This window comes from Pedobacter sp. KBS0701 (assembly GCF_005938645.2).
GTDB lineage: Bacteria > Bacteroidota > Bacteroidia > Sphingobacteriales > Sphingobacteriaceae > Pedobacter.
Genome location: NZ_CP042171.1, coordinates 519,042 through 749,727, shown reverse-complemented (window position 1 = coordinate 749,727; position 230,686 = coordinate 519,042). Strand labels below are relative to the sequence as shown.

The window sequence follows — 230,686 nt, the reverse complement described above, 5'->3', positions numbered from 1 at the left end:
AAAAGACAATAATTTCCCGATTAGGATCGAACTTGATCAAACCATTGAAGGGACAAAGGGGAAAGATGGACTTGGGGGAATCAATGGTGCAAATGGTGTGGGTGAAATCGACAGACAAGGCCAACCAGGTTCTGTAGGCCAAAGCGGTCTTACAGGTGAACAAGGTGATAGCCTAAATAATCCAAATCTATATATTATAACAAAGGAAATGGTTTGTATTGATACCCTACAAAATATTGAAGATTCTAGAATAGTTTTAGATTTTGACGGAGTAAACGGAGGCGACGGCGGAAATGGAGGAAGTGGAGGGAATGGCGGAAATGGTTCAAATGGTAAAGAAGGTGCGGATAGCTTATTTGATTGTAAAGAAGGTGCCGGCAATGGTGGTGCTGGTGCAAATTCTGGACAAGGTGGCAAAGGTGGTCAAGGTGGCAATGGCAGCAATGGTTCTTCTATTTACTTCATATCTGTTGAGACCTATACAGAGGTTTTAGTTAACACTACAAAATTTTATATAAGGGGAGGAAATGGTGGAATAGGCGGAAATGGTGGCAAAGCTGGAAAACCCGGATATGGAGGCAGGGGGGGAGGCAAAAATGGGTGGTGTGGCCGAGGAGTTGATGCTGACGATGGTAACTACCCAGAGCCGAGAACATTAGGCAATGGATTAGATGGTCAAGATGGAGAAAAGGGGCAAGTTTTTAAAGTAATCGTTAAAAATTTCTAAACGTGCGGTTACTATAAAGATTTTATTACTTATTCATCTCCAAATATCACTTCTAAACGCTGGCGGCCAATAAAATCACGGCTACCAGCTATTCTCTAAACTATTCTATTAAATGAGCTAAGGTTTTACCTCTAATTGTGATTTCTTAACACTAAAAAGCATAAATATAACACCTACTAAAAGTACAATCCAGCCCCATTGGAAATGAACAACTTTACCGATAACTTTATTGGCGAAGCCATATTTAGTATAATTATTTGCAGTAAAATAAACAGCAACTACCGCTAAAACATACCAGATAGCCATTACAAAACTCATAAACCTAAAGGCTCCTACTTTTCTGATGAACAGAAACAATACGGAAATGACGATAATGGCATAAGTGATCAAAAACAAACGGGCGTCAGATTGGTACAGATTCCAATTGCCTTTAATCGGAACTTTTAATATTGGACAAAAACCTGCAATAATGCATAACAAAATGCCTAACCAAGCCCTGAATTTATTTAATACTAACATACTTTTTGGTTAATCGGTTAACTGTATAAATTGGTTAATTGTTTTTAATAGTTTATAGCTAATTTGCCTGGCATTTTTTAATGACTAATGACTAATGACTAATGACTAATGACTAATGACTAATGACTAATGACTAATGACTAATGACTAATGACTAATGACTAATGACTAATGACTAATGACTAATGACTAAACTACTGCCCTTCAATAATACCCATCTTATCTGCAAAGTGGGCACAGTAATCGCGTAAATCTTCAACAATTAAAGTTTCGTTTGTGGCTTTTAAAAAGCTATCGCCCATGGTTTGTAGAGTCTCGTAGAAAAAACGTTTCATCTCATCAACAGGCATATCTTTTGTCCAAAGATCTATCTTTAAGGTATTTTTATAATTGTGATCCCAAACTGATAAAAACATCGCCTTCGCAGGCACTTTATCAGCGTTTCCAGAATCTGTGCTTTCCCAAAGTATGTTATCCGGGTTATTGCCTTCATCTAACTCAACGGTTATTTTTATTTCTGCTTTTTTCATTTTCTTAATTTGATTTCACCGATTAGTGGATAACACCTATAAATTGATTTCACTGATTAAAGATTATCGGTTTATTTTTTTACGGATGCAAAGATGATTAATTAATTTGATTCCACAGATGAGTAGATTACACTGACTAACATTGTTGGGATATTTTTACGGTTTAATTACGCTACTACCTTTTGTAAGATTAACATTAACACGGCCGCAATAACAATAAAAATCAATTCAACAATCCAAATTCTTTTAATATCCTTTAGGGTAAAGCGGAAAATCATATCTGTAATAAATGTTACCACAATTAAACAGCCCAATATAAGGAGATAAAAACCATCCAGGTTTACATGTCGTGGTGCTGCACTTTTCTCCGAAACAAGATTTATAACCACCAGGCCAAGTCCTGCTGCGCTTACAATATTTAAAGGTGTAATCCTAAGGTTCATCTGTGTTTATTTATTTGTTTTCAATTGTCAGATGGAGCCTTTGACAATTGAAATAATTATTTAGAAAATTAATAATTATTTTAATTGTGTCGGGTTCATTACTTTTTCTTATCGAATTTTTTTCCTTTTTTAAAACTCTTTAGCTGTTTACCAGCCTTTGCTTTGGCTTTCTCCCTCACCTTTTTTTCTATTGCCGCAGCATGTTTTTTCTCGTGAAAAGCCCCTTTAAAATCAGGATCTTCCTTACGTTTCTGCATATCGATTTCTTTTGCAATATGCTGACGTTCCTCGTAAGGGGTTTCATCAATGAATACACCTTCCGGAATTTCGGCCACAGGGATATATTGGCGAATCAATTTTTCGATCTTGCGGATATAATATTTTTCGGCATCAGTAGCAAAGGTAATTGCATCACCTTTGGCAAAAGCCCTGCCTGTACGGCCAATACGGTGTACATAATCTTCAATAATGATAGGCACATCGAAATTGATCACATGGCTCACATCACTCACATCAATACCCCTACTCGCCACATCTGTAGCCACCAGCACCCTGATATTACCTTCTTTAAAACTATTTATAGAGTTAATCCTGGTGTTCTGTCCTTTATTGGCATGGATTACACGAACATTTTCAGCACCATACCTACGTTCAATAAAACTGAAAATATTATCGGCAACCGTTTTGGTTTTACAGAAAATAATCAGACGATTAAAAGTCTCATCATTTTTCAACAAATGCTGCAACAGGTTAATTTTCGTTTTAAAATTCGGAACGTAATATAAAGTCTGCGTTACGTTTGCAGCAGGAGTTGCTTGCGCAGATGCCTCAATTACAAGCGGATTATTAAGGAAATCGCCGGCAATTTTCTGAACTAAGTCGCTCATTGTTGCTGAAAACAACAAATTCTGACGTTTACGTGGAACGACCTCCAGAATCCGGTGAATAGAGCCGATAAAGCCCATGTCCATCATCTTATCGGCTTCATCTAATACCAGAAACTTTAGGCTCTGGGTATTAATATCACCAGCTAAATATAAGTCTAAGAATCTTCCCGGCGTAGCAATCAGGATATCAATGCCTTTTGCAATCTGCTCTTTCTGTGTTTTCGGACCGATTCCACCAAAAATAACTAAAGAACGTAAATCGGTATAAGTAGAAAACAACTTTACCTGCTCTGCAATCTGCATAGCTAGTTCGCGTGTTGGAGATAAAATCAGTGCCCTTGGATGATCGCCCTGGGCATATTTCAACTGCATCAAAATCGGCAAAACAAACGCTGCGGTTTTTCCTGTACCAGTTTCGGCAATACCAAAAATATCCTGCCCGGATAATACTGGTGCAATTGCTTTTTCCTGTATCGGCGTGGCAACGGTGTAACCTGCATCGGCAACTGCATTTAAAATTTGCCTGTTTAACTTAAATTCTTCGAACGATTTTGCCATAGCGCACAAAGATAGTGATTAAGGTTGAGGGTTTGAAGGTATAAGGCAGAAGCTTTCAGTCCGATGTGGAATCCAAACTCCTTTTTTTCAACATCAGGAGTAAAGCAATTTCAGTAGTTTTTCGGCCGCAGCAGCCCTGCTATCCGTTTTACTCCGTTACACTCCGTGCCCACTACTATCAGGTTTATTTAACCTAAAACAGTAGCATTAAACATAATTTCCCATTACCGCAGCATCAAAATCTTGATACCTGATACTCGCTACTTAACACTAAATTACTACCTTTGAAACCATGAATACTTACCTGATAAAAGCCGCGACAATTGTAAACGAAGGACAAAAAATTGTTGCTGATGTATTGATAAAAGATGGATTAATTGCCAAAATCGGCCAAAATCTATCAGCACCTGATGCGCAGGAAATTAATGCAGAAGGACAATACCTTTTACCAGGAATGATTGACGATCAGGTTCATTTCCGCGAGCCGGGATTAACCCATAAAGCCGATATTTTTACCGAAAGTATGGCTGCTGTAGCCGGAGGAATTACCTCTTTCATGGAAATGCCCAATACCGTGCCTAATACTTTAACACAGGATTTATTGGCCGATAAATACGAAATTGCTGCCCAAACTTCATTGGCGAATTACTCATTTTACATGGGGGCCAGTAACGACAATATTGAAGAGGTTTTAAAAACCGATCCTAAGAATGTTTGCGGCATTAAGGTTTTCATGGGTTCATCGACTGGTAATATGCTGGTAGATAACGAGAAAACTTTAGAAAAAATCTTTAGCAAAGCACCAATATTGGTAGCTACACATTGCGAAGATGAAGCAACCATCCGCCATAACCTGGCCGAATTTAAAGCCAAATATGGCGATGACCTCACGATTGAAATGCATCCACTGATCCGCAGTGCAGAAGCTTGCTATAAATCTTCATCATTAGCCGTAGAACTGGCAAAAACTTACCAAACGCGTTTGCATATCCTGCACATTTCTACAGCAAAAGAAATAGCCTTATTTGATAATATTACCCCGCTAAAGGATAAAAAAATTACGGCTGAAGCCTGTGTACATCACCTTTGGTTTAATGATAAGGATTATGCTACAAAAGGAAATTTCATTAAATGGAATCCTGCAGTAAAAACGGAACACGATCAAAAAGGCGTGCTTAAAGGCGTTCTTGAAGACTATATTGATGTGATTGCCACAGATCACGCCCCACATACACTAGTAGAAAAGCAACAACCCTACGCTCAAGCCCCATCTGGCGGCCCGTTGGTACAGCATGCCTTACCGGCATTATTAGAAATGCATTTATATGGCAAAATATCTTTAGAGAAAATTGTTGAAAAAACGGCACATAACCTGGCGATCTGTTTCGATATTGAAAAACGTGGCTTTATCCGTGAGGGATATTGGGCTGACCTGGTTTTGGTTAACCTGAAAGATTCCTGGAAAGCAACCAGGCTTAATAATTTCTACAAATGTGGCTGGAGTCCGTTTGATGGAGATACCTTCCAGGCAAGTATTACACATACCTTTGTATCAGGTAACCTGGCTTACCAAAATGGCAAATTTACGACTGATCAGATCGGAAAACGTTTGACATTTGTGAGATAGATTTGTTATATTTGTTTAGCTTAAGAAATTAACAATGACAGATTTACAGTTATTTTCGGAGATTTCAGCCCTCCCTTCAAACATGAAGAAGGAGGTTTCTGATTTTGTTGCTCAATTGAAAGAAAAAGCGAAGAATAGAAATGTAATTTCTGACAACAAAGTTGAAGAGCCTGCTGTAAAATATGGCACAAAATTTTCAGATTTTTTATTAAATGGCCCGGTATTTTCTGAAACGCAAATTCAAAAAATCGATGAAGCAAGAAAATCAATAAATGAATGGCGGACCAAATAATAATGGTTGATACCTCAATTTTATATTTAGTTCCTTAACAACGTTTTTTGAGGTTATGGTTTCCTGGGAGCTTAGAAAAGATGGTTTCGAAAGAAAAGTAAACCAACAACAATTGTTAAGACCGATATTTATATTTGTTATCCTGATGATAGTCGTTATTTTTAGCTGGTAATATAAAATGCGAAAAAATAAATCTATCTATTCAAAATTCATTGCAGTTTTAATCATTGCTTTGCTGATCTACCTTTTTGGCTTCTTCCCTACCCTTGTCCAAAAATATTATTCAACAGGTTTTTATCCTTACATTTCTTCAGCCTTGAGGTTTGTATCTTCTTTGTTTCCTTTTGCTATTGGAGATATTATTTATGTTTTACTTATTGGCTTTGTACTTTATAAAATCGTTAGATTTTACAAAAGGCGGAAATCACTAAAAAAGCAGGATAGAATTGTTATTCCTTTACAGATTTTAAACTTTTTCTTAATTCTCTATATCATTTTCAAAATCGTATGGGGTTTAAATTATAGCCGACCAAGCATTAGCGAAGAGTTAGGGATTGGCAACGAAAAATATAATGTTAAAGAATTAGTTGTTCTGGGCAATTATTTCGTTGATAAAACCAATGCCTTAAAATTGAAACAAAATAAAGTGCCCGCTTACACGGTTAATGAGCTCGAATCTAAATCTGCAGCTGCTTACTCATTTATGGAGAAAAAAAACTCAGTATTCAGATATTCCAATCCTTGTTTAAAATCGGTTTTAAATTCATGGATCATCAGTAAAATTGGAATCGAGGGTTATTACGCACCGCTTTCTGGCGAAGCCAATATGAACATGAATTTGCCAGATTTCGTAAAACCTTATGTGAGCTGCCACGAAATCGGGCACCAATTAGGCATTGCTTACGAAGATGAAGCTAATCTTATGGGATACCTGACCGCAAATAACAGTCCTGACGTGAATTACCTATATTCTGCCAATTACGAAATGTTACGGTATATTTTATTCGAAATCAGGATGAAATCACCAGAAGATTATAAAACACTTCGTGCAAAACTCCTACCACAGGTGCTGGCCGATTTTAAAACCGAAAAAGAATTCTGGCGCAAATACAATGGCGATATGTTCGGTTATATGGATGCCGCTTTCGATCGCTTTTTAAAACTCAACAACCAGAAAAAAGGTATCGATAGCTATCAGGATATAGTTATTTGGCTGTGGAATATACATAAGTCGGAGGTCGGAAAGATCGAAGTCAGAAGACAGTAAGTATATTTATGCGCTAAAAACTTCCGACTTTCGGACATCTGACTTCGGACTAACCATGTATCGCTTCTTTAGTTCCGAAACTTTGAATCAACTCCCCTTCAAAATCCAGCCATTCTTTCCAGCGTTTATCTACATCTACATCAGTACTGTATTTACGTGCAAAGTTTAAAAATGTCGTGTAATGTCCTGCTTCTGAAACCATAAGTTCGTGGTAAAACTTGGCGAGTTCCTGATCTTTTATATTTAACGAAAGTACCCTGAACCGTTCGCAACTTCGGGCTTCAATCATTGCTGCAAACAATAACCTGTCAATAAAAGCCATATTCCGGCTTCCGTCTTTTTTACTGAATTTCACCAAACGACCAACGTAGTCATCTTTCCGCTCACGGCTTAAAGTATAACCCCGTTTTTTTATAATTTCAATTACCATCTGGAAATGCTGCATTTCTTCAATGGCAATGGCGGTTAATTCATCTACCAGATCCTGATGTTCAGAATTTTGAGTGATCAAGGTAATGGCATTGGTAGCCGCTTTTTGTTCGCACCAGGCATGGTCAGATAAAATTTCTTCTAAATTCGATTCCGCAATATTCGCCCAACGTGGGTCTGTCAATAATTTTAATCCTAACATCTGGTGCTTGTAATTGAGCTGCAAAATTAAGAATATTTAAGATACGTTTATATATCCCGCAGATTTAGTAGATAATTGCAAATCTAGATTTTAATCCGCGAAAATCACATTTATCTGCGGGAGCAAAAAAAAAGAGCTTATTTTGTAGAAAATGAGTAGAAGCGTAAAAAAATTATTGATTATTGGATTAGTCTGGCCCGAACCCACTTCTTCGGCAGCGGGAACACGGATGATTCAACTGGTCGATTTATTTTTGAACAAAGGTTACGAAATCACTTTTGCCTCCGCTGCATCAAAAAGTGATTTCAGTTATGATTTCACACAAACTCCTGTTATTGAGCAGCAAATAAAGCTGAATGATGAAAGCTTTAATTCATTTTTAAAAACACTAAACCCTGAAATTGTCATGTTCGACCGTTTTATGGTAGAAGAACAATATGGCTGGAGGGTTCAACAGGAATGCCCCAATGCATTAAGGATTCTAGATACTGAAGATTTACATTGCCTGCGAAGTGCCCGCCAGCAAAGCGATAAAAAGCAAACCGAAATCGATTTGTTTTCTGATACTGCAAAGCGCGAAATTGCTTCAATTTTACGTTGCGATTTATCTTTAATCATTTCAGAAGTGGAGATGGATATCCTGAAAAATCAATTCAAAATTGATCCTTCACTGATTTATTATTTACCATTTCTTGAAGAAGAAATCAATCAGCAAGTTATCGAAAAATGGATTCCCTTTGAAGACCGGACAGATTTTGTTTTCATTGGCAATTTCCTTCATGAGCCCAACTGGAATACCGTTCAGGTTTTAAAAACCAGGATCTGGCCTCTGCTCAGAAAAAGGCTCCCAAGCACAAATTTGAATATATTCGGATCTTATGCCTCGCAAAAAGTGCTGCAACTAGATAATAAAAACGAAAAATTCTTAATTAAAGGAAGAGCTGTAAATGCAAAGGAAACCATTGCTAAACATCGAATATTACTTGCCCCTATTCAATTTGGCGCAGGTGTAAAAGGTAAATTTATTGATGCCATGCGGGTTGGCACGCCGTCGGTAACTACATCTGTTGGTGCAGAAGCCATGAAAGGTGATTTAGATTGGAATGGCGGTATCGAAGATGATCTGGAGCTTTTTATCGAGGAAGCTGTAAAACTTTATCAAGATAAAAATGCCTGGCAAAATGCACAGCAGAACGGTGTACAAATCATTAACCAAAGATATTCAGCAAAATATTTTGCTGATCAGTTCATTAAAGAAATCGAAAGATTAGCTTCAGATCTAACTACACACCGACAAAATAACTTTTTCGGACAGATATTAAATCACCACACGGTACTGAGTACAAAATACATGAGCTTGTGGATTGAAGAAAAAAACAAGAAATAGTCTATTTGGATATCTTATATCTTACCGACCACTCATCTTCCCAACTCATAAAAGCCTCCAATTATTTTATTTTCCTTTTGTAACATTTCAGAAATATATTAGATTTGCTCATTATTTAAAATAAGTCTAAATAAAAACCAAACAAATTTCAATGTCTAATCTTTATAAGAAACTGTTATTTCTGATTGTTTTTACGGGTATTTATGCCCTTGCCTCGGCTCAGCAAGTGGTGACCATTAATGGCAAAGTAACCGATGAATCCGGTGAAGTGATCCCTGGAGTTAACGTATATGCTGACCATGGAAATGAAAAAACAATCACCGATCAAAAGGGAAATTTTAATTTATCTGTGAGCAAAACCATATCGATAATTAAATTCAGCTATGTTGGTTACATCACTACCAGCAGAAATATTAATCTGAATCGTGATAAAATCACTTTGAATGTGAGCTTATCTCCAACAAAATCAGATTTACAACAGGTTGAAATAACCGGCAGGAAAGAAAAAACCTATAAAAATACCGCCACATTTATTGGAAGTAAATCAGAAATTTTATTAAAAGATTTACCACAATCGGTTTCTTATGCAAGTAAAGAACTAATTGCAGATCAGGGTGCTGTACGGGTTGGTGAAGTGGTCAAAAACTTCAGTGGTGTAAATCAGTTCACATTTTATGATGACATCACGATCCGTGGTTTCAGAATTAATGGCGGTAGCAATACCCAGTTAATTAATGGCATGCGTACCAGCACTGGTTTCTGGAAACAGCCTCTGGCCAATTACCTGGAGCGTGTTGAAGTATTGAAAGGCCCCTCATCAGCACTTTATGGCAATGCGAGTCCCGGCGGTGTGATTAACCGCGTAACCAAAAAACCCTTGGCAGAAACGCGTAAATCACTGAGCCTTTCAATGGGAAGTTACAACACTTTCCGTGCTCTTGCCGATGTAACAGGACCTGCAAACAAAGATAGTACATTACTTTATCGCTTAAACTTTGGTTACGAGGATGCAAATTCATTCCGCGATTTACAATTTGATAAAAATGTGGTTATTGCGCCATCACTCACGTTCTTACCTTCGAAAAACACCAGTTTAAACTTCGACCTGGTTTACAATGATTCTAAAAGCCGTTTAGATCGTGGTCAATCCGTTTTTGGGAATGGGAACCTGTATTCTACGCCACAATCAACTTCACTAAATACTGGAAACGATCGGCTGAATGAGAAAACTTATAATGTTGCGCTTTCCTTAAATCACCGTTTTAGTGATAACCTGAATTTTACAGCTTCTTACATGAAGACAGGATACAGTGAAGATTTGTATGAACATAGAAGTGCCAACGCCTATGCTTTAGATGCTACCGGAAAACCTGTGGATAATCTAATTGCCATGCAAATTTTTAACCGTATCCGAAAAAGGTATATTGATAACTTCTCCGGCTTTATTAATTATAAAATAAAAACCGGAAAAATTGAGCAAACCATTGTAGCCGGATATGATTTTGCCAGTGAAAAACTTCCGGTTGGCGCTTCCCAACTAACGGCCAACAACTATCGCAATGCAGCAAATACCGGCGCTATAAGCTTTGTGAAGTCAGACTATGATAAGGATCCTACCAATTATATCAAGCGGTTCCTTGTGGTAAATAATTTGCTGGTACCGAATGTACCATCGTTCAACCTGAATGATGTAATGGGATCACAACGCATGCAGGATGATAGTAAAAACTTTTTTACCCAGGCTGCCTATGATCCAACATACTATTTTCTACATGCCGGTTATGTACAGGATAATATCAAATTTGGTAAATTACAAGCCTTAGTGGGTTTACGATATGAATATTATACGGATTTTGCAAACTATCTTAAACCGACTGAAGCGAAAGCATATTCTAAAGCATTACTACCGAGATTTGGTTTAGTTTACTCAGCCACACAAAACATTAACCTTTACGGAACTTACGTAATGGGTTATACGCCACAAACTGCTTCGGCCATTTCCAACCCAAATGCCGGCGGACCATTTGATCCTCTAAAAAGCAATATGATTGAATTTGGTGCAAAAACGAGTTGGATGGATGATCACTTAACGGCCTCTGCAGCCATTTACCAGATTAAACAAACCAACGTGCTTTATCCAGCAAATGTTGCCGGCCAACCAGATCTTTTACGTTCCGTAGGCGAAGAACGTTCAAGAGGGATTGAATTCGATGTTATTGGCCGCATTATTCCTCAATTGAGCATATTGGCTTCTTATTCTTATAATCAGGCAATGATTACAGATAGTCCTGTTGCATCAGAAATTGGTATACAGAAACCAAATGCACCTCATCATACCGCCAACATCTGGGCAAAATATAACTTTAGTGATGGTATTTTGAAAGGATTAGGGATTGGTGCAGGTTCAAATTATGTAGATTCCAGAATTTTATCTTTGAATTTTAATCAAACGATTCCAAGCTATACTTTATTCAATGCTGCACTTTATTATAATGTTGGTAAGGTACAAGTACAGTTTAACATGAATAATATTACGAATAAAGCGCATTGGGTTGGCGGGTACGATTACTTAAGGCTTTTCCCGGGTACGCCTTCAAATTATTTATTTACGCTGGGTTATACTTTCAATTAAAATCTTGAAAAAATTTAAAAAAATAGCTGCTTTAATACACCTGTGGCTTGGCCTGATTAGTGGTGTTATCATTACTATTGTAGCCTTTACGGGCTGTATATACGTTTTCGAAGAGGAGTTGTTCAATTTTTTCCATCAGGGTATTGTTTATACAAAGGCAGTTGGTAAACCATTGCCTTTGTATATTTTAGAAGAAAAAGCGCAGAAGGCACTTCCTGCTGATGAAAATTTTAATCGAGTAGAAGTAAAATCAGATCAATACGCCTATGTATTTTCAGCTTCTAAAGCCAATAAAAAAGCTAAATCAATTTTTTATCTTGGTCAGGTAGCATATAATAAAGATGTGTATATCGATCAGTTTAGCGGAAAGGTTCTCGGTGTTATTGATCTTAAACATGAATTTTTCAGTATAGTCAGACTGATTCATCAATACCTGTTATTTAAGAAACCTATTGGAAGTCTTATCGTAGGCTCTTCTGTCCTCCTGTTCTTAGTGATCATTATTACAGGCTTTATCATCTAGCTCCCCAAAAAGCTAAAAAACATCAGACAACGCTTAACAGTAAAATGGAATGCAAGGTTTAAACGACTTAACTGGGATTTGCACAGTACGTTTGGTTTTTATGTGATTCCATTTGCACTGGTAATCGTTATCACAGGCCTGGTGTGGTCATTTAAATGGTGGGAACTGGGCATTTATAAGTCATTAGGCACAGCTAAAAAGCCGAATCTGTTAAGAGAATACGTACAATCTCCGGCTGAACATAAAACCAGATTAGCCAGTAATCTGGCCTTAAATACGCTGATCAGATTAAATAAAGGGAATTACAAAGCGATCCTGCTAAATTATCCTGAAGAAAAAAAAGCAAGTATGATGGCTACCGTTCAGATCATTCATTCGGGAGATGCCTGGCGTGGATTAAATTATTTCTACTTCAATCCAAATACGGGTTTGCTTACGGATCAAATGTTACATCAGAATAAGCCATTGGGTGTAAAATGGCGTAATTCAAATCTTGATATGCATGATGGTGGCCTATTTGGCTGGCCTACTAAGATACTGGCATTTATGGCTTCATTAATTATTGCAACCTTGCCCACTACCGGATTTTTGATCTGGTGGGGGAAAAAGAAAAAAAAGGCTGTATCATAAATAGTAATTCATTTTGGATTTGTCACGTTGAGCCTGTCGAAACGCTTTGTAAGACATTTAAAACAAGTCTTTTGGCAAGCTACCATTAACGTTATTTTGCAATTATTATTAATCAGCATTTTAACTGCTTTCGCATTTCCATCCAACTAAGCCATAGTAAGGTATCCCCGTTCTACTTAAATCCGGCCTAACAAATTTTTCGGGCTGCACAGTCTAAGCCAACCTGCTAGCTTCGAAAGAAAAATTTTCAGCCGGCAGTTTTTGTTTCTTTTTGATGCCAAAAAGAAAGAGCCCTTCGGCGGCGGCGAGCCGAGGCAAGACCGCGCCGTAGGACAAAAAAAGAGAATTACACCTCACTCTTATTGATTTTAAACTATTAATTATTCTTCAGGATGACAATTCTATATTTACGACACAGCCTCTTTAAGCATCGATATTCAGCCCCTTTTAAAAGTTAAAAGCCAATTTGGTAAAGAGCCTCCGACCATTAAAACCCATTTGAACGGCATCCCATGCACCACCTGTTTCACCATCGTAGGCAGAAAGTTTTGCGCCTTGTACGTAACCATAATCAGGGTGAATATTAAAAACGTTATCTGCACCAAAAAACACCGTCACTTTTTTCGAGATTTTGTAAGAACCATAAATATCGGTAACCATTTTGCCTGAATAATTGAACTGTTCTAAAACCGTTTTGCTTGGATCATTATCCAGTTCAACCAAAGGTGGATAAGTGTTTGCATAACCATAACCTAAAATCGAAATTTTGCCATAGTATAGAAAATGCGTTCCAACCATCCAATTACCAAACCCATAATCTAAGTTTAAACCCAGTTTTACAGGAGGAGCAGATGCTTTAATATATGCTTGCTCTCTGTCACTAAAAAATGCCTGCTGATTTTCATAAGAACCATTTAAAGCATTAGGAATATTAATTTTATCAATATTTAAATGATTTAAGTTCCCAGTAAATAAGATCTTAATGCTTTTATTATCAAAGCGTTTAGTATAATCTACAACTAAATCCAAACCATAATTTGTGGTGTTAACCGCATTTGCAAAAAATTGTGCCTGTGATACATTCAATTGATTCAAAATTGGTTTTAAAGCGGGTATACTTTCATCAAATTGACCAGATAATACCACCCTATCTTTAATATTAATGCGATAACCATCCAGGGTTACCGTAATTTCAGAAACCGGTTTCCACGAAAAGCCTAAACTTGCATTAACAGATTTTTCTTGTTTAAGATCAGGAATTCCGGCTGCTTTTGTAATTGGACTGTAGTTCGGCGCGATTTTAACTTCGAAAACCTTGCCTCCCTGCACGTTTGTAAACGTATTGCTGAAATTAATTTGTTGTAGTGATGGTGCACGAAAACCTGTACTTATCGATCCACGAACATTAAAATTGTTTGTTAATTTATAACGTGTCGCAAATTTGTAGTTACTGGTGAAGCCAAAATCATTGTAATTTTCTGCCCTGACAGCAACACCTATAAGCCACTTATCGGTAGCATCCAATTCTGCATCAACATAAGCAGCAACATTAGATCGGCCCGCGTTAACTTCATCGCCTGGCTGATAACCCGGAAAACCTTGAGAACCTGTAGCTTTATCTGGGTTATAGTTAGAATATGAATCTTTTTCTCCTGCATAAATTTTATAGTTTTCATATCTATGCTCTAAGCCAAAAGCCAAATTCAAACCGGAGGCAACAGTTGGAATTGCCTTACTTAAATTAAAGTTGACTGTATTTTGCAAAAATGAAAAACCCCCATCATCAAAATGAGTTTTACCGGCACCAAGAGAAGCATTAAATGTTTGATCGCCATAAAAATGAAAATTGTTACGTCCTAGTGTATTGCTTAAATCCCAGTTCCAGTCTTTACCCCATATACCTTTTACACCTGCTGCAAAGGATAAATCCTGGATTTTTGTCTGGATGATCGGATCAAAATAAGTTTCTCCGTCTATTGTGGTTTGTAAAATTGGATTTCCTGCAACCCCGTCAGGAAAACGCTCAGGCCGCTCTGATAAATTTCTGGTATACGCATAAGCATCAGAGGCTTTTATATTACCACCTCCAAAAGAGTAAATGACTGTTTTTGTATTTGCAATTGGCAGTTCCATATTATACATTAAACCGCCAGAGGTTACCGATCCATCACCAGTAGATCTCCTCACCGTATTAATAGGCAAACCATCTTTGGTACTTAAATCTGTATTCAGATTTTGTCTGAATGTTTTTCCATTAGCAAAAAAGTTTCCGGAGAAATTAATAAAGCCATCATGCTTACCCAGTGCAACACCATAATTGGCCCCTAACGAAAACGCATTCCCATCAATTGCGCCACCCTGGCGATACTGCCCCAGTTCTTTAGCATAGTGGGTGTTGTTTCTTGGATCATAATAACCTGAATACCCTGTATTAACACTTAAAACGCCAACATCCTTTTTCAATATTAGGTTAATTACCCCTGCAATTGCATCCGATCCATATTGTGCCGATGCACCATCGCGTAAAATCTCAACACGGTCTATCGAAGATTCCGGAATCGCATTTAAATCTGTTCCTGAATTTCCTCTTCCCCTGGTTCCGAATACTGCAACAAAGGCTGTTTGGTGACGACGTTTGCCATTTACCAAAACCAATGTCTGATCTGGCCCCAAACCTCTAAGCGTAGCCAAATCTATTTGATCTGCACCATCAGATCCGCTTTGTTTGTTAAAATTAAAAGACGGTGAAGCAGCGTTTAAAATTGAAGTTAAATCCATTTTTGCAGTAGGCATGTTCACCTGATTAATCTTGATCACATCAACAGGAACAGGCGTAAGAATAGAAGAGCGGCCTTTACCACGGGTTCCAACCACCACAAAATCGCCAAGATTTTGTGCACTTTCCGATAAAATAATTGTTAAAGGTCCGTTTGTAGTTACTACTTCTCTGGTTTCATATCCAATAGCACTTACAACTAGGGTTCCTTTATCAGAAACTGAAATCTGAAAATCTCCATTCTGATCGGTAACAGTACCCTTTCCTGTACCTTTCTCCTTAACAGAAGCGGCTATAATTCCTTCTCCTTTCAATGTTGCAACCTTACCTTTTATAATATTTTGCGCAAAAGAGGTTAATGGGAGTAAATAAAACCCAAGCAATACATAAAATAGCTGTTTTTTCATATTAATTTAGATAAATGTACAGGCAATATAAATATTATGAAGATAATTTTCACACAAAAATGCCATAAAACATAAAATACACATTAAAATTTGAAGAAAAACAACAACAAATAAGCAAAAAAAAAGATCCGAGAGAAAAAAAATTAAATATTTTATTACAAATAATAAATTTCAAAAATATAGTATCGTTATTATATTGTTTTTAGAAATAAACTATACGCTATTTTCAGTCATAATTTCTTTAGGTTTATATTTTCTTGCTAACAAATGAATGACATAACCTTTATTTAAAAAGCATATTTTTGCTCCTATGGCAAAAATATCAATTAACCTTGCTACAGGTTCGTTTCAGAAGGAAGAAATCATAGTTGGAATAGATTTGGGCACAACCAATAGTTTGGTGGCGTTTATCAATCCAGATAAAAATCCGCAGGTAATTAACGATGCTGGCAAAGGGATATTGGTACCATCAGTAGTCTATTTTAATGGCCAGAATGAAGCGGTTGTAGGTAACGAGGCGAAAGAATACTTAACTACTGATCCCTCTAACACGATTTTCTCTGTTAAAAGACTTCTTGGCCGATCTTATAAAGATGTAGCCGAACACGCCGCTATTTTTTCTTACAAGATTATCGATGACGATACCGATGCTTTGGTGAAAATCCAGGCTGGGAACCGTTTTTATACGCCTATAGAATTATCTGCAGAAATTTTAAAAGAACTTAAAGCAAGAGCAGAACATGCCTTAAAAACACCAGTTAACAGGGCAGTAATTACTGTTCCGGCCTATTTTAATGATAGTCAGCGCCAGGCCACCCGTGATGCCGGGAAACTGGCCGGTTTAGATGTGATGCGCATTGTAAACGAACCTACCGCAGCAAGTTTAGCTTACGGAATTGGCTTAGATCCTTCGCAACAAAGAACGATTGCCGTTTACGACTTAGGAGGAGGGACATTCGATGTCTCTATTCTACAGATTCAAAATGGAATTTTTGAGGTTTTGGCCACAAATGGAAATACGTATTTAGGTGGTGATGATTTCGATCGGGCCATTTTAAACTATTGGCTGGAGAAAAATAATCTTGATGTAACGGTAGTTGCCCAGGATAACATTTTAATGCAAACCTTACGTTTACAGGCCGAAGCTGCTAAAAAAGCGTTATCGACACAAAATTTATATAATGAACAGGTTGGCGAAATCTGGTGCACTCTGGATAAACAAACTTTTGAGCAGTTGATTGCCGCAAAAGTGGAAGAAACCATGACAGCCTGTAAAAATGCATTGAAAGATGCCGATTTAACCGCTGCCGATATCGACGAAGTAATTTTAGTAGGAGGTTCTACCCGTACACCATATGTAAAGCAGGCGGTAGAGAATTTCTTTGGTAAAAAACCGCAGGATAATATCAACCCTGATGAAGTAGTAGCACTTGGTGCAGCCATCCAGGCTGATGTTTTGGCCGGAAACCGTTCTGATATCTTATTGTTGGATGTAACCCCTCTTTCTTTGGGCATCGAAACCATGGGTGGTTTAATGGATGTTATTATTGCCCGCAACAGCAAAGTACCTACTAAAGCTGGTCGCCAATACACCACTTCTATAGATGGACAGGTAAATATGAAAATCTCTGTTTATCAGGGTGAGCGAGATCTGGTTAAAGAAAACAGGAAACTTGCCGAATTCGATTTGAAAGGAATCCCTGCAATGCCTGCTGGTTTGCCAAAGGTTGATATCAACTTTTTATTGAATGCCGATGGCATTTTAACTGTGCAGGCAATTGAGCTACGTTCGGGTGTTAAACAGGAGATCGAAATCACGCCAAGTTACGGCTTGAGTGATGATACGGTAGAAAAAATGTTGATCGACAGCATTACCCACGCCAAAAGCGACGTAGAACAACGCATGCTAATTGAAGCGAGAAGCGAAGGAGAACAATTGGTTTACACAGCCGAAGGTTTTATTAAAAAACATGCAGAACATTTAAGCGAGACCGAAATTGCAGAAACTGTGGCACATATCGAAGCGTTAAAAAAAGCTTTAGCCTCACAGGAAAAAGATACCATTTTAAAGAAAGCAGATGAACTGAATGAATTTACCCGCCCCTTTGCTGAGCGTGTAATGGATGCTGCGATTTCTACGGCAATGAAAGGTAAGAAGATAGAGTAAGTCCGATGTCGTGAGTCAGAAGTCCGATGATAAGTAACCAAAAGCTGATATGATCTTATATGATTCAAACCTGTTTAGTGTGTTCATTTTATTTTTTGGAAAGCAAAGACAATGCTAATCAGTTATGGCAGTCCCGCTTTACACTTTATCCGATGAAACCTGTGAAACAAGCATGCACACAATAAAAAAACAAAAGAATAGTGCATAAATCGGAATGCTCGCTACAATCAGGTTTAATAACGAGGGCTAACCGAAAAAACACAGGTTGATCTGCCCATAAAACAAACACAAATCATTATCTTCGGTTAAGGATCATCGATCAAACATTCTGATACTTTAACCCGTGCTTAAAATCTTAATTAGCTTTCTCTTCATTTTCATTGTATATCAAGGAAGCGCCTTTGCGCAACAGATACATCTTAATCAAGCCCCATTTAAAAATTTTAAGCAAAGTAATGATGACGTTTATACCGGATTTATTTCTATAAAATTGTAAAAATTGAATCAATGGTTACCTCAATAAAAGTTAAAGACAATAGCAATTTAGGTCCATTACTCTATGTTTTTGGTCTTTTCCCGCTATTTTTAGTCAACCTCACTTTTATCTTCGATCTAAGTTATCTCCAATCAACATTAATTACAATGTCGATATTAATTGTGTTTCTAATATTCTTTTTCAAAAATTTGATTGCTAAACAAGATGAATACGCAATTATTGCAGATGAAAATGAAATCACATTGTTAAAACTGGGGAATTTTAAGTGGAATGAAATTAAAACAATAAAAGCTATTGATGATGAGTCATTTGGACGTAGAAGATATTCTTTCATTAGCATTGTTTTACAAAATGGCAGAAAGTTTAAAATTGAATCTACAAATTTCGATTATACCAACCACGAGCTCGAAACCATTTTAAACAAGCTAGGCAAACTTACAGGTTAATAATTTTCTTACTATTTCTTACCATACATCAAAAACTACTCCCCGCGTATCGATTAACTTTGTTAAAATTATTTAACACTATGGAATTAGGTATCGGAATGTTTGGCGATCTGCAGATCAATGCAAAAGGAGAAATTCAACCCGCACAGCAAAGACTTCAGGAAATTATAGCAGAAATAAAACTAATGGACGAAGTTGGTTTAGATTTCTATGGCATTGGCGAACACCATCGCCCTGATTATGCCGTATCCAGTCCTGAAATTATATTAGCCGCTGCAGCCACAGTAACCAAAAATATTAAATTAAGCAGCGCGGTTTCGGTTTTAAGTTCATCTGACCCCGTTAAACTGTATCAAAACTTTGCAACGATAGATTTAATTTCGAACGGAAGGGCAGAATTAATGGCTGGTCGTGGAAGTTTTATCGAATCGTTTCCCATGTTCGGATATAACTTACAAGATTACGACGAACTTTATGAAGAAAAGCTTGAATTACTCCTTAAAATAAATAAGGAAACCAAAATTAGCTGGAAAGGTAAATTCAGAGCAGAACTGAATAATCAGGAAGTTTTGCCGAGGGCGGTAAACAATAATTTAAAAATTTGGGTAGCCGTTGGAGGAACCCCAGAATCAGTAGAACGCGCTGGTAGATTAGGCCTACCTGTAATGTTTGCCATTATCGGCGGTCAGCCTATACAGTTTAAACCACTTTTCGATTATTACAAAAAAGTGTACCAAGCCTATGGTCATGATATGAACAAGTTCGAAGTAGGTGTTCATATGCATTCCTTATTTGGCGAAAACAGTAACGAAGTTGCAGATTACTATTACCCCCTGTATTCAGCTCAGATGAACCGGATTGGTAAATCACGCGGTTGGGCACCTTATCAACGTAACCAGTTCGACGCTGGCCGAAGCAATAGCGGAGCCTTAATTATTGGCGATGTAAACGAATCGGTAGATAAAATTTTAGCAATGGAAGAAACGTTTGGCTTAACCCGTTTCTCTGCCCACATGGATGTTGGCGGACCATCTCATTCCGCAATGATGAAATCGATAGAGTTGCTCGGAAGCAAAATTGCGCCTAAAGTACGCAAAGCTTTAAATAAATAAGTAACGTTTTTGTTTTACAAAAAAATCAGTAAAAAGAATTTTTGCTGTAAAAATCGGCAAATTAATTTAATGGCATACAATTCCCCCCAACCTCATTAAGTTAAGTTTTTTAACCACAGATCTACACAGATAAACACGGTTTTTTATATCTGTGTGTATCCTTTTTATCTGTGGTTAAACTATTTTTACCTGTACCAATAGCTTAACTTAATGACATTGCCCCAACCCCTCTTTGCAAATAAGGAGGGGAGCTGATTTATTTTGCAAAACATAGCCAAAGGGCTCAAACTACAAACCTCGATAGTGAGAACTGATCTTACCTCAGCAGTTCCTGCTCCCCTCCTATTTTAGGAGGAGCGAGAGATGGGGAGAGCATTTCTCAGCTCATTCGCAAAATTTTCTGTACCCAATAGAAATACATTCCTATATTTAGTAAACTAAAAAATACGTACTACAAAATATAGAATGGATAATTCCGAAAAATTAAATCTGTTATTGATTAAGCTGGAAAACCTCTTGCTCAGGCAACAAAGCTTTGAAGCCGAAATTCAGGCTTTAAGAAACGAGGTTAAGGCGCTGCAATCGCCAGGTTCAGTGCCTATACCTCCAGCAGTAAATCTTGAACCAACAATTGCACCTCCCCCGAGAAATACGCCTCCGAGCTTTGCCACACAACGTTCAGCATCACCTCAATCTATTCCTGCACCTATTCCATCTCCTGTAAACCAAGCAAAACCTAATTTCGCCGATAGATTTAACCGCGAAAACATGGTTAAATCTGATTTCGAGAAGTTTGTAGGAGAAAACCTGATCAGCAAAATTGGTATCCTGATTTTAATTATCGGTGTGGCAATCGGTGCTAAATATGCCATTGATCATGATATGATTAGTCCGCTTACAAGAATTGTATTAGGTTATTCCGTTGGTACCGGTTTAATGGCTTTTGCCATTAAGCTTAAAGCCAAATATGAGAATTTTTCAGCCGTGTTGGTTAGCGGTGCAATTGCTATTATGTATTTTATCACCTATGCAGCTTACGATTTCTATGCGCTAATTCCGCAGGCACTGGCCTTTGCCTTAATGGTTGTATTCACCTCATTTACGGTTGTTGCAGCAATTAAGTATAATAAACAGGTTATCGCCCATATTGGTTTAGTTGGCGCTTATGCTGTCCCTTTTTTATTGAGCGATGGTTCGGGCAAAGTAGGTGTTTTATTTACCTATATGGCCATTATCAACATCGGCATCCTGGTACTTAGTTTCAAAAAATACTGGAAACCCCTATTTTATGCATCTTTTGGTTTAACATGGATCATCTTTTCGGCCTGGCGTTTAGATTTAAGCAATACAGACAATTACTTTGGCCTAGCAATATTATTTTCAACGCTATTTTTCCTCACTTTCTACATTACCAACTTAGCGTACAAAGTGAGCAAAAAAGAAGTTTTTGGCTTTAGCGATGTGGTGATTTTACTTTTAAATTCATTTGTATACTACGGAATAGGTTACCTAATATTATCAGATAACAAAAACAGCGCTGAATTGCTAGGCTTGTTTACATTGGCAAATGCTGTGATCCATTTTTTGGTATGCCTGATTATTTACAAGAAAAACCTGGCAGATAAAAATCTGTTTTATCTTATACTGGCAATGGTGATTACTTTTATTACCATGGCTGTTCCTGTTCAGTTAGATGGCGGTTGGGTTACCATTTTCTGGGTGGTAGAGGCCGCGGTACTGTTCTACTTAGCGAGGGTGAAAAAGATAGTTATTTATGAAAAATTATCCTTCCCATTAATATTTCTTGCCTTTTTTAGTTTGCTGGAAGATTGGATAACTTATTATGATATCTATAACGGAAATGCAACTGTAATCACGCCAATCCTTAATGTAGGTTTTTTAACTGCATGCATATTTATTGCCTGTTTTTTCTGGATGTTTCGCATTAGTAAAAAAGAAATTGAAGAGCCTGTACAATGGATCTGGATGAGACAGATACTTAGTTATTCCATTCCCGCTATTCTGGTTTTTGTGATCTATATGACCTTTAGGATTGAGATCTCTAAAAACTTTAACAACCTTTTTGAACTGAACAAGATTACCCTCAATCCAAAAACAAAGTTTTATGACTCAAGTAGTGAATACAACTATAACTACCTGATTTTAAAAACAGCATGGCTTTATATTTATACCTTGTTTTTTGCCTCAGCATTAAGTTATCTGAACATTAAAAAACTAAAAAATAGCGAACTTGCTATGGCTAACCTTCTTATTAACCTCATGGTTATCGTAGCGTTTCTAACCTTCGGGCTTTATAACTTAAGCGAGCTTAGAGATGCCTATTTACTTCCTGAAAGTAAATATTTCAGTATTGGCTCATTTAATATTGGCATCAGGTATATAGCAATCGCTTTTTTTGCTTTACTGATTGTACAATGCCACAAACTGCAACGTTCGGGCTTATTGAAAAAAGATTTGAAAATGATGTTCGATTTTTTGCTTTATGTTTCCCTGTTGTGGATCATCAGCAGCGAATTGATCAACATTTTAGAATTATCACATTCAGAAGGAAGTTATAAACTCGGATTGAGCATTCTTTGGGGCATATTCTCATTATTCTTAATTAGCATGGGCCTGGCCAAAAACAAAAAACACTTACGCATTGGGGCGATGGTTTTATTTGGAATAACCTTGATCAAGCTTTTCTTTTACGATATCTATTCTTTAAGCACAATCTCTAAAACCATAGTTTTTGTGTCGTTAGGGGTATTATTACTTATCATTTCTTTCCTTTACAATAAATACAAACATTTAATTATAGATGATGCTAAAGTTGAAAATTAACCTATTTACCTTGCTTTTACTTTGTGCCAGCATTACAAATGCACAAACTAATACTTATAAATTTAAGCGGCGTATAATGGGTGTTAATTCTGTTTGGCATAAAATTGCATTGCCAGATGATTTATATAAAAATGCAAATGCAGGTTTCGATGATTTAAGGATTTTTGGCTTCAACGGAAAAGATACCATAGAGATTCCTTACCTGTTAAAACAACGTGTAGATAAAGTAACTTCAAATGATATTACATTTAAACAGATTAACCAAAGTGCCAGTCCAAATGGTTACTATTATACTTTTCAATCGCTGGGAATAAACTTAATTAATCAGATTAAGTTGGCTTTTAAACAAGAAAACTTCGATTGGAAAGTTACCCTCGAAGGAAGTAATGATAACAAAGAATGGTTTTCCATCTTATCAGACTACCGAATTTTATCAATCAAAAATAGCGATACAGAATACCAGTTTACCAAACTGAATTTTCCTGATTCGAAATATCAATATTTTAGGATTGCGTTAAAAAGCCCCATACAGCCTGATTTGTTGGAAGCAAAAATTTCGAAAACAGATACCATAAAAGGAACCTATAAAGAGGTTAGGTACAAATCTTTCGACCTTAAAAATGATGTATCCAAAAAAGAAACCGTGGTTGATGTAACCTTGGCCGATCCTATTCCTCTATCCTATCTAAAGTTGAATGCACAAAGCGATTTCGATTTTTACCGTCCAATCAAAATAGAATATGCAACAGACAGTTTTAAAACCGACAAAGGCATTCAGTACAATTATGTGAATCTTTATGAGGGCATAATAAGTTCTTTAGAAGAAGCGGCATTCAATTTTGAAAATACCGTTACATCCAGGTTAAAAATTACTATCCAAAACAACGACAATAAACCATTACGATTAAATGGCTTACAGTTAAAAGGAAATATTTACGAAATTATTGCCCGGTTTGATCAGCCAAAAAATGAATATGCCCTCTATTATGGCAATGAAAAGGTAACTGCTCCGGTTTATGAAATTGAAAAATTTGAAAATAAAATTCCGGTTAATTTAACCAGCGTAAACATTGGAGCGGAACAGCAAAACCCGGCTTACACCATAAAAACAGAAAAACCACTATTCGAAAATAAAGCCTGGCTTTGGGTGCTAATGGTAGTGATTATTGTGTTATTGGGCTGGTTTTCATTTAAAATGTTAAAGAATTAAGATTTATTATTAAGATGAGTTTGTTAAAAAATTTATTTGGGAAAAAAGAAGATAAAATAAAATCGAATGAAGATTTCTGGATCTGGTTCCGGAAAAATGAAAAGGATTTCTTCAATGTTGTTAAAACAAGTGGGGATTTTGAAAAAGACTTCTTCGATAAGCTTTCGCCCAAATTGGCCGAATTGAAAGATGGTTATTTCTTTTTAACAGGAATGATCAATAACAATACCGCTGAACTGGTTCTTACGGCCGATGGGAACATTAAAAATATCGTTTTTGTAGAAGAGCTTGTTGCCGCCGCACCAAATATTGACGGTTGGACCATTACTGCATTAAAATCACCCTTAGCTATAGAAAATGTAAACATAAGTATGGGTAATTACGAGTTTAATAGAGAAAATTTAAATTTTTATTATACCGTACATCCAAATTTGCCAGATGAAATAGATCTAACCATTGTCCATGACGATTTAAACCAACAGAATGCCAACGCAATCACAAACGGGGTATATATTTTTCTTGATAATTACCTGGGGGAGCTGAACTTCGCAACTACCATAGATCGGTTAAATATAGTTGGAAAAGAACAGCACGAAAAAGAGCTTATCCCGATAGAAAAATTAAAAGATTTTCTGATCTGGCGTGAAAAGGAATTTATAGAAAAGTACGATGGCATAATTCACAGTACTGAAAATGACAGCTATAATATGCTGGAAGCGGAATTAGAAAATGGCAATCCATTAATTGCTGTTGTAAATACCGGTTTGTTATCCTGGGAGGATAAAGCGTCGCACCCATGGATTTTAAATGTTGAAATTAGATTTTCTCCGGACGGGAATGGATTACCCAATAAAGATGAATACGATCAGCTAAATAAGCTGGAAGATGAAATTTTAATGCTATTAAAAGATACTGATGGATATTTGAACATCGGCAGAGAGACCGCAAATGGCACAAGAGAGATCTTCTTCGCTTGTAAAGAATTCAGGAAACCCTCGAAAATAATGCCCCAATTCATCAAAAAATATGCCGGCAGTTTTCAGATATCTTACGAAATTTACAGAGATAAATATTGGCAATCATTTAATAGATTTATGGGCAACTAAACAAACCATGAAGAACATTTTCCAACCCTCGGCATTTAATCGATTACATTAATTAAACCCAACAACTTGACGAAGCCTATTCCGGCGATAGAGAATCACGTTCATTTAGTCCATTAGCAAAAACGGAGTGAAACAACATGTCCTATAAACACCTGAATCTTCATTTAGTATAATTTGGGGCTTAATTCCAGGCAAATAATAGCAAATTATTGTCCAGATCGCCCCCTTAAATCGTCACTTTTAAACCTTACGCAGACTAAAAATCCTACCTAACTTGTGGTAACAAAAAAACTTATACAAAATGACAAAACCACTTGTAACATGCCTTTGGTTTGACGGACAAGCCGAAGCAGCAGCAAAATACTACTGCACCGTTTTTAAAGATTCCAAAATTACTCAGATTACCCCTATGGTAGTTACTTTTGAATTAAATGGAAATAAATTTATGGGCCTTAATGGCGGGCCACAATTTAAATTCGATGAAGCTATTTCACTTATGGTTAACTGTGACAGTCAGAATGAAATAGATTATTACTGGGATACTTTTATAAATGATGGAGGCACAGAGAGTGTTTGCGGATGGCTAAAGGATAAATTCGGACTTTCATGGCAAATTGTTCCATCAAACATTGGTACGCTAATGGCTGAACCCGAAAGAGCAAAAAGAGTAATGGATGTGGTTATGCAGATGAAAAAGCTGGACATGAAAAAAATGGAAAACGCATAATTTTTGCTTCTAACCTGGGGAGTACAAAGAAAATTACTTATCTTAGGTTATATGAAAAGATTAACGATTTTAACCGCGTTAATCATCCCTATACTTTTTTGTACCTCCTGGGGGTTCTTTGCACATCAAAGGATAAACAATCTTGCTGTTTTTACTTTGCCTCCTGACATGATCGGTTTCTATAAAAAGAACATCAAATACATTACCGAACATGCTGTTGATCCAGATAAACGGAGATATGCTGATACGCTAGAAGCACCACGGCATTACCTTGATGTGGAAAATTATGAAAAAAATATTGATAGCATTCCTGAAAAATGGGATGATGCCCTGGCCAGATATGGATTAAAAAAGCTGAACACCGATGGTATTATCCCCTGGCAAATACAGCGTAGCTATTTTGGTTTAGTTAAAGCATTTAAAATGCATGATTCGGTAAAAATATTAAAATATTCTGCAGATCTGGGCCATTACATTGGCGATGCACACGTTCCTTTACACACCACTGCCAACCATAACGGGCAACTCACCAATCAAGTTGGTATCCACGCTTTTTGGGAAAGCCGTTTACCTGAATTGTTTTCAACTCAGTACAATTTTGTTGTAGGCCAGGCAGATTATATTGAAAACCCATTGCAGGAAATCTGGAAAGTACTTAAACATACCCATAGTTTGGTTGATACTGTTCTAAGTTGTGAAGCAGCATTAAATGCATCATTTCCTTCCAGGCAAAAGTATAGCTTTTCAGAACGGAACAATACCGTGCTCAAACAATACTCCAGAGAATATTCAAAAGCCTATCACGATAAGATGAACAATATGGTCGAAAAACAGATGCGCGCTGCCATATTAACCATAGGTTCTTTTTGGTATTCAGCCTGGGTAGATGCCGGACAGCCGGTGCTCAAAAACCTGGTTAAAACAGAAATATCGCCTGATGAACAAAAAGAGGAAAAAGAAACCGAAAAGAAATACCAAAATGGTATACTTATCGGCCGGGAACTTTAGTTATGATTTGGGATCCTCTCCTTCAATAATTTTTTCAACCTTTTTAGGCTCCATGCGGCTCCTGATGGCAGCCCAAATGGCAGGAACAAAAGTAACTACGGCAATAAAGATGATGACAAGTTCGAAGTTATTTTTGATTACCGGAATCTGTCCTAACAGGTAACCACCAATTAATAGGGCGAAAATCCAGGTTACACCACCAATAATATTATAGTAGGTAAAACGGCCAAAAGGCATTTTCGCTATACCGGCAACAAAAGGCGCAATTGTTCGGAAAATCGGCAAGAACCGGCTCAACATAATGGCTTTACCACCATGTTTTTCGAAAAATTCATGCGATTGGTGATAATATTTAAGTTTTAAGATTTTATTTTTCTCTTTAAATACCCCGGCGCCCAAAACACTTCCCAGTTTATAGTTAACTGTATTCCCCAAAATCGCAGCTACAATTAATATAAGGAGCATAATCCAGATATTTAAACCAGTTTCATGTTCGCCTGCAATTAATGCACCCATCGCAAAAAGCAATGAATCGCCGGGAAGGAACGGTGTAACCACAAAACCTGTTTCCGCAAAAATGATCAGGAATAAAATAAGGTAGGTCCATGTACGATATTCATTAACAATTTCGGCTAAATGAACATCAATGTGAAGAATAAAATCTAAAAGCTGCTGTAGTAATTCCAATTTATCTGATTTTGGGCAAAAGTATAAATAGTAAAGAGATTAATGCTTAAAATAGTAATAAATAATTAGTTGGATGAGATGATCCGGTTTTTAAGCTCACCTTTTTTATCTCCGTCAAGTAATATCAGGTAAACTCGTCCATTATTAATGGTGAGAGAATCTAAACGTGTGACAACGGGTGGTGGATTTGTTGCTGTAGGGATAGATAATTTAAATGCATATTTCATGATCTTATTAACTTTTACTTTAAAAGTCTTAGTCTCACCATAACCAAGTGAAGATTCAATCGGTTTAGCTGTATTTGTACTATCTGTAATTACAACGTTAGATCCAAGTGTGTAACCCAGGTTTATAAAAGTTAACTTAGCAGAATCCAGATCTGGTTTTACATCATCCGTATAAACTTTCAATTTTGCAGGATCGCCGGTTTTTTCTTTGTAATAAAAAACAGAATAATTTTGACCAATTTTAAATGTCTGATTCGTCAATGAAGTAGCATCTACACCAGTGCCTATATTTTTGGTAGTGATGTTAAAAACAGAATCGCCGGGTATAACAACATAACTTGTATTTGTATTATAAGCTACCGAAGTTCCAATCTGTATCCCATTTAAATAAAAATTTTGAGTTGTATCGGTGGAAGCCGCTTGAAAAAAACGGATTTTCGCATCTCCTTTAATGAAATTATTGTTTTTGATACAAGAGCTGATTAAAAAAGCGCATGCAAAAAGAAGGAATATTTTGGAAAACAATACTGTATTTTTCATATAAAATTGCCAATGCTAATAAAACGTAAAGATAGCAGAAAGCATATTAAACTTTGAAATTAATTATCGGTAATGATATGTGAAGTTAATGTTGCAGCGGTAGTACCACTAAACCAGACCGTATAAATTTTACCTCCTGACAAGTTTGTGCTTTCAATCGTTTTAATACTACCTGAACCTACCACTGAATATCTTAAATTTACACCAGTATCTACCGTAAAATAATTCGAGGCTTCTTTAAAAGCCAATCCGTTAACGAATTGTGTACCTCCCTCCACCATAACGTTTATACCTGTCGCAAAACTGGGCGTAAGGTTAATCAGTTTAATTTTTGCTTTGGCTGATTCTGTATTACTCAGATTATCTTCATAATTAACAATTTCCAGTTCGCCCTTTTTATTGGTAACCAAAAAAGTAGTGTATGTGATAGATGGGGTAAAGTTTAATGAAGTATCTGTACCCGTATTATTTGTTCCGGTGTAAGAAACGCTTCTATTACCTGAAGGTATTTTTACATATTCGCTCGTTTCTCCAAATGCTAACGCCGAAGTGGTTAGTTTCTCCTTATCTAAATAAAAATCCTGATGATCCTCGGCCAGTGAAGCATTAACCATTTTTAACCTGGCCTCGCCATTAACTACTTCACCTGGATTATTTTTTTTACAGGATGACAAGCCTATACTGCATAAGGCAATGAGCAAAAGCAGGAGTTTCGAGAGGTTGTTATAGATTTTCATTAGTTTGTGTTGGTTGATTAAAAACAAAAATGGCTCGGTCAAAAACCAAGCCATTTTTCCATTAAACTAATGAATTAGTTTTTTTTTAATAACTATTGTTTAGCATCACAGGCATTACCAACATTAAGACGTCTTCATTTTCGTCATTGGTTTGCGGAATTAAAAGTCCAGCCCTATTTGGTGTAGAAAGTTCTAAAGTAACTTCATCACCACTTAAATTACTTAACATTTCGATCAAAAAGCGTGCATTGAAGCCAATTTCGAGGTCTTCACCATCATATTGGCAACTTAAACGCTCATGTGCCTCGTTAGCAAAATCCAAATCTTCAGAAGAGATATTTAATTCACTTCCGCTAATTTTCAATCTTACCTGATGCGTCGTTTTATTGGCAAAAATTACAACCCTGCGAAGGGTATTTAAAAACAAACTTCTATCGATAATTAGCTTGTTTGGATTATTGGTTGGAATTACTGCTTCATAATCAGGATAGCGCTCGTCTATTAAACGACACACTAAGTTGATATTTTCGAACTTAAAGAAAGCGCTTGTTGCATTATAATCTACTGATACATTAATATCTGTTGAAGGTAAAGCAGCTTTTAAAAGTGTTAAGGCCTTTTTCGGAAGAATAAATGAGGTTGCTTTATCTGCTTTGCTATCCATACGGCGATATCTCACCAATTTATGTGCATCAGTAGCTACAAAGGTGATGTGCTGAGGAGATAACTGACAGAATACACCTGTCATAGCCGGGCGCAACTCATCATTACTTACCGCAAAAATAGTTTTTGTTATGGCTTCGGTTAAAACTGATGCTGGTAAATTTACAGAAGACGCGTTTTCTACTACAGGAATCTTCGGAAAATCATCACCATTTTCACCACTCAATTTATATTTACCATCACCGGCGCTGATCTCGATCGCAAAAGTACTATCATCGATATTGAAAGCGATTGGTTGATCTGGTAACGTTTTAAGCGTATCTAATAAAATTTTAGATGGAACAGCCACTTTGCCTTCTTCCTTTGACTCTACAGCCAAAGCAGTTGTCATGCTGGTTTGCAGATCGGTAGCAGAGATAGTTAAGTTTCCATCTTTAATTTCGAAGAGAAAATTTTCTAATATAGGCAAAACCGTACTGCTGCTTGATGCACCATTTACGGTTTGTAAGTGTTTTAATAGAGTTGATGTGGATACAATAAATCTCATGATGTTATTTAGTCTTCTTCAAAAATATAAAAATTATTTAGCGTACTTGTATTTGCGGTAATAATGTTGAAAAATTGCAAAGAATATTAACAATAACAAGGGCGCCACAACATTTATAAATTGCCACTTTGTTTTTTCGAGCTTAATTTTCGCCTTATCCAACAATCTAATTTTTACTTCTTTATTCCTTAGGGCAATTAAGTTATCGTTATCTGTAAAATAATCGACAATGTTGAGTAATAAAGCCTTATTGCCAAAAGTACGCTGCGAATAACGATCGAAACCTAATGGAAAGGGCGTTCCGTTTTGCGCTGATACCTGGTTTTTAAAAATATCACCATCTCCTATTACGATCATTTTAGAAGCTTTGCTGGTGCTTTCTAAGGTATAAGGCAGCGTAATGGTAGCTGGTAAGGGGCGCCCGGCAAAAACCGATGGGAAATGACCTTCTAAGATCAAACCAACATGTTGCGGTTTACTCTGGAAAGATCGTGGATCTAACTGTTCGCCTACCATCTGCAAGTTAAACAATTTCGGCACATTAAATACTTTGTTATAAGGCGAGGTATTCAAAATGTAAGATTTCTTCACACCTTTAACTCCAATAGTATCTACCGTGCTTGGAAATTCAGATTTTACACCATCCAGCTTTTTCACTACACTTCCAGCCGTATCAGGTAATAAGATAGGATAATAAATCCAGGGCACCAGTTGCATCTGGTTCTGTCCGCCTACAACCCCTGTTGAAACCGGAATTTCGGTACTGTTCGCCGGATCAGCAATAATATTATAATTGATCCTTGCGCCATACATAAAAAGCATATCATCCAGGTTCAGATTACTATTAACAGCCATCTGTCCACTTTTCCCACCTAAACTATCCAATTCGGCATTTACCTGGTCGATACTCCAGATTACCCTCCCGCCATTCATTACAAAATAGTTGATTTTGTATTTTTCAGCTTCTGTAAATGGTTTCCTGGGCTTGGCAATAATCAGCATTTTCAATTTATCAAGCCCTGCCTTATCAATACTATTTAAATCAATTCGGCCAACCAGATAACTATTCGATAAGGTGTGAATCGCATCAGCCAGTTGCAAATCAGAGAGTTCGCCATTTGATTCAGAGAAACCAATCCGAGGATTATCACCCGAAAGTACCTTCTTTAAACTTGAAGTAAAAATGTACTCCAGATTTTCAATAGCGCGGTTTATATTGTCTTCGTAATTCCCACGGATATCTAAATTCTGAAAAAGTTTAATGGGGAATTCCTTATCCTCACTTTCCATCATGGCCATCGGAAATACGAGTTTCTGCGTTAACCCACTTTCTGTTTTAATACTTAAATTGGTTGCTTCTATTCCTCTTTCGTACAAATTATTGATTACTGTATCCTGATCGGCCTGATTAAGCCCGGCTATGGGGTCGACAAAAACTACTTTAACTTCCGTTTTAGCATAAGCTTTATAATCAGATAAAATATCCGATACCGCAGCTTGCAGACGTTTAAATGCAGGTGGTAACTCACCAGCTAAAAACACAGTAATAATTACCGGTTTTTCATTTTTCTGCAGTAAGCCTTTTGTTTTCTCACTCAGTGTAAAACGTTTATCGGCAGTAAAATCAAAACGATAGAAAACGTACTGACCTAAAATATTTATAATAACCAGTGTAGTTATTAAGACGATCAAATTAATCCATTTATTCTTCAGCTTCATTATCGTTTACCTCCTATGATTAATTTGGTGAACAATAAAAAAAGTACCGAAAAGGAGATAAAGTAAATCAGATCTCTGGTGTCTAAAACGCCACGGCTTATGGAAGTATAATGTTGATTAATGCCTAAGTTGCGAACGATATTCTCCATACTTTGAAATGCAGCAATCTGACTGCTATAATCGAAGCCTAAAAAAGCAAATGCACATAAGGCCGCGCTGATGACAAATGCAATAACCTGATTTTTAGTTAATGCAGAAGAGAAAATACCAATTGATGTGAAGGCAGCACCCAATAAAAACAAACCGATATAGGAGCCAATAACCGATCCTGAATCGATATTTCCTTCAGGAAAACCCAATTTTGAGATGCTATAATAATAGACTAAGGTTGGGATTAAGGCAAATAATACCAAAACCAGGCTCGCTAAATATTTTGCCGCAATAATCTGCCAGATTTGGATGGGCCGGGTAATTAAAAGTTCGAAAGTCCCCTCTCTCCTTTCCTCGGCAAAAGAGCGCATGGTAATGGCGGGAATGAGAAACATAAAAAGATAAGGAACCAAACTGAAAAAACCGTCAAGTTCGGCATAACCATAATCAAGCACTGAAGTATCAGGAAAAAACCAAAGTAAGAGGCCAGAAACCAATAGAAAAATGCCAATGGTTATATAGGCAACCATCGAACTCAAGAAACTGAATAACTCGCGTTTAAAAACTGCGTACATCTGCTAATAAAACGCCGAAGTTAACCATTTATTCCTGCAAATTTAAAAGGAATTGATTAAATGAATGCATTATCAAATCAGCAATATTTAAATTTAAAAAGAGGCAGTATCATAAATTTCGAATTATCATCCTGAGCCTGTCGAAGGACTTAGTTAAATCACTTTATGTGTTTCGACAGGCTCAACATGACAAAATCTGAGGAGAAAGTGTCTTTATGATACAACCTCTTCTTGATGTCTCGGTTTGGTTTAGAAAGAAAAACCTATACCAACGGTGAAAACCTTGTTTTTAAAGGTAATCTCATCAGAGAGATCTGTATCCGCTATATTGCTTAGTCCTAATCCGTAACCAGCATGAATATTAAAGCCATTGTTTAATTGGTAACCTGCCAGAAAATTTAAGCCAAAATCGGTACGTTTAAATTCAGATTCATTTTCACCAAATTTAATGTCCTCTTTCATTGATCCATATTTGCCATTTGCACTCAATGCATAAGCAAAATAAGGGCCGGCGCCAACAAATATTTTACCAGAACCATTCAATTTAAAATTAGCCAATACATTTACCGGCAATTCGAGGTAATTAAAGTTTAAGGTAACTTTCTCTGTGCTTCCAAAATCGCTATCTTCAAAAGCAAAGCTGTTACTATTAAATTTTGTTCCTTTGCTGATAAAGGTTAAGCCGGGTTGGATTGAGATTACATCCGATACCGCAAATTCTGCTGTACCGCCAACGTAAAATGAGGTTTTGGCATCAAAACTTACTGAAGTACTGCCTGATGAGATGGTCATGTTTGGAAAAGCCACACCTGCTTTTACGCCAAAAGTTACCGGTTTTTCTGTTTGAGCTGAAGCTGCAAAGCCTAAGCCAGCAACTGTTAATAAAGATAATACTAACCTTTTCATAATTTTGAGAGTTGTTATAAGAATTGTTTTTTATTTTCCGTGCTTTTGCTTGTTTTGGCAAAAACGCTACAATGATAATAAACTAATTTAATAGTTTATTATTTTTTTTCATATCGTTGGAATGATGCAGTTTAGAAACAACAGAGCCCTAACTACTATAAAAAAAACTGATTAACTGAATAAAAAATCAAACAATTTATCATCATGATTGCTTTACAACCCAAATAAATAGGCAAATCTAATTCCCACAAATCCTTTACTATCGGATTTGTTTAAGCCGGCAATATTGTTTTTACCTGTCCATGCTTCGTAGCGGATCCCTAAATCGAGTCTATTTCCTCCTGAAAGTTTGAATTGATTGCCAATACCAGGCGACCAAATAAATAAGGTTTTTTGTTCCTTATTTAAGGGTAAAGCGGCTCCCAATTGACCTTCAGCATAAAAGCTTTCGCTCAATTGGTATTTCAGTCCGGCTTTTGCAGGAATATAGGTTAAATCGTGCACACTGAAAAGTTGATTCCGTCTGCCAAAAAAATTCATAAAACCTGCATTTAAAGTTATGGCAAAATTTTCTGCAACAGGAAGATCAGCTTTTACTGATGCACCCAGGCCAATTCCTGAAAGGTTAGAAAAATTGCCTGATGGCAGACCAATTTCCGCCGCAATACCAATGTTAGCGTTATTTTGAGCTTTTAAAAGTGACGGACTTGAAAATAAAAAAGCTATAAGTATTATTTTTATGCTACGCATGAAATTTAAGCGGTTAATTTTCTGAAAATATCTTCTAATGATTGTTGTTGGTGCACTTTTTTAAGTCCCTCGAGTGAATCGCTTGCTACAATTTTACCTTTGTTAATAATGATGATGTCATCACAAATGGCTTCAACTTCTTGCATAATGTGGGTAGAAATAACAACCGTTTTAGCTTTGCCCAATGTTTTGATCAGTTGCCTGATGTCGACCAGTTGATTGGGGTCTAAACCAGAAGTAGGCTCATCTAAAATTAAAACCGCTGGATTATGAATGATTGCCTGGGCCAGCCCCACTCTTTGGCGATACCCTTTAGATAACATCCCAATTTTTTTATGCTGTTCTGGTGTTAAGCCTAGCATTTTGATGACTTGGTCAATCCTTGCAGGTAAATTGATAAGTTTATACGTTTGACCAACAAAGTTTAAAAATTCCTTTACATACATATCAGTATAAAGCGGCGTATTTTCAGGAAGGTAGCCAATATGCTTTTTAGCTTCAATGGCATCAGAAATAATGCTTTTACCAAAAATTTCAGCCTCACCAGAAGTAGGCGATAAGTAACCGGTAAGCATACGCATGGTGGTAGATTTACCGGCGCCATTAGGACCCAGAAAACCCAAAATACGCCCTGGTTTAGCCTCAAAACTGATGGAATCAACCGCTCTTTGCTTATCGTAATGTTTAGAAAGATTTTTAACTGAAATACTCATTTTGTTATTTTTTACCACTGATTGCACAGATAAATACAGCTTTCATAATTGATTAAACCGATTTGTGCTCATCTTTTCCATCTGTGGTTAATTAATATGCGGTGAACTTATTTTTTTATTGTACCTAAATTTATCCAACTCTTCTGATGCCTGTTGTAAATTATCCCCAGACAAAATATCTGCACCGTTGTTAACCAAATGATAATAAACATTTTTTGCCGGACTGGCAATGGCACTTTTATCGATATTGCCCATAGTACCTAAAATAGTGGTAATACCTTTAGCGTGTAAGTATCGGTATAAGTCTTTATCTGGAGCAGAAACTCCAACAAAAGCTACAATCCGGTTATTGGGAATACCAATATTATTTAAGCGCTTCAATTCGGCTTTCTTTTGAACCGATGCAGAAATCATTAACTCAGGTGCCAACTGATACACTTCTTTTGCCTGATCTGCAGTATAGGTGATGATAATTGAATTACTTTCTACTTTATATCGCCTTACTTTTTCAATTACTTTTGCATAAGAAATTCCTTTCTTCAAATCGATGGTTAACAAAACTTTTCCCTTGCTCCAGCTCAGTACGCTATCCAAAGTGGGGATTTTAAATTTTGTTTCTTTGCCTTCATCATCTTTCAGGTTAAAGGCTTTCAACTCCTCGTATGTATAATTGCCAATTGGTCCTTTCCCCGTAGACGTGCGATCGAGCTGATCATCGTGCATGATCACCATTACGGAATCTTTACTGTAAGCAATATCAAATTCGATTATTACAGGATTATAAGTAATGGCATTATCGAATGTTTCGATACAGTTTTCAGGAAAACCAGGCATTGGGCCTCCTCGATGGGCACTAATTAATGGAAAACGGTTTTCTGGCGACCATTTTAAGAATTGATATAACTCCGCAGGTGTATTAAATTTAATATAGTGATGTTTTTTTTCTTCTGGTTTACATGAGGTAAAAACTGCAACAATAACCAAAAATAGTAAATGATGGAATTTCATGTTTCAAAAGTAGGAAAAAATGGAAGATGGAAGAGGTAAAACGGAATGTTAAATGTTAATCAATTTATATAATTCAAACTCGTTTAGAACATTAATCATGCTACGTTTTCGCCACCTAAGCTGATTGCAGTGAGCACAAGTGTGACGAAGTAAAGCGGAAAGCAGGAACGCTGGAACCAATAAGCAAACTATTGCTTTCTTAATATTTTGAACCATATAAGAAATTTAAGAGTATATAAATTCACTAGTCAAGGTGCCTTTCACCCTGTCTAACCACCCGAGCCACCTAAGGACACTTGAGTTAAACACCAACATTCTCAAATTTATAGTCCGTTTTAGCTTCATCAAAAACCTTCAGCCTTATACCTTTAAACCCTCCGCCTTTTTATTATCTTTGCTGCATTATGGCTCAAAAGAATAACGACGAACAATTTAAAAATGTAATATCACACGCTAAAGAATACGGTTTTGTATTCCAGAGCAGCGAAATATATGATGGCTTAAGTGCTGTTTACGATTATGGCCAATTGGGTGCCGAGTTAAAAAACAACATTAAAACGTACTGGTGGAAAGCCATGGTACAGATGCACGAAAACATTGTAGGGATTGATTCTGCAATTTTTATGCATCCTAAGGTTTGGAAAGCTAGCGGACACGTGGATGGTTTTAACGACCCGATGATTGACAACAAAGATTCGAAAAAACGTTACCGCGCCGATCAGTTATTGGAAAATAAAATTGATGAATTATATTCGGAATTAGCCAATTTCAGCGCAGAAAACAAAGCCAGATTTGAGGAGTTCCAGCAAGAAATATTGGGTTTAAGTGATGAAGGACAAGCCGCCTGGATTCCGAGTTTTAAAGATGAGGCGACCATTTTAGACAATGCAAAATATCCATTTGTTAATGAAGCAAGCTGGAGATTTGTAAAAAAGGGTTTAGCGCTTGAAGTAGAAATGAACCTTGCACTTAAATCTGAAAACTTAGCACAGCTAAAAGATTTAATTGTTGATTATAAGATAATCTGCCCGATTTCTAAAACTTCAAACTGGACAGATGTACGCCAGTTTAACCTGATGTTCAGCACACAGTTCGGAGCCATGGCTGAAGGCAGTGATGAAGTATATCTTCGCCCGGAAACAGCCCAGGGAATTTTTGTAAACTTCCTGAACGTTCAAAAATCAGGAAGGATGAAAATTCCTTTCGGTATTGCGCAAATTGGTAAAGCTTTCAGAAATGAGGTAATTGCCCGTCAGTTTATTATGCGTATGCGCGAGTTTGAGCAAATGGAAATGCAATTTTTCGTTCGCCCGGGTGAAGACAAAAAGTGGTTTGAGTATTGGAAAGAAGCACGTTTAAAATGGCATAAAGCTTTAGGTACCAATCCTGAAAAATACCGTTACCACGACCACGTGAAACTGGCGCATTATGCCAATGCAGCAACTGATATTGAGTTCGAATTCCCCTTCGGGTTTAAAGAGGTTGAAGGAATCCACAGTCGCACCGATTTCGATTTAAAGCAGCACCAGGAGTTTTCTGGCAAGAAAATGCAGTATTTTGATAACGATTTAAATGAAGAAGGTAAACCTTATGGCAATTACATCCCTTATGTAATCGAAACCTCGATCGGTTTAGACCGCATGTTCCTGTTAACGATGATAAATGCTTTTGAAGAGCAGGATTTAAGCACCGAAGATAAACAGGATAGCCGTACTTTATTGCGTTTACACCCTGCTTTAGCCCCATATAAAGTAGCCATTTTCCCATTGACCAAAAAAGATGGCTTGCCGGAAAAAGCACGCGAAATTATGGATGAACTGAAATTCGATTTCAACTGTATTTACGAAGAGAAAGATGCGATTGGTAAACGTTACCGCCGTCAGGATGCAGTAGGTACGCCTTTCTGCATTACGGTTGACCACCAAAGTTTAGAGGATAATACGGTTACGATTCGCCACCGCGACAGCATGGAGCAGGAACGTGTAGCCATTGCCGATTTAGCTGGTATTATTGGTAAGGCTACTAGCTGGAAGGCATTGCTGGCATAAAAAGTATCATTATTATGATATTTCAGATATGATTCAAAATCGTTGAAATAGCGATTAAAAATTATAAAACACTCATTTATCGATGATCGCAACGAAGTCGAGATAACGACCTTATTATTTAGTCACAGGATTTACCCCCTGTGACTTTTTTGTATAATTAAAATGAATTTAGCCGAACATTATAACAAACTTTACAGGGATTCGATTGCCAAAATAGCTAATGGAAACTACGAAATAGATCGTTTAATCGATTCTGACGCCGATAATCGTTTTGGCATTACTTTGGTCATCAGACCTGATGCCGCAACGAATCATAATATTCAGGAGTTTTTGGCTGATGTAAAAACCATTGAGCCTGATCAGTATTATTATCAAAATGCAGATATCCATATTACTTTAATGTCGGTCATTTCCTGTTATGATGGCTTTGATTTAAAGGATTTCAATGTTCAGGATTATATTAACTTTATTAAAAAAGTTTTAGTCAGGCATAAAAGTTTCAAAATTCAGTTTAAAGGAATTACGGCTTCTCCATCGTGTATACTCATTCAAGGTTTTTTAACCGATACCTTAAACGAAATCAGAGATGATCTCCGCAAAACCTTTAAAAATTCAGATCTGCAACAAAGCATCGACGAACGATATATTATCCAAACGGCCCATTCCACTGTAATTCGTTTCAGATCGGAATTAAAAAATCAAGCTGCCTTTATTGATCTGATCGAAAAATACAGGGATTTCGATTTCGGTACTTTCGAAGTGAAGCAATTAGAACTGGTTTATAATGATTGGTACCAGCGGGAAAGATTTGTTAAAAAGCTGCATACCTTTTCATTAGCGATTGACTAAATTCTTTATCTTTGCATAAATTTATTACCCATAACAAATTAACGCTCGTGAAATTACCTTTTAAATTATCCCTATTGGCATTGCTGTGCCTCCTCATTACCTCATCGTGTAAAAAAGAAATTGATTATCGTCCTGAATGGGATTCATCATCTATGAGCGGAAAAGTTGATGGCGTTTTATTGCAATGTACATTTGCAACAGCCCAAACTTATGCGATCGGAGGAAAAAAAACTGTCCAGATTTTGGGAACAAAGTAACCAGTGGTTTTAGTTTAGTAATCAGTGATTTTAAAGGGGTGGGTACATATACTTTATCCGATAGTAATGTAGCTACCTATCTTCCAAATAATCTAGGGTCCAAAGAGGCTTATCTCAGTGCCTCCAATGGTACAATTAAGATTACAAGTTATTTAGCTGATCAATACATTAAAGGCACTTTCGAATTTAAAGGACAAAACTATGTAACTTTAGCCACAAAAACCATTAGTGATGGGCAATTTAACATTAGTTTAGTGCCAGCAAAAATCCCAGAATCAAATAATAATACAAACAATTTAAATGCAAAGGTAGATGGTACTGCAATTGGCTTTACTGGCGAAGCGGCATCTATAAATTCTCCTTTAGGCAAATTATTAACCATTACAACAGTAAATGGCGATAAACGCCTGATTATTTCGATAGCCGGATACAACGGCGCAGGAACTTACAATATAGCAAAGGACGGAACCGGTGTTTATATGAAAGACCAAAGTCAAACCGGTTCATTTTATGCCGATGCGGGTACTTTGGTTATTACAAGCGAAACTGGAAATAAGTTGAAAGGAACATTTTTCTTCAGTGGTGGCAACCAGAATACTACCATAAACACCTCAGTAAATATTACAGACGGAACTTTTGATTTACCTTTTAGTAAATTGTAAAAGCATTTTTGAAGAATACAAATATAAAGCCATTGATTTAGCGATCAACGGCTTTTGTTTTGACGGAATTTTTAGCCGGTAATCATTCAGTCACAAAAAACAAATGCCCATTAGGTAATTTCATAATCAATGGCTTGAATGGTATATTTGTTTAGCGATCAAAATCATTTATATGAAAGTTCCACAGAAGTTTTTTGCCCGTCGACATGAAATTGCGGCAGATTATTTAAAAGAATTAGATAAACACCTTGACGACATCGTATCCGGCCGTGCGACAGAAATGTTTGAAGTAAGAGATTTCGCCGGTTTAATCCATGTACATCCCACGCATTTAAGCAATACCATTAAAGCCGCTACCGGACACTCGCCATGTTTCTTTTTCGAAGAGCGTTTAATGGAAATCTCCAAAACAATGTTACAGAATGTAAGCATGCCTATTGCCGAAATTGCCAGAATATTAACTTACGATCCATCTAACTTTACCAAGTTTTTTAAGCACTTTGCTGGCCAAACACCAAAACAGTATAGAGAGGCTTATTTTGAGTCTTTAGCTACAAATAAGGAAATTGTCACCATATAAAACTTAAACAGTCACCATTTTTACTTAAGCTGTCACCATTTTTACAGCCGATTTCCATCTAATTTTGTTTAACAAATAAATAGAAAATGGAAACACAAAATAAAATTGCCCTGGTAACCGGTGGTAGCCGCGGACTGGGAAAAAACGCGGCCTTAAAAATCGCTGCAAAAGGAATGGGTGTAATTGTTACCTATCAATCTAAAAAAGAGGAAGCAGAAGATACAGTAAACGAAATAAAAGCGTTAGGTGTACCCGCAGCGGCAATACAGTTAAATGTTGGCGATTCTAAAACTTTTGATGCCTTTTTTACTGCAGTTAAAAGCGTACTAAAATCTGTTTTTAATGCCGAAAAATTCGATTTCCTGATCAATAATGCCGGGATTGGGATCCACGCTTCATTTGCTGATACCACTGAGGAACAATTTGATGCCCTGGTAAACATCCATTATAAAGGAGCTTTCTTTTTAACCCAAAAAGCCTTGCCTTTATTAAACGACGGTAGCGGAATCATTAATGTATCATCCGGACTGGCTCGCTTTGCAACTCCAGGTTATGCGGCCTATGCTTCGATGAAAGGCGCCATGGAAACCTTAACAAAATACCAGGCAAAAGAATTGGGTGCAAGAGGAATCAGATCGAACATTATTGCTCCAGGTGCTATAGAAACCGATTTTGGCGGTGGTGTGGTGCGCGATAATGATCAACTAAACGCTGGAATAGCGGCTAATACTGCTTTAGGTCGCGTAGGTTTACCAGATGATATTGGCGGAGTGGTGGCATTCTTATGCACCGAAGATGCAAGATGGATTAATGCACAACGCATTGAAGCTTCTGGCGGTATGTTTTTATAAACTCTTCGCAATTTTAACCACCAAGACACGAGGGCACAAAGATTGATTTCTTTGTGTTCTTTGTGCTCCGATGGTTATTTTTTTGACGGTAGTTAGTCAACGTTAACCGTTAAACACCACGCGCTAAACACGATCTAAATTCCCAACCAGAAAATAATCTGCATCAAATGGCGTTATCCATGAAAACCACCAGATGCCTAAACTACTTCTACCCACCCTTTTATTCTTCATTTTTGTTATCGATGCAAATGCCCAAAAATGGACAGATGCGGAGTTCCGCAGGGCCAATACTGCAGCAAATGCTTCTTATTTAACCAACGAAGAGAAAAATGTAGTCATGTATATGAACCTGATCCGTATTGATGGCGAAAAATTTTATTATACCTTTTTAGAAGATTACATTAACAACTACAACACTAAAGTAAGGCAATACAGAAACTACAATGAACTTCGGATTACCCGCAACAATAGCTATTATACTTCTTTACTAAAGCATTTAAGAGGCATAAAAAACCTACAGGTGTTTTATCCTGATGATAAACTGACTTCTTTAAGCCGTAGCCATGCCCAGGACCTGAACAGAAATAACCTCGATACACACGAAAGCAGCAACGGCGATAAATTTTCTAAACGTTTATCAAAATATTTCCCCAATAAAGCAATGAGTGAAAATATCGACTTTGGTTATTCGAACAGTTTGGATATTGTCTGCCATTTATTGTTAGATTGTGGTGTGCCTTCGCTTGGTCACCGGTTTAATTTGCTCGATCAAAAGTACAAACTGAATACTGTTGGCGTGAGCATCCAGCCACACCCATCCTACACCTGGTGTGCGGTAATCGATTTTGTAGCACAACCGGCCTATTACACCAATAATCAATAAAAGGCTTAAATGATCTAATTACGGCGGCAATAAAAATTTAATTGTAAATTGCGCGCAAAAATAACAACGAACAATTTTAAGTAATGCGTAACGCCATTTTAGCCGTCATAGATTTTTTTTATCCTCCATTTAAAAAATTTATTTCCATACATAATTTCCGGTACATGGCCACTGGTGGCAGCACTTTATTATTGGGAATTTTAAGTTATTATTTTGCTTACTTTTTCATTTTTAAAACTGAGGAGGTAAACTTTGGAGTAATCGTGCTGCAAAGGGAAACGGCCTCGTTATTGGTAGATTATACCGTTGCCATCCCAACCAGTTTTTTACTTAACAAATACGTCATATTTACGCACAGCGAGCTAAAAGGCCGGGTACAACTTTTTAGGTTTATGAACCTGCAGTTTATCAATATCCTGGCTAATTACGTGTTATTGAAGTTTTTACTGGAACTTTTACGCGATTACCCAACACTATCGATGCTTTCGCGGATTGTGGTTTCGGTTTTAATGGCATTATTTAGCTATCTGTATCAACACTACTTTACATTCAGCGTAAAGAAAATTGGAGATAAAAAAGGGAAGCAGGATTAATCAACCACAGCAATTATTTGCCACGGAGGTATAGAAAGCACGGAATTAATGGTGTCGAAAAGTAAGGCTTAAGGTTTATAAGCACAAGCTTTCGTATCTAAACGGGATGGAAGCGGCATCCTCTTGCTGTCGGCCTGAGCGGAGTCGAAGGGTAGCAAAAGATATAGCGAACAGCCCGACCGGAGCCCCCCGACAAAATGCTACAGCACCTTTCCTAATTATAATGTTGATCTTTTGAAAAGCAGTGACACAAACCTTTGGGTTTATTCAGTCCCGCCTTCGCTTCAAGTCCTCACTCGTACCTCGCTCCGGGCTTTACGCACCAGTCGGGTTTAGGTGGCCAAACAGTGCTTATATTTTCGTTTTTTTTTTAGAAAACTGTAGAAAAAACCAGGTTCATCAGCAAAAACCGTTGTACATAACCGGGATGGAAGCGGCATCCTTTTGCTGTCGGCCTGAGCGGAGCCGAAGGGCAGCAAAAGATATAGCGAACAGCCCGGCCAGAGCCTCCCGATGAAATGCTACAGCACCTTTCCAAATTATTAATCTTGTTTCTTTTTGGAAAGCAGTGACACAAGCCTTTGGGTTTATTCAGTCCCGCCTTTGCTCCAAGTCCTCACTCGTGCCTCGCTCCGGGCGTTACGCACCAGTCGGGTTTAGGTGGCCAAACGGTGCTTATATTTTCGTTTTTTTTTAGAAAACTGTAGAAAAAACCAGGTTCATCAGCAAAAACCGTTGTACATAAACGGGATGGAAGCGGCATCCTTTTGCTGTCGGCCTGAGCGGAGCCGAAAGGCAGCAAAAGATATAGCGGACAGCCCGACCGAAACCTCAAGATGAAATACTACAGCGCCTTTCCAAATTATTAATCTTGTTTCTTTTTGGAAAGCAGTGACACAAGCCTTTGGGTTTATTCAGTCCCGCCTTTGCTCCAAGTCCTCACTCGTGCCTCGCTCCGGGCGTTACGCACCAGTCAGGTTTAGGTGGCCAAACAGTGCTTATATTTTGGTTTTTTTTTTAGAAAACTGTAGAAAAAACCAGGTTCATCAGCAAAAACCTTTGTACATAAACGGGATGGAAGCGGCATCCTTTTGCTGTCGGCCTGAGCGGAGCCGAAGGGCAGCAAAAGATATAGCGAACAGCCCGGCCAGAGCCTCCCGATGAAATGCTACAGCACCTTTCCTAATTATTAACCTCATACTATCAAATCATTTTTTTGGAGCAGTGACATAAGCCTTTGGGTTTATTCAGTCCCGCCTTCGCTTCAAGTCCTCACTCGTTCCGGGCTTTACGCGCCAGTCGGGTTTAGGTGGCCAAACAGTGCTTATATTTTCGTTTTTTTTTTAGAAAACTGTAGAAAAAACCAGGTTCATCAGCAAAAACCGTTGTACATAAACGGGATGGAAGCGGCATCTTTTTGCTGTCGGCCTGAGCGGAGCCGAAGGGCAGCAAAAGATATAGCGAACAGCCCGGCCAGAGCCTCCCGATGAAATGCTACAGCACCTTTCCTAATTATTAATCTTGTTTCTTTTTGGAAAGCAGTGACACAAGCCTTTGGGTTTATTCAGTCCCGCCTTTGCTCCAAGTCCTCACTCGTGCCTCGCTCCGGGCGTTACGCACCAGTCGGGTTTAGGTGGCCAAACAGTGCTTATATTTTCGTTTTTTTTTTAGAAAAATGTAGAAAAAACCAGGTTCATCAGCAAAAACCGTTGTACATAAACAGGATGGAAGCGGCATCCTTTTGCTGTCGGCCTGAGCGGAGCCGAAAGGCAGCAAAAGACATAGCGAACAGCCCGACCGGAGCCCCCCGATAAAATGCTACAGCATCTTTCCAAATTATTAATCCATTATTTTAACCACCCGAAACCTTTATTACGTTAACCTGTTAATTTATGCCGCCGCTTTCTTGATAAGATAAAAACAACATCCTAACTTAGCTGCCGACCAACTTATTCCATAAATAACCATGAGCCATTTTAATGATTTTAATAATGCGCAGGTAGCAAAATTGCCCAATCATTTAAAACAATTTATTGTTGACCAGAACTACGAAAAATACACCCCAATCGATCAAGCGGTATGGCGTTATGTAATGCGCCAGAATTACAGTTACCTTAAAAATGTAGCATATTACCCTTACATAAAAGGCTTACAGCGGGCAGGTTTAAGTATCGAATACATTCCTGATTTGCAAACCATGAATGATAACCTTGGTAAAATTGGGTGGGGAGCGGTAACTGTTGATGGCTTTATTCCACCAGCAGCTTTCATGGAATATCAGGCCTATCGGGTGCTGGTAATTGCTGCAGATATCCGCCAGATTAATCACATCGAATATACACCAGCACCAGATATTATACACGAAAGTGCCGGCCATGCACCTATCATTGCCGATACCGATTACAATAATTATTTAAGCTATTTTGGTTCGATTGGTGCGAAAGCCATGTTTTCGGCGAAAGATTTTGAACTTTACGAAGCCATCAGGAAGTTATCGATTTTGAAAGAAGCTGTAAATGCCGATGAATTTGCGATTGCCGGGGCAGAAAAAGAATTGCGCTACATTAGTGAAAATATGGGCGAACCCTCTGAAATGGCATTACTTGGTCGCTTACACTGGTGGACAGTTGAATATGGTTTGATTGGTACTTTAGAAAACCCAAAAATTTACGGTGCAGGTCTGCTTTCTTCCATCGGTGAAAGCGCTACCTGCATGCAAAGAGACGTCGTAAAACTTTGGTATAACATCGATACAATTAATTACGCTTATGATATTACTAAACCGCAGCCACAGCTCTTTGTAACCGAAACTTTCCAAAACCTGATTGATGTGCTGGAAGAATTTGCCAATACCATGGCTTTTAGAAAAGGTGGATCGGAAAGCATTATGAAAGCCATTGCCTGTAAAAATGTAGCTACTGCAGTTTACAGTTCGGGTTTACAGGTGAGCGGTGTATTTACCGATATAGGCATTAACGCTAATGACGAAGTAACTTTTATTAAAACCACAGGGCCATCTGCATTGGCCTTTAGTGGTAAACAATTGGCTGGCCACGGGAAGGATTACCATGCAGATGGCTTTTCGTCGCCGGTTGGCCGTTTAAAAGGAGCAGAAAAACCATTTGAGGATTATAGTCCATCAGAATTACAATCTTTAAACATCATCAAAGGAGAGAAAACTGAACTTACGTTTGAAAGCGGAATTAAAGTTGTAGGAATAGTTAAAGATATTATTACCGAAAAAAGTAAGTTGATTTTAATTGCCTTTAACGATTGTACGGTTACCGAAAATAACGGAAACATGCTGTTTAAACCCGAGTGGGGCATTTATGATATGGCTATAGGCGAAACCATCGTTTCAGTTTTTAATGGAGCTGCCGATAAAGATGCTTACGAGGAGATTACGTTAATTAGCAAGGAGAAAACGTATAAAATTACCTATGATGATAAAACATTAAAACTGCACGGTTTATACCAAACAGTTAGAGCGATCAGGGAAAATGGTGAAAACCTGGATCAGCTTGGCGAAATTTTCTTACAACTAAAAACAAACCACCGTCAGGATTGGCTTTGTGCCTTAGAAATTCTCGAAATTATTTACCATAAAAAGATTTACCATCAGCTGGAAAAGGAAATTCAGGTTTATCTTGAAATTAAAGCAGGCAAAGAATTAGATCATACCAAACTGATTAATGACGGCTTACATGTGATTAAGAATCCGGTAAGTCAGCTCCTTGTGGAAGATTGATTAATCGCTTTAATTTCATTAACTTTACGTTATGACAACCATCACAGTACAAGTAGATAACGAACAAAATGCTGCGCTTCTTGAAAAGATGCTGAAGGCATTATCTTTTGTAGAAGATGTTGATATCAAAACCCATCAGCCTAATATGGTTGAGGAGCCTAGGGGATCTTATCAGAAATTAAAAAAAGCAATTGACAATACCGAAGGCAATTTAATGTTTAAGGATATTAAAGATCCATCTAAATGGCAAAGTGATTTAAGAGATGAATGGGAACGTAATATTTGATACGAACATAGTTATCTATTTATCTAAAAAACTTTTAGCTCCCGAAAAAGTATTTGCAGAAAACATCATTTATTCTATTTCCATGATATCAAAAATGGAATTACCTGGATATGGATTTAAAGACAGATTGGAAGAAAAATACATCAGCGAGCTAATTGGTTCTTTAAACGTTATACCTTTAAATGATGCTATAGTAAATATGACTATAGCTATCAGAAAAACTAACAAAATCAAACTGCCAGATGCTATTATTTATGCTACAGCGCAAGTAATGAATGGGAAACTCTTAACAAATAATACTGCTGATTTTGAAAAAATAAATAGTACTGTAATATTTGTTAACCCGCTAAATTCATAAAAGCGTTTAATTCTCATATCTTCAACCTTTTAACTTTACAACAATTTTTAATTCCTTTTAATGAATATTATAATTACAGGTGCCAGCAGCGGAATCGGTTTCGAAACCGCTTTAGAGCTTAGCTTACATAAAGAAAACAAGATTGTTGCCATTGCCCGTTCAGCAGATAAATTGCGCAAACTCTTAGAAATTGCTAAAGGCATTAATCCCGACTGTACCCTTTTACCTGTAGAGTTTGATATAGTAAATGATGATTATGCGGCCCTGATTCCTTTTTTAAAAGAACGTTTGGGTACAATTGATATCCTGATCAACAATGCAGGCGCTTTAATTAATAAACCTTTTTTAGAAACCACCGAGGTTGATTTAGGCGAAATGTTACAAAGCAACGTGATCTCACATTTCAGGATGATTCAGCATATTTTGCCTTTAATGCAAAGCGGAAGCCACATTGTAAACATTGGTAGCATGGGTGGTTTTCAAGGGAGTGTTAAATTCCCGGGGCTTTCTGCCTATTCGGCAAGTAAAGCTGCCTTGCACACGTTAACAGAATGTTTGGCTTTTGAATTGGCTGAGACAGGAATTAAAATTAATTGCCTTGCGCTAGGATCTGCACAGACAGAGATGCTGGAAGCAGCTTTCCCTGGTTACCAAAGCCCGGTGATGGCTTTTGAAATGGGAAAATATGTTGCTGATTTTGCAAAAACCGGACATAAATTTTTTAATGGAAAAATTTTACCGGTAGCAGTTACTACACCATAATGTGATAATTTTTAGTAATTTGCAGCATCGAAAAACTAAAAAAATCTATGGAAACAAATTCTCCCTTTAAAACAGTCGACAGTGGAAAAAATGCTGCTGTTGTTAGTTACATCTTTTTAATCGGTTGGCTGGTATCGTACTTTGCTATGTACAAAGACAATAAAACAGCGCTGTCCAGCTATCATTTAAGACAGTCTTTATTGCTTCATTTGGCCATCATTGTACTTAATGTAGCGGTAACGATACTGATTATGATTGTGCCAACTGCTATATTTGGTTATTTAAGTTATGCAGTTTACATTGCCTACATTATTTTGATCATCCTGGGTGCTATAAGTGCGAATAATGGTGAGCAAAAACCACTTCCGTTAATCGGCGACAAAGCGCAAACCATGTTCCCAAGTATATAATCGAAGCCAAATATTTTAATTCGAGTCCGGGTAAGTTAACCCGGACTTTTTTGTTTTAACTCATTTTCAACATTTTAATCGACTTTAGATATTTTTTATATCTTTGGCTCCAACATATGAAGAAAATAATAATCCCGATTTTGTTTTTCATTTTGTCTGCCACGGCAGGAAAAGCCCAAACAATCTTACCCGCTCAATACCAGGACCTGGTAAAGAAATTAGTTGCCAGCCTTCCAAAAAATGCAACAGTTACGGAAAACAACTCTTCCACAAACTCCACAACCCTTATCGATTTTGCCAAAAGTATGTTAGGAATCCCCTATCGTTATGCTACAAGTAACCCGAAAGTTGGTTTTGATTGCTCTGGTTTTGTAAGTTATGTGTTTAGCAATTTTGGCTTTAAAGTTCCACGTTCTTCAAGAGAATTTAGCTATGCGGGTAAAGAAACCAGTTTGGAAAATGCAAAAGTTGGCGACGTACTGATTTTCACAGGCAGTAATTCAAGAATAAGAAGAATCGGTCATGTTGGAATTGTTTATTCTATTGATGAAAACGGGATCAAATTTATTCATGCCTCTTCGGGTAAAGCGCACCAGGTAACCATTACCGATCTTGATGGTCATTATAAGGCCCGCTTCATGAAAATTGTGAGTATTCTTTAATTATTTTTTATATTTCCACATTCTCGTTTTGCCTTCTGCAAGCCATTCTAAAGTGGTTTCCAATCTTTTTATTCTGGTTGCTTCCGTTTTAGCTTCCTCAAGCCACAATACATAATCTTTTTTATTGGATGGACTAAAATTCTGGAATGTCGCTAAAGCTTCAGGGTATTCTTGTAAAGCTTCCATAAAATATTCAGGTATAACCAGTTCTTTCTTCTCAGTAGCTTTTGGTTTTGGTGGTAGTTTTATATTATCCTCATTTAATTGAATGGCTCGCTGAATATAGGCAATCAGGATCTCATCAGATGGCAGGTCATCAAAAGATTTTATTTTACCCAATAAGCCCATGGCTTCAGAATGTTCTTTAAAGATGCCATACTCATCCTGCATTAACGAGCCTTTCCAAAAACCAAAGGCACAATGATGCTTGAAAGACGCCATGTGACAAACCGTACCTTTATAATCGAAGAACGGCATCCCCCATTTAATTTTCTCTTCAATCCGTGCATCCGCCTTATGCACCAGACTCCTTAAATGATCCAAAATCGGAATGGCAAACGCTGCCGAATTAATAATGTACTGGTCTACCTGAACAATTGTGTGCATAACTAAGAGATTACAATAATAAATTTAAAGCAAAACAACCTTTAAAGCAAGGTCTACATCTCCATTATTCAGAAATTTCTTCGCAAGTTCATGCAACTCCCTTTCGCGGTTGGTACTGTCGCCAATTGTGGCATCGAGTACTTCTTTAACTTCGGGATTTGTGTTGATCAGATCAATTTCCTCATCAGTGGGTATTTGCTCAACATTGCCGAGCATGCCTAAATCGTTTCCTGTTAATACTTTCGAAAAGCGGACTGATTGTGGTAAACGATCAACCCCGATACCCAATTTAGCTAAAGGTTTTGCCACTTTAAACAAATTATCCTTTGTAACCCTGCAATACCAGTCGCCACCCAAACGGGCTACCAGATCAATTTTATGCTGGTCGATCCTACCGTTTTCATCTAAAATTTCTTCTTTGATGTGGATTACTTTTATTTCAGCCAGAATCAGGTTTCCTGCGCCATGCTTATCACCCAACGAAATTACTTCATTTACCACACATTCAAATTGCACTGGCGCCTCGGCAACTCTTGGCGGCCAAACCAGATCAGATTTCAGCATGGTAAAACCAGCTTTCTCAAACTCATTTATGCCTTTTGCATACTCGGTACTGGCCAGGCTCATCTGCTGCACCATATCGTAGTTTACAATATTGATCACGCATTCTTTAACCTGTAGTACATTTTCCAGGCTATGTTTAGTGGTATTATCGCGTACCCTCCTCGATGGGGAAAAAATACAGATGGGTGGATTTGTACTAAACATATTAAAGAAACTGAAGGGGCTTAAATTTATATTTCCTTCGGCATCAATAGTTGAGGCAAAACAGATCGGTCGCGGAGCGATAGCGTACTGCAGGTAGTTTTGTAGTTCTACAGGGGTTAAATCGGAGGTATTTAAGGTCAGCAAGGTTTTATTGAGTTAGATTTTAAAATTATTCTTTTTTTAGAAAGCAAATGCAGTGGTTATTGGGAAACAGCAGTCCCGCTATACGTTATTATTCCCGATGAAAAATCGGGAGATAGCCGCTGTTGCCGGGTTTACATAGCAAGGTTGACCTAAGTAATATAAACCTGACAATAGCGAACACGAAGTAAGGGCTAGTTCAGCCCTTGCGAAGTAAAGCGGATGGCAGGGCTTCACCAAGCTAAATGCTCGGAACCTTGCTTTCCTTAAACCTCAGAAATTAATTTTTCTTTAAGGCTAAAATCGAAAAATCCGTGTCAGCCTTCGTAATAGTATTGGTCAAAGCACCAAGCCCTGTTATTTCCATCTCCACAACATCACCTGGCTGTAACCATTGTACTTTATAATTTGGATCGTTAAGTAAACCAGTACCATTTAATTCTAAGAAACAACCCGTACCCACCGTTCCTGAACCAATTACGTCACCAGGAAGAATATCGACACCATAAGCGCAACGTTCAATAATTTCGGCAAAAGTCCAGTCCATATCAGCAGCATTTCCTTTTGAAACTTCGATGCCGTTTACTCTGCAGGTCATCTTAAGATCGTAAGCATTACCTACATGCCCTTCTTTAGGAGCAACCTTGTACTGCAATAATTCATCAGGCGTTACCAGCCATGGGCCAATTACGGTAGAAAAATCTTTTCCTTTTGCAGGGCCTAAATTCAACAACATCTCTTCCATCTGCAAAGTACGGGCGCTCATATCGTTCATTACCATATAACCTGCAATGTATTCATCAGCCTCAGCGGCTTTAATATTTTTTCCTTTTTTACCGATAACAATAGCAAGCTCCAATTCGAAATCCAGTTTATCAAAATGATCTGGCATGCATTCTATATCTCCTGTACCCTGAATAGCGTTGTGATTGGTGAAATAAAAGATTGGATACTCATCAAATTGAGGAATCATGTCTACCTTTCTGTTTCTACGTGCCGCAGCAACATGCTGCCTGAAAGCGTAACCATCACGACAACTGGCAGGATGCGGAACAGGCGCCAAAATCTCATAAAAAATTTCTTCTTTAGCCTCCAGGCTTCCTTCTTTAATCTGATCATCAATGCGTTTTGCCCTTTCCATTAACACCTCTCCTCCCTGCAAAAATTCGTTCATGTTGTCAGGAATAAGCTTATCGCAGCTATTTAAATTATAGATATGCCCACTTACAAACACACCAAGATGCTCTCTGTCTTCGGTTTTATAGGATACTAGTTTCATATATGATTTGGTTAAATACGCGGTAAAGCTAAGCAATTAGGTTATTCAAAATAAAACTTAATCCGTATTATTTTAACACGGTATATTGTTGAAGGGTTGGTTTTATTACCCGAAAATCTTTTGGCTGAAGTACTTTGAAACGTTTTCAATTGGAAATACCCCCCAATCATCCACCCGATATTCCCAATGGTACACCTGTAGCAGTAGGCACCCCGCTTCTCCCAATTTATCGATAGGCTAAAAAAAATTAAACCTGTAAAAATATTTTTCATTGGGATGATTGCATATTAAGTATTTAAAATTTTAACTTTTGAATAAAATACTTACCTTAGTAGTATTAAAACCATGATCTTAAAAGCATTACATATTAATCTGGTAAACGACGCTATTGCAGCCCGTCGCTATAAGATGCTATCCAAGCTGATCATGGCTCAGTATTCACTGTAATTTTATTCACCCTTCTTTTTAATTGAAACGCGTAGCCGTTTTAATTGTTAATTCATTAGGATTTTTTCTTTTCTAACCATAACATCATATAATTATGCCTATTTATCATAAATTGGGGCAGATTCCAGCTAAACGTCACACGGTTTTTCGTAAACCTGATGGAAATCTTTATGCCGAAGAATTGGTATCAACCGAAGGTTTTTCCAGTTTATATTCGTTGGTTTATCATTGTCATCCGCCAACCATGGTAAAACATTTGGGAGAACCTTATAGTGTTGAGCCAAAAATCGCACGTGAAAAACACCTGAAGCACACCAGTTTAATCGGTTTCAATATTGAACCTGAAGATGATTTTCTAGAAAGCAGAAAAGCTGTTTTGGTAAATAGCGATCTGCATATCGTTCTGGCTGCGCCTAGGAAAACAATGACCGACTATTTCTACAAAAATAGTCAGGCCGATGAGATGATCTTCGTACATGAAGGTTCTGGAAAGCTGAAAACAGGATTCGGAGAAATTAAGTTTGCTTACGGCGATTACCTGATCATTCCAAGGGGAACCATCTATCAAATGGAATTTGATACCGAACAAAACAGGTTGTTTATTGTAGAAAGTTTTAGTCCGCTAAGACCGCCAAAAAGATATTTAAATCAGTTTGGGCAGTTGATGGAACATTCTCCTTACTGCGAACGCGATTTGAGGCTACCAGAAAACCTGCAAACACACGATGAATACGGCGATTTTAAAGTACTCATTAAAAAACAGGGCTTAATTTATCCATACACTTATGGTACGCATCCTTTTGATTATGTTGGCTGGGACGGTTATCATTATCCCTATGCTTTCTCTATCCACGATTTTGAGCCGATAACAGGACGCCTGCACCAACCGCCTCCGGTTCATCAAACTTTCGAAGGACACAATTTTGTGGTTTGTTCTTTTGTTCCCCGCAAATACGATTACCATCCTGATTCGATCCCTGCGCCTTATAATCACAGTAATGTGGATAGTGATGAAGTGCTTTATTATGTAGATGGTGATTTTATGAGCCGCAAGAGTGTGGTTAAAGGTCAGATTACCTTACACCCAGGCGGTATTCCACATGGGCCCCATCCGGGTACTGTAGAAAAATCAATCGGGAAAGAAAAAACAGATGAGCTGGCAGTAATGATCGATCCTTTTAAGCCTTTAATGCTTACACAGGATGCTTTGGATATAGAGGATGAGAATTATCACAAAAGCTGGCAGATTAATGTAGAATAAAATTAGTAGGAAGTCGGGAGACCAAGGTCCGAAGATAACTTGCAGACGAAATAGATGGCTAGCAATTATCCAACATTTAAACTTTACAACCTTAAAACATTTAAAAACAACATATCACATCCGACTTCGGACCTCCCACCTCGGACTTAAATAAAAACAAATGGAAACACAAACATTCGCAGAAAAAATATCAAAAGCACCAGATTTTTTGCCTATTAACGGAACAGATTATATCGAATTTTATGTAGGCAACGCAAAACAAGCGGCTCATTACTACAAAACGGCATTTGGGTTTCAAAGCCTGGCTTATGCCGGACCGGAAACTGGCGTACGCGATCGTTCGTCGTATGTATTGCAACAGGGTAAAATCAGGCTGATCCTGACCACAGCATTAAAATCTGATCATCCGATATCAGAGCATGTAAAAAAACATGGCGACGGCGTAAAAGTATTAGCGCTTTGGGTGGATGATGCTTATAGTGCCTTTGAAGAAACCACAAAACGTGGCGCCAGGCCATACATGGAGCCTAAGACCTTAACTGATGAACATGGCGAAGTTAAAATGAGCGGTATTTACACTTATGGCGAAACGGTGCACATGTTTATAGAACGTAAAAACTATACCGGAACTTTTATGCCAGGTTACCGGGTATGGGAAAGCGATTATCAACCAGCTGATGCGGGCCTTTTATATATTGATCATTGTGTGGGTAATGTGGGCTGGAACCGCATGAACGAAGCCGTACAATGGTATGAGGATGTAATGGGATTCGTAAATATTCTATCTTTTGATGATAAGCAAATCAATACCGAATATTCAGCTTTGATGAGTAAAGTGATGAGTAATGGTAACGGTTATTCGAAATTCCCGATTAACGAGCCTGCCGAAGGCAAAAAGAAATCGCAAATTGAAGAGTATCTGGAATATTATGAGGGTGAAGGCGTTCAGCATATTGCCGTAGCAACAAAAGATATTGTTAAAACCGTTAAAGAATTAAAATCACGTGGCGTTGAATTTTTAAGTGCTCCACCAGAAGCTTATTATGATATGATGCCTCAGCGTGTGGGCAAAATTGATGAAGAAATAGCCTTATTGGAAAGCCTGGGCATTTTGGTCGATTGCGATGAAGAAGGATATTTATTGCAGATTTTCACCAAACCTGTTGAAGACCGCCCTACCCTTTTCTTCGAGATTATTCAGCGTAAAGGTGCGCAGAGTTTTGGTGCGGGTAACTTCAAAGCACTATTCGAATCGTTGGAACGTGAGCAGGAATTGAGAGGTAATTTATAGTAATTCCGTCATCTCGACTACGCTGCACTCCGCTCGAGATGACGTTTTTTATTTAACTCGTCATTCCCGCGCAGGCCTATCGTATGGACACATCTTTATTAAGTATTTTTAGGCTTTTTGCTAACCAACTTTAATAAAGCACGGATTTTAACCAAGGACGCCGTCAATCCCAAGAGCCGGGGAAATCAAAAAAACAGGTGCACAACAGTAAAAACGGCACTAACAAACCTGAAACGCAGTGGTTTTGTGTTCATAACCGATGATTTAATTTTAAAGAATATTGAACACAAACCCCGCAGGGCTCAATCAGACCAAAGAAAACACAAATAATACCTGATTAAACGAAGTGTCGCTGTTTTTTTGATGCGCGTGAGATTGTGCAAAAGGCTCATTGCTGGATCCGATAGCCATCGGATGACAAAGCGCTTTGGGTACTTTGGCGCTCCAAAGTGCCATGCCCAGCGGCATAGAGCGATAGAAGAATGTTATAATTAATTGTGTCCACACGATAGGCGCAGGCGGGAATCTTAATGCTTATGAAACATTAACATGCATTAAGATTCCCAATCAAGTTGGGAATGATGAAACTTTTCTCAACTACAATACTTCTCCCAAATGTTTATAATTCGATTTTATCGTATCCAGAACTTCACTCATTTTACCACCCAGCATTAATTTTGCCATCGATTCTGTCATACCTTTTATTTGTGCCCATTCTATTTTTGGTGGCATTGCCAAGGCATTGGGATTGGTCATGATATTTAACAACACAGGTCCTTCCTCTTTTAACGCATGACTAATCGCAGTTTCCACCTCTTCAGGCCTGGCTACAGTTATTCCTTTAAAGCCCATGGCCTGTGCAACCAACGCAAAATCAGGGTTAATCATATCGGTTTCATTATCGGGTAAGCCATCCACTTCCATTTCCAACTTTACCATTCCCAGGGCCCTGTTGTTAAAAACAATCAATTTTATCGGCAGGTTATACTGTTTAATGGTTGCCAGATCACCCAAAAGCATTGATAAGCCGCCATCACCACAAAGCGCAATTACCTGCTGCTGTGGATGCGCCAAGGCTGCACCAATGGCCATCGGCATAGCATTGGCCATAGAACCATGATTAAAAGATCCAAGCATTTTACGTTTACCTGTTCCATCGATAAAACGTGCTCCCCAAACACAGCACATCCCGGTATCTACCGTAAAAATAGCATCATCGGCTGCTAAACGATTTATGGTTTCAGCTACAAATTCAGGTTGGATTTTATTTTCCTCACCCTGATCTTTAACATAACCCTGTTGCTGTTCTTTCACTTTCTGATAAAACTCTAATTGAGATTTTAAGAAGCTATCATCTTTCTTTTCGGAGAGAAGTGGTAATAATGCTTTAATCGAATCGCCGATGTTTCCACATAAACCCATGGTAAGTTTAGCCCTCCTGCCCAAACGCTCAGGTTTTTCATCAATTTGCACAATTTTGTTCTTTACAGGCATGAAATTTACATAAGGAAAATCAGTTCCCAGTAGAAGCACTACATCGGCCTCGTGCATGGCGTGATAGCCAGATGGCTGTCCTAAAAGTCCTGTCATACCCACTTCATAAGGATTATTGTATTGTATCCCCATTTTCCCTCTGAATGAAAACCCTACCGGCGCTTTTAATTTACCTGCTAATTCTACCACTTCATCATGTGCATCGGCAGCGCCTATCCCACAATAAAGCATAATTTTCTTTTCACCATTCAGTAAAGTTGACAGTTCATTTAATTCCAGATCTGATGGGCGGATCACCGGTTTATTGTTGAACAATTGCATAGATGTTACGCTCTCCACTGCATCCATTTGCGCTACATCACCAGGCAAACCGAATACGGCAACACCTTTTTTATGAATGGCATGCTGAACAGCTGTTTGAAACATTCTTGGTACCTGCTCCGCAGTGGTAGCTACCTGGTTATAATAACTACAATTATCAAATAATTTTATGGTATTCGTTTCCTGAAAAAAGTCCATTCCAAATTCCCCTGTTGGTATGGTGGAGGCTATGGCAATTACGGGAACATGTGATCGATGTGCATCGTAAAGGCCGTTAATCAAATGCACGTGGCCCGGACCACAGCTACCCGCACAACAGGCAATCCCGTCAAGTTCGGCTTCGGCTGCTGCTGCAAATGCACCAGCCTCTTCATTACGTACGTGGATCCACTTTATTTTGCCATTTCTTCTTACAGCATCGTTAAAATAATTTAAACTGTCTCCGGTAACGGCATAAACTCTTTTTACACCAACCTCAACCAGCATTTCAACCAGTTGTTCTGCAACATTTTTACCCATGAAAGTATTTTTTAATGATGGATTTTATATAGCTACTAAATAGAAGAAGCTGGTATATTGTTTTAGCCTAGAAGCAGAAAAGAACCAATCTGACCTTACAAAGACTTTATACCAACAATTTGTAACATAAGTAAAGTTTATAATAGCTACATGAAGTTTCTTCACTAAAACTTCATAAATGAAGTGCACCTTTGAAATAACAAAACACGAAGCGATTTCAATTTTGTTAAATTCTAAAAACTCATAATTAGTTTTTTAGTTTTCCGGTTACCCTTATCTGATACCTCATGTATTGCAAAATACATGAGGTTTTTTTTATTAAATTAGCCAATAACCTCAGTTCGAATTAGTGAAATATTTTAAAGGTTTTCTATAGATATTTTAATAATATTCATCACCCTGACCTGTAGTATAGCGGAAGAGACAGTAAACCGAGCCCTAAGCGAGCTCACCGCAGGTAATTTATTTCAGGGTCTATCTAGCAGAAAAGATCCCGAAACCCGAAACGGTATCAACAATAAATATAATGATGGCTAAATGTTTAGCCACGAATATAAAAAGAGAAATCAAGTTTTTAAAACTTGACTTCTCTAAAATCACTCCGTACTTTCCTTAAGCATTTGATACAAATCAGCAGCTCCGCCATCAAATTTGGTTCCGTTTACATAAAATGATGGTGTTCCATTTACGCCACTGCGCATACCGCTGTCAAAATTGTCTTCTATAATAGTTTTGATCTTTTCTGAAGCACTATCTTTCTGAAACTGTTCTAAATCCAACCCAATGGTTTCGGCCAGTTCGTCGAACAGCTCGCCATTTAAACGATACTGGTTTTCGTAAAGTGCATCGTGCATATCCCAAAATTTGCCTTGCAATGCCGCTGCTTCAGCCGCAATGGCTGCCGGAAAAGCATATTCGTGCGCATTGGCCAAAGGAAAATGGCGGAAAACAAATCTGATCTGATGACCAAAAGTTTCTTCAATTTCTTTCATGATGGGATAAGCATCTCCACAGTATGGACACTGATAATCGCCAAACTCCACAATGGTAATACTTGCCGAATCATTACCTTGAATATGATCCTGATCGTTTACTTCGGGTTTTAATGTGCTCATCGCTTTTATTTTTTGCTTAATTCTTCCAATGCATCCAAAATCCCATCAGCACCAGGGTTAACGGCTACAGGTGATAAATAACTCCAGGCAATTTTTCCGTCTTTATCAATCACAAACAGTGCCCGTTTACTTTCGCCAACTTCATCATCATATACACCATAAGCTTTAGAGACCGCACCTTTTGGTTCAAAATCAGCCAGTAACGGGAAATGTAGTTTTCTGTTTTCTTCAAAAGCAAGGTGGCACCAAACACTGTCTACAGAGACACCAAAAATCTGTGCATCATACTTGTTAAAATATTTTAGCATTTCGTTATAAAGTGCCATTTGGTCGCTGCAAACCGGACTCCAATCCGCAGGGTAAAAAGCCAGGATAACATTTTTGCCTTTAAAATCTTTAAGTTTTATTTTCTGATCAGGAGTAGCATTCAATTCGAAATCTGGTGCTGTAGCGCCTTTTTCTAACATATTATCGAGTTTAAATTAAATCGTCTATTAATTAACAGTGTACCCTTACTGTTGTTTTTGTTTTGAAACAAAAGCTTAGCCTAATTTTTGCCTTTTAATTAAATATGACTGGAGAACAGGATAAAATCCTTCATTCATATCGGCATCAATTAAGTCGATTTTATATTGGGCACATTTTAAAGCAATCTGCTGGCGGTAACTGGAAACAGCTGCAGTATAATTTTCCTTTACCTGATTGGTATGTACTTTAATAGTTTCGCCGGTTTCCATATCAATAAACTGATATGGGCGGTTTTCAAAATTAAAATCTACCTCTTTTATTTTATCAACCACATTAAAAACCACTACTTCATGTTTGTTAAATTTCAAGTGCTGTAAAGCATCAAAAAACTGATCGGTTTTATCGGCATTGGTCTGCGTATTGAAGAGATCACTGAAGACAATTACCAATGAGCGTTTGTGGATTAGTTCTGCCACCTGGTGCAGTGCCTCGCTTAAATTAGTCTGTGCATTTACCTTTGGTTTCTGCAGCAGTTCTTCCAGTTGGGTAAATAAATATTTCTGATGCACCGTAGTCGATTTTGCCGGAGAATTTAACAATATCTCATCGGTAAATAGACTTAATCCGAAAGCATCGCGCTGTTTTTTTAGCAGGTACATTAAAGATGCCACAGCCTGTATCGAGAAAATCAGTTTGTTATTTTTCGGCTCCGGGAAATACATTGATGAGGAAACATCAATCACAAACTGACAACGCAGGTTGGTTTCTTCTTCGAAACGTTTGCTGTAAAGTTTATTGGTTTTAGCATATAATTTCCAGTCGATATTTTTAACGTTATCGCCATTATTGTATTGGCGGTGCTCTGCAAACTCAACGGAAAAGCCATGAAACGGACTTTTATGCAAGCCAGTAATAAAACCTTCTACCACTTGCCGGGCCAGCAATTCTAAATTACCATAGCTTGTTTTGTTCTCGTAGTTTACAACCTGCATATCGTAAAGCTAGTAAAAGATTTATTAAAAAAAATGAAAAACTGGCCAACACTTCCAAAGTTTCAAACGTAAAACAGTAGCCAACTGAAAACTTAAAATTTCAAACTGTAAACTGATTAGGGCGTTGCCCAAGCTACGCAAGGGGCGGGCTTTGCAGGGCTGCGCTTCGCTCCGGTACCGATGAAAGATCGGTACTGAACCCTTACAATCCCTAACGCAAAACCTACCGCTTTAAAATGATAAAAAAGACCTCGCAGGTTTATGAAACCTGCGAGGTCTAAAACCTATTTTTCATTTAAAATATCCATAATTTGCTCAAGCCCAGCTTTTATTTCAACGTATGATAATACTAAAGTATTGGGCTTTACTATAGTTTTAATCACCTTATCTCCAAACAAATAATAACGGGTTTCTATGCTACTTTTAATTTTAAACCCTTTTAAAGAAATCGGCTTATTGTAAAATACTTCTTTCTTATATAAAAAGAACAAACCACTGTTGTTGAAATAATAATCAGATTCGGCCTTTCCGGTTTCGCCATAAAAAACACAATGTATCTTTTTAAGTGCGCCTTTACTATAATAGCCAGTTACCTCACCACCTTCCGCCGACATTCCGAAAGCATCTCTTTTTTTCTTTTTATAAAACTTCAGTTTTTTGTTGATCGATGCAAAATCAGATTTGATTTTCTTTATTATAGCCATGCTATCTATATCATCATTAACTGGATTTTTATCAACTGCAAAAGTATTATGGCTGCTGCAAATAACAGCAATTAACAATATTAGAAGTCTCTTCATGCTATTTTCCATTTTTTAAATCTTTAATACTTTTCCCAAAAGTCATCTGAAAGTGTGGATAATCTTTAAACCCCTTCCAATTCCCTCCCCATTCAAATCCGAGTTGTTCTCCAATTTGAACGACTTCTCTTGGCAAAATACTCCAAATTGCCTGCCCTTCTTTCACAATTACCACATCCATAGCTAAAGCATAATTATGATAACTTGACCCCCCCTTTGCCTTGGTAACAATATTACCTGGAGTTGATCTCCCCTGATTATATAACGCATTTTGTTCAGCAATCGTTCTTAAAGCTTGTACAATCCTCAATTGTATCCCAAGCTCCTCTTCAACTGTATTGATAAATTCTCTTGCAGGATTTTGCAATCTTCTATCTAAAGTTAAAATTCTTTTATTTGTTGTATCATCCCAAGTTGGCCTTAAATGTCTGGGTAATCCATTTTCAACAATTAATAGCAAAGAGTTTGCCTTTTTGTTAAACTTTATAACTCTTCTTCTATCCCAAATTATTCCCGAATCGAGATAATAATAATCTATATCCACTCCACCTTTTGCAGATTTTTTTTCTACTACATAATTTTTATGAATAGTATCAATAATCAACGTTATTGAAGAGCTGGAGTATGAACATGAGTTAAAACTCTGAAATGATTTAAAAGGATCATAAAAAGTAAATAAAATACCTGCATTCCTTTTTTCCTTTAAAGAATATTCCATAATTATGTTATTAATGTTTTGACAACTAATTATTAAATCACAATAAAATAATAGGGAATAATAATTTTACAGCAATTAAAATGCCATAATATCCAAACCTTGTAAATTTTAAAAACCTGCAGGGTTTGGACAAAACTGATAAAATAATACCCCGCAAGTTAAACTGCGGGGTATTATTGGAAAATATTTTCAATTTATTTTCGATTCCTTGCTTGGTGGCTCACCAAACAGTTTTATCAAATATTATTTCTTTGCAATCCTATACAAGTGCCCGTTATCGGTTACCGAATAAAGCGCTCCGTCTTTACCTTCTGCCATATCGCGGAAACGCTCACCCTTGTTTTCCAGCAAGCGCTCTTCGCCAACAATTTTATTATCTTTAATTACCAAACGGATAATGTGCGAACCGCCCAAACCGCCTACAAATAAATTGCCTTTCCACTCAGCTATACTGTTGCTGTTGTAAAACGCAATACAACCAGGTGAAATACTTGGATTCCAGTAATAAACCGGTTGTTCCATCCCTTCTTTTTGCTGAATACCATCTCCAACCTTTTTACCGCTGTACTCTGTTCCGTAGGTAATAATTGGCCAGCCATAATTTTTACCCGGCTTAATGATATTTACCTCATCACCACCTTTTGGTCCAAACTCCGCCTCCCATAAATCTCCGGTTGACGGATTAATGGCTAAACCATCCGGATTACGGAGTCCATAAGCATAAATTTCAGGTCGGGCATCGGCTTTACCTGTAAATGGACCATTTGCAACCGCTTTTCCCTCTGGGGTGAGGTGCAAAATTTTACCTAATGAAGAATTTAAATATTGTGCCTGTATCCTGATATCGTTACCTGAACGTTCGCCTGTACTTACAAATAAATTTCCGTTTTTATCAAAAACAATTCTAGATCCGTACTGAAGTTTACCCGTATAAGCAGGTGTAGCACGGTAAATAATGGTCTGGTTTTCTATTGAAGTTTCGTTTGCAGCCAGTTTACCTTTGGCAATGGCCAATAAAACGCCTTTATCCTGTGGCTCCGAATAAGCCCAATAGATCATTTTATTTTTGGCAAAGTTGGGATCTAAGGTTACATCCAGTAAACCACCCTGACCGGATGGATCAACCTTTGGTAAACCGGTAATTTTTTTACTCAATTTTCCATCCGGGGTAAGGATCACCATGGTACCCTGCTTTTGTGTGATCAGAAAACCACCATTGGGAAGTACTGAAATTGCCCATGGATTTTCTAATTTTTCATTGATGACCTTAATATCCAGAGGGGTTTTGGTTTTTATGCCTGCAATTCTGGTCTGCCCGGCAAAGGCAGGTTTATAATCAGCTGAAGGTTCATTGGTTTCAACAGGGTTTTGGGCCGATACAGATGCAATATTTGCACAGTTTATGACCAAGCCACCCAATAAAATCGCTAAAGTTTTATTGTTAAATAAGTGAATAGACATGATTGTTAGTTTTTTATTAAAGAAACAAAATTATGTTTATAACAAGAAGTCTGGGATAGTAATATTACTGTTAAAGATCCGAAACTTTTCTCTTCCACTACTAAAACGAGTTCAATTTATGAATGCCGCTCTATAATTCGAACCTGATTAAAAATTATTAAATGAAGTACTTGTAAGAAATTCAAAATAGGTCCTTCGACAAGCTCAGCATGAACGACAGTTCTAAATTATAAGACAGTCTCGTACGTGATTTTGTTGTAGTGCAACGTTTTAGGATTGATCGTGTCCTATCTGTAAAATCAAATTATTTATATGAAGCTATTTTATAAAAGAGGTATACTAAGTTCTCTTTTGTTTTTCGTCATAATGTATCATAGTACAGCACAAACAATTTCCGGCAGGGTAAAAGAAACCAGGGGTATTGGAATTGAAAATGCAACTGTGACACTTTTAAACATTACAGATTCGACTGTTGTAAAATATGGGGTAAGCAACAAAGAAGGTTATTTTGAGCTCAATAATTTAAGTAAGGGCATATTTAAAATTAAAATTTCGTGTTTAGGTTATCATACTCAATTATTAAAAGATATTAAGTTTGATGGTTCTTCAGTTAAATTAACAGATATCATTCTTGGCACAAAAGATAAAGAACTGCAAGAAGTAACTGTTGAGGCTAAAAAACCTCTTCTTGAACGAAAGGTTGACCGATTAATATTTAATCTAAACAAAACAATCATGGCTAACGGTGCTTCTCTCTTTGAAGCCTTGCAGGTTGCACCGCTTTTAATAGTCTCCGAAAACAGCATATCTATGGTTGGCAAAGGGAGTATGGGTGTTATGGTTAATGAAAAAATCATCAATTTAGGAGGAACTGACCTGGTAAACTACCTAAAAACCTTCCGGTCTGAAAATATAGAAAAAATTGAAATCATAACCACCCCACCGGCAAAATATGAGGCCCAGGGAAATGGTGGTTTGATTAATATTGTTTTAAAGAAAAACGAGTCTTTAGGCTGGCGCGGATCAGTAAGTTCAACATACTATCAAAATACCTATGGATCGTACAACAACAATCTAGCACTTTTTTTTCGATCAAAAAAAGTGAACAGCTCTCTTACATTTAACCAATCAAACTACCGCAGCATTATTAAAGAATCTGTCGATATAACCGGGCGTCCTAACGAGATTCTAAGCAATGAGCAGCGCTTGGGAAACTCCCCTGGTTTGCAAGCAGGTTTAAGCATTGATTATGAACTAAATAAACACAACAACATTGGGCTTATATATAATATTTCAGACAACAAATCGAATACAAGCTTTAGTAACAACTATAGCTTTATTACAGGTAACACCCTTGACTCGGTTTTAAATACTACAGGAAAATTTTCAAGGCCATTATTTACACAAACCTTCAATTTATACCATGATTTAAAGCTTGATTCTGCTGGAAAAAAATTGAATAGTTCTATCAATTTTTTTACAAACACACCTAAAATGAAAAATGATTTTGTTTCTGAATCTGGAAGTACTTATGCCAGCATTCAGAATAATAACTTTTCAAAATACAATATCTGGTCATTTCAATCAGATTTAACATTACCTTATAAATGGGCCAAAATAGAAACGGGTATTAAGCTCGCTAATTTTAACAACAATGCTAATGTTGAATACTATAATTATATCCAAGAAGATTTCTTGTTAGATGAAACACGTAGTAACAAATTCAATTACGCCGAAAATAATCTAGCCGCCTATTTAAGTATGGAATCCGAACTATCAAAAAAGTGGACAGCTAAAGCAGGGTTACGCTATGAGTATACGATAATGGATGGGTATTCGCCCACTTTAAATCAGCGGAACAAAAGTAATTATGGCGCTTTATTTCCTACGGCGTATATTGTTTACAAAGCTAACGAGATTCATACTTTTTCGTTAAATTATTCCAGGAGGATAAACCGGCCAAGTTTGAACTCCCTAAATCCATTTGCCTATTACACAAATATTTATACTTATTCTACCGGAAATGCATTGCTCTTACCTTCATACAGTAATAATCTTGAATTTAACTACCTTTATAAAGGCATGTTCTCTTTTACTGTATTTAAACAACATACCAGCGATATAATTTCGAACCTTATTACGGTTAATGGTCCAATAGTGGTAACCAGCAGAGGAAACTTTTTAACTCAGGATAATCTTGGGGCCTACATATCTTTTAACCGGTCATTATTTAAATGGTGGGACAATAGCATTTCCGCATCTTTTTCATATTCATCGCCAAAATCTAAAATAGAAGCAATCAGCACTCCAAATGGAACTTCTGCCTCATTCAGTATCAACAATAGTTTCCAGGTAATTAACTTGTTAAGTTTTTATTTGAATTACAGCCAAAATCTTCCGTCAAATGATAGAAATGTTTACATGTACAGTCAGCGTAGTTTAAGAACTGGAGCCAGAATAAAATTATTTAATAGTAATTTAATCATTAGCCCGGCTTTCTTTATTGGCACGGTTAACAAATATAAAATTCGCTTTGTTGATTTTGTGCAAACTGTAAAAACAGACTATGATTATAAAACTTTTACGCTTGGTATTACCTACTCATTCGGGAGATCAAAGGTTTCCGGAAATAACAAGGACATCCGTTTTGATGAGAAAAGAAGAGCCCAACAGTAAAAATACATTGGGAATATGATAAATTTGTTCTAAAAGAAAAAACCCAAATCCATCAAATGAACCTGGGTTTTAAATATGTTACAAGCCCTTGGGCTTTGATTTTTTTGCTTTTAAGCTTAAACTAAGCCAATTGCTTGTTTAATTTTTCTGCTAATACTGATTTTGGAACAGCACCAACTTGTTTGTCTACCACCTGGCCGTCTTTAAAGTATAATAAAGCAGGGATGTTACGGATACCAAACTGCATCGAGATTTGAGGATTGTTATCAACGTTTACTTTTCCAACTACCGCTTTACCATCATATTCTTTCGCGATTTCTTCTACAACTGGACCAACCATGCGACAAGGGCCACACCATTCTGCCCAAAAATCTACTAATACGGGTTTATCTGATTTTAATACAAGCTCCTCGAAGTTTGCATCTGTGATTTCTAATGCCATAATTATTTTTTTTATGTTCAAATATATGTATTCAATTGTAATGCCATAACATCTGTAATGTCAATTTGACATTATTTTGAGGGAGAGGCATAGGGCAATGAGCTTAGTGCATAGTGTAATTTTAAGCCTCCATGCTTTAAACACTATGCCCTATGCCTAGTTCAGCTTGTAATTTACAACATTCATTCCCATCAATTGTTCTAAGAACTTATTGTTGGGGTTTATTTTTAAATTTTTAGAAGGTAAATCGAGCATAATCTGCTTTTCGCTATCAAAAACAGCGAAGTTAAGTTGACAGTTCTGCTGTTCGGAGTTTGCCTTATTGTCTGCTAATATCGCCTCAATTTCTCGCATTAATTGATCGTTAACCCGCTCAATAGGCACCTGAATAGTTAAACTCTTCGCTAATTTATCCCGTAGTTCAGACATCAGGTTGATTGAGGTAATTTTAAACTCCCAATCGCCTGCTTTTCCAAAACGTTCACCTACCCTTCCTCTGATCTGCAGGAAATATCCTTCGGTTAAAAACGATTTAAATTTTAGAAAATCTTCACCAAACAAGGCCATTTCGCTGGCGTCTTCATAATCTTCGAAAACAAAAGTTCCGAATGGTTTACCGGTTTTGGTAATGCGTTGCGATGCCGCTACCACTAAGCCACCTACGCAAAGCTCGCGGTTTTTAAGTTTTTCGAACTCTGCCAGAACCTCTTCATTACTATCGCCCATGCGTACCTTGTTAATAATACTGAGTTGCCTCACACCATGGGTGCAGAATTTATCGAGTTCGAGTTTATAGTTATCCAGTGGATGACCGGAAAGGAAAATCCCGATGGCATCTTTTTCATACTTCAGTCTGTCCATTAAAGCCCACTCCGGAGAAACAGGCAAACTAGGTTCTAAAATCAGATCGGCTTTTGATCCACCGAACAATGAAGCCTGAGAAGTGCTTTCGTTATTTTGGAAGTCGTTGGCATATTTAATAATCTTTTCAATGCCATTCATTTTATCATTCGGCCCGATATAGAAATATTGTGCCCTGTGTCCGCCAAATGCATCGAAAGCCCCGCTGTATACAAAACTCTCATAAGCCTTTTTATTTACAATGCGGGTATTAGAGCGCTTAGCAAAATCGTAAACACTATTATAAGGCCCATTTGCCAGTCTTTCTTCTATAATACTTTCTACCGCCTTTTCGCCCACACCTTTTACTGCCGACATTCCAAAACGGACTTCACCTTTGGCATTTACTGAAAATTTAAGATCAGATTCGTTAACATCAGGCCCTAATACGGTAACACTCATCTGGCGACATTCTTCCATAAAGAAAGCCACCTGTTTAATATCACTCATGTTATTCGAAAGTACCGCGGCCATATATTCGGCAGGGTAATGCGCCTTTAAATATGCTGTTTGATAAGCAATCCAGGCATAACAGGTAGAGTGCGATTTGTTGAAAGCGTAGGATGCAAAAGCTTCCCAATCTTTCCATATTTTTTCTAAAGTTGCAGCATCATGACCTTTTTCGGCCGCCTGCTTCACAAATTTAGGTTTCATTTTATCCAGAACATCTTTCTGTTTCTTACCCATCGCCTTACGCAGTACATCGGCCTCACCTTTGGTAAATCCGGCCAGTTTCTGCGATAAAAGCATTACCTGTTCCTGGTAAACGGTAATACCATAAGTTTCTTTCAGGTATTCTTCGCAGGCATCTAAATCATATTTGATTTCTTCCTCACCATTTTTACGACGCACGAAACTTGGGATATACTCCATCGGTCCAGGGCGGTATAAGGCGTTCATGGCAATTAAATCGTCAAAAACCGTTGGCTTAAGTTCTTTCATGTACTTCTGCATACCCGGACTCTCGTACTGGAAGATACCGATGGTTTCACCACGCTGGAAAAGTTCGTAAGTCATTACATCATCAATCGGGAAATTATCCGGATTAAGGTCGATGCCATGTCGTTTCTTTACCAGTTTTACAGTATCCTTAATCAGGGTTAAGGTTTTTAACCCCAGGAAGTCCATTTTTAATAAACCTGCGCTTTCTACAACGGAGTTATCAAACTGGGTAACGTATAAATCAGAATCTTTGGCTACGGATACGGGAACGAAATTGGTAATATCACTCGGTGTAATAATTACCCCACAGGCGTGAATACCTGTATTCCTCAATGATCCTTCTAAAATCTGTGCCTGTTGTATGGTTTCGGCACTTAAATCTTTTAAACTGCCTAAGTTTTTTAACTCTACTACACGTTCGTATTCATCGGGGCGCAAAGCATCTTTTAAACTCTTTTCATCGAGGGTAAAGATTTTGGCCAGCTTCATGTTCGGGATCAGCTTGGCAATTTTATCGGCCTCGAAAAGTGGCAGATCCAATACACGGGCCGTATCCCGGATAGAAGATTTTGCCGCCATGGTTCCGTAGGTAATAATCTGCGCCACCTGGCTGGAACCGTATTTATTGATTACGTATTCCATTACGCGGCCCCGGCCCTCGTCATCAAAATCGATATCGATATCGGGCATGGATACACGATCGGGATTTAAGAAACGCTCAAAAAGGAGATCGTACTTAATCGGATCGATATTCGTAATCCACAGGCAGTAGGCAACCACCGAACCGGCAGCAGAACCACGCCCAGGACCTACTGAAACGTCTCTTCGCCGGGCTTCGGCAATAAAATCCTGTACGATCAGGAAATAACCCGGATAACCTGTTTTCTCAATGGTTTGTAATTCAAAGTCTAAACGTTCAGTAACCTCGGGGGTTAACGTACCATAACGTTTTTTAGCTCCTTCGTAAGTAAGGTGACGTAAAAACTTATTCTCTCCGCGTTTTCCACCGTCGGCTTCATCCTCGGCAACCAAAAATTCTTCAGGAATATCGAATTTCGGTAAGAGTACCTCGCGGGCAAGTTTGTAAATTTCAATTTTATCAAGAATTTCCTGAATATTCAGGATTGCCTCGGGCAGGTCGGCAAAAAGCGTCTTCATTTCATCGCCCGATTTGAAGTAGTACTCCTGGTTTGGCAATCCATAACGGTAACCGCGACCGCGACCGATCGGCGTAGCCTGTTTTTCACCGTCTTTTACACAAAGTAAAATATCGTGCGCGTTGGCATCCTTTTTATTAATGTAATAGGTGTTATTGGTGGCTACCAGTTTAACCGCATGTTTATTGGCCAGGGCAATTAAAGTTTCGTTTACACGGTCTTCATCTTCCTGGTTGTGGCGCATTACCTCTACGTAAAAATCATCACCAAACTGAGCTTTCCACCAAAGTAAAGCCTCTTCTGCCTGATTTTCGCCGAGGTTCAATATTTTATTCGAAATCTCTCCTGAAAGGTTTCCAGAAAGGACAATAATATCTTCTTTGTACTGTTCAATTACCTGTCTATCGATACGTGGGACGTAATAAAAACCTTTGGTATAGGCTATAGACGACATTTTAGCTAAATTATGATAGCCTTTTTTGTTCTTCGCCAACAGTACCATCTGGTAACCGTTGTCTTTTGCCGTGCGGTCTAAATGGTTATTACAAACAAAAAATTCTACCCCAACAATAGGCGTCATTACCACTTCAGTTGGGCGCTCGCCCGCTTCAATAGCAGCTGCGTTTTTAGCTTCGGCAGCTTTATTATGGTTTAAAACATGGTTAACAAAGTGGAAAGCCCCCATCATATTCGCATGATCGGTCATCGCTACCGCAGGCATTTTTTGTGCAGCTGCCGCTTTTACCAGATCGGGAATACTGATGGTACTCTGCAATACCGAAAACTGGGTGTGGTTATGCAAATGTACAAAAGTTGCTGCAGCAAGCTCTTGTTTATTACCTGCTAACGTTTGTTTAGAAATTCCGCTGCCCTCTGTTTTTTGCTGGCGTTTGCGGATTTCATCAGATGCGGCTTTTAGGTTGATGTGTTTTAAACCAACTCCTTCAATAGTACCAGGATTTACTTCCCTGAAGCGTGGGAAATATTCAACATCAACAAGCAGTTCTTCTTTTTTGAAAACCTCTCTTTTTACCAGCTCCAGGAAACAACGCGTGGTTGCCTCCACATCGGCAGTAGCATTGTGGGCTTCGTTAAAAGGAACGCCAAATAAGTAAGAATGCAATTCTGTTAAGGTTGGCAGTTTAAATTTACCACCCCTACCTCCAGGCAATTGTAAAAGCTGTGCGGTAACTTCAGTACAGGTATCCAAAACAGGCATTTCGGCCAGGCGGTTGGCTACACCAAAACGGTAAAATTCGCAGCCCATAATGTTTACATCGAAGCCAACATTCTGCCCTACAATAAATTTGGCTTTGTTTAAAACTTCGTTAAACTTAGCCAGCATTTCGTCAAAACCAATCCCCTGCTCGGCAGCAAGTTCGGTCGAAATACCGTGGATCCGTTCTGCATCATACGGAATGTTAAATCCCTCTGGTTTAACCAGATAATCCTGATGCTCAACCAATCTCCCCATCTCATCGTGCAATTGCCAGGCAATTTGTATACAACGCGGCCAGTTATCCGTATCGGTAATAGGTGCATTGTAATTGCGGGGCAAACCCGTGGTTTCAGTATCAAAAATTAAGTACATATTGTGCGGCAAAGAATTAACCGTTGTAGAATAATAACGGTTCTTCAAAAATAGGGAATTTGAGGGTTGATGCTGTCATCGTTTTATCAACAAAATGTGGTATAAAAGAAAAAATATATTTCGTTATTGCAATGCAAAAGTATGTACACAGAACTTAAAATAGTCTACGTTTGCAAACGAGGATCAGGCAACAAACCTCGCAGGTTTTAAAAACCCTGAGAAGTCTGGATGTTAAAAACAAATGACTTTTGTTTAATAAACCCGATAGCAGCGTAAAACCCGCAGGTGAGGAACGAGCCAAGGCTTTGAAGCGGATAGCGGAACTTTCATAACCTAAAAGCACCGAACCCGTCTCTTCTAAATAATATTAACCACCCAAGTCACCTGAGTGCATCTAAGTGCGCGGTTAATTAATCTAGTATTTAACGTCACCAATGGGGAAGATATGCTAACAGCTTGTTAAATTAAGTTAACCTTGCTTAACAAGAAAGATATCAATCAAAAAACTATTATTTTAGGAGTATACTATAAGTCAAAATTGCCAACATACGCCATGAAATTCATTTTACTTTCTATCTTCATCTTTGGAACCATCTCAATGGCATCTGCACAAAAGCAGATTAATATAGAATTAAAAAAGCAACTCGATTCTATTTTACAACTTGATCAAGGCATTAGAGAATTTGGAGATACCGAAACCTCTGAAAAAAGAAAAGACACTATTGCAGCATTATTTAATTATTCGAAAGAGGTACTTAAAAAAAGTCAATGGATGATAATGAAGGAAATGGATTCCATTCATCTTAAAAAAGTTGAAGCCATTGTTGCAAAGTATGGTTATCCAGGAAAAACACTTGTTGGCGAGCCAGCAAATACAGCAGTATTTTATGTAATACAGCATAATCCTGATATTATTTCAAAATATTACCCATTAATTGAAAAAGCGGGGAAAAGCGGAGAACTGCCTTTTAAATATGCCGCAATGATGTTAGACAGAAAATTGAGCAGCGAAGGGAAGGAACAGATTTATGGCACACAAGTTTATTCTCTGCAGATTGTTAACTCAAAAACAGGTAAAAAGGAGTTTTTCCAATATGTTATCCCTATCAAAGACGCTAAAAACGTAAACCAAAGACGTAAGAAAGCAGGTTTCGATACAACAGTTGAAGAGAACACCAGGCGATTTGGTTTTGTTTATAAAGTATATACGCTGGACGAGATTAAGAAAATTACAAAACCATCTAATTAAAGACCTGATAGGGCTTTTCAAAGCATTAGTACCGAACTCATTATCATTTTGACCTTTTTTATCCTGTTATTTTTTGGAAATGAGTGGTTCGGTTTTTTATGGCGGTTTCCAGCCCCGCTTTCCGTTTTATTCCGATGAAGGATCGGAATGTTTACTGCAATCGGGTTTATTTACCACGCATAGTAGCACCTTCCGCTCCACCTAAACCCGACCGTAGCGGGATGCTGATTTTTCATCAGCAGAAGCGGGGGGCGGGACTGTAAAAACCCAAACGTTACTGTAAATGCTTTCCATACTGAATTGATAAATCATTTTAAAATAATGATGAGATTCTTGGCTGTGCCCAGAATGACAAACATTTTAGTAATGCGAAACTGAAAACCGCCAGCTGAAAACTTGTTAAAAGTGCTCCTGACTCACCAACTCACTCACCTCATATCCTTTCTGCCTGCATCTTTCTATAATATGCACCAATAAATCGGCTTCCATTTCAGGTTTACGGGCCATAATAAAGAGGTATTTTTCATCGGGATGCCCAACCACTACATAACTATAATCATCAGCCAGCTCTATAATCCAGTAACCGATTTTAAAAGGCCATAAAAACTGGGCTTTCATATCGCCATCAGCTTTTTCCTCGTCAAAAAACAGTTTCGAGGTGATCGATTTTTCTTCGGGTTTTCCATCTTTATGGTAGGTGGTGTACACATCAAAATGGTCGTCGTCCGCCAAAGTATAAGTCTCGGTGGTTTGTTTCCAATGTTTATCCATTAAGGTCGGGATAGAATATAATGAATACCATTTACCCTCAAAGGCTTTATAATCGATATTAGAAATGGGCTTGTTTTCCATAATTTGTTAGAACAAAAAAAACGCTGTTTAATACTTACTAAGTAAACCCTGATTAAATTATAAAGTTTTGAAAAGCATTTTTAAACCTTATATTTATTTCTACCTTCGATAGATATTTAACGATTGCAAACCACTAAAAATATAAATATATGAAAGTAACGGTTGTTGGCGCAGGCGCAGTTGGTGCCACTTGTGCAGATAATATTGCCCGCAAAGAATTAGCGAACGAACTTGTTTTATTGGATATTAAAGAAGGTTTTGCCGAAGGTAAAGCAATCGACATGATGCAAACTGCAACCCTTTTGGGCTTCGACACTAAAATTACAGGAGTAACTGCCGATTACAGCAAAACCGTTGGTTCTGATGTAGTGGTGATTACTTCGGGTTTGCCACGTAAACCGGGAATGACCCGCGAAGAACTGATCGGCATTAATGCAGGTATAGTGAAAGGCGTTGCCGAAAATATTTTAAAATTCTCTCCAGAGGCGATTTTTATTGTGATCAGTAATCCGATGGATACCATGACTTATCTCGCCTTAAAATCGTTAGGTTTACCTAAACACCGCATTATCGGTATGGGCGGAACCTTGGATAGCTCACGTTTCAAATTCTATTTATCTCAGGCTTTAAACTGCAACCCGAACGATTTACAGGGTTTTGTAATCGGTGGTCACGGTGATACCACCATGATTCCGCTAACCCGTTTAGCTACTTACCAAAGTTTACCAGTAAGCAACTTACTGGATAAAGTTACGCTTGATAAAGTTGCTGCTGATACCATGGTTGGTGGTGCTACTTTAACAGGTTTAATCGGAACTTCGGCATGGTATGCACCTGGAGCAGCCGGAGCAGCACTGGTTGAAGCCATTTTACGTGATGAAAAAAAACTATTTACCTGCTGCGTCTCGCTTGAAGGAGAATACGGACAGGAAGATATCTGCTTAGGCGTACCTGTAATTATCGGCCGCAGCGGATGGGAAAAAATTATCGATTTCAAATTGACAGAAGATGAGCAGGCCGCATTTAACAAAAGTGCCGAAGCAGTAAGAAATATGAATAGTGTACTGGCAGAAATGAAGCTGGTTTAAAATTATTGAATCGTCATTTCGAGCGGACCCGATAGCTATCGGGTGCAACGAAGCCAGGAAATATAACTACAGAAATCCGTCTAGATAGATCTTTCCATTCTACTGCGTTTCAGTCGAGATGACGATTCTATCTTAAACCCCTTCATTTTAAACAATTTAAACATTGAATATCAAAGGTGTAGATAACATACCGGCTGATACACACAACATCAGCACCTACCATAAAATACCCATTTTGGATGGTCTGGAATTGCTAAATGCTAAAAAACACACCATCGATTTCCCTTTTCACACACATAACAACTTTAATATTACACTAATTTTAAATCAGACTTTTTGTACGAAACTTAACGATAAATTTTTACAGGCACCAATTGGTACATTGTCGATCACCAATCCGCACGAAGTACATGCAACTCCCTGCGATAATAAACTGGGCAATTCTTTCTTCACTTTCTACGTTTCGCCCGATGTACTCAAGAGCTTAAACAAAGGCCATAATGTTTTTTTTGAGGATAAGATCATCTACGATCACGACCTTTTCAACACTTTCTATTATTTATCCATGCATTTTAACAATCCAGAGGTTAACCTCGAAAAGGAACTCCTTCGTGTTTTAGAAAAACTGGTTGCGCGTTATGCGATAAGCTTGCATTTTGAATATAAAAAAACAGCGCTGTTTCAAAGTTTCATCAGCGAAAACCTGATGGAGAAGTTTTCTTTAACGGATACGGCTAAGCATTTTGGATTGGATAAATATAAATTCCTGCGTTTATTTAAACACGAAACGGGTTTAACGCCCAACAATTACATCCTTTTACAGCGGATAGAAAAATGTAAAAAACTCATCACCAAAGAAACAGATTTGATGGATGTTGCCTTCGAAACGGGCTTTTATGATGTGGCACACCTATCACGGCACTTCAAACGCTTTACTGGTGTAACACCTTCCGAGTATAAAAGGGCTTAAACCAGCAATTGCAATATCGTACAACAGCTTCAGGCATTTAAGCTTTACTTTTGCTATCACAATCAAACACAAATGAAAAAAGATAGCATCGCCATCCTTGTATTTTTAGTTTTTGGTCTTTCCGCAAATGCGCAGATTGGCAAAAACCTGATTCCCCTTAAGGTAGACAAAGTAACAGCCGATTTAACTTTAAAACAGGGCGAAGAAACCACATTTAGCTTCCTGCTGAAGAAAGATTTTTATTATTCGATAATTGTTGAACAAAAAGGGATTGATGTTACCATCCGCTTAAAAAATCATAATGGAAAAACCATACAGGATGTAGATTCGCCAAATGGCAGGTTCGGCAGCGAAAAAATCGTTTTCTCACCCGATAGCACGGCTAATTTCACCCTCTCGGTTAAACCCTTAGCTGATACAACTAATGCAAAGGAAGGCAATTATTCGGTTTTGGTTCAAAGTCCGCCCAAAAACTTAAAACAGTTAAGTTACAAAGGCCTCGAGCAAGATTTTAATATCCTGAAAAACGCTTTTATAGAAACACATGTTGGCCTGTGGTACAATACCTATACCCAATTCGACAGTCTCTGCAAGGTGCAAAAAAGCAAGATAAGGGATAAAATGACCGCTTTGGATTTTTACCAGCTTGTCGCTCCTGTGGTTACCTATACCAAAGAAGGCCACAGCGCAATCCAGCCTTCTGAGGAAACGAATAATTACATCAGGCAAAACGGCAGGTATTTCCCTTTTTTAGTAAAGATTGTAGATAAAAAGGTTTATATCCTGAATGATCTGGATAATTATAAAGCCAAAGGAATGCTGATTTCCAAAATCAACAGAAATAGTATTGAAAGCATCATGCAACAGTTTCTAAACATAGAACCAGCCGATGGTTACAATACCACAAGCAAATACCACTGGATAGAAACAGCCTTCTCCAAATATTACCTCCGTTTTTTCGAACAACAGCCCAATGCATTTAATCTCGAACTGATCAACCCCAAAACCAGCGAAAAGATTATCTATAACCAGGTACCGGCATTGAGTTTTAAACAATATGGAAAATTTGTATCAAAAGAAACAAAATCTATCCCCAATTACAGCTATAAAGAGCCTGCCACATTAAAGATCGATACACTGAATAGCGCAGCAATGCTAACGGTAAATACATTTTCGACCAGTAATTACAAAAACGGGAGAAAGGGTTTTAAGGAATTTCTGGCGAAGGGTTTCCAAAACATTGCAGATCACAAAATACAGCATCTTGTTGTCGATATCAGGAAAAACGAAGGTGGTGCACAAGGCATGGAAGATCACCTGATGTCATACCTGATCGATAAAGAATATCCTAAATATAAATATGCAGAAATTCCATCCTTTACCTATTCGTTTCTCGATTATACCGAATATCACGATAAAAATTCGCGGGATGATTTCGAGAAAGAGTTGAGGGGCGAATTTTACCGTAGCAATGATGGACGCTATCTGGACATACCTGGAAAATATAAAAGTGATACTCCACAGGTAAATCATTTTAAAGGGGATGTATACATCCTTATCGGTGGTTTATCTTTTTCGGGTGGTTCGGAGTTTGCTGCATTGGCGAAAAACTACACTAAAGCACATTTTATAGGTGAAGAAACAGGTGGTGGCTATTACGGTAACACCAGTGGCTATTTTATCCATTATACTTTGCCCACCTCCAAATTAACGGGCCGTATTCCGCTCATTAAGTTTGTTGTTGAAGAAAAGCAAAATGGGATCCCCTTCGGTCATGGTGTAATGCCAGATTACGAAGTTCAGCCCAAAATTGAAGAATATTTAAACGGTTACGACACTGAAATGGAATTTGTTAAAAAACTCATCAAAAACAAATAACCAACTTCTGACATGGTTTTCGGGTAATTAGTCTATTTTAGGGAGATAAACATTTGCTATGAAAGCCATCTCTATCCCTTTAAAACTGATCAACCTACAGGATGACGGCTTCCACCTTTTAATGGAAGTTATTCTTTTTAAGGAAAAACACCTTGCTGTTGTGGATACCGGTGCATCGCGGAGCGTGTTCGATAAATCATTAATCGAACAACACTTATCCGAAACGCTTCAGGTATCAGATGAGATTAATGCGGCTACACTTTTTACTACTACAACCACCATCCAGGCCACTATACCCGAAGTGAAAATCGGCACCTTAAAAATCAAAGCCTACGAAACTGTTGCTTTCGACCTGCAATCGGTTAGCGACACCTACCAACAGTTCGGCCACCCGCCCATTATGGGCATTATTGGTGGCGATATTTTAATGCAGTACAAAGCGATTATCGATTATAATAAACTTCAATTGCGGCTTTACAGGTAAAAAATCCCATTTTGTGACGCTAATCATTTCTGAAGTGTCACTTTAACTGATATTTGCAATCCATGAAAAAGTTAATTGGAATTTTCTGCATTATTTTCTGGGCAGGACTTCTCGCCGGAATTAGTTTTTTGGAAGCTCCATTAAAATTCCAGGCTCCAGGGATCACAGTTACACTTGGTTTAGGCATCGGTCAATTGGTTTTCCAGGCACTTAATAAAATTGAGATCGTATTGCTTGTAGTCATTTTAGCTTGCTCACTACCAGCCCCTTTAAACAACATAAAGAGCATTTTACTTTTCCTGGTTACCATTCTTTTAATGGTGGATACATTTTGGTTATTGCCTTTACTTGATGAAAGGGCCAAGATGGTTTTAACAGGCCATGCTCCGGCCAAAAGCTACCATCATATTGTGTACATCATTATTGATATGGTGAAGTTTCTATCCCTGGTTATTGTCGGTTTTTTAAATTTAAAATCATTGCACAATGAAAAAAGACATACATAACAGGGAAGATATCATCCTCCTGGTCAATACCTTTTATGGGATGGTACAGGAGAATAATAAAATAGGGCCGATATTTACCGAGGTTGCAAAAGTAGACTGGTCACACCACCTTCCAAAAATGTATGATTTCTGGGAAAGTATCCTTTTTGGCAAAGCCATTTATAAAGGCAACCCGATGCTGGTTCATTTCGCATTGAATAATAAAAGCCCCCTGCAAACAGCAGAATTTGAAACCTGGAAGACCATATTCTTCCATACGGTCGACGATCTTTTTGAGGGCGAAAATGCAGAACTGATCAAACAAAAATCTCAATCTATTGCTGATTTAATGCATTTTAAAATCAATTCTCCCCAGTCGAAAATCAAAATCGTGTAAGAAAATTTTGTTTTGATTTACCCTGGTTTCTTCATAAATTTAAGTAACCAAACTTAAATCAATTATGAAATTCCTGCAAATCTTACTTAGCATTATTGTCGTTTTGGCAATAATCATTATTGGGGGTAGTTTTTTTCTACCAAAAAGTTACACTGTTAATCGGACAATAACAATTCTTGCTCCAGACAGTGTTATTTATAAAAACATTGCCGATTATAATGAATTCTACAAGTGGAATGCCTGGTCAAAAATGGATCCACAAGCTAAGATAACCATTACGGGAATTGCAGCTCAGCCTGGTCACCTTTATCAATGGAATGGAGAAAAAAACGGCACCGGACAAATGCTAATTAACAAGGTAGAGGCAAATAAGATGGTTGATATGGAATTAAAGTTTATCAAGCCTATGGAAAGCACTGCAGATACCCGTTTCGACATAGAAAAAGCCGGAAACGGAAATAAAGTAACCTGGACAATGAGCGGAGAAAGCAAGGGAATAATCAATAAATGGTTTGGCTTATTTATGGATAAAATGATCGGAAAAGATTTTGAAGATGGGTTAAAATCCCTGAAAGAAAAGTCAGAGAAAGGGGTTAATTAAAAGTCATTCTGAGGAATAATTTATTTCATAAAAGCCATGATAGCGGCAATCAATCTATATGCAAAAATGCACTCAAGTTACCGTCATTTCGAGCGGAGTGCAACGAAGTCGAGAAATCCTAACCGATCTTTCCATTACGCTTCGCTGTGTCGAGCTGAAGTCGGCTAGAGAAAAGCTTCGCGTCCTCTCTGCCTTTCCTCTGTTACCTCTGTGGTTAAAAACATTAATAGCCTCTCTCTTCGGGAGGCTTTCTGCTTCAATTTGCAATAATTCAAACAATTGTGTCGGCTTTGCGTTAAAAAACATTAAAAATCGACTAACTACCTATTAAGATTTTGTAATTCCCTATTTTTTAGATTACTTGCCAGCAAATGAATTTATTACTAGTAGAAGATGAACCGAGCGTTGTATCTGTAATTTCGAGAGGTTTAACTGATGAGGGATTTACCGTGAGTATTTCTCCAGATGGTTTAATCGGGAAACAGATGGCTTTAGAAAATCAGTTCGATCTGATTATTCTCGATATCATGCTACCTGGAATAAATGGATTGGAACTTTGCAAAATCATTAAAGAACGAAAACCAAATACGCCCATTATTATGCTTACGGCTTTGGGTACTACCGAAAATGTAGTAAACGGACTTGATAATGGTGCAGATGATTACTTAATAAAGCCTTTTAAATTTGCTGAGCTTTTTGCGCGGATCAGAATGCTATTGAGGCGATATCATGGCTCGGCTTCACAAGATCACATTATTTCTGTAGGAGACCTCCAGATTAATTTAAGTGCAAAAACGGTAAAACGAAACCAACAGGAAATTGTACTTACCGCAACAGAATACCGGTTACTCGAATACATGGCCAAAAACAAATCTAAAATTTTATCCAGAATAGACATCTTAGAAAACGTTTGGGATATCGATTTTAACCTTGGCACTAATGTGGTTGATGTTTATGTTAATTATCTTCGCAAAAAAATAGATAAAAATGCCGATCAAAAGCTTATCCATACTGCCGTAGGCTTAGGTTATATATTAAGAGAAAAATAAATGGAGATAGCAAAAAAAATCACTTTACTCTTTGCCATTTTATCGGCAATTATTATATCCCTATTAAGTGGTTTTGTTTGGTATTTCTCTAACGACTTCGCCTTTGAAGATTTTTATAAACGCCTGGAGGCCAGAGTTAACATTGCCGCTCAGATTAAACTATACGAAGATGACAACAATAAGGTTTATGCGAAAATGCGGAATAGATACCTGGAGCGTTTGCCATCTGAAAAAGAGTATATCATTGAAGCAGGCAAACCAACCAATAAGGTAGACCGCGAATTACCTGCAAGTTTTTATAATCGGATACAAGCCGGTTATGTAGCCCGATACCGCACCGAAAATCACTTCTATGCCGGTAAATTCTTTAAAAATTCGAATGGAGGATATATCGTTATTGTTTCTGCAAATGATCCTGTTGGTTTCCGCGAGTTAAAAGACCTGCAAAGAATTTTAATTATTGGCTTTTTTCTTTCTGTAATACTATCATTTGTAGTGGGATGGAAATTTTCCAATTACATGTTAATGCCACTTCGAAACATCATTAAAAGTGTAAAAAAAATAAAGGCCGAAAATTTACACTTAAGGTTGGATGTTAAAAAAGGAAATGATGAAATGTCGCAGTTGGCCCAAACCTTCAATAATATGCTCAACCGTTTGGAAACCGCTTTCGAAACGCAGAATAATTTTATCAGTAATGCCTCACACGAGCTGAGAACACCTTTAACCATCATTAGTGGAGAGGTAGAACTGGCCATGAAAACCATAGAAGATAAGGCTAAACAGGAAAAAGCATTATCGAAAATTAAAGATGAGGCAGAAAGGCTGGAACATATCTTAACCAGTTTATTAGGCCTGGCACAATCGGGTTTCAACGGGAAAAACCAGCCCTGGGAAGAAGTAAGAATGGACGAACTGTTATGGGAAATTAAAGATTCGGTAAACCAGGTACATCCTAACAGTAAAATAGAGATCGATTTCAGCAAACTTCCCGACGACGAGGAACTGCTTTCGCTCAGGGTAAATAAGAACCTGATGAAACTGGCCATCAGTAATATTGTAAGCAACGCCTGCAAATATTCTAATGAGAATCTGGTGAGCATTAGTATAGAAAGTAATGCTAATATGCTTTCTATTGCTGTAACCGATAGAGGTATTGGTATTCCACAAACCGATATTCAGCACATATTTGAACCTTTCTACCGGGCATCGAACACTTCTGATTTTAAAGGTTATGGCGTTGGTTTACCACTTTCACTTAATATCATCCGTTTGCACAGAGGCAGTATCGCCATTAAATCACAAGTAGGAATTGGTTCAGAAATAAAGGTTTTATTACCGACGAAAAGTTAGTTCATTTTAATGGTTCATTAGTTCATTGGCCATTTGTAAACTAGTTCATGGTTGATAGCTTAGTTTTCAATTGCCATTGCTTATTGGATGGTCATTACTTTACCCTTTCACCCTACATTCTTTGATCATTAAGAAATTAAGAACATTAAGGTTTTTTTGTTCTCTCAGACTTAAATAATTTATCAATCGAGCAATCAACAATTAAAGATCACTTGCAACTCTATCACACAAATGAACTATTGAAAAGTGAACCAATAAACTGGTAACTCCAAAAAGGAGTACGTTCTAATCTCATTCTAATCTTACTCTTATTTCGCTATAATAACATCACACTAAACTTGTATAAATAATATTTCAATTCATTTAAACAAGATATAGCGATGAAAACAGTATTAGTTCCGACCGACTTTAAATTAGATAGCATTAAAATTATTGATGCGCTGGTTCAACATCAAAAAAATGAAAGTTTGAATATCATTTTTGTACACGCCTTTAAATTATCAGATTCGATCACTGATATGTTAATGTTGAGTCGCCGCAGCCGCGATTATGAAAATGTGAGCGACGAATTTTATCAGCAGATGAATCAAGCCAAAACAAAGTATCCTACTCAGATCAATACAATCGGGATCGAATATTTTTACGGAAGTACAGTAGCAGCTTTCAAAAACTTTATCGAAGCTTTTGATATAGAATGCATTGCCTATTTAAAAGAATACAATTTTACGCCAATCAACAAATATAGCATCGATCCTAAAATATTAACGGAACGTGCAGGCTGCACAGTAATTCAATTAAACGCATTGACAGTTCATGCCAGCGAAAACTTAATTGACACAAAAATACACGAAACGCAGTTGCAAGAAGCAAATTCTTAATTATCACCTTCAAACTTTATATTATGCTATTACGAAATAATATTCCGCTCACTTATATATTCGGAAAGATCAAAAAAGAACTCCTGTTTGTTATTGGTTACTCTATAGGTATTGTGGTATTGTATGAGAACTTTCACGTTACCCGCATTTCCATTCCTGTTGCTGTACCAGCTTTACTGGGAACAATCATTTCGCTTCTATTGGCATTTCGGTCTAACCAGGCATACGATAGATGGTGGGAGGCAAGGATTCTTTGGGGCGCCATAGTTAACGATTCGAGAACGCTTTCCCGCCAGATATTGTCTTTCGTTGAAAATCCTTATGGATTGGATGAAATTGAGGAATTTAAGGCCCGTTTTATTAAAAGACAGATTGCCTGGTGTTATGCTTTAAGTCAATCGCTCAGGGGGTTTAATGCACGGAAAGGCCTTGAAGAATACCTTAATGCAGATGAAATCGCTTTTATCAAAAAACGTAAAAATGTAACCGCCACCATATTGGAGTTACACGCCATGGATTTAAAAAGGGCATTACAGGAAGGCTGGATCAATAAATACCAGCAGATAGAAATAGACAAAACGATAACAGGTTTATGTAACCACATGGGTGGATCCGAAAGAATTAAAAACACCGTTTTCCCCGTTACGTATAGCAAATATATCAATATGTCTATCCATTTATTCATCGTATTGTTGCCTTTCGGATTGATCGAATACTTTGGTTACATGGAAGTTCCTTTAGTCGTTGCTATTGCAGCATTCTTTTTATTGGTGGAAAAAATGGCCGTTCATCTTCAGGATCCCTTCGAGAATAAACCTACGGATACCCCAACTACAACCATCTGCAGAACTATTGAACGCGATCTTTGCCAGATGTTAGACGATAATAAAATATATGAGGACAAACCTCAAACAGAACTGGCTCCGGTTGGCTCATATTACATTTTGTAATTACCGCAAAGCCTAAAAATAAATCTCATTGTTGAGATGGTTAGTTAATACCATTAGCTTTCTTTTTGGATAAAAAGAATCGATGGTTCATAGTGTATAAATAAAATAAAAGCCATTCATTTTTTTTTGAATGGCTTTGTTTATTAAGCGATTAATAGTTTGTAGCGCAAACATTATAGGATGATTTAGTGTCTCGAGATAATTAATATAACACAAAAAGCCCTCTTCAACTTAAGTCGAAGAGGGTTCGTATATTAATTCCCGTTTAGGAGATTTAGGGGTTAAGCATCAATCTTCGCATATTTTGCATTACGCTCAATAAACTCCCTGCGTGGAGCAACTTCATCGCCCATTAACATAGAGAAAGTATGATCGCACTCTGCAGCACTTTCGATAGTAGCTTGTAATAAAGTACGTGTTGCAGGATTTAAAGTAGTTTCCCACAATTGTTCTGCGTTCATCTCACCTAAACCTTTATAACGCTGAATATGTACACTATCTTCTTTACCTGCACCTTTTAAACGCTGTACAGCCGCATCGCGCTGAACGTCATTCCAGCAATATTCAAATTCTTTACCTTTTTTGACCTGATAAAGTGGTGGCGAAGCAATATAAACATAACCTGCTTCGATTAACGCTCTCATGTAACGGTAAAAGAAAGTTAAGATCAAAGTGGTAATGTGTGAACCATCGATATCCGCATCCGTCATGATTACAATCTTGTGGTAACGCAGTTTAGTTAAGTTTAATGCTTTATTATCCTCTGGTGTACCAATGCTTACCCCAATGGCTGTAAACATGTTTTTGATCTCGTCATTTTCGTAAATTTTGTGCTCCATCGCTTTCTCTACGTTCAGGATTTTACCTTTTAAAGGCAAAATGGCCTGAATGTTCCGATCGCGACCTTGTTTAGCGGTACCACCCGCCGAGTCACCCTCTACCAGATAAATCTCGCATCTTTCGGGATCACTGTCAGAACAATCTGCAAGCTTACCCGGTAAACCCGAACCACCCATTACACTCTTACGCTGCACCATTTCACGGGCTTTACGGGCCGCAGCACGCGCTGTAGCCGCTAAGATTACCTTATTGATAATCATTTTAGCCTCTTTCGGGTTTTCTTCCAGATAATTACCCAACGCCTCTCCCACTGCAACATCAACAGATCCCATTACCTCACTGTTACCCAGTTTGGTTTTGGTTTGTCCTTCAAATTGCGGTTCCTGTACTTTTACCGAAACTACTGCGGTTAATCCTTCCCTGAAGTCATCACCGGTAATTTCCATTTTTACGTTCTTTAATAAACCTTCCTTATCGGCATAGTTTTTTAAAGTACGGGTTAAACCCCTGCGGAAACCGGCAATGTGTGTACCGCCCTCGTGGGTATTGATGTTGTTTACATAAGAGTGCACATTTTCAGAATAACTATCATTATACTGGAAAGCCAGCTCAACCGGAACACCATTTTTAATACCTTCAATATAAATCGGCTCGGCCAGAATAGAAGTACGGGTATCATCTAAAAAGGCTACAAACTCTTTTAAACCACCTTCTGAATGAAAAGTTTCCGAAAAATAAGAACCGTCATCCAGTTTCTCACGCTCATCAGTTAACGTTAATTTAATCCCCTTATTTAAGAAAGATAACTCGCGCAAACGGCCAGCTAAAGTATCGTATTTGTATTCGGTAGTTTGGGTGAAAATCGTTTCATCCGGAGTGAATGTTACAATCGTACCACGTTTATCGGTAGTTCCAACTTCTTTAACATCATACTGCGGAACGCCAATTTTATATTCCTGCATCCAGATCTTGCCTTCGCGGTGCACTTCTGCTTTTAAATCGGTAGATAATGCGTTAACGCAACTTACCCCCACCCCGTGCAAACCACCCGAAACCTTATAAGTATCTTTATCAAATTTACCACCGGCGTGTAAAACTGTCATTACGATTTCAAGCGCCGATTTGTTTTCTTTTTTATTGATCCCGGTCGGAATACCACGACCATTATCTTCAACCCTGATAGAGTTACCCTCTAAAATGCGAACGTCGATGGTATCTGCATGACCGGCCAAAGCCTCATCAATAGAGTTATCCACAACCTCGTAAACCAAATGGTGTAAACCTTTAACACCAGTATCACCTATATACATTGAAGGGCGCTTACGCACCGCTTCTAAACCTTCTAAAACCTGTATATTATCTGCCGAATAATTTGACTTTAAATCCTGTTCTTCGCTCATATTTTAATTAAAAACAATAAGTATCAAAAATACGGAAATTTTGGCATTTAAACTAATATGTGGATAAGTTTTGAGCTGTTAAGAGATTACTGTTAAAGCGATTAAAACTGGTTTAAATCAGGTTTTGGAAAGCAAAACCTGCATTCCAACCTATGTCTCCTCCCACTTTTAATTATAAGTCCCGCAGAAGAAGCACGAGATTTTCATTTCAATTGGGTTTGGTGGGCAAATGGTACAGGATATTAACGAATTAACCATCAAACGTCCCTAAAAACGTTGTCATTAAGTTAAGGGTTTTAACCACAGATGTACACAGATAAACACAGATTTTTATATCTGTCTGAATCCTTTTTATCTGTGGTTAAATATGTTACCTGCGCAGATGAATTAACTTAATGACAAGCCACAGCGGATATTTTTTTAAAAAAAACTAATACTTGCCTGCCGTCCCGTTAGGGACGGTTCATAGGTAGCTAATTGTTTAATTGGCGTTTTCGTTCCGTAGGAACGTTTGGTGTTTTAAAATTTGCTATTGCCTCCCTGCAGCCCCAAATAGTAGTACCTGCCATGCCACCTAAACCCGATGGAAGCGGGCATGAAATAAAGCGGACAGCGGGGCAAACAGCCGTTTGAAACACAGGCTTTGCTTTTCAAATAACCTCTATCAGATTGAGTGGCAAGCGTTCAGTAAATTAAATGATTTACGTACTGCGCTAAATGCAAAAGTACCCTTGTAGCGCAATAGCCGTTTCTTTAAATTGCATATCAAAACTAATTTATATAAGTTTGCTAAAATTTATTAAACAAGAATGGAAAGAAGAACCTTTAAAACCTTTGGTTTACTTGCAACAGCAACTTTGATAACTGCTTTCTCTGCATGCCAGAACAAAGACACTAAAACTACTGAAACTAAAAAAACAGAGGGTACTACTGCAGCGGTTTCTCCAACTGAGAAAATTGTGTATGTAAACTCCGACTCGTTACTTACAAAATATGAATACTTCAAAGATCTTAAAGTGAAATTTGAAGGCAAGAGCAAAAATGCACAGGCAGACATGCAGGCTAAAGGTCAGGCTTTCCAAAGAGAGGTAGCACAATACCAACAATCGGCACAAACTTTATCTGCTGATCAACGTAAAAGCACTGAAGAGCGTTTAGCACGTAAGCAACAGGAATTGCAAACTTATCAACAAAATGCCGGTGGTGCTTTACAGAATGAGCAAGCTGCTGAAAACGAAAAATTGTATGATAAAGTTGCAGAATATTTAAAAGGTTACGCTAAAGGAAAGGGTTATAAAATGGTTTTAACTTATTCAAAAGGTAACAGCGCTATTTTATTTGCTGATGAAAGTTTAGATGTTACTTCGGAAGTAATTAAAGGCTTAAACGCAGAATACAGCAAAAAATAAGTTAAAAAGATATTTAAACCAGAATGCCCCGCATAAATCGGGGCATTTTTTTTGTGCTGTTATTTTAGAATTTTAACGACAGTGGAACTAATCAGGATATAAAATGGAGAATCAACATCAGGAATATATGCAGATGGCAATAGACCTATCTGTACAGAATGTAAGCGAAAGTATTGGCGGGCCTTTTGGCGCTGTGGTGGTGAAAGATGGCAAGTTGATTGCTAAATCGGCCAATAAGGTAACTTCAACCAACGATCCTACGGCACATGCCGAGGTTTCGGCCATTCGGTTAGCTTGTACCGAATTGAATACATTCGATTTAAGTGGCTGTGTAATTTATACCAGTTGCGAACCTTGCCCTATGTGTTTGGGTGCTATTTATTGGGCAAAAATTGATACCATTTATTATGCAAATACCAAGGCAGATGCCGAAAACATTGGTTTTAGTGATAAGTTTATTTATGAAGAATTAGATAAACCGATGGAAAAAAGAAGCCTTCCGGTAATCCAACTGATGCGGGATGAAGCTTTGTCGGCTTTTAAGCTATGGGAAACTTCTGCAATGCGGGTAGATTATTAAACGAAAAAAGGTGCCGATAATTCAGCACCTTTTGTTGTTAAATTGAGGCGTTTATTTACCCGATTCTTTAGAAGCCAGTAATCCGACCATGGCATCTATTTCTTTCACCACACCATCATCAGAGCCTGAGAAACCAACGGCTTTAAACCTGATATTACCATCACCATCTATCACAAATTTGGTAGGGATTCCATCAACCCTATAGGCACTTACCACATCAAATTTTGAGGGGTCTTTTGCGTTTTTAGTATCATAAAGCACGTTAAAATTATATTTCTTTTCGGCAATAAAATCGGTAACCACTTTTTCCCTGTTTTCTTCATTTTGCCAGGTGTTTACAAACAAGAATACTACATTGGGATTACCTGAATATTTCACCATGGCTTTTTGCATCCCCGGAAAAGAAGCTACACAAGGGCCGCACCAGGTTGCCCAATAATCTAAAATTACAATCTTCCCTTTTAAACTGGCTAAGCTTACCTTTTCCCCTTTAAGATTGGTTAAAGAAAACGCAGGCGCAGGGATACTGATCATTTTTTTGGTCCACTCCGCTCTTTCTTTTTCCAGTGCTGCTTTTTCTAAGTTGGCAATATAGGTTTCGTAAGTTCCTTCTTTCTTTAGTGAAGTGTAAAGCGTTTTGAAAATTGTTTTCAAAGAGTCAGTAGCTTTCCCTTCTTTTATGATCTTTTCGGCTTCAGCATAGGCTTTATCTTTATTACCCGTTAAATTTAAATACATGATGTACCGTTCGTTTCCACTAGCATCATTATAAGCCTTAGCTTTTTCCTGATAAGCCAATGCTTCCTTGTTATTACCCTGATGATGCAGTAATAGTGCATAAGTATCGGCATACATGGCATAAGCCCGATCAAGCGATTTTATGTACTCATCTTTTGAAGAAAAATAAACTGGTACTTCACTATTTTTAGCCTCTTCTATTAAATCGAGCGATTTTTTAGAGAGTTGTGTTGCTAGTTCCAGGTTTTCTTTTTTCTCAGCCAACGGCCAGGCAAAAGAATTATACAAATTAGCCTTGGTTTGTTTATTAGTTACTTTACCAGCATAAAGTTCAAATTTATCGGCATTTTTTGCCTGTATACTTGCGTTTGCCAAAATGCCATAAATTGAATTTAACTTATCGGCATCTGCTTTTTTGCTAGCATCGAATTTGAATTTGGCAATCATGCCTGCTGCTTTTTTCTCCTGTGTTTCAAAATCTTTTGTACCGTATAGCGCATTCATATCGTCTCCCCAGGCATAATTTCCTGTCGGATATTTTTTCAAAAGAATTATTTTTACCGAGTCTGCCTGAGCTTTTTTCTTTAACAATGAATACAGTCCAATAACAGTGCTTAAATCTTCTTCTTTAGGTTCTTTTAATTTAGATAAGGCCAAAATATTCTCGTTGATGAGCTTTGTTCCCTTATCTTTATCTGCTTTATACTCAAGCGAAAGATATTGTTGCAGGTTTTTCTTTTTCAGCGCTGGTTTTAAGGCGAATGCCTGATTATATAAAGTAACTGCTTTTTCTGGATCGATGGTAAGCCCAAGATAATAATTTCCGGCCAATCCGTATAAAAAGGCTTCATTAAGATAAGCTTCAGCAGGTACTTTTCCACCTTTGGTAAATTCAATAACATAACCAGCAGGCGTTTCATCTTTCTGATCGCCAACCGAAAAAGCAAGTCCAACCAAGGTAACGCTATCCGGGGTTGAAATTTCTCCTTTATAAATCGCCCCTTCTTTTACCAGTTCAATTTTGGTGTTTTTTGGATTGGATTTCGAAAAAAAAGTATAACTGGTACATTTTACATCGGTCAGGTTTTCCAGATTGGTTCCTTTTGGATCGTAGGTAAATTTAACGGTACTTCCTGCCGCAGGTTGGTCAGCAGAAAACTTTACCCCTTGAGCATTAGCAGCTCCCGCAGCCAACAGCAGTAAACAGAACAATTTTAAGGTTTTCATAATGAAAGAATTAAGTTTTAATTAGGTAAACTAAATATATAGTTTATTTATCTTTTTTCATAGTTAATTTGTGTTAAAATTTAAGGAATAATTATTGTAGGATAATGAACATGACCTACGAACATAAGATAAATAGTGAACTGGATTTCTGGAAATTTAAAATCTTACAAAAACCTTCACTTTTGAGTAAGGTGACGGATAAAGTGCAGAAAAAAATAAATAGCTATATTCCCGACAAGGTCCATAATGCCATTACGACAGCAATTAAACAAATGGTTAAGGCCGCTCTTTTTGGCTCTACATTTACCACTGCGAGGCCCATCACAGATTTAACATTAATGCACCGCGAAGCATCGGCGAAGCAAAAAATTGATAGCTACAAAAAAACGGGTGCTGCAGAAGGTGGAATTACGGGTGCTGGCGGTTTTTTAATGAGCCTGGCAGATTTCCCTTTACTGCTGGGCATAAAAATGAAGATGCTTTTTGATATTGCCGCGGTTTACGGCTATGATGTGAAAGATTACCGCGAGCGTTTATACATTTTACACATTTTTCAACTGGCCTTTTCGAGCAAGGAAGAAAGTCAGAATGTGTTTTTTAAAATGCAGGATTGGGATGATAAAGCCCATCAGTTACCCACCAATATCGATGAATTTGACTGGCTCACTTTCCAACAACAATACCGCGATTACATCGATTTGGCAAAACTTGCCCAAATGTTACCTTTTGTTGGTGCAGCGGTAGGAGCTGTTGCCAACTATAAACTGATCGAAAAATTGGGTAAAACTGCCATGATGAGTTATAGAATGAGGTATTTCAGTTTACAGTACGCAGTTATCAGTTCGCAAGAAACTGAAAACCGTAAATTGAAAACTGAGAACTAACTACTCTTCTTCGAACATCCCGCCTATCAGGTCATCCGTTTCACGTCTGTCTTTCTTAGTTGGGCGTCCTGTACCCCTATCGCGTTTTAAGCTTGGTGCATGAAACATTGATTTAAAAGCATGGGTTTCTTCAACAGGCGTTAGATCTTTATATTTAGTTAAGGCCGTTGGCGAATCAGTTCTGTTGTATGAAAGCTCGACTACCTCAATGATTTTCTTCTCGATTCCTTTCGATACCTGATAAACATCACCAACTTTTACGATGGCCGAAGGTTTAATATTCTGCCCTTTCAACTTCACCCTTCCAGCTTTACAGGCATCAGTAGCAAGGCTCCGGGTTTTAAACAACCTGATGGCCCATAAATATTTATCTATCCTAAGTTTTTCTGTCTCCGTCATAAAGGTTCAAAAGTAAATAATTGTTAAATTGTTTTATTGCTTAATTGTTAAATCATTCTAATCATTTTAAACCCGTTAAGGCTGGCAATCTGAACAATCGAACAATTCAACAATCTTTTGCACTCACCTAACTACAAAACAATTTAAACAATTAACCCTTTAATAAACAAAAATTGATTTATTTTGCGTAAAATTTAAAAACATCATGTATTCAGATTTAAAGAAATTAATTGAAGCCGCTTGGGAAGACAGAACCCTTTTACAATATAGCAACTACTGCGAAGCCATCGAAACCGTAATTCAGGGTTTAGATAAAGGCGAAATCCGTGTTGCTGAACCAGTTTTAAACTCCTGGGGCATTAATGAATGGGTAAAAAAGGCGGTAATTTTATATTTCCCGATCCGTGAGATGAAGGAAATTAAAAGCGGTCCGTTTGTTTACCATGATAAAATGGAATTAAAAACTGATTATAAAGCAACTGGTGTACGTGTTGTGCCTATGGCAAGCGCACGTTACGGTTCGTTTTTAGCAAAAGGTGTAATCATGATGCCATCTTATGTAAACATTGGTGCTTATGTTGATGAAGGTACCATGGTTGATACCTGGGCTACTGTAGGTTCATGCGCACAGATTGGTAAACGCGTTCACTTAAGTGGTGGTGTGGGTATTGGTGGTGTTTTAGAGCCGGTACAAGCTGCTCCGGTAATTATCGAAGATGATGCCTTTTTAGGTTCAAGAGCAATTGTTGTAGAAGGTGTTAAAGTAGAAAGAGAAGCGGTACTCGGTGCCAATGTGGTATTAACGGCATCGACTAAAATTATCGATGTAACCGGCCCAACTCCGGTAGAATATAAGGGTGTTGTTCCTGCACGTTCAGTAGTAATTCCTGGTAGTTACACTAAGAAATTCCCGGCCGGCGAATTTCAGGTGCCTTGCGCTTTAATTATCGGAAAACGTAAAGAAAGTACAGATAAGAAAACTTCGCTTAACGATGCGTTGAGAGAAAATAATGTAGCAGTATAACCCCAAACCCCTAAAGGGGCTTTTAGCAGACCAAAAATGCTTAGCTCGAATAAAACATTTACGCATACTACTCCCCCTTTAGGGGGATGGGGGGAAGTATGCGTATAGGATACGATGGCAAACGTGCGGCCAACAATTTAACCGGATTGGGCAATTACAGCCGGTCTTTAATTGAACATATAGCAGACCAGTATCCTGAACACGAGTATCTCGTTTATACTCCAAAAGTAAAAGCGGCCAAACAGATTGGTTCATTTTTTGAAAAAGATAACATCAAACTTAAACTCCCTAAAAACGGCTCTTTTTTATGGAGAACCTTAAATATCCTAAAAGATTTAAATCAGGACGGCTGCCAGATTTTTCATGGCCTGAGTCACGAAATCCCATTAGCCATACAGCATACCAGGATTAAATCGATTGTTACCATACACGATCTGATTTTTCTGCGTTTTCCTCAATACTATAAATTTATTGACCGGGAATTATACGGATGGAAAAGCAAATCGGCCTGTAAACGTGCCAATAAAATTATCGCCATCAGCGAAAAAACAAAAGAAGACATTATTGATTTATACGGGATCAGTCCTGAAAAAATTGAAGTGATTTACCAAAGCTGTGATGATAGTTTTAAAACAGCTTTTACCACAGCAACCTTAAGCCGTATCAAGGCAACCTATAAACTCCCTGCAAAATACATCCTGAACGTTGGCACCATCGAGGAGCGCAAAAACCTCAAATTGGCTGTACAGGCTTTAAAAGAGGTTAGTGAGGAATATAAACTCGTAGTAATAGGCAAACAAACGGCTTATTTTAAAACCGTAGAAAAAGAAATCGAAAAGCTTGGATTAAAGAACAGGATCGTATTTCTAAAAAATATTCCATTTGCCGATCTGCCCGGCATTTACCAGATGGCCAGTGTTTTCGTTTATCCTTCATTTTACGAAGGTTTTGGCATCCCCATTATAGAGGCTTTATATTCAGGTGTTCCGGTGGTTGCGGCAACAGGTTCATGCCTGGAAGAAGCTGGCGGACCATATAGCTTATACGTTTCGCCAAACGATGCCGAAGGACTCGCAAAAGCAATTAACCAAATTCTGGAAAGTCCTCAGCTGCAAAAAAAGATGAAGGAAAAAGGATTGGAATTTGTTCAAAAATTCAACAGCAATTTGGTTACGCAGCAATTAATGAATTGCTACTTATCTCTTTAATAATCCTTAAATTACGTTCATAATAGCTTAACGCATAATGAATGTGTAACTTATTTAGATCGATTTTCAGAAATTTAGTTTTAATATTTGAAAAGCAAGGTTAGTGCTGCTGTTAAATGTTAGTCCTGCCAATGCTGCAAGTCCTCATCCGATGAAGGATCTGATTCCGGGCTTTCCGCGAATGTCATGTTTAAATTTGGACAGCCTGTAGTAGTAATTAAAAAATACAAGCTAAAAAGCAACAAAAGAAAAAGGGCCGGAACTTATTTAAAAATTCAACAGCCCTCTTGTTAGCTTAATTTAACATTTACACCTTATTTAGCCGCAGTAACTGTTGGTGGGTATTGCGCCAATATTTCTTTTACACCGGTGTATAAACGTTGTTCTCTTTTATTAAAGTTATCGAGGTTAAAACCTGATCCCTGTCCGTGCCAGAATAAAATCTTTTTAGCCGGATCCAGGAAATCGATGATAATGGTACCATCAATATATTGATTCACATAGGTTCCGCCTCCGCCCCAGAAAGGATTTCCCCAGCCTCCACGCCAGCCCCAACCCCAGCCACCATAATAACCTGGGCCATACACGTCAGTTTTTTCCCGGGCAACCACCACCAAATTAACCAATAAATCCGGACGATCTGATTTTGTAAATCCTTTTGCATTCATTTCAGATTCAACCGCAGCCATTAATCTGCGCTTGTCCAAATTGTTAAGCTTAACCCTTGCAATGCCCTTATCGTAAAAATTGTAAGTTTTGTAACCGCTTAAATCAACATTTTTATCATAATCTGATGCGGTGCGGAGTGTTGTACATCCTGCTAATGCCAATACAACTGTAAAAAGCATTAATAATTTTTGTGCTGTTCTCATTTTGTGCGCTGTTGTATAAATAACCTGACATAAATATAACGATATTGTAAACCAAATGGCAAATCATTTAACATTTTTTACAATCAGATTGTTATCTGTAAAACGATTTCTATTCGATTATGTTTTGACGTTATATCACTCAGACTAAATATTTTACAATTGGATTAAATGGATAAATCAATAAATTGGCGGGTATTCCGATAAGATCTGTTTTACTGCCAGTTTTATTCTTTCCTCCCTGTTTTCATAATCATCAAAATTAAAGCCCGATCCTACTCCGTGCCACATAATTGCTTTGGTTTCGGGATTCAAAAAATCAATGATAATGGTACCCGTTTGATATTGTTTGCTGCTGTTGAGCGGTCCGAATTGCGAATCTCTCCATTGGTACGAAGATGAAACTGCATCCCATTGATAACCGCCTCCACTATAACCCCAATCTGCCCTCGCATTAATGCTGCTCAAAATCACTACATTAACCAAAAAATCTGGTTGGCCAGCTTTAGTAAAGCCCTTTTTAGCCAGGGCAGTTTCAAGGGCATCTAACATCCTGGGCTTGTCCAGGTTGTTTAATTCTAAATGTTCAATTCCTCTTTCGAAGTAAGCAAAGGATTTTAACTTAGAAAAATCGATCTTTTTGTCGTAATCTGATGCCGTAAGCACGGCAATACAACTGGTAAATGCCATTACAATAGTAAACAGCATACCCCATTTAAGTGTGTGTTTCATTTTATGTTTTATTTAATAACCTATCACTAAAATACAGGTTTATTGGATTAAAACATATTGGCTGCAGTAAATAAATGATAAATAATAAGTTACAATCGTAGAAATCAATATAGCTCTTTTATCGGGGCAACTATATTCTTAATATTTGTTGAACCTGTTAATGTATAAGTAAGAACATTATTATCTTTTTCCAAATCCCTTTTATTAGCTTTCCATTTCGAAATAAATATGCTGTGACTAATTTTTTCATCGTTAGCGTAAGCATTGGGTACTTTTAATTCTGCTGGAAATTGATCTACATATTCAATATTTTCTAAGGTATAACTGTAAATATTTTCATTATCGGATACTTGAAATATAATTCCAGGCAAGCCCCCAAATTTCCAAGGACCAACTTTAGTTAAATTGTCTTTTTTAAACCAGGCAATATATCTGCGACCTCTAAAATCGGTTTCAGCCTTTGTACAGATTTCATTATTGATCTTTTTCTTTTCATTTGATATTTCCCAGTTAAAATTATTTAGCGTATCAAAAACCAAAAACATACTCTTTAGCCAGATATTTTCAGCATAAATAAGCCCGGTACCATCGTTTGATTTCAGGATAAATGGCATACGTTCTAGATCACCAACTATTATCTTTTTACTATTCATTTCGTGATCAGCATAAGAAGAATCGTTCTTTAAGCTTTTATTTACAACTGGCATTTCTAAAGACTTCCCGTTGCAAAAGTATTGCTCCAATTTTACATCACTAATTCTTCCGTTTAAGTTTTCGATATTCCTATAATGAAAAATGATCTTTTTTTGGGCAATAACCGCTTTAGACAGGCAAAAGAAAATTGTGATAACTATTATTTTTTTCATATTAATTTCGAGTTTGTTTAAAAATATGAAGTTGGGAGGTTAAAAACCGTAGATTAACATTATTTAACTTCCGCTTTATAAATTAACTTTGCAAAATGCTAAGAGACGAGATTAACAAAGCTTTTGAAGTATTAAAATCGGGTGGGGTAATCCTCTATCCTACCGACACCATTTGGGGAATAGGCTGCGATGCTACCAATCCTGAAGCCGTGGATAAAGTGCTTAAAATAAAAAACCGTCCGGCCGAAAAGAGCTTAATCGTTTTACTCGATGTAGACAGCAAACTGCAAAGTTATGTTGCAGAAATACCTGACGTGGCTTACGATTTGATCGAATATGCAGAAAACCCACTGACCATCATTTTTTCGGATGCCAAAAACCTGGCCCAAAATGTAATCAATGCTGATGGTAGTGTAGGCATCAGGATTGTTAAACATGATTTTTGCACACCATTAATCCAACGTTTTCGAAAACCTATCGTATCAACCTCTGCAAATCTAAGCGGACAACCTTCACCAAAATTCTTTGATGATATTGATCCGGCTATTCTTGATGCAGTTGATTACGTGGTAGACTTTGAGCAGGAAAATCGAAGCAGTAGAAAACCATCGACCATTATGAAACTTTCTCCTGGTGGACAATTTGAATTTATTCGGAAGTAATTTTATTACTTTTGTAATTCTTATTGTCATCCTGAGGCATGAAAGATCTGTTTCATAGCTCGCAGACGCTTTCCATCTCGGCGTGACAAAATAACTAACTTGATGCAACAACACCTACAAAATCCAATATTTAAAACTTTATCCTTAATTGCCGATAAAAGCAGAACCGAAGCTTATGTCATCGGGGGATTTGTTCGCGATTTATTTTTAGATCGCCCTTCAAAAGATATTGATGTAGTTGTGGTGGGTAGTGGAATCGAATATGCAGAAGCTGTAGGCCGAAAATTAGGTACCAAAGTGGCTGTATTTAAGAACTTTGGTACGGCAAACATCAAATATCAGGATTTAGAGGTCGAATTTGTAGGAGCGAGAAAAGAGTCATACCGATCGGATTCGCGTAAACCCATTGTTGAAGACGGCACTTTAGAAGACGATCAGCTCCGCAGGGATTTTACCATCAATGCATTGGCAATTAATTTAAATGCTGCGCATTTTGGCGAACTTTTAGATCCTTTTGATGGGGTTAAAGATTTAGAAAATAAACTGATCCGTACCCCGCTCGATCCGGAAATTACTTTTTCGGATGATCCATTGCGCATGATGCGGGCCATCCGCTTTGCTTCACAACTTAATTTCGATATCGATCCGGCAGCGCTTAATGCCATTAAAACACAGAAGCAGCGCATCAGCATTGTTTCCAGGGAGCGGATTACTGATGAGATGAATAAAATCATCTTATCTAAAAAACCGTCTATAGGTTTTAAACATCTTTTTAATACCGGATTATTGCATATCATTTTTCCTCAAATGGCACAGCTTTATGGCGTGGAAATTATTAAGGGAAAAGGCCATAAAGACAACTTCTACCACACTTTAGAGGTATTGGATAACATCTGTGCAGATACCGATGATTTATGGTTACGCTGGGCAGCTATTTTGCATGATATTGCCAAACCAGCAACCAAACGTTTTGAAGAAGGCCATGGTTGGACATTTCACGGTCATGAAGACCGTGGCGCCCGCATGGTTCCCAAAATTTTTGCACAACTAAAACTTCCTTTAAATGAAAAGATGAAGTATGTGCAAAAACTGGTGCAGCTTCATTTACGCCCGATTGTTCTGGCACAGGAAACCGTTACTGATTCTGCCGTAAGGCGATTACTTTTTGATGCCGGAGAAGAAATTGAAAGCTTAATGTTACTCTGCAATGCCGATGTCACAACGAAAAACGAATACAAAAAAACAAAATATAGAAATAACTTTGAACTGGTAAAACAAAAGCTAAAGGACGTAGAGGAACGCGATAAAATCAGAAACTGGCAACCTCCAATTTCTGGTAACGATATTATGGAAACTTTTGCTCTTAATGCAGGCAAAGAAGTCGGCATAATTAAAAATGCCATCCGTGAGGCGATATTGGAAGGTGAGATCACAAATGATTACCAGGAAGCGTTTAATTTTATGCTCAATCAGGCAAAACAAATGGGATTAAATCCTGTTAATAAATAATTTAATTGCCGTAACAATATGAATATGGTGTCTTTTATGGCACATCATGTTTGTGGTAATTATAAATTAACTTTATTTTTACGATTCCAAAATACAATAATGGCTATTTATAAATTTAGAATTACTTTCGAAGATTTTGATGATGTTGTGAGAGAGATCGACATTAAATCAAACCAAACATTTGAAGACCTCCATAAGGCTATTCACAGATCTACAGGTTATAATGCCGAAAAATCTTCCTCTTTTTACGTAAGCACTGATAATTGGTTAAAAGGTGATGAAATTGCTTATTTACCTAGCGAGCGTAAAAAAGACCGTGTTGTTTTAATGGAGAATTCTAAACTGAGTGGTTTTATTGAAGATCCGCATCAAAAGTTTTACTACATCTATAATTTCGATCGCCCTTATGATTTCCATGTAGAATTGGTAAAAATTATTCTTGACGCGGACCCAAATATCGAATACCCATTTTTAGCTAAAAGCACTGGCGAAGCACCAAAAATAATGGAACAGAATAGTCCACAAGCTGTTGACCCCAGAGGTGCTGCTGCGGCTGCCAGCGAATTTGATTTCTTAAATGAAATGAATTTTGTACCTGAAGACACCGACGAATTAGAAGCCATGGGCGAAATGGGCATTAATGAAGAAGAGAGAGATGAAGATGAGGAAAATGAAGAAGACGAATTTGGAGATGAATTTTCTGATAGCGATAACTTCGAAGATGATAGCCATAAAGACGACTATTAATTAGCAACAAAATAATACTACAAAAGGCTGCCAAATATTTAAATTTGGCAGCCTTTATTTTATACAAACCCCATGCCTCAACCAAAAACCTTGATATCCATTGTTGGTCCTACTGCAATTGGCAAAACAGCTTTGGCTATTCAACTGGCTCAGCATTTTGGCACAGAAATTATTTCTGCAGATTCACGCCAGTTTTTTAAGGAAATGGCCATCGGCACAGCAAAGCCCAACGCTATGGAATTAGCAGCGGCAAAACATCATTTTATCGATTCACATTCGGTTTCACAACTATTTAGTACAGGCGATTTTGAAATAGAAAGTCTAAATACCCTCGATCAAATTTTCAAAAACCACGCTCTGGCTATTATGGTCGGGGGTTCAGGATTATATGTAAACGCATTATTAAATGGCTTGGATGAAATGCCAGATATCGATTTATCGATCAGGGAAAGGCTGAATAAACAGTTTGAAGAAGAAGGTTTAGCAGTTATACAAAATCAACTGGCCCAATTAGACCCAGAATATTTTGCAAAAGTAGATCAACAAAATCCACAAAGAATGATCAGGGGTCTGGAGGTATTTTTATCAACAGGTCAAAAACTTTCTTCAATGCTTTCAGCTACAAAAAAGGAAAGGCCATTTAATATCATCAAAATTGGTTTAAATACCGATCGGGCTGTTCTCTATGATAGAATTAACAGAAGGGTTGACCAAATGATTGCCGATGGTTTAGTAGATGAAGTAAAATCGTTAATACCCTTTAAAAAATACAATGCCTTAAACACAGTAGGTTACAGTGAACTTTTCGATTACCTGGACGGAAAGTTATCTCTTGAAGATGCTGTTTCGGCAATTAAACAAAATACACGTCGCTTTGCCAAACGCCAGCTCACCTGGTTCAGGAGAGATGAAGAGATCAATTGGTTTGAACCTATTGAAAAAGAAAAGGTAATCAATCTTATCCATGATAGGCTAAAATAAAAAAGGTCCTAACAGCGTTAGAACCTTTTAAAATATAAAATCTTTTTGGGTTAATTCGGGAATTTCACCCCTCTGTATTGCGTAATATCAATGTTTGGTACAGTAGAACCGTATTTAGCATTAATGGCATCGATAAATACATTGGCAATTACCGCATTTCCACGTGGCGTTAAGTGAATGCCATCTAAAGAGAATGCGCCACCGGTAATAAATGAAGCGTTGATACCGACACCCTGAACATTAATACCGGTTTTAACCTGATTAAAATAAGCATAAGTATCTGCAATGGCTAAACCTTTGCTTGTAGCTAAAGATTTAATGCTGCTATTGTAGCTAGTTACATAATCCTTCACTTTAATCACTTCATCCTTATCCAATACCCACTTATTTTCAATCGGATTTAAAGGGTGCAAACCATAAGGAATGCCAGAACTATTTGGTTTTCCAAATATGCCTTCTGATTGAAACGGCAAACGGATTAAATCTTCAGCAGTTGCAGGCCTTACCGTACCTACTCCAGTTTGGATATAAATAGCTGCTGCCGCTGGATTAATTGCCTTAGCGGCATTTAATAAAGCCGCCACCGTTACCGTGTTAAAATAAGGAACAGCAGTTACATCAGGAATAGTACCTACAATACCTTTTTGGCCACCAGCAGTTAACGCATTTAAAAAATTAGCATACAAAGAAGAGAAGGTAACCTTATCAGTTAAAGTGGTAGTTGGATCAGTAGCCACAGTTACCGCTCCATTTAAAGCATAACCTAATACGTCATTATTTCCAAGCCACAATGAAAAGAAAGTATGGTTTTTGGTTTGAACATATTGAAAATAACTTGTAGTACCTACCTGGGCATCGGTTAATAAACGTTCAAAAAATGGATTTGCTGCACTAAATGCTGGTGCAAAAGCCAAATCAACACGCATGCCCGGAATACCTAGGTTTTGAATTTCGCCGCTATATTTGTCTAAATGCTTAGCTGCATCTCTTATAGCAAGCTTATCAATTACAGGAGTTAAAGTTGGTGTACCATTAACCAGTGCTGTTAAAGAAATATAACCTGAGCCATTGGAATGCTCTTCGGTAAAAAATGGAGAAGTAAAAGCTCCGCCCCCTACTGAAGACATCTTTACTGCAATTAAATTCGGGTATGCGACTTTCTGGCCTTCTAAATATAAGCCTCCATCTGCATAACCTGAAGTTAATGAATTACCCACAGCAATGTATTTGCTGAAATTCGCTTGTCCTGCCGATGTACCCGCTGGTGTTTCTATTTCTGGTTTGCAGGCTGCGGTAAAAAGAATGGCAGCAGCTACGAAACTATTTAATATATATTTTTTCATTTGTAAGCTCTCCTACCATTTATAAGTTAACGAAATACCTGGTGCATAAACCAAAGTTTTAAAGGTACCATCCAGGCCCGTTTCGATGTTCTTCTGTTTACGCGATTTAACATCTTCAAAGAAGAAAGAGGCATTCACTTCGAAATGACTGGTTGGTGTATAACCTAAACCTGCACTTAAGATGTAACGATCAGCATCTGGTGCTTCTGGTGTTACATAACCGTCCTGAACTGGAGAAAAAGCATAACCAACCCCTGCCCTTAATGCAAGTTTTTCTGAGGCCTGGTGGTTAATACCCAATTTAAACGAAGAACCATCACGATAATTTCGTGCTGATTTTGTATCAGCTAAGGCCGAAGTATTTGTTGCATAATCAAAAGCCAGTTCTTTGTAAATGTGCCATTGTACCCAACTTGCATCAAATGCCAAAACTGTACTTTTCGATAAAGGGATACCTACACCTAAACTGGTTGTTGCTGGTAAAGGCAGTTCGGCATTGAATGTATTGCCAGCAGGAAAAGATCCTGTTAACGATTGCGGAACTGTAAAATCTGCAGTACCACCATCCAATTTGGTGATTACTTTCGATTTATGAACGAGGGCAAAAGATATATTGCTTAAGGTTTTAATATATAAACCAGCATTCCATCCGTAACCTTTACCAGTACCATCTAATGTAACATGGCCAGAGCGCCCGTCGGGATAGTTTACCGGTAGTGCCCTTTGAAGATTTACATCTCCATGATTATATACAAAACCAGCACCTATACCAATACGATCCGTAATTTTAATACTTAGAGTAGGCTGAAAATAGATGGCTTTTAAATTTAATGAGGTTAACGCATATTTACCAGACCAGTCATTTCCCCAGTCAACTAAACCACCAAATGGAGTATAAACACCCAGGCCTAGCTTCCACTTATTTGATTTTGGTCCCCAGACTGCATAAAATTCGAAAGGAGGAGCAATTTTATTCTTTACATCTTCTGTAACATTCGAACCGCTCTGTTTAAAAGCTGATTTAAATAATAGTGGGTTTACACCTGCGGAAACTGAGTTTTTCTCTAAGAAAGTTACTGCACCGGGATTGTAAAATACAGAAGCCTCATCTAAAGCCAATGCAGAACCTGCACCTGCCATACCAATTTGTTTCTGACCTTGTAAATTAACCTGGAAACCCTGCCCCAAAACCCAAAGTGGAGCAGAAAGTAATGCGCTCAATAAAAATTTTTTCATTTATAAATGGTTATACACAAATATATATTATGCTAACATAGCAAACAAATATTTGTTTGTAAGAATTTTATGCGTTTTAGGCTTGAGCAGTCGGCCCACCAAACCCCATAGGAAAAGGTGGTTCTTCCTGGGTTTTAATCCGGCCGTTTACGGCTTCGAATTTTTGAATATTATCTTCTAAAGCTGATAATAAACGTTTTGCGTGTTCTGGCGTTAAAATAATCCTCGATTTTACCTTTGCTTTTGGTATTCCGGGCATTACACGAATAAAATCCAATACAAATTCAGTATTTGAATGGGTAATAATAGCCAGGTTAGAAAAAATTCCTTCAGCAATTTCTTCAGATAACTCTATATTTAATTGGTTCTCGTTTTGTTGTTCTTCCATAATAGTTCAAAAATAAAAAAATCCGCTGCTTAATGGCGGAATTTAAGATATAATGTTTGAAATAAAATCTATAAACTTGAATCGTTAATTCAATTAACAATCTGGATCTCCCGGTATTTTGACAAGTTTTACCCTACTTACTGATTTGGAGTACTCTTTTTCAATTACTCTACGTGCAAAGCATCTGTTGGTAGCTTATAGCTAGTTTATGAACGCTGCCTGAATTTATTGCTATGAATGGATGGTGAATACACTATACAAGATTTGGTATAATGTGATATTGATAAGGATGATCTTAATCAATGGCAACAAAAATCAAGAAATTGTCTTTATGATACAGTTTTCTAATAATTTAATAATGAATTTTAAATCAGATTACTATTTATTAATAAACATTAATATAAAACCAACAGTAACTGCAATTTGGCCAATCCAAAAAATAAACATCCATTTTATAATATCAGCTTTAGCATTAGCCAATGCTTCCTTTGTATTAGCTATGTCTTCCTTTGTGGCCAAGATTTCTTTTTTATTATCTAATTCAGTTCTTACTTCTTCTTTTACAAAAGAAACCAACTGCTCTGCTTCTCGTTCGCCTAGCTAGCTTTTAGGATCTGAAAAAGTTGAATTTCTGTAACACTCATGTGTTTATTTTTTACTAAAGTTACAAAATCTATTCCAAACAAAAAACTCCCTCAATATTGAGGGAGTTTTAAACAAATATCAAAAATATTAAGCTTCTACTTCTTCTTGTTTCGAAGCTAATAATTTATCGTATTCTTCCTGAGAACCAACGATGATTCTTTCGTAACCACGTACACCAGTACCTGAAGGGATTAAGTGACCAACGATCACGTTTTCTTTCAAGCCTAACATATTATCGCGTTTACCTGCAATTGCTGCCTCATTTAATACTTTCGTAGTTTCCTGGAACGAAGCCGCAGAAATGAACGATTTAGTACCTAATGATGCACGTGTAATACCTTGTAAGATAGAACTTGCAGTTGCTGGTCTTGCATCTCTAACCGTAATCTGTTTTAAATCTTTACGTTTCAATTGAGAATTTTCGTCTCTTAATCTACGTAATGAAACAATCTGACCTGGTTTGAAATCTGTAGAATCACCTGCGTCTTCAACAACTTTCTTGTCGTACATTGCATCGTTCTCATCGGCAAAATCCCAACGGTCAACAGCATTGTTTTCTAAGAAAATAGTATCACCTGGATCTTCAATGTGAACTTTCTGCATCATCTGGTGAACAATTACCTCGAAGTGCTTATCGTTAATTTTCACACCTTGTAAACGGTAAACCTCTTGAATACCATTTACTAAGTATTCTTGAACCGCTGCAGGGCCTTTAATTGATAAGATATCGGCAGGAGAGATTGAACCATCTGATAAAGGCATACCTGCTTTTACAAAGTCGTTATCCTGAACAAGGATGTGTTTCGACAATGGAACCAGGTATTTTTTAACTTCACCATCTTTCGATTCGATAGTGATTTCACGGTTACCACGTTTAACGCCACCTAAAGTTACCACACCATCAATCTCAGTTACTACAGCTGGGTTAGATGGGTTACGTGCTTCAAATAATTCCGTTACACGAGGTAAACCACCTGTAATATCCCGGGTTTTACCAGTTGCACGAGGAATCTTAGCGATAATCTGTCCAGTTTGGATTGTTTCACCTTCATCAACTGAAACGTGGGCACCTACCGGAATGTTATAACCTTTAATGAATTCACCTTTCTTATCAACGATCTGAACTGAAGGGTTTTTCGTTTTATCACGGGTATCGATAATTACTTTTTCACGGTGACCAGTTTGCTCATCTGATTCTTCACGGAAGGTTACACCTTCAATAATGGCATCAAACTGTGCTTTACCGGCAAATTCTGACAGAATAACCGCGTTGTATGGATCCCATGAACAGATTTTATCACCTTTAGAAAGTTTATCACCTTCTTTTACGAACAAGAATGCACCGTAAGGAATGTTGTTGGTTACAATGATACGTCCGGTTCCAGGTTCAACGATTTTGAACTCACCTGAACGACCTAATACCACCTGAACTGTTCCTTCTTCTGTTTGTGTATCAACAGTACGGATATTTTCGAATTCGATTACACCATCAAACTTAGCTACGATGTTAGATTCTGCAGCAATGTTTGATGCAGTACCACCCACGTGGAAAGTACGAAGTGTTAACTGTGTACCCGGCTCACCGATAGACTGTGCTGCAATTACACCAACTGCCTCACCTCTCTGAACACGTTTACCAGACGCTAAGTTACGTCCATAACATAATGCACAAACACCACGTTTAGATTCGCAAGTTAATACTGAACGGATCTCGATACCCTCTAGTGGAGATTCTTCGATCAATTTAGCAACATCTTCGTTAATATCTTCGCCAGCACCTACCAATAAAGTGTTATCCAATGGATTGTACACATCATGTAGTGAAGTACGGCCTAAAATCCTGTCGTATAATGGCTCAACGATATCTTCCTGATCTTTTAAAGCGGTCGTATACATACCTCTTAAAGTACCACAATCGTTATCGTTAACAATCATATCCTGCGCCACATCATGTAAACGACGGGTTAAGTAACCCGCATCAGCCGTTTTTAACGCCGTATCCGCCAAACCTTTACGTGCACCGTGAGTAGAGATAAAGTACTCTAATACAGATAAACCTTCCTTAAAGTTTGATAAGATCGGGTTTTCGATAATATCACCACCTGAACCTGATTTCTGAGGTTTCGCCATCAAACCACGCATTCCGCAAAGCTGACGAATCTGCTCTTTAGATCCACGTGCACCTGAATCAAGCATCATGTAAACCGAGTTAAAACCTTGGTTATCTGACGATAACTGAGTCATAACGAATGTAGTTAACCTGTTGTTGATACGGGTCCAGATATCGATAATCTGGTTGTAACGCTCGTTGTTGGTAATGAAACCCATGTTATAGTTGTTTCTTACCTCTTCAACCTCAGCTGCTGCCTGTTCTAATAAAGTATGTTTTTCTACCGGAATGTTTACGTCTTGTAAGTTGAACGATAAACCTCCCTGGAATGCCATTTTGAAACCTAATTCTTTGATATCATCTAAGAATTGAGAAGCACGCGCCATACCAGTCATTTTCACTACTTCACCAATAATATCTCTTAAAGATTTTTTGGTTAATAGTTCATTGATATAACCAACTTCTTCAGGAACCATCTGGTTGAACAATACTCTACCTACAGTAGTTTCAGTTAATTTATTAACGATAGAACCGTCGGCTTGTTTAACATTTACCCTTACTTTGATAAATGCGTGCAAGTCTAATTCTTTCTCGTTATAAGCAATAATAACTTCTTCCGGAGAATAGAAATTCGAATCCTGTCCTTTTACAACTCTGGTTTCATCTGTTCTACGGCCTTTAGTAATATAATAAAGACCCAAAACCATATCCTGAGAAGGTACAGTAATTGGTGTACCGTTTGCAGGGTTTAAGATATTGTGTGCGGCCAACATTAATACCTGGGCTTCCAAAATTGCTGCGTTACCTAACGGTAAGTGGACAGCCATCTGGTCACCATCAAAATCGGCGTTGAATGCAGTACAAACTAATGGGTGTAACTGGATTGCTTTTCCTTCAATTAATTTTGGCTGGAAAGCCTGAATACCTAGTCTGTGTAGTGTTGGTGCACGGTTTAATAATACCGGGTGACCTTTTAATACATTTTCTAAGATATCCCAAACTAACGGATCTTTTCTATCAACGATTTTCTTAGCAGACTTAACTGTTTTTACAACACCACGCTCAATCATCTTACGAATAATGAACGGTTTGTAAAGCTCAGCAGCCATATCTTTAGGAATACCGCATTCGTGTAATTTAAGGCTAGGCCCTACAACAATTACCGAACGGGCTGAATAATCCACACGTTTACCCAATAAATTCTGACGGAAACGGCCTTGTTTACCTTTCAGGATATCTGAAAGTGATTTCAAAGCACGGTTACCTTCAGTTTTTACCGCGTTAACTTTACGTGAGTTATCGAATAACGAATCTACAGCTTCCTGCAACATACGTTTCTCGTTACGTAAAATTACCTCTGGTGCTTTAATCTCGATCAAACGTTTTAAACGGTTGTTACGGATAATTACACGACGGTATAAATCATTTAAATCGGAAGTGGCGAAACGACCACCTTCTAATGGCACTAACGGACGTAATTCTGGTGGAATAACCGGAACGATTTTAACAATCATCCACTCAGGGCGATTCTCGATACGCGTATTAGCTCCACGGAAAGCTTCAACAACCTGAAGACGTTTTAAAGCCTCATTTTTACGTTGCTGAGAAGTTTCGTTAGCTGCCTGGTGACGTAAATCATAAGATAAAGTATCTAAATCAATACGTTTTAATAAATCTTCTAATGCTTCAGCACCCATTTTGGCGATGAATTTATTAGGATCTTTATCGTCTAAGTATTGGTTTTCTTTAGGTAATTTATCTAAGATATCTAAATATTCTTCTTCCGTTAAGAAGTCCATATAGTTGATACCTTCTTCAGCCATTAAACCTGACTGAATAACTACGTAACGCTCGTAATAGATAATTAAATCTAATTTTTTAGTAGGTAAACCTAATAAATAACCGATTTTGTTTGGTAAAGAGCGGAAGTACCAGATGTGTGCAACAGGAACCACTAAAGCAATGTGTCCCATACGCTCACGACGTACTTTTTTCTCCGTTACTTCAACACCACAACGATCGCAAACAATACCTTTATAACGGATACGTTTGTATTTACCGCAATGACATTCGTAATCTTTTACCGGACCAAAAATACGCTCACAGAACAAACCATCACGCTCAGGTTTGTAAGTACGGTAGTTAATGGTTTCTGGTTTCAACACCTCACCGCTTGAACGTTCCAGAATAATTTCCGGAGACGATAAGCTAATCGTGATTGATGTGAAATTGCTTTTTAATTTATTATCCTTTTTGTAAGACATATCTCTTGTATAAGGTTAAAGGCGGAGGGTGGAAAGGTGGAAGGTCTGGGCATTTAAACCCTCAACCTTCTGCCTTTTTACCCTCTACCTTAGTTAATCTAACGTAATATCTAAACCTAATCCGCGTAACTCATGTACCAATACGTTGAACGATTCTGGTACACCTGGCGTTGGTAGGTTTTCACCTTTAACAATGGCTTCGTAAGTTTTCGCTCTTCCGATTACATCATCCGATTTAACGGTTAAGATCTCCTGAAGAATATTAGCTGCACCAAATGCCTCTAATGCCCAAACCTCCATCTCACCAAAACGCTGACCACCGAACTGGGCTTTACCACCCAATGGTTGTTGTGTAATTAATGAATATGGTCCGATTGAACGGGCGTGCATCTTATCATCAACCATGTGACCTAATTTCAACATGTAGATAATACCTACAGTTGTAGTCTGATCGAAACGCTCACCTGTTAAACCATTGTATAAGTAGGTTTTTCCTGAAGCAGGAACTCCTGCTTTAGCGATCCATTCTTCTACCTCATCATGCGTAGCACCATCAAAAATCGGAGTTGCAAATTTAACACCTAATTCTTTACCGGCCCATGCCAATACGGTTTCGTAGATCTGACCAAGGTTCATACGTGAAGGTACACCCAGTGGGTTCAACACGATATCAACCGGACTACCATCAGCTAAGAAAGGCATATCTTCATCACGTACAATACGCGCTACAATACCTTTGTTACCGTGGCGACCCGCCATTTTATCACCTACTTTTAATTTACGTTTTTTAGCTACATAAACTTTTGCCATCTGTACGATTCCTGAAGGAAGCTCATCACCTACACTGATCGCGAATTTATCACGTTTGTAAGCACCAAGTTCCTCGTTAACACGGATACCGTAGTTGTGAAGCAACATTTTAATCATCTCGTTTTTATCATCATCAGTAGTCCATTTGTTAGGGCTAATGTGATTATAATCAAGCTCAGCTAAAATTTTCTGAGTAAATTTAGCGCCTTTAGCAACTAATAATTCTTTGTAAATGTTAAATACACCCTGAGATGTTTTTCCGTTTACGATAGTGAATAATTTGTCAACTAATTCTGCTTTTAATTTCTCAGTGATATTGTTATATCCTTTGTCTAATTTCTCAATTGCTGATTTTTCCTCAGCTTTTGTAGTTTTCTTAGCACGGCTGAATAATTTAGTATCAATTACCACACCCTGGATAGAAGGAGGAGTTTTTAAAGACGCATCTTTAACATCACCTGCTTTATCACCAAAAATTGCACGTAGTAATTTCTCTTCCGGTGAAGGATCAGATTCTCCTTTTGGCGTAATCTTACCAATTAAAATATCACCTTCTTTTACATCAGCACCAATACGGATAATACCATTTTCATCAAGGTCTTTAGTAGCCTCTTCAGAAACGTTCGGGATATCTGGTGTTAATTCCTCTTCTCCACGCTTAGTATCACGTACTTCTAATTCAAACTCTTCAATATGCAATGAAGTGAAAACGTCATCACGAACAATACGCTCGTTAATTACAATCGCATCCTCAAAGTTGAAACCTTGCCAAGGCATGAATGCCACTTTCAAGTTTCTACCTAGTGCCAATTCACCATTTTCAGTCGCATAACCTTCGCAAAGCACTTGTCCTTTAGTTACTTTCTGACCTTTCTTAACGATTGGTTTTAAGTTGATACAAGTATTCTGGTTGGTTTTTTTGAATTTAATTAAACGGTAAGTTTTGCTATCACCTTCAAACGAAACTAAACGATCATCTTCGTTACGCTCATATTTAATGGTGATTTCGTTAGCATCAACATACTCTACAACACCGTCACCTTCTGCGTTGATCAAAGTTCTTGAGTCACGTGCCACGCGACCTTCTAAACCTGTTCCTACAATTGGTGCTTCAGGACGTAACAATGGTACGGCCTGACGTTGCATGTTCGATCCCATCAAAGCCCTGTTCGCATCATCATGTTCCAGGAACGGAATTAACGAAGCAGCGATTGAAGTAATCTGGTTAGGCGCAACGTCCATTAAGTCTAATTTCTCAGGCTCAATAATCGGGAAGTCACCCTCATAACGCGCTTTAACACGCGGTGTGGTAAAGTTACCTTTATCATCATACTCTGCATTGGCCTGAGCGATGGTTTTACCATCTTCATCTTCAGCAGATAAATAAATAACGTCTGAATCTACAACTACTTTACCATCTTCAACACGTTTGTATGGTGTTTCAATGAAACCTAAATTATTGATTTTTGCATGCACACAAAGTGATGAAATCAAACCAATATTTGGTCCCTCCGGAGTTTCAATAGTACATAAACGACCATAGTGTGTATAGTGAACGTCACGTACCTCGAAACCGGCACGCTCACGTGATAAACCACCTGGACCTAAAGCCGATAAACGGCGTTTGTGCGTGATCTCTGCTAATGGATTCGTTTGATCCATGAACTGAGATAACTGGTTAGTACCAAAGAAAGAGTTGATTACCGATGATAACGTACGGGCATTAATCAAATCAGTTGGTGTAAACACCTCGTTATCACGAATGTTCATACGCTCACGGATTGTTCTGGCCATACGGGCTAAACCAACACCAAATTGTGCGTACAATTGCTCACCCACCGTACGTACACGACGGTTAGACAAGTGATCGATATCATCTACCTCTTCTTTTGAGTTGATCAGTTTGATCAGGTATTTCACAATTGCAATAATATCTGCTTTTGTTAATACTTTAACCTCATCAGGGGTATTCATTTTTAATTTACGGTTGATACGGTAACGACCAACATCTCCTAAATCGTAACGTTTATCTGAGAAGAATAAACGATCAATGATACCACGGGCTGTTTCCTCATCAGGTGGTTCTGCGTTACGCAAAGCACGATAGATGTTTTCTACAGCTTCTTTTTCTGAGTTTGATGTATCTTTCTGTAATGTATTATATATAATGGTATAATCAGCCTGACTTGCGCCATCTTCTTTTGACAAGATGATGCTTTTTACGCCAGCTTCGATAACCATATCAATGTGTTCGTCTTCTAAAACGGTTTCTCTTTCAAGAATCACTTCATTACGGTCGATAGAAACTACCTCACCAGTATCTTCATCAACAAAATCTTCAACCCATTTTTTTAATACCCTTGCAGCCAGTTTACGACCGATGTATTTCTTTAAACCAGATTTACTAACTTTTACTTCGTCAGCAAGATCGAAAAGTTCCAAGATATCTTTATCAGAATCGTAACCGATAGCACGTAATAAAGTGGTAACCGGGAATTTTTTCTTACGATCGATATAAGCATACATCACGTTATTAACGTCTGTAGCGAACTCGATCCATGAACCTTTGAAAGGAATTACACGGGCAGAATACAATTTGGTTCCGTTAGTGTGACGGCTTTGGCCGAAGAACACTCCTGGAGAACGGTGTAATTGCGAAACGATAACACGTTCTGCACCGTTAATAACAAACGTACCTTTTGGTGTCATATACGGGATAGTACCTAAGTACACATCCTGAATAATGGTTTCAAAATCTTCATGTTCTACATCATTACAAGAAAGCTTCAGCTTTGCTTTTAATGGAACATTGTAGGTTAATCCACGCTCAATACACTCGTGTATATCGTAACGTGGCGGATCAACAAAATAATCAAGAAACTCTAATACGAAGATATTTCTTGAATCTGTTATTGGAAAGTTTTCAGCAAACACTTTGAACAAACCTTCGCTTGAGCGATCGTCTGATGTGGTATCTATCTGGAAAAATTCTCTGAATGATTGCAATTGCACATCCAGAAAATCCGGATAGTCTATAATGTGCTTACTAGTTGCAAAATTTACTCTTTGTTCGACTGTCTTTGCCAATGGACTAAAAGATTTTAGTTTAAGAATAAACTATTTGTTTGGTTTCGTTCTAACCATGCTCATTAACCAAACAAAATGAGATGTTTATAAACAGGTAAAGACACCGACATTTTCAGTCGGTGTCTGATACATTTTTAGCTTAGCTAAGTTAAGTGATTACTTAATCTCAACTACTGCTCCAGCTTCTTCTAATTGTTTTTTAAGAGCTTCTGCTTCGTCTTTAGCAACACCAGCTTTTAATTCTTTTGGTGCTCCGTCTACTAAGTCTTTAGCTTCTTTCAAACCTAAACCAGTTAAGTCTTTAACAAGTTTTACAACTGCTAATTTCTGACCACCAGCTTCTTTTAAGATTACATCAAAAGATGTTTTTTCTGCAGCAGCAGCAGGTGCATCACCACCAGCAGCAGGACCAGCAACTACAGCAGCAGCTGCAGGCTCAATACCATACTCATCTTTTAAGATTTGAGCTAATTCATTAACTTCTTTTACTGTTAAGTTTACTAATTGCTCAGCAAACGCTTTTAAATCTGCCATTTTATTAAGATTTTAAAAATTTACGTGTGTAATAATTTTGTTTAATTTGCGAACTTAAGGTGTTCGTTAACCTTCTCTTTCCTGAAGAGTTTTAACAATTCCTGCAATTTTGTTACCGCCTGATTGAAGCGCAGATAGCACATTTTTAGCTGGTGACTGTAATAATCCAATGATATCGCCAATAAGCTCTTCTCTTGATTTTAAGCTTACTAAGTTATTCAATTGGTCATCGCCAACGTATACTGATGAATCTATAAATGCTGCTTTAAGCACAGGCTTATCAGAAGTTTTTCTCAAAGCTTTAATCAACTTAGCCGGAGCATTTGCTGTTTTTGAGAATAATAATGATGATGAACCTTTAAGCGCTTCGTATATCTCAGAAGCATCGCCATCTAAACCTTCAATCGCTTTGCGAATTAAAGAGTTCTTAGCAACCTTCATTACGATATCACCTTCGAAACATTTGCGGCGGATGTTATTGATCTGCTCTACAGAAAGGCTAGAGGTATCAGCAATGTAAAAATTGCCAAACTCTTGCATTTGTCCTTGTAGTTCTAAAACTACTTCGTTTTTTTCTTCTCTGTTCATGATTAGATCCCCGCTACTGATTTTGTTTCAATTGCAATCCCAGGACTCATTGTAGAAGACACGTGAATGCTCTTAAAATAAGTTCCTTTTGCAGCAGATGGTTTTAATTTAGAAATTACCTGAATGATTTCAAGTGCATTCTCATAAATTTTATCTGCTGGGAATGATACTTTTCCTATCGAGGCGTGTATGATACCCGTTTTGTCTACTTTAAAATCAATTTTACCTGCTTTAACCTCTGTTACAGCTTTACCAACTTCGTTGGTTACTGTGCCAGATTTTGGGTTAGGCATTAAGTTCCTTGGACCTAAAACACGGCCCAATTTACCTACCTTAGCCATACAAGCTGGTGTAGTGATAATAATGTCTACATCGGTCCAACCACCTTCAATTTTAGCAACATACTCGTCTAAACCTACGAAGTCTGCGCCAGCTGCTTTTGCTTCTTCTTCCTTGTCAGGAGTTACTAAAGCTAAAACACGTACAGTTTTACCTGTTCCGTGTGGTAAAGTAGCAATACCACGTACCATTTGATTGGCTTTACGCGGATCTACTCCTAAAGATACATCAATATCAACTGAAGCATCGAATTTAGTAGTAGTGATTTCTTTTACCAAAGCAGCAGCATCCTTCAAAGTATAAGCTTTACCAGCTTCTATTTTAGCATGTGCCTTTTTTTGATTTTTAGTTAATTTCGCCACTGTTGTAAACTGTTTTTTAATTAATTGTTCCAGGGTGCGTCACCAGAAACGGTGATTCCCATACTGCGTGCTGTTCCAGCAACCATACTCATTGCTGATTCGATTGTAAATGCATTTAAATCAGGCATTTTATCCTCAGCAATAACTTTAATCTGGTCCCAGGTCACCGACCCAACTTTCTTACGGTTAGGCTCAGCAGAACCACTCTGTAATTTAGTAGCATCTTTTAACTGGATAGCTACCGGAGGGGTTTTGATGATGAAATCGAATGACTTATCAGCATAAACAGTAATTACAACTGGCAATACTTTACCTGCTTTATCTTGGGTACGAGCGTTGTACTGTTTGCAAAACTCCATGATGTTCACCCCTTTAGCACCTAATGCAGGTCCTACTGGTGGCGATGGATTTGCCGCTCCGCCTTTGATCTGTAATTTGATCATTGCACTGACTTCTTTTGCCATTTTGTGTTTTTTGTTTATTTAAAACTCAATGTTAAATATTGGAAGCATGTAACATTTAATTCCTTATAGCTCCTATAAAGCTTAAAGGACTGCAAAGATATGGATAATCTTACATTACTGCAATAGATAAGAAGAAATATATTATTTCTCTTTGAAATAACTATTAAACAAATCACTCAACTCTAAAATAGCTTTCCTTCCTTTTCTGCCCGGACATTTTTCATTATAATAATCTGGTGCATAAAAAAACAGTTCCTTAATGTTATCTTTAGTGATAAGATGTAAATAAATTTGACCGCCGTCGGAGATAGCGTAACCGGGTTGTTTTAAATCACACCCTTCTCCGTCAATTTTATCATCACTAACGCTCCACATTTTTAATTTTGCGGATTTTGTCCAGAATTGTTTCAAACTATCTAAATTTAAATATTTTGGTTGAAAAAAAACATTTATATCAACGGGTATAAAATATATTAAATTTGCATTCTTCTTTAAAAAAGCCTCTCTAAATGCTCTTGGAATTTCTTTCAATTTAGGACCAAGTTTCGTGTTGCTTTTATAGGTATAGGTCGATATTGTATCACCAACTTTACTTAGAATTTGATATTCTATATGATATTGATTAGCAGATGAAATTATATAGGTACTATCTGCATGTTTTTGAAAAAATTTATGCATTGGGGTAATCCCTAAGTAGTTTTGAGCTTGGACATTTAAATAAGAAAAACAAAAAACAAATAAATAAACTATAAATCTCATATTAACTATTTTTTAGGGCACAAGGGCGTGCTGTTATCTGCGTATCCTGAATGGTGGGCATTTTCTAAACCTTTCATTGTAGAAAAATCTATTGTTTGATTTGTCCCCCCAATCTTAAATGAATCATTTTTATAACTATCCTGCCATAGGGAAGTACCTGGAACCCCTCACTAAGCCTATTCTTAACTCTTCAGGACATTATTAAGTCCTGATAGTATTAATAGATGCAATAAGCTAAATTGTCTTTTCACTTATTCCTAAGATTTCAAATCCTTTGTTTCTTTTTACTCTCAATAGAAAGTCGTGACCAGTTGATCTAAAAATTATCTCAACATATATTAATTCATCTTTCGATTTCAATTGTACAACTTCCGCTAAAGGCAAAGGCTTATAAATATCCATTTTACTTAAAATATCCTTCACCAGTGTACCTTCCGGTAGTACAACGCACTCTTTTCCATTAACCATTATTTTAACATCCTTATTAAATCCTTTAAGTCTAATAAGTGTTTTAAAATATAATACAGTGGTAGCTTTAGAACTAATACCGAATCTCTATTATCGAGGATCTTAGTTTCATTTCTATTGCATGATAAATAAAAAACAGTGTCATTAGCCAAAGACAAATATTTAATATGATTATTCTTCTCATTTCTTATAAAGTCTAATCCTATAATTATATGGTGCAACACCATCATTTTCTATTATTAAACCAAAAGCAGATTCTTCAAAACATCTCCATTCTGTACAATTTTAACAATTGAATAGTAGAAAATCCTCTGTAATACTTCCTGTATACATACAAATTATAATATTATTATAAAATTAATTAGAGATTATCACATGCGACACTTATGCACCAAAGAGGGGTTTATAAACATCAGCGTTTCTATTTTATCATTCATATTTGAAATAGGTTTTAAAGAAATTCTCAATTTTTATAATTGCCTGCCTACCTTTTCTACCTGGACATATTTCCTTTTCATAATATTGAGGAGCATAAAAACTCAACTCTTTAATACTTTTTTTTGTTATTAGCGTTAACTTTGTACTTGAAGCATCACGGATTTGCCTTTGTAAACTACCCTGATCAATAGGACAGCCAGCACCATCTACTTGATCATCGTTGATATTCCATGGTTTTAGCATAATAAGTTCTTGCCAGAATTTCCTAAGGCTATCAGCAGATAAATATTTGGCGGTAAAGTAAGAATTTATATCTACAGGAACCTGAGTATTTTGATATAGCCTATATCTCAAATTATGTGGAACCACAATTCTCTGATCAAAACTGGAAACAATTTTGTAAGTGTAAGCATTAATAGTATCTCCTTTTTTGCTTAACATGAAATACTCAGGATTAATTTCCCAGTTACTTTCATAGTTCATAATGATTGTACTATCCGCGTTAGCTTTTAAGTATTTATATATTGGCGTAGTATTATGTTTTTTCTGAGCAGAAATCATTGAACTCTGAAGCGTCAACATTAGAACAAATATTATTTGGTATTTCATCGGATTAGAAATTACTATTTACACTTTAGGCTTTGGGTTAACGGACTAGTACCTTCTTGTCCACGCTCAGCAGCGAGGGTATATGGCGTTCCGGAAGGTGCATGTTTTGCCGCCTGGGTGCCGGTTAACCCAATCCATCCGATCTTCTTAAAATAATCAGGATCAGCAGGATAACCTATCCCTTCAGCATCAGCATATTTTTTCACCATTTCTCCAATTGAAGTCGCGAAACTATTCGCCATCTGTTCATGTTGAATAGTTCCAAGCTGATCATTTAAGGGCATTCCGCTTTTGTCAAATAAAAGGTTATAACTAGCTACAAAATTAGCATCGTACCCAGTTTTTCCCTCGTTCATTAAACGGAGGTTCCAGTCGAAATAAGCATGTACATATTCGTGCATCATTGTAGCTGCAACAGCCAAATCCGTCATCTTATTTAGATGATCTGAATTAAACTTTATTTGAGTAAGAAGTCCCTGATTAGGGTCCGGATTTATTATCCAAACAGTTTCAGCCAAATGACTACTTGTTAGTTTACCCTCGGTAATTATTCCATTAAAATTAGAGCCCGTACTCAAATTCAATTTATTCAATACATTAGCAATTAAGCCTGCGCTTATACTGCTATTTTTCATACCCAATGCTTCTAATGCTGCTTTTATATCTTTTAAACATTGCCGGGCATTAGGATCTACATCAACTTTCTTTGAACTTGTAGTACCACCTCCTCCATACCCCCCATGCGTACCGGCATATCCTTCATTATCGCCATAATCCCCATCACAACTTCCTGGTAAATGAGCAAAACCAGATATATAAGGCGAGCACACCTCATATCCCTCTGCCCCCACACAAGATTGCCCCCATATTGGTATCTCTACTCCATCAGCACAGGGTGATTTTACTGCAACTAATTTATCTTTTAAGCTTAGGTTTAATTCTTTTGCATCCGCGCGTTGCAGCTTTATATTTAATAAAGATTGATTTAATAAATTTAGTTTGCCTGTACTTTTTGCAATTTGCCCGTTGGCGTAAAGCGAACCATTGCTAAAACTACCATCAGTATTAAAATAATACACTTTACCGTTTAAGTTGCCTACATTTTTATAATGTAAGCTTTCTGGTTTGTTCAGTTGTGCATTATTTACAATAGCCATATAACAACCGGCAACGATTGTATTTTTATCTGTGTTTTTAATTAAAACCAATCTGATGTTACTTTTTGATAAACCCAATCTGGGCTCATTGGCATCATTGGGACTATCTCCAATAAAAATTCTATTTGGATTATTTAAGCCTACCTCAATAATGGTCTGGTTATCCTGAGTAGTAGTATAAATATCATCCCAGTTGGGGGCCATTGTGGTAAAAGGATTGGTATCTACCCTTTTTAAATTGAACTGTACCCATGCTTTCGCACTTTTTAAATCAGTATCGTTTAAGCTTACCTGATTAACACCATCCTTTTTACATCCCTGTATCAAGAGAAATGAAATGCATAATAATGAGAGTGAAATCTTAAATAGATTTCCGTTAAATAGATTCTTTTCCACTGTTATTGATATTAATAATTACCATAAAAAGAATATTTTATAGTAAAATAATTTAAAGCCAATATACCAATAAATCTAAAACTACAAACAAATAATACAAAAGGTATCTAAAAAATAAAGGCATAAAAAAAAAACCGAATTGATCGGGCCTTTCAAATATTTTAAATAATTTTCTTACTCTTTTTCTACTTGCATGCAGTTAAGCTCAAGTGGTGTTTTAAGACCAAAGATTTTAACCATTACTTTCAATTTTTTCTCCTCTTCGTTTACCTCCTCGATAATACCTGAGAAACCATTGAAAGGTCAGTCCATTACTTTGATACCTTTCAGGGTTAATTGATATGCCTGATAAAGCCAAAAACAATTGGTTGGTGCAAAACAATAGGCTTAGACGAGTTTATTATTGGATATAGTTTTTCAACTTGTCTGAGCAAACCAAAACCATAGTCCAACATTCCATCCTCACTGTTATAGTGGTACAAGGTTAAAACAACTATTCTATTTGCATATTCCTTAAAAGGGATGGTTATGGATTTGAACAACTTTACTTTTCGGTCGTCTAACATAAAAATGTCACGAACCACAGAATCGATTTTATCAGAAAAGTAAAGCGTATCTATTAAGCCCTTATCATTAAATGAAATACCCATGCTATAAATATAGGCTTGATTTTTTTGGGCATCAAAAAGTCTATCGGATGTGCTTTTAAACAAATAATGTTCTATTACCTTCTCGAATGATGGCTTTTTCTCTTGAGCCTGGCAGATGGAAAAGCTAAGACTTAAAAGTATGAGTATATTTCTTCGCATATTGATTTTGATTAAGGTGTGCAATACGTTCCTAATTTATTTGATACAGTCTTAGATTTGCGACGATTGTTAATATCTACAATTTGAGTACGTTGATTGGCAGTTAGGTTAGAAGTATAAAGCGTCATGTTTGTAAGCCTCCCCAATTGTTGTAAACGGATTGGTATCTACCCTTTTTAAATTCAACTGTACCCAGATTTTCGCACTTTTAAATTGGTATCGTTTAAGCTTACCTGATTAACATCATCCTTTTTACCCCCCTGTATCAAGAGAAATGAAATGCATAATAATGAGAGTGAAATCTTAAATAGATTTTCGTTAAATAGATTCTTTTCCATTGTTATTTACATTAATAGTTACCATAAAAAGAATATTTTATAGTAAAATAATTTAAGCCAATATACCACAAATCCAAAGCTACAAACAAATAATACAAAAATGTCTCTAAAAAATAAAGGCATAAAAAAACCCCGAATTGATCGGGGCTTTCAAATATTTTAAATAATTTTTTACTCTTTTTCTACCTGCATGTAGTTAAGCTCAAGCGGTGTTTTACGCCCAAAGATTTTAACCATAACTTTTAGTTTCTTCTTCTCTTCGTTTACCTCTTCGATAATACCTGAGAAACCGTTGAAAGGTCCGTCCATCACTTTGATGCCTTCGCCAACATAATAAGGCACATTCATGGTTTCGCCTTGTTCGCTCATTTCATCAACCACACCTAAAATACGGTTCACTTCTGCCTGGCGCATTGGAATAGGGTTACCGGCTTTATCACCTAAGAAACCAATAACACTGTTAATTCCTTTAATAATATGCTCTAGCTCACCATCAAGCGTAGCTTCGATTAAAACATAACCTGGATAAAAGTTACGCTCTTTAGCAATTTTTTTACCATCTTTCATTTGGTAATATTTTTCCATTGGTATTAAAACCTGAGGAACCAAATGAGAGAAACCTAAACGGCTGATCTCAGCATCAATGTACTGTTTTACTTTCTTTTCTTTACCGCTAACAGCCCTTACAACGTACCACTTTAGATCGCTCATTAGTAAATATTAATTAGAAAGTGATTTATAAAAAGTATCTAACACAAATGTCGATCCCTTATCCATTGCAAAAATAACCAATGCAATAATTAAAGAAGCCACTAATACAAGAATTGCCGAACTTTGCAGTTCGCCCCAGGTAGGCCATGTAACCTTCTGGGTCATTTCATCGTACGATTCTTTTATAAACTCAACTACTTTAGCCATATTTAATTTATTGAATGACTGAATGAGTAAATGAGTGAATGATAATATCCGAAAGTAAACTTTCAAATTCAATCCTTCACTCATTCAATTACTCAACCACTGTTTTGAGCACGGGAACAAGGATTCGAACCCTGATCAAAGGTTTTGGAGACCTCTATTCTACCGTTGAACTATTCCCGTATTTAGAAAGCAAAGTGTTTAAGTGTACCCAAACACTTCGCTTTTCTTATTTTTACTTAATCCCGGTAAACCGGGATTTAAGATTTATTTTAAAATTTCAGTTACCTGACCAGCACCTACTGTTCTACCACCTTCACGGATAGCGAAACGTAGACCTTTTTCCATTGCAATAGCGTTGATCAACTTTACAGTGATTGTAACGTTATCACCTGGCATTACCATCTCAGTACCTTCAGCTAGTGAAATTTCACCAGTAACGTCTGTAGTACGGAAATAGAATTGAGGACGGTATTTGTTGAAGAATGGAGTGTGACGACCACCTTCAGCTTTTGATAATACATAGATCTCAGCTTTGAAATCAGTGTGAGGAGTTACTGAACCTGGTTTACAGATTACCATACCACGACGGATATCAGTTTTCTCAATACCACGTAACAATAAACCTACGTTATCACCAGCTTCACCGTAATCTAAGATTTTACGGAACATCTCAACACCAGTTACTGTAGATTTTAAGTTCTCAGCACCCATACCTAAGATCTCAACCGGATCTCCAGAGTTGATTACACCACGCTCAATACGACCAGTTGCTACAGTACCACGACCAGTGATCGAGAATACATCTTCAACAGGCATTAAGAATGGAAGATCAGTTAAACGTGGAGGAATTGGAATGTAGCTATCAACAGCATCCATTAATTCCATAATTTTACCAACCCATTTAGGATCGCCGTTTAATCCACCTAATGCAGAACCTTGGATTACAGGAATATCATCACCTGGGAATTCATAGAATGATAATAATTCACGAACTTCCATTTCTACTAATTCTAATAATTCAGGATCATCAACCATATCCACTTTATTCATGAATACAACTAATGAAGGCACACCAACCTGACGAGCTAATAAGATGTGCTCACGAGTTTGTGGCATTGGACCATCAGTAGCAGCAACAACGATAATTGCACCGTCCATCTGAGCAGCACCAGTAACCATGTTTTTCACGTAATCCGCGTGACCTGGACAGTCAACGTGTGCATAGTGACGGTTAGCTGTTGAATACTCAACGTGAGCTGTATTGATTGTAATACCTCTTTCTTTTTCCTCTGGAGCAGAGTCAATTGAATCGAATGAACGTGCCTCAGTTAAACCAGCATCAGCCAAAACTTTTGTAATAGCTGCTGTTAAAGTTGTTTTACCGTGATCGACGTGACCGATTGTACCGATGTTTAAGTGCGGTTTACTGCGGTCAAATTTTTCTTTTGCCATTTTATTTATAACTAATTAGTAGGTTAACTTTTTATTATTTTTTATTTATTGTTATTTCAACACAAAAAACCTTGTCTACTCTGCTTATTAAACAGATTTAACAAAGCTTTATTATACCTGAGCCAACTATGGGAATTGAACCCACGACCTCTTCCTTACCAAGGAAGTGCTCTACCGCTGAGCTAAGTCGGCTTTTTAGTTTCCAGTTCCAGCTTTTAGTTTTAACTATATTAAAACTGTTACCAACAACTGCCCACTTTCTAATTTTTATTGGAGCGGAAGACGAGGTTCGAACTCGCGACCTATAGCTTGGAAGGCTATCGCTCTACCAACTGAGCTACTTCCGCTTTTAAAAACCAGTGATTGATTGAATGAAAGAATGAGAGAATTACTCTATCATTAAAACATTTGGCCATTCATTTAAAGTGTGGGGAGAGAAGGATTCGAACCTTCGAAATCTTGCGATAACAGAGTTACAGTCTGTCCCATTTGGCCGCTCTGGAATCTCCCCATTTTTTACTTTAAAATGCTAACACTTTAAAATAAAAAGAGCCTCCTATCGGAATCGAACCAATGACCTACTGATTACAAGTCAGTTGCTCTACCAGCTGAGCTAAGGAGGCTTTAAATTTTCTGCAATGATACGAAAAATCTTCATTTTTCATACTATTAACGTGTTTTTTAAAACTTTTATCTTTTTAAAGAACAACCCTTTTCTTCCTGATCTAACACCGTTTCCGAAAGGGAATGCAAATATACACACTTATATTTCAGTTCAAAATAAATTTGAAAAAAATAATGAAGTTATTTTTAGTTAGTGCTCATCATACACCTGAAGGAGCTTAATAATCAATCTCTTAAAATCGAATATTTTTTTTATGTTTATTGTCCTAATAAACATGATTACCACCTCTAATCACAATAATGAACAGAAAATAACAAATGCATGAATCTCAATAAAAGTTAAAATTTATATCTCGAAGTCTATTTTTTCACGGTGAATTGCTTAGAAAATTAAAATTGGTTTATAGAAATTGTACGAATAGCTTCCGATTTCTTTAAATTATTTGAAGAAACTAATATAAAAAAAGTCGTCATCTCGACTGAAGCGCAGCGAAACGGAGAGATCTAAATAAAAAGTATTCTAAAGATAGATCTCCCGGCTACGTTACACTCCGCCCGAGATGACGCCGCCGAAGGGAATTATCTTTCAATTTTCATCGATTGACGGTAACCTGGGAAGTTATCACCAAAACAAAAAGGCGGTACATTTAACTGTACCGCCCCTTTGCATTATATTTTTGTGCTTTACTAATAATCAACGGCTTCGCTCTCACTTAAAATTGCTTTATGCTCACTTAATTTTGCACGTGTTTTATCTTTATGTTTTGTAATCTGCTTTCTTAACGATTCGATTGCCAGATCTGTGGCTTCTTCAAATGATTTACATTGTTCTTTAGCGAAGAGGGTACCTCCTGGTACAATCAGTTTTATCTCACTAATTTTATTAGCCTCGTCCTCTACGTTCTCTAACTTTAAATACACTTCTCCGCTAATGATCTGGTCAAAAAACTGATCAAGCTTGTTTGCTTTCTTCTGTATAAAATCTAACAACTTACTGTCTGCACTGAAGTGGATTGATTGAACTCCGATTTTCATTTTTCCTCCTTTTTTTACGCCTTTGGATGGGCTTGTTTATAAATTGTTTTTAATCTTTCGATCGAATTGTGGGTGTAAACCTGGGTTGCTGCTAAACTGGCATGGCCCAAAAGTTCTTTAATCGCATTTAAATCTGCTCCTGCATTTAACAGGCTGGTGGCATAACTATGCCGCAACACGTGGGGACTTTTCTTTTCATTGGTTGATACATGGTTTAGGTATGAGGTAACAATACGGTATATTAATTTCGGATATGCCGCTGCACCTGTATTGGTAACGATTAATATAAGCAAATTGTTATTAAAGTTTTGCAACTTTTTTAGGTCAATGTAGGTATTTACCTGATTGATAAGCTGTTTATTCACAGGAATAATTCTTTCCTTACTCCTTTTACCCAGCACCCTTATCGTTCCTGAATAAATATCAATATCAGTCTCTTTTAATTGCAACAGTTCAGCTAAACGGATACCCGTTCCAAAAAGCAGTTCAATAACCAAATGATCGCGAACAGAAGGAAAACTTTCATCGAAATATTGCTGCGAATCCAGTAAATGATCCATTTTCTGTGCATCTATAAATACAGGCAGCCTTTTAGGTATTTTTGGCGCTTTGATTAAAACAGCAGGATTTTGATCAATCGCTCCGGTTCTATGTAAAAATTTATAAAAGCTTCGTATAGCAGATATTTTTCTGTTAATGGTATTTTCCGAATTTTCCGTTTCCATTAGCTCAACCAGGTAATTGCGCAGGTGAGCATGTTTAACTTCAGGGAAATCCAGTTCTAATGCCTTAGTAAATACTTCAAACTGATCTAAATCTACCTGATAAGAGGTAATGGTATGTGGAGAATAGCGCTTCTCGTGAGTTAAATAGGTGATAAAACTTTTTAGCAACATTCAATATCTTTTTGCGGGGCATTGATATGAAGTTACAAATAGTTTTGATATAAAGAAATCATTAACTAATCGTTTATTGAAATGTTTTGATTTCCTTTTAAAAAAGAAAAGTCCTCCCAATTTAACATCAGAAGGACTTTACTGTATTTATATCTTAAACAACTATGCAGTTGTATCCTGATTCATATTCTGAATGTAAACAGCATGTTTAATTTCAGTACGGCGGGCAACGGATTTTTTCTCGTATGCCTGGCGACTACGTAGTTCTCTCAATACACCAGTTTTTTCAAACTTTTTCTTGAAACGTTTAAGGGCTTTATCTAATGATTCGCCGTCTTTAATGTTGATAATGATCATAACGCTGAAATACCTCCTCTCGTGGTTTTTAAATTTTCCCGTGTTATCGGGGCTGCAAATGTAAGCAAAATATTGAAAACGAGAAAGATTTATAAAAAGAAATTTTATTTAAATCATTAGTTGAACTTATGTGTTGTTTAGCTACATTTATATATATAATCATATATGACAACAGGCAAAAAAGTAGGTTCAATTATCGCAGTTATAGTTGTTATCACATTAATCGCAATTTGTTACTACCGTTATTTCTTTGTTTTTGGTGAAGGTGTTAAAGCTGGGGAGTTAAACTATGTAGTAAAAAAAGGCTATATATTTAAAACATACGAGGGCAAATTAATTCAAAGCGGAATAAAATCCCGGCAAACAGGAACGCTGCAGAACAACGAATTCGAATTTTCTATCGCTAACCAGGAAATTGCTGAAAAAATGATGGCCAACAGTGGTAAGTTTTTCGAATTACACTACAAAGAATATAAACATTCCCTACCATGGCGGGGATTTAGCGTTTATGTGGTCGACAGCATTTTAACTTCGAAAGATATACCGCAATAAGCTCAGAGCGAAAAGTCCATAGATTAAAGCTCTGAGAAGATAGTTTAGGCACCAAACCTATTTGCTTTGGTCTTTAGTCTTTAAGCTTTTAACCTTTTTTAGGTACCTTCGCTCCTGCTTTTTTGGCTTCGGATAATCCGATAGCAATTGCCTGCTTTTTGGAAGTCACTTTTTTACCTGATCCGCTCTTAAGCTTACCTGCTTTCATTTCGTGCATGGTTTTTTCTACTTTCTCACCAGCTTTTTCTGAATACTTTGCCATATTTTTAGTTCATTAGTTAGTATCTCTAATCGATTAATTGTTTAAATCCGTTAATTGACGCCAACGCCAAACTCCCCACTCCAAACCCAACTAGTATTTAGTATTTAGTATTTAGTATTTAGTATTTAGTAAAAACACTGGCAATTGAAAGTTGGTTTTCAAAATTTTAAAACAAAAAAAATCCGGAAGTGGTTAAATCATCCGGATTACTCATAATATATTTGGTTTGTTGTATATAAGGTTGAAGGCGTAAGGCTTAGGGTATAAGGTTCAACAAATATAGCCCTAAACCTTCTACCTTAAAACCTTCTACCTTGATAATATTTCTCTGGCAATAACTATCTTTTGTATTTCAGAAGTGCCCTCGCCTATTGTACACAACTTACTATCGCGATAAAATTTCTCAACCGGAAAGTCTTTGGTATAACCATAACCCCCAAATATTTGAACTGCTTCGGTTGCTACTCTTACCGAGACCTCTGAGGCAAAATATTTCGCCATGGCCGATTCTTTTGTCATAGGCAAATGCCTGTTCTTTAAATCTGCTGCCTGGCGGATCAACAATTCGGCTGCTTCAATCTCTGTAGCCATATCAGCCAGTTTAAAACTAATGGCCTGAAAGCTGGAGATGGGCTGACCAAACTGCTGCCGCTGTTTTGAATAAGCTACCGCTGCATCAAAAGCACCTTTCGCAATACCTAAAGCCAGTGCCGCAATAGAAATCCTTCCGCCATCTAACACTTTCATCGCCTGTTTAAAACCTTCGCCAACATTACCCAATAAATTAGCTTTCGGTACGCGGCAATTATCAAAAATCATTTCTGTGGTTTCTGATGCCCGCATACCAAGTTTATTTTCTTTTTTCCCAGCAGTAAAACCAGGTGTACCGCGTTCTACTACAATGGCCGAAATCCCTTTCGAGCTCCCCTGCTCCCCTGTTCTTACCATCACAACCGCAATATCTCCGCTTTTGCCATGGGTAATCCAGTTTTTTGCGCCGTTTATAATGTAATCTTCACCATCTTCAACGGCAGTAGTCATCATCCTTAAGGCATCCGAACCTGTGTTTGCTTCGGTTAAACCCCAGGCACCAATCCATTCGGCAGTAGCCAGCTTCGGCAACCATTTTTGCTTCTGCTCTTCGGTTGCAAAGGCCAAAATATGACCAGTACATAAAGAGTTGTGTGCGGCTAATGATAAGCCGATTGAACCGCAAACCCGGGCTACTTCCACAATCACATCAACATATTCCTGGTAGCCCAATCCAGAGCCTCCATACTCTTCGGGAACCAAAACGCCCATTAAGCCTGATTCTCCAAGTTGTTTAAACAATTCGACCGGAAAATGCTGTGCCTCATCCCATTCCATTATATTTGGACGAATATTTTTCTCTGCAAAATCGCGGACCATAGCCTTTACACTTTGCTGAGTTTCTGTTTCTGAAAAATCGAAGCTTACGCTCATTAAATTTTATATTTTAAGTTAGTTCGGGGGCAATTATAATCAATTATTTCATAGTTAGTTACCATTAAATATTCGTGCAATTACAGAATGAAATGGTATTCGGTTCAATTAGTTTATCGGTTAATTTTAAACCTTGAAATTAACGAAGAAAGTTTTTTTTATTTTTCTTACAACTATAGCCGAATAAGTTAGTTATATGGAGTTTTTGACGAATATAGATGAAATTGAAGGAATGATAACAGATGTATACATTCTCTTTTTCGCAACACATTTGTTGAAAATGGATTCGTTTTAAACCTTGCAAGCAATTAACTCCTATAACTAACCTGGAAAAGGAAATGTATATTTTTTAACCGGGTTATCTTTTTTTGGAAATCAGGTACAGAAGTATTTGGCACTATTCAGCCCTGCTCTCCACTTTACTTCGTTGCATTCCGTGTTCGTTCCGATCAGGTTTAGGTGGCACGGGCCGACACTATGATTTCGGGTTTAAATGTACTGTTCTTCCATAATTAAACCTGATTGGAACGAACATAAATCCCGGTTTAAGCACTTGTTTTTACTTTTATTGTGTTTACTTGTTTCACAGGTTTTTAATCGGGTGAGTAATTGTAAAGCAGGGCTTTCGAAACCGATTAGCACAATCATTGCTTTCCAAATCGCATTTAAAATTTAAGCTTTTAAGAGCATGTTTAAAATAAAATTTATTTCATATGTCAGTCTGAGCGTAGTCGAAGACCATTTCAACGCATTAATAAAGCAATCGACTACGCGCGGCTAAATGGAGAAATCTTTGAACTACGTTAAAAGATTTTGCTTTGCAGAGCCTTCGGGTTCTCCACTGCGGTCGAAATGACGCTCCTTGTATATCTGTTATCAGCTCTCCGATGTATTTGAAAAATTCTAACCTCTACCATTGACAGACTCCAAAAAAGGTCGTCATTGCGAGTAACCATCAGGTCTGTGGCCTGAAAAATAGGAATGAAGTCCTATATACGCTTTCTAACGTATTAGGTTTAAGATTTTGCATCCTGCAAAACTCATTGAGCTAAGATGTCTAAGGTGGTCGTAAAAATTAAAGACTACGCAGTTTAATTAACCACCTTAGACACCGAAGAACATCTAATTCATTAAATAATCCTTTAGGCTTTCAAACCATATAAGAACATGTAAGCTTATATGGTCCTTAGATGTCTTATATGGTCAAAAAAACAACACTAAATATCAGTTGTTTAAATAAAGGTCATTATAAGGATGAACGACAAAGCAATCTATCATGCTTGTGTCCTTGCTATAAAGATTGCTTCCCCGAAAATCGAGGCAGGCTGTCGGCTGAAAAAGCCTTCCCGAAATGACGATCCTTTGGGAAGATTTATTTCCATTAAATTTTACTGGCATTTATATTGAATTTATACACTAAATTATCCCTCAGCGTGACAGCAAAAGGCCATTTATTTTTGTTATAAAAATTTAAACAGGCGCTAAGTTTCTAAAAAGAAATATAAGGGGTAATTTTATCTATAACCTGCTGGTTTAAAATGATGATCTTTTTTAAATCGGATGGGTTAGCATAATTACCATGCTGCTTACGGTATTGAATAATGGCATTGATCTGTTTGAAAGAAAGGTATGGATTGCGCTTTAAATCGTTAAAAGTTGCTGTATTTATATTTATTGTTTTTAATGGAGTATTGCTGATTTCAATCTGATCTTTAATTTCGGCATACTTACCGGAATCTAAACCATAAACTTCAAGAAGTTGTTCTTTTTTGTAAAAGCCGCCTAAACGTTCACGGTATTTAATAATTCTAAGGGCAAAAGTTCCGCCAATACCTTTAATACCATCCAATTGTGTCGAGTCTGCTTTGTTGATATCAACAATCACAACAGCTTTTTTAGCATATTCCTTTTTTTCAAAAGGTACATAATTCCTTGAGGCATTGATAGGCTGATCAGGTATGTTAACATAAGGCAATATCTTTTTATACATTTCTGGCGAAATGGTATACATTTTCTGAAGATCTTCGGCTTTGTAAAACTTACCGCCCTTAGTGGTATAATTTATAATTGATTGCGCTTGTTTTGCCGACAGACCTAAAGTTTGCCAACCTTCTGCATCTAAACTGTTAGGATTGAACTTAAAAAGTTTAACTGTTTTCCGAGGGCTAGAATCTTCAATCCGATCGCGAATAGTATTGGCATATGCCTGATCTGTTATGGTTATCTTCTGAATTTGTGCTAAAAGATTTGGATCATCGTTCGAAATTGGCTGGTAGTAGCCATATATAATTGGAATAACCCTGATTACAACAATAATAGAGACGAGAAACAACAATCCGTTGAATTCACTTTTGCTGACACCAAAATTTTTGTTGAACCAAATTCTCATTGATGCGATATGACATGTGGATTATAAATATAAATCTTATTTTTGGGATTGCAAAACAGAATAGGTTTTGCCTATCAACAATCTAAGAATTTATATGAAGATCATAACTACATCTGAGTTTGCGAAAGCAACAAAGATAGATAAGCTAGGTGTACCAGGTTTGGCAGGTTTGATGATGGAGATCATGAAACTGAACGACATTAACGACGTATTTGCTCAAAATCAACATTTTAAAGGCTTAGAATTTGTAGACAAGATATTAGAAACCATTGGCGTTTCTATAGAATTTGATGATGATGATTTAAATTGTATTCCTAAAACAGGCCCTTTTATCGCAATCGCAAATCACCCTTATGGTGGTGTAGAAGGTTTGGCTTTAGTTAAACTATTGTGTACGGTTAGGCCCGATGCAAAGGTAATGGTAAATTTCATTTTGAAAAAAATACCAAACCTTGATGAATTTTTTGTTGCTGTAAATCCTTTCGAAAATGTGCAGCATTCGTCAAGTATCAGTGGATTAAAAACTACTTTTGATTTACTTAGAAATGGAACGCCAATTGGTATTTTCCCTGCAGGAGAAGTTTCTACCTTTAAATTAGATGCTCAGCAGGTAACGGACAGGATGTGGCATCCTGTTGTTGGAAAACTGATTGCCAAAGCAAAAGTACCTGTTGTACCTATTTATTTTCATGGCAATAACGGTGTTTTCTTTAACATTTTGAGCTTCATACATCCTACCCTGCGTACAGCAAAACTACCTTCGGAGTTTTTAAATAAACATGGACGTACCATTAAGGTACGAATTGGTAAACCAATAGCCGTATCTGAAATTTCGCACATGAACAGCAGCAATAAACTGATGGACTTTTTAAGAGCCCGTACGTATGCGCTTGGTATTGGTTTAGACACAGAGAAAAAACTCTTTAACCCGTTAAACTTATTTAAAATTAAAAAGAAACCTGCTGAGGTAATTGAAGAAACTTCGAGGCTCTTAATTAAAAATGAGGTAGCGCTTCTGGAAGATTTCAGGGTTTGGACGGAGAAAAATTACGAGGTATATATTGTTCCGACTTTAAAAATCCCGAATATTTTAAGGGAAATTGGCCGTTTACGAGAAATTACTTTCCGTGAAGTAGGTGAAGGTACCAACAAAAAAATCGATCTCGACAACTACGATATCTACTATAACCACTTATTTATATGGGATAAAGATTTGGAAAATATTGTAGGTGCTTACCGGATAGGTAAAGGTGATGAAATTTTAGAAAGCATGGGGCGCCGTGGTTTCTACCTTTCTGAACTTTTTAAAATGAAAGATCAGTTTTACCCCATGTTGAAGCAGGGTATCGAGTTGGGCAGATCGTGGATCAGGAAAGAATACCAGGGTAAGCCGCTACCACTGTTCCTGCTTTGGAAAGGAATTCTAAAATACCTGATCGATAACCCACAGTACCGTTATATGTTCGGTCCGGTAAGTATCAGCAACAATTTCTCAAAATTCAGTAAGGCCCTAATTGTAGATTATATTACCAAAAACCATTTCGATTATGAGATGGCTAAATATGTTAAACCCCGGAACAAATTCAAAGCCGATTTATTGCCTATTTCTACCGATACCCTGGTTGATAGCAGCGAGTCTTTTAAAGATTTAGACAGTATTATCGGAGACATTGAAAACTCGCATATCAAGATCCCGGTATTGCTAAGACAATATATGAACCTGAATGCAAAAATTATATCATTTAATATCGATCCTAAATTTTCTGATTGTTTAGATGGCTTCTTAGTGGTAGATACACATAATATTCCACCTGAAATGCTCGAAAAACTCGGCAAAAATCTATAAATTAATTCAATAAAAAAACCCAGACATCCATCTGGGTTTTTTATTATCAACTAACCTAAACTTTATAAATACTAACCAAATATTTATGCCACAAAAGTAGGTTTACCTTGTTAAATTGGTGTTAATGAAATATTATTTATAAAATTTCATTCCTTACAATTTCTTAATCGATTAATACGCAGTTGTTCATATTATTCCATTATCTTTAGGTACGCTGTATGAGCTATGATAAACATTCTTCTTTGTGAGAACCGAATGTTTCCCACCCTTATATTTAGCTCAAATAAAAAATCATTTATCAAATTGCTTCCCTAATGGAATCAATTTTGAACTTTCATTATGACAGTCATTTCTAAAGAGAATTTTTCAAAGGCAACAGGCATTTGTAATATTCCAATTCCTGGTCTTGCTTCCTTCTTAATGAAGTTCTTAAAGATTAACGACTTCAACGGAATTATTAGAGATGCCAATACCTTAGAAGGAGAAAAATTTGCCAATCATATCCTGGAGGTTCTGGGGGTTACTATTCAGATCAGTGATGAGGATTTAGCCCATATTCCAAAAGAAGGCGCATTCATTGCGATTGCAAACCATCCCTACGGCGCCATAGAATCATTGGCATTATTAAGCATACTTGCCAATCACCGACCTGATACGATGTTCATGGGGAATTTTCTGTTAAAGAAAATCCCAAATCTGGAGAAATGTATTATCGCGGTAAATCCGTTCGAAAAAGTTCAGGATTCATTAAGTATTAGCGGATTAAAAACAACTTTAAAAGTTTTAAAAGCTGGTAGTCCGGTTGCTATTTTTCCGGCAGGGGAAGTTTCTTCTTATAAATTCAGAAAAAATCAGATTACAGACCGTGAATGGCATCCCGTGGTTGGAAAAATCATCTCCAAGGCCAATGTACCGATACTACCGGTGTATTTTCATGGCAATAACGGCATCTTTTTTAGCCTGCTGAAGTTTATACATCCTTCATTACAAACAGCAAAGCTGATTTCAGAGTTATTCAACAAAAATGGTCACCGGTTAAAAATCAGTATTGGCAAACCCATCCATTTGAAAGAAATAGACTGTAAAGATTGTAATACCTCACTTTTAAACCATTTAAGAAAGGGACTTTATGCCCTAAAAAAGTAACCTGGTCCGAATTCATAAAAACCCAATGTTAATTTCCCGTTAAACGCTATCTCATTATTCACATAAAGAAATTGTTGCTTTTGTGTTAATAATAAGTAAATTTAATGTAACCAAATATAAAGCGGTTTGAAAAGAGGGATTTACAAATATGTTTTGAGTACCATTATGTTCTTTTGCCTGATGATGAATACCGTCATCTCGAAGGGACAGCACTATTCTTTCGATTTTTATGATGGAACTTTTAACTTTAGTGTAGATTCTTCAGTCGTTTTTCCTATACCTAAAACAGCTACTACATCAGCTGTTTCAAACTTTTACAGCCGCATCTCATCTGGTCAGTATGCGCCCCTTATTTCCTCTTTAGAAAAATACCAGAAAAAATATCATTTAAACGACTGGATTTATTATCAACTGATCCGTAAGACGGCCGAACAGATTAGTCCGAAAGCAGATAATTATTTTGGCTATACTTTATACAAATGGTTTTTACTGAGTAAATGCGGTTATGACGCACGGTTAGCTGTAGGCAATGATCAGGTTATATTTTATGTAAGAAACGAAGAGGATATCAGCGATATTCCGTTCTTTATGGTTGACAATAAAAAGTTTATGTGCCTTAATTATCATGATTATGGTAAACTGTTTAAACAGGCCGATGCTTACAAGCCCGTTAAAATTTCAATTCCGGAGGCTAAAAATCCTTTCTCTTATAAGGTGACCAGAATGCCCGATTTTAAACCGGAAAGTTATCAGGAAAAGGATATCGAATTTAGTTACCGTCAAAAAATCCATCATTTTAAGTTAAAAGTTAATCAAGATGTACAAACCATTTTTAAAAATTATCCGGTAGTGGATTTTGAAAGTTATTTTAATATTCCTTTGAGCAGGGAAACATACAGCTCTCTTATTCCCACCTTGAAAGAAAACCTGAGACACATGGATCAGAAAAAAGGTGTTGATTACCTGATGAGATTTACCCGTTATGGTTTTTTATATGAAGATGACGATGAAAACTTTGGTAAGGAAAAACGTTTTTCGCCTGAACAAACATTATTAAGTGCCTACAGCGATTGCGATGACCGGGCTGCATTATTTTTCTATCTGGTAAAGGAAATATATAACCTGCCGATGATTGCCTTGTTATACCCTAAACATTTAACTATTGCCGTACAGTTTGAAAAACCAGTTGGCGAACCCGTTACTTATAAAGGTAGAAAATACTCGTATTGTGAACCTACACCTCAATCACAAAACTTAAAAATCGGGCAACTTTCTTCAAATTTTAAGAACAGTAAATATGAAGTGGTTTATGCCTACGAGCCTATAAAACGCTAAAGATTTAGCGCCTATTTAAATTTTATAGCTAAATATTACTTAGCCTTTTGCTGTCTCGCTGAGCGTAATGGATTGCTTTTGTCAATGTGTTGAAAATGGTCTTCGACTACGCTCAGACTGACATACGAGATAATTTTATTCAATTTTTAAACACGCGATAATCATTCAGTATCTTAATTAAAAGTTAATTTAATGTTAATTAAATGTTATCTTATCAACAACAGGTTGATTCATGAGCTATTTAAGGTAATTTAGACCTCTTATATTGAGTTAAATCTAAAACCTGGTCTATGTCTGCTGTTATTTATACTGTTATAAAAGAATTTTTCGTTGAGGTAAACGGTCACGCAGTAAAGGCTAGAATTATGTCGCCCATTAACGATGGCAAAGTTTTCGTTTTCAAAATCAGTTCATTTTACAAAAGCAAAACTGATGCTGATGCTTACGAACCGGCATCAACATTTAACTCTTATTCAAACGCTGAACGGCATTTACTCCAATACCTGGAAGGTTTTCAGAATACACTGGATCTGGGTGGCGAAATCGCGCCGGGAAATACTTTTTAGCTATTTTCTTTATCGTCTTTCTCCGGCGGAAGTTCTGATTGGATTACCTCCTCCTCAAACGCTTCCTCATCCTTTTCGTTTCTTTTAATCAGGTAAGCAATTAAAATAACCACTAACACTGCAACGCCGATTACTATGGAGTAATTCATATTCGTTCGATTAAATGTTAACCTCTGAGATTTAACAAGTTAGGAAAAATATTTTATATGTTAAGCAGCAAACTATCTGTTAACATAATGATAATACTAATTTAACTTTCCGATTCTCTATCTTTGGGAAAACCCATAAGTTTTAAATGAAAAAGAATAAATCTAAGTCGAAAAATCATTCGACAGGCAAAAAATTACGTAAAGAATTAGAGTCGAAATTAGCCCTTGTATTTAACGAACTTGTTATCCAATACGGCAAAGCCAAAAAAGCCGATAAAGTAATCGAAAAATTTGCAAAGCAATTGACTAAAAAAGTTACTTTCCATACTCAGGATGATTCTATAACGCCATATATCAAAGAAGAGCAGGTTACTCCTGCAACTCCGAAGGCTAAAACAGCTAAACCTATTGCAGAAAAGAAAGCAGTAAAAAAAGAGCTGATAGCGGAGTAAATTAAAATTTAGTTAACCGCATACGGTCATAAATTACCTTTTAGTGCATAATCAGTTTTAAATAAAAAAGCAGGATAATTTTCTAATGGAAATACCCTGCTTTTTATGTTCTATTTCCACTACTATCTAATTAAAAGTAACGGTTTGCCTTGCCCATTCTCCCTGACATTCTAAACCAACCAAACGACACTCTAGATAATAAGTTCCAGGAGTACCGTACGACCATTCCTGCTGTGGAAAATCACTAAAACTGCTTACCGGCAATACAACATTTAAACTTTGATCTAACATTCTCCATTCATAATAACCACCATTGTACGTGGCGCCTGCTGTACTAGTCACCGTTGCACCTGCCGAATTGGAAGATGGCCCGTTAATCACATTTTTAAAGGTACTTACAAATGGAGTAGTTACCGGCGAGTATAAATACTGAGCGGCAATTACATCGTATGATGAAAAATCAGTCCAGGTTCTTGAAGTACCAAGTCTGCCAGAGTTCATTACTGAATTTGGATCTGCCGACGCAGCGCCTGTTGAGGGCGTGCCAGGTATAGCATTAACGCCTACATACCTACCGTAAGCATCGTAGTTACCTTCTCCATTGTAATCTGTATGACGCAAGCCCAAACAATGGCCAATTTCGTGTATCAACATAAACACATCCTGGGCATGGCTTCTTGGTATACCATTGTCGGCACCTGTACTGGTAACATTATTGGTAACATGATTTACCCAAATATTAGCTCCGGGCTGTCCTGCATCGGTTGGGAAATCTGCTTGTCCAAATGCACCTGTCCCCAGATTTACTTTTCTAATGGTAATATTAGGGGTAAAAGGACTTGTGTAAGGTGGATAAAATTGATTATAAGAATGGATTAAATTGATGCGGCAGTTACCTATCGCATTCCAGGCAGTTATCGCTTCCCGAATTGCATAAAACCACCTGGTATCGAAATCTTCCTGGGTGATAATAACATTTGTGAGGTTTCCCTGAATTAACTGATTGGTATTACCCTGCGCTATTTTACCACTTGCATTTGTTGCTTTTTCAATATTTTTAACTGTGGATAGTGATTTCTTCGAGATCAAGATATCACCTTCCACCACGTAGTAATCGCCAGATTCTTTAATACCATCTGTTTGAAAGCCCATTTCTTTGATTTTTGCAAGTATAGCAGATTCAACTTCTGCTTTGCTTTCGGTCGTGACAACAGAGGGTTCAGATTTTTTACACGAATAGATGCTTAAGGTTAGCAGCAAAGCTGCCAAGCCCATTTTCCTGGAGAATGAGCTTAAAGTAGATGTTTTTTTCATAGTTAGGTTTTCCTATCCAAATTAACCATCTTACTGTTAAGCTATAATAAATAAATTATTAAGTTATTACTAATAAAAAATACAAATAGTTAAATATAAAAATACAAAAAGAAATGATAAAACATATATAAAATAAAAATAGAATATTAGCGTATTTTAATATGATATTACGGATTGTTGTGTCGGTCTTTTTTCAGTACGACAGACAAAATGTTGTTTACCTTTCTCTACCTATTCTTTACTCTTTGTTTACCTTTTCTCTACACCAGGTTAACCCCATGTTAACCCTTTGCTTACCTTTTCTCTACCTATTTATTACCTAAAAGGTAAAGGATGGGTAAACATAAGGTACAGGAGAAGTAATTTTGGGGATAACTTGGTATAACGAGTGGGTAATCAATTTAAACTAATTCTATTGTTGGCTTAACCGTCTTTATGATCGTGATAGGCTGAGAACCATTAGCAGGAGTAATCAATATTGTATAACGAATGCGTATACCATCAAGATTGGTAACATTATAGTAAGCTGTTCCGATACTATAATCCTGACGATGCTGAACCTTAAATAAAATATTCTTTGCTGTCCCAACATTCGAGCTACTACCATAAGCATAAAGTTCTTCTCCAATGATTTCTTTCCCATAACTTTCTGGCATTGGGTAATCTGGACCAGTCCTATCCACAAATGACCCTATTGTCGTTTTTTCAGAAGGACGACCATAATTTGCATATTTTTGTTTGTAAGGAACAAGTATGTCAATTCTGGTAACTTTAACTGTTGTTCCATCATTGGTAACCTCTGGATTGGTTATTGGCCTAAACTCATTAAGGAGGCCATGATGATAAGCTACGCTATAATCATCTATATACTTTATTTCCGTACCAGGAAATTCGTTAATTGGCACCTTTTGATTCGCTACAAACAAGATTGGAGCTACTGAAAAATCAAAAGCACCTAAAATTTTGTTATAACTAGGAATATATCCTACGGAATTAGCATTAGCTGATCCTGGCATGGCCAAAGTAGTGCTTAGAATACCGGTATTGTTTGTTATAGACCCCGTTAAATTAGTTTCGACTTTTAATTTTAAATCAACAACCTGAGGGCTGGTTGCTGCGCCTCCCAATATGGCACTAAAAAAACCTTTAACCGCACCACTTAAGCCTCCTTTAATGCCATCTTCTATAGACTTTGTTACATCTGTCCCAAAGACTTTTGATTTAGGCAGATTTAGTGCTTTTACCCCCTGAAAACCAGCCACATGAATTGCTGCATTCCCTAAATTCCCCAATAAACTTCCAAGATTAAAGCCACCAGATCCTGCAGTACCGACAGTCCCTGTTAAAGTTCCATTTGATGTTCCATTTAACATAACTTGCGACAAATTAGTTGAAGATACATTCCAAACAAAGTTGAGATTCTCATGATTGGCATTTGCAATATAGCGATCATAAGCTAACTCATACTGACAAGCATACCATGCACCTGTCGAGAGTATTTGATAATTTTGAATTTTTGTTACAGATTTTATTACATTTTCAGGATCAATAATCTCTTTAGAAAAATTCATTATTGAAGACGGATATCCGCCAGATATACCTAATCCATCACTAAAGTATGAAGATGAGTATGGGCTTCCAGGAGGTAAATACAGATAAAAACGTATTATTCCTCTATATTTATTGTAAAGTGCAAAAAAATTGGGAGATGTTAATTGCGTAGGGCTAAAAGTATTATAGATTAGATTCCAACCATCAGCCTTTTTATAATCAAAAGCAATTTCGTTAGGGAATAATTGATTGCTCCCAGATGCCCAAGGCACCAAGATAGGAGGTGAACCCGCCGGTGTAGGCATGTAATCAGCAGTTTCCCAATCAAAAACATGAGTTGGAATAGCTGCCATTTTATTTGGTATTTTTAAAGTAGCAGGCTCCATGAGGGGGCTAATTTCTTTCTTACAGCTTACTAGAGCTGCAGATAACATAATCGCAACTATTGCAATTTTGAGCGCTTTAATTTTTAAGTTTTCCATTAACTAAAAATATATGATGAAAATTAAACCAGTATTAACTATATATTAAGTTGAAAACTAAATTATACTATCATTGATAATTTAAAATACATTTATGCATATTAATTACGAAAAAAAAGGCCTGTGTCATCAATAATGACACAGGCCTTTTCAAAACAATTAACTATATTCTAGTAAACCTTAGTACCTGGATTAAAGTTTGTCCAGCCAGTTGTCCAATTGTCAGTTGCACTGAAAGCGCCTCTATAAGTCACAGCCGTGAAGAACGAAGAGCCATCTGGACTAACCCATGTCCCAGCTAAAGCAGCAGAACCAGCATTAGGCATCAAGTCTGGAGCTGTAGCAGTTAATGGAGCTTTTAAACCTGCATCCGTAACAGCAGTTAAAGTTACATTACCTTCTGTTTCTGCCATGGTTTTGATTGCAGCCGATGTAATTACACTTTGTGCACCGGCATCAAAAGATTGATATGGATTAGCTACTGCATGCACTAAATTATTTTTAAAAGTAGCAGCTCCAGAAACATAGTCTGCTGCAGTATAAGAAGATTCTAAAGAGAATCCAGCAGCTTTATACCCTAATAAAACAGAATTGTTCAAAATGAATCTAGTTCCTCTCCTAAAACGTGCAGCAAAGTTATTGGTAGATCCTGGGTTATCATTTCCATTTGTACCAACGAAGGTAAAATTAGATAAAATTGGCTTCGTAATAGGTCCTGAAGGACCAGCAGCTGGCACTGTTGGCTCGTTATCACATTCTATACCATTACTTTGATCGCCCGCATCAAAAAAACCAGATAATTTATAGCTTACAGCAAACTGAATTTTTCCAGAATAGCCAAAGTCGAAATCAAAATCATCATCAGAAGTACCGTAAGCAATTAAATATTTTCCGTTAACAGTTCCACCAAAGAATTCAAAAGCATCATCTTTTGCATAAGATACCTGAATGTGATCTAATGTTGTTCCATTACCTACTGCATAAAAGCTAAGTGCGTTTACCTCATTGTTAGAACTAAACGCAGTACCAGCATATTCTACACGTACATACTTTAGTGTACCCGAGTTGTCATTAGCTACAGTGCCTAAACCAAAAGTTCCTGTCACACCACCCTCAACATTAGATGTCGAAGTTCTATTGGTTGGTGCATTACCAATGATTGTAATACCTGACCAATCACCTGGATTTCTATCTCCAGCTGCTCTACCAGATGTAAAAACAATAGGCTTATCGACAGTACCTACCGCTTCAATTCTAGCTCCTTTATCAATTACAAGAGCACCTTTAGAAGATAAATCACCTTTGATAACCGTTCCAGCTTCAACAGTAAGAACCGCACCGCTTTGTACGTGAGTCTCACCTTTCAATATCCACACTCTATCTGCAGTAAGCGTTTTATTTGCAGTTACATTACTTGGGATTGTTTCTGGTGCAGCTGGCTCCTCTACAATCGGGTCGCCATCGTTTTTCTTACAAGCAGACATTGTTACAGCTAAAATCGATAACGATGCTAATAATACTTTAAAATTTTTCATGTTCAAATTTTGTTTAAGAAAATTAACCTGGGTACTTTTAATACAAAGCACAGATTAAGTTATTGTTAATTAATTATTTATTTTTAAAATCTAAGTTATAACTAAAGCCTAGTGTGAAATTTGTACCACTCTTATAACTGTAGTAGACAGCATCATCAGCTCTGTTGTATGTTTTGTTATTTGGCCCGAAGTTTAAATATGATATATTTGATTGATTGAGAATATCAGAAACATTCAATTTAATTTCACCTTTATTTTTTAATACTTTTTTAGAGATCTGAAAATCAAATACATCACGACCTTTTTCATAAATATTAGGAACGGATTCATTACCTACTTTTCCTATTCTATCTCCTATTCTATTATATAGTGTGCTTATTGATAAACCGGTTTTCGGTGAGTTGTACTGTAAACCTGCATTGATCAAAAATGGAGACAGCCCCTGTAGTTGTCTGGTTTGGAAACCCGGGATACTCGATTGTACTTCTGATTTTAAATAGGTAAAGTTTGCAAAAGCGATAAAATTTTCTAACCAACTGGCGTCTGACAAGAAATTCAGCTTCTTGCGAACATCTAACTCAAACCCATATGTATAAGCTTTATCTGCATTTTGATAACTAAATTTTAAATTATCAGCTGTGGAGGAACCATCTGTTACCTGCTCTATTGGATTCTGGAAGTTTTTATAAAAAACAGACAATGTTACTGCCTCACCAGGAGATGGATAGTATTCATATCGGATATCAGCGTTTGTATTCTGGCTTCTTACTAATTCAGGATTACCAGCAATTTGAACACCTTCTTCTTGGTTAACAAAAACAAATGGCGCTAATTCTCTAAGCTCAGGTCTGGTTACAGTTCTTGAACCAGAAAGTCTGAAATTAGACTTTTCATTTAAGCTATATGTCAAATTTAATGATGGAAGTACATCAAAAAAATCTTTCTTATAAGATCTTTTTTGTCCTGTACTATTCAGAGCATCAATGGTTTGCTTATAGCCTTCAACTCTTGCTCCTAAAATTAAGCGGACTTTTTCAGCGAGTGCTTGATCAAGCATTAAATAACCAGCGTTTAAATCTGTTTTCCCAGTATAACTATCTTGGTTATTTGTAATTTCATCCAGTACAAACCCATTTCGTGAAATGTTGCTTGTGGCGAAAATACTTTCTTTTGGAAGGATTAATTTACTAGCATCAAATTCACTTGAGCTAGCTGGTGTATATAGAAAAATTCTTGCATCAAAATCTCTATCTCTTACTTGTTTTAACCCGCCAAATTTGAACGTGCCTTTTTTGCTAAAAAGATTAACAGGTATGCTTAATGATGCACTACCACCGTAATTGTTTTCGTTTAAGTCAGAGAAAAATCTTTTAGTATTATCATCAATTAAACTAAAGGGTGAGTTAGAATTCTGAATACTACCATACATAATTGTACGTAAATCTGGCTGTTCTCTTTTAATTAAAGCATAGTTTAAATTCCAGTCTAGCTTAATGTTTTTCTCACCCAACTGATGTTCGCCCTCTAATTGAGAACTTAATAGTGATTTTTGATTTACCTCTGAAGAGGTATACCTGATATCTGTATTTTGATTTATAAACCCATTTCTGTTTATGTAACTATCTTCAAATGATTGATTAAATAAGTTTTTTAATGAAATTTTATTCTTTCTAATTTTATATGAAAAGTTAGCAAGTCCACCCAAAGCTACATTGTATCTATAATTTAAATCCTGATATTTATTTATAAAATTGATACCATCAAAAGCTTCACGTTCTGCAATTCTTTGGTTTTGCTCTCTCCTGTAGTTTAGTGAAATTATACTTCCAAAGGTACCTTCGTTTTTAAATTTGGCAACATTACCCCATGTAAACTGGTAGTTCTGCATAGGTAAAGCGGTATATTTTCTTTCAGCGTAAAGATTAGGAAACAATTTCGAATTGGCTATCCTAAGATTTGTTGACCCTCCGTTATACGCACCCCTGGTACTAGGAAAATTTGTCGGCAAACTTCTGGTTCCATCATCAAACCCTAAAAAGTCAGTACTGTTCCTTTCGTTCGAATAAAAATCTTTAAAAGTTGATTGGGTATTATATCCTGTTGAAACAGCAAAGTTGATGAATTTACTATCAGGTATGTCTTTTGTGACCACTTGCGTAACACCGCCAGCAAAGTCTCCTGGTAAATCAGGGGTTGCAGTTTTGTTTATCACAATTTTATCAATCATATTAGAAGGAATGATATCAAAAGAGAATGCTCGTTTATCAGGTTCTGTACTAGGCAACAAGGAATTATTGATTAGCGCAACATTATAACGATCAGATAAACCTCTAATAACTAGAAATTTTCCGTCTTGAATACTTGCTCCACTTACCCTTTTTAAAACTTCAGAAGTGTTCTTATCAGGCGATTTTCTAATCTGATCTGCCGTTATACCGCTTGAGATCCGAGTACTATTTTTTTGTGAAGCGTACAAAGAATTCACGGATTCTTGTTTAACTGAGGCCGTGATTGTTACATCACCTAAATTTGCTCCCCCCGCTTCTTCTAAAATTAAGTTTACAATAGTTGACTGATTACCTGAAACCTGAATGTCACTTACATTCTTAGATGTGTAACCTACATAAGATAAATTCAAGGTATATTTTCCGGCAGTTAATCCACCAATAGCGTACCTTCCTTCTATATCGGTAGAAACACCTTTGGTGGTCCCAGCTATTTTAACCGTTACCCCAATTAAGGTTTCTCCCGTTTTTTTATCGGTAACTGTTCCGGAAATTTTTCCAGTTTGTGCATACGAAAGTATGCTCATCGTCAAAGCGAACACAGTAAGTGCCGCTCTTTTAAAAGAGTTTAGTAATTCCAATTTGCCTTTATTTGATAAGGGCAAAATTATTACCACAGTGTTAACTTCAGGTTAGATGTTAATTAAGGTTTGTTTACCTTAAGGTTAATTCTGAGTTAACAACATTTCGATCCTAATATTTAATCCCCGTTTTCCTGCAAATGAAGTGCAATAACCAGATCGGTCCAATTAACAGGAACTTAACATCATCCAGAAATGATGGTTTCTTTCCTTCAATTTTATGACCAACAAACTGACCAACCCAGGCCGCAACAAATATTGCGGCATAAATAGCATAAGCTGCTCCACTTCCTAAGCCTACCGCCTGCTCAATTTTTACGATGATGTAACTCATTAAACCCACAACCCAGATCATCATGAAAAACAATACGGGTGATAAAGTAAAATAATAATACAAGCTAAAGGCCAAAAGGAACGAAGCCCAGTTAAAGAACCCATTATAACTGCCCAGAAAACCGAGATGCGGAAAAGGAATCTGCCAGATTAAACCCAATAAACTGAATACGATCAACGGCACACAAATCCAGTGTACCAGTTTGTTAGTCGGGTTTTGGTGACTTTCGGCGTACTTATCAAAAAGCACATCTACAGGTCTCTTTGGTTCAATTTGAATGGTTTGCTTGCTCATTATGTAAAAATAAAAAAAGCGATGGATATTCCATCGCTTACTATATTGTTTAATCTTAGAGACCTTATAGGTTTGGTCTCTTAATCATTATTTAGCAAATGCTACAGAACGGGTTTCCCTGATTACAGTAACCTTAATCTGCCCCGGATAAGTCATTTCGGTTTGGATACGTGTCGAAATATCAGCAGCTAAAAGTTCTGCCTGCGCATCGGTAATGCGTTCGCTTTCTACAATTACACGTAATTCTCTACCGGCTTGAATGGCGAAAGTTTTTTCCACACCTGGGTAAGATAAAGCGAGTTCTTCTAAATCTTTAAGGCGTTTAATATAACTTTCTACCACCTCACGACGTGCACCCGGGCGAGCGCCAGAGATCGCATCACAAGCCTGTACTATTGGAGAGATCATCGAAGTCATCTCAATTTCATCGTGGTGGGCACCAATAGCATTACAAATTTCAGGGTGTTCTTTATATTTTTCGGCCAGTTGCATACCTAAAATTGCATGTGGCAATTCCGGATTATCATCTGGCACTTTACCTATATCGTGTAATAGACCTGCACGTTTAGCCATTTTAGCATTTAAGCCTAATTCTGCAGCCATTGTTGCACAGAAATTAGCTACCTCACGAGAGTGATGTAACAAGTTTTGTCCGTAAGATGAACGGTAACGCATACGGCCAACCATACGGATCAGCTCAGGGTGTAAACCGTGAATACCTAAATCGATCACGGTACGTTCACCAATCTCTACAATTTCGTCTTCGATCTGTTTTTTGGTCTTCGCTACAATTTCTTCAATACGTGCCGGGTGGATACGACCATCTGTTACCAAACGGTGTAAAGCCAGGCGGGCTATTTCTCTTCTTACCGGGTCGAAACCTGATAAAATAATGGCTTCCGGTGTGTCATCCACAATAATCTCAATACCGGTTGCAGCTTCTAAAGCACGGATATTTCTACCTTCTCTACCAATAACGCGTCCTTTAATCTCGTCGCTTTCGATATGGAATATAGACACAGAATTTTCAATAGCAGCCTCTGTAGCGGTACGTTGAATGGTTTGGATAACCACTTTTTTAGCTTCTTTGCTCGCTGTTAATTTGGCTTCATCAACAATATCCTTCACCTGCATCATGGCCTGGGTACGGGCTTCTTGTTTCAGGTTTTCTACCAATTGTTCTTTCGCTTCTTCCGCAGAAAGACCAGCGATGGTTTCTAATTGTTTAAGGTGCTGATTTTTTAATACTTCTACTTCTTCTTGTTTCTTTACAGCAAGATCGGTTTGTTTTTCAAGATTAGCTTTTTGCTTATCCAGTTCCTGTTCTTTTTTATTGAAGTTTTCCATGCGCTGGTTCACCGATTGCTCTTTCTGCTTCATGGTGTTTTCGCGTTGGTTAATGTTATTGTTTTTGGCATTCACTTCTTGCTCATGCTCCGCTTTCATTTGCAAAAACTTTTCTTTTGCTTCTAAAAGTTTATTCTTTTTTAAGATTTCTGCATTGTTTTCTGCATCTTTTAAAATCTTTTTCACTTTATTTTGTGCGGCAACTTCCTGCTGTTTAAGCAAGTTACGCAGGAGGAATCTTCCTACCACTACTCCGATAGCTATACCCGCTATTACGGCAAATACGTATCCTAATATTTCAACTATTTCCATTTTGTTTTTTATGTAAAAAAAAACCGCAACTAATTTTTAAAGTCTCATACATTTTAAACCTCAACTAAGCATAATTAGGGTTTAAGCCATTTTCAGGTGCCATAGCAGATGAAATACGCCCTCTTAACCCTATAGATATTGAAGTGTTAAGTTTTATAAAATTTGAAACTCAAAAACTAGCCGCGGCTATGTTTTTATGCTAAATATTGGCACCGTCCCTGATCCGATAACTATTGGATTTATTTCAGGATCTTATTAACAGACGCTGAAACAAGTTCAGCGTGACGAATTGCCGAAAGAACGAACCTTATTTTGAAAAGAAATTATTGAGTAAAACATCCAATTCTTCAACTTTATCGGCAACAGCAGTATCCTGGTTTTGTACTTTGTTTTCTGTTCTCAATACAGCTGTTGCATAGTGCAACACAGCCATAGAAAGAAGGTCCTGCTTATCTCTAACCGCATAATTATCCTGATAATCTTTTATGCGCTCATTGATCATTTTTGCTGCCCGTCTCACAATTTCTTCCTCTTCCATATTTACCTTTAGTGGATAAATGCGGTCGGAAATGGTTATTTTAATCGAGATTTCTCCCATTTGTTTAGCTTAGTTTCTGATTTCTTTGCATCATTATTTTTTTAATAATGCAATACTCTTATCAATCTCCCGCACAAAATCGTTAATTTTTTGTTTAATGTCAAGCGATTTTTCACTTGTCCCCTCTATACTTTTAGCCAATTTTGTAACCCTTAATTTTTCATCAAGTTCTACATTTTTGCTCTTCGCCGTATCAAGTGCTACTTTTAACGATTGATTTTCAAGCTTTAATAAATCATTTTCTTCCTGTAGCGCATTACATAACTCAATTACCTGAGCTGTTTTTTGTAATACCTTATCTAACTGATCTGCAACAGAAGCCATGAATTTATTTCTAAAAATACGAATTTATATTTTATTTCCTAATTTCTGCACCAGCTTGTGCCGTTAAATTCGCGATTAGTTTCTGCATGGTATGCTCAATCTGCTTATCGGTTAGGGTTTGTTCCTCATCCTGCAAAATAAAATTTAAGGCATACGATTTTTTCCCCTCTGGTAATTTATCACCAACATATACATCGAATACACCAACTTCCTTGATCAGCTTTTTATCGGTTTTAAATGCAATACCCTTTAAGGTATCGAAGGTTACATTTTGATCAATCAACAATGAAAGATCGCGACGAACCTGCGGGTATTTAGAAACATCTCTGTGTACGATTTTATTTTTCCTTACAATATCTAATAAGGTTGCCCAATCGAAATCAGCATAAAATACCTCAGCATTTACATCAGCCACTTTGCGGTCGGCTTTTGAAGCCGCACCGAAACTTACCAGGGTTTTATCTCCACGGAAATATTTGATTCCGTAAGCAAAGTTTTCATCGTTTAAATCGTCAGACTGATAGCTTGTAATACCCAAACGTGATACAATGGCATCCACTGCTGATTTTAAATTATAGAAAGTAGCCGGTTTAGCATTGTGGTTCCATTGCTCGCTTTGTTTAGCTCCCGAAATCAACAATAACAACCTTGGGCGCTCTACATACTGCTCATCGATTAAATGATATGTTTTACCGAATTCGTAAAACTTCACATCCGCATTTTTACGGTTCTGGTTGTAAGCTACACTTTCTAAAGCAGGCATCAATAAATTCTGACGCATTACATTTAGATCGCTGCTTAAGGGATTTAAAATAAATACCGCTTCATCTAAATTTTTGGAATAAGCTGATTTAGTCAACGAATTACACATAATTTCAGCATAGCCATTTGAAGTGAGCATATCTGCAATTACATTATGCGTATTTTCTTTTTCGGGCTTAATGCTATAAGAAAGCGATGCATTTACCTTTGAAGGGATTTCGATATTATCATAACCGTAAATACGTAATACCTCTTCTGTAATGTCGCACTCGCGTGTTACATCCACCTTAAACGATGGTACTCTTAAAGCTAAAGTATCATCAGAAGTATTGGTTGCCGAAATACCCAAAGCGGTAATAATGTGTTTGATTTCGGCTGAAGGGATATTTGCACCGATTAATTTATTGATATTGGTATAACTTACTTCAAATTCGAACGGTTTGATAGGATTTGGATAAATGTCAGAAATTGAGGATGAAATTTCACCACCTGCTAATTCTTTAATCAATAAAGCCGCGTATTTTAAGGCAGTAACTGTAATCTCCGGATCGGTACCCCGCTCGTAACGGAAAGAGGCATCAGTTTTTAAACCATGTCTTTTCGATGTTTTACGAACAGAAACGGAATTGAAGTAAGCACTTTCTAAAAAGATATTTTTAGTATTGGCATCCACACCTGATGATTTCCCTCCAAAAACACCTGCAATACACATTGGAGTTTCGGCATTGCAGATCATTAAATCATCAGCACTTAGTTTACGTTCAACATCATCAAGGGTTACAAAAGGAGTACCTTCAGCAACTTTTTTCACGATTACTTTTCCACCACTAATTTTATCAGCATCGAAAGCATGTAGCGGCTGACCTAAACCATGAAGCACATAATTGGTAATATCAACCACATTGTTGATCGGGCGTAAACCAATTACCTTTAATTTATCTTTTAACCAGTCTGGCGATTCTTGTACGGTAACACCCGAAATGGTTAAACTGCTATAACGCGGGCAGGCAGCCAAATCTTCTACCTCTACCGGAATCACAAGATTCTCGTTATCGGTTTTGAAAGCAGAAAGATCAGGCATTTCATATTCACTTCTGAAATAAGCCGCTAAATCTCTCGCCACACCCAAATGTGAAGCCGCATCGGCACGGTTTGGTGTTAATCCGATTTCGAAAACAAAATCATCATCCATTTTGAAATGATCTTTTGCACGGATACCTATTTCGGTATCTTCGGCAAGGATCATAATCCCATCATGCGATTTACCCAAACCAATTTCATCTTCGGCACAGATCATTCCCTGAGAAAGTTCTCCCCTGATTTTTGATTCTTTGATTTTAAAAGGTTCTCCTTCTAAAGGATATACCGTTGTACCTACTGTGGCTACTACTACTTTTTGCCCGGCGCCTACATTTGGAGCACCGCATACAATCTGCAGGTTTTCTTTACCGCCAACATTAACCGTAGTAATGCGCAAACGATCAGCATTGGGATGCTGAACACAGGTTAATACTTCGCCGATGACCAAACCCTCTAAACCGCCCACAACAGGCTGCACTTTTTCTACACTTTCTACTTCTAAACCAACGTTGGTAAGGATTAACGAAAGTTCCTGAGGTGTTTTATCAATTTGTACGAATTGTTTTAACCAGTTATATGATATTTTCATTTGGAGTATCAAGTAGTGAGTGTCCAGTATCAAGACAAATCCCGAAGGACACTCTAATTTCATAAAACGCAAAGATATTATTTAAAGGTCAAAGGAGAAAGCTAAATTATTGAGATTTGAGATTCCAGCCATGAGATTTGAGACTTAGGAACGCTAAAACCCTGGTTCAAACACACAATATAAATGACTAATGACCAATATTCAGATTGGATAGAATGACTGCACATGCACCGGCACCTATTACCACCATGATCACTGAAGCAATAACCAATTTAAGACCTGATTTAACGGGTTGATTTTTAGCTGCTTTTACAACGATCTGAATGATGCCAATTACAAATAACAATACGACAATTACCCAATATACAATAAAAATTTCCATGATTTATTTTGAAATTAACTATTAGCGAGCAATACGGCACAAGCGCCAAAACCGATTACCACCATAATTACCGAAATAATAAGCAATTTCAAGCCGGGCTTTACAGGTTCGTTCCTGGATGATTTAATAATAATCTGAATAATCCCAACTACAAAAAGTACGATTGCAGTAAGACAATAGATCACAAATAAGGCAAATAAACCACCCATATTAGTTCATATTTAATTTTTCCCTGATCAGATCTATTTTATTGTCGCGGTAAAAGATATTCATGGTTTCGAAAGGAACCATTTTATATTTATCGCTCACAATGTGCACACATGATTTTTTAACTGCACGCACATCAAAGTCCAGCGGGTCCATAAAATTCATGATAATGATCCGAAATAAATTATCATAACTTAAACTATCTGATTTTACCCTGGGCAGGCAACACATCAATTCGCCAAAGGTATCTTCGGCACAATCTACAGAAACACCTGTGCTAAACAAGTTGAGCATGTGCTCTTTCAATTTTTCATCGTGTTCGAATACGATGGTATTTTTTGAATTGTTGAGCAAATCTTCGGGATTGATCAAATGTGTCATCGGGATCACCTCATCACCAATTTTTAAAGCATAAGCCATACATAATGCATCAGGGTTACATGGCACAGGAATTAAATCCTGTGGGGTAAAGGTTGGATATTGCTCATAAATTTTTCTTCGTACCTCAGTTAAGGTGATTCTTCCCTGCTGATCGTTATAGTCATCATTTCTTCCGGCAACCTGAGTAGGTTGGAAAGTAACGCCGCGAACACATTTCTGCTTTAATGCATAGTCCAAAATATCGCCAATTTCATGATCATTCAACCCGTTTTGCAAAGTTACTACCAAAGTAGTAGATACATTAAACTCATTTAAATGATCGATCGCTTTTCTTCGCACTTCGGTAAGGTCTTCGCCCCTTAGCTTTGTTAATACTTCGGGACTGAAACTATCAAACTGCAGGTAGATTTCAAAATCAGGCATATAACTTGCCAGTTTTTCCACAAAATTAATATCCTTGGCAATCCTGATCCCGTTGGTATTCACCATCAGGTGTTTAATGGGTTTGGTTTTTGCGAGATCTAAAATCTTAAAAAAATCAGGGTGAACTGTTGGCTCCCCACCCGAAAGCTGAACCACATCAGGCTCGCCCTCGTTGGCCACTACAACATCCATCATGCGCTCTATTTCTTCCAGCGTACGGTGCCTGCCATAATTTGGCGACGACATGGCGTAGCAAGTCGGACAGGCCAGGTTGCAACGATCAGTAACCTCTATTACGGTTAAACACGAATGTTGTTCATGATCAGTACACAAGCCACAATCGTAAGGACAACCGTAATGCACTTTGGTATTAAACTTAAGCGGCATTTCCGATTGTTTATTATAATTCCGGATCTGCTTGTAGTATTCAACATCATCAGCAATCATCACTTTACTATCACCATGCGTTCTGCAGTTTTTCAACATAAACACTTTAGCATCCTGAAAAACAATTTTCGCATCGCAAAGCTGTAAACATTCCGGACAAAGGCTCTTGGTATAATCGTAGTATATATAATCTCTGGTATTGGCCATAATGTTTACTTTTTAGCAGCTATCTTTTTAGAAATCCTGATGATGAATCTATAATAATAAATAAAAATAAACAATGCAGACCAATGAATGCTGCTTAAATTTAAAAATAATGGTTGGTATGGCTTAATAAATTCGATTAAAAAGCGGAAAAAGAAATACAATACCATAAATAGTTTAAAGCGGTCGCCATTGATCAGTTCTTTATGCTTTAAGCGGTTAAAAAGAAAAATCAAAAGCACGAGGTAAACTATTTCGTAAAGCATAATGGGGTGCCGGGGTATACCATCGCCCAAATCCATCCCTGTAAAAAGATGGGTAGGAATACCATAGGTTGGCTCATCAATTCCCATAGAAAAGCAGCCGATGCGTCCGATAATCAGCGCCACTAAAATGGGGATTACGTAAATATCCCCAGAGGCAACCTTCACACCAATTATCTTTTTTATTAATTCTACGCCAAACAACCCTCCAAGCAGGCCACCAACGATAGTTTTACTTTGATATAAAATTGAAAACGTCAGGTGATTGATTACTTCAGGAGTTTCGAGTACTGCTACAACCCGCGAGCCTATCAGCGCGCCTAACATGGCTCCCAACATAATCCACAGCCTGTTTTCGTCAGAAATCTGATCTACAATGCCTTTTTTATAATAGTAATAAAGCCTGACACCAATTATAAATGCGAGCGTTTCGAAAATATAATGATAATGGTATTGGGTACCAGAAAATTCGAACTGAAATGGAAAGACTGACAGGGCTTTTAGTAGCATTTATTGAAAGAAAAGTCTACAAAAAACTGGCAGGTGATCAGAATAATACCTTTTGTCTTTACTATCTGTTAAAACGGCAAACTTTTGCACCTTAAAACCTTTGTTTACAAAAATGTAATCAATCCGGTCTTTCAGGTCGCTATCGAAATGAAAACCATTAAAAGTACCTGCAGGACCATAAGGTGGTTCTACCGAAACCTCTTTAGCATCGGTCAGAAAAGATTTAATGGTTGCAATGGCTTCTGTTTCAGGTGTTACATTTAAATCGCCGGTAAAAATAACAGGTAATGCTGGTGCAATCTGCTGTATTTTCTGTTTTAACAATTTGGCCGATTCAATCCTCGCCTGAACCCCAATATGATCATAATGGGTATTAAAAACGATAAATTCTTTTTCGTTCAGTTTATCGTACAGTTTAACCCAGCTACACACGCGGTTTAAAGCGGCATCCCATCCTTTTGAAGGCACATCGGGTGTTTGCGACAGCCAAAACGTTCCGCCATCTTTTTTCATAAAGCGATCTTTGTCGAAATAAACAGCCGAAAATTCTCCTTTTCTTTTTCCATCATCTCGACCAACACCTACCACATCGAAATTGGAATTTTCGAGCAATGCATCAAATTGTTCAGGCAAAGCTTCCTGAACGCAAAGAATATCGGCATCATGAAATTTCACTAAAGCTTTTACATTATCTTTTCGGTTTGGCCAGGCGTTAACACCATCTGATGCTACATTTAAGCGGATGTTATACGTGACGATATTAATTGGAACAGCTTTTTTTTGAGCGAAAGCCATAATCGTTAATAAAAGGAAAACAGGGATGATTTTTAAAGTATTCATAAACATAATTACACTATTAATTAATTCCGGTTAGCAAGTAACGCCTAATTTTAAGCCGCTATTATAATAATTTAACGTTAATTGTACTTTAACAACCAAATATCTTTTAAATTAAATCTTCATCTCTATAACTATAGTAGCGGTTATTGGCAAAAATCAGGTGATCAACCACATACAAACCAAGCAAATTGCCAGAGGCAACCATATTCTTTGTCAGTTTATCGTCGCTCTCGCTGGGCTTTATATTCCCTGAAGGATGGTTATGCGCCAATACAATATTTGCGGCATTGTTTTCTAAAGCTGTTTTAAAAATAATTTTCGGATCGGCTACTGTACCTGCCTGCCCACCTTTACTGATCAAAAATTTACCGATTACCCGGTTAGACCTGTTTAGCAGCAATATCCAGAACTCTTCGTGATTGAGATTGGCAAAAGTTTGATGTAAATATTTATAAACATCATTAGAAGTAGTTACATGCGTAATCACCTCCTCTGTGGTTTCCTTTCGCCGCAAACCCAACTCTAAAGCGGCAATAATAGTTAATGCCTTGGCTTCTCCAATACCTTTAAACCTGGAAAGATCCAGAATAGAAGCTTTTCCCAGTTTTGTTAAATTGTGATCGTAAAAAGACAAAATCCTTTTACTTAAATCTACAGCGGTTTCATTTTTACTTCCAGAGCCAATTAAAATAGCAATCAGTTCGGCATCTGTTAAATGTCTTCGGCCGTGTAATAAAAGTTTTTCACGTGGGCGATCTTCTTCAGCCCATAACTTTATCCCTACTTTCTGTTCGTAATTTTTCATTTTTTTAGACAAAAAAAAGCATCCTAACTTTTGATTAGGATGCCTTAATATCGTAAAAAAATTGGCTTATTTTAAACCATTAACGAATTTCGTTAATTTTGATTTGTTATTTGCCGCTTTGTTTTTGTGGATAATATTCTTTTTAGCTAAACGATCTAACATAGAGATTACTTTAGGCAATAAATCAGATGCAGATTTTTTATCTTCTGCAGCACGTAATCTTTTAATAAAGGTACGTGTAGTTTTTGCCTGATATCTGTTACGTAAACGTTTTGTTGCGTTTGCTCTAATTCTTTTTAATGAAGATTTATGATTTGCCATTTCTATTTAGCCTTTTATTTTTCTTATTCGTTTCCTATAATTCGGGTTGCAAATATAGGATTAATGTTTTTAAATTACAAAACACTTTCAACTTTTTTTTCATTAAAATTGAACCCTATTTCCGAACTGCAAAAATACATTAAAATTATTCATTATAAATACTTTAACTTAATTCAATAAAATTTCCTTTGGATTAAGAAAACAGGCTTAAAAATACTATTTTTGGACCAAACGATTTTTGAGTGAAAAAACGAATAGCCATCTTTGCATCAGGTTCTGGCTCCAATGCCCAAAAACTGATGGAGCATTTTAAACGGAGTAATGAAATAGAAATATCTTTGGTATTAACCAACAATGCCGACGCTTATGTATTACAGAGAGCTGATAATTTCGAAATCCCCACTCATATTTTCGACAAAAACGAATTCTATAAAACCGATGAAGTTGTGGATCTTCTCAAAAATCTTGAAATCGATTTTATTGTGCTGGCAGGCTTTCTTTGGCTGATCCCTAAAAACCTGATCCATGCTTACCCCGGCAGAATTGTGAATATCCATCCGGCAATCCTTCCTAAATTTGGAGGTAAGGGTATGTACGGAGATCATGTACATCACGCCGTTATGGCCGCAGGCGAAACCGAAGGTGGAATCACCATCCACTATGTGAATGAAAACTATGACGAAGGCGAATACATTTACCAGGCCCGCTACAGAATAGATAAGAGCGATAACCTTGAAATGGTAAAATTTAAAGGTCAGCAGCTGGAACACCAGCATTATCCTCGTGTGGTGGAAACCATTGTTAAAAAGATCAGTAAATAAATGATTCGACACAGGTTAATAAGGCTATTAAAATAAATTTAGCATAGCCAACCTGACTGGCCACTATACATTATTATATATAGTGGAATAAAATTTAATATTGATCGGTAAATCTCATTAAAAAACAATCCTGTTTTACTACCTTTGCGGCTCAAAATTTTCAGTCGAATGAGTCAATCCATTAAAATCAAAAACGCTTTAATCTCAGTATATTATAAAGATGGTTTGGAGCCATTGGTAAAATTGTTAGCCTCGCAAGGTGTGCAGTTATTTTCTACCGGTGGAACAGAACAATTCATCAAAGATTTAAATCTTCCGGTTACGGCGGTTGAAGATTTAACCGGTTATCCATCTATTTTAGGCGGACGTGTTAAAACCTTACACCCAAAAGTATTTGGCGGAATTTTAAACCGCAGAGCTTTAGCTGGCGACCAGGAGCAGATTGCTGAATATGAGATCCCTGAAATTGATTTGGTTATTGTTGACTTATATCCATTTGAAGAAACTGTAAAAGCAGGTGGAACACCAGAAGAAATTATTGAAAAAATAGACATTGGTGGTATTTCCTTAATCCGTGCCGCTGCTAAAAACTTCAACGATGTGGTGATTATCGCATCAAAAAATGACTATCCTACTTTAGAAGTCCAATTGGCAGAACAAAATGGCGAAACTACCTTAGCTCAGCGTAAAACATTTGCTAAAAAAGCATTCCATACTTCTTCTCATTACGATACTGCAATTTTTAATTATTTCAATACTGAAGAGCCGCTTGATGTTTTTAAACAAAGTGTAACTGAAGCTAAAACTTTACGTTATGGCGAAAACCCTCATCAAAGTGGTGTATTTTATGGTGATTTAGACGCCATGTTTACCAAACTTAATGGTAAAGAGCTTTCGTACAACAACCTGGTTGATGTGGATGCAGCAGTTGCTTTGATCGACGAATTTGAAGATCCAACTTTTGCGATCTTAAAACATACAAATGCCTGTGGTATTGCCTCACGCCCGACCGTTAAACAAGCCTGGATTGATGCTTTAGCCTGCGACCCGGTTTCTGCTTTCGGTGGAGTATTGATCACCAATGTGGAAGTTGACCTGGAAACAGCAGAGGAAATCAACAACTTGTTTTTTGAGGTGTTGATAGCTCCTTCTTACCAGCCAGAAGCAGTCGAGCTGTTCAGCAAAAAGAAAAACCGCGTAATTTTACAACGCAACGAGGTTGAATTGAGCAAGAAACAATTTAAAACCTTATTAAATGGTGTAATTGAGCAGGATAAAGATTTAATTATCGAAGGTCCGGAGCAAATGACCACTGTTACCGATAAAGCACCAACAGCACAAGAGTTGAAAGATCTTTTCTTTGCTAACAAAATTGTAAAACACACAAAATCGAATACCATTGTTTTGGTTAAAGATGATGTGTTGATTGCAAGCGGTGTTGGCCAAACTTCACGTGTTGATGCCTTAAGACAAGCGATTGAAAAAGCGGCTTCATTCGGTTTCAGCGTTAAAGGTGCTGCAATGGCTTCTGATGCTTTCTTTCCTTTCCCGGATTGTGTTGAAATTGCTGCCGAGGCCGGAATTACTGCTGTTTTGCAACCAGGCGGATCGATTAAAGATGCCGATTCTGTTGCAAAAGCAAACGAAAAAGGCATTGCCATGGTAACCACCGGGGTAAGACACTTTAAACATTAGAAAGGTAGAAGGTTGAGGGTTTAAAGACGAAAGGTTTTTGTGCATTATCTTATATCAAAAACAGTTCAAACCCAATTATTATAGGTTTTGATTTTTTAAACATTTTAATTGCCTTAAAAACAATTTAATAACTGAAGAAAATAAAACTTAAAACAATAAAAAAGCTATTTTTACATTAGGAATAGTATAGATTTGACAAAATAAAGAAAACATACCTTACATGGGATTATTTAACTGGTTTACGCAAGAAGTTGCCATCGATTTAGGTACTGCGAACACCCTGATTATACATAACGACAAAGTAGTTGTAGATGAGCCATCTATCGTTGCTTTTGATCGTACTACAAACAAAGTCATTGCTATAGGTCGTCAGGCAATGCAAATGGAGGGTAAAACCCACGATAATATTAAAACCGTACGCCCGTTAAAGGATGGAGTAATTGCAGATTTCAATGCTGCTGAAGCGATGATTAAAGGGATGATCCGTATGCTTAACGGCGGTAAAGGCTGGATGTTTCCTTCTTTACGTATGGTAATCTGTATCCCATCCGGTATTACTGAAGTAGAAAAACGTGCGGTGCGCGACTCTGCAGAGATTGCAGGAGCAAAAGAAGTATATCTGATCCATGAGCCAATGGCTGCTGCGGTAGGTATCGGGATTGATGTGGAAGAGCCAATGGGTAACATGATTATCGATATAGGTGGTGGTACCACTGAAATTGCGGTTATCGCTTTATCTGGTATTGTTTGCGATCAATCGATCCGTGTTGCGGGAGATAACTTTGACTCTGACATTGTAAACTACATCCGCCGTCAACACAACATCATGATTGGCGACCGTACTGCTGAAAAAATTAAAATTGAGGTTGGTGCAGCTTTACCAGAGTTACAGGATGCTCCTGCCGATTTTGCGGTTCAAGGTCGCGATTTAATGACGGGTGTCCCAAAACAGATCACCGTTTCTTATACCGAAATTGCACACTGTTTAGATAAATCGATCTCTAAAATTGAAGAAGCAATTTTAAAAGCTTTAGAGATTACCCCTCCGGAACTTTCGGCAGATATTTACCAAACTGGTATTTATTTAACCGGTGGTGGTGCATTATTAAGAGGATTAGACAAACGTGTAGCAGCTAAAACTAAATTACCTGTTCACGTTGCAGAAGATCCGCTTCGGGCAGTAGTACGCGGAACCGGAATCGCCCTTAAAAATATTGGCGGATATAAATTCTTAATGCAATAACATTTAGCTTGGAGTTTGGGGTTGTGAGTTTGGAGTTTTCCGCTCAGACTCCAAACTTTTAACTCCCAACTTAATACTCGGATGCGTAACCTTTGGATTTTCATCAGCAGATACAACGCATTTTTCTTGTTTATCATTTTTTTTATCATTGGGCTCTACCTAACGGTGAAGAACAATTCCTATCAGCGTAGCGTAACCTTAAACTCTACCAATGAGGTGGTGGGCACTGCCTACGAAAGATTGAATGTTTTTAAACGCTATTTAAACCTGGGGATGGTAAACGATAGCCTTGCAGCAGAAAATGCCAAGCTTAAAAGTCAGCTGTTAAGCTTAACTACTGTTGATACTGCTAAAGATGTTAAGGTTGTTGATACCATTACCAATCAGGATTACACCTATCTTGCCGCTAAAGTGATTAAAAACTCTATTACTTTGCGCAATAACATCATGACGATCAATAAAGGGAGCGTTGACGGCATTAAAGCCGGAATGGCCGTTATTGCACCGCAAAAAGGCGTGGTTGGCTTTATCCGCGATGTTTCTGAGCACCTCGCAACCATCCAATCACTATTGCATAAAGACACCAAAATAAGTGTGACTTTGAAAAAGAATAACGCTTTAGGCTCTTTGGTTTGGGGCGATGGCAATTTCGACATTAAAAAGGCATTTATCAAGGAAGTACCCAACCACATTAAAATGTATGTGGGCGATACAGTAGTGACTTCGGGTTTTGCATCTTTTCCGAAAGGGATTCTGGTCGGCAGGATCAGCAAGCCAAATGTGGCTACCAATGATAATTTCTTATCAGCAGAATTAAATTTATTTACAGATTTTAGCACATTGCAATATGTATATGTGGTTAAATATAAAAAGGCTGAAGAGCAAAAAGCTTTAGAAGGCATCGCGAAACCGAATGAATAGTAGAATCATAATTGTAAATGTGATCAGGTGGTTTTTGCTACTTTTTGTGCAGATATTTCTGCTCAAGAATATGGGCTTTTATGATCTTTCTACACCGTTCATCTATGTGCTGTTTTTACTTCTGCTTCCTTTTGGCATTCCGAATATCGTATTGTATTTACTGGCCTTTATAACAGGATTAACCCTCGATGCTTTTTACGATACCATGGGCGTACATGCTACGGCATGTGTGGTATTAGCTTTTGTAAGGATTTCTTTTATTTCAATCAGTTTAAACCGCGACGCAATTGACGACCCAGAACCTTCATTAAGTTATATGGGTTTTCAATGGTTTTCACTTTATACTTTTCTCTGCGTGATTACACACCATCTGGTGCTGTTCTTTTTAGAAACTTTTAAGCTAACCGAAATTGGTTATACCTTAATGAGATGCGGTTTAAGTTGTATCTTTACGCTACTTATTATTTTATTGGTAGAGTTTATATTCTATAGAAGAACACCACGTTAATGGATCAGTTATTTAACCGGAAATATATCGTTCAAGGATTATTTATTGTAATCGCCCTGATTTTATTGGGAAAGTTATTTTATATCCAGATTATTAGCGATAAAGCCTTCAGCTCTGCCGAAAGTAACGTGTTGCGTAAAATTTATAAATTCCCTGCCCGTGGTGCCATCCTCGACCGCAACATGAAGGTAATTGTACAGAACGAACCCGTTTACGATTTAATGGTTACTCCAAACGAAGTTAAACCATTCGATACCCTTGGATTAGCCAATGCTTTAGAAATTACTGTTGAGGATGTACGTAAAAAACTGAAAAAAGCAAGGGCACAGTCTTCTTATCAGTCTACATTTTTCGAAAGACAGATTTCTGTACAGAGTTACGCACGTCTACAGGAAATTATGTACCGTTTTCCGGGCTTCAGAACGCAGGATAGGACGATCAGGCATTATCCTGATAGTATAGCCGGACAGCTTTTCGGTTATGTTAAGGAAGTAAGTCCCGATGATATTGAAAAATCGGATGGTTATTATAAACCAGGCGATTTTATTGGAAAAAGTGGCCTCGAGCGATCTTATGAAGATTTTTTAAGGGGTGAAAAGGGAGTGATCAATACATTATACGATGCTAAAAACATTGCCCAGGGCAGTTATGCCAACGGAAAATATGATGTAAATGCCGTATCAGGAGATCGTTTAATTTCTTCTTTAGACATCAGGATCCAACGCCTTGGCGAAGAATTGATGAAAAATAAAGTAGGTGCAATTGTTGCCATCGAACCTTCAACCGGTGAAATCCTGGCTTTTGTAAGCAGCCCTGGCTACGACCCTAATCAATTGGTAGGTAAAGACTGGGGCAAAAACTACATGAGTTTGATTGCAAATCCTTATCGTCCGCAGATTGTAAGGCCTATTGCAGGACAATATTCACCCGGATCATCATTTAAACCTGTGGATGCTTTGGTAGCACTTCAGGATGGCGCAATTGATCCAAATACGACCTTTTTCTGTCCAGGTTATTACATGGCCGGAAATCATAAAGTAAAATGCGAGCACGTAGATGGTACCATCAATATGCAACGCGGTATTGCCCGTTCCTGCAATACCTATTTCTGCCATGTTTTTCAGAACATCATTACTAAAAACGGCATGAAAAACCAACGCCAGACTTATGCCAATTGGCATGAGCAAATTGCGAAATGGGGTTTTGGCCAGAAATTGGGCATCGATATGCCTTTTGAGAAAAAGGGAATATTTTACCAGGCTGAGCATTACGATAAAATTTATGGGAAACGCTGGGGTTACACTACTGTAATTTCGCAGGCCATTGGTCAGGGTGAGATTACCTCTACCCCATTACAAATGGCAAACGTTATGGCGGCAATTGCCAACCGTGGTTATTATTTAAAGCCCCACTTAATCAAAGGCATCGGCGATAAAAATGTAGTTAAAAAAGAATATGTAGTTAAAAACTATGTGGGTATAGATGAGAAATACTTCCCTATTGTAATTGATGGAATGCGGGATGCAGTGAACAGTCCCTGGGGAACAGCAAAAGAATCTCAGATACCCAATATCGTAATGTGCGGAAAAACCGGAACCGTACAAAACCCACATGGCAAAAACCACTCGGTTTTTATCGGTTTTGCACCAATGGACAAGCCTAAAATTGCCATTGCAGTGATTGTAGAAAATGGTGGCTTTGGAGGTTCGTATGCTGCACCAATATCGAGTTTTATGGTTGAAAAATACTTAACTGACAGCATTAAGCCACGTTCGAATGGTTATACTGTTAAAGCGTTCTCCGAAACCAATCTTTTACCCGCATTAATCGATAAGACAAAAAAAGTTAAACTGACAAAATTAGACAGTTTAAAACTAAGAAAGACAGATTCGCTTAAAAGGGTTAAAGACAGTTTAAAAATAAAACCGGCAATACTAAAACAAACCGCTGCCACTAAGCCGAGAGTAAATCAACCTATTGTAACCCTTAAACCTGTAACCAATAAGTAATGATCCAACAACAGGGAAACCGTTTCTTTTTTAATGTAGATTGGATTACCGTTTTAATCTACATTGCTTTATGTGCAGTTGGTTTTATAAATGTTTATGCATCTATTTACAATCCCGATAAAGCTGCAGGTTTCGATTTTGCAAGCAGTTATGGCAAACAGTTAATATATGTGATTACCGGGCTGATATTGGGTTTATCGATTTTATTGTTCGACGGAAGGTTGTTTAACGTATTTGCGCCCTTTATTTACGGCGCTACCCTCTTTTTACTCGTTGTGGTATTATTTGTAGGACGAAATGTAGGTGGAAACCAGGCCTGGATCCCCATTGGTTCCTTTAGGTTGCAACCCTCAGAATTTGCTAAATTCGGTACTGCCTTGCTGCTCGCGAGATATGTAAGTACATTTAATCCCAAATTCAGGGATTTTAAATCAATTGTAATAGCCGGAATGATTGTACTGGCACCTCTTTTATTGATCATGCTGCAACCCGATACGGGCTCTGCACTGGTTTTCCTCGCTTTTATGTTCCCTTTATACCGGGAGGGCTTATCCGGTTATTTCCTGTTAATTTTCCTTGGGATGATTGTACTGTTTGTGGCCGATTTCCTGGTACCAACTTACATCCTGGTTCTTATCCTCACTACTATTGGCGGACTTTTCATCTACAATAACAGGCGAAAACAGAAAATCATTATTTCTACCGTATTGGTAACCATTATCGCCATTGCTTATTTATTTATGGTTAAAATTGCCTACGAAAAAGTTTTGGCGCCGCATCAGCGTAGCCGTATCGAGCTGATGTTAGGTCTTAAAGCCGATAATAAGGGCGCAGGTTATAATGTAATCCAATCGCAGATTGCCATTGGTTCAGGACAGGCAACCGGTCGTGGTTTTTTACAGGGTACGCAAACTAAATACGGTTATGTACCCGCGCAAAGTACCGACTTTATCTTCTCTACCATTGGCGAGGAATGGGGCTTTGTGGGCTGTTCAGTTGTAATCGGCTTATATATGTTTTTATTATTGAGATTGATTAACCTGGCAGAAAGGCAGCGGTCTACCTTCTCGAGGGTTTACGGCTACAGTGTGGCTTGCATCCTCTTTTTCCATGTATTCATCAATATCGGAATGACCATTGGTATTATTCCGGTAATCGGGATTCCGCTACCCTTTATTAGTTACGGCGGTTCATCATTATGGAGTTTTACGATTTTGCTGTTTATCTTTTTAAAGCTTGATTCTAACCGGATGGGATTTATTTAGTCCTAAGTCTGAAGTCTTTAGTCTGGAGTCGATACCTCGAAGTATAGAATGTCATCGTGAGGTGATTTTAAGATCTTTACCTCAGATGATCAAAACAGGAGATATTGGTTGTTTTTTGGAAAGCACAACCTGCATTAAAATTATTGCCCGCTCCCGCTAAACGCTTTACTTCGTGTTCGCTTTTATGGGGTTTAGGTCGTCAATTCTGTGCTTCTATCCTGGATTAATAAACCCGACAAAATGAAAATACTTTTTGAAGCAGTTATATTCATATTGTGCAGCAGCCTTAGCAAAAAGATTGAAATGATGGCGGGGCTACAGCACCCGTGAAACACTTAACCTTCATTTCCTGATGAAAAAACCAAAATTGTTTTTTTTATCGCCATTTAGAGCCTGTTTAAAATTAAATGAATTTAATTTCGTATTTGCTGTTTATCTTTATAAAACTCGATTCTAACCGGATGGGATTTATTTAGTCCTGAGTCTGAAGTCTCTAGTCCGGAGTCGATATTTCGCGTAATTAAGAAAGATACGTCATTTTGGGCGGAGTGCAAGTCGATCGAGAAATCTCACTTGTATAGATCTCTCCATTTCGCTACGCTTCAGTCGAGATGACGACCGAATTAGTAAGATAACGAGCACAATATTACGCTATCCACCAAACGCCATCCGCCCTACTTACTAAACCTTCTATTAAGCAATTCATAAAACTGATCAACAGTGGCCTGTTTATTGGCCCAGTTATTTTTCGCTGCATAATTATGCTGAAGGTAGCTATCTGCGGCTTCGAAGCTACTCATCTTATTAATAATATCAATTACTTCCGAATAGGCGAGATTATATCCATTAAAGAGATCTTTAATGAAGAGTAACTTCTCATTTAAATTAATCGCCTGTTTTAAATCAGCAATCGGAGCTTTAACAGGTTCATTATTCTGGCTGTTTGTTTTGGCCAATAAGTCGTTTAAACTTGGGGCTGGTTTAGTTGCTGTGGGCTGTGGAGTTGGTTTTACAGGAACAGCTTCCGGGGTAAATAACGGACGCTCCTGCTCAACGGGCGGCGAAATAATAGGATCATCCAGTTTAACATCCTTCAGTGCCTCAATAGGCTGATGAGCAGCTACCGGCATAGGTTCTTCTATTTTAGTATCCACAACAGGTGTTTCATCCGCAATTATTTCAGGCGCTTCTTCTTCGTGCGGAATTAAAAAAGGTTCAGGACCAATTTCATCTTCTTCAGCTGGCAGAGACTCTTCCTGAAAAGCTAAAGCATCTTCCTTCTCGTGAATTATTTTTTTACGTGCTAAAATCTCTGCTTCTTCTTTGCTTAAAGGGCGATCGAAAATTTCTTCAACAGATCCGATAGCTATCGGTTTTGCTTCATAATCAAACTGATCACTTTCGTCATGTGTACCCAGTACAAACTCAAAAGTATGGTCGTCCTGGTCGGGTTTAAAGAAATCTTTATTCAAAATCGACGCAGCTTTTTCTTCTTCAATCGTTTCATCGTCCAGTACCTCCTGTTCAGGCTTTACATCCACCCGTTCTTCTTCTTCCTGGGCTGTTACTACTTCTTCCAGTTCCTGCGGATCGAAACACTCATCATCCGCTATATAACTTTTTTCAGCTTCTGGCAATATAATGGTGTTCTGTTCGGCCAACAAGGTATGGTTTCCAACTTCAGTTGGCTTATTTTCTGTTGTGGCATTTAATTTTTTGACGATATTAACATGATCAGAAAGGAAATTGGCATTAGCGAGAAAAAGCTCGAGTTCCAAATCATTTAATTGCTGAGGATTTTGAGCTAAAAACTGGTACTGCTCGTTTAATTCTGTTAAAATGCTGCCGATCTTTCTGAAAATATCTTGTTGGTTCATCATAAAATTAAAACGAATTTTTAGTCGGTTTATGTTGGTACTATGTGTTCAAAAATAACACATAATTTTCATATTTAATTCATTCCTTTGGAATCCAAAAGGAGTATATTTAAATACCTGCACCAAAATACTTAACTGCTAAAACAGGTCAATATATAACAGAAACGTAACAAATATGTTTATTGTTTGCCTGTGATCAGCTTTACTTATAATTTTTGAGGAGAATAATTATATTTGGGTTATGGGGATAATAGAAATAGTTCTTGCTTTATTGATCATATCAGTTTTATATGCTTTGGGCAGGTATGGACGAGATACGTGGTTTGGTTTTGGCGGATCGATACTATTGGGCATATTTACCACTCCACTTATTGCTTTTATTGTTATTTCATTTTTCTTTAAAAAGCATTAATAAAACCAGAAATTAAATTATCAGAATTTATCTCACACTAAATACATTTCTTTTATCTGAAAATAAAAAGATTTTACCCCAATTATGTTAGTAAGTGTATACCCAGGAACAACAGATAATTCTCATATTTGTTCAGTTTAAAATTAAAGAATAGACCTAGGGGAATAAAAAAACAGGCATGTTATTTAGCGAACAAAATTTTAGGAGAAGAGGCGAATTTTCGGGAAGTATAGAAGTAGTATGTGGTTCTATGTTTTCTGGTAAAACGGAAGAATTGATCAGAAGGCTAAAGAGAGCACAGATTGCTAAACTGAATGTCGAAATTTTTAAACCCCGTACCGATACCCGCTACCATGAAACCGCTGTGGTTTCGCACGATTTAAATTCAATAAACTCTACCCCTGTTGATAGTGCGTCAGCCATTTTATTACTGGGCACCAATACACAGGTGGTGGGTATAGATGAGGCTCAGTTTTTTGACAATGAACTACCTGATGTTTGCAACAAACTAGCCCATAGGGGAATACGCGTTATTGTTGCCGGCCTGGATATGGATTTTACAGGTAAACCTTTTGGTCCTATGCCAGCCTTAATGGCCATTGCCGAGCATGTTACCAAGGTAAATGCAGTTTGTGTTTGTTGTGGTAACCCCGCCCTATACAGTTACCGTACAGTTGCCGATGAAACTACAGTTTTATTGGGCGAAAAGGAAAGTTATGAGCCACGTTGCAGGGCTTGTTACAATCTGGACAAAGGATAACCATAATTGATTAATCTGTATCTTTAAACCGGATTCAATATCGATATGGATAAACGAGCTCAACTTGAAGCATTTAGAAACGGCATTACCCAATTTGTAACGTTTTACGATGCGGAATGGGAAATCTTTATTCAATACCTTAGTTTTTCTATCCTAAGCAAAAAAGAACATTTTGCAGTTGAAGGAAAAGTGTGCGACTACATCTGCTTTATTACCTGTGGTGCCGTTCGTTACTACCATATTAAAGACGGGCAGGAAATTACCTGATACTTTAGCTTTGAAAATGAGTTAATGAGTGCCTATAAAAGTTTCCTGAGACGTACACCTAATGCCAATTACATTCAGGCTCTTGAAGAAACAGAATTGGTGATGATCTCACAACACAATCTCCAACAAATGTTAAAGCACCCTCTTCTGGCATTGAAAATGGAGCGGTTTGGCCGTCTGATTGCTGAATATTACATCTGCTGTTACGAGGACCGTGTTGCTGCATTTATTACCCAGAGCCCCGAGGAACGTTATATTGCACTGGAGAAAATTGCAAGAGATGTTTTCCAGCGCGTTCCACAACACTTTATTGCCAACTTTTTAGGTGTTACGCCTGTCTCACTTTCCCGGATCCGTAAAAGAACACTTTTGCACTAAAAGAGTTGACAATTTTCCAGCAAACAGGCTATTAAAGTCGTCAATTCTGGAATAATCTAAAATCCTTATCTTTTGTTAACGTTTTGATGGTTCCATGCCGCATAACTTTGAACTAATCAAAGAATGATGATATGCATACTATACTTGGCGCCGGCGGACCAACAGCAAACGCACTAACCAGAGAATTAACCAATGCTAACGAAACCATTAGGCTGATTAGCAGAAAACCAATAGCTACAAGCAACCCATATATAAGCTGGGTTAAGGCCGATTTATTAAATGAAACTGAACTTTTCGCTGCTGCCGAAGGTTCGAAAGTAATCTACCTGTGTGCCGGTTTGGTTTACGACATCAAAATATGGCAACAACAATGGCCGGTTATTATTCAAAATGTAATTAACTTAACTAAACGTACTGGTGCGAGGTTAATTTTTTTCGATAATGTTTATATGTATGGCCTCGTAAATGGCCCAATGATAGAAACAACACCTTACCATCCGTGTAGTTTAAAAGGAGAAGTAAGGGCAAAGATAGCCGAACAATTAATGAATGAATCCAAAGCGGGTAAAATAAACGTAACCATTGCGCGTGCGGCAGATTTTTACGGAGCAGATTCCATGAACAGCTTTTTTGATATGATGGTACTTAATAAGTTTGTCAAAAAGAACAAAGCGCAATGGATAGGAAATCCAAATACGCTACACAGTTTTACATACATTGAAGATGCGGGGAAAGCTTTATTCCTGTTAGGACAAACACCCGATTCTGGCAACCAGATATGGCACCTGCCAACTGCAGCCCCTTTAAAAGGGAAAGCTTTTATAGCAATGGCTGCAAAGATTTATGAAACCAAACCTCAATATCTGATCATTAATAAACTGATGTTACGTTTAGCAGGGTTATTTAAAAAGGTAGTTGCAGGTACTATAGAAATGTACTATCAGTACGATCATGATTATCACTTCGATTCTACCAAATTCGAAAAGGCATTCAACTTCAAACCTACTTCTTATAATGACGGCATATTAAAACTTTCCAGAACCATGTACAAAAAGCAGAATTGACACGAATCAGGGCAAATTATAAAGCCAACTATTTATCTTTAGGGCAAATGATTCAATATAATACGACACATAAAAACAGCATTAAAACCATATCGATTTTGGGTTGTGGCTGGTTTGGTCTGGCATTTGCCCGAAAACTGATTCAATTGTCTTACCAGGTTAAAGGCTCTACCACAACTCCTGAAAAGTTATCAAAACTTTCAGAAGAAGGCATTCAGCCGTTTCTGGTCAATTTAACGGCTGCTCAGATCTCAGCAGATCAGGATTTTTTTGATGCAGATGTATTGTTTATCTGCATTCCACCAAGACGTAATTCGACTGAACTTCCTGATTATCCTCAAAAGGTCAACTCAATTTTAGCAGCTGCAAAAGATAAATCAAAACACGTGGTGTTGATCAGTTCGACCAGTGTTTATGCGGATGAAAACAAAACAGTAAATGAAAACAGCGAGCCAAATCCCGATACGGATTCGGGAAAGGTCGTTCTGGCCGCCGAAATACTATTTAAGGAACTATTTCCGGAAAACTACACAGTGATCCGCTTTGCAGGCTTAATTGGTCCTGACCGTAACCCTGGCAGATTCTTTGCCGGAAAAAGTAATGTACCAAATGGTTTAGCGCCGGTGAACCTGATTCATCAAACAGATGCGGTAGGCGTTGCGGTAAACCTTTTGGAAAAACAGGCATTCGGCAGAACGTATAATGCCTGCTCGCCAAGCCATCCTGCAAAAATGGAATTTTACACTAATGCGGCTAAATCTACGGGCCTTACTGAACCCAATTTTATTGCAGAAAAGAAGGATTGGAAAATTGTAGAAAGTTTGAATGTACCTGAATTTTTGGGTTATGCGTTTGAGGTGGGGATTTAAATGTTCGCCTCAACTGAGAGTCGAAGCGTCATTCCCAACTTGATTGGGAATCGTAATACAATGGCTTTAAGATTCCCACCTACGTGGGAATGACGACCGATTTTTTAAATCCAGGCGGATCTATTTGTTTACAACACGGGGGAATTTAGCTCAACAACCCTAATAACTCTTTCTTAGTCAAGTTTTTAAACAAACTACCTTCTGTCTGGATCAGATCTTTGACCAGATCTTTTTTGGTCGCCTGAAGTTTCATAATTTTTTCTTCAATCGTGTCAGGACAGATTAGCCGTACAGCCATCACATTTTTATGCTGCCCGATCCGGTAAGCGCGGTCAATTGCCTGGTTCTCCACTGCGGGGTTCCACCATGGGTCCACCAGGTAAACATAATCAGCTTCGGTTAAATTCAATCCGGTACCCCCGGCTTTTAAACTGATCAGAAAAACCGGAATATCGGCATTCTCCTGAAATGAGGCAACCGCTTCAGCTCTTTTGCGTGTTTGTCCGGTGAGGTATTCATACCTGATTCCCTTGCTTTCCAATTGCTTTTTAATCAGATCGAGCATGGTAACAAATTGAGAAAAAACAAGAATTTTATGTTTTCCGGCCTTGCTTTCAATCTGCTCCATCAACACATCAATTTTTGAAGAAGCCTGCAGATAAGATTTTCCATCAGCGAGTAAGGCAGCCGAGTTGCAGATCTGCCTTAAGGTGGTAATACTTTTCAGTACATGCATCGAACTTTTAGGCAGCTCATCCTCCTGTTTACCCAAAATAAAATCCTGAATTTCCTTTTTGTTCGCTTCGTATACTTCGCGCTGTTCAGCTCCCATTTCACAATACAATATTATTTCTGTTTTATCGGGAAGTTCTTTCGCTACCTGTTCCTTGGTTCTGCGGAGAATAAACGGCCTTATCTTCTTCTGGAGTTCTTCTGCCCTTCTACTGTCTTTAAACTGATCAATTGGGGTTGAATATAAATCGGCAAACTGCTGTTTACTGCCAAACAAACCCGGACAGGCAAATGATAGCTGACCATATAAATCAAAGGTATTATTCTCAATCGGCGTTCCCGTCATGGTTACTTTATTTCGCGACTGCAGCATCCGGACTGCTTTATAACGTTGCGATTCCGGATTTTTAATCAGTTGCGATTCATCTAAAAAGATATAGTTAAAGCGATAATCTTTCAGGAAACGGATATCAGAAAGTAATGTCCCGTAAGAGGTTAAAATGATTTCGTAATCATCGAAAGTATCAGTTGTTTTGGTCCTTTCGCCAGCATAAATGGTTTTTACTTTTATGGATGGTGCAAACTTCTCTACTTCAGCCTTCCAGTTAAATATTAACGAAGCCGGAACCACCACCAGATTTGTATTATGCTTTACTTTTTCGCGCTGTGATAAAATGAAAGCCAAAACCTGAATGGTTTTACCCAATCCCATATCATCGGCTAAACAACAACCAAAATTAAAATCATCTAAAAAGTTGAGCCAGTTTAAGCCATCTTTCTGGTAATGGCGTAAAGTTGCGGTTAAACCTTTTGGCACCGCTACCTCTTGAATCGATTCGGTACCTTCAAATTTCTGTCTGTACAGTTTTAATTCGTTTTTTACATCACCATCCAGCAAAGCATCTTCATAAAGCTCGTTTATAGAAGCAAACTTAATTTTAGGCGTAAGAATGGCATCTTCGGTTACTTCGCCAGCACTAAAATAAGCTGCAAATTTTTCGATCCACTCATCTGGCAGTATGCCCTGGGTTCCATCATCAAGCATTACAAACTTACTTTTGTTCCTGATCGATTTATGGAGATGTTTTAACGCAACCTGTTGTTTACCAAACTTTACCTTTACTTTGGTTTCAAACCAATCCGTCCCACTCAATACCTCGATATTGATTTTTGCCTGAAATTCGCTCAATTTGTTGTTTTTGAGCTGGTTGAATCCTAAAATATGAATTCCTTTATTTCGCCATACTTCAAAAGCATCAAGGAACCAGGCTTCTTCCAGAAACCTTTTGCGGTGCAGATAAAAAGAATCGTTGGTTTCCTGATCATAGAAATAAGGGTGCTGTTTCAAAACGTTCCCGATAAACTGCAGTTCGGCATCTTCATCACGATGCAAGGTAAAGAGATTACCCAGTTTATCCTGCGCCTGGATTTTCTTTTTAGACAGCACAGGAATTTCCAGGTTTCCATAACGCATTACCGGTGTAAGAAGAATGTAATCTTCAGATTCTGACAGGTAGATTAACTGTTCGTTTTCAAGATCGAAACCCTTTTCTTCGATCTGGCTTTTTGTGGCAGGTTTTAAATAAGAATAATCAACATGGATACTTCCTTCTAAAGGCACCAGAATAACTTTTTGAAATTCCGGATATTTGGTTTTGTGCAGAATTAACTTGTTGCTCTGCTTTTTGAAAAAACCAATTACGCGTAGAAAATCCAGCCTGCCAATTAGATAGAGTTGATTGTTAAGTTTAACAAAATACTGGTGTACCAATACCAGGTTATCCAGTTCGCATGATTTCCCTTCGATGATCAGCCGCCCTGTAATTTCATAATAATCATCACGCTGGTTTACCGAAAGATGTAAATCTACTTCCAGTAAATGTGCATTAACTGCGATAATGGTGGAGGCTTGAATAGCCACAGACTGCTTACTATCCTGCAGGTAAAAAGGAATCTGTTGAGGATTTTTCACGATCGCTTTTAAGGCTTCAATTTCCACCTCGCTTTGATCATTATTGTAATTCTGCTGAAAAGTGGTAATACCGCTATAAAACTTTACCTCATCGTTATCATTTGTTTTAAAGAGCAAATCAGCCGGATTAATTCCTTTTAAAGGATTTTTAACCTTTCCATTCTTAGTAGTTTGGGCTTCAAATAATTCTACCGTTAAATTGTTGTAATAGCGATGTTGCCCAAAAACCAGGATCATTTTACCCGGGTTGTTTTTGACAGGCGCTTTTATTTTAGGTTTACTTGCCGGCAGTAAAAGTTCCTGTAAATTTTGCTGTGTTTCTTTGTTAAATGGCTGGAGGGCATCCATTTTTGGCCGGATGGTTACCTGGTCATTCTCGTAGCGGAGATTAAACAGAAGATCGAGATTATCCTCTTTCTCCAATCCATAATCGATTGCAATTTTGGCCAGCTTTTGTTTCCGCTGGTTACTGTCGAAAAAAATGAGCAGATCCTGACGCTGAAGGATGTTGTATAAAACCCTCGCCTGATGTTCACATAGTTTATATTTTGGTGTACTGCACCGGCAAGAAAGTTTTACCGAGTTTGGGTACTGCTGAACCTGAACAATTGGAAAAGGTAATCCGGAGGCTTCATCGCTAAAAGCTGCAAAATCGATTTCAATCTGCTCTGGAACAAGCTGATAAAAGCCTTTAACATCAGTATGAATCAATCCGTTTAAATGTTTGAGGATAACAATCTGGCTCAGATTTTTCAGGTTAAAATCCTTTAAGATATAATCGTAAGGATTTTGTTCTGATACTGGATGCGCGGTTACCTGATCACTCATTTAAACTAAATAAGATAATATTGCTTTTTATAAACTCACGTTTAAGTTCAAATGTCCCCCAAGTCCAACTTTAATAATCCTCATTAAAGTCGAAAGTCTAATATCACTTGCATTATTTTCAATTCTTGAAATGTAGGTTTTTGTAGTACCACATTTTTCTGCAAGCTGCTCTTGCGTCAATCCCTTTTCTTTCCGAAGTTCCTGAAGCATGGCTCCTAGCTTAAAACGCTCAAACTCTTGTTCGTAGATTTCTCTTTCTTCAGTCCCACGTTTGCCGTATTCGCTGTCCAAATGATCAGCAAATAATGTCAATTTATTTTTTGTCTTTTCCATCGAAATATTTCTTTTTAAGTTTCTCAGCCAGTTCAATTTCATTTTTAGGTGTTTTTTGAGTTTTCTTTTGAAAACCATTTACCAGGATGATCAGTTTTCCCTTATCGAAGAAACTAAATACCCGAAAAATATCTGAACCAACTTCGACCCTAATTTCAAAAAGTCCTGTTGAACCTGTGATGTGCTTAAAATATTTTTCAGGAACTTTTTCAAGTGTAGCGATTAATTGTAAAGTCCAATTGAATTTCTTCTTTACGTTGGGCTTAAGCTACCCATAAAAATCCAAAATACTCTTCAAAGTAAAAAATGTCCCTGATAAATTCCTCGTTCATTAACCAGATTTAGGTCAACTCAAAGTTAGCTAATTAGATAACAAATTCAAAATATTTAGCTACATTAAAGAATGCGTTTACTGAGTAAACCTATTAACTAAATCTAGTGCGTAGCAAGTTGAGAATAACCTAACTTAAAGCGATTTACGCAGGTTCAAATAAAAAGGCACGGCTACCTTTTCAGTTTTTCCGTTAAGGATAAATTCAGCAGCTTGAGCGCCCAGTTCGCTAAAATCAGTTGAAATGGTGGTAATCCCATCCAAAATAATTCTTTTTAAAGGCGTTTCGTTATAAGAAATTACGCCAACATCCTTCCCGATTTTAAGTTTCTGGGCAATTAAGCGTTCAATCAGTGTTACCAGGTCATCTTCCATCAGGTTAATGTATACCTCCCCAGGATTAATTTCCTCGTCTTTAATGTTGTGGATTACCTTATGATCAAAAGCATATTGCTGGCAGAACCTGTAAAAGCCTGTGAGTATTTCGTGCGGGAAATAACTGTTTTTTGGAAAGATAATTTTCAAGGTTCGATAATGCGAAAGGCGGTCTAATGCCTGTTCTAAAGCTGCGTAAATATCCTGTGCAAAGTTTTCGTAGGCCGCAGCATAATCGCCGGTTACCCCAGGTAAAAGTTTATCAAGTATAACCAGTTTTTCTTTTGGGATGGTATTGATAATTTCGTGCGCATTTTCACCTCCTTCTAAAAAATGTGGAATAATTACAAAGTGCGAATAATCGCCGCGTTTGGCCACAATCATTTTTTTAAACAGGGCGAAATCGTTGTTGTAGATATAAAAATCGATTGCGGCACGTTCTCCTAAGGTTTTTGTGAAGGAATCGTAAATGATCTTTTTGTGCGTACTGAGTTTATTAAAAAGCAGACAAACCTTTAGTTTACGGGAAAAATCGGTATTGATGATAAAATAACCCTTTCCTGGTACAGAATCAACCACCCCCAGTTTGCGGAGGTTGCGGTAACCTTTTTCGGCGGTGTCTCTCGACATCTCCAGACTAAAACTCAACTCATTTATCGAAGGCAACAAACTATTTTTCAGAAGTTTACCACTTTCAATAGCCGCCAAAATAGCATTCGTTAACTGCTTGTATTTTGGCGTCGATGAATACTCGTCGACGTTAAGATACGGGATTAAATCTTCTGGTTTCAAATTGACTATATTGATGTAGGAAATTCTAATATACGGAAATCCCTAAAAATCTATGGTGCGTTGTATGGCAGAATAGTATTTTAACTGGATCATATCTGTTGGTGCAGGATTTTCGTTCCAGGCGTCATTTATTGCCAACGCCGTACCAATTGCCGTAGCTTGCGAAACTGAGGAAGCATAAACCTCTATATCTGGAATAGAAATAGCCAACAGATGCATATAAATTGCATTTTTACCGAAACCACCATCTACAAAAATCCTTTTCACACCTGCATTTAAAATTAACTTTAACGAATAAATCTGTTGTTTAATCAGGTCAAAAATCAATTGATGATAGGCTTCCTCCGCGGTTTGGAAGAGGCTCAGATCACGCGCTTGAAATGCAGAACTTGCCGAAAAACCTTGTTGTTCCTGTTGGTTTTCAGGGATTTTATTAGCCAGTTTCAAAATCATGGAGGGGTTAAACTTCAAATGTTTAAATAGATAGGCCGCGCGATTGAAATGTTCGGCGATCCGTTTAAGCTGTACCTCATGCTCATAACCTGCAAAAACACGCGAAGCCTTAACCGCCTTCCCTTTAAAGTGCATGTAACACAGACAATCCTGTTTAAGTTCTTCGGCTGTTAAAGCTTCCTGGTTAAAAGGATTTAAACTGATACACCAGGTTCCGGTTGAAATGAGCACAAATGGTGTGTTAAAATTAGCCAGGTAAGGAATCAGCGCTGCGGAGCTATCGTGAAGACCTACTCCAACCTGAATACTTTTACCTTCAAAATTGATTTTCAGGCTGGAATCGCCCGGAGTAAAGGTTCCAAACTTATCGTCGAGCTTTTCTGCCGATACCCAGTTATGGTACTGGTTTTTATTGAAATCCCAGAGTTGGGTATGACAACCAATGCTGGTAATATCTGCCACAGCCTTACCCGTAATCAGATAGCTTAAATATTGAGGCAGATGTAACGCCCACTTTACTTTTTTAAATATTTCGGGCTTTTCATTTTTCATGCGGTACACTTGCATCCCTGAATTTAAGCTGCCTAAAATTGGTGAGGCCGTTTCTAATGAAATCTTCTCCTCGCCACCGTACTTTGCATAAAAGGCATTTTTAAGCGCTTCAGGATACTCTTTTAAATAGTTATAAAGTGGTGTCAGGGGATCGCCGTTTTTATCAAGATAAACAAAACTAGCCCCATAAGTAGAAAAGTTTATGGCCTTAACATCGAACTCTTTTAACTGCAAAACCTGATGCAGGGAATCGTAAACGGATAAACGCAGGCTTTCGAGATTTTCGCACGGTTCGCCGTCCTCATCAACAGTTTCTACAAAACGTGCTGACCGCTCGTAAACAATACTATAGCTTTCGTCGATCAAGAACAGTTTTTTATTTGTTTTCCCAACATCAAATATGGCGATTACAGGTTTAGTCATTTTATTCTCTACTTACAAACCTGTGGCAACAGTATTTCCGCGGTGATTAACTAATTGATTTCTAACTTCTAAACCACGGTAAAGTACAATCGGTGATAAAGCTGCTCCAGCTCTTAATCTGGCTTCGGCTACTAAAGCCCTTAAATCGCTACGGAAAGTATGCTGCAAAATTTCCTGTGCTTTGGCTACGTCGTTGTTGTTCTGCGCTTCGTTTACTGCTTTTCTATCAACTAATAAGGCTTGTGCATAGGCAATCATAATGGCTTCCACTGACTGTAATAAATCCTCTAAAGGATCTTTCACATTGTGAGAAGCATCGATCATCCATCCTAAATCTTTTGTATGGTTCATGCCTTTTGCATCCATACCTTCTACCAGTTCGTTAAAGATCAGGAACAATTGATAAGGTTTAATACTTCCGGCAGTTAAATCATCATCGCCGTATTTAGAATCGTTGAAGTGGAAACCACCCAATTTCCCTTCCATTAACAATAAAGCCACAATTTGCTCAATGTTAGCATTTGGCAAATGATGACCTAAATCCACCAAGGTATAGGCTTTTTTACCCAGTTTACTGGCGTATAACAGTGATTGACCCCAATCGCCAACTGTTGTTGAATAAAAGTTAGGCTCGAAGGCTTTATACTCCACAAACATTTTCCAATCTTCCGGCAAGGATGAATAGATTTCCTGAAGGCTTTCTAAAGTATTTTCGAATGCTTTACGAAAATTAAGCTGACCAGGAAAACAAGAACCATCGGCAAGCCAAACAGTTAGCGCATCAGATCCCAATGCAATACCGTGTTTAATTACCTCAATATTATGTTCAATTGCCTGTTTGCGGATGTCTTTATTCACATTTTGAAGCGAACCGAATTTATAGCTATGTGCTGATCCTCTCTGATCCTGAAAGGTATTGGAGTTCATGGCATCGAACTTTAAACCATAGCCAGATGCTAAGGATTTTAACGCTTCTGCATTTTGAGGGATATCCCACGGAATGTGTAGCGAAATGGCGCCACTTGCACCATTAAGGGCATGAAGTAAGCCTACATCTTCAATTTTTTCTTCAATGTTACGTGGCTCACCACCGGTAATGGCAAAACGGCCAAAACGTGTTCCACCAGTACCCAATGCCCAGCTTGGAATGGCAATTTGAAAATCGACCAATTTTTGGATTACGCTTTCGAGATCAGCGTGTGACCAATCTTCTTTCAAAAAAGCAAGTTTGCGTTGATGTGAAGTTAAAAGGGAGTCGTTATGTTTTTCTATTTGGTTCTGATCGATATTCATGAGGATATTTGGTTTTATTGCTAATCGTTGTGGCGATACAATCGCCGTTCTCACTCATCCTCGTTTCAAACGAGGACGATTATAAAAATTAAAGTCATTTTCGGTCTGTGATTGAACACAGACCGATTGAACAACTTAAAAAACTGAATTTAAAATCTATCGCCATGATCTGTGTACCCGCAGACAACTGATCCAATTATTCGTTTCGTTCTGTGGGGACAAAGGCCGAAAATATATGCTTGTATTATCTTACAAATGCCATGGCTACTCCGCCATCAACATTTAAAACATTCCCGGTTGATTTGTGCAACAAGCCTCCCACAAAGGCGAAACAGGCATTGGCAATATCATCTGGTAATATAATCTGGTTTAACAAAGTACGTTTTGCGTAATAAGCGGGCAACTCTGCAACAGTAATGCCATAAGCTTTTGCACGGCCTTCGGCCCAACCGCCAGCCCAGATATTGCTATCGCTGATTACAGCATCAGGGTTAACCACATTTACACGGATATTATCTGCTCCGAGTTCAGCAGCATTTAATCTGCTCAAATGTAACTGTGCAGCTTTCGCACTGCCATAACCGGCATTATTTGGTCCGCTTACCAAAGCATTCTTACTTACAATATTAATGATATCTCCACCAATATCCTGCTTTTGCATCGTATTTGTTGCAGCCTGGGTAATAAAAAACTGGCCTTTTACCAAAACATCATATAACAAGTCCCAATCCTTTTCGGTATGGTCGGCAATGGTTTTAGAGATTGATAAACCTGCGTTGTTTACCACGATATCTACACCGCCAAAAGCCAGCGCTGCCGAATCAAAAGCGGCTTTAATATCTGCTTCACTGGTCACATTCAAAATTGCGGTACTATAAGAATCTTTACCATAAAGGCTCGCAAATTCTTTACCTGCTTCTTCCAAACGCTCAGCATTCATATCATTTAAGATCACCACACCACCTTCGGCAACAAACTTTTTAGCAATCGCCTTACCAATTCCACCGGCACTGCCTGTAATCAGGGCAATTTTACCTGTTAAAGGTTTTGGTTTTGGCATACGCTGTAATTTTGCCTCTTCCAACAACCAATATTCGATATTAAAAGCTTCCTGATGTGGTAATGAAGTATATTCAGAAACCGCTTCGGCGCCTTTCATTACATTAATAGCATTGATGTAGAATTCTGCAGCAACCCTCGCTGTTTGTTTATCTTTAGAGAAAGTAAACATACCGATGCCAGGGTACAAAATCACCACAGGGTTGGTATTGCGGATTGCGGGACTGTTTGGATGTTTACAAGCTTCATAATAAGCCGTGTACATCTCCCTATAAGCTTCGAAAGCAGGTTTTAATTGTTCTTTTAGTGCTTTAACATCTGATAAATCGGCATCGCTTGCTAATGATAAAACAAGCGGACTGATTTTAGTTCTTAAAAAATGATCGGGACAACTGGTTCCCATTGGCGCAAGGCGATCGAGATCGTTAGAATTGATAAATTCCAATACACGACTGTCATCAGTAAAATGACCGATCATCTGTTGTTTGGAAGAGCACAAACCACGTAAAACAGGCGCTAAAGCAGCCGCTTGTTTTTTACGCTGATCTGCTGCTGCACTTTCAATCTTTTGTCCACCAAAAACCGGACCTTTTTTACCATAATTTTGGCTCAGGTAGTCAGAGCAGATTTCGATTACTTCTAAAGTATTCAGGTAACTTTCGTAAGCGGTATCTCCCCAGGTAAATAAACCATGTGAGCCTAACATGATGCCCCGAATGCCCGGATTTTCATCTAAACACTGTTTTAGTTGTAGTCCCAGTTCGAAACCCGGTTTTTTCCATTCCACCCAGCCAATGGTTCCTCCGAATAATTCTTCCGTAATTTTTTTACCGTCTTTAGCCGCAGCGATGGCAATGGCCGCATCAGGGTGCAAGTGATCGATATGCGCAAATGGCAGGAAACCATGCAAAGGCGTATCAATTGAGGGTGCTTTAGAGCTTAAATCGAAAATACAGTGATTAAACAGTTCAACCATTTCATCCTCATGTTCTACTCCCCGATAAATATTTTTCAGACTTCGCAAACGATCAACATATAATGCTGCAAGACCACTTTTCTTTAAAGTACCTAAATCGCCACCTGAACCTTTTACCCACATTACTTCGGTTTTCAGACCGGTAAGCGGATCTTTTTCCAATACTTTACACGAGGTATTTCCCCCACCATAATTGGTTAAGCGTAAATCAGCCCCCAATAAATTAGAGCGATAAATTAAGAGGGCAACTTCATCTCCAGCCAGTTTTGCGGCTTCCTCTTCATCCCATAGATAGCTTACGTGCTTATAACTTTTCGTATTGATTGACATTCTTATATTCTATTTAAATTTTTATTTATTAACCTTTTATTGAATTACCATAACCAACAATGAGTACCGAAACAATGATGGTTAAAATACCCGCCAAAACAGTAAACAAGGTCTTTTTGGATACCCCTTTCCATTCTTTCAACACGAGTCCCCATACGTTGGCGATCAAAATGATAAAAGCCATGTGCAAGATCCACGAACTGGCACCGTTACCCATTTTGCTCTCGCCCATTCCATAGAAAAAGAACTGTAAAAACCAGGTGGTACCTGCCAGTGCAGAAAAAATATAGTTTTTTAACAGCGGCGTTTTTGAATTTGTATAGTCGCCAAATGTTTTGTTTCGGGCATTCAGCACCATACACCATATAAAATTGGTGGTTAAACCTCCCCAAAGTACAATTACATAAGTAACATTATTCTGAAACAAAAAATTACCGGTTTCAGCAGGATTTGCTGCTTTCCAGATGGTGTTTGCAGCCTCGGCCATTGGTTTTCCGGCTTCAATACCGAAATTGAAACAGGCACTTAAAACACCTGAAACAATGCCTACGAATAAACCAAGACCGAATTTATATTCGGTTTTCACCTCCATGCCATGCGGATCGGTAATACCAGATTTCATTTCCTTTTCTTTCATCATACCTGCTTTACCGCAGATAATAATTCCAACCACACACACCAAAAGCCCCAGTAATACCATACGTCCCCAATCGGTATGCAAAAACATAGTAAAAGTATCTTTACCTGCCTGCGGGAAAAAATCGAAGTAAATGGATGGAAGGATTGAACCTAGAACCATACAAAGACCTAAAATGATACTACTTCCTAATGATACACCCAGATAACGAACGCCTAGACCATAGGTTAAGCCTCCAATGCCCCAAAGCACGCCAAAAAAATAGGTCAACCATAAAATACTACCATTGGTACTGGTGATAATTGTTGTAAAATTAGGGATGGTTAAAAATGCAGCAAGTGGCGGAACGATTAGCCAGGAGAAGATTCCCCCAACGATCCAGTAACTTTCCCAGGCCCAGCCTTTAACTTTTTTGTACGGAATATAAAAACTTCCGGAGGCGAAACCACCGAAGAAATGAAAAATTACACCTAAAATTGCTTGCATGCTCTAATTTAATATTTGGTTGCCCTAAAATAGAATTTGCAGTAACTTTAACTGTTATGCACTGTTATGGATGAGAAATAATATGGTGGATGGAAGATGTATAATGGATGATGGAATTAGATAAGTCAGGAGAGGGGGTTGGATATTTGCGCGAAAAAAGTCGTCATCTTGAGCGGAGAGTAACATAGTCGAGAGATCTATCAAGACAGATCTCTCCATTTCACTGCGTTCCAGTTGAGATGACGGTTTTTATAAGGAAATCCTCCTCACAATATCTTCAATAACATCAGCAGATTTCAGGATTTTATAATGCCCCACATCTTCAAAAGATTTTGAACTGATGGCAGGATTTTTATCTAAAAAGTCTTTCAGAAATGGGAAAGGTGAAATATGATCGGCGGGATCATAAGCCAGAAAATGATCTAAATCCGGACTTAACTGATAAAGTTCAGTCAGGTTAAAGTGGCCAGCAGAAACGGGGAACTCTTTTGCAAAATTCGCGAAAAATATATCCTGATCTTTTGCTCCGATGCTTACTGAATCAAGGCTCTGTTCGAAGTTTTCTTTGAGCCGGATTAATGGAGCAATGCTGATGAGCAGATCGGGAGTTACTCCTAATTCTTGCAACGCAATTACATTGGCCATTCCGCCTAGCGAATGTCCAATTAATATATCTGGCTGTACGTAGTTTAATGCAATAGACTTTACCGAATCGGCATATAACATCAGGTTAGAAAATTCGGAGATTGAACTTCCGTTACCAGGCGCATCAAAAGCAATAATCTCCAGGTCTTCTATTTTCTGGAGTTCAATAATCAGCTCATAAAAATCTAAAGCTTTTGAGGCCCATCCATGCGTAAGCAACACTTTTCTTTTTCCATTTCCCCAGCTAAAACAGTTAAAGGTTACGTTGGCATTGGTAAAATAGGTATCAAAAACCTGAAGGCTAAATTGTTTTGAAGTGGCAATAAGCTGTTCCTGATGCAGGCGCAATGGCATTTTTGGGGAGTAAAAAATAAACTCACGCATTAAAGCTGCATCAGGATTTGCCTGCGTTAATTTCAGCTCGTTTGCAATTTGTTTTAGTCTTTTCAATTCGAGCTTATTTACGGGTTAAACCAAATGCGATTTTAAATCTGCAGGAGAATAATTGATCGATTTTAAAGTTTTATCGTCAGATTTCCTGAACACTAAAAACAATCCGTCAATTTCTTTATAATAAGATTCAGTTTGATCTTTATCTAAATAAAACTGAATCGTTTGTTCAGCTTCTTCTACTGTTTTACAGGCTTTACTCATGTTAGAGCGGTGAACCTCATCAAATAAAGTTTTAAATTTTCCACCTAGACCAAACTCGTGAATGGCTCCGGCCAACACATACTGCAGATCGCAAAGGGCGTCGGCCACTTCTATCAGATCATCATTTTCTACTGCTTCCTGTAATTCTTTTAATTCTTCAGCTAAAAGCGAAATACGCAGATTAGCTCTCTGTTTTGATGGAATAACCGGATTTTCAAGTATAGGATGTTTAAAGGTAGTGTGAAATTCCGCTACCTGGTTTAGCGAATTGGTTTCTTGCATGGTAATGTTTGATTTAATCTTTACGCAGCAAACTTAAAAAAATCAGGAGAAATATTGGGGAGAATTTATGCACACACTGTAAGGTTAATCGGTTAATTGTTGAAAATGGTTAATTGTAAGTAGAGTTGCTAACTGGATTGTTTAAATCTTGCATTGCTAAATTGTTAACTGCAAATTGCCAACTGAAAACTGTTGAGAATGGTTATTAGTTATTATCGAACTGGTTAAATGCCCCCATGGTAATTACAAAATTGTTATCTGCAAATGGCCAACTGAAAACTGCTGAGAATGGTTAATCCGTTAATTGTTGAAACTGGTTAATTGAAAGATGAACCCCAACAATTGAACAATCTAACAATATTTAATTCTTCCTTAATTAACCATTCTTTTTCCCCTCCCTCACCACTTTAAAAAACTCTTCTTTATACGTTTCGCCAATGGGGATGGCCTGATCGTTGATATAAACGGTATTCCCATCTATCATCTTGATTTTTTCGATAGAGATAATATACGATTTATGGATACGGTAAAAAGGTGGCTGAGGTAGTTCGATTTCCAGCTCACGCAATGCCTGATAGGTTACAATCCTTTGGGTAGCAGTATACACTGAAACATAATTTTTCAACCCCTCTATGTACAGGATATCTTCGTAATTAACCTTGATAAATTTGTTTTTGGTATCACCCTTGATGAAAATAAAATCGTTTCCTTGTGCGGTTTGTTGTATAACAACTTCCTGCCGAACAGGCGCCACTGGCATTAAAATCTGTCGCGCTTTCGTAGCCGCTTTATAAAAACGCTCATAGGAGATCGGTTTAAGCAAATAATCTACCACATCAAGATCAAAGCCTTCTAAAGCGTATTCAGAATAGGCCGTGGTTAAGATTACTTTACATTTACCTCCACAGATCTTCAAGAACTGGATCCCGGTTAATTCAGGCATCTGTATATCCAAAAAAACAAGGTCTACCTTACCTTCCTGCACCAGATTAAGGGCTTCAAAAGCATTTGTAGTGGTCCCAACCAATTCTAAAAAAGGGGTTTTATTGATAAAAACAGCAATAATATCTGAAGCATAAGATTCATCATCAACAGCAAGGCAACGGATCATGGTTAGGGTTTAGCGATTAGGGGTTGGCGATTAGCTTGAATTAACGTTATCATAGTTTTCAATGATACAAATTATACATTAGAGATTTAAGATCAAAGTACTTTTATAGGTATTGCCGTTATTAGAAATCAATAACTCATGTTTTTCGGGATAGATCAAATCTAACCTACGGTGAATATTTACCATACCTACACCGCTTGAGTGGTCCTTTTGTGCGTGACTGATCTTATTGCTTACTTCGAAACTTAATCGTTTGTTCTGCACTTTCAGCTTAATACGCACGGGCTGGGCTTCATCATTTACCACACCATGTTTAAAAGCATTTTCAACAAAAGGGATTAATATAAGCGAAGCTATTTTTTGATCAGCAATTCCGTCTGTTATAAAATCGACATAAAACTTTGGTTCAAAACGCATTTTAAAAAGCGCTACATAACTCTCTAAATACTCCACTTCCTTGCTTAAACTTACTTTACCATCCGGACTATCGTTCAATGTATAACGCATCAGATCTGATAAACGCAAAATGGCATTGGCCAGTTGATCGGAAACAGGAATAGCCAGGGAATAAACATAATTCAAGGTATTGTACAGAAAGTGCGGATTGATCTGCGATTTCAAAAATGAAAGTTCCGCTTTAACCACTTCTTCCTTCAGTTTTCGGTTAACCTGTTCTGACTTGAAGCTCTGTTCGATACCATAAACTGCAGCCGGTGTAACAATAAAACCAATGCTCCAATAAATATTATCCGAAATGTAATCCCAGGCAGCTATACCATCGTTATAGTTGTGAAAACCAAGCCATTTTAAATAAAGTACTTCTTCTATTAAATACCTAAGTGCAATAAATACCCCAATGGTAAACAAAATCCCTCCGATTAACTGAGGTACTTTATTTTTTTTCAAAAATCTTGGATATACCCATAAGTAACAGATGTAGAACTCTATCAATTGAATAAAATTCATAGAGATACTTAAAGCAGCCTTGCTAAAAGTTGTACCATCAATTAAATAGCCACCATAAAAATAGCCCAATACAAGTAACCAGCAAAGTATGTGAATGGAAATGATTTTTATTGTTTTCATGGCCTAAAACTATACAAAGCTTTTTTAACCGCCTATTTTCTTATTCCAAACATCCAAATAATTATCCTAACCTGTACAATTTAAGTATGAACACCTTTTATTGCATAAAAATGGATTGGGATAATATTTTAAAGGGTTGGGATTATATAATTTTTAGCCTTCCGCAAGCTCTTCATCTTTGAATCGTCAATATTAAACAAACTTAAAATGAACCGCTTACTTAAAACCATCCTTATTTTCTTCTTCCTTTTTAGCATTAAAACCGTTTTTGCTCAAAACATCAAAATATCAGGAACAGTTACCAATAAAAACAATCAAGCACTTGATTATGCTTCTGTAGCCCTGATCCACCTACCAGATTCTGCTTCGGTGGCATTACAGGCCTCTAACCAACAGGGTTTGTATGAATTTAGTAACGTAAAATCTGGCAGGTATTTAATTAAAGCCTTAATGATGGGTTATGGAAAAAACCAATCCGCACCATTTGAAGTGAAAGATATAGCTGTTAAGGTTCCATCAATTACACTGGCAGAGCACACTCAAAATCTGAAAGATGTAAACATTATATCAAAAATGCCCGTAATTGATCAAAAAGCAGACCGGGTAATTGTAAACGTAGAACAGATGAATACCGCAGGTGATAATGCATTGGAAGTAATCAGTAGGTCGCCAGGTGTAAAACTGGATAAGGATGATCACATTGTACTGAAAGGAAAAAAAGGAATCAATGTGATGATTGATGGTAAAATGAGTTACATGACGGGTTTGGAATTAACCACTTATTTAAAATCGCTACCCGGATCTGTATTAAGTAAAATAGAGTTGATTTCCAATCCACCTTCTTCTTTTGATGCGGCAGGCACGGCAGGGATCATCAACATCAAACTCAAAAGAAATAAAATGCAGGGATTTAACGGAAACATGAATACGGGTGGTGGTTACGGTCGTTATGAAAAAGTTTATGCGGGCACCAACCTGAATTACAATATAGGTAAAGTGAGTACTTATCTGCGTTTAGACGCCGGACACTATAACTCATACAACAGGTTAACTTTAAACAGAACCATAGAGGAAGAACAATATAACCAGCTTAACTTTTGGCACCCGGTTACGAATAGCTTAAATTATTCAACAGGTGCAGATTATTTTATTGATGATAAAAATACCCTGGGCATTATGGTAAAAGGTTATACCGCTCCGGAAGAAACCAAGGTAAATAGTAATTCTATAAACTACAATGCTGCAGGGGCAAAAATAGGTGGCACAAGTATGTTTAACCCTCAAAGCAATACAGAGAAAAACCACGCCATTAATTTAAATTACCGTTTAAAAACCGATACATTGGGAGGCGAGCTGGGATTTGATGCCGATTATGTGCGTTACGATAACAGCCGAAACGAAACTTTCACCAACAATTACCTTGATGCAAACGATCAGCTTATTGGTACTCCGATTGATCTGCGTAATAATGGGATGGGCAAAGTATCAATCTATTCGATCAAGGCTGATTACACCATGAACTTTAACAAAACATTAAAAATGGAAACCGGCTGGAAAAGTAGTTGGGTAAAATCGCTGAGCGATGTGCGTTTCGATTCGCTGAAAACCGCTGGCTGGATCACCGATCCGGGAAGGACAAATCTATTTTTATATAATGAGAACATTAATGCAGGTTATCTTTCATTAGATCAAAGCTTTAAAAATTTACAGATCAAAGCAGGTTTACGTGCAGAGCAGACATTGGGCAATGGCAGTTCATCGGGAACGAATACCCTGATCGACAGAAAATACTGGAAGCTTTTTCCAACGCTCTTTATTTCCTTAAAACTCGATTCGAACAACCTGATTACGGCTGCCTACCGCAAAAGTATTAATCGCCCATCGTACAGCAGTTTGAATCCCTTTACTTTTTATAGCGATCCTTACACCGCCTTGCAGGGGAACCCGTTTTTACAGCCCTCTTACGCCAACAGCTTTGAATTTAACTACTCATTTAAAAATTTCAGGATATTAACGTTGAGCTATTCGGTTAACAATGGCTCGATATGGGAAGTAGTTTATCAAAATGATGCGACCAAAGAAAGTATCTCCCGACCAGAAAACTTAAACCGTACCACCAACTTTTACATGGCAACCGGAAGTCCTTTTGATGTAACCAAATGGTGGAACAACAGTACTGAAGTTTCGGCTGGATTTAACCGCACCGAATCAGCTGTACAGGGCAATGGTTATGATGCTTTCTCCTGGAACTGGTCTATAATGTCAGATAACACCATCACCTTACCTAAAAACTATAGCTTATCGGCTTATGCTTTTTACGATTCCCCTTCTGTTTCCGGCCTTTTCCGAAGTTTAGGCAGTTACCAGCTCAATATCGGTGCTAAAAAATTATTCTGGAACAAAAATGCCACATTAGCCTTAAAAGTAAACGACGTTTTTAATACGAGTAAATTTAGGGCCAACCTGGAGTACAATAATATTAAAACCTATTGGCAGAACGAATGGGAAAGCCGCAGGATAAACTTAAGTTTCACCTATAAATTCGGGAACATGAAAATCAAAACTGCGCGTAAAAGACAAACCGGAACAAGCGATGAAGAAAACAGGGTTGGCAAAAATTAAAAAATGAGGGCAAGATAAAATCGGTTAACTAAGCTGGATTTCTACAGTTAGCCGATTAATCCGTTTCAACAATTAAACGAGCTATAAAACCAATAGCATCCAAATATTACAGGCATAATGACCAGAATTGCCCAGCGGACCTGCGAGTTTTTTAAATCCAGCCTTTTCATAAATGGTAATGGCTTTGGCAAGTTCCGGAAAAGACTCCAGGTAAATTTCATTATAACCAAATTGCTGAGCAGATGCTATACTTTTTTCCATTAGCACTTTACCGATACCTTTACCGCGCGAAGCTGGCAGAGCATAAAATTTAACGAGTTCAACACAACCCTCTGGCAAGCCAGCTGTTGGATAAATACCACAGCCACCAATAATAACTCCACCCTCTTCGGCTAACCAATAAGCAGATTTAGGATGTTCGAAAAGAGTTGACAAATCGTCGGTTGTAGGATCGGTATAAACAGTACCAGGCTTGTCTACTTTAAATTCTTTTAAAACCGATCTGATCATGGAAGCAGTAGCAATATTATCTGTTGGAGTGATCTTTCTAAGGGTAATGGCCATATTACTATAATTTGTTGCAAAGTTAAAAAATGAGTAACTGCTTTTTAATAAAAGCAAACAAAATGCTATTGAATTTTATTTATAAAATATTAAAACAGATTATACCATGGAAAACGAAGAAAATAAAACAGGAGCACTTAAAGGCAACAGTCATCCAAAACCAACAGATGATGTACAGCTGGAAATAGAAACCGTAACGCCTTCAACAGAAAAGGAAACCGATAAACCAGGTGAGCCTGCATTAAAAACGGAGGAAGTTAAGGATGGGGAAAAATTGAATGATCAGGATGAAGCAGCAGATACTACGGAGAAACCTTCCGAAGAAAACAAAACTGATACCGACGATAAACGTGATGATATCGAAACCGCTACACCAGGCGCCTGAGTTAATTTTGGTTAACTCACATTGCAGCTGAAATAGTTTTAGTATTTTGGCGTTATGAATAATATGAAAGAAAAAATATTGCTTTTCCTGTTTACCATAAGCATTTTTGGTTGCGGAATAAACAGGCAGGCACAGCAGATAAAAGCCCTGGAAGACTGCACCTATAAAATTACAAGTGTACAACAGGTATCGATTGCAGGTACAGATGTTAAAACGTTAATGGATCAGCAGCGCTTTAGTTTAACCAGTTTGCCTGGGGTTGCATTGGGTTTATTAAGAAAAGACATTCCTTTAAAAGCCAATCTAAATTTAGAAATAACTAATCCATCAAGCAATTTAGCTGCGATAAACCAGTTCGAATATAAAATACTGGTCAACAATACAGATTTGGCACAAGGCATTGTTAATCAAAATGTAAGCATTGCGCAAGGCCAAACAGTTACTGTTCCGGTACAGTTGGTGAGCAATATTTACGGATTAATATCTAATGGCAATGTGTTTAACGATATCATCAAGGCAGCTCAAAAAGGTTCATCTTCAAAAGATGAAAAACTAGGCTTATTAACCATTAAAATAAAGCCAACCTTTATGTTGGGCAACACACCTGTTAAATATCCGGGTTACATTACCATTAACAAAGATATCAGCAGTAAAATATTATTGTAAAATACCGCCACAAATAAAAAATGCCCGCTTAACTAAATATGTTAAGCGGGCATTTTCGTTATAAGCTTTATTAAAATTTCTTATCCGGTGTCATCACCATCCCCTTAAATCCTTTTGGATCCAACTTTTCATCTAATGCCCTTAGTTCTGCTACTGATAGTTTTGATGGCATTGCTGTTGTGGTTGTACTTAAGCTAGCTGTTTTTGCCGCTGTAGTTACAAAATTCCCATTCTTAGCATATAACAAAGCATAGGCCAATAATGTCTCTGTTTCATCACCCCATGCCTTACTTAAATCCTCTGCTGATTCTTTATCAACCGTTAGGCCAGAATAATAGCCACCAACGCCAAGTTTGTTTTTGGTTTCAAATTCAGGGATATACATATCTACCTTATCTATTCTGATCGGAAAGAAACCTACAGGTTTACCATAAGTTGTTCTACCAATTAATTTTACATCCATAACTGGTTTTAAACTGTTAATGGTTAACTCACTTGCCGAGGCTGTTGATCCGGTTACTATAAAATAAACCCTGTTTAAAGATAATGAACCGGACTTTGCAAATTTCTCTATATTGTCAGCAGCTGTAGGCAAATAATTTAAATCAGCATAAGTGGCGTACTTTCCGTTTACGCCAGAGGTAAAGGTCTGTAATTTCCCCTCATCATCTAACAGTGGCTGGTGTGCCAAAACAGAGGCTTTGCGCTGGGCAGTAGTGATCGACTGTAAATAGTTATTATAATAAGAAGTAAACATCGTATTACCGGTTTCGCCTGCCGGGGCTACTAAATTAATGATGTCAGTAGCTGTTGAAACATAGCCTCCACCATTATAGCGTAAATCAATAATTAATTCACTTACTCCCTGGGTAGCAAAATTAGCAAAAACTGCATTTATGGCTGAAGAGGCATTATTGGTGAAACTATTAAATACCATATACCCCACTTTCTTTGTTCCAACCGTATAAATATTGGTAAACAATATCGGATTGACAGTATACAAGCCACTGGATATAACTGCTGTTTTAGAGTTTCCGCCAATATCAGTAAAAGCCAAAGTCACCGTTGCATTGGTTCCAAAAATAGCGTTATTTAAAAAACTAACTGCACCAGGATAGGTCAGGTCTGTTCTTCCATTCACACCGGTTATCCTACAGCCACGTGTTAAACCCTGTAATGCAGCCGGCGAGTTTGGATAAACATATTTTACCCTCAGATCGGTCGTGCTGTTATAATTATACTGAACGGAAAAACCAAAATCATTGGCTGATCCGTTTACATCTGCCTTAAGCGCTCCTGTTTTACCTGTCGTAGCTGCCGTATAGTCGAAAAACGAATATTTAGGTTCACTGGAAGTGCTTACATATTCGTATGGCTTTCCTGTTGCCGGGTCTAAAGAATATTGTGTCATGGCATATAGTTCAGCTTCATTTGAACTAAATCCACGCGGGTTAAACACGGCATAAGTGGGTAGCGAAGTATTCCAGTAATAAAGTTCTTTTCCATATAAAAAGATAGAATCTTTAGTCAATTCATCCCGCGTTCCGGAAGGCGTGGTAACAACTGGTGGGGTTACAAGCTCATCAGACGCAGAACTGCTCTTTTTGCAGCCACTAATGGCACCGAAGCTTAAAAAACCTAGTGTTACCAGGTAAAAGAATTTCTTATTTCTCATGGAAATTATAGTAATATTATCTCTATATACGTATCAGGCAATAGTTAGGTTGTTCAGAAATAAACTTTTACCAACAACTCAATTTAATTCAAAATATTATGCGCTCGCGCCTGTATATTAATGAACTACGTAAATCTACTTATTAAATTACTTTTCACTGAGATATTTAGCAAATTTTAACAAGGTAAACTAAACCGGTGTTTTTACCATAGTCCTTATCCCCCCGTAAATTGTCGCCTTTGCCCCGGTTCATTCAACAAAATTCTGGGCAAATTTGTTATATAACTTATCTGATTAAAAACCATGGAAAAGATCGAATTTAAAACCACAATTAACGCCTCAGCAGAAAAAGTTTGGAATGCGCTGTTTGGCATAGAAACATACCCCAAATGGACAGCTGTTTTTATGGAAGGATCGCGTGTGGAAACCGATTGGAGAAAAGGAAGCAAGGCCCTGTTTCACGATGGGAAGGGAGATGGAATGCTTGCTATTATTGAAGAAAACATACCCAATCAATACATGTCTATCAAACATATTGGTGAAATAAAGGATGGGAAGGAAACCCTTCATAATTGGGGCGAATCTTTCGAAAATTATACGCTAACCGAAAAAGACGGTAAAACGGAAATTATAATCGACATGGAAATTATAAAAGAATGGCTTGACTATTTCGAAAAGACCTGGCCAAAAGCACTGGATAAGGTTAAGGAGATAGCCGAGAAATAAAATGATCATGCAGAAACATAAAAGCGAATGAGCCTCTTGTAAAACGGAGGCTTTTTTGTGATTTCTTCAAACGGCTATGGGCCTTTTAACTGGCTAATTGGTCACCATAAAAAATTTTTGCCTTATTAATCATGATCTGGTTCTCTTTCCAGCTCACGGAGAAAGCGTAGCCCAACCCCAGCCTTAAATGCAAGATCTTCCTGAGATAACTAGCTTTCCCCCGATGCATGTAACATTTATACCTGAAAGGGTGTAAAAGCACATTAAAATCAATAAAATTTACCCGAAAGGGTATAAAAAATTAATCAAAATTAGAAATACTTATAAACCAAAAAAGCCTCTCATTTCTGAAAGGCTTTTGGAAGTGGTGCCACCTGGATTCGAACCAGGGACACAAGGATTTTCAGTCCTTTGCTCTACCGACTGAGCTATGGCACCCCCTTTTGGGATTGCAAATGTAGTATTCTTTTTCTCAAATCCAAAAAAGGATTTAAAATTTATTCAAAAAGAATGAAGACCTGTTTAACCAAATGCATTCATTTTTCTGACTATCAATAAGATGCTATTAAAAAAATATTTATCCATTCTGCCAGTTTTTTCAGCATATATTCAAAATAGACAATATAAATCTTCCAGGCACTAATCTTTGATGATAGAAGGTTTGAGATTGATACCTAATTTTCTCAGTATCCATAAAAATAATAGAACACCTGTGAGGACAGCTAATACGATCAATATCACCTCTCCAAAACCCTTTGAAAATCCTGTCTCCACTTCAATCAATTCTGTGCGTTTAACTTTTAACAGGCCACCCGTATCAACAAGTTTGCGAATGTCATCTGTACGGATTTGAGGAGCAAATAAAGCGGCTACTGCATGCTGATCAGTAATGCGATAAATGGTTTGTGGGATTAGTTGAGAATCGCCAAGCTCGTCAAAGTAATAATAAGCATTTCCATTTTTCCATACTGAGCCATAACTGCCTCCAACCATACCTATTTTCTGCCAGTTTCCTGTTGTAGGCTCATCTAATCTATAAATATGTGTTGACTCGGATTTAAGCCCCGGATTTTTATTTCCACCCCAAATCTGACTGGCCTCAGTGTATAAAATTTGATGACCATCTGAAAAAATAAGTGGTGCAATTTCTCTGAAATTGCCACCATCAAATGGGTTATCTTTGAACCTTAAAACTTTCCTTTTCTTCTTATCAAAATAAAAGATTCCATGCTTACTTAAAAATAAAGCATGATAGACATGTGCCCCATTTAGAGACAATATGTTATAAGGACTATATTGCTTATCAAAAGGCAGGTCATTGACGTAGACCATACCTTGCTTAGGATCTAAGAGATAATTTTCCTGATTTTGACCATCAATAACAATGGCTTGCAGGTTCGGGTGATCCTGAAGTGGCAACAGGGCATTTTTATAGTATACAGATTGTCCATCCGCCAGATAGTTTTGACTTTCACGGATATCGCCATCATTATATAACTCAGAGATCTGCCTGAGGCTCGCACCATGGGCCAGCGGAAGAATTTTACCTTGATAGTAACACAAGGTTCCATTAGTTACCGCCTCAGCTTTAAGGATAACCCGATAAGGAACTGGTCCGGCTTCAAGTTTAGCGAGCGGGTAAATATAGGTCTGTGGCTTATCCCCTATTCCAAGACCATATAAACTCTGTTGGCTCAACCAGGAGAAAATTGATAAGTCTTCATTTTCTACACTCATTGAAGAACAGTAGCAGGTTTGCTTACCATCGGTGAAATAACTATTACCAATTGCTTTGGCTGTAGCTGGATTGAAATCTTTTACAACAAGGTTACCACAGTAAGCGTTATTCTTATCTATCCCAAACTGGCGGTTTTGGTAGCTATTATCAACTAGTCTGAAGCTTTTGGCATCAGCCTCTTTAATCATATAGTTACCATTACTTGGCACAGCCGCATATACATGGTCTTGATAACGGACAAATATCCCACCTATTTGCTGTCCTTCATTATCAATAGTATTAGTATCCGCCTCCCTTCCTGGCAAGAGAAAAGACACAGTAAACGTTATTAAAATCAGGAAAGCAATGACTGCAGTTATCCTGATAAGCTTGATGATATTTTTGTTCATTTTTTGTTTTAGGTTATTTGTTAACGTATGCCACCTACTACCGAATCCCAGGAACTATATAGTAGTTCTCCCTGTAATATGGTCATGCCATGCGACAGCGAAAATGCAGAAATTAGGCTATGACACGTAAATGAAAGTCGCGTAGAATGACTTGATCCAAAATACCTCTTCACTCCATCCGGTGAGCATGAAGTGCTTGCGTTGGCTGGTTCCGTTTGTCCAAAAATAAATGATTACAATCATTCATCGTTTTAATACGGATAAGATCAATTTGATCTGCAAAATCTGGTGGGAGTAATGGTTTAGGTAGTTCGATCTCCATGGCTTGGTGCTAAAACTACTAAGTTAAAAATTTAAACTCAGCCCTCCCGCCTTTTACGAATGATCCTTAATAGCTAAAGTTATGAAACCAAAAAAGCCTTTCATTTCTGAAAGGCTTTTGGAAGTGGTGCCACCTGGATTCGAACCAGGGACACAAGGATTTTCAGTCCTTTGCTCTACCGACTGAGCTATGGCACCATCCGTTTGGGATTGCAAATGTAGTGTTCTTTTTTCAAAAGCAAAACTTTTTTTCGATTATTTCATTGGCGCTCTGATTATCAATTAATTAATTTTTCACAATTCTTAAAGCAGGCCATAATTCTTGCTTAGAATGAGTACAAACAAACAATTTTATCATTTTTTTTATGCATGCATAGTATTTTTTTGAGATTAATATCCTAATTTAGCGTAAACAATCTAATATTGCATGGTGGCACAGATCCTTTTTCTAGTACTTACACTTGCAGCAATTGCGCTGTTTACAGTTAACCTGCGTAAAATAATTCGCAATATCCGCTTAGGCAAAGCAGTAGATCGAAAAGATCAACCGCAAAAAAGGTTAATGACCATGTTACGGGTAGCCTTTGGTCAATCCAAAATGGTTGTCCGCCCTATTCCTGCATTTCTCCACTTTTTTGTTTACATCGGTTTTGTGATCATTAATATCGAAGTACTCGAAATTATGATCGATGGATTATTCGGCACTCACCGTATTTTTAATGGTTTGGGTGGGCTTTATAACTTTCTGATCGGTTCTTTCGAAATCCTGGCCTTTACGGTTTGGGTTTCCTGTGCTATTTTTCTTATTCGCAGGAATGTACTAAAACTTAAACGCTTTAGTGGTGTCGAGATGAAAAGCTGGCCAAAATCTGATGCGAACTATATTCTCATCACAGAGATTTTATTAATGAGTGCTTTCCTGCTCATGAATGCTGCTGATGCAAAACTCCAGCTTTTAGGTGCAAAACACTATGTAAATGCAGGTGCTTTTCCGGTAAGTCAGTATTTAATGAACATTCTTCCTTCAACAGCGCATGCATTGGTTATTATTGAGCGCAGCTGCTGGTGGTTCCACATTATCGGGATTCTGGCTTTCTTAAATTATCTGCCTTATTCGAAACATTTCCATATTCTTTTCGCCTTTCCAAACACGTACTTTTCAAATCTGGAGCCTAAAGGTGAATTCACTAATATGGCCTCAGTTACCAATGAGGTAAAAGCAATGCTCGATCCTTCTTTTGTTCCGGCAGAAACCGAACCTGGTAAATTTGGAGCAAAAGATGTAACCGACTTAAGCTGGGTAAACCTGATGAATGCCTATACCTGTACCGAATGCGGAAGATGCACTTCGGTATGCCCGGCAAATATTACAGGTAAACTTTTATCGCCAAGGAAAATTATGATGGATACCCGCGACCGTATTACCGAAGTGGGTCAGAACATTGATAAACATGGTGCAGAACATCAGGATGGAAAATCATTATTAGACGATTATATCAGCAGAGAAGAGATCTGGGCCTGTACCAGTTGTAACGCCTGTGTAGAGGCCTGTCCGGTAAACATCGATCCATTACAGATTATTATGGAGCTCCGCCGTTTTGCGGTAATGGAAGAATCGCAGGCACCAGGAAGCATTAATGCAATGCTGGGAAATATCGAGAACAACCAGGCACCCTGGAAATACTCGCCAGCCGATCGTTTTAACTGGGCACAAGAAAGTTAGCAATTGACAGTCTTCCGTTAACAGTTTTAAGTTGACATTGAATTAAATATAATTACATCAGGTCTCGATACCTGGTATTCGATACTAGAAAATAGACACTAGATAATAGACAAATGGAATTTAAAGTCCCTACGATGGCCGAGTTAATGGCCGCAGGTGAAGAACCAGAAATATTATTTTGGGTGGGTTGTGCCGGAAGTTACGATGAAAGGGCACAGAAAATCACCCACGCCATCTGCAAGATCTTACATCATGTAGGTATAAAATATGCGGTATTGGGGACCGAAGAAAGCTGCACCGGAGATCCGGCTAAAAGAGCTGGGAACGAGTTCCTTTTCCAGATGCAGGCCATGACCAATATCGAAGTTTTGAATGCTTATAACATTAAAAAAATCGTAACCGGCTGTCCGCATTGCTTCAACACCATTAAAAATGAATATCCTGGCCTGGGCGGCACTTACGAGGTGATCCACCATACGCAACTTATCCAAGACTTAATTAACGAGGGTAAGTTAAAAGCCGAAGGTGGAGAAAGCTTTAAAGGCAAAAAAATCACTTATCACGATCCTTGTTATTTGGGCCGTGGAAACGGAATTTACGAAGCGCCAAGAAAAGCATTAGAAGTTTTAGATGCGCAATTGGTAGAAATGAAACGCTGCAAAAGCAATGGTTTATGCTGCGGTGCCGGTGGTGCACAAATGTTTAAAGAACCCGAAAAAGGAAATAAAGACATCAATGTTGAACGTATTGACGAAGCGCTTGAAACCAATCCACAATTTATTGCAGCGGGCTGTCCATTTTGTATGACAATGCTGAGCGATGGTATTAAATTAAAAGATAAAGAACAGGAAGTCAAGGTATTGGATATTGCCGAAATTACGGCAAGGGCAAACGGCTTGTAACGATCGTGTTAGATTCACTTAATAAAAAGCGGTATCATATAAGCGTTAATCTCTATTCGATCTGTCTCACGTGGAGCCTCCCGAAACGCGTAAATCTGTAATTAAACAGATCCTTCGAAAAGCTATCAATCACGGACTCCAATAGAAAGATTGTCAACTCGAATGAAGCGTAGCGAAATGGAGAAATCTTTTAATATAGTTCAAAGATTTCTCCACTGCGGTCGAAATGACGCCCCTTGTATATCTGTCATCAACCCTCCGATGTATTTGAAAAATTCTAACCTCTATTAATGGCAAAATTTCAATAGAAAGATCGTCATCTCGACCGGAGCAGCGCTAAGTGGAGAGATCTATCCAGGCCGATTTCGCTTCGCAGAGCCTTCGGGTTCTAGACTGCGTTACCGATGTAAAATCGGCACAGGTTGCACTCCGCTCGAAATGACGAAAGCTTAAGGGAGGAGCTATCTCCTTGAACTTCTTGATTTTTATACCATAGATCACCCCTCAGGATTGACAAATTAACATTAATGATACAGCCTTTATTATAGTATTGACGACCTAAATCTCCTATACTGCATCAGACAAAGAAGTAAAAGTAAAATCCCTTATTCTTAATGGCGGCAATAGATAGTTGGCTTCTGATTCGGCACTGACTGTTCTTTCGGCTATTCCAATCTCATCCAGGTTATTCAGCATGATAACCGGACTTTCATTGAAACGAAAATTTTTGACCGGGAATTTGATTTCTCCGTTTTCGATGTAAAAAGTACCATCCCTGGTCAACCCGGTTAGCAATAAGGTTTGTGGATCTACCGTACGGATATACCATAAACGCGTAACCAATATACCTTTTTCTGTCCCCTTAATCAGTTCTTCCAATGTCTTGGTTCCACCTTGCATAATGGCACCGCCAGGAGTTGGTATTGCCTTAATTCCGGTTTTCTGTGCCCAATATCTCGAACTGTATAAATTTTTCACTACTCCTTTTTCTATCCAGTTTATCTTCTCCTGAGGCCTTCCATCTCCAGACCATGTTGAAGTTGGAAGCTCAGGATTCCATGGATCGGAATAAATATTTACCCGTTCATCTACCAGCTGTTCCCCTAATTTGGTCTTTCCTCCGGTTTTACTCATGAAGCTTCTTCCTTCATCCGCTTGTCTGGCGTCCAGCGAGAAGAATAAGTTTTCTAACATTACTGCTACGGCGGTTGGCTCTAAAATAACAGTATATTTACCCGGCTCTATCGCTTTTGCAGTTACTGACGACATTGCTTTTTTTGCTGCTATAGCTGTATCGGCCTTTGCATTAAGCTTGCTAAAATCGTTGTATCCTCTGGTGGCATAACCTGAGCCCTTGCCATCATCAGTTCTTACCGTAATGTTAAAAGCAACATCGGTTGAAGTATTATAAGCAAATAACCCCTTACTATTCATCAATGCAGCGCAACCCACGCTGTTCGACAAAAATCCTGCGGCATTCAGTTTATTATCCATAGCCTGTTTTAAACTGGCCTGTACTGCATCAGCTCTATCTTTTGGCGTAACAGCTGCTGTAGCAGGAGAAAATGTGGGTGAATCGGGACCATATTCCTGAGGCCCTAGAAAAGGCATAAATTCAGGATTTTCCGGGGCAAGCTGCGCAAGTTCTTCTGCTCTGCGCACTACTTTTTCCAGCGAGGCATCATCAAATTCATTTATAGTGGCCGTACCCAGTTTTTTCCCGAAGGCTGAACTCACCACCAAACTGTTAGCACTAATTCCACCACTGGTAGAAACTGCGTTTCTGGCATACCTTAGGTTCCCGCTATCTGAGCAGTTTAGATTGACTTCACATTGTTCTGCTTTAGAGTAAGAAAGTACCTTAGTTAAAAGTGCCTTTGCTTCTGCTTTTGTTAAGATTGGCATAATTTCTATCAGATTTTTCTAGCGGTGTTGATCACATTAACTTTATTAAAACGTGCGGTTGCCGATCCGTGAGATACAGCACTTACCTGACCAGGCTGGCCTTTACCATCAAAGAACGAGCCTCCTAAACGGTAATCGCTCTGATCGCAAATGGCCACACACGAATTCCAGAACTCCTGGGTATTTGCCTGATAAGCCACATCTTTTAGCATACCAACTATTTTCCCGGCTTTAATTTCGTAATACAGCTGACCACCGAACTGGAAATTATAACGTTGCTGATCGATAGAAAAAGATCCGTCGCCTACAATGTAAATGCCTTTTTCTACATTTTTGATCTGATCTGCTATACTCAATTTGGCCTTACCCGGTTGCAAAGAAATATTTGCCATGCGCTGAAACTGAACACTGCTCCAGTTATCGGCATAACAACATCCTTGCGATGCATTTAAACCTACTATATGTGCCTGATCTCTGATGGCCTGATAATTTACCAATATGCCATCTTTAATTACATCCCATTTTCCGCATTTCACACCTTCATCGTCATAACCAACAGCCCCTAACGATCCAACTTCGGTTTTATCGGCAGTAATATTAACTTCCTTACTACCGTAATTAAATTTTTTAGATTCCCATTTGTCTAAGGTTAGGAAACTTGTTCCCGCATAATTGGCTTCATAGCCCAATACACGGTCGAGCTCGGTCGGGTGTCCACACGATTCATGAATCGTTAACCATAAATGTGAAGGATCTAATACCAGATCATACTTGCCTGGCTCTACCGATTTTGCCTTCATCTTTTCGCCTACCTGTCTGGCCGCCTGTGTAGCATCTTCAAGCATATCGTACCTGCCTTTGTAAAGCGTACCAGAAGCTGTTTGTATTTTATCCTCTGGCCTGGCATTTAGATATTCGTAGCCTTTACCTGTCGGGGCACTCAATGCATTTCTGGTTTCGAACTTACCGCTTACCTTATCTATTTTAGTGATATAGAAAGTTGGCCAGATGCGGTGAATATCCTGATCGATATAAGAACCATCAGTTGAAGCGAAATATTTTTGTTCATTTACCGCAAATAATACGGAGTTAATATAATCTGCACCACCCTTCATCGCCGCATCATTCACCGCCAACAATAAATCTACCTTTTCTTTTACGGGTACTTCAAAAGTATTTTTCTCAATCGGCGCTTTCCAGCTTACTTCGCCATATCCTTTTTGTGGGGCTAGCATTACAGGTTCTCTTAACAAACGGGCATTTTCTTTGGCAATAGTTACCGCCAGTTCAGCTGCTTTGGCGATGCTATCCTTATCCAATTTATCGGTTGCTGCAAATCCCCAGCTTCCATTCGAAATTACCCTGATACCGATGCCATACGATTCGGTATTTACAATATTCTCTACTTTATCCTCACGTGTAACAACATATTGGTTAAGGTATCTGCCTACACGCACATCAGTATAAGTTGCACCTTTTGATCTTGCCGCATTCAAAGCCACATCCGACATGATTTTTTTAGCTGCAGGATCAATATATTCTAAGGCCTGCTCGGGGGAAATCTCTTTCCCAAAAACCGGAATGGCAGGAAGCATAGCCGCAGCAGCCCCCACACCAGTTAAATAAATAAAGTTTCTACGTTTCAAGATGAGATGGTTTAAATATGTCTGAATATAAGTTTTTTAACTTATTTCCCGAAATTTCTATTTCGATTTTAACAGATGAGTAAATGTAAAATAATGCTAAGAAATGTTTTTATACCAGCATTAGTAAATATGATATGCTGGTTAAGCCAACTGTACACCAATGAAATTACAATGTTATAATTTCCTTATTTTTAGGAAAGCAATTGTAGTATTCTATAGGCCAATTTCTTCCTGCTCTACCTGCTGCCATGAAAAATGGGCATTCTTTCGATCAGGTTTAGCTAGGGTATTTTTCTGCTCCTATGTTGGTTTTCCGTGCCACAGGACAGGTTTATAGCCCTGATCGAAGCGGCATCCCCGATTTTTTCATCGGGATAAAGCGGAGAGCAGGACTAACTTAAAAAAAAGCGAATGACAATGCGCTCCAAAAAAAATCGCTTATATTTTACTTCATATCATATACTAATGGCGCAACCTGCATCATGATTAACATTAAGATTTGATGGTTTCTTATGCCAGGAAAGCAATTGTAGTATTCCATAGCTCAATTTCTTCCTGCTCTACCTGCTGCCATGAAAAATGGCATTCGTTCGATCAGGTTTAGCTAGAGTAGTTTTCTGCTCCTATGTCGGTTTTCCGTGCCAAAGGCTCAGGTTTATAGCCCTGATCGAAGCGGTATCCCCGATTTTTCATCTTACCATGTGGACACATCTTTTTAAGAATAGTTTAGGTATTTTGCTAAGCAACTTTAATCAAGCATGGATTTTAACCAAGTACGCTGTCAATCCCAAGAGCCAGGGAAATCAAAAAAACAGTTGCATTTCAGGTAAATTGGCACTAACAAACCTGAAACGCAGTGGTTTTGTGTTCATAGACGATGATTTAAATTTTAAAAAAATATTGAACACAAAACGAAGTGCCACTGTTTTTTTGATGCGTATAGGATTGTGCAAAAGGCTCATTGCTGGATTGACGAAGCGCTTTGGGTACTTTGGCGCTCCAAAGTACCATGCCACCGCGGCATAGAGCGGCTGAAAAATATTATAATTAATTGTGTCCACACGGTAGGATTTTTCATCGGGACAAAGCGGAGTGCAGGACTAACTTTAAAAAAGCGAATGACAATGCGCTCCAAAAAACAACCGGCAAGCTTAATCTTTAATGTAATATCAACCTACATCTTAAATAATATTAAGATTTAATGTTTTCTTATTTTTGGAAAGCAATTGGAGTATTCCATAGCGCAATTTCTTCCTGCTCTACCTGCTGCCATGAAAAATGGCATTCGTTCGATCAGGTTTAGCTAGGGTAGTTTTCTGCTCCTATGTCGGTTTTCCGTGCCACAGGCCAGGTTTATAGCCCTGATTGAAGCGGCATCCCCGATTTTTTCATCGGGATAAAGCGGAGAGCAGGACTAACTTAAAAAAAAGCGAATGACAATGCGCTCCAAAAAAAATCGCTTATATTTTACTTCATATCATATACTAATGGCGCAACCTGCATCATGATTAACATTAAGATTTGATGTTTTCTTTTTTCAGGAAAGCAATTGGAGTATTCCATAGCGCAATTTCTTCCTGCTCTACCTTCTGCCATGAAAAATGGCATTCGTTCGATCAGGTTTAGCTAGGTAGTTTTCTGCTCCCATGTCGGTTTTCCGTGCCACAGGCCCAGGTTTATAGCCCTGATCGAAGCGGCATCCCCGATTTTTTCATCGGGATAAAGCGGAGAGCAGGACTAACTTAAAAAAAAGCGAATGACAATGCGCTCCAAAAAAAATCGCTTATATTTTACTTCATATCATATACTAATGGCGCAACCTGCATCATGATTAACATTAAGATCTGATGGTTTCTTACGCCAGGAAAGCAATTGGAGTATTCCATAGGTCAATTTCCCTAACTATAGCTTCTGAGAAATTGAAACTTCCGCATTAATTTTATTCAGGTTATCACGGATAAGATTTAAATCTTCGGCCTCCATATTTTTTAATGGAATAACCAGCTGTGTGGCCATCGAATCTACATCGCCTCCCCTGTCTTTATAAGTCTGTACAATTACGTCATCACCTTTGGTATGGATATATAATTTACCTGAAGTAGTTGTACCATAATAGTCCATATCTTTAAATTTCGATAACTTAAATGCGAAATACTCCGTTTTACCGTTATTAAAATACCGCTTGTAACGGCAAAAACCATTGTTGGTAACATTTAGCTCATAACGTTTTACCTGATCACTTTCCTGGCTACTATCATAATGATCAGTAAGCGTTTTATGAAGATAAAGGGCATATTGCTCTATGGATTCGGGGTCGGAAAAAGCACATAAAAACATACAAAAAGCCGAAAGAACAGATATTTTCAAGCAGAGTGTAAACTTTTTCATCGGGTTAGCGTTTTAATCATACCAATTTAATTAAAATCATAAATTTGTATATGAGTTTTTCTCCACAATCAAGAGTTTGGATATACCAAAGCGATCGCAAATTTACTTCTACGGAAGAAACTGAGATCTTAAACAAATTGGCAGCTTTTACTAACCAGTGGAAAGCACATGGAAATGAATTGCTTGCAAAAGCAGAAGTACGCTATGGCTTTTTTATTATCCTAACAGTAGATGAAAGTCAGACTGGTGTTACCGGTTGCTCCATTGATAGCTCTGTTCGTCTAATTAAAGAAATTGAACAGGAGTATCATGTAGACCTTTTTAACCGTTTCAACATTGCCTATAAAGTAAATGGAGAAGTTGTGGTAAACAGCAAGGAAGATTTTGAAACTTTGGTAAATATAAAGCAGGTAACGCCAGAAACGATTGTATTTAACAATATGGTTCAAAATCTGGCTGAACTTGAATCTAAGTGGGAAGTCCCTTTTCAAAACAGCTGGCATTCTAGCGTTTTTGCACATTTACTTTAAGCCTGTGTTCATCGTAGATCTTAAATACATTGTTCCGCTAACCGAGTTAGATGCACATATGGAAGCGCATGTACAATATTTAAAGAAATACTATAAAAAAAATATTTTCGTGGCTTCAGGCAGAAAGGTGCCCCGAACCGGTGGAATTATTCTGGCCCTTGCTAAAGATGAGGCTGAATTGAAAAAAATCCTGATGGAAGACCCCTTTTATAAACACCGTTTGGCCGATTTCACGATTACACATTTCCTAACCTCACAGTACCACCCTGATCTGGAATCTCTTTTAGGCTAACTGGTTCAGAAGACCTGTTGCTATTGCAGCTATTTTTTACTGTCAGCCAAACAATTAGCTAACAAAAAACATTATATTGGTTAAATCAAATAATGTGTATGAAGCGCTGGCTAAAAATCTCTTTAAAAATTGTATCGGTTTTAGTTGTACTGATTATATTAACCTGGCTGGCAGGTGCGTTTTACATTAGCCGCAATAAGAAAGAAGTGCTGGCTTCTATCCTTTCGCAACTGAATAAAAATTTAAATGGACAGATTACTGCCACCAGTATGGAGCCAACGCTTCTGAAAAGCTTTCCGGGAGTTTCGGTATCACTAAACGGTGTTCTACTGAGAGATAGTTTATGGAACCAACATAAACACGATCTTTTAAAAGCGCAGGATATAGACGTCTCTTTAAATGTGCTCTCACTTATTGTAGGCAATATCAATATTAAACAAATTGCGATTAATAATGCTTCCATTTATATCTATACCGATTCTACAGGCTATAGCAACACCAGTATTTTTAAAAGTAAACCGAAAACTGATAAAAAATCTTCGCCAAAATCCTCCGCGCTGGAAGTTAAAAAGATTGATTTTAACAAGGTAAGTTTGATATTGGACAATAAAAAAAGGTTTAAGCTATTCAATTTTAACATCGATCAGATCCAGGGTAGAATGGAATACCCCGATAGCGGCTGGACCGGTAAAATCAGATTAATAACCAAGGTAAATAGTTTCGCATTTAATACGAGAAAAGGCAGCTTTTTGAAAGATAAAACCCTGGAAGGAACCTTAAAAGCGCATTATAGCCGTGATCTTGATGCGATACTGCTGAACCCCGAAATCCTTAACATTGGCGGTCACCCTTTTAAAATTGGTGCTAAAATAGAATTGGATAAATCTGCTTTTGCCATTAGCATTGCTGTTGATGATATTTTGTTCAGAGATGTTGCCCTGCTCTTATCACCTAACATTTCCTCAAAACTTTTAAAATTTGGCATTGAAAAACCGATCAATATCCGGGGAAATATCGTTGATGACGGGTCAGGAAAATACGGAGACCCCTTAATTAAGGTCGGCATAACAGTAAGAGATAATGTGGTTTCTATTCCGGCAGGCAAATTAACAGCATGTAATTTTGATGGCTCCTTTACTAATCGTGATACCGTTGGCGGCATTATTGGCGACGAAAACTCGTCCATCAAGTTCCACAGGCTCACGGCAAAATATTTTAATGCGCCGCTTAAAATCGACACCTTCACGGTAAATAATTTAGCTCGCCCGATTGCCACCGGATTAGTCACCTCACAATTTCCCCTAACCAACTTAAACAATTCGTTAGGTACAAACGATTTTGAATTTAAAAACGGTACAGCGAACTTAAGGTTATATTGCAAAGCCGATATTGATAATTTCAGGTTCACAAAACCGGTTGTTTCGGGTAAAATACAGATTGCCGATGCAGACATCCTTTATATCCCCAGGAAGTTGCACCTGGTAAAAAGTGCTTTAAACATCAATTTTAACCAGAATGATTTATCGATACAGAACGGGCATTTCCAATTGGGCAAAAGCGAGCTCAATGTAAGCTGTAGCATCGCCAATTTTGCCAACCTGTATTATACGGCTCCCGAAAAAATATTGGTGAACTTAAAAATGTCGAGCCCTCAACTCTACCTAAAAGAGTTCTTACCCTTCTTAGGGCCGAGAACAGCGAAGAAAAAATCGAGTGGAAACAAACAAGTGGTTTCGAAAGAGCTGAGCAATGTATTGGAACTTTCGAAAATGAATATCCGTTTAACGGTTGATAAAGCCATTTACGATAATTTTCTGGCCGAAAACCTTGATGCTGATATTTCATTGCGCGGAGGCGGCATTTTTTTCAATAAAATCAGTGTGGCTCATGCTGGCGGACAATTATCGCTTGATGGGAATATTATGCAGGAGGCCGCCTCTAACAGTTTTAAAATCAATTCGAAAATTAGCCATGTAAGTGTTAAAGATTTCTTCTACTCTTTCGATAATTTTGGACAGAATACCATTACCAACAAAAATTTAAAAGGTTATTTGTCGTCGTTGGTTAACATTTCTGGCAGGATATCGCATACAGGAAAAATTCTTCCACGATCGATAAATGGTAAAGTGGTGTTCAATCTGAACAATGCCGCACTGGTTAATTTCGATCCGATGGTTAAGGTTGGAAAATTTGCTTTTGCCAACAGGAACCTATCAAACGTAGAAATCAAAAACCTTGATGGAACCCTTAACATCCATGGTGATAAGGTAGAAATCAGTCCAATGCAGATAAACTCCAGCGCTTTAAACTTTAACGTAAAAGGCACTTACGCTTTAGGAAGTGGTACAAATGTAGAGATGGACATTCCACTGAGAAATCCAAAAGGAGATGAAAACTTAACCAAATCAGAAAAAAGAGAAGCCCGTATGCGTGGAATCGTATTGCACTTAAAAGCTATTGATGACGAAAAAGGCGGAATAAAGATCAGGTGGAATAAGGATCATGATTAATAGAAGAAAAATGTAAGATGGATGATGGAATTTAAATTACCCTAATCCATCTTACATCGACCATTTTACATTAAAAATCCAGCGGCCCTAATCTGTTCATATTTCTTAAAATCAGGTATTGACGGTGCCTGATGTATGGGGTTGCATTTTTGGGTGTCCACCTTCTGGGGTTTGGAAAACAGGAAGCAATTAAAGCGGCTTGTTTCTTAGTTAATTTTGTACAGGATTTACCATAATACTCCTGGGCAGCAGCCTCGGCACCATAAATTCCATCACCCATTTCGATTACGTTCAGGTAGACTTCTAATATTCTTTCTTTGTTCCAAAACAGCTCTATAAGTAAAGTAAAATAAGCTTCAAAACCTTTTCTTATCCACGATCGGCCAGGCCACAGGAAAACATTTTTAGCTGTTTGTTGCGAAATGGTACTCCCGCCCTTCACCCTTTTTCCTTTGGCATTACTGGCAAAAGCTTTCTCAATAGCTTTCATATCAAAACCGATATGTGTTAAAAAGAGCTGATCTTCAGCAGATACAGCGGCCCTTTTCATATTATCAGAGATATCATCAAACTTAACCCATTTTTTTTCCGTTTTAAAAGGTTTCCCATCCGCTTTACGCTCAATGTTCCGTAGTACCATTAAAAGGGTAATAGGTGGATTAATAAAACGCAGCGCGATTACCCAAAACACAGAAACCAACAAAAAATATAAAAATACTTTCGTAGCCATATTGGTAATCTTCTTCAGAAGAGGGTATTTTGCCTTACTTTTGGTTCTGCTTGTCTGCGTTTTCGCCATGACGCAAAGGTAATTAAAGGGACGGAAGATGGGAAATGCAGAGGCCTGGAATAACGTGAAAAGTTTTTGCCATCAAAATAACAAAACCAAAATGCAAAATTCTTGTGGTAAACCTTTATTGTACATTAAAATCAGTTTGTTTATGTATTTTGGGATTCACATTTTAAACAGAATGCAAACAAAATTAACTAAATGAAAAAGCTAGGCTATCTCTTTCTTGCTGTTACACTATGGGGCTGCAGTATAACCAAAAACGTCAATAACAGTTCTGAAAAGTGGATGACACTTTTTAACGGGAAAGACATTAAGGACTGGAATGTTAAAATCCATCACCACGATTACAATGTAAATGTCGGAAATACTTTTAGAGTCGAAAATGGAGTTATTCAGGTGCGATATGACCAATATGGCGATTTCAATGATCAGTTCGGTCATCTTTACTATAAAACACCATTTTCTTATTATCACTTAAAACTAAAGTATCGCTTTGTTGGCGAACTGCAAAAAGGGGCACCCAGTTATACCCTGCGGAATAGCGGTGTGATGTTCCATTCTCAGGACCCGAAAACGATGCCTAAGGAACAAGACTGGCCAATTTCCATTGAGATGCAGTTTTTAGGCGGCTTGAGTGATGGCCGTCCACGCCCAACAGGAAATATGTGTTCTCCTGGTACAGATATTTTTTATCACGGCAACTTATATGATGGGCATTGCCTGGACTCCAAATCAAAAACTTACGATGGTGACCAATGGGTATCTGCCGAATTGATTGTTCTCGGCGATTCGCTTGTAACGCATATTATAAACGGCGATACCGTTTTACAATATAGCAAACCACAGATTGGTGGCGGGGTAGCTAACCGTTACGACCCGAAAATTAAAATTGACGGAAAAGCCCTTACTCAGGGTTTTATTGCCTTACAAAGTGAAGGACAGCCGGTAGATTTTAAAGATATTCAGATTATGGAGCTTCCTCACTACAATAAGAAAAAATCTAATTAAACATTTTTCGATATCATACGTTACAACAACATGAAAGTTGCATTAATTACAGGCGGAAGCAAAGGAATTGGTTTCGGCATTGCCGAATCACTTTTAAAAGAAGGCTATAAAGTAGCCATTACCAGCAGGACAATGGCCAGCGCAAACCAGGCCGCATCTCATCTGGTAGCATACGGTGACGTATTGGCCATTGAAGCAGATGTTGTGGATTTTAAATCTCAGCAGGATGCTGTAAATCTGATACTCGAAAAATGGGGACAATTGGATGTACTGATTGCCAATGCAGGTGTTGGTCATTTTGCACCGGTTGATGAATTGGATATAGATTTATGGAAAGAAACCATTGACACCAATTTAACAGGTGTTTTTTACAGCATTAAAGCCTCGGTAGAGGAGATTAAAAAAACAAAGGGACATATCTTCACCATTTCCAGTTTGGCAGGCACGAATTTTTTCGCCGGAGGATCGGCTTATAATGCCAGTAAATTTGGCTTGACCGGTTTTACTCAATCGATTATGCTCGATTTAAGAAAATATGGCGTAAAGGTAAGTACCATTATGCCAGGATCGGTAGCGAGCCATTTTAACGATCATCAGCCGAATGCTGAAGATGATGCCTGGAAAATCCAGCCAGAGGATATGGGCAAATTGATTGTTGATTTATTAGCCATGCCAGCAAGAACACTACCAAGCAAAGTGGAAATCAGACCAACAACACCAAAAGGATAGTAAGAGTGGAAGATGTAGTTAATTCTACGACATGAATAAATTATTCTTATTTTTTACTGCGGGAAGCATTAATTGTTTCCCGTAGACTTTGCTAATTTAACGTCATTTTAGCCTGTTTTATACTAGTAATTATTATTTGACAATATAAATTGCCCTGACTTTGTTACAAAAAATGCAATTATTTGGGTTGACTTTGTTACAAAATCAATAAAAATAGAGTTTAAACAATCTATTAAGGAAAATTTAAATCAATTGAAAAATCAATATAGAAAATTGTTCACTCAATCGTCTCCATCATCTCTCTTACCTTATCTGTTTTCCATAAAAAAAGTCCCGATGAAAATCGGGACTTTTTTTATTGATTCTTTAAAGAATGCTTATTCAGCGATTACTTCGAAAGGAACCTGAACTTTAACTTCTTTGTGTAAGTTTAAGTTAGCTACATATTCGCCAACAAATTTAGGTTCAGTTTCGAAAGTGATACGACGACGGTCAACATCAAAGCCTTGAGCTTTTAATGCTTCAGCAATCTGGATGGTGTTAACCGCTCCAAAGATTTTTCCGCTTTCGCCAGCTTTAGCACCGATTGAAAGTTTAACATCAGTTAAACGCTCAGCAACACCTTCAGCATCTTTCTTAATTTTATCTTGTTTAAAAGCAGCTTGCTTTAAATTTTCAGCTAAAACTTTTTTAGCAGAAGATGTAGCTAATGCTCCAAATCCTTGAGGGATTAAATAGTTACGGCCATAACCTGGCTTTACTGTAACTACATCATCTTTCTCACCAAGGCCTTTAATATCTTGTTTTAAAATAATTTCCATATCTCTAGCCTCCTATTTTAATTGATCAGCAACGAAAGGTAACAAACCGATATGACGGGCACGTTTAACGGCCTGAGCCACTTTACGTTGGAATTTTAACGAAGTACCGGTTAAACGGCGTGGTAATAATTTACCCTGATCGTTAATAAATTTCAACAAGAAGTTTGCATCCTTGTAATCGATGTATTTAATTCCGTTTTTCTTGAAACGGCAATATTTTTTACGGTTATCCTCTACTTTAGGGGCTGTTACGTATTGTATTTGTTCTCTTGCCATTACGCTGCAACCTCCTTAGTTTTTTTGTTAAAAGCACCACTACGCTTTTTCTCATTGTAAGCAACAGCGTGTTTGTCTAAACGGATAGTTAAGAAACGTAACACACGCTCATCGCGTTTTAATTGAAGCTCTAATTTTGCGATCAAATCACCTGAAGCTTTGTATTCAGTTAAGTTGAAGAATCCGTTTGATTTTTTTTCAATTGGATACGCTAATTTTCTCAAACCCCAATTATCTTCCTGGATAATTTCGGCTCCGTTATCAGTTAGAACTGCTTTGAATTTAGCTAATGCTTCTTTCGCAGCCTCTTCAGATAACAACGGGGTTAGAACGATAACAGTTTCGTACTGATTCATTGTTATAAATTATGTTTTTAATTTTTTAATCCCGAGGTATATTACGGGGATGCAAAAGTAACAATATATTTCTTAAAATCAAATGATTAATGAGAATTTATGAGACATAATGTAATAAGGTAAACGAAAGATGGAATATGGAAGATGGAGAATGGGAACAATGCGCACTACATCATCCATCTCACATCGTCCGTCTTACGTATAAAAAAGGGAGACTATCTATCCGACAATCTCCCCCATCAATTAGCTGTAAAATTTTTAATATGTTTCTATCGTTTTAACAAAACTCTCTTCTTTGAACTTCACTACAAAAGTTAATTCTTTAGAATCTGTTTTACCAATATTGAATTTCTTTACCAGTTGCGATTTATCTTTGAATGCCTCACTATAAACCACATCATTGTATTCGTTATACACTTTAACTTCCACCGGACTATTCTCCAGGTTTTCAAGATTAAGCGTAATTACCTGATCTTTTTTAGTATAAACAGGTTTAAATATGTTAGAAACTTTCGGCTCAGAAACAAGGGCCTCGCCGTTTTTAATGACCACATTATATTTTGCAACTTTTACATCCGACTCTACTTTAAGCGTATATTTTCCATCAGGAAGTTCATTCAGATCATAAATTTTGCTGGAAGAGGCTGAAGCATGGATGTTTTCTTCAAATAAAACTTCATCGTATGCATCAATGAGCGACAAATTAACGTTTTCTGCTTTATCTACAGAGAAACGGATAAATTTTTCCTTTTCACCTTTTACTTTTAAAGTAAAATCATCATCGTTAGCGTGTACACCCGTAGCAGTAAAAAATAACGCTGCTATTAAACCGATTTTTAAGAACTTTTTCATAACCAATATTTTAAATAATTAATAACTATATGATACCACTAAGGTACGGACACATCTGAAAGATAGTTGATTGCATATTTGCCAATATCTATGCTATATTACCTTCAACTAACTGTTATTTTAACAGAATATATAATAAAGCATATTTTTTATGTATTTTAGAACTATAATTCAGCAAAACATGAAACCAAGTTTTGAAGTTGTTGAGCCCTCTTTTGGAAGTTCATTTTATTATTCAAAATATGTAGAGAACGCCAATAATATGGCGCACCTTTGGCATTACCACCCTGAAATTGAAATGGTATTTGTTAACGGCGGGGCCGGCAAAAGGCAGATCGGCAGTCACGTGTCCTATTACACCGAAGGTGACCTGATTCTCATTGGCAGCAATCTTCCCCATTGTGGCTTTACCGATACCAATACCGGAAACAAAAACGAAACTGTTATCCAGATGAAACCCAATTTTTTGGGCAGCATTTTTTTAGGCCTGCAGGAAATAAAAGGGATACAAGAATTGTTCGACAAAGCAAAGGCCGGAATTGCCTTCGGTAGTGAAACCATGCGTATTGTTGGCGACAGAATAGAAATGATGGACGACCAGCAGCCCTTTGAAAGGCTTTTAACTTTATTGAGCGTACTAAAGGAACTTGAACATGCGAAAGATTATAAAATCTTAAATGCCGATGGTTTTTCGATGGAAATGCAGGTACAGGATAATGACCGCATCAATATGATCTTCAACTATGTGAAAGACCATTTTCAGGAACAGATCAGTTTGCAGTATGTTGCAGAAATGTCGAGCATGACTGTCCCTTCTTTTTGCCGTTATTTCAAAAAAATCACCAAGAAAACATTTACGCATTTCGTAAACGAATATCGTGTAGTACACGCGTCAAAGCTTTTAGCCGAAAAACCAACCAGCATTGCCAATATTTCTTATGAAAGTGGGTTTAACAATTTTAGCCATTTCAATAAATTATTTAAGGAGTTTACGGGCAAAAGCGCTTCAGAATATAGAAATGAATTGAAATCGGTGATTAAATAACTTACATTGCTTATTTAACAGAATTTAACAGGCAATAACCCGTTTTTTAGTTATCATTGTTTTTCAATCTAAAACAATGAAAACCAGTTCTCTACACCAAAAAATCGCTCTGGCCTTTTTTCTGTCGATAGTTACAGTTGGCCTGCATGCTCAAAAAACAATAACCAATCCCGTTGTTGGTTTTAACAGCGCCTCATCAACGCTGAAAATCACAAAAATAGTAACATCAGATACCGCTACTGTGTTATGCTTCACCACCACCCATCCTGCGGGTCAATGGATCAGGATACCTAAGAACACTTATCTTCAAGACAATACCGGTATCGCCAAATACTACATCAGGAAAACAATAGGCATTCCATTAGATAAGCAGTACTATATGCCGCCAAGTGGTAGCGTATCTTATCAGCTTATTTTTCCAAAAATTAATACAAAAGCCACAAGTATTGATTATGGAGAAGAGGATGATAATGGCTGGAAAATCTATGATATTGCACTGGAAGAAAATAAAAACTTACTTCCAAACTCTATTTATACGAGCTGGTATAACAAAAACAATAGTAATCTTGAAGTTGCTTTTTTTGATAAAGAAATAGTTTACAAAAATAAAATTTGGTCGTATAAAAATATCGTTAAAAAAACCAACAGCGCTAATACCACTATATTTATTACCAACGGGAAAGAAACCAAACAGCTTTCAATTAGCGGGTTAAAAAACAACACGATCAAACTTACCATAGATAATAAAACAGTTCAGTTAAGTAAAAACCAGGCAGATTGTAAACGAATTCTTAACAAGGAAAACTATCAGCTTCCCATCTTCAAAAACGACAGTGCTACTTTTAGTGGTTATATTAAAAACTACAGTCCTAAATTGGCTACTAAAACCCTGATGTTGTACATAGACAATATTATATCGGGGGGACAGGAAAACCAGATCATAGCAATTCAGAAAAACGGTTATTTTTCAACCAAGGTAGGGATTTATCACCCCGAAAGGGTTTTCCTGAGGTCGGATATATGCAATGAAAACGACATCTACCTGGAGCCTGGCAAAGAACTTTTTGTCGTTATTGGTGATGAAAATACCAGATATACAGGTGAGCTGGCACAATTAAATGAGGATCTTTCTCTTTTAAATAAATTTGACTTATTCGACTATGAAGACATCCAAAAAAGAATAGTTGATATGAAGCCAAACGACTATAAAACTTATTTACTGAACCTTCAAAAAACAGAACTTTCCAGGTTAGACTCCATCCACCAGCTAGGAAACCTTTCAGAGAAAGCCTATCAAGTTAAAAGGTTAGATGTTGTATGCGGTTATGCCAACCATGTTATCGAGTATAACTGGAATTATGAATCTGCAAACAAGGAGACTAAAAAAAAGGCTGAAAAATATCCAAGCGATTACTATAATTTTTTAGACCAAAAAATCATCAATGATGAACTTTCAGTAATCAGTGGAAATTATAACACCTTTATTAACAGATTTAAATTCTTACCGGGAGTAAGACCTGAAAGATATAGCTATACCCATAATTATGCTGATATGTTACATGCGCTTAAAGCCAGTAATATCACACTTACTGATTTAGACAAATCTTTCGAAAAATTGATATCATCAGATGGACTTTCATTAAAAATAGATAGTGCTGATAAACCCATACAAGATGCATGGTTGCAAGATCATGATGATTTTATCAAAATCTTTAACGAAAAAAATTTCTCAAATTATTATATCAAATTAATCGATTCGGCATTTAATATTAACCAAGGGATTTTAGTTGATATTATGAACGCACAAGATATTTTAAGACCAATTGTTAGCGAACTCTCTCCAATCAGCCAGAACAATTTGCCTTATGCCCTATCAGATATTAAGAATCAGTTTGTAAAAGATTATATTAAACTCAGAAACAACGATACCGAAAAACAGATCATCGCCAATAAAAAAAACGGGGGATATTTTGTAAACCAAACACCAAAAGTAGAAGCTGATAAAATTTTAGATAACATTATCAGCAAACATGCAGGCAAGGTTATTTTAGTTGATTTTTGGGCAACATGGTGTGGTCCCTGCCTTAACGGAATTGCAGAAATCAGGCCTTTGAAAGAAGAAATGAAAGATAGCAATGTTATATTCGTTTACATTACTGATGAAAGCTCACCTTTAGCTACTTACCAGAATTTAATACCCACTATAAAAGGACAGCACTATAGGTTAAAAAGTGATGAATGGCGTTATTTAGCTGACAAATTTAAAATTACAGGCATTCCGCATCAGGTGCTGATTAATAAAGAAGGCAAAGTGGTAAACCCGTCTATGGGATTTATGGATAACAGACAAATTAAAAAACTTTTAGAAGAACACTTGTAACAAAGAGATTTAAGAAAGTAAACATGAACAAATTTATCTTGCTTGTAATAGCAAATATGATCAGTATATCTCTTTACGCCCAATACGTTGACCTTAATTTGATTAACTGTAAAATAAACGACAACGAGCAAAAGAAAATAGAAAAACTAATTGCTTATGAGCGCATGTTCTGCAACGAAATTTTTGAGACAAGAGAAAACATTACTGCCCCGGTAAAAATAAACCTCTATGGAAAAAATAAAGATTACAGGTTAGCGCAAAAAACATATAACGCACCAATAAATAGTGCCGGATTTTATATTGCCGCAATTAATGAAGCCTTTGTATACAAGAGCAGCGATTTCATTTCGGTAGCACTCCATGAGGCCAGTCATAGTATTTTTCAGTTCAATTTTAAAAATTCTCCCAAATGGTTAAACGAAGGATTAGCAGAATTTTTTGAAACACTGGATTTTGACAGCGAGGGGAATTTATATGCTTACCCGCAAAGTGGCAGAATTAAGAGCATAAAAGCGGGAATAGATTCGAAAGACAGCGAAAGGTTAAAAAATTTCTTTAAAATATATAGCGGTTCGTTTTACCGGCATGATGTAGATGACAACTACAATACGGCTTACAGTGTGATCTACTTTTTTATAAAATCGAAAAGAACAGACCTGCTTAAAAATATAATAAAACTAAACACTCAAGGCTACGATACCGAAAAATCAATTGAACTAACTTTTGGCAGTTTTGACAAGTTTGAAGAAAGATATAAACAGTTTTACAACCTGCATCATTAATACATCAATATTGCTTCACTTTTATACGGTAGTTACCTTTATAATATTCTTTCATTTTAACCACCTCTTTTGATTTCTCGGCTAACCAGAAAATGGCATAACTGTCTTTGCTGTAATTAATTTTAAGCAGCCAGCAATTAGCTGTCATATCTGCATTCAATTTCAAATTATCTTTGCCAACCACTTCATAACGATGATAGGTTGCTGATTTTTCGTTTGGATCAAAAAAGGAAATATCAAACTGCTGGCCAACTTTTTTAATTGGCAATAATGGGTAAGTTTCTAAATCCTGCTCCCACGAAATGATCGGAATATCCAATTTAACCGGACCTTTTTTGATTGCATCATTATTTTTTACGGTATCGGACGGCTGCATCAAGCCATTTTTATAATCGTAGGCAAAAATACCTCTGCGTTTATAACTGGCATAATGATAAATTGGAGACATCGTTTTTCGGTCACAAATGTTTGTTATTGTGGCGAAAAGTGAATCGTTATGGAACCATTTCCAAGCAAATTCTACAATTTCATTTTTATCTCTTTTTTTAAAAGCAGTTGTTCTTTCCCATATATCTCCAATAGTCCGTTTCGTTTCAAGAGAATCAGTCATATAAACCAGATAGCTGTTTTTCCCCTCTTTCAGATTGCTCATCACCAATTTATGATTTTGTGCATTTATGGTATCAACCTGTGCCATCGAAGTGCCCGTAAAAGACAACAATATCGCGCTAATAAAAATTAAAATCCTCATTTATAAAGTTTTACGATTAGATTAATTTTATCATTAAATGTTACGCAATCTTTTACAAATCATTTCAGTATTTCAACTTTTCCACATTCCAACTTTTCAATCTTACAACACCTAAATTTTTCCTATTTTCGTGCCGATGGAAAATTTTATCGTTTCTGCCCGTAAATACCGCCCAGCCACCTTCGAAACCGTTGTTGGCCAGCAGCATATTACCGGTACGTTAAAAAACGCCATCAAAAACAACCAGCTTGCGCAGGCATTTTTATTCTGCGGCCCGCGTGGGGTGGGTAAAACTACCTGTGCTCGTATCCTTGCCAAAACCATTAACTGTACCAACCCTACAGCCGATATGGAAGCTTGTGGTCAATGCGACAATTGTCTTTCCTTCCAGAACGGACATTCTTTTAATGTGCACGAGTTAGATGCGGCCTCGAACAACTCTGTTGACGATATCCGTAGTTTAATTGAACAGGTTCGAATACCACCGCAAGCCGGAAAGTATAAGATTTATATTATTGATGAGGTTCACATGTTGTCGCAGAGTGCATTTAATGCCTTTCTGAAAACATTGGAAGAGCCACCTTCTTATGCCATTTTTATCCTGGCCACTACCGAGAAACATAAAATCCTGCCGACCATTTTATCACGTTGTCAGATTTTTGATTTCAACCGTATCCAGGTAGAGGATATTGCCAGTCACCTGTCAACCATTGCCCGGCGCGAAAATATTGCTTTCGAAAGTGATGGTTTGCATATTATTGCGCAAAAAGCTGATGGTGGTTTGCGTGATGCGCTTTCGATGTTCGATCAGATTGCCAGTTATGCCAATAAAAACATCACTTATAAAGCGGTAATCGACAACCTTAACATTTTAGATTACGACTATTTTTTCAAGCTTACTTCCTATTTAACCGCAGCAGAAGTTAGTCAGACACTGCTCCTCTTCGACGAAATTTTAAACAATGGTTTCGACGGCAATAATTTTATCAATGGTTTAGCTACTCACTTCCGGAACCTATTAGTAGGTAAAGATGCTGCTACCATTAAATTGTTGGAGGTGAGTGAGAACATCAAACAAAAGTATCTCGATCAGTGCAGGCAAACAGAATTATCGTTCTTGTTAACAGCCCTGAATTTAGCTAATACCTGCGATTTAAACTATAAAAACTCTAAAAATCAGCGTTTACAGGTAGAGCTGGCACTGATTAAAATGTGCCACATCAGGTCAGTCGTCAATCTAGCACAACAGCCTTTAAGCCCTAATAACACAGCAACTGACGCAGATCAGGATAAAAAAAAAACTAATGTCGTAGCTGAGCCAGCTGAAAGCCCAAAGCCTAAAGTTGAGGTTGAAAATACCAATCAAGCTGCAGCACCTGTTGTTAATACTCCTGTTTCGCCTAGCCTACCAGTAGCAGAAAAGCCAAAAGAAAGTCCGCGGGTTGGTCCTCCACCATCTGCAACTTCTATCAGCATCAATATTCCGAAAGCAAACGCAATCAGTACACTCATCCCTTCATTGAATGATTTAGAACGTGTAGCCCAGGGAGATGATGATAAGGGGCCAAAGAAAGTTACCGGCGATGCCAGAGAACCTTTCAGTTACGACCGCTTACTGGAAGTATGGAATGCCTTTACCCAAAAGATGAAGGCCACCGATCGGATTAATCTTTTTACCATCTTGAACAACTTTGCCCCGACACTTTTAAATCCTGAACTGATCGAGATTTCGGTAGAGAGTAAAACGCAGGAACATCTTGTACAACAAGAATCTGTTGAACTTTTAAATTTTTTACGGAATGAGCTTAGAAACTTTGGTGTTGAGGTTACTTATAAGTTAATGGAGCGTAAAATAGAAAACAGGCTTTACGGCAACCGCGAGAAGTACGATTACCTGGTAAACAAAAATCCAAAATTAGATGACCTGCGGAGAAGGTTTAATTTAGATATTAATCCTTAGTCACTTTCCAGCTCGCAGCTTTCCACTAAACTATAGTTAAAAACTGCCAACTGGAAACTGCTGATTAGTCTTTCGGCGCATCATTAATCGGATAACCTTCTTCATCCAGATCATCACGGTTATCTTCTGGTGTACGGGCAAGGATTTCATCCTCCGGACTAAGTTTTACACTTTCACCGTTGTCTACATGCATACCTAGTTCTTCTAAGTTATCTTCAGCAATTTCTTCATTCCTGGCATACTCATCACCAACATAAGGGTTTGCCTCATCATAGGTAGAATCATCATCCTTTGCACCTGCAGCCACCGTTTCATATCCCATCGGATGATCGTATTCGCTGTCCGTTCCTTTTACATCCAGCTCATAACTTTGCTTATTTTCATCGTAAGCCAAGTTCTCTTTATTGATTTCGCTATTTTCTGTAGTGCTGTGTATTTTATCCTGCGATCCTTTATTTTCGTTAATTGCCATGGTATAGGTCTCCTTTAATTTATATGGATATAACAAAGCGGTGTAGATAAGGTTTTTCTTTAGCTAAAGAATTTTGTTATTATTTGGGCGTGCCCCAAGCTGCGCAAGGGTCGGGCTATACACTCCAAGTCCTTGCCATTCGTTCCTAATGGCTGTGGACTTTCCGTTACTATCCCTCACGCTGGCAAAGCGCCGGTAATCATCGAATTGTAAGCTATAGATTAAATATGACATGTAGATTGTTATAACTTAATTGGGTTTCCGTTTCGGTCTGTGGGGACACAGACCGATAGATACATCTACGCAAATAGTATCGCTGGCCAATCCACCTAAACCCGATCAAGCGGGATGCTCCCGATCCTTCATCGGGAGCAGAAGCGGAAGCGGGACTGTTGTAACCCAAAAGCTTCTGCATCTGCTTTCCAAATGTATAAGAATCTTCAAATCCTGGCAAAATGAATAAAAGTTGAGAATTATACATCATAAAAAAAGCGTCCCGATTTTCACATCAGGACGCTAAATATTTCAACATTTGCTAACTCCTATGCCAGAAGCATATTAAAGTTGACAACTCAGCTTATAAACTAGCCAAAGAGGTATTTAATGTTTCACTTGGGCGCATCGCTTTGCTTGCCAATTCATCGTTAGGGTTGTAGTAACCACCAATGTTTTGAGGTTTTCCTTGCGAACCGATCAACTCCTCGTTAATTTTGGCTTCATTTTCTAACAAAGTTTTAGTCAATGGTGCAAATCTGGCTTTCAGATCAGCATCTTTGCTCTGAGCCGCTAATGCCTCAGCCCAATATAAAGCTAAATAGAAGTGAGAACCACGGTTATCGATTGTTCCTAATTTTCTACCCGGTGATTTATCAGTTGCCAAAAACTTAGCATTTGCTTCATCCAAAGCATCAGCCAATACCTGTGCTTTTGCATTGTTTTGAGTTTGAGCTAAATGCTCTAAGGAAGCTTGAAGCGCTAAAAACTCACCAAGCGAATCCCAGCGCAAATAACCTTCTTCGATAAACTGCTCAATATGTTTTGGAGCAGAACCACCAGCACCGGTTTCGAATAAACCACCACCGTTCATTAACGGAACAATAGAAAGCATTTTCGCTGAAGTTCCTAACTCTAAAATCGGGAATAAATCGGTTAAATAATCGCGCAGTACGTTACCGGTAACCGAAATGGTATCTAAACCTTTACGAATACGCTCTAAAGTAAACTTAGTCGCTTCTATTGGAGCTAAAATACGGATATCTAAACCTGTAGTATCGTGATCTTTTAAATAAGTATTTACTTTAGTAATGATTTCTCTATCATGTGCTCTTTTTTCATCTAACCAGAAAACCGCAGGGGTTTCTGATAAACGCGCCCTGTTTACCGCTAATTTTACCCAATCCTGAATTGGTGCATCTTTAGTTTGGCACATGCGGAAGATATCGCCTTTTTCTACTTTCTGATCAAAAAATACTTTTCTATCAGCATCGGTCACGCGAATTATTCCCGAACCTGTAGCCTGGAAAGTTTTATCGTGTGAACCGTATTCTTCAGCTTTTTGAGCCATTAAACCAACATTCGGTACCGAACCAATGGTGGTTACATCAAAAGCACCATGTGCTTTACAGTCATCAATGGTTGCAGTGTAAACACCAGCATAAGAACGGTCTGGAATTAAAGCGATTGTATCTTGAGGTTTACCCTCTTTATTCCACATCTGGCCTGATGTACGGATCATTGCCGGCATAGAAGCATCAACAATCACATCAGATGGTACGTGTAGATTGGTAATCCCTTTATCAGAGTTTACCATGGCTAAAGCTGGTCCGTTTTCAATGGCTTGTGCCAAAGCGGCTTCAACTTCTGCCTGTTTAGGGTTGCCAGCAATTTTTGCGTAAACATCACCTAAACCGTTGCGGGTATCGATATTTAGTTCTTTGAAAAGGTCTGCATATTTGGTAAAAACAGCTGCGAAATAAACTTCTACAATAGCACCGAAAATAATCGGATCGGAAACCTTCATCATCGTTGCTTTTAAGTGCGCTGATAATAAAACGCCTTCAGCTTTAGTTTCAGCAATTTCTTTGGCCACAAAAGTTTTCAATGCCGATAAACTCAATGCAGAACTATCAATCACCTCTCCTGCTTTTAGTGGCGATAAACCTTTTAATTCGGTTACCGTACCATCAGTAGCTACAAATTCTATTTTAAACTGGCTTGCTTCAGCAACAGTGGTAGATTTCTCCGAACCATAAAAATCGCCTTCAGTCATGCTGACTACTTTGGTTTTTGAATCTGCTGACCATTTACCCATGGAGTGCGGGTTTTGTTTAGCGTAGTTTTTAACGGCTTTAGGTGCCCTACGGTCAGAGTTACCTTCACGTAAAACCGGGTTTACAGCCGAACCTAAAACTTTTGCATATTTAGCTTTAATTGCCTTTTCTTCGTCGCTCTGTGCATTATCAGGGTAATTTGGAATAGCAAAGCCCTGCGCCTGAAGCTCAGTAATTGCGCCTATCAATTGTGGGATAGAAGCAGAAATATTTGGTAATTTGATAATGTTTGCTTCCGGGGTGGTAGCCAAAGTACCAAGCTCTCCTAGCGCATCACCAATTTTTTGATCGTCTTTTAAATACTCCGGAAAGTTGGCCAAAATTCTTCCTGCTAAAGAAATATCTCTGGTTTCTACATCAATACCTGCTGATGCGGTAAAAGCTTGTACGATAGGTAAAAGTGAGTAGGTTGCCAACATTGGCGCCTCATCGGTTTTGGTGTAGATAATTTTTGATGTATTTGACATATTATATTGATTTTGCTTATTTATTTAATGATCCGATCAGTTTATGGCTTTGTAGACCGATCTTTTTAAAATCGCCTAAAGATAAAATAATCGAATGAATTAAGGAACATCGCAATGTTATTTCTGGTTTGGATGAACCATTCATTTATTAAAAACCGATAATCTTCATCATAGTGAAATAATAATACAACATACTATTGTTTTTAGGAAGCGCAGGGTCATTTACTATATTTAAAATTAGTCCTGCTCTGCGCTTTATCCCGATGAAATATCGGGGATGCCGCTCCGATCAGGGCTATGAACTCAGGCCTGTGGCACGGACTACCTGCATAGCAGCAGAAAAATGACCAGGTTAAACCTGATCGAACGAATGCCATTTTTCATGGCAGCAGGTAGAGCAGAAAGTGATTAACCTATAGAACACTTCAATTGCTTTCCTAAAATTCCTAAAAATAAAAACCCATCAAATAATAAATATTAAGATAGTGGAGCGCATTGTCATTCGCTTTTTTTTAAATTAGTCCTGCTCTGCGCTTTATCCCGATGAAATATCGGTGATGCCCGCTCCGATCAGGGCTATGAACTCAGGCCTGTGGCACGGACAACCTGCATAGCAGCAGAAAAATGACCAAGTTAAACCTGATCGAACGAATGCCATTTTTCATGGCAGCAGGTAGAGCAGGAAGTAATTAACCTATAGAACACTTCAATTGCTTTCCAAAAAATAAGCGGCTAACAAGACATTCTTTATCATTCTGATTCACTGCAACATTCCCGATAGTTTTAGATTACGCAAATTCTTTGGCTAAACTTTTGTAGTGGGAAGCATATATATCTATTTTAAAAATTTTAATTGAAATGACCGAAACTACCTTAGATCAACAGTTAAATGCCCGAAAATTTGACGAAGCCAAAAGCTTGATGCAAAACGGTGAAAAACTCTCCAAAAACCTACAGGATCATCAGAAATCATCAATTTTCGACAACCTCATCAAAGAAAAACAGTATGAAATCCTAAACATGATGATAAAGGATAAAACCATCGAAACCGATATTTATGAATTCGACAATTTTGACAAAAGTATTTTTCATAGTATCATCTACAACCTGGGCAACGAAGATGAAGACATTGCTTTCTTCAACGAATTTATTGGCCACTTCGATAACCTGAACGACGAAGTAAATGCAAAAACCTTATTGGGTTACCTCTTCGAAAATGGTGTAAGTCTAGGCGTAATCAAAGCCTGTATCGACGCAGGCTGCACCATCAATTTTAAAAACAATGCGGAAGAAAATTATATTCATCAGGTGGTAAAAAGCAATTTTCGCCGTTACAACTTAAACGATGAACAAACTACTGATCTGCTTAAGGGTTATATCGATATCCTCATTAACGAAGGTATCGACATTAATGAAGGCAATATAGTACAGGAAACACCTTTAATTACTGCGATAAAATTTAACAAGAAAAGTCTAATTTCACATCTGCTCGAAAACGGTGCAGATCCAAATCAAGCAGACCGCGATGGAAATTCGGCCTTCTTTTATGCAGTGGCACATTCGCAAAGCGAAAACATATACGATACAATGCGCAATTTTGCCACACCAGAATTTGATCAGGTTAGCAAAAAAGAAGAAACATTGTTATTTGAATACGTACGCATGATGTCGAACAGTGAAAGCAGCATCAACTTCCTTAAAAAATTGCTTGGCGATGGGGCCGATTTATACCAAAACAGCACCTGGTACAGTGCTGATAAAACTCCATTGGACGTAATTGCAGAAAAACAGGCCAATATTTTAGAAGCAGTGTTAAAAAGCGGACAGGTAGATATCAACAGAACTGATGATCAGGGAAATACTTTGCTACATAAAGTTTGTGCTTACAATGTCAATTATGAAGCCGAAAAAGCGAAAGAAACCTATCGTAAAGTGAAGCTCCTGATCGAAAACGGTGCAGATATTACGTTAAGCAACGATAAGGACCAAACGGCTTTAATGCTGGCCTCCGACGATAACCTGAAAATAAAAACTGTTGAACTGCTCATGAAACAATCTTAAAATATGTCGATGTCATTTATAATTGCCTGCGAAAGCGGCAAACGGAAAATAGCCGAACTTTTATTGGCCAATAATGAAGTAGAAGTGGGCTATACAGATGAAAAAGGCCGAACTGCACTGCATTATGCCGCGCATCATGGATATTTAGACCTGGTAAAAATTTTAATCGAGCGTGGTGCAGATTTAGACTATGAGGACCATGACGGCGAAACACCTTTTTATTTTGCCTGCCTGCAAAAACAGAAACAAACAGCGCTATACCTTCTAGATAAAGGTGCAAGGGTTGACATTAAAGACCTTAAAGGCAATAGTCTATTGCATTTAACTGCCCAAAACGGCCAGATTGAAGTTTTAGAAAAATTGCTTGATAAAGGCCTGGGTGTGGACGTTGAAAATAACGAAGCAGAAACGCCCCTGCTTTTCGCATCTGCCTGGAGAAATAAAGAAGTAGTTCAGAAACTACTGGAATTTGGCGCCAATATCAATACCACCAATAAAAATGGCGATTCACCACTGATTTTTGCAGTTAAATCTAAAAATACACCAATGGTTGAATTGATCCTTGATAAAGGTGCCAACATTAACCATGTTAACCATGGAGGCGAATCGGCACTATTGCTTGCCTGTTACGATGCCAACCGGATGCTCACCAAAATCCTGGTAGAAAAGGGTGCAGATGTATTTGTATCTTCAAAAAATGGTTTGTCGCCAATCTGGTATGCCTGCGCCAATAACCAGAAAGAGATTGTCGATTTATTTTTGGAAAATGGTGTGGATGTAAATTATGCCAAACCACTTTCAGGTAATGATGATTCAATGTATTCGTATCTTGAGTGGGTAGAAACCGCCAATAACATTTCCATTTCGGCAAGTTTCTCTTTCGATAACAATTACAATTACGGCGGCGAAAGCATGTTGCATGTTGCAGCCAAAAGCGGCCATTTAAGCATGTTGAAATTATTATTGGAAAAAGGTGCCAATGTGAATATTCAGGATGAAAGCGGCAACACAGCTTTACATTATGCCGCTGCAAACGGTAAAAAAGATGTAGTTAAGTTTTTACTCGAAAAGTCTGCCGATCCGTCCATTGTGAATGTGAAAGAGCAAAAGGCAATTGATTATTCCAATATTAAAGGCTTTAATGAAATTACTGAACTCTTGTTGAAATACGGTCCCGCGGCTAATTCTAATGTACAGGCTACCAGTACAGCATCAACAGGTCATACTGCCGAAGCTCCAAAAAATGATATGGCTGCAAAAAAACAGGCTTTATTAGATTTAAAAGAGCTACTGGATGCCGGGATTTTATCGCAGGAAGAATTCGATGCGGAGAAAGCGAAGATTTTAAAAGGTTGAGTTGAAACTCCAATGTAGCTGATTAGCTTTAAGGTACTTCAATGCTGTGTTTCAATTTATTTCATAAAGTAACATAGATAACGGCTGGATTTTAGAGAATTGATATACTGCTGGGAGTCGTCATTCCCAACACGATTGGGAACCACGAAGTGCTCATGAATGCCTTTGAAACAAGGGAAACTTGTGAATAATCTTAATGCAATAAGCTTTAAGGTTCACGCCTGCGCGAGAATGACGAATAAGCTAATGGAATCTCGATGGCAGGGAGTGCAATATATTCGGGAGATCTATAGAAGCAGATTTCTCTTTTTTGCTGCGCTTCAGCCGAAAGGACGAAATTTCTACTGAAAAATATTGACTAATAAATTTTTAGTCCTAAATTTATTAGTCAATATTAATGCTCACACAAATGAAATGTATCCCTAAAATCAAAATCCAGTTATTTACTTCTCTCTTTCTTTCCCTTTTTCTCTATGCCTGTTCTCCCAAATTGTATGTAGACGAAAACAAACGTTATCAGGCGGGTACATTAACCGAGACAAAGATCGATTCGCTGCATACTTTCTTACAACAAAACAACAGGCTTGCTTTAAAAGACACCATCATTATTAAATATGATTTCAATAAAGACAACTGTTGGAAAGACCTTAGCTACCAGAACGCAGAATTCCTGAATAATGTAAGATGGGCCTTTCAAAAAAACATTCAGGAAAAAGCCGAGGCCCGACCAAAAGTTGCCATTTATCAATACCGCGAAGTAGGCGAAAGCTTTAGTCAGATTAAATCAGAAGGATTGGAAATAGAAACTGATCCGGGATTTTTAAAAAAGCTACTATTTAACGAGGCAACCACCTGCGGTACTTCAGCCATTGTGCTTCCTGATGGGAAATTCTTATTGGTGAAATCCGATCCGCAATTCTCTGCACTGTTGCTAAGTGCTAAAGACATCGAGAAAAAATTACAGGAAAATTTGGTGAAATAAAGGCCAGAAAATCCAGGTCTAAATTAAAAACAATTTAACAAAATTTAACTAAAAAATTAGGTGTAATACTGTAATTTAGTTCTAATTAATCGCCTTCAAATTTAACGCCGGAAAATTTATGATCAAATTTCTTTACTCCACTCCTCCAAGCTAAAATTATATCATCTTTTGATGAACTGATTTTTATAAACAATCAAGAACTTAATTTAAAGGAATATAAAAGTACTTCCCTGTTATCGTTATAGCATTAAATCAGGGAAAATAATATGCGCTCTCCAGGAAGGTGCTCTCGGGTGCTTTCCTTTTATGATTTCAGCCTTGCAGCAATTATGCCAGCGCTAAAAACTTCTCTCCGTTTTCGATGTTATATTTTTTAAGATAAATTCTTAATCAAAAAACCGGTTAACATGAAAAACAAGATTTTTTACGCATCAATGCTTTCTACTGCCGTCCTTTTTGGATGTCAATCTGATTCCAATTCACAAAAACAGGGAGAAGATACCACCATAACAACTAAAAACGGGACAGTAAATTTGCCCGCTCCGGATACCAATGCCGCTAAAAATAAATTCAGTAAGGTAATTGGCTGGCCAGACGGAAAAACACCTGTTGCACCAGAAGGCTTTACGGTAACCAAATTTGCAGCCAACATTAAAAGTCCGCGCAATACGTATATAGCACCCAATGGTGATGTATTGGTAGCACTTTCCAATTCAGAAAGAAGTACAGTAGAAGCAGTCGCCAATGCGGTAACAGGTAAGGCAAAATCAGAAGTACCAGGAAAAAGTGCCAATGCCATTCTACTGTATCGCGATGAGAATAAAGATGGTAAACCCGAAATGGTTACCACCTTTTTAAATGGCCTGAACCAACCTTTCGGTATGCTGATTATTGGCAATTCATTTTATGTAGCCAATACCGATGGTTTGTGGCAATATCCTTACAAAACCGGCGACACCAAAATTACTGCAACAGGTAAAAAGATCCTGAGCCTTCCGGCAGGTGGATACAATAACCACTGGACAAGAAACCTGATTACCAATGCCGATAAAAGTAAGATTTATATCACTGTTGGATCGGGTAGTAATGTTGGCGAAAACGGAATGGAAAATGAGGTAAGAAGAGCCAATATCTTAGAAATTAATCCAGATGGAACCGGCGAAAAGATTTATGCCAGTGGTTTGCGAAATCCAGTGGGAATAGATTGGGCACCATCTACAAATATGCTTTGGACAGCTGTTAACGAGCGGGATGGATTAGGCGACGATCTGGTTCCAGATTACATTACGAGTGTTAAACAAGGCGCTTTTTATGGTTGGCCGTACTCCTATTATGGCCAGAATGAAGATCCTCGCCTAAAAGGCCAAAACCCCGAAATGGTAAAAAAAGCCATCGCTCCGGATGTTCCTGTTGGTGCGCATACGGCTTCTTTGGGCCTCGCATTTTATAAAGCAACAAAATATCCTCAAAAATACCACGGAGGTGCATTTATTGGTCAGCATGGCTCATGGAACCGGTCTGCAATTTCTGGGTATAAAGTAGCTTTTGTGCCTTTTAAAGATGGCAAACCAACTGGAAAACCTGAAGATTTTTTAACTGGTTTTATCGCAGATGCAGATAAGGCAGAGGTATATGGACGCCCGGTAGGCGTTACTTTAACACCCGATGGTGCTTTACTGATTGCAGACGATGTTAGCGGTATAATCTGGAAAGTAGCTGTAAAATAATTTATAATTAGCCACAGATTAGCAGAATATGCAGTAAATTTATCTGCCTGTTTGTGGCTAAACTACTAATCTCTTTTCACTTGAAATCGAATTTTACTTTACTTTTTACCTTATTTTTTTTTACCAGCTTAGCGCAGACTCTTAAGCCAGATTCGACCAAAAAACTCGAAGAAGTTACCGTAAAAGGTTACTATAATCACCAAACCTTACTAAGATCGGTATCGGCTGTAAGCGTGGTAGATAGTAGCTTAATAAAAAACCAATCCAACAGTTCATTTGTGAGCGTGTTAAATACTGTGCCCGGGGTACGGATGGAAGAACGTTCGCCTGGCAGCTATCGTTTATCGCTCCGTGGCAGTTTACTCCGGTCTCCTTTTGGCATACGAAATATTAAAATTTACATCGATGATTTCCCCTTAACTGATGCAGGTGGAAATACCTACCTAAACGCTTTAGATGTTTCTGCGGTAGGTATGATGGAAATTTATAAGGGGCCGGAAGCCAGTATTTTTGGTGCAAATACAGGTGGTGCTATCTTAATCAATCCTCCTGCAATAAACCGCAATGAAATTGATATTTCAGCTAATGGCGGTTCCTACGGCCTCTTCCATCAAACGGCATCAATCACACAGCAATATAAAAAGTATAGTTTCAGTTTTAACGAAGGATACGAGAGAAGTGATGGGTATCGACAAAACAGTGCAATGGGTAGAAAATATTTTCAAACTTTGCAGCAATGGAATTATAGCAATGCCGGTAATTTAAAGGCTTTTGCTTTTTATAGCGATTTAAAATACGAAACACCAGGTGGTTTAACAGCTGCACAATTAGATCAAGATCCTAAGCTGGCCCGCCCCGCGACAGCAACATTACCCGGCGCCATTTCACAGCAAGCTGCCATTTATAATAAAACCATTTTCGGGGGAATAGCTAACTCCTACCAGATCAGCCGGCGGTTTAAACACGTTATTGCTTTATTCACCTCTTATACCGATTTCAAGAACCCTTTTATTACCAATTACGAACAGCGCTATGAAAGTACATTCGGATTAAGAACATTTTTAGAATATGCGCAGACAAAAGAAGATTTCAAATTTAACGCTCAGATCGGGTTAGAAAGTTCAGCCACAAAAAGCCAGATTAAAAATTTCGATAATAATGGTGGTGAAGCGACTAAAATGCAGGCCTCAGACCGCTTAAAAGCCAGTCAGGATTTTGCTTATTTCATGCTAAATTTCGATATCAGCAATAAATTCCTGATCGAACTTGCTTCGAGTTTAAATTTCTACAGGTACAATTATGAGAGTTATTTCCCAATTGTTATTGCCTCAAAACAAAGAAAATTCGATGCCCGGTTTATGCCAAAGGCAGCAGTATCTTATCTCATCACTTCTGATTTTTCGGCCAGGGCTTCAATCAGTAAAGGTTATTCGCCACCAACGATTGCAGAAGTAAGGTCATCTGATAACAATATCAATAACAACCTGCAGGCAGAACTCGGTTGGAATTATGAATTAGGGCTGCGTTATAAAACCAAAAATAAACGTTTTTATGCCACAGGAAACTTATTCACTTACCGTTTGAAGGATGCTATAGTTAGAAGGTTAAATCAAAACGATGCCGAGTATTTTATCAACGCCGGGGGAACCAAACAACAGGGAATTGAACTGGAAACTACCCTTTGGATCATCAGAAATGATGACTCCTTTTTAACAGGTTTACAATGGAGAAGTAATTATACTTTTAGCCATTTTAGATTTGAAAATTTTGTAAACGGCACCATTACTTTTAGCGGCAACAAACTTACCGGAGTTCCGGAAAGCATTTTAGTTAATAGTTTGGAGTTTAATTTTCCGAAAGCATTTTACCTTTTTGTGCAACACAATTATACCGCTTCAATCCCTTTAAACGATAACAATACCGTTTTTGCAAAAAGATATCATTTGGTTGAAAGCAAATTAGGCATCAGAAATTTAAGCGTCAACAAAATTCATTTAGATCTATTTGCGGGGGTAAATAACCTGCTCAACATGAAATACAGTTTAGGCAATGACTTAAACGCAACCAATGGAAGGTATTTTAACCCAGCCCCAGGAATTAATTTTTATACCGGCCTCTCTATTCAATTGTAATCTTTAAATCGCATCATATAAATTGAACATCTATATGATGCGATTATGCTATAAACTAAAAGGCTTCTTGTTTTTCTCTTTCCCTGATGGTCACATCGCTCACTACTATCTCTATGGCATAGCGCTTTTTACCGTCTGTACCATCATAAACATTTGTTTGTAACCTGCCTTCTACAGTTAAGCCTGTACCCTTTTTAACCTGAGCTTCGGCAAGCTCGGCTTTTGCATTCCAGAAAGTTAAATTAAACCATTGTACTCTTTTTACTTCCTCACCCCCAGAATTTCTATAGGTTTCGTTTATGGCCAGGTTAACCTTTGCCAATTTTTGAGTTCCGAAAGTTTTAATCTCTGCATCTGCTCCTGCAAATCCGCTCAATACTACTTTGTTAATTGCACTTTCCATGATCTTTAAATTTTAAGTTTCTAAATGTTTAACGAACAGTCATCACCTCGATAACCGACAGGACAAAATTGCAAACAGCATCAAAAATTAGTCGGATTGTAAACATTTATAGTCGTTTATAAACGTTTATACACGGATAATATACTTTTGAACCTTCAATATGATGTTTTTATTTTTTTTATTCCACCATTTTATTTTATAAATTAGAACATCATCCCATAATAAAAAAAGAAATTATTATGGAACGTTTATGTTTAGACTGCGGAACCCTGATTAGAGGAAGGGCCGATAAAAAATACTGCGATGATTCTTGCCGCAGCAATTACAACAATCGTTTAAAGATTGAAGATAACCTCGTGATTAAAAGGGTAAATAACATACTAAAAAAGAATCGTGCTATCCTGGCTGCGCTTAATCCAAATGGTAAAACCAAGGTTACCAGTAAAAAGCTGGTGTCAGCAGGCTTTAATTTTGAATATCACACCTATAGTTATGAAACCCACAATGGGAACACCTATATTTTTTGCTACGAATACGGTTACTTAATTCTAAATGATGATAGCTATCTGCTGGTAAAAAAAGAAGAAAGCTTAGGTTAGCCTCATTAAAATGCTTCGGTTTGCCGCTATTTAAACACCTAAAATTTGCGGAAGCCAGGCGCGTGATTTTTTTATTCAAGAGGAGATGATTAGTTTTATCAACTATGATAAACTATAATGATAAGCTTTTTAAACCCGTAAATCATACAGAAAACGGCGAAACATCAAATGAAACCGTTTTTAAATATAAACAATCAGGAAATATCCTAACTGCTGAATATGAGGGTGGAAAGATTATTTCTGGGCATTTGATTGGCTTAGTGGATGAAAATGGCAACATCGAAATGTGCTATCACCATGTAAATAAGCAAGGTGAATTAATGACCGGAATCTGCAATTCAAAGCCAGAACAATTAGCCAATGTCAAAATCAGACTCCATGAAACCTGGCAGTAGACATCGAGAGATCAATCGAAAGGACAATCTATCATTGAAGAGCAATAAGCATAATTACAAATAGACCTCTTTACAATTGTTATGCTTATCAAAGAAAATCTCACAAACCGGTTATCATCTATATTACTAACCGCATCCGATTTAGTTTACAGCCCGCTTGATTATCAAATAAACAATCTGCAAATTGAAAATGAAAGTCAGGAATATGTAGCTTGTACTTTTGAGTTAAACAGGCTAAAAATTAAACACCGCCTTTCTAAAATCACCCCAACCAAGACAGGGCAATTTGTAACTATATGGAAGCGGGATGAAGCCGGAATTACGACTCCGTTTACAGATCAGGATGAATTTGACCTATTGATTATATCTGCTAATGATGCCGGCCAATCAGGCCAGTTCATTTTTCCAAAAGCCATATTGGCAAAATATAAAATTATCACGGCAAATGGAATAGAAGGTAAAAGAGGGATTAGGGTTTATCCACCCTGGGATATAGTAACAAATAAACAGGCAGAGAAAACCCAACAGTGGCAAACGCCTTATTTTCTTCATATTGACATCAATGGAAATACCGATCTTACAAGGGCGAAGAAATTAATTGACAACGGAATTAAATAAACGGGATTTTAAAATCCGGTTAAACTTAGCAAGTTTCGGGTAGTTTACCGTTTCTTTCCAAACTATTTTTGGATATTAAATTATTCAAGACCATGAAAGCACAAGGAGAAATCAATTTTAACCGGATAGCCGAAGCCATAAGCTATATCAAGGCGAATTTCAAAACACAGCCTGGTTTAGAACAAATTGCAGAAAAAGTAAACCTAAGCCCTTTTCATTTCCAAAGATTATTTAGCGAGTGGGCAGGCACTACTCCTAAACGTTTTTTGCAATACATTAGCATTGGTTATGCTAAAGAAATGCTGAAAGAAAACCAAAGTTTATTCGATACTGCATTAGAAACCGGCTTATCGGGAACCAGCAGACTTCACGATCTTTTTGTAAATATTGAAGGTATGACACCTGGCGAATACAAAAATCGCGGCGAAAACCTTTGTATCAATTATAGTTTTGCAGAAAGTCCATTTGGTAATGTTATTGTAGCCAGCACCTCAAAAGGAATCTGCCATATCGCTTTTTTCGACGATGAAAATACTGCTTTTGCAAATCTGCAATGCCAGTTTCCAGCGGCTCAATACCAGCAGATATTGGATAAAGAACAGCAAAATGCTTTATACATTTTCAGTCACGATTGGAGCAAACTGCACCAGATTAAACTGCATTTAAAAGGGACGGATTTCCAGTTAAAAGTTTGGGAAGCGCTGTTAAAAATCCCTATGGGCAAATTAGCCACTTATGGAAACATTGCAAAACAACTACAAAACCCCAACGCATCCAGAGCGGTAGGTACAGCCATTGGCGATAATCCGGTAGCCTTCCTCATTCCCTGCCACCGGGTAATACAATCAAGCGGTGCTTTGGGCGGCTACCATTGGGGAGTAAACCGAAAAACAGCCATGATTGGTTGGGAAGCAGCAAAAACCAATGTTTAGTTCCGCATGATCAAACATATTGATATTTCAACTGAAGAATTAAAAAAGCATTTTAAAAACAAAGATATTTGCTTCGGCGGAAATGCCCGGTTGAAAATTTACGGACTACTTAAATGTAAGTCGGGAAAGCGGATGAAGAAAGAAAACCGTGTATTTTTCCGTTCTGTAGATGAAGTGCTTCAACATGGCTACCGCCCTTGCGGGCATTGCTTAAAAACGGCATATAAAAAATGGATTTATTCAACACCACAATAGCTATTAACCAAAATCTGCTTCCTCATGGCGGAACAGTAAATTATTATGGCAAATTATTCCCGATACCAGAAGCTGATCATTATTTCGATGCATTGATGAATACGATTGAGTGGAAAAATGATGAAGCTTTTATTATGGGCAAACACATTATTACCAAAAGAAAAGTAGCCTGGTATGGAGATGAATCCTATTCGTACACCTATTCTAATAAATCCAAAACGGCTTTACCATGGACAAAAGAACTTCTTGAACTCAAAAGAATTTCGGAAGAACAAACAGGCCAAACTTATAACTCTTGTCTGCTCAATTTATATCATAACGGAGATGAAGGCATGGCTTACCACAGTGATGATGAAAAAGCTTTGGCAAAAGATTCTGCCATTGCATCTTTAAGTTTTGGCGCCGAAAGGAGATTTCTTTTCAAACACAAGCAGAGCAAAGAAACGGTTACTTTATTTTTAGAGCATGGCAGTTTGCTGGTGATGAAAGATGAAACGCAAACGAATTGGCTTCATCGCCTTCCCCCTACTAAAAAAGTAAATCAGCCAAGGGTAAACCTCACCTTTAGAACAATGGTGGTTTAATCCTGACTGATTAAAAATTGCTTTAATTTGCTTTGGTTTCTGCCACTACGAACCAAAGCATTTTATTTTTTTTAATGCTTAAATTCCTTAATATCTACAATGCGGTCGTCGTCGGCATTTTTCTTTAAGAAAGAGGTTCCGTGCTCATTTGGTACCCACGTGTAGTCTCTTTGGATATTTGCTACCAAGGTTTCAGGCTGACTGGTTAATGATGCAGGCAGAGGTAGATTAAAAGTTTCTCCTGTTTTAGTATTTACCTGGTATAAAGCATTTGCCGTCAAAAATGCCAATGTAGTTTTATCGCTGGAATACATAAAGAATTTCCCCTGGATACGCTCATCTTCATTTTGACGCTTAATCGGGTAAACCCTTGAGTTGATCGTTGTGATAAAGAAATCGTTGTTCACCAACAGATTGCTCCTCGTTAACTCCTCTAATCCATTTGTATATTTTTTATCTTCAGCACCTTTTGATGACTTGTTTAAGCTCACCACATCTGCTTTTCCTCCATTTACATAAATAATATAAAAAGGATCCATTTTCTCTTTTTCATTTGCACTCTGCACCAATACGGCTGTTTTTTGCGTATTGATGAAAGAAGCAACCTTAAATTTCTTTGTTTCAGCATTTGGCGCATCATCAATCGTAATGACAGTATCCTTATATTTAATGGCAAAGCGATCGGCAGCGGCTAGTTTTCCTGAATCGGTTTTTACAATGGTTAATATATCTTTTGTTGATTTTGGAAATACATTAAAATCATCAGTCGTCGCAAATGCGCGTGCTTTAAAAGTTTTTTCAGAATTGCCTCCGCAGCCAGATAAAACAACGGAAAGTAAGAGTGCATAAAGCGTAATTTTCATGGGTTTAGCTATTTATTTTTTTTGCTAATTTATAACCTTTATTGCTTTTCTGTTATTAAAGTCACCAGAAAATTACCGCTTTTGGTTAAAAATTTGATTTATGGGATATTAGAAGAGTTTTAACCGCGAGGCAGACAATAGCTCTCGATGCAATCTCTCATTTTTACCATAGAGATCACAAGGAAAAGGCACAGCATTGGAATTCCATCATCCGTTTTACATTATCCATCTTTCATTTTTTACCTTTTGCGTAAATCTGCAGGAGCAATAACCTGATAGTCTCCCGCTGATTTCGCAGATCACCGCAGAACCCATTCCATCATTCGCCTTACATTTCCCATCTTCCATTTTTTACCTTTTACGTAAATCGGCAGGAGCAATAACCCAATAGTCTCCCGCTGATTTCGCAGATCACCGCAGACCCCATTCCATCATCCATATTACATGTTCTAACGTCTGCGCAAATCTTCTTAAATCTGCGGGAACAAAAATCAAAAGGTTTCCACAGATCACCGCAGAACTCATTCCATCATTCGCCTTACATTTCCCATCTTCCATTCTTCCTCCTTACCTAACCTCTCCAATTTTACCCTCCACACTTAAAACTAAATTTCCTATTTTTGATTAAACGATCATCCAATGCCGGGCTCAACAAACTTTCTCACTAGAAATAAAAGTATAATCTTATATGGGGTGTTCCTCGCGGCATTACTTTTTTTATTGAAGTGGTTAGAGCTTCGTTTTCTTATCATTAACCATGCCTTCGAAATTTATGCAGGTTCAATCGCTATAATTTTTACTGCTTTAGGTATTTGGC

The 230,686-nt window shown here is 37.6% G+C and carries 202 protein-coding genes, 7 tRNA genes and 2 pseudogenes (2 of these 211 only partly in view); 99 read left to right on the top strand and 112 right to left on the bottom strand.

Annotated features, from left to right (window positions below):
- Nucleotides 1-727, top strand: the 3' portion of a protein-coding gene (locus tag FFJ24_RS02930) for a hypothetical protein (protein WP_138822401.1). 233 nt of this gene lie to the left of the window's left edge; the window shows 727 of its 960 coding nt (coding positions 234-960); its start codon lies off the left edge, out of view; its stop codon occupies nt 725-727.
- Between the two features lie 117 nt (nt 728-844).
- Here the strand turns inward: FFJ24_RS02930 and FFJ24_RS02925 are convergent, their stop codons facing one another.
- The 4 genes from FFJ24_RS02925 to FFJ24_RS02910 form a co-directional block, all read right to left on the bottom strand.
- The gene (locus FFJ24_RS02925) at nt 845-1,246 is read right to left on the bottom strand and encodes a hypothetical protein (RefSeq protein ID WP_138822399.1); all 402 of its coding nucleotides are present in this window, start codon (nt 1,244-1,246) and stop codon (nt 845-847) included.
- A 194-nt stretch (nt 1,247-1,440) separates the two neighbouring features.
- Nucleotides 1,441-1,776, bottom strand: a complete 336-nt coding sequence (gldC, locus tag FFJ24_RS02920; RefSeq protein ID WP_029275370.1) for a gliding motility protein GldC — start codon at nt 1,774-1,776, stop codon at nt 1,441-1,443.
- A 167-nt stretch (nt 1,777-1,943) separates the two neighbouring features.
- Entirely contained in the window at nt 1,944-2,219 is a 276-nt protein-coding gene (locus FFJ24_RS02915) for a hypothetical protein (RefSeq protein ID WP_138820712.1), read from the bottom strand.
- Nucleotides 2,220-2,317: 98 nt separating this feature from the next.
- Nucleotides 2,318-3,664, bottom strand: coding sequence for a DEAD/DEAH box helicase (locus FFJ24_RS02910; RefSeq protein WP_138820711.1), 1,347 nt, complete (start codon nt 3,662-3,664; stop codon nt 2,318-2,320).
- A 292-nt stretch (nt 3,665-3,956) separates the two neighbouring features.
- Between FFJ24_RS02910 and FFJ24_RS02905 the strand changes: the two genes are divergently transcribed.
- The 3 genes from FFJ24_RS02905 to FFJ24_RS02895 all read left to right on the top strand — a co-directional run bounded on the left by FFJ24_RS02905 (nt 3,957) and on the right by FFJ24_RS02895 (nt 6,850).
- Nucleotides 3,957-5,291 carry a dihydroorotase gene (locus FFJ24_RS02905; RefSeq protein ID WP_138820710.1) on the top strand — a complete coding sequence of 445 codons (1,335 nt, stop codon included), beginning with the start codon at nt 3,957-3,959 and terminating at the stop codon, nt 5,289-5,291.
- Between the two features lie 82 nt (nt 5,292-5,373).
- On the top strand, nt 5,374-5,583 hold the full coding sequence (locus FFJ24_RS26275) for a hypothetical protein (protein WP_210419447.1): 210 nt from the start codon (nt 5,374-5,376) through the stop codon (nt 5,581-5,583).
- A gap of 178 nt (nt 5,584-5,761) precedes the next feature.
- A complete protein-coding gene (locus FFJ24_RS02895) occupies nt 5,762-6,850 on the top strand; it encodes a DUF3810 domain-containing protein (RefSeq protein WP_138820709.1) in 1,089 nt (362 codons plus the stop codon).
- 49 nt (nt 6,851-6,899) lie between these two features.
- On the opposite strand, the gene FFJ24_RS02890 is transcribed toward FFJ24_RS02895, so the two are convergent.
- Entirely contained in the window at nt 6,900-7,481 is a 582-nt protein-coding gene (locus tag FFJ24_RS02890; protein ID WP_108200728.1) for a tRNA-(ms[2]io[6]A)-hydroxylase, read from the bottom strand.
- Nucleotides 7,482-7,632: 151 nt separating this feature from the next.
- Here FFJ24_RS02890 and FFJ24_RS02885 point away from each other — a divergent pair, with 151 nt between their 5' ends.
- The 3 genes and pseudogenes from FFJ24_RS02885 to FFJ24_RS26425 all read left to right on the top strand — a co-directional run bounded on the left by FFJ24_RS02885 (nt 7,633) and on the right by FFJ24_RS26425 (nt 12,653).
- Nucleotides 7,633-8,868, top strand: coding sequence for a glycosyltransferase (locus FFJ24_RS02885; protein ID WP_138820708.1), 1,236 nt, complete (start codon nt 7,633-7,635; stop codon nt 8,866-8,868).
- 151 nt (nt 8,869-9,019) lie between these two features.
- On the top strand, nt 9,020-11,500 hold the full coding sequence (locus FFJ24_RS02880) for a TonB-dependent receptor (protein ID WP_138820707.1): 2,481 nt from the start codon (nt 9,020-9,022) through the stop codon (nt 11,498-11,500).
- A 4-nt stretch (nt 11,501-11,504) separates the two neighbouring features.
- A pseudogene (locus tag FFJ24_RS26425) lies at nt 11,505-12,653 on the top strand (PepSY-associated TM helix domain-containing protein).
- Nucleotides 12,654-13,100: 447 nt separating this feature from the next.
- On the opposite strand, the gene FFJ24_RS02865 reads toward FFJ24_RS26425, so the two are convergent.
- Nucleotides 13,101-15,836 (bottom strand): TonB-dependent receptor, encoded by a 2,736-nt coding sequence (locus FFJ24_RS02865; protein WP_138820704.1) that lies wholly within the window; start codon nt 15,834-15,836, stop codon nt 13,101-13,103.
- Between the two features lie 310 nt (nt 15,837-16,146).
- On the opposite strand from FFJ24_RS02865, the gene dnaK reads away from it, so the two are divergent.
- From dnaK to FFJ24_RS02825, 8 genes are all read left to right on the top strand, one after another.
- Entirely contained in the window at nt 16,147-18,003 is a 1,857-nt protein-coding gene (gene dnaK, locus FFJ24_RS02860; protein ID WP_138820703.1) for a molecular chaperone DnaK, read from the top strand.
- A 507-nt stretch (nt 18,004-18,510) separates the two neighbouring features.
- Entirely contained in the window at nt 18,511-18,945 is a 435-nt protein-coding gene (locus FFJ24_RS02855) for a hypothetical protein (RefSeq protein ID WP_138820702.1), read from the top strand.
- Nucleotides 18,946-19,025: 80 nt separating this feature from the next.
- The gene (locus tag FFJ24_RS02850) at nt 19,026-20,057 is read left to right on the top strand and encodes an Atu2307/SP_0267 family LLM class monooxygenase (protein ID WP_138820701.1); all 1,032 of its coding nucleotides are present in this window, start codon (nt 19,026-19,028) and stop codon (nt 20,055-20,057) included.
- A gap of 465 nt (nt 20,058-20,522) precedes the next feature.
- Entirely contained in the window at nt 20,523-22,901 is a 2,379-nt protein-coding gene (locus tag FFJ24_RS02845) for a DUF2339 domain-containing protein (protein ID WP_138820700.1), read from the top strand.
- 76 nt (nt 22,902-22,977) lie between these two features.
- Nucleotides 22,978-24,111 carry a DUF3999 family protein gene (locus tag FFJ24_RS02840; protein ID WP_168202366.1) on the top strand — a complete coding sequence of 378 codons (1,134 nt, stop codon included), beginning with the start codon at nt 22,978-22,980 and terminating at the stop codon, nt 24,109-24,111.
- A 14-nt stretch (nt 24,112-24,125) separates the two neighbouring features.
- The gene (locus FFJ24_RS02835; RefSeq protein ID WP_138820698.1) at nt 24,126-25,217 is read left to right on the top strand and encodes a DUF695 domain-containing protein; all 1,092 of its coding nucleotides are present in this window, start codon (nt 24,126-24,128) and stop codon (nt 25,215-25,217) included.
- 301 nt (nt 25,218-25,518) lie between these two features.
- Nucleotides 25,519-25,944, top strand: a complete 426-nt coding sequence (locus tag FFJ24_RS02830) for a VOC family protein (protein ID WP_138820697.1) — start codon at nt 25,519-25,521, stop codon at nt 25,942-25,944.
- Nucleotides 25,945-25,995: 51 nt separating this feature from the next.
- Entirely contained in the window at nt 25,996-26,952 is a 957-nt protein-coding gene (locus FFJ24_RS02825; protein ID WP_138820696.1) for a zinc dependent phospholipase C family protein, read from the top strand.
- Here FFJ24_RS02825 and FFJ24_RS02820 read toward each other — a convergent pair whose 3' ends face one another.
- From FFJ24_RS02820 to FFJ24_RS02775, 10 genes are all read right to left on the bottom strand, one after another.
- Nucleotides 26,953-27,639, bottom strand: a complete 687-nt coding sequence (locus tag FFJ24_RS02820; RefSeq protein ID WP_138820695.1) for a DedA family protein — start codon at nt 27,637-27,639, stop codon at nt 26,953-26,955.
- 65 nt (nt 27,640-27,704) lie between these two features.
- Nucleotides 27,705-28,406, bottom strand: a complete 702-nt coding sequence (locus tag FFJ24_RS02815; protein WP_138820694.1) for a DUF4397 domain-containing protein — start codon at nt 28,404-28,406, stop codon at nt 27,705-27,707.
- A 59-nt stretch (nt 28,407-28,465) separates the two neighbouring features.
- Entirely contained in the window at nt 28,466-29,143 is a 678-nt protein-coding gene (locus tag FFJ24_RS02810; RefSeq protein ID WP_168202365.1) for a DUF4397 domain-containing protein, read from the bottom strand.
- 85 nt (nt 29,144-29,228) lie between these two features.
- The gene (dnaN, locus tag FFJ24_RS02805; protein ID WP_086545224.1) at nt 29,229-30,353 is read right to left on the bottom strand and encodes a DNA polymerase III subunit beta; all 1,125 of its coding nucleotides are present in this window, start codon (nt 30,351-30,353) and stop codon (nt 29,229-29,231) included.
- Nucleotides 30,354-30,386: 33 nt separating this feature from the next.
- Nucleotides 30,387-32,045: a gliding motility-associated ABC transporter substrate-binding protein GldG gene (gene gldG / locus FFJ24_RS02800; RefSeq protein ID WP_371716945.1), complete on the bottom strand. Its 1,659-nt coding sequence runs from the start codon at nt 32,043-32,045 to the stop codon at nt 30,387-30,389.
- A 26-nt stretch (nt 32,046-32,071) separates the two neighbouring features.
- On the bottom strand, nt 32,072-32,797 hold the full coding sequence (gene gldF, locus FFJ24_RS02795; RefSeq protein WP_138820691.1) for a gliding motility-associated ABC transporter permease subunit GldF: 726 nt from the start codon (nt 32,795-32,797) through the stop codon (nt 32,072-32,074).
- Between the two features lie 249 nt (nt 32,798-33,046).
- The gene (locus FFJ24_RS02790) at nt 33,047-33,703 is read right to left on the bottom strand and encodes a porin family protein (protein WP_138820690.1); all 657 of its coding nucleotides are present in this window, start codon (nt 33,701-33,703) and stop codon (nt 33,047-33,049) included.
- A gap of 213 nt (nt 33,704-33,916) precedes the next feature.
- A complete protein-coding gene (locus tag FFJ24_RS02785) occupies nt 33,917-34,453 on the bottom strand; it encodes a hypothetical protein (RefSeq protein WP_138820689.1) in 537 nt (178 codons plus the stop codon).
- Between the two features lie 5 nt (nt 34,454-34,458).
- Nucleotides 34,459-35,166, bottom strand: coding sequence for an ATP-binding cassette domain-containing protein (locus tag FFJ24_RS02780; RefSeq protein ID WP_138820688.1), 708 nt, complete (start codon nt 35,164-35,166; stop codon nt 34,459-34,461).
- A gap of 87 nt (nt 35,167-35,253) precedes the next feature.
- On the bottom strand, nt 35,254-36,174 hold the full coding sequence (locus FFJ24_RS02775) for a glycerophosphodiester phosphodiesterase family protein (protein ID WP_138820687.1): 921 nt from the start codon (nt 36,172-36,174) through the stop codon (nt 35,254-35,256).
- A 404-nt stretch (nt 36,175-36,578) separates the two neighbouring features.
- Here FFJ24_RS02775 and FFJ24_RS02770 point away from each other — a divergent pair, with 404 nt between their 5' ends.
- From FFJ24_RS02770 to FFJ24_RS02710, 13 genes are all read left to right on the top strand, one after another.
- Nucleotides 36,579-38,222, top strand: a complete 1,644-nt coding sequence (locus FFJ24_RS02770) for a glycine--tRNA ligase (RefSeq protein WP_138820686.1) — start codon at nt 36,579-36,581, stop codon at nt 38,220-38,222.
- A gap of 162 nt (nt 38,223-38,384) precedes the next feature.
- On the top strand, nt 38,385-39,071 hold the full coding sequence (locus tag FFJ24_RS02765) for a 2'-5' RNA ligase family protein (RefSeq protein WP_138820685.1): 687 nt from the start codon (nt 38,385-38,387) through the stop codon (nt 39,069-39,071).
- Between the two features lie 184 nt (nt 39,072-39,255).
- A complete protein-coding gene (locus FFJ24_RS02760; RefSeq protein WP_138820684.1) occupies nt 39,256-39,990 on the top strand; it encodes a DUF6252 family protein in 735 nt (244 codons plus the stop codon).
- 172 nt (nt 39,991-40,162) lie between these two features.
- Nucleotides 40,163-40,570: an AraC family transcriptional regulator gene (locus FFJ24_RS02755; protein WP_138820683.1), complete on the top strand. Its 408-nt coding sequence runs from the start codon at nt 40,163-40,165 to the stop codon at nt 40,568-40,570.
- A gap of 86 nt (nt 40,571-40,656) precedes the next feature.
- Entirely contained in the window at nt 40,657-41,421 is a 765-nt protein-coding gene (locus FFJ24_RS02750) for an SDR family NAD(P)-dependent oxidoreductase (RefSeq protein WP_138820682.1), read from the top strand.
- Nucleotides 41,422-41,614: 193 nt separating this feature from the next.
- Nucleotides 41,615-42,304, top strand: coding sequence for a CAP domain-containing protein (locus FFJ24_RS02745; protein ID WP_138820681.1), 690 nt, complete (start codon nt 41,615-41,617; stop codon nt 42,302-42,304).
- Between the two features lie 83 nt (nt 42,305-42,387).
- Nucleotides 42,388-42,897, top strand: a complete 510-nt coding sequence (locus tag FFJ24_RS02740) for a GtrA family protein (RefSeq protein WP_138820680.1) — start codon at nt 42,388-42,390, stop codon at nt 42,895-42,897.
- Nucleotides 42,898-44,863: 1,966 nt separating this feature from the next.
- Nucleotides 44,864-46,645: an aromatic amino acid hydroxylase gene (locus FFJ24_RS02735; RefSeq protein WP_138820679.1), complete on the top strand. Its 1,782-nt coding sequence runs from the start codon at nt 44,864-44,866 to the stop codon at nt 46,643-46,645.
- Nucleotides 46,646-46,676: 31 nt separating this feature from the next.
- Nucleotides 46,677-46,931, top strand: coding sequence for a hypothetical protein (locus FFJ24_RS02730; protein WP_132394920.1), 255 nt, complete (start codon nt 46,677-46,679; stop codon nt 46,929-46,931).
- Nucleotides 46,909-47,289 carry a type II toxin-antitoxin system VapC family toxin gene (locus tag FFJ24_RS02725; RefSeq protein WP_138820678.1) on the top strand — a complete coding sequence of 127 codons (381 nt, stop codon included), beginning with the start codon at nt 46,909-46,911 and terminating at the stop codon, nt 47,287-47,289. The genes FFJ24_RS02730 and FFJ24_RS02725 overlap by 23 nt, the downstream gene beginning before the upstream one ends.
- A gap of 60 nt (nt 47,290-47,349) precedes the next feature.
- The gene (locus FFJ24_RS02720; RefSeq protein WP_138820677.1) at nt 47,350-48,051 is read left to right on the top strand and encodes an SDR family oxidoreductase; all 702 of its coding nucleotides are present in this window, start codon (nt 47,350-47,352) and stop codon (nt 48,049-48,051) included.
- 47 nt (nt 48,052-48,098) lie between these two features.
- Nucleotides 48,099-48,461, top strand: a complete 363-nt coding sequence (locus tag FFJ24_RS02715) for a DUF4870 domain-containing protein (protein ID WP_138820676.1) — start codon at nt 48,099-48,101, stop codon at nt 48,459-48,461.
- 116 nt (nt 48,462-48,577) lie between these two features.
- Complete coding sequence (locus FFJ24_RS02710) at nt 48,578-49,123, top strand: C40 family peptidase (protein ID WP_138820675.1); 546 nt, start codon at nt 48,578-48,580, stop codon at nt 49,121-49,123.
- On the opposite strand, the gene FFJ24_RS02705 is transcribed toward FFJ24_RS02710, so the two are convergent.
- The 3 genes from FFJ24_RS02705 to FFJ24_RS02695 all read right to left on the bottom strand — a co-directional run bounded on the left by FFJ24_RS02705 (nt 49,124) and on the right by FFJ24_RS02695 (nt 51,917).
- A complete protein-coding gene (locus FFJ24_RS02705) occupies nt 49,124-49,729 on the bottom strand; it encodes a YdeI family protein (protein WP_138820674.1) in 606 nt (201 codons plus the stop codon).
- 24 nt (nt 49,730-49,753) lie between these two features.
- Nucleotides 49,754-50,641 (bottom strand): flavin reductase family protein, encoded by an 888-nt coding sequence (locus FFJ24_RS02700; RefSeq protein WP_138820673.1) that lies wholly within the window; start codon nt 50,639-50,641, stop codon nt 49,754-49,756.
- A 277-nt stretch (nt 50,642-50,918) separates the two neighbouring features.
- Nucleotides 50,919-51,917: a fumarylacetoacetate hydrolase family protein gene (locus FFJ24_RS02695; protein WP_138820672.1), complete on the bottom strand. Its 999-nt coding sequence runs from the start codon at nt 51,915-51,917 to the stop codon at nt 50,919-50,921.
- Nucleotides 51,918-52,458: 541 nt separating this feature from the next.
- On the opposite strand from FFJ24_RS02695, the gene FFJ24_RS02690 reads away from it, so the two are divergent.
- Both FFJ24_RS02690 and hppD read left to right on the top strand, forming a co-directional pair.
- The gene (locus FFJ24_RS02690) at nt 52,459-53,625 is read left to right on the top strand and encodes a homogentisate 1,2-dioxygenase (RefSeq protein ID WP_138820671.1); all 1,167 of its coding nucleotides are present in this window, start codon (nt 52,459-52,461) and stop codon (nt 53,623-53,625) included.
- A 160-nt stretch (nt 53,626-53,785) separates the two neighbouring features.
- Nucleotides 53,786-54,916, top strand: a complete 1,131-nt coding sequence (gene hppD / locus FFJ24_RS02685) for a 4-hydroxyphenylpyruvate dioxygenase (protein ID WP_138820670.1) — start codon at nt 53,786-53,788, stop codon at nt 54,914-54,916.
- Nucleotides 54,917-55,513: 597 nt separating this feature from the next.
- Here hppD and FFJ24_RS02680 read toward each other — a convergent pair.
- From FFJ24_RS02680 to FFJ24_RS02650, 7 genes are all read right to left on the bottom strand, one after another.
- The gene (locus FFJ24_RS02680; RefSeq protein WP_138820669.1) at nt 55,514-57,250 is read right to left on the bottom strand and encodes a thiamine pyrophosphate-dependent enzyme; all 1,737 of its coding nucleotides are present in this window, start codon (nt 57,248-57,250) and stop codon (nt 55,514-55,516) included.
- Between the two features lie 596 nt (nt 57,251-57,846).
- Complete coding sequence (locus FFJ24_RS02675) at nt 57,847-58,365, bottom strand: thioredoxin domain-containing protein (protein ID WP_138820668.1); 519 nt, start codon at nt 58,363-58,365, stop codon at nt 57,847-57,849.
- Nucleotides 58,366-58,370: 5 nt separating this feature from the next.
- The gene (locus FFJ24_RS02670) at nt 58,371-58,832 is read right to left on the bottom strand and encodes a redoxin domain-containing protein (RefSeq protein ID WP_138820667.1); all 462 of its coding nucleotides are present in this window, start codon (nt 58,830-58,832) and stop codon (nt 58,371-58,373) included.
- 75 nt (nt 58,833-58,907) lie between these two features.
- The gene (locus FFJ24_RS02665) at nt 58,908-59,825 is read right to left on the bottom strand and encodes a DUF58 domain-containing protein (protein ID WP_138820666.1); all 918 of its coding nucleotides are present in this window, start codon (nt 59,823-59,825) and stop codon (nt 58,908-58,910) included.
- 284 nt (nt 59,826-60,109) lie between these two features.
- Nucleotides 60,110-60,625 carry a hypothetical protein gene (locus tag FFJ24_RS02660; protein ID WP_138820665.1) on the bottom strand — a complete coding sequence of 172 codons (516 nt, stop codon included), beginning with the start codon at nt 60,623-60,625 and terminating at the stop codon, nt 60,110-60,112.
- 1 nt (nt 60,626) lies between these two features.
- Nucleotides 60,627-61,343: a M15 family metallopeptidase gene (locus FFJ24_RS02655; protein ID WP_138820664.1), complete on the bottom strand. Its 717-nt coding sequence runs from the start codon at nt 61,341-61,343 to the stop codon at nt 60,627-60,629.
- A 243-nt stretch (nt 61,344-61,586) separates the two neighbouring features.
- Entirely contained in the window at nt 61,587-62,804 is a 1,218-nt protein-coding gene (locus FFJ24_RS02650; RefSeq protein ID WP_138820663.1) for a PQQ-dependent sugar dehydrogenase, read from the bottom strand.
- A 312-nt stretch (nt 62,805-63,116) separates the two neighbouring features.
- Between FFJ24_RS02650 and FFJ24_RS02645 the strand changes: the two genes are divergently transcribed.
- Nucleotides 63,117-65,480, top strand: a complete 2,364-nt coding sequence (locus tag FFJ24_RS02645; RefSeq protein WP_138820662.1) for an outer membrane beta-barrel family protein — start codon at nt 63,117-63,119, stop codon at nt 65,478-65,480.
- A gap of 121 nt (nt 65,481-65,601) precedes the next feature.
- Here the strand turns inward: FFJ24_RS02645 and trxA are convergent, their stop codons facing one another.
- Together trxA and dnaE are read right to left on the bottom strand one after the other, a co-directional pair.
- Nucleotides 65,602-65,922 carry a thioredoxin gene (gene trxA / locus FFJ24_RS02640; RefSeq protein ID WP_029275428.1) on the bottom strand — a complete coding sequence of 107 codons (321 nt, stop codon included), beginning with the start codon at nt 65,920-65,922 and terminating at the stop codon, nt 65,602-65,604.
- Between the two features lie 156 nt (nt 65,923-66,078).
- A complete protein-coding gene (dnaE, locus tag FFJ24_RS02635) occupies nt 66,079-70,512 on the bottom strand; it encodes a DNA polymerase III subunit alpha (RefSeq protein ID WP_138820661.1) in 4,434 nt (1,477 codons plus the stop codon).
- Nucleotides 70,513-71,065: 553 nt separating this feature from the next.
- Here dnaE and FFJ24_RS02630 point away from each other — a divergent pair.
- On the top strand, nt 71,066-71,761 hold the full coding sequence (locus FFJ24_RS02630; RefSeq protein WP_138820660.1) for a DUF6624 domain-containing protein: 696 nt from the start codon (nt 71,066-71,068) through the stop codon (nt 71,759-71,761).
- A gap of 399 nt (nt 71,762-72,160) precedes the next feature.
- Here FFJ24_RS02630 and FFJ24_RS02625 read toward each other — a convergent pair whose 3' ends face one another.
- Entirely contained in the window at nt 72,161-72,613 is a 453-nt protein-coding gene (locus tag FFJ24_RS02625; protein WP_138820659.1) for a lipocalin family protein, read from the bottom strand.
- Between the two features lie 149 nt (nt 72,614-72,762).
- Here FFJ24_RS02625 and FFJ24_RS02620 point away from each other — a divergent pair, with 149 nt between their 5' ends.
- The 11 genes from FFJ24_RS02620 (at nt 72,763) to FFJ24_RS02570 (ending at nt 82,746) form a co-directional block, all read left to right on the top strand.
- Entirely contained in the window at nt 72,763-73,701 is a 939-nt protein-coding gene (locus FFJ24_RS02620; protein ID WP_138820658.1) for a malate dehydrogenase, read from the top strand.
- Between the two features lie 163 nt (nt 73,702-73,864).
- Nucleotides 73,865-74,671 (top strand): AraC family transcriptional regulator, encoded by an 807-nt coding sequence (locus tag FFJ24_RS02615; RefSeq protein WP_210419446.1) that lies wholly within the window; start codon nt 73,865-73,867, stop codon nt 74,669-74,671.
- A gap of 72 nt (nt 74,672-74,743) precedes the next feature.
- Nucleotides 74,744-76,549, top strand: a complete 1,806-nt coding sequence (locus tag FFJ24_RS02610; protein WP_138820657.1) for a S41 family peptidase — start codon at nt 74,744-74,746, stop codon at nt 76,547-76,549.
- A gap of 58 nt (nt 76,550-76,607) precedes the next feature.
- Complete coding sequence (locus FFJ24_RS02605) at nt 76,608-77,033, top strand: aspartyl protease family protein (protein WP_138820656.1); 426 nt, start codon at nt 76,608-76,610, stop codon at nt 77,031-77,033.
- 62 nt (nt 77,034-77,095) lie between these two features.
- Nucleotides 77,096-77,539, top strand: coding sequence for a hypothetical protein (locus FFJ24_RS02600; RefSeq protein WP_138820655.1), 444 nt, complete (start codon nt 77,096-77,098; stop codon nt 77,537-77,539).
- Entirely contained in the window at nt 77,520-77,915 is a 396-nt protein-coding gene (locus tag FFJ24_RS02595) for a group III truncated hemoglobin (RefSeq protein WP_138820654.1), read from the top strand. The genes FFJ24_RS02600 and FFJ24_RS02595 overlap by 20 nt, the downstream gene beginning before the upstream one ends.
- 64 nt (nt 77,916-77,979) lie before the next feature.
- Nucleotides 77,980-78,516 (top strand): SRPBCC family protein, encoded by a 537-nt coding sequence (locus FFJ24_RS02590; protein ID WP_138820653.1) that lies wholly within the window; start codon nt 77,980-77,982, stop codon nt 78,514-78,516.
- Between the two features lie 371 nt (nt 78,517-78,887).
- Entirely contained in the window at nt 78,888-79,565 is a 678-nt protein-coding gene (locus tag FFJ24_RS02585; protein WP_138820652.1) for a response regulator transcription factor, read from the top strand.
- Complete coding sequence (locus FFJ24_RS02580; RefSeq protein ID WP_138820651.1) at nt 79,566-80,918, top strand: cell wall metabolism sensor histidine kinase WalK; 1,353 nt, start codon at nt 79,566-79,568, stop codon at nt 80,916-80,918. It abuts the gene before it with no gap.
- Nucleotides 80,919-81,298: 380 nt separating this feature from the next.
- Nucleotides 81,299-81,796 carry a hypothetical protein gene (locus tag FFJ24_RS02575; RefSeq protein ID WP_138820650.1) on the top strand — a complete coding sequence of 166 codons (498 nt, stop codon included), beginning with the start codon at nt 81,299-81,301 and terminating at the stop codon, nt 81,794-81,796.
- A 23-nt stretch (nt 81,797-81,819) separates the two neighbouring features.
- The gene (locus FFJ24_RS02570) at nt 81,820-82,746 is read left to right on the top strand and encodes a bestrophin family protein (protein ID WP_138820649.1); all 927 of its coding nucleotides are present in this window, start codon (nt 81,820-81,822) and stop codon (nt 82,744-82,746) included.
- A 281-nt stretch (nt 82,747-83,027) separates the two neighbouring features.
- Here FFJ24_RS02570 and gyrB read toward each other — a convergent pair whose 3' ends face one another.
- Entirely contained in the window at nt 83,028-84,986 is a 1,959-nt protein-coding gene (gyrB, locus tag FFJ24_RS02565) for a DNA topoisomerase (ATP-hydrolyzing) subunit B (RefSeq protein ID WP_138820648.1), read from the bottom strand.
- Nucleotides 84,987-85,795: 809 nt separating this feature from the next.
- Here gyrB and FFJ24_RS02560 point away from each other — a divergent pair.
- Together FFJ24_RS02560 and FFJ24_RS02555 are read left to right on the top strand one after the other, a co-directional pair.
- Nucleotides 85,796-86,395 carry an OmpH family outer membrane protein gene (locus FFJ24_RS02560; RefSeq protein ID WP_138820647.1) on the top strand — a complete coding sequence of 200 codons (600 nt, stop codon included), beginning with the start codon at nt 85,796-85,798 and terminating at the stop codon, nt 86,393-86,395.
- Between the two features lie 103 nt (nt 86,396-86,498).
- Nucleotides 86,499-86,975, top strand: a complete 477-nt coding sequence (locus FFJ24_RS02555; protein ID WP_138820646.1) for a nucleoside deaminase — start codon at nt 86,499-86,501, stop codon at nt 86,973-86,975.
- 51 nt (nt 86,976-87,026) lie between these two features.
- Here FFJ24_RS02555 and FFJ24_RS02550 read toward each other — a convergent pair whose 3' ends face one another.
- Nucleotides 87,027-88,940: a TlpA disulfide reductase family protein gene (locus FFJ24_RS02550; protein WP_138820645.1), complete on the bottom strand. Its 1,914-nt coding sequence runs from the start codon at nt 88,938-88,940 to the stop codon at nt 87,027-87,029.
- Between the two features lie 104 nt (nt 88,941-89,044).
- Here FFJ24_RS02550 and FFJ24_RS02545 point away from each other — a divergent pair, with 104 nt between their 5' ends.
- Nucleotides 89,045-89,824: an EcsC family protein gene (locus tag FFJ24_RS02545; RefSeq protein ID WP_246862725.1), complete on the top strand. Its 780-nt coding sequence runs from the start codon at nt 89,045-89,047 to the stop codon at nt 89,822-89,824.
- Here FFJ24_RS02545 and FFJ24_RS02540 read toward each other — a convergent pair whose 3' ends face one another.
- Nucleotides 89,825-90,223: an RNA-binding S4 domain-containing protein gene (locus tag FFJ24_RS02540; RefSeq protein WP_138820644.1), complete on the bottom strand. Its 399-nt coding sequence runs from the start codon at nt 90,221-90,223 to the stop codon at nt 89,825-89,827.
- Between the two features lie 205 nt (nt 90,224-90,428).
- On the opposite strand from FFJ24_RS02540, the gene FFJ24_RS02535 reads away from it, so the two are divergent.
- Nucleotides 90,429-91,247 carry a 2,3,4,5-tetrahydropyridine-2,6-dicarboxylate N-succinyltransferase gene (locus FFJ24_RS02535; RefSeq protein WP_207908365.1) on the top strand — a complete coding sequence of 273 codons (819 nt, stop codon included), beginning with the start codon at nt 90,429-90,431 and terminating at the stop codon, nt 91,245-91,247.
- Between the two features lie 98 nt (nt 91,248-91,345).
- Nucleotides 91,346-92,455: a glycosyltransferase family 1 protein gene (locus FFJ24_RS02530; protein ID WP_138820643.1), complete on the top strand. Its 1,110-nt coding sequence runs from the start codon at nt 91,346-91,348 to the stop codon at nt 92,453-92,455.
- A gap of 314 nt (nt 92,456-92,769) precedes the next feature.
- Here FFJ24_RS02530 and FFJ24_RS02525 read toward each other — a convergent pair whose 3' ends face one another.
- From FFJ24_RS02525 to FFJ24_RS02515, 3 genes are all read right to left on the bottom strand, one after another.
- Nucleotides 92,770-93,327 (bottom strand): DUF4136 domain-containing protein, encoded by a 558-nt coding sequence (locus tag FFJ24_RS02525; RefSeq protein WP_138820642.1) that lies wholly within the window; start codon nt 93,325-93,327, stop codon nt 92,770-92,772.
- A gap of 177 nt (nt 93,328-93,504) precedes the next feature.
- Nucleotides 93,505-94,056 (bottom strand): DUF4136 domain-containing protein, encoded by a 552-nt coding sequence (locus FFJ24_RS02520; RefSeq protein ID WP_138820641.1) that lies wholly within the window; start codon nt 94,054-94,056, stop codon nt 93,505-93,507.
- Nucleotides 94,057-94,160: 104 nt separating this feature from the next.
- Nucleotides 94,161-94,922, bottom strand: coding sequence for a GLPGLI family protein (locus FFJ24_RS02515; protein WP_138820640.1), 762 nt, complete (start codon nt 94,920-94,922; stop codon nt 94,161-94,163).
- 95 nt (nt 94,923-95,017) lie between these two features.
- Here FFJ24_RS02515 and FFJ24_RS02510 point away from each other — a divergent pair, with 95 nt between their 5' ends.
- The 4 genes from FFJ24_RS02510 (at nt 95,018) to miaA (ending at nt 98,821) form a co-directional block, all read left to right on the top strand.
- Entirely contained in the window at nt 95,018-95,584 is a 567-nt protein-coding gene (locus FFJ24_RS02510) for an L-threonylcarbamoyladenylate synthase (RefSeq protein ID WP_138820639.1), read from the top strand.
- A 102-nt stretch (nt 95,585-95,686) separates the two neighbouring features.
- Nucleotides 95,687-97,093 (top strand): CCA tRNA nucleotidyltransferase, encoded by a 1,407-nt coding sequence (locus FFJ24_RS02505; protein ID WP_138820638.1) that lies wholly within the window; start codon nt 95,687-95,689, stop codon nt 97,091-97,093.
- 99 nt (nt 97,094-97,192) lie between these two features.
- The gene (locus tag FFJ24_RS02500) at nt 97,193-97,840 is read left to right on the top strand and encodes a plasmid pRiA4b ORF-3 family protein (protein ID WP_138820637.1); all 648 of its coding nucleotides are present in this window, start codon (nt 97,193-97,195) and stop codon (nt 97,838-97,840) included.
- 72 nt (nt 97,841-97,912) lie between these two features.
- Entirely contained in the window at nt 97,913-98,821 is a 909-nt protein-coding gene (miaA, locus tag FFJ24_RS02495; RefSeq protein WP_138820636.1) for a tRNA (adenosine(37)-N6)-dimethylallyltransferase MiaA, read from the top strand.
- A 50-nt stretch (nt 98,822-98,871) separates the two neighbouring features.
- Here the strand turns inward: miaA and FFJ24_RS02490 are convergent, their stop codons facing one another.
- The 3 genes from FFJ24_RS02490 to FFJ24_RS02480 all read right to left on the bottom strand — a co-directional run bounded on the left by FFJ24_RS02490 (nt 98,872) and on the right by FFJ24_RS02480 (nt 101,788).
- Nucleotides 98,872-100,164 (bottom strand): G-D-S-L family lipolytic protein, encoded by a 1,293-nt coding sequence (locus FFJ24_RS02490; protein ID WP_138820635.1) that lies wholly within the window; start codon nt 100,162-100,164, stop codon nt 98,872-98,874.
- Between the two features lie 12 nt (nt 100,165-100,176).
- On the bottom strand, nt 100,177-101,400 hold the full coding sequence (locus tag FFJ24_RS02485) for an OmpP1/FadL family transporter (RefSeq protein ID WP_138820634.1): 1,224 nt from the start codon (nt 101,398-101,400) through the stop codon (nt 100,177-100,179).
- Nucleotides 101,401-101,476: 76 nt separating this feature from the next.
- Complete coding sequence (locus FFJ24_RS02480) at nt 101,477-101,788, bottom strand: DUF3467 domain-containing protein (protein ID WP_029279713.1); 312 nt, start codon at nt 101,786-101,788, stop codon at nt 101,477-101,479.
- A 358-nt stretch (nt 101,789-102,146) separates the two neighbouring features.
- Between FFJ24_RS02480 and FFJ24_RS02475 the strand changes: the two genes are divergently transcribed.
- Nucleotides 102,147-102,392, top strand: coding sequence for a hypothetical protein (locus FFJ24_RS02475; RefSeq protein ID WP_138820633.1), 246 nt, complete (start codon nt 102,147-102,149; stop codon nt 102,390-102,392).
- Nucleotides 102,393-102,520: 128 nt separating this feature from the next.
- On the opposite strand, the gene rpoC is transcribed toward FFJ24_RS02475, so the two are convergent.
- The 23 genes and pseudogenes from rpoC to rpsU all read right to left on the bottom strand — a co-directional run bounded on the left by rpoC (nt 102,521) and on the right by rpsU (nt 123,247).
- Nucleotides 102,521-106,807: a DNA-directed RNA polymerase subunit beta' gene (gene rpoC / locus FFJ24_RS02470; protein ID WP_131030857.1), complete on the bottom strand. Its 4,287-nt coding sequence runs from the start codon at nt 106,805-106,807 to the stop codon at nt 102,521-102,523.
- Between the two features lie 93 nt (nt 106,808-106,900).
- Entirely contained in the window at nt 106,901-110,704 is a 3,804-nt protein-coding gene (gene rpoB / locus FFJ24_RS02465) for a DNA-directed RNA polymerase subunit beta (RefSeq protein WP_057932471.1), read from the bottom strand.
- A 156-nt stretch (nt 110,705-110,860) separates the two neighbouring features.
- On the bottom strand, nt 110,861-111,238 hold the full coding sequence (gene rplL, locus FFJ24_RS02460) for a 50S ribosomal protein L7/L12 (protein ID WP_010601097.1): 378 nt from the start codon (nt 111,236-111,238) through the stop codon (nt 110,861-110,863).
- A gap of 66 nt (nt 111,239-111,304) precedes the next feature.
- Complete coding sequence (gene rplJ / locus FFJ24_RS02455) at nt 111,305-111,826, bottom strand: 50S ribosomal protein L10 (protein WP_113948502.1); 522 nt, start codon at nt 111,824-111,826, stop codon at nt 111,305-111,307.
- Between the two features lie 2 nt (nt 111,827-111,828).
- The gene (gene rplA, locus FFJ24_RS02450; protein ID WP_025143259.1) at nt 111,829-112,527 is read right to left on the bottom strand and encodes a 50S ribosomal protein L1; all 699 of its coding nucleotides are present in this window, start codon (nt 112,525-112,527) and stop codon (nt 111,829-111,831) included.
- A gap of 20 nt (nt 112,528-112,547) precedes the next feature.
- Entirely contained in the window at nt 112,548-112,991 is a 444-nt protein-coding gene (gene rplK / locus FFJ24_RS02445; protein WP_010601094.1) for a 50S ribosomal protein L11, read from the bottom strand.
- Nucleotides 112,992-113,132: 141 nt separating this feature from the next.
- The gene (locus tag FFJ24_RS02440; RefSeq protein ID WP_138820632.1) at nt 113,133-113,750 is read right to left on the bottom strand and encodes a hypothetical protein; all 618 of its coding nucleotides are present in this window, start codon (nt 113,748-113,750) and stop codon (nt 113,133-113,135) included.
- Between the two features lie 234 nt (nt 113,751-113,984).
- Entirely contained in the window at nt 113,985-114,218 is a 234-nt protein-coding gene (locus tag FFJ24_RS02435; protein ID WP_138820631.1) for a hypothetical protein, read from the bottom strand.
- Between the two features lie 429 nt (nt 114,219-114,647).
- A complete protein-coding gene (locus FFJ24_RS02430) occupies nt 114,648-115,265 on the bottom strand; it encodes a hypothetical protein (protein ID WP_138820630.1) in 618 nt (205 codons plus the stop codon).
- A gap of 14 nt (nt 115,266-115,279) precedes the next feature.
- Nucleotides 115,280-116,818 carry a hypothetical protein gene (locus tag FFJ24_RS02425; RefSeq protein ID WP_138820629.1) on the bottom strand — a complete coding sequence of 513 codons (1,539 nt, stop codon included), beginning with the start codon at nt 116,816-116,818 and terminating at the stop codon, nt 115,280-115,282.
- A 174-nt stretch (nt 116,819-116,992) separates the two neighbouring features.
- Nucleotides 116,993-117,145 (bottom strand): annotated as a pseudogene (locus FFJ24_RS26420) (transcription termination/antitermination protein NusG); the annotation flags it as partial.
- Between the two features lie 5 nt (nt 117,146-117,150).
- On the bottom strand, nt 117,151-117,627 hold the full coding sequence (locus FFJ24_RS02415) for a hypothetical protein (RefSeq protein ID WP_138820628.1): 477 nt from the start codon (nt 117,625-117,627) through the stop codon (nt 117,151-117,153).
- A gap of 509 nt (nt 117,628-118,136) precedes the next feature.
- Complete coding sequence (gene nusG, locus FFJ24_RS02410) at nt 118,137-118,676, bottom strand: transcription termination/antitermination protein NusG (RefSeq protein WP_025143263.1); 540 nt, start codon at nt 118,674-118,676, stop codon at nt 118,137-118,139.
- A gap of 9 nt (nt 118,677-118,685) precedes the next feature.
- Entirely contained in the window at nt 118,686-118,883 is a 198-nt protein-coding gene (gene secE / locus FFJ24_RS02405; protein ID WP_029279332.1) for a preprotein translocase subunit SecE, read from the bottom strand.
- 109 nt (nt 118,884-118,992) lie between these two features.
- Nucleotides 118,993-119,063: transfer RNA gene (locus FFJ24_RS02400), tRNA-Trp, on the bottom strand.
- Nucleotides 119,064-119,147: 84 nt separating this feature from the next.
- Nucleotides 119,148-120,335: an elongation factor Tu gene (tuf, locus tag FFJ24_RS02395; RefSeq protein WP_086545150.1), complete on the bottom strand. Its 1,188-nt coding sequence runs from the start codon at nt 120,333-120,335 to the stop codon at nt 119,148-119,150.
- 120 nt (nt 120,336-120,455) lie between these two features.
- Nucleotides 120,456-120,527: transfer RNA gene (locus FFJ24_RS02390), tRNA-Thr, on the bottom strand.
- Between the two features lie 79 nt (nt 120,528-120,606).
- Nucleotides 120,607-120,682, bottom strand: a tRNA-Gly gene (locus FFJ24_RS02385).
- Between the two features lie 81 nt (nt 120,683-120,763).
- Nucleotides 120,764-120,846: transfer RNA gene (locus FFJ24_RS02380), tRNA-Tyr, on the bottom strand.
- A 39-nt stretch (nt 120,847-120,885) separates the two neighbouring features.
- Nucleotides 120,886-120,958 (bottom strand) — tRNA-Thr (locus FFJ24_RS02375).
- A gap of 688 nt (nt 120,959-121,646) precedes the next feature.
- Nucleotides 121,647-121,994, bottom strand: a complete 348-nt coding sequence (hpf, locus tag FFJ24_RS02370) for a ribosome hibernation-promoting factor, HPF/YfiA family (RefSeq protein ID WP_138820627.1) — start codon at nt 121,992-121,994, stop codon at nt 121,647-121,649.
- A gap of 14 nt (nt 121,995-122,008) precedes the next feature.
- On the bottom strand, nt 122,009-122,890 hold the full coding sequence (locus FFJ24_RS02365; protein ID WP_138820626.1) for a tyrosine-type recombinase/integrase: 882 nt from the start codon (nt 122,888-122,890) through the stop codon (nt 122,009-122,011).
- Nucleotides 122,891-123,052: 162 nt separating this feature from the next.
- Nucleotides 123,053-123,247, bottom strand: coding sequence for a 30S ribosomal protein S21 (gene rpsU / locus FFJ24_RS02360; RefSeq protein WP_086549247.1), 195 nt, complete (start codon nt 123,245-123,247; stop codon nt 123,053-123,055).
- A 165-nt stretch (nt 123,248-123,412) separates the two neighbouring features.
- Here rpsU and FFJ24_RS02355 point away from each other — a divergent pair, with 165 nt between their 5' ends.
- Nucleotides 123,413-123,799 (top strand): hypothetical protein, encoded by a 387-nt coding sequence (locus FFJ24_RS02355; RefSeq protein WP_138820625.1) that lies wholly within the window; start codon nt 123,413-123,415, stop codon nt 123,797-123,799.
- An 88-nt stretch (nt 123,800-123,887) separates the two neighbouring features.
- Here FFJ24_RS02355 and FFJ24_RS25945 read toward each other — a convergent pair whose 3' ends face one another.
- From FFJ24_RS25945 to FFJ24_RS02345, 3 genes are all read right to left on the bottom strand, one after another.
- On the bottom strand, nt 123,888-124,061 hold the full coding sequence (locus FFJ24_RS25945; RefSeq protein ID WP_168202364.1) for a DUF6496 domain-containing protein: 174 nt from the start codon (nt 124,059-124,061) through the stop codon (nt 123,888-123,890).
- Between the two features lie 309 nt (nt 124,062-124,370).
- Nucleotides 124,371-125,525 (bottom strand): acyl-CoA dehydrogenase family protein, encoded by a 1,155-nt coding sequence (locus FFJ24_RS02350; RefSeq protein ID WP_138820624.1) that lies wholly within the window; start codon nt 125,523-125,525, stop codon nt 124,371-124,373.
- Nucleotides 125,526-127,014: 1,489 nt separating this feature from the next.
- A complete protein-coding gene (locus tag FFJ24_RS02345) occupies nt 127,015-127,914 on the bottom strand; it encodes a ComEA family DNA-binding protein (RefSeq protein WP_138820623.1) in 900 nt (299 codons plus the stop codon).
- Nucleotides 127,915-128,008: 94 nt separating this feature from the next.
- Here FFJ24_RS02345 and FFJ24_RS02340 point away from each other — a divergent pair, with 94 nt between their 5' ends.
- From FFJ24_RS02340 to FFJ24_RS02325, 4 genes are all read left to right on the top strand, one after another.
- Nucleotides 128,009-129,760, top strand: coding sequence for a lysophospholipid acyltransferase family protein (locus tag FFJ24_RS02340; protein ID WP_138820622.1), 1,752 nt, complete (start codon nt 128,009-128,011; stop codon nt 129,758-129,760).
- A 339-nt stretch (nt 129,761-130,099) separates the two neighbouring features.
- A complete protein-coding gene (locus tag FFJ24_RS02335) occupies nt 130,100-130,906 on the top strand; it encodes a lysophospholipid acyltransferase family protein (RefSeq protein WP_138820621.1) in 807 nt (268 codons plus the stop codon).
- A gap of 126 nt (nt 130,907-131,032) precedes the next feature.
- Entirely contained in the window at nt 131,033-132,241 is a 1,209-nt protein-coding gene (locus FFJ24_RS02330; RefSeq protein ID WP_371716944.1) for a hypothetical protein, read from the top strand.
- Between the two features lie 290 nt (nt 132,242-132,531).
- A complete protein-coding gene (locus FFJ24_RS02325) occupies nt 132,532-132,807 on the top strand; it encodes a hypothetical protein (RefSeq protein WP_138820620.1) in 276 nt (91 codons plus the stop codon).
- Here the strand turns inward: FFJ24_RS02325 and FFJ24_RS25940 are convergent.
- Nucleotides 132,804-132,956 carry a hypothetical protein gene (locus FFJ24_RS25940; protein WP_168202363.1) on the bottom strand — a complete coding sequence of 51 codons (153 nt, stop codon included), beginning with the start codon at nt 132,954-132,956 and terminating at the stop codon, nt 132,804-132,806. The two genes, FFJ24_RS02325 and FFJ24_RS25940, sit on opposite strands and share 4 nt — an antisense overlap.
- A 146-nt stretch (nt 132,957-133,102) precedes the next feature.
- Between FFJ24_RS25940 and FFJ24_RS02320 the strand changes: the two genes are divergently transcribed.
- Nucleotides 133,103-133,408: a hypothetical protein gene (locus FFJ24_RS02320; RefSeq protein WP_138820619.1), complete on the top strand. Its 306-nt coding sequence runs from the start codon at nt 133,103-133,105 to the stop codon at nt 133,406-133,408.
- A 126-nt stretch (nt 133,409-133,534) separates the two neighbouring features.
- Here the strand turns inward: FFJ24_RS02320 and FFJ24_RS02315 are convergent, their stop codons facing one another.
- The 16 genes from FFJ24_RS02315 to rpsT form a co-directional block, all read right to left on the bottom strand.
- Nucleotides 133,535-134,722, bottom strand: a complete 1,188-nt coding sequence (locus tag FFJ24_RS02315) for a M57 family metalloprotease (protein WP_138820618.1) — start codon at nt 134,720-134,722, stop codon at nt 133,535-133,537.
- 401 nt (nt 134,723-135,123) lie between these two features.
- Entirely contained in the window at nt 135,124-136,755 is a 1,632-nt protein-coding gene (locus FFJ24_RS02310) for a hypothetical protein (protein ID WP_138820617.1), read from the bottom strand.
- A 170-nt stretch (nt 136,756-136,925) separates the two neighbouring features.
- Complete coding sequence (locus FFJ24_RS02305) at nt 136,926-138,290, bottom strand: hypothetical protein (protein ID WP_138820616.1); 1,365 nt, start codon at nt 138,288-138,290, stop codon at nt 136,926-136,928.
- 73 nt (nt 138,291-138,363) lie between these two features.
- Entirely contained in the window at nt 138,364-141,156 is a 2,793-nt protein-coding gene (locus FFJ24_RS02300) for a TonB-dependent receptor (RefSeq protein ID WP_138820615.1), read from the bottom strand.
- Nucleotides 141,157-141,268: 112 nt separating this feature from the next.
- Nucleotides 141,269-141,784 carry a DUF962 domain-containing protein gene (locus FFJ24_RS02295; RefSeq protein WP_138820614.1) on the bottom strand — a complete coding sequence of 172 codons (516 nt, stop codon included), beginning with the start codon at nt 141,782-141,784 and terminating at the stop codon, nt 141,269-141,271.
- A gap of 87 nt (nt 141,785-141,871) precedes the next feature.
- Entirely contained in the window at nt 141,872-143,443 is a 1,572-nt protein-coding gene (rny, locus tag FFJ24_RS02290) for a ribonuclease Y (RefSeq protein WP_138820613.1), read from the bottom strand.
- 307 nt (nt 143,444-143,750) lie between these two features.
- Nucleotides 143,751-144,041, bottom strand: coding sequence for a cell division protein ZapA (locus tag FFJ24_RS02285; RefSeq protein WP_025143281.1), 291 nt, complete (start codon nt 144,039-144,041; stop codon nt 143,751-143,753).
- 33 nt (nt 144,042-144,074) lie between these two features.
- Nucleotides 144,075-144,365: a hypothetical protein gene (locus FFJ24_RS02280; RefSeq protein WP_138820612.1), complete on the bottom strand. Its 291-nt coding sequence runs from the start codon at nt 144,363-144,365 to the stop codon at nt 144,075-144,077.
- A gap of 31 nt (nt 144,366-144,396) precedes the next feature.
- The gene (pheT, locus tag FFJ24_RS02275; protein ID WP_138820611.1) at nt 144,397-146,796 is read right to left on the bottom strand and encodes a phenylalanine--tRNA ligase subunit beta; all 2,400 of its coding nucleotides are present in this window, start codon (nt 146,794-146,796) and stop codon (nt 144,397-144,399) included.
- Nucleotides 146,797-146,983: 187 nt separating this feature from the next.
- Entirely contained in the window at nt 146,984-147,178 is a 195-nt protein-coding gene (locus tag FFJ24_RS02270; protein WP_138820610.1) for a hypothetical protein, read from the bottom strand.
- Between the two features lie 14 nt (nt 147,179-147,192).
- Nucleotides 147,193-147,387: a hypothetical protein gene (locus FFJ24_RS02265; RefSeq protein ID WP_138820609.1), complete on the bottom strand. Its 195-nt coding sequence runs from the start codon at nt 147,385-147,387 to the stop codon at nt 147,193-147,195.
- A 1-nt stretch (nt 147,388) separates the two neighbouring features.
- Nucleotides 147,389-148,783: a radical SAM protein gene (locus FFJ24_RS02260; RefSeq protein ID WP_138820608.1), complete on the bottom strand. Its 1,395-nt coding sequence runs from the start codon at nt 148,781-148,783 to the stop codon at nt 147,389-147,391.
- A 5-nt stretch (nt 148,784-148,788) separates the two neighbouring features.
- Complete coding sequence (locus FFJ24_RS02255; RefSeq protein ID WP_138820607.1) at nt 148,789-149,553, bottom strand: prolipoprotein diacylglyceryl transferase; 765 nt, start codon at nt 149,551-149,553, stop codon at nt 148,789-148,791.
- Nucleotides 149,554-150,393: an endonuclease/exonuclease/phosphatase family protein gene (locus tag FFJ24_RS02250; protein ID WP_138820606.1), complete on the bottom strand. Its 840-nt coding sequence runs from the start codon at nt 150,391-150,393 to the stop codon at nt 149,554-149,556.
- Between the two features lie 106 nt (nt 150,394-150,499).
- A complete protein-coding gene (radC, locus tag FFJ24_RS02245; RefSeq protein WP_138820605.1) occupies nt 150,500-151,198 on the bottom strand; it encodes a DNA repair protein RadC in 699 nt (232 codons plus the stop codon).
- Between the two features lie 66 nt (nt 151,199-151,264).
- Entirely contained in the window at nt 151,265-151,519 is a 255-nt protein-coding gene (rpsT, locus tag FFJ24_RS02240; RefSeq protein WP_029277289.1) for a 30S ribosomal protein S20, read from the bottom strand.
- Between the two features lie 242 nt (nt 151,520-151,761).
- Between rpsT and FFJ24_RS02235 the strand changes: the two genes are divergently transcribed.
- The 7 genes from FFJ24_RS02235 to rodA all read left to right on the top strand — a co-directional run bounded on the left by FFJ24_RS02235 (nt 151,762) and on the right by rodA (nt 159,981).
- Nucleotides 151,762-152,340, top strand: a complete 579-nt coding sequence (locus FFJ24_RS02235; protein ID WP_138820604.1) for a phosphoribosylglycinamide formyltransferase — start codon at nt 151,762-151,764, stop codon at nt 152,338-152,340.
- Between the two features lie 168 nt (nt 152,341-152,508).
- The gene (gene purH / locus FFJ24_RS02230) at nt 152,509-154,035 is read left to right on the top strand and encodes a bifunctional phosphoribosylaminoimidazolecarboxamide formyltransferase/IMP cyclohydrolase (protein ID WP_138820603.1); all 1,527 of its coding nucleotides are present in this window, start codon (nt 152,509-152,511) and stop codon (nt 154,033-154,035) included.
- A gap of 220 nt (nt 154,036-154,255) precedes the next feature.
- Nucleotides 154,256-155,278, top strand: coding sequence for a rod shape-determining protein (locus FFJ24_RS02225; protein ID WP_010601761.1), 1,023 nt, complete (start codon nt 154,256-154,258; stop codon nt 155,276-155,278).
- Nucleotides 155,279-155,359: 81 nt separating this feature from the next.
- Nucleotides 155,360-156,199, top strand: coding sequence for a rod shape-determining protein MreC (mreC, locus tag FFJ24_RS02220; RefSeq protein ID WP_138820602.1), 840 nt, complete (start codon nt 155,360-155,362; stop codon nt 156,197-156,199).
- Nucleotides 156,192-156,707 (top strand): rod shape-determining protein MreD, encoded by a 516-nt coding sequence (locus FFJ24_RS02215; protein ID WP_138820601.1) that lies wholly within the window; start codon nt 156,192-156,194, stop codon nt 156,705-156,707. Before mreC ends, FFJ24_RS02215 begins: the two co-directional genes overlap by 8 nt.
- Nucleotides 156,707-158,716 (top strand): penicillin-binding protein 2, encoded by a 2,010-nt coding sequence (mrdA, locus tag FFJ24_RS02210; RefSeq protein ID WP_138820600.1) that lies wholly within the window; start codon nt 156,707-156,709, stop codon nt 158,714-158,716. Before FFJ24_RS02215 ends, mrdA begins: the two co-directional genes overlap by 1 nt.
- On the top strand, nt 158,716-159,981 hold the full coding sequence (gene rodA, locus FFJ24_RS02205; protein WP_138820599.1) for a rod shape-determining protein RodA: 1,266 nt from the start codon (nt 158,716-158,718) through the stop codon (nt 159,979-159,981). The genes mrdA and rodA overlap by 1 nt, the downstream gene beginning before the upstream one ends.
- A gap of 674 nt (nt 159,982-160,655) precedes the next feature.
- Here rodA and FFJ24_RS02200 read toward each other — a convergent pair.
- Nucleotides 160,656-161,861 carry a hypothetical protein gene (locus FFJ24_RS02200; protein WP_138820598.1) on the bottom strand — a complete coding sequence of 402 codons (1,206 nt, stop codon included), beginning with the start codon at nt 161,859-161,861 and terminating at the stop codon, nt 160,656-160,658.
- A 238-nt stretch (nt 161,862-162,099) separates the two neighbouring features.
- Between FFJ24_RS02200 and FFJ24_RS25935 the strand changes: the two genes are divergently transcribed.
- The 6 genes from FFJ24_RS25935 to FFJ24_RS02175 all read left to right on the top strand — a co-directional run bounded on the left by FFJ24_RS25935 (nt 162,100) and on the right by FFJ24_RS02175 (nt 165,608).
- Nucleotides 162,100-162,270 carry a hypothetical protein gene (locus FFJ24_RS25935; RefSeq protein ID WP_168202361.1) on the top strand — a complete coding sequence of 57 codons (171 nt, stop codon included), beginning with the start codon at nt 162,100-162,102 and terminating at the stop codon, nt 162,268-162,270.
- Between the two features lie 178 nt (nt 162,271-162,448).
- Nucleotides 162,449-163,030: a thymidine kinase gene (locus FFJ24_RS02195; RefSeq protein WP_138820597.1), complete on the top strand. Its 582-nt coding sequence runs from the start codon at nt 162,449-162,451 to the stop codon at nt 163,028-163,030.
- A gap of 45 nt (nt 163,031-163,075) precedes the next feature.
- Nucleotides 163,076-163,297 carry a hypothetical protein gene (locus FFJ24_RS02190; protein WP_138820596.1) on the top strand — a complete coding sequence of 74 codons (222 nt, stop codon included), beginning with the start codon at nt 163,076-163,078 and terminating at the stop codon, nt 163,295-163,297.
- A gap of 24 nt (nt 163,298-163,321) precedes the next feature.
- Complete coding sequence (locus tag FFJ24_RS02185; protein ID WP_138820595.1) at nt 163,322-163,675, top strand: Crp/Fnr family transcriptional regulator; 354 nt, start codon at nt 163,322-163,324, stop codon at nt 163,673-163,675.
- Between the two features lie 131 nt (nt 163,676-163,806).
- Complete coding sequence (locus FFJ24_RS02180) at nt 163,807-164,739, top strand: NAD-dependent epimerase/dehydratase family protein (RefSeq protein WP_138820594.1); 933 nt, start codon at nt 163,807-163,809, stop codon at nt 164,737-164,739.
- Nucleotides 164,740-164,786: 47 nt separating this feature from the next.
- Nucleotides 164,787-165,608, top strand: a complete 822-nt coding sequence (locus FFJ24_RS02175) for an SDR family oxidoreductase (protein WP_138820593.1) — start codon at nt 164,787-164,789, stop codon at nt 165,606-165,608.
- Nucleotides 165,609-165,753: 145 nt separating this feature from the next.
- On the opposite strand, the gene FFJ24_RS02170 is transcribed toward FFJ24_RS02175, so the two are convergent.
- The 12 genes from FFJ24_RS02170 to FFJ24_RS02115 all read right to left on the bottom strand — a co-directional run bounded on the left by FFJ24_RS02170 (nt 165,754) and on the right by FFJ24_RS02115 (nt 180,958).
- Nucleotides 165,754-169,140, bottom strand: coding sequence for a DEAD/DEAH box helicase (locus FFJ24_RS02170; RefSeq protein WP_138820592.1), 3,387 nt, complete (start codon nt 169,138-169,140; stop codon nt 165,754-165,756).
- A 27-nt stretch (nt 169,141-169,167) separates the two neighbouring features.
- A complete protein-coding gene (locus FFJ24_RS02165) occupies nt 169,168-169,515 on the bottom strand; it encodes a helix-turn-helix domain-containing protein (RefSeq protein WP_246862724.1) in 348 nt (115 codons plus the stop codon).
- Entirely contained in the window at nt 169,454-169,696 is a 243-nt protein-coding gene (locus FFJ24_RS02160; protein ID WP_138820844.1) for a type II toxin-antitoxin system RelE/ParE family toxin, read from the bottom strand. The genes FFJ24_RS02165 and FFJ24_RS02160 overlap by 62 nt, the downstream gene beginning before the upstream one ends.
- 243 nt (nt 169,697-169,939) lie before the next feature.
- Nucleotides 169,940-170,971, bottom strand: coding sequence for a GntR family transcriptional regulator (locus FFJ24_RS02155; RefSeq protein WP_138820591.1), 1,032 nt, complete (start codon nt 170,969-170,971; stop codon nt 169,940-169,942).
- A 42-nt stretch (nt 170,972-171,013) separates the two neighbouring features.
- Nucleotides 171,014-172,399 (bottom strand): FGGY-family carbohydrate kinase, encoded by a 1,386-nt coding sequence (locus FFJ24_RS02150; RefSeq protein WP_138820590.1) that lies wholly within the window; start codon nt 172,397-172,399, stop codon nt 171,014-171,016.
- A 12-nt stretch (nt 172,400-172,411) separates the two neighbouring features.
- Entirely contained in the window at nt 172,412-173,692 is a 1,281-nt protein-coding gene (locus FFJ24_RS02145) for a sugar isomerase (protein ID WP_138820589.1), read from the bottom strand.
- Between the two features lie 244 nt (nt 173,693-173,936).
- Nucleotides 173,937-176,057 carry a bifunctional aldolase/short-chain dehydrogenase gene (locus FFJ24_RS02140; RefSeq protein WP_138820588.1) on the bottom strand — a complete coding sequence of 707 codons (2,121 nt, stop codon included), beginning with the start codon at nt 176,055-176,057 and terminating at the stop codon, nt 173,937-173,939.
- A gap of 28 nt (nt 176,058-176,085) precedes the next feature.
- Nucleotides 176,086-177,180 carry an L-rhamnose/proton symporter RhaT gene (rhaT, locus tag FFJ24_RS02135; RefSeq protein WP_138820587.1) on the bottom strand — a complete coding sequence of 365 codons (1,095 nt, stop codon included), beginning with the start codon at nt 177,178-177,180 and terminating at the stop codon, nt 176,086-176,088.
- 249 nt (nt 177,181-177,429) lie between these two features.
- On the bottom strand, nt 177,430-178,275 hold the full coding sequence (locus FFJ24_RS02130) for an alpha/beta fold hydrolase (RefSeq protein WP_138820586.1): 846 nt from the start codon (nt 178,273-178,275) through the stop codon (nt 177,430-177,432).
- Nucleotides 178,276-178,293: 18 nt separating this feature from the next.
- On the bottom strand, nt 178,294-178,761 hold the full coding sequence (locus FFJ24_RS02125; protein WP_138820585.1) for a nucleoside triphosphate pyrophosphohydrolase family protein: 468 nt from the start codon (nt 178,759-178,761) through the stop codon (nt 178,294-178,296).
- Nucleotides 178,762-179,137: 376 nt separating this feature from the next.
- Entirely contained in the window at nt 179,138-179,872 is a 735-nt protein-coding gene (locus FFJ24_RS02120) for a LytTR family DNA-binding domain-containing protein (RefSeq protein ID WP_138820584.1), read from the bottom strand.
- 78 nt (nt 179,873-179,950) lie between these two features.
- A complete protein-coding gene (locus tag FFJ24_RS02115; RefSeq protein ID WP_138820583.1) occupies nt 179,951-180,958 on the bottom strand; it encodes a sensor histidine kinase in 1,008 nt (335 codons plus the stop codon).
- Between the two features lie 207 nt (nt 180,959-181,165).
- Here FFJ24_RS02115 and FFJ24_RS02110 point away from each other — a divergent pair, with 207 nt between their 5' ends.
- Entirely contained in the window at nt 181,166-183,580 is a 2,415-nt protein-coding gene (locus tag FFJ24_RS02110) for an outer membrane beta-barrel family protein (RefSeq protein ID WP_138820582.1), read from the top strand.
- Nucleotides 183,581-183,661: 81 nt separating this feature from the next.
- On the opposite strand, the gene FFJ24_RS02105 is transcribed toward FFJ24_RS02110, so the two are convergent.
- Complete coding sequence (locus tag FFJ24_RS02105; RefSeq protein ID WP_138820581.1) at nt 183,662-184,144, bottom strand: GNAT family N-acetyltransferase; 483 nt, start codon at nt 184,142-184,144, stop codon at nt 183,662-183,664.
- A gap of 106 nt (nt 184,145-184,250) precedes the next feature.
- On the opposite strand from FFJ24_RS02105, the gene FFJ24_RS02100 reads away from it, so the two are divergent.
- Together FFJ24_RS02100 and FFJ24_RS02095 are read left to right on the top strand one after the other, a co-directional pair.
- A complete protein-coding gene (locus tag FFJ24_RS02100; RefSeq protein ID WP_138820580.1) occupies nt 184,251-184,529 on the top strand; it encodes a hypothetical protein in 279 nt (92 codons plus the stop codon).
- Between the two features lie 63 nt (nt 184,530-184,592).
- A complete protein-coding gene (locus tag FFJ24_RS02095; RefSeq protein WP_138820579.1) occupies nt 184,593-185,195 on the top strand; it encodes a hypothetical protein in 603 nt (200 codons plus the stop codon).
- A gap of 70 nt (nt 185,196-185,265) precedes the next feature.
- Here FFJ24_RS02095 and FFJ24_RS02090 read toward each other — a convergent pair whose 3' ends face one another.
- On the bottom strand, nt 185,266-186,870 hold the full coding sequence (locus FFJ24_RS02090; RefSeq protein ID WP_138820578.1) for a S41 family peptidase: 1,605 nt from the start codon (nt 186,868-186,870) through the stop codon (nt 185,266-185,268).
- A 303-nt stretch (nt 186,871-187,173) separates the two neighbouring features.
- On the opposite strand from FFJ24_RS02090, the gene FFJ24_RS02085 reads away from it, so the two are divergent.
- Nucleotides 187,174-187,596 (top strand): SRPBCC domain-containing protein, encoded by a 423-nt coding sequence (locus FFJ24_RS02085; RefSeq protein WP_138820577.1) that lies wholly within the window; start codon nt 187,174-187,176, stop codon nt 187,594-187,596.
- A 365-nt stretch (nt 187,597-187,961) separates the two neighbouring features.
- Here the strand turns inward: FFJ24_RS02085 and FFJ24_RS02080 are convergent.
- The 3 genes from FFJ24_RS02080 to FFJ24_RS02070 form a co-directional block, all read right to left on the bottom strand.
- Nucleotides 187,962-188,034, bottom strand: a tRNA-Phe gene (locus FFJ24_RS02080).
- Nucleotides 188,035-188,235: 201 nt separating this feature from the next.
- A complete protein-coding gene (locus FFJ24_RS02075; protein ID WP_138820576.1) occupies nt 188,236-189,723 on the bottom strand; it encodes a DKNYY domain-containing protein in 1,488 nt (495 codons plus the stop codon).
- Nucleotides 189,724-190,169: 446 nt separating this feature from the next.
- A tRNA-Phe gene (locus FFJ24_RS02070) sits at nt 190,170-190,242 on the bottom strand.
- 229 nt (nt 190,243-190,471) lie between these two features.
- On the opposite strand from FFJ24_RS02070, the gene FFJ24_RS02065 reads away from it, so the two are divergent.
- The gene (locus FFJ24_RS02065) at nt 190,472-191,767 is read left to right on the top strand and encodes a (Fe-S)-binding protein (RefSeq protein WP_138820575.1); all 1,296 of its coding nucleotides are present in this window, start codon (nt 190,472-190,474) and stop codon (nt 191,765-191,767) included.
- Nucleotides 191,768-191,880: 113 nt separating this feature from the next.
- The gene (locus FFJ24_RS02060; protein ID WP_138820574.1) at nt 191,881-192,669 is read left to right on the top strand and encodes a (Fe-S)-binding protein; all 789 of its coding nucleotides are present in this window, start codon (nt 191,881-191,883) and stop codon (nt 192,667-192,669) included.
- Nucleotides 192,670-193,236: 567 nt separating this feature from the next.
- On the opposite strand, the gene FFJ24_RS02055 is transcribed toward FFJ24_RS02060, so the two are convergent.
- From FFJ24_RS02055 to FFJ24_RS02045, 3 genes are all read right to left on the bottom strand, one after another.
- Nucleotides 193,237-194,574, bottom strand: a complete 1,338-nt coding sequence (locus FFJ24_RS02055) for a TldD/PmbA family protein (RefSeq protein ID WP_210419445.1) — start codon at nt 194,572-194,574, stop codon at nt 193,237-193,239.
- 8 nt (nt 194,575-194,582) lie between these two features.
- Entirely contained in the window at nt 194,583-196,220 is a 1,638-nt protein-coding gene (locus tag FFJ24_RS02050) for a TldD/PmbA family protein (protein ID WP_138820572.1), read from the bottom strand.
- Between the two features lie 1,902 nt (nt 196,221-198,122).
- On the bottom strand, nt 198,123-198,608 hold the full coding sequence (locus tag FFJ24_RS02045; protein WP_138820571.1) for a hypothetical protein: 486 nt from the start codon (nt 198,606-198,608) through the stop codon (nt 198,123-198,125).
- Between the two features lie 50 nt (nt 198,609-198,658).
- On the opposite strand from FFJ24_RS02045, the gene FFJ24_RS02040 reads away from it, so the two are divergent.
- From FFJ24_RS02040 to FFJ24_RS02030, 3 genes are all read left to right on the top strand, one after another.
- Nucleotides 198,659-199,138 (top strand): ABC transporter ATPase, encoded by a 480-nt coding sequence (locus FFJ24_RS02040; RefSeq protein ID WP_138820570.1) that lies wholly within the window; start codon nt 198,659-198,661, stop codon nt 199,136-199,138.
- A 4-nt stretch (nt 199,139-199,142) separates the two neighbouring features.
- Nucleotides 199,143-199,430 carry a YciI family protein gene (locus FFJ24_RS02035; RefSeq protein ID WP_138820569.1) on the top strand — a complete coding sequence of 96 codons (288 nt, stop codon included), beginning with the start codon at nt 199,143-199,145 and terminating at the stop codon, nt 199,428-199,430.
- Nucleotides 199,431-199,528: 98 nt separating this feature from the next.
- Nucleotides 199,529-201,940: an AsmA-like C-terminal region-containing protein gene (locus FFJ24_RS02030; protein WP_168202360.1), complete on the top strand. Its 2,412-nt coding sequence runs from the start codon at nt 199,529-199,531 to the stop codon at nt 201,938-201,940.
- A gap of 70 nt (nt 201,941-202,010) precedes the next feature.
- On the opposite strand, the gene mtgA is transcribed toward FFJ24_RS02030, so the two are convergent.
- A complete protein-coding gene (gene mtgA / locus FFJ24_RS02025; RefSeq protein WP_138820567.1) occupies nt 202,011-202,739 on the bottom strand; it encodes a monofunctional biosynthetic peptidoglycan transglycosylase in 729 nt (242 codons plus the stop codon).
- Nucleotides 202,740-202,931: 192 nt separating this feature from the next.
- Between mtgA and FFJ24_RS02020 the strand changes: the two genes are divergently transcribed.
- Together FFJ24_RS02020 and FFJ24_RS02015 are read left to right on the top strand one after the other, a co-directional pair.
- Nucleotides 202,932-203,741, top strand: a complete 810-nt coding sequence (locus FFJ24_RS02020; protein WP_138820566.1) for a DUF1080 domain-containing protein — start codon at nt 202,932-202,934, stop codon at nt 203,739-203,741.
- A 30-nt stretch (nt 203,742-203,771) separates the two neighbouring features.
- Complete coding sequence (locus FFJ24_RS02015) at nt 203,772-204,470, top strand: SDR family oxidoreductase (protein WP_138820565.1); 699 nt, start codon at nt 203,772-203,774, stop codon at nt 204,468-204,470.
- A 377-nt stretch (nt 204,471-204,847) separates the two neighbouring features.
- Here FFJ24_RS02015 and rplI read toward each other — a convergent pair whose 3' ends face one another.
- The 4 genes from rplI to FFJ24_RS01995 form a co-directional block, all read right to left on the bottom strand.
- A complete protein-coding gene (rplI, locus tag FFJ24_RS02010) occupies nt 204,848-205,291 on the bottom strand; it encodes a 50S ribosomal protein L9 (RefSeq protein ID WP_025144599.1) in 444 nt (147 codons plus the stop codon).
- 12 nt (nt 205,292-205,303) lie between these two features.
- Nucleotides 205,304-205,567, bottom strand: coding sequence for a 30S ribosomal protein S18 (gene rpsR, locus FFJ24_RS02005; RefSeq protein WP_010599582.1), 264 nt, complete (start codon nt 205,565-205,567; stop codon nt 205,304-205,306).
- Nucleotides 205,567-205,923 carry a 30S ribosomal protein S6 gene (rpsF, locus tag FFJ24_RS02000; protein ID WP_029283098.1) on the bottom strand — a complete coding sequence of 119 codons (357 nt, stop codon included), beginning with the start codon at nt 205,921-205,923 and terminating at the stop codon, nt 205,567-205,569. Before rpsF ends, rpsR begins: the two co-directional genes overlap by 1 nt.
- A 258-nt stretch (nt 205,924-206,181) precedes the next feature.
- Nucleotides 206,182-206,775 carry a hypothetical protein gene (locus FFJ24_RS01995; RefSeq protein WP_138820564.1) on the bottom strand — a complete coding sequence of 198 codons (594 nt, stop codon included), beginning with the start codon at nt 206,773-206,775 and terminating at the stop codon, nt 206,182-206,184.
- Between the two features lie 181 nt (nt 206,776-206,956).
- On the opposite strand from FFJ24_RS01995, the gene FFJ24_RS01990 reads away from it, so the two are divergent.
- From FFJ24_RS01990 to FFJ24_RS01980, 3 genes are all read left to right on the top strand, one after another.
- Entirely contained in the window at nt 206,957-207,820 is an 864-nt protein-coding gene (locus tag FFJ24_RS01990) for an AraC family transcriptional regulator (RefSeq protein ID WP_246862723.1), read from the top strand.
- A gap of 76 nt (nt 207,821-207,896) precedes the next feature.
- Nucleotides 207,897-210,200 (top strand): TlpA disulfide reductase family protein, encoded by a 2,304-nt coding sequence (locus FFJ24_RS01985; protein WP_138820562.1) that lies wholly within the window; start codon nt 207,897-207,899, stop codon nt 210,198-210,200.
- A gap of 23 nt (nt 210,201-210,223) precedes the next feature.
- On the top strand, nt 210,224-210,982 hold the full coding sequence (locus tag FFJ24_RS01980; protein ID WP_138820561.1) for a DUF1570 domain-containing protein: 759 nt from the start codon (nt 210,224-210,226) through the stop codon (nt 210,980-210,982).
- 4 nt (nt 210,983-210,986) lie between these two features.
- Here the strand turns inward: FFJ24_RS01980 and FFJ24_RS01975 are convergent, their stop codons facing one another.
- The gene (locus tag FFJ24_RS01975; RefSeq protein WP_138820560.1) at nt 210,987-211,733 is read right to left on the bottom strand and encodes a hypothetical protein; all 747 of its coding nucleotides are present in this window, start codon (nt 211,731-211,733) and stop codon (nt 210,987-210,989) included.
- A gap of 136 nt (nt 211,734-211,869) precedes the next feature.
- On the opposite strand from FFJ24_RS01975, the gene FFJ24_RS01970 reads away from it, so the two are divergent.
- A complete protein-coding gene (locus FFJ24_RS01970) occupies nt 211,870-213,693 on the top strand; it encodes a DNA polymerase III subunit gamma/tau (protein ID WP_138820559.1) in 1,824 nt (607 codons plus the stop codon).
- 64 nt (nt 213,694-213,757) lie between these two features.
- Here the strand turns inward: FFJ24_RS01970 and FFJ24_RS01965 are convergent, their stop codons facing one another.
- Both FFJ24_RS01965 and FFJ24_RS01960 read right to left on the bottom strand, forming a co-directional pair.
- A complete protein-coding gene (locus tag FFJ24_RS01965; protein ID WP_138820558.1) occupies nt 213,758-214,165 on the bottom strand; it encodes a hypothetical protein in 408 nt (135 codons plus the stop codon).
- Nucleotides 214,166-214,742: 577 nt separating this feature from the next.
- The gene (locus tag FFJ24_RS01960; protein ID WP_138820557.1) at nt 214,743-216,962 is read right to left on the bottom strand and encodes an NADP-dependent isocitrate dehydrogenase; all 2,220 of its coding nucleotides are present in this window, start codon (nt 216,960-216,962) and stop codon (nt 214,743-214,745) included.
- Between the two features lie 858 nt (nt 216,963-217,820).
- Here FFJ24_RS01960 and FFJ24_RS01955 point away from each other — a divergent pair.
- The 5 genes from FFJ24_RS01955 to FFJ24_RS01935 all read left to right on the top strand — a co-directional run bounded on the left by FFJ24_RS01955 (nt 217,821) and on the right by FFJ24_RS01935 (nt 225,220).
- Nucleotides 217,821-219,023 (top strand): ankyrin repeat domain-containing protein, encoded by a 1,203-nt coding sequence (locus FFJ24_RS01955; protein WP_138820556.1) that lies wholly within the window; start codon nt 217,821-217,823, stop codon nt 219,021-219,023.
- Nucleotides 219,024-219,032: 9 nt separating this feature from the next.
- Nucleotides 219,033-220,379, top strand: a complete 1,347-nt coding sequence (locus tag FFJ24_RS01950) for an ankyrin repeat domain-containing protein (RefSeq protein WP_246862722.1) — start codon at nt 219,033-219,035, stop codon at nt 220,377-220,379.
- A 409-nt stretch (nt 220,380-220,788) separates the two neighbouring features.
- Nucleotides 220,789-221,361 carry a hypothetical protein gene (locus FFJ24_RS01945; RefSeq protein WP_138820554.1) on the top strand — a complete coding sequence of 191 codons (573 nt, stop codon included), beginning with the start codon at nt 220,789-220,791 and terminating at the stop codon, nt 221,359-221,361.
- Between the two features lie 407 nt (nt 221,362-221,768).
- Nucleotides 221,769-223,088 carry a sorbosone dehydrogenase family protein gene (locus FFJ24_RS01940; protein ID WP_138820553.1) on the top strand — a complete coding sequence of 440 codons (1,320 nt, stop codon included), beginning with the start codon at nt 221,769-221,771 and terminating at the stop codon, nt 223,086-223,088.
- Between the two features lie 80 nt (nt 223,089-223,168).
- A complete protein-coding gene (locus FFJ24_RS01935; protein ID WP_138820842.1) occupies nt 223,169-225,220 on the top strand; it encodes a TonB-dependent receptor in 2,052 nt (683 codons plus the stop codon).
- A 55-nt stretch (nt 225,221-225,275) separates the two neighbouring features.
- On the opposite strand, the gene FFJ24_RS01930 is transcribed toward FFJ24_RS01935, so the two are convergent.
- The gene (locus tag FFJ24_RS01930; protein WP_138820552.1) at nt 225,276-225,623 is read right to left on the bottom strand and encodes a single-stranded DNA-binding protein; all 348 of its coding nucleotides are present in this window, start codon (nt 225,621-225,623) and stop codon (nt 225,276-225,278) included.
- A 239-nt stretch (nt 225,624-225,862) separates the two neighbouring features.
- Between FFJ24_RS01930 and FFJ24_RS01925 the strand changes: the two genes are divergently transcribed.
- The 6 genes from FFJ24_RS01925 to FFJ24_RS01900 all read left to right on the top strand — a co-directional run bounded on the left by FFJ24_RS01925 (nt 225,863) and on the right by FFJ24_RS01900 (nt 229,006).
- A complete protein-coding gene (locus FFJ24_RS01925; protein WP_138820551.1) occupies nt 225,863-226,222 on the top strand; it encodes a hypothetical protein in 360 nt (119 codons plus the stop codon).
- Between the two features lie 104 nt (nt 226,223-226,326).
- Nucleotides 226,327-226,617 carry a n-acetylglutamate synthase gene (locus FFJ24_RS01920; RefSeq protein ID WP_138820550.1) on the top strand — a complete coding sequence of 97 codons (291 nt, stop codon included), beginning with the start codon at nt 226,327-226,329 and terminating at the stop codon, nt 226,615-226,617.
- Nucleotides 226,618-226,698: 81 nt separating this feature from the next.
- Complete coding sequence (locus tag FFJ24_RS01915) at nt 226,699-227,235, top strand: MepB family protein (protein WP_138820549.1); 537 nt, start codon at nt 226,699-226,701, stop codon at nt 227,233-227,235.
- Between the two features lie 92 nt (nt 227,236-227,327).
- The gene (locus FFJ24_RS01910; protein ID WP_138820548.1) at nt 227,328-228,167 is read left to right on the top strand and encodes a methylated-DNA--[protein]-cysteine S-methyltransferase; all 840 of its coding nucleotides are present in this window, start codon (nt 227,328-227,330) and stop codon (nt 228,165-228,167) included.
- 6 nt (nt 228,168-228,173) lie between these two features.
- Entirely contained in the window at nt 228,174-228,422 is a 249-nt protein-coding gene (locus FFJ24_RS01905; RefSeq protein WP_138820547.1) for an Ada metal-binding domain-containing protein, read from the top strand.
- Entirely contained in the window at nt 228,398-229,006 is a 609-nt protein-coding gene (locus FFJ24_RS01900) for an alpha-ketoglutarate-dependent dioxygenase AlkB (protein ID WP_138820546.1), read from the top strand. Before FFJ24_RS01905 ends, FFJ24_RS01900 begins: the two co-directional genes overlap by 25 nt.
- Nucleotides 229,007-229,077: 71 nt before the next feature.
- Here FFJ24_RS01900 and FFJ24_RS01895 read toward each other — a convergent pair whose 3' ends face one another.
- The gene (locus tag FFJ24_RS01895; protein WP_138820545.1) at nt 229,078-229,869 is read right to left on the bottom strand and encodes a hypothetical protein; all 792 of its coding nucleotides are present in this window, start codon (nt 229,867-229,869) and stop codon (nt 229,078-229,080) included.
- A 639-nt stretch (nt 229,870-230,508) separates the two neighbouring features.
- Here FFJ24_RS01895 and FFJ24_RS01890 point away from each other — a divergent pair.
- Nucleotides 230,509-230,686, top strand: partial view of a response regulator transcription factor gene (locus tag FFJ24_RS01890; RefSeq protein WP_138820544.1) — the 5' portion only. Its footprint extends 296 nt past the window's final position; 178 of the gene's 474 nt are visible here — the first part of the coding sequence; its start codon is at nt 230,509-230,511; its stop codon lies beyond the right edge, outside the window.

Coding starts and splice junctions, on each gene's coding strand:
- FFJ24_RS02055 (WP_210419445.1), bottom strand. CDS start 194,574: ATGCCAATCTTAACAAAAGCAGAAGCAAAGGCACTTTTAACTAAGGTA.
- gyrB (WP_138820648.1), bottom strand. CDS start 84,986: ATGAGCGAAGAACAGGATTTAAAGTCAAATTATTCGGCAGATAATATA.
- FFJ24_RS02280 (WP_138820612.1), bottom strand. CDS start 144,365: ATGGCTTCTGTTGCAGATCAGTTAGATAAGGTATTACAAAAAACAGCT.
- FFJ24_RS02500 (WP_138820637.1), top strand. CDS start 97,193: ATGGCTATTTATAAATTTAGAATTACTTTCGAAGATTTTGATGATGTT.
- FFJ24_RS02255 (WP_138820607.1), bottom strand. CDS start 149,553: ATGCTACTAAAAGCCCTGTCAGTCTTTCCATTTCAGTTCGAATTTTCT.
- FFJ24_RS02490 (WP_138820635.1), bottom strand. CDS start 100,164: ATGAAAAAATATATATTAAATAGTTTCGTAGCTGCTGCCATTCTTTTT.
- FFJ24_RS01905 (WP_138820547.1), top strand. CDS start 228,174: ATGATCAAACATATTGATATTTCAACTGAAGAATTAAAAAAGCATTTT.
- FFJ24_RS02180 (WP_138820594.1), top strand. CDS start 163,807: ATGCATACTATACTTGGCGCCGGCGGACCAACAGCAAACGCACTAACC.
- rpsT (WP_029277289.1), bottom strand. CDS start 151,519: ATGGCAAATCATAAATCTTCATTAAAAAGAATTAGAGCAAACGCAACA.
- FFJ24_RS02755 (WP_138820683.1), top strand. CDS start 40,163: ATGAAAGTTCCACAGAAGTTTTTTGCCCGTCGACATGAAATTGCGGCA.
- FFJ24_RS02845 (WP_138820700.1), top strand. CDS start 20,523: ATGGATAATTCCGAAAAATTAAATCTGTTATTGATTAAGCTGGAAAAC.
- FFJ24_RS02590 (WP_138820653.1), top strand. CDS start 77,980: ATGAAATTCCTGCAAATCTTACTTAGCATTATTGTCGTTTTGGCAATA.
- FFJ24_RS02115 (WP_138820583.1), bottom strand. CDS start 180,958: ATGAAAACAATAAAAATCATTTCCATTCACATACTTTGCTGGTTACTT.
- FFJ24_RS01995 (WP_138820564.1), bottom strand. CDS start 206,775: ATGAAAAAGTTCTTAAAAATCGGTTTAATAGCAGCGTTATTTTTTACT.
- rpsR (WP_010599582.1), bottom strand. CDS start 205,567: ATGGCAAGAGAACAAATACAATACGTAACAGCCCCTAAAGTAGAGGAT.
- FFJ24_RS25945 (WP_168202364.1), bottom strand. CDS start 124,061: ATGGCAAAGTATTCAGAAAAAGCTGGTGAGAAAGTAGAAAAAACCATG.
- FFJ24_RS02705 (WP_138820674.1), bottom strand. CDS start 49,729: ATGCACACAATTGTTCAGGTAGACCAGTACATTATTAATTCGGCAGCG.
- FFJ24_RS01940 (WP_138820553.1), top strand. CDS start 221,769: ATGAAAAACAAGATTTTTTACGCATCAATGCTTTCTACTGCCGTCCTT.
- FFJ24_RS02030 (WP_168202360.1), top strand. CDS start 199,529: ATGAAGCGCTGGCTAAAAATCTCTTTAAAAATTGTATCGGTTTTAGTT.
- FFJ24_RS02760 (WP_138820684.1), top strand. CDS start 39,256: ATGTACATTTGCAACAGCCCAAACTTATGCGATCGGAGGAAAAAAAAC.
- radC (WP_138820605.1), bottom strand. CDS start 151,198: ATGAAAAATTACGAACAGAAAGTAGGGATAAAGTTATGGGCTGAAGAA.
- rplJ (WP_113948502.1), bottom strand. CDS start 111,826: ATGAACAGAGAAGAAAAAAACGAAGTAGTTTTAGAACTACAAGGACAA.
- FFJ24_RS02710 (WP_138820675.1), top strand. CDS start 48,578: ATGAAGAAAATAATAATCCCGATTTTGTTTTTCATTTTGTCTGCCACG.
- FFJ24_RS02690 (WP_138820671.1), top strand. CDS start 52,459: ATGCCTATTTATCATAAATTGGGGCAGATTCCAGCTAAACGTCACACG.
- FFJ24_RS02560 (WP_138820647.1), top strand. CDS start 85,796: ATGGAAAGAAGAACCTTTAAAACCTTTGGTTTACTTGCAACAGCAACT.
- hppD (WP_138820670.1), top strand. CDS start 53,786: ATGGAAACACAAACATTCGCAGAAAAAATATCAAAAGCACCAGATTTT.
- FFJ24_RS01910 (WP_138820548.1), top strand. CDS start 227,328: ATGAAAGCACAAGGAGAAATCAATTTTAACCGGATAGCCGAAGCCATA.
- FFJ24_RS02355 (WP_138820625.1), top strand. CDS start 123,413: ATGACAACAGGCAAAAAAGTAGGTTCAATTATCGCAGTTATAGTTGTT.
- FFJ24_RS02350 (WP_138820624.1), bottom strand. CDS start 125,525: ATGAGCGTAAGCTTCGATTTTTCAGAAACAGAAACTCAGCAAAGTGTA.
- FFJ24_RS01985 (WP_138820562.1), top strand. CDS start 207,897: ATGAAAACCAGTTCTCTACACCAAAAAATCGCTCTGGCCTTTTTTCTG.
- FFJ24_RS02120 (WP_138820584.1), bottom strand. CDS start 179,872: ATGATCCGTTGCCTTGCTGTTGATGATGAATCTTATGCTTCAGATATT.
- pheT (WP_138820611.1), bottom strand. CDS start 146,796: ATGAAAATATCATATAACTGGTTAAAACAATTCGTACAAATTGATAAA.
- FFJ24_RS02545 (WP_246862725.1), top strand. CDS start 89,045: ATGAACATGACCTACGAACATAAGATAAATAGTGAACTGGATTTCTGG.
- FFJ24_RS02530 (WP_138820643.1), top strand. CDS start 91,346: ATGCGTATAGGATACGATGGCAAACGTGCGGCCAACAATTTAACCGGA.
- FFJ24_RS02320 (WP_138820619.1), top strand. CDS start 133,103: ATGAAAAAGAATAAATCTAAGTCGAAAAATCATTCGACAGGCAAAAAA.
- gldC (WP_029275370.1), bottom strand. CDS start 1,776: ATGAAAAAAGCAGAAATAAAAATAACCGTTGAGTTAGATGAAGGCAAT.
- FFJ24_RS02125 (WP_138820585.1), bottom strand. CDS start 178,761: ATGCAAGAAACCAATTCGCTAAACCAGGTAGCGGAATTTCACACTACC.
- FFJ24_RS01895 (WP_138820545.1), bottom strand. CDS start 229,869: ATGAAAATTACGCTTTATGCACTCTTACTTTCCGTTGTTTTATCTGGC.
- FFJ24_RS02910 (WP_138820711.1), bottom strand. CDS start 3,664: ATGGCAAAATCGTTCGAAGAATTTAAGTTAAACAGGCAAATTTTAAAT.
- rplK (WP_010601094.1), bottom strand. CDS start 112,991: ATGGCAAAAGAAGTCAGTGCAATGATCAAATTACAGATCAAAGGCGGA.
- FFJ24_RS02015 (WP_138820565.1), top strand. CDS start 203,772: ATGAAAGTTGCATTAATTACAGGCGGAAGCAAAGGAATTGGTTTCGGC.
- FFJ24_RS02085 (WP_138820577.1), top strand. CDS start 187,174: ATGGAAAAGATCGAATTTAAAACCACAATTAACGCCTCAGCAGAAAAA.
- FFJ24_RS02040 (WP_138820570.1), top strand. CDS start 198,659: ATGAGTTTTTCTCCACAATCAAGAGTTTGGATATACCAAAGCGATCGC.
- FFJ24_RS01925 (WP_138820551.1), top strand. CDS start 225,863: ATGGAACGTTTATGTTTAGACTGCGGAACCCTGATTAGAGGAAGGGCC.
- FFJ24_RS02165 (WP_246862724.1), bottom strand. CDS start 169,515: ATGAAATTGAACTGGCTGAGAAACTTAAAAAGAAATATTTCGATGGAA.
- FFJ24_RS02520 (WP_138820641.1), bottom strand. CDS start 94,056: ATGAAACACACACTTAAATGGGGTATGCTGTTTACTATTGTAATGGCA.
- hpf (WP_138820627.1), bottom strand. CDS start 121,994: ATGAAAATCGGAGTTCAATCAATCCACTTCAGTGCAGACAGTAAGTTG.
- FFJ24_RS02090 (WP_138820578.1), bottom strand. CDS start 186,870: ATGAGAAATAAGAAATTCTTTTACCTGGTAACACTAGGTTTTTTAAGC.
- FFJ24_RS02785 (WP_138820689.1), bottom strand. CDS start 34,453: ATGCGTAGCATAAAAATAATACTTATAGCTTTTTTATTTTCAAGTCCG.
- FFJ24_RS02925 (WP_138822399.1), bottom strand. CDS start 1,246: ATGTTAGTATTAAATAAATTCAGGGCTTGGTTAGGCATTTTGTTATGC.
- FFJ24_RS02415 (WP_138820628.1), bottom strand. CDS start 117,627: ATGCGAAGAAATATACTCATACTTTTAAGTCTTAGCTTTTCCATCTGC.
- mrdA (WP_138820600.1), top strand. CDS start 156,707: ATGGATCAGTTATTTAACCGGAAATATATCGTTCAAGGATTATTTATT.
- FFJ24_RS02145 (WP_138820589.1), bottom strand. CDS start 173,692: ATGAATATCGATCAGAACCAAATAGAAAAACATAACGACTCCCTTTTA.
- nusG (WP_025143263.1), bottom strand. CDS start 118,676: ATGAGCGATCTAAAGTGGTACGTTGTAAGGGCTGTTAGCGGTAAAGAA.
- FFJ24_RS02790 (WP_138820690.1), bottom strand. CDS start 33,703: ATGAAAAGGTTAGTATTATCTTTATTAACAGTTGCTGGCTTAGGCTTT.
- FFJ24_RS01900 (WP_138820546.1), top strand. CDS start 228,398: ATGGATTTATTCAACACCACAATAGCTATTAACCAAAATCTGCTTCCT.
- FFJ24_RS02260 (WP_138820608.1), bottom strand. CDS start 148,783: ATGGCCAATACCAGAGATTATATATACTACGATTATACCAAGAGCCTT.
- FFJ24_RS02250 (WP_138820606.1), bottom strand. CDS start 150,393: ATGAATACTTTAAAAATCATCCCTGTTTTCCTTTTATTAACGATTATG.
- FFJ24_RS02100 (WP_138820580.1), top strand. CDS start 184,251: ATGGAAAACGAAGAAAATAAAACAGGAGCACTTAAAGGCAACAGTCAT.
- FFJ24_RS02265 (WP_138820609.1), bottom strand. CDS start 147,387: ATGGGTGGTTTATTTGCCTTATTTGTGATCTATTGTCTTACTGCAATC.
- FFJ24_RS02595 (WP_138820654.1), top strand. CDS start 77,520: ATGAAAAAAGACATACATAACAGGGAAGATATCATCCTCCTGGTCAAT.
- FFJ24_RS02440 (WP_138820632.1), bottom strand. CDS start 113,750: ATGAGATTTATAGTTTATTTATTTGTTTTTTGTTTTTCTTATTTAAAT.
- FFJ24_RS02110 (WP_138820582.1), top strand. CDS start 181,166: ATGAACCGCTTACTTAAAACCATCCTTATTTTCTTCTTCCTTTTTAGC.
- rodA (WP_138820599.1), top strand. CDS start 158,716: ATGATCCAACAACAGGGAAACCGTTTCTTTTTTAATGTAGATTGGATT.
- FFJ24_RS02185 (WP_138820595.1), top strand. CDS start 163,322: ATGAGTGCCTATAAAAGTTTCCTGAGACGTACACCTAATGCCAATTAC.
- FFJ24_RS02695 (WP_138820672.1), bottom strand. CDS start 51,917: ATGAAACTAGTATCCTATAAAACCGAAGACAGAGAGCATCTTGGTGTG.
- FFJ24_RS02365 (WP_138820626.1), bottom strand. CDS start 122,890: ATGTTGCTAAAAAGTTTTATCACCTATTTAACTCACGAGAAGCGCTAT.
- FFJ24_RS01930 (WP_138820552.1), bottom strand. CDS start 225,623: ATGGAAAGTGCAATTAACAAAGTAGTATTGAGCGGATTTGCAGGAGCA.
- FFJ24_RS26275 (WP_210419447.1), top strand. CDS start 5,374: ATGAAGAAGGAGGTTTCTGATTTTGTTGCTCAATTGAAAGAAAAAGCG.
- FFJ24_RS02345 (WP_138820623.1), bottom strand. CDS start 127,914: ATGAGAATTTGGTTCAACAAAAATTTTGGTGTCAGCAAAAGTGAATTC.
- FFJ24_RS02540 (WP_138820644.1), bottom strand. CDS start 90,223: ATGACGGAGACAGAAAAACTTAGGATAGATAAATATTTATGGGCCATC.
- FFJ24_RS02150 (WP_138820590.1), bottom strand. CDS start 172,399: ATGACTAAACCTGTAATCGCCATATTTGATGTTGGGAAAACAAATAAA.
- FFJ24_RS02810 (WP_168202365.1), bottom strand. CDS start 29,143: ATGAAAATCTATAACAACCTCTCGAAACTCCTGCTTTTGCTCATTGCC.
- FFJ24_RS01990 (WP_246862723.1), top strand. CDS start 206,957: ATGAAACCAAGTTTTGAAGTTGTTGAGCCCTCTTTTGGAAGTTCATTT.
- FFJ24_RS02675 (WP_138820668.1), bottom strand. CDS start 58,365: ATGAGCACATTAAAACCCGAAGTAAACGATCAGGATCATATTCAAGGT.
- FFJ24_RS02780 (WP_138820688.1), bottom strand. CDS start 35,166: ATGAGTATTTCAGTTAAAAATCTTTCTAAACATTACGATAAGCAAAGA.
- FFJ24_RS02650 (WP_138820663.1), bottom strand. CDS start 62,804: ATGTCTATTCACTTATTTAACAATAAAACTTTAGCGATTTTATTGGGT.
- FFJ24_RS02575 (WP_138820650.1), top strand. CDS start 81,299: ATGAAAACAGTATTAGTTCCGACCGACTTTAAATTAGATAGCATTAAA.
- rplI (WP_025144599.1), bottom strand. CDS start 205,291: ATGGAAATTATTTTAAAACAAGATATTAAAGGCCTTGGTGAGAAAGAT.
- FFJ24_RS25940 (WP_168202363.1), bottom strand. CDS start 132,956: ATGAATTACTCCATAGTAATCGGCGTTGCAGTGTTAGTGGTTATTTTA.
- FFJ24_RS01980 (WP_138820561.1), top strand. CDS start 210,224: ATGAACAAATTTATCTTGCTTGTAATAGCAAATATGATCAGTATATCT.
- FFJ24_RS02045 (WP_138820571.1), bottom strand. CDS start 198,608: ATGAAAAAGTTTACACTCTGCTTGAAAATATCTGTTCTTTCGGCTTTT.
- FFJ24_RS02680 (WP_138820669.1), bottom strand. CDS start 57,250: ATGGGTAAAAATGTTGCAGAACAACTGGTTGAAATGCTGGTTGAGGTT.
- FFJ24_RS02515 (WP_138820640.1), bottom strand. CDS start 94,922: ATGAAAAAAATAATAGTTATCACAATTTTCTTTTGCCTGTCTAAAGCG.
- FFJ24_RS02865 (WP_138820704.1), bottom strand. CDS start 15,836: ATGAAAAAACAGCTATTTTATGTATTGCTTGGGTTTTATTTACTCCCA.
- FFJ24_RS01970 (WP_138820559.1), top strand. CDS start 211,870: ATGGAAAATTTTATCGTTTCTGCCCGTAAATACCGCCCAGCCACCTTC.
- dnaE (WP_138820661.1), bottom strand. CDS start 70,512: ATGTACTTAATTTTTGATACTGAAACCACGGGTTTGCCCCGCAATTAC.
- FFJ24_RS02270 (WP_138820610.1), bottom strand. CDS start 147,178: ATGGAAATTTTTATTGTATATTGGGTAATTGTCGTATTGTTATTTGTA.
- FFJ24_RS25935 (WP_168202361.1), top strand. CDS start 162,100: ATGGGGATAATAGAAATAGTTCTTGCTTTATTGATCATATCAGTTTTA.
- trxA (WP_029275428.1), bottom strand. CDS start 65,922: ATGGCATTAGAAATCACAGATGCAAACTTCGAGGAGCTTGTATTAAAA.
- FFJ24_RS02305 (WP_138820616.1), bottom strand. CDS start 138,290: ATGAAAAATTTTAAAGTATTATTAGCATCGTTATCGATTTTAGCTGTA.
- dnaN (WP_086545224.1), bottom strand. CDS start 30,353: ATGAGATTTATTGTATCCACATCAACTCTATTAAAACACTTACAAACC.
- FFJ24_RS02325 (WP_138820620.1), top strand. CDS start 132,532: ATGTCTGCTGTTATTTATACTGTTATAAAAGAATTTTTCGTTGAGGTA.
- FFJ24_RS02855 (WP_138820702.1), top strand. CDS start 18,511: ATGGTTACCTCAATAAAAGTTAAAGACAATAGCAATTTAGGTCCATTA.
- FFJ24_RS02485 (WP_138820634.1), bottom strand. CDS start 101,400: ATGAAAAAATTTTTATTGAGCGCATTACTTTCTGCTCCACTTTGGGTT.
- FFJ24_RS02665 (WP_138820666.1), bottom strand. CDS start 59,825: ATGCAGGTTGTAAACTACGAGAACAAAACAAGCTATGGTAATTTAGAA.
- FFJ24_RS02570 (WP_138820649.1), top strand. CDS start 81,820: ATGCTATTACGAAATAATATTCCGCTCACTTATATATTCGGAAAGATC.
- secE (WP_029279332.1), bottom strand. CDS start 118,883: ATGGCTAAAGTAGTTGAGTTTATAAAAGAATCGTACGATGAAATGACC.
- FFJ24_RS02895 (WP_138820709.1), top strand. CDS start 5,762: ATGCGAAAAAATAAATCTATCTATTCAAAATTCATTGCAGTTTTAATC.
- FFJ24_RS02840 (WP_168202366.1), top strand. CDS start 22,978: ATGGGTGTTAATTCTGTTTGGCATAAAATTGCATTGCCAGATGATTTA.
- FFJ24_RS02775 (WP_138820687.1), bottom strand. CDS start 36,174: ATGAAATTCCATCATTTACTATTTTTGGTTATTGTTGCAGTTTTTACC.
- FFJ24_RS02480 (WP_029279713.1), bottom strand. CDS start 101,788: ATGGAAGAACAACAAAACGAGAACCAATTAAATATAGAGTTATCTGAA.
- miaA (WP_138820636.1), top strand. CDS start 97,913: ATGCCTCAACCAAAAACCTTGATATCCATTGTTGGTCCTACTGCAATT.
- FFJ24_RS02670 (WP_138820667.1), bottom strand. CDS start 58,832: ATGTTAGAAAAAGGCGCTACAGCACCAGATTTCGAATTGAATGCTACT.
- FFJ24_RS02430 (WP_138820630.1), bottom strand. CDS start 115,265: ATGAAATACCAAATAATATTTGTTCTAATGTTGACGCTTCAGAGTTCA.
- FFJ24_RS02600 (WP_138820655.1), top strand. CDS start 77,096: ATGAAAAAGTTAATTGGAATTTTCTGCATTATTTTCTGGGCAGGACTT.
- FFJ24_RS02905 (WP_138820710.1), top strand. CDS start 3,957: ATGAATACTTACCTGATAAAAGCCGCGACAATTGTAAACGAAGGACAA.
- FFJ24_RS02020 (WP_138820566.1), top strand. CDS start 202,932: ATGAAAAAGCTAGGCTATCTCTTTCTTGCTGTTACACTATGGGGCTGC.
- FFJ24_RS02835 (WP_138820698.1), top strand. CDS start 24,126: ATGAGTTTGTTAAAAAATTTATTTGGGAAAAAAGAAGATAAAATAAAA.
- rpsU (WP_086549247.1), bottom strand. CDS start 123,247: ATGATCATTATCAACATTAAAGACGGCGAATCATTAGATAAAGCCCTT.
- FFJ24_RS02475 (WP_138820633.1), top strand. CDS start 102,147: ATGAATTTTAAATCAGATTACTATTTATTAATAAACATTAATATAAAA.
- FFJ24_RS02645 (WP_138820662.1), top strand. CDS start 63,117: ATGAAGCTATTTTATAAAAGAGGTATACTAAGTTCTCTTTTGTTTTTC.
- FFJ24_RS01945 (WP_138820554.1), top strand. CDS start 220,789: ATGAAATGTATCCCTAAAATCAAAATCCAGTTATTTACTTCTCTCTTT.
- FFJ24_RS02335 (WP_138820621.1), top strand. CDS start 130,100: ATGACAGTCATTTCTAAAGAGAATTTTTCAAAGGCAACAGGCATTTGT.
- FFJ24_RS02765 (WP_138820685.1), top strand. CDS start 38,385: ATGAATTTAGCCGAACATTATAACAAACTTTACAGGGATTCGATTGCC.
- FFJ24_RS02140 (WP_138820588.1), bottom strand. CDS start 176,057: ATGTCAATCAATACGAAAAGTTATAAGCACGTAAGCTATCTATGGGAT.
- FFJ24_RS02435 (WP_138820631.1), bottom strand. CDS start 114,218: ATGGTTAATGGAAAAGAGTGCGTTGTACTACCGGAAGGTACACTGGTG.
- FFJ24_RS01975 (WP_138820560.1), bottom strand. CDS start 211,733: ATGAGGATTTTAATTTTTATTAGCGCGATATTGTTGTCTTTTACGGGC.
- FFJ24_RS02735 (WP_138820679.1), top strand. CDS start 44,864: ATGAGCCATTTTAATGATTTTAATAATGCGCAGGTAGCAAAATTGCCC.
- FFJ24_RS02745 (WP_138820681.1), top strand. CDS start 41,615: ATGCCTAAACTACTTCTACCCACCCTTTTATTCTTCATTTTTGTTATC.
- FFJ24_RS02625 (WP_138820659.1), bottom strand. CDS start 72,613: ATGGAAAACAAGCCCATTTCTAATATCGATTATAAAGCCTTTGAGGGT.
- FFJ24_RS02655 (WP_138820664.1), bottom strand. CDS start 61,343: ATGGAATATTCTTTAAAGGAAAAAAGGAATGCAGGTATTTTATTTACT.
- FFJ24_RS02295 (WP_138820614.1), bottom strand. CDS start 141,784: ATGAGCAAGCAAACCATTCAAATTGAACCAAAGAGACCTGTAGATGTG.
- FFJ24_RS01960 (WP_138820557.1), bottom strand. CDS start 216,962: ATGTCAAATACATCAAAAATTATCTACACCAAAACCGATGAGGCGCCA.
- FFJ24_RS02525 (WP_138820642.1), bottom strand. CDS start 93,327: ATGAGAACAGCACAAAAATTATTAATGCTTTTTACAGTTGTATTGGCA.
- FFJ24_RS02720 (WP_138820677.1), top strand. CDS start 47,350: ATGAATATTATAATTACAGGTGCCAGCAGCGGAATCGGTTTCGAAACC.
- FFJ24_RS02890 (WP_108200728.1), bottom strand. CDS start 7,481: ATGTTAGGATTAAAATTATTGACAGACCCACGTTGGGCGAATATTGCG.
- rplL (WP_010601097.1), bottom strand. CDS start 111,238: ATGGCAGATTTAAAAGCGTTTGCTGAGCAATTAGTAAACTTAACAGTA.
- FFJ24_RS02060 (WP_138820574.1), top strand. CDS start 191,881: ATGGAATTTAAAGTCCCTACGATGGCCGAGTTAATGGCCGCAGGTGAA.
- FFJ24_RS02830 (WP_138820697.1), top strand. CDS start 25,519: ATGACAAAACCACTTGTAACATGCCTTTGGTTTGACGGACAAGCCGAA.
- rny (WP_138820613.1), bottom strand. CDS start 143,443: ATGGAAATAGTTGAAATATTAGGATACGTATTTGCCGTAATAGCGGGT.
- FFJ24_RS01955 (WP_138820556.1), top strand. CDS start 217,821: ATGACCGAAACTACCTTAGATCAACAGTTAAATGCCCGAAAATTTGAC.
- FFJ24_RS02555 (WP_138820646.1), top strand. CDS start 86,499: ATGGAGAATCAACATCAGGAATATATGCAGATGGCAATAGACCTATCT.
- FFJ24_RS02190 (WP_138820596.1), top strand. CDS start 163,076: ATGGATAAACGAGCTCAACTTGAAGCATTTAGAAACGGCATTACCCAA.
- FFJ24_RS02725 (WP_138820678.1), top strand. CDS start 46,909: ATGAATGGGAACGTAATATTTGATACGAACATAGTTATCTATTTATCT.
- FFJ24_RS02285 (WP_025143281.1), bottom strand. CDS start 144,041: ATGGGAGAAATCTCGATTAAAATAACCATTTCCGACCGCATTTATCCA.
- FFJ24_RS02815 (WP_138820694.1), bottom strand. CDS start 28,406: ATGAAAAATACAGTATTGTTTTCCAAAATATTCCTTCTTTTTGCATGC.
- rpsF (WP_029283098.1), bottom strand. CDS start 205,923: ATGAATCAGTACGAAACTGTTATCGTTCTAACCCCGTTGTTATCTGAA.
- FFJ24_RS02660 (WP_138820665.1), bottom strand. CDS start 60,625: ATGAAGAGACTTCTAATATTGTTAATTGCTGTTATTTGCAGCAGCCAT.
- FFJ24_RS02075 (WP_138820576.1), bottom strand. CDS start 189,723: ATGAACAAAAATATCATCAAGCTTATCAGGATAACTGCAGTCATTGCT.
- FFJ24_RS02915 (WP_138820712.1), bottom strand. CDS start 2,219: ATGAACCTTAGGATTACACCTTTAAATATTGTAAGCGCAGCAGGACTT.
- FFJ24_RS02170 (WP_138820592.1), bottom strand. CDS start 169,140: ATGAGTGATCAGGTAACCGCGCATCCAGTATCAGAACAAAATCCTTAC.
- FFJ24_RS02885 (WP_138820708.1), top strand. CDS start 7,633: ATGAGTAGAAGCGTAAAAAAATTATTGATTATTGGATTAGTCTGGCCC.
- FFJ24_RS02740 (WP_138820680.1), top strand. CDS start 42,388: ATGCGTAACGCCATTTTAGCCGTCATAGATTTTTTTTATCCTCCATTT.
- FFJ24_RS02505 (WP_138820638.1), top strand. CDS start 95,687: ATGCAACAACACCTACAAAATCCAATATTTAAAACTTTATCCTTAATT.
- mreC (WP_138820602.1), top strand. CDS start 155,360: ATGCGTAACCTTTGGATTTTCATCAGCAGATACAACGCATTTTTCTTG.
- FFJ24_RS02610 (WP_138820657.1), top strand. CDS start 74,744: ATGAAAAAAGATAGCATCGCCATCCTTGTATTTTTAGTTTTTGGTCTT.
- FFJ24_RS02850 (WP_138820701.1), top strand. CDS start 19,026: ATGGAATTAGGTATCGGAATGTTTGGCGATCTGCAGATCAATGCAAAA.
- FFJ24_RS02175 (WP_138820593.1), top strand. CDS start 164,787: ATGATTCAATATAATACGACACATAAAAACAGCATTAAAACCATATCG.
- gldF (WP_138820691.1), bottom strand. CDS start 32,797: ATGTACGCAGTTTTTAAACGCGAGTTATTCAGTTTCTTGAGTTCGATG.
- FFJ24_RS01920 (WP_138820550.1), top strand. CDS start 226,327: ATGATAAACTATAATGATAAGCTTTTTAAACCCGTAAATCATACAGAA.
- FFJ24_RS02105 (WP_138820581.1), bottom strand. CDS start 184,144: ATGGCCATTACCCTTAGAAAGATCACTCCAACAGATAATATTGCTACT.
- FFJ24_RS02340 (WP_138820622.1), top strand. CDS start 128,009: ATGAAGATCATAACTACATCTGAGTTTGCGAAAGCAACAAAGATAGAT.
- rpoC (WP_131030857.1), bottom strand. CDS start 106,807: ATGTCTTACAAAAAGGATAATAAATTAAAAAGCAATTTCACATCAATC.
- FFJ24_RS02620 (WP_138820658.1), top strand. CDS start 72,763: ATGAAAGTAACGGTTGTTGGCGCAGGCGCAGTTGGTGCCACTTGTGCA.
- dnaK (WP_138820703.1), top strand. CDS start 16,147: ATGGCAAAAATATCAATTAACCTTGCTACAGGTTCGTTTCAGAAGGAA.
- rhaT (WP_138820587.1), bottom strand. CDS start 177,180: ATGCAAGCAATTTTAGGTGTAATTTTTCATTTCTTCGGTGGTTTCGCC.
- FFJ24_RS02580 (WP_138820651.1), top strand. CDS start 79,566: ATGGAGATAGCAAAAAAAATCACTTTACTCTTTGCCATTTTATCGGCA.
- FFJ24_RS02535 (WP_207908365.1), top strand. CDS start 90,429: ATGTATTCAGATTTAAAGAAATTAATTGAAGCCGCTTGGGAAGACAGA.
- FFJ24_RS02715 (WP_138820676.1), top strand. CDS start 48,099: ATGGAAACAAATTCTCCCTTTAAAACAGTCGACAGTGGAAAAAATGCT.
- purH (WP_138820603.1), top strand. CDS start 152,509: ATGAGTCAATCCATTAAAATCAAAAACGCTTTAATCTCAGTATATTAT.
- FFJ24_RS02065 (WP_138820575.1), top strand. CDS start 190,472: ATGGTGGCACAGATCCTTTTTCTAGTACTTACACTTGCAGCAATTGCG.
- FFJ24_RS02585 (WP_138820652.1), top strand. CDS start 78,888: ATGAATTTATTACTAGTAGAAGATGAACCGAGCGTTGTATCTGTAATT.
- FFJ24_RS02750 (WP_138820682.1), top strand. CDS start 40,657: ATGGAAACACAAAATAAAATTGCCCTGGTAACCGGTGGTAGCCGCGGA.
- FFJ24_RS02550 (WP_138820645.1), bottom strand. CDS start 88,940: ATGAAAACCTTAAAATTGTTCTGTTTACTGCTGTTGGCTGCGGGAGCT.
- FFJ24_RS02730 (WP_132394920.1), top strand. CDS start 46,677: ATGACAACCATCACAGTACAAGTAGATAACGAACAAAATGCTGCGCTT.
- FFJ24_RS02880 (WP_138820707.1), top strand. CDS start 9,020: ATGTCTAATCTTTATAAGAAACTGTTATTTCTGATTGTTTTTACGGGT.
- FFJ24_RS02510 (WP_138820639.1), top strand. CDS start 95,018: ATGCTAAGAGACGAGATTAACAAAGCTTTTGAAGTATTAAAATCGGGT.
- FFJ24_RS02315 (WP_138820618.1), bottom strand. CDS start 134,722: ATGAAAAAAACATCTACTTTAAGCTCATTCTCCAGGAAAATGGGCTTG.
- FFJ24_RS02200 (WP_138820598.1), bottom strand. CDS start 161,861: ATGATGAACCAACAAGATATTTTCAGAAAGATCGGCAGCATTTTAACA.
- FFJ24_RS02225 (WP_010601761.1), top strand. CDS start 154,256: ATGGGATTATTTAACTGGTTTACGCAAGAAGTTGCCATCGATTTAGGT.
- FFJ24_RS02195 (WP_138820597.1), top strand. CDS start 162,449: ATGTTATTTAGCGAACAAAATTTTAGGAGAAGAGGCGAATTTTCGGGA.
- tuf (WP_086545150.1), bottom strand. CDS start 120,335: ATGGCAAAAGAAAAATTTGACCGCAGTAAACCGCACTTAAACATCGGT.
- FFJ24_RS02215 (WP_138820601.1), top strand. CDS start 156,192: ATGAATAGTAGAATCATAATTGTAAATGTGATCAGGTGGTTTTTGCTA.
- FFJ24_RS02770 (WP_138820686.1), top strand. CDS start 36,579: ATGGCTCAAAAGAATAACGACGAACAATTTAAAAATGTAATATCACAC.
- FFJ24_RS02825 (WP_138820696.1), top strand. CDS start 25,996: ATGAAAAGATTAACGATTTTAACCGCGTTAATCATCCCTATACTTTTT.
- FFJ24_RS01915 (WP_138820549.1), top strand. CDS start 226,699: ATGCTTATCAAAGAAAATCTCACAAACCGGTTATCATCTATATTACTA.
- FFJ24_RS01950 (WP_246862722.1), top strand. CDS start 219,033: ATGTCATTTATAATTGCCTGCGAAAGCGGCAAACGGAAAATAGCCGAA.
- mtgA (WP_138820567.1), bottom strand. CDS start 202,739: ATGGCGAAAACGCAGACAAGCAGAACCAAAAGTAAGGCAAAATACCCT.
- FFJ24_RS02310 (WP_138820617.1), bottom strand. CDS start 136,755: ATGGAAAACTTAAAAATTAAAGCGCTCAAAATTGCAATAGTTGCGATT.
- FFJ24_RS02605 (WP_138820656.1), top strand. CDS start 76,608: ATGAAAGCCATCTCTATCCCTTTAAAACTGATCAACCTACAGGATGAC.
- FFJ24_RS01965 (WP_138820558.1), bottom strand. CDS start 214,165: ATGGCAATTAACGAAAATAAAGGATCGCAGGATAAAATACACAGCACT.
- FFJ24_RS02095 (WP_138820579.1), top strand. CDS start 184,593: ATGAAAGAAAAAATATTGCTTTTCCTGTTTACCATAAGCATTTTTGGT.
- FFJ24_RS02630 (WP_138820660.1), top strand. CDS start 71,066: ATGAAATTCATTTTACTTTCTATCTTCATCTTTGGAACCATCTCAATG.